General features: G+C 57.7%; 199 protein-coding genes, 1 tRNA gene, 1 other RNA gene and 2 pseudogenes (2 of these 203 cut by a window edge). 109 read left to right on the top strand and 94 right to left on the bottom strand.

What is annotated here, in order from left to right:
• A protein-coding gene (locus CUC55_RS22505) for a UDP-glucose dehydrogenase family protein (protein ID WP_103089183.1) crosses the window boundary here: on the bottom strand, positions 1–295 show its beginning. 1,013 nt of this gene lie to the left of the window's left edge; the window shows 295 of its 1,308 coding nt (coding positions 1–295); its start codon is at positions 293–295; its stop codon lies beyond the left edge, outside the window.
• Between the two features lie 236 nt (positions 296–531).
• Here CUC55_RS22505 and CUC55_RS22500 point away from each other — a divergent pair, with 236 nt between their 5' ends.
• Complete coding sequence (locus tag CUC55_RS22500) at positions 532–1,746, top strand: adenylate/guanylate cyclase domain-containing protein (protein WP_245417807.1); 1,215 nt, start codon at positions 532–534, stop codon at positions 1,744–1,746.
• A gap of 150 nt (positions 1,747–1,896) precedes the next feature.
• Positions 1,897–2,784, top strand: a complete 888-nt coding sequence (locus tag CUC55_RS22495) for a DMT family transporter (protein WP_103089182.1) — start codon at positions 1,897–1,899, stop codon at positions 2,782–2,784.
• 1 nt (position 2,785) lies between these two features.
• On the opposite strand, the gene CUC55_RS22490 is transcribed toward CUC55_RS22495, so the two are convergent.
• Together CUC55_RS22490 and putA are read right to left on the bottom strand one after the other, a co-directional pair.
• On the bottom strand, positions 2,786–3,688 hold the full coding sequence (locus CUC55_RS22490; protein WP_103089181.1) for a LysR family transcriptional regulator: 903 nt from the start codon (positions 3,686–3,688) through the stop codon (positions 2,786–2,788).
• Between the two features lie 111 nt (positions 3,689–3,799).
• The gene (putA, locus tag CUC55_RS22485; protein WP_103089180.1) at positions 3,800–7,483 is read right to left on the bottom strand and encodes a trifunctional transcriptional regulator/proline dehydrogenase/L-glutamate gamma-semialdehyde dehydrogenase; all 3,684 of its coding nucleotides are present in this window, start codon (positions 7,481–7,483) and stop codon (positions 3,800–3,802) included.
• A gap of 141 nt (positions 7,484–7,624) precedes the next feature.
• Between putA and CUC55_RS22480 the strand changes: the two genes are divergently transcribed.
• Complete coding sequence (locus tag CUC55_RS22480; RefSeq protein ID WP_103089179.1) at positions 7,625–8,095, top strand: Lrp/AsnC family transcriptional regulator; 471 nt, start codon at positions 7,625–7,627, stop codon at positions 8,093–8,095.
• A gap of 44 nt (positions 8,096–8,139) precedes the next feature.
• Here the strand turns inward: CUC55_RS22480 and CUC55_RS22475 are convergent, their stop codons facing one another.
• Both CUC55_RS22475 and CUC55_RS22470 read right to left on the bottom strand, forming a co-directional pair.
• Positions 8,140–8,706, bottom strand: a complete 567-nt coding sequence (locus CUC55_RS22475) for a sigma-70 family RNA polymerase sigma factor (RefSeq protein WP_067651276.1) — start codon at positions 8,704–8,706, stop codon at positions 8,140–8,142.
• Positions 8,706–8,906 carry a NepR family anti-sigma factor gene (locus tag CUC55_RS22470; RefSeq protein ID WP_067651273.1) on the bottom strand — a complete coding sequence of 67 codons (201 nt, stop codon included), beginning with the start codon at positions 8,904–8,906 and terminating at the stop codon, positions 8,706–8,708. Before CUC55_RS22470 ends, CUC55_RS22475 begins: the two co-directional genes overlap by 1 nt.
• A gap of 140 nt (positions 8,907–9,046) precedes the next feature.
• Here CUC55_RS22470 and CUC55_RS22465 point away from each other — a divergent pair, with 140 nt between their 5' ends.
• Positions 9,047–9,841, top strand: coding sequence for a response regulator (locus tag CUC55_RS22465; protein ID WP_067651269.1), 795 nt, complete (start codon positions 9,047–9,049; stop codon positions 9,839–9,841).
• Between the two features lie 111 nt (positions 9,842–9,952).
• Positions 9,953–10,945 (top strand): sensor histidine kinase, encoded by a 993-nt coding sequence (locus tag CUC55_RS22460; protein ID WP_103089178.1) that lies wholly within the window; start codon positions 9,953–9,955, stop codon positions 10,943–10,945.
• Between the two features lie 253 nt (positions 10,946–11,198).
• On the opposite strand, the gene CUC55_RS22455 is transcribed toward CUC55_RS22460, so the two are convergent.
• Positions 11,199–12,899 (bottom strand): HWE histidine kinase domain-containing protein, encoded by a 1,701-nt coding sequence (locus CUC55_RS22455; RefSeq protein WP_103089177.1) that lies wholly within the window; start codon positions 12,897–12,899, stop codon positions 11,199–11,201.
• 245 nt (positions 12,900–13,144) lie between these two features.
• Here CUC55_RS22455 and CUC55_RS22450 point away from each other — a divergent pair, with 245 nt between their 5' ends.
• Positions 13,145–13,693 (top strand): PRC-barrel domain-containing protein, encoded by a 549-nt coding sequence (locus CUC55_RS22450; protein ID WP_103089176.1) that lies wholly within the window; start codon positions 13,145–13,147, stop codon positions 13,691–13,693.
• Between the two features lie 115 nt (positions 13,694–13,808).
• Here the strand turns inward: CUC55_RS22450 and galE are convergent, their stop codons facing one another.
• Entirely contained in the window at positions 13,809–14,792 is a 984-nt protein-coding gene (gene galE / locus CUC55_RS22445) for a UDP-glucose 4-epimerase GalE (RefSeq protein WP_103089175.1), read from the bottom strand.
• 559 nt (positions 14,793–15,351) lie between these two features.
• Positions 15,352–15,693: a DNA-binding protein gene (locus tag CUC55_RS22435; RefSeq protein ID WP_067651252.1), complete on the bottom strand. Its 342-nt coding sequence runs from the start codon at positions 15,691–15,693 to the stop codon at positions 15,352–15,354.
• A gap of 223 nt (positions 15,694–15,916) precedes the next feature.
• Between CUC55_RS22435 and nspC the strand changes: the two genes are divergently transcribed.
• Together nspC and CUC55_RS22425 are read left to right on the top strand one after the other, a co-directional pair.
• On the top strand, positions 15,917–17,014 hold the full coding sequence (gene nspC, locus CUC55_RS22430) for a carboxynorspermidine decarboxylase (protein WP_067651249.1): 1,098 nt from the start codon (positions 15,917–15,919) through the stop codon (positions 17,012–17,014).
• 45 nt (positions 17,015–17,059) lie between these two features.
• Entirely contained in the window at positions 17,060–18,298 is a 1,239-nt protein-coding gene (locus CUC55_RS22425; protein ID WP_067651246.1) for a saccharopine dehydrogenase family protein, read from the top strand.
• 75 nt (positions 18,299–18,373) lie between these two features.
• Here the strand turns inward: CUC55_RS22425 and CUC55_RS22420 are convergent, their stop codons facing one another.
• Entirely contained in the window at positions 18,374–18,613 is a 240-nt protein-coding gene (locus CUC55_RS22420; protein ID WP_067651243.1) for a DUF2934 domain-containing protein, read from the bottom strand.
• 283 nt (positions 18,614–18,896) lie between these two features.
• On the opposite strand from CUC55_RS22420, the gene CUC55_RS22415 reads away from it, so the two are divergent.
• The 5 genes from CUC55_RS22415 to CUC55_RS22395 all read left to right on the top strand — a co-directional run bounded on the left by CUC55_RS22415 (position 18,897) and on the right by CUC55_RS22395 (position 23,899).
• Positions 18,897–19,967 carry an enoyl-CoA hydratase/isomerase family protein gene (locus CUC55_RS22415; protein WP_103089173.1) on the top strand — a complete coding sequence of 357 codons (1,071 nt, stop codon included), beginning with the start codon at positions 18,897–18,899 and terminating at the stop codon, positions 19,965–19,967.
• 146 nt (positions 19,968–20,113) lie between these two features.
• On the top strand, positions 20,114–21,100 hold the full coding sequence (gene cysP / locus CUC55_RS22410; RefSeq protein ID WP_103089172.1) for a thiosulfate ABC transporter substrate-binding protein CysP: 987 nt from the start codon (positions 20,114–20,116) through the stop codon (positions 21,098–21,100).
• A 73-nt stretch (positions 21,101–21,173) separates the two neighbouring features.
• The gene (gene cysT / locus CUC55_RS22405) at positions 21,174–21,995 is read left to right on the top strand and encodes a sulfate ABC transporter permease subunit CysT (protein WP_103089171.1); all 822 of its coding nucleotides are present in this window, start codon (positions 21,174–21,176) and stop codon (positions 21,993–21,995) included.
• 3 nt (positions 21,996–21,998) lie between these two features.
• Positions 21,999–22,877, top strand: coding sequence for a sulfate ABC transporter permease subunit CysW (gene cysW, locus CUC55_RS22400; protein ID WP_103089170.1), 879 nt, complete (start codon positions 21,999–22,001; stop codon positions 22,875–22,877).
• Positions 22,874–23,899: a sulfate/molybdate ABC transporter ATP-binding protein gene (locus CUC55_RS22395; protein ID WP_067651229.1), complete on the top strand. Its 1,026-nt coding sequence runs from the start codon at positions 22,874–22,876 to the stop codon at positions 23,897–23,899. The genes cysW and CUC55_RS22395 overlap by 4 nt, the downstream gene beginning before the upstream one ends.
• Here the strand turns inward: CUC55_RS22395 and CUC55_RS22390 are convergent.
• The 3 genes from CUC55_RS22390 to CUC55_RS22380 all read right to left on the bottom strand — a co-directional run bounded on the left by CUC55_RS22390 (position 23,896) and on the right by CUC55_RS22380 (position 28,036).
• Positions 23,896–24,993 (bottom strand): DNA alkylation repair protein, encoded by a 1,098-nt coding sequence (locus CUC55_RS22390; protein WP_103089249.1) that lies wholly within the window; start codon positions 24,991–24,993, stop codon positions 23,896–23,898. The two genes, CUC55_RS22395 and CUC55_RS22390, sit on opposite strands and share 4 nt — an antisense overlap.
• A gap of 128 nt (positions 24,994–25,121) precedes the next feature.
• On the bottom strand, positions 25,122–26,558 hold the full coding sequence (locus CUC55_RS22385; RefSeq protein ID WP_103089248.1) for an NAD-dependent succinate-semialdehyde dehydrogenase: 1,437 nt from the start codon (positions 26,556–26,558) through the stop codon (positions 25,122–25,124).
• A 290-nt stretch (positions 26,559–26,848) separates the two neighbouring features.
• Complete coding sequence (locus CUC55_RS22380) at positions 26,849–28,036, bottom strand: acyl-CoA dehydrogenase (RefSeq protein WP_103089169.1); 1,188 nt, start codon at positions 28,034–28,036, stop codon at positions 26,849–26,851.
• Between the two features lie 96 nt (positions 28,037–28,132).
• Between CUC55_RS22380 and CUC55_RS22375 the strand changes: the two genes are divergently transcribed.
• The 8 genes from CUC55_RS22375 to CUC55_RS22340 all read left to right on the top strand — a co-directional run bounded on the left by CUC55_RS22375 (position 28,133) and on the right by CUC55_RS22340 (position 36,852).
• Positions 28,133–29,041 (top strand): LysR family transcriptional regulator, encoded by a 909-nt coding sequence (locus CUC55_RS22375; RefSeq protein ID WP_067651223.1) that lies wholly within the window; start codon positions 28,133–28,135, stop codon positions 29,039–29,041.
• A gap of 125 nt (positions 29,042–29,166) precedes the next feature.
• Positions 29,167–30,225, top strand: coding sequence for a LacI family DNA-binding transcriptional regulator (locus CUC55_RS22370; RefSeq protein WP_103089168.1), 1,059 nt, complete (start codon positions 29,167–29,169; stop codon positions 30,223–30,225).
• Positions 30,222–31,244 carry an ABC transporter substrate-binding protein gene (locus CUC55_RS22365; RefSeq protein ID WP_067651217.1) on the top strand — a complete coding sequence of 341 codons (1,023 nt, stop codon included), beginning with the start codon at positions 30,222–30,224 and terminating at the stop codon, positions 31,242–31,244. Before CUC55_RS22370 ends, CUC55_RS22365 begins: the two co-directional genes overlap by 4 nt.
• 267 nt (positions 31,245–31,511) lie before the next feature.
• Entirely contained in the window at positions 31,512–32,339 is an 828-nt protein-coding gene (locus CUC55_RS22360; RefSeq protein ID WP_103089167.1) for an ABC transporter permease, read from the top strand.
• Positions 32,336–33,115, top strand: coding sequence for an ABC transporter permease (locus tag CUC55_RS22355; RefSeq protein ID WP_103089166.1), 780 nt, complete (start codon positions 32,336–32,338; stop codon positions 33,113–33,115). Before CUC55_RS22360 ends, CUC55_RS22355 begins: the two co-directional genes overlap by 4 nt.
• Positions 33,108–34,133, top strand: coding sequence for an ABC transporter ATP-binding protein (locus CUC55_RS22350; protein WP_103089165.1), 1,026 nt, complete (start codon positions 33,108–33,110; stop codon positions 34,131–34,133). Before CUC55_RS22355 ends, CUC55_RS22350 begins: the two co-directional genes overlap by 8 nt.
• 2 nt (positions 34,134–34,135) lie before the next feature.
• Positions 34,136–35,062, top strand: coding sequence for a nucleoside hydrolase (locus CUC55_RS22345; protein WP_067651204.1), 927 nt, complete (start codon positions 34,136–34,138; stop codon positions 35,060–35,062).
• Positions 35,059–36,852: an adenine deaminase gene (locus CUC55_RS22340; RefSeq protein WP_103089164.1), complete on the top strand. Its 1,794-nt coding sequence runs from the start codon at positions 35,059–35,061 to the stop codon at positions 36,850–36,852. The genes CUC55_RS22345 and CUC55_RS22340 overlap by 4 nt, the downstream gene beginning before the upstream one ends.
• Positions 36,853–36,858: 6 nt before the next feature.
• On the opposite strand, the gene CUC55_RS22335 is transcribed toward CUC55_RS22340, so the two are convergent.
• Complete coding sequence (locus CUC55_RS22335; RefSeq protein WP_067651198.1) at positions 36,859–38,031, bottom strand: M20 aminoacylase family protein; 1,173 nt, start codon at positions 38,029–38,031, stop codon at positions 36,859–36,861.
• A 109-nt stretch (positions 38,032–38,140) separates the two neighbouring features.
• On the opposite strand from CUC55_RS22335, the gene CUC55_RS22330 reads away from it, so the two are divergent.
• The 20 genes from CUC55_RS22330 (at position 38,141) to CUC55_RS22230 (ending at position 59,950) form a co-directional block, all read left to right on the top strand.
• A complete protein-coding gene (locus CUC55_RS22330; protein WP_103089163.1) occupies positions 38,141–38,818 on the top strand; it encodes a phosphoribosyltransferase in 678 nt (225 codons plus the stop codon).
• Positions 38,819–38,997: 179 nt separating this feature from the next.
• Positions 38,998–40,053 carry a dipeptidase gene (locus CUC55_RS22325; protein WP_103089162.1) on the top strand — a complete coding sequence of 352 codons (1,056 nt, stop codon included), beginning with the start codon at positions 38,998–39,000 and terminating at the stop codon, positions 40,051–40,053.
• Between the two features lie 37 nt (positions 40,054–40,090).
• Positions 40,091–41,731 carry an ABC transporter substrate-binding protein gene (locus CUC55_RS22320; RefSeq protein ID WP_103089161.1) on the top strand — a complete coding sequence of 547 codons (1,641 nt, stop codon included), beginning with the start codon at positions 40,091–40,093 and terminating at the stop codon, positions 41,729–41,731.
• A gap of 18 nt (positions 41,732–41,749) precedes the next feature.
• A complete protein-coding gene (locus CUC55_RS22315; protein WP_103089160.1) occupies positions 41,750–42,817 on the top strand; it encodes an ABC transporter permease in 1,068 nt (355 codons plus the stop codon).
• The gene (locus tag CUC55_RS22310; protein ID WP_067651183.1) at positions 42,814–43,746 is read left to right on the top strand and encodes an ABC transporter permease; all 933 of its coding nucleotides are present in this window, start codon (positions 42,814–42,816) and stop codon (positions 43,744–43,746) included. Before CUC55_RS22315 ends, CUC55_RS22310 begins: the two co-directional genes overlap by 4 nt.
• The gene (locus CUC55_RS22305) at positions 43,743–44,579 is read left to right on the top strand and encodes an ABC transporter ATP-binding protein (protein ID WP_067651180.1); all 837 of its coding nucleotides are present in this window, start codon (positions 43,743–43,745) and stop codon (positions 44,577–44,579) included. Before CUC55_RS22310 ends, CUC55_RS22305 begins: the two co-directional genes overlap by 4 nt.
• Complete coding sequence (locus CUC55_RS22300; RefSeq protein WP_103089159.1) at positions 44,576–45,325, top strand: ABC transporter ATP-binding protein; 750 nt, start codon at positions 44,576–44,578, stop codon at positions 45,323–45,325. The genes CUC55_RS22305 and CUC55_RS22300 overlap by 4 nt, the downstream gene beginning before the upstream one ends.
• Positions 45,326–45,487: 162 nt before the next feature.
• Complete coding sequence (locus CUC55_RS22295; RefSeq protein WP_103089158.1) at positions 45,488–46,387, top strand: LysR family transcriptional regulator; 900 nt, start codon at positions 45,488–45,490, stop codon at positions 46,385–46,387.
• Between the two features lie 87 nt (positions 46,388–46,474).
• Positions 46,475–48,010 (top strand): ABC transporter substrate-binding protein, encoded by a 1,536-nt coding sequence (locus tag CUC55_RS22290; protein ID WP_103089157.1) that lies wholly within the window; start codon positions 46,475–46,477, stop codon positions 48,008–48,010.
• 226 nt (positions 48,011–48,236) lie between these two features.
• Positions 48,237–49,187: an ABC transporter permease gene (locus tag CUC55_RS22280; RefSeq protein WP_103089247.1), complete on the top strand. Its 951-nt coding sequence runs from the start codon at positions 48,237–48,239 to the stop codon at positions 49,185–49,187.
• Positions 49,184–50,005, top strand: a complete 822-nt coding sequence (locus tag CUC55_RS22275; protein ID WP_103089155.1) for an ABC transporter permease — start codon at positions 49,184–49,186, stop codon at positions 50,003–50,005. Before CUC55_RS22280 ends, CUC55_RS22275 begins: the two co-directional genes overlap by 4 nt.
• Positions 50,006–50,093: 88 nt before the next feature.
• Positions 50,094–50,777 carry an exopolysaccharide biosynthesis protein gene (locus CUC55_RS22270; protein WP_067651166.1) on the top strand — a complete coding sequence of 228 codons (684 nt, stop codon included), beginning with the start codon at positions 50,094–50,096 and terminating at the stop codon, positions 50,775–50,777.
• A gap of 74 nt (positions 50,778–50,851) precedes the next feature.
• On the top strand, positions 50,852–51,805 hold the full coding sequence (locus CUC55_RS22265; protein ID WP_103089154.1) for a sugar-binding transcriptional regulator: 954 nt from the start codon (positions 50,852–50,854) through the stop codon (positions 51,803–51,805).
• Between the two features lie 143 nt (positions 51,806–51,948).
• Positions 51,949–53,262 (top strand): ABC transporter substrate-binding protein, encoded by a 1,314-nt coding sequence (locus tag CUC55_RS22260; RefSeq protein WP_103089153.1) that lies wholly within the window; start codon positions 51,949–51,951, stop codon positions 53,260–53,262.
• Positions 53,263–53,415: 153 nt separating this feature from the next.
• Positions 53,416–54,288, top strand: coding sequence for a carbohydrate ABC transporter permease (locus CUC55_RS22255; RefSeq protein WP_103089152.1), 873 nt, complete (start codon positions 53,416–53,418; stop codon positions 54,286–54,288).
• 11 nt (positions 54,289–54,299) lie between these two features.
• Positions 54,300–55,124: a carbohydrate ABC transporter permease gene (locus tag CUC55_RS22250; RefSeq protein ID WP_067651158.1), complete on the top strand. Its 825-nt coding sequence runs from the start codon at positions 54,300–54,302 to the stop codon at positions 55,122–55,124.
• Positions 55,125–55,135: 11 nt separating this feature from the next.
• Positions 55,136–56,134 carry an ABC transporter ATP-binding protein gene (locus tag CUC55_RS22245; protein WP_067651156.1) on the top strand — a complete coding sequence of 333 codons (999 nt, stop codon included), beginning with the start codon at positions 55,136–55,138 and terminating at the stop codon, positions 56,132–56,134.
• On the top strand, positions 56,131–57,612 hold the full coding sequence (locus CUC55_RS22240) for a mannitol dehydrogenase family protein (protein ID WP_103089151.1): 1,482 nt from the start codon (positions 56,131–56,133) through the stop codon (positions 57,610–57,612). The genes CUC55_RS22245 and CUC55_RS22240 overlap by 4 nt, the downstream gene beginning before the upstream one ends.
• Before the next feature lie 16 nt (positions 57,613–57,628).
• Entirely contained in the window at positions 57,629–58,312 is a 684-nt protein-coding gene (locus CUC55_RS22235; RefSeq protein ID WP_067651150.1) for an HAD family hydrolase, read from the top strand.
• Between the two features lie 63 nt (positions 58,313–58,375).
• Positions 58,376–59,950 carry an FGGY-family carbohydrate kinase gene (locus CUC55_RS22230; RefSeq protein ID WP_170063934.1) on the top strand — a complete coding sequence of 525 codons (1,575 nt, stop codon included), beginning with the start codon at positions 58,376–58,378 and terminating at the stop codon, positions 59,948–59,950.
• A gap of 38 nt (positions 59,951–59,988) precedes the next feature.
• Here the strand turns inward: CUC55_RS22230 and CUC55_RS22225 are convergent, their stop codons facing one another.
• Positions 59,989–60,801 carry a MurR/RpiR family transcriptional regulator gene (locus CUC55_RS22225; protein WP_425352908.1) on the bottom strand — a complete coding sequence of 271 codons (813 nt, stop codon included), beginning with the start codon at positions 60,799–60,801 and terminating at the stop codon, positions 59,989–59,991.
• Positions 60,802–61,125: 324 nt separating this feature from the next.
• Between CUC55_RS22225 and CUC55_RS22220 the strand changes: the two genes are divergently transcribed.
• Positions 61,126–61,851, top strand: coding sequence for a sulfate transporter family protein (locus tag CUC55_RS22220; protein ID WP_103089150.1), 726 nt, complete (start codon positions 61,126–61,128; stop codon positions 61,849–61,851).
• Here the strand turns inward: CUC55_RS22220 and nth are convergent.
• Positions 61,825–62,595: an endonuclease III gene (gene nth, locus CUC55_RS22215; protein ID WP_103089149.1), complete on the bottom strand. Its 771-nt coding sequence runs from the start codon at positions 62,593–62,595 to the stop codon at positions 61,825–61,827. The two genes, CUC55_RS22220 and nth, sit on opposite strands and share 27 nt — an antisense overlap.
• A gap of 36 nt (positions 62,596–62,631) precedes the next feature.
• Here nth and CUC55_RS22210 point away from each other — a divergent pair, with 36 nt between their 5' ends.
• The 3 genes from CUC55_RS22210 to CUC55_RS22195 all read left to right on the top strand — a co-directional run bounded on the left by CUC55_RS22210 (position 62,632) and on the right by CUC55_RS22195 (position 64,661).
• On the top strand, positions 62,632–63,114 hold the full coding sequence (locus tag CUC55_RS22210; protein ID WP_103089148.1) for a DUF2244 domain-containing protein: 483 nt from the start codon (positions 62,632–62,634) through the stop codon (positions 63,112–63,114).
• Positions 63,115–63,183: 69 nt separating this feature from the next.
• Positions 63,184–64,056, top strand: a complete 873-nt coding sequence (locus CUC55_RS22205) for a methylated-DNA--[protein]-cysteine S-methyltransferase (protein WP_103089147.1) — start codon at positions 63,184–63,186, stop codon at positions 64,054–64,056.
• Between the two features lie 311 nt (positions 64,057–64,367).
• Complete coding sequence (locus CUC55_RS22195; RefSeq protein WP_067651395.1) at positions 64,368–64,661, top strand: type II toxin-antitoxin system RelE/ParE family toxin; 294 nt, start codon at positions 64,368–64,370, stop codon at positions 64,659–64,661.
• A 6-nt stretch (positions 64,662–64,667) separates the two neighbouring features.
• Here the strand turns inward: CUC55_RS22195 and CUC55_RS22190 are convergent, their stop codons facing one another.
• Complete coding sequence (locus CUC55_RS22190) at positions 64,668–65,651, bottom strand: sugar-binding transcriptional regulator (RefSeq protein ID WP_067651132.1); 984 nt, start codon at positions 65,649–65,651, stop codon at positions 64,668–64,670.
• 207 nt (positions 65,652–65,858) lie between these two features.
• Between CUC55_RS22190 and tal the strand changes: the two genes are divergently transcribed.
• Complete coding sequence (gene tal, locus CUC55_RS22185) at positions 65,859–66,815, top strand: transaldolase (RefSeq protein WP_067651129.1); 957 nt, start codon at positions 65,859–65,861, stop codon at positions 66,813–66,815.
• A 92-nt stretch (positions 66,816–66,907) separates the two neighbouring features.
• Here tal and CUC55_RS22180 read toward each other — a convergent pair whose 3' ends face one another.
• Entirely contained in the window at positions 66,908–67,675 is a 768-nt protein-coding gene (locus CUC55_RS22180; protein WP_067651125.1) for an IclR family transcriptional regulator, read from the bottom strand.
• Positions 67,676–67,811: 136 nt separating this feature from the next.
• Here CUC55_RS22180 and CUC55_RS22175 point away from each other — a divergent pair, with 136 nt between their 5' ends.
• Positions 67,812–68,543 carry an SDR family oxidoreductase gene (locus CUC55_RS22175; protein WP_103089144.1) on the top strand — a complete coding sequence of 244 codons (732 nt, stop codon included), beginning with the start codon at positions 67,812–67,814 and terminating at the stop codon, positions 68,541–68,543.
• A 61-nt stretch (positions 68,544–68,604) separates the two neighbouring features.
• Here CUC55_RS22175 and CUC55_RS22170 read toward each other — a convergent pair whose 3' ends face one another.
• The 10 genes from CUC55_RS22170 to CUC55_RS22115 all read right to left on the bottom strand — a co-directional run bounded on the left by CUC55_RS22170 (position 68,605) and on the right by CUC55_RS22115 (position 80,461).
• The gene (locus CUC55_RS22170) at positions 68,605–68,778 is read right to left on the bottom strand and encodes a DUF1328 domain-containing protein (protein ID WP_077105863.1); all 174 of its coding nucleotides are present in this window, start codon (positions 68,776–68,778) and stop codon (positions 68,605–68,607) included.
• Between the two features lie 128 nt (positions 68,779–68,906).
• Positions 68,907–69,758 (bottom strand): metal ABC transporter permease, encoded by an 852-nt coding sequence (locus tag CUC55_RS22165; RefSeq protein ID WP_067651119.1) that lies wholly within the window; start codon positions 69,756–69,758, stop codon positions 68,907–68,909.
• On the bottom strand, positions 69,755–70,615 hold the full coding sequence (locus CUC55_RS22160) for a metal ABC transporter permease (protein ID WP_103089143.1): 861 nt from the start codon (positions 70,613–70,615) through the stop codon (positions 69,755–69,757). Before CUC55_RS22160 ends, CUC55_RS22165 begins: the two co-directional genes overlap by 4 nt.
• A complete protein-coding gene (locus CUC55_RS22155) occupies positions 70,608–71,495 on the bottom strand; it encodes a manganese/iron ABC transporter ATP-binding protein (protein WP_425352907.1) in 888 nt (295 codons plus the stop codon). Before CUC55_RS22155 ends, CUC55_RS22160 begins: the two co-directional genes overlap by 8 nt.
• Complete coding sequence (locus tag CUC55_RS22150; protein ID WP_103089142.1) at positions 71,495–72,385, bottom strand: metal ABC transporter substrate-binding protein; 891 nt, start codon at positions 72,383–72,385, stop codon at positions 71,495–71,497. The genes CUC55_RS22155 and CUC55_RS22150 overlap by 1 nt, the downstream gene beginning before the upstream one ends.
• A 1,358-nt stretch (positions 72,386–73,743) precedes the next feature.
• On the bottom strand, positions 73,744–75,234 hold the full coding sequence (lysS, locus tag CUC55_RS22140; RefSeq protein WP_103089242.1) for a lysine--tRNA ligase: 1,491 nt from the start codon (positions 75,232–75,234) through the stop codon (positions 73,744–73,746).
• 64 nt (positions 75,235–75,298) lie between these two features.
• Complete coding sequence (gene gltX / locus CUC55_RS22135) at positions 75,299–76,753, bottom strand: glutamate--tRNA ligase (RefSeq protein WP_067651107.1); 1,455 nt, start codon at positions 76,751–76,753, stop codon at positions 75,299–75,301.
• 196 nt (positions 76,754–76,949) lie between these two features.
• Positions 76,950–78,719: an SLC13 family permease gene (locus CUC55_RS22130; RefSeq protein ID WP_067651103.1), complete on the bottom strand. Its 1,770-nt coding sequence runs from the start codon at positions 78,717–78,719 to the stop codon at positions 76,950–76,952.
• Positions 78,720–78,903: 184 nt separating this feature from the next.
• The gene (locus CUC55_RS22120) at positions 78,904–79,653 is read right to left on the bottom strand and encodes a TerC family protein (protein ID WP_103089140.1); all 750 of its coding nucleotides are present in this window, start codon (positions 79,651–79,653) and stop codon (positions 78,904–78,906) included.
• 154 nt (positions 79,654–79,807) lie between these two features.
• Positions 79,808–80,461 carry a TetR/AcrR family transcriptional regulator gene (locus CUC55_RS22115; RefSeq protein WP_067651098.1) on the bottom strand — a complete coding sequence of 218 codons (654 nt, stop codon included), beginning with the start codon at positions 80,459–80,461 and terminating at the stop codon, positions 79,808–79,810.
• Positions 80,462–80,630: 169 nt separating this feature from the next.
• On the opposite strand from CUC55_RS22115, the gene CUC55_RS22110 reads away from it, so the two are divergent.
• The 10 genes from CUC55_RS22110 to CUC55_RS22055 all read left to right on the top strand — a co-directional run bounded on the left by CUC55_RS22110 (position 80,631) and on the right by CUC55_RS22055 (position 94,384).
• Positions 80,631–81,830: an HlyD family secretion protein gene (locus CUC55_RS22110; protein WP_103089139.1), complete on the top strand. Its 1,200-nt coding sequence runs from the start codon at positions 80,631–80,633 to the stop codon at positions 81,828–81,830.
• Between the two features lie 21 nt (positions 81,831–81,851).
• Complete coding sequence (locus CUC55_RS22105) at positions 81,852–83,435, top strand: DHA2 family efflux MFS transporter permease subunit (RefSeq protein ID WP_067651093.1); 1,584 nt, start codon at positions 81,852–81,854, stop codon at positions 83,433–83,435.
• Positions 83,436–83,804: 369 nt separating this feature from the next.
• A complete protein-coding gene (locus tag CUC55_RS22095) occupies positions 83,805–84,830 on the top strand; it encodes a LacI family DNA-binding transcriptional regulator (RefSeq protein WP_103089138.1) in 1,026 nt (341 codons plus the stop codon).
• Between the two features lie 26 nt (positions 84,831–84,856).
• Positions 84,857–86,311: a xylulokinase gene (gene xylB / locus CUC55_RS22090; RefSeq protein ID WP_103089137.1), complete on the top strand. Its 1,455-nt coding sequence runs from the start codon at positions 84,857–84,859 to the stop codon at positions 86,309–86,311.
• A 254-nt stretch (positions 86,312–86,565) separates the two neighbouring features.
• Positions 86,566–87,876, top strand: a complete 1,311-nt coding sequence (xylA, locus tag CUC55_RS22080) for a xylose isomerase (RefSeq protein ID WP_067651083.1) — start codon at positions 86,566–86,568, stop codon at positions 87,874–87,876.
• A 667-nt stretch (positions 87,877–88,543) separates the two neighbouring features.
• Complete coding sequence (locus CUC55_RS22075; protein ID WP_067651077.1) at positions 88,544–89,176, top strand: NAD(P)H-dependent oxidoreductase; 633 nt, start codon at positions 88,544–88,546, stop codon at positions 89,174–89,176.
• A gap of 244 nt (positions 89,177–89,420) precedes the next feature.
• The gene (locus CUC55_RS22070; protein WP_425352888.1) at positions 89,421–90,521 is read left to right on the top strand and encodes a methionine ABC transporter ATP-binding protein; all 1,101 of its coding nucleotides are present in this window, start codon (positions 89,421–89,423) and stop codon (positions 90,519–90,521) included.
• Entirely contained in the window at positions 90,511–91,179 is a 669-nt protein-coding gene (locus CUC55_RS22065) for a methionine ABC transporter permease (RefSeq protein WP_067651071.1), read from the top strand. The genes CUC55_RS22070 and CUC55_RS22065 overlap by 11 nt, the downstream gene beginning before the upstream one ends.
• 38 nt (positions 91,180–91,217) lie before the next feature.
• On the top strand, positions 91,218–91,994 hold the full coding sequence (locus CUC55_RS22060; protein ID WP_103089135.1) for a MetQ/NlpA family ABC transporter substrate-binding protein: 777 nt from the start codon (positions 91,218–91,220) through the stop codon (positions 91,992–91,994).
• A 200-nt stretch (positions 91,995–92,194) separates the two neighbouring features.
• Positions 92,195–94,384 (top strand): bifunctional diguanylate cyclase/phosphodiesterase, encoded by a 2,190-nt coding sequence (locus tag CUC55_RS22055; protein ID WP_245417805.1) that lies wholly within the window; start codon positions 92,195–92,197, stop codon positions 94,382–94,384.
• Between the two features lie 216 nt (positions 94,385–94,600).
• Here CUC55_RS22055 and trhO read toward each other — a convergent pair whose 3' ends face one another.
• From trhO to CUC55_RS22040, 3 genes are all read right to left on the bottom strand, one after another.
• Positions 94,601–95,545 carry an oxygen-dependent tRNA uridine(34) hydroxylase TrhO gene (gene trhO / locus CUC55_RS22050; protein WP_067651062.1) on the bottom strand — a complete coding sequence of 315 codons (945 nt, stop codon included), beginning with the start codon at positions 95,543–95,545 and terminating at the stop codon, positions 94,601–94,603.
• Between the two features lie 93 nt (positions 95,546–95,638).
• Positions 95,639–96,547, bottom strand: coding sequence for a CHAD domain-containing protein (locus CUC55_RS22045; protein ID WP_103089133.1), 909 nt, complete (start codon positions 96,545–96,547; stop codon positions 95,639–95,641).
• The gene (locus CUC55_RS22040) at positions 96,531–97,019 is read right to left on the bottom strand and encodes a CYTH domain-containing protein (protein WP_103089132.1); all 489 of its coding nucleotides are present in this window, start codon (positions 97,017–97,019) and stop codon (positions 96,531–96,533) included. The genes CUC55_RS22045 and CUC55_RS22040 overlap by 17 nt, the downstream gene beginning before the upstream one ends.
• A gap of 151 nt (positions 97,020–97,170) precedes the next feature.
• Here CUC55_RS22040 and CUC55_RS22035 point away from each other — a divergent pair, with 151 nt between their 5' ends.
• The 4 genes from CUC55_RS22035 (at position 97,171) to CUC55_RS22015 (ending at position 99,776) form a co-directional block, all read left to right on the top strand.
• The gene (locus tag CUC55_RS22035) at positions 97,171–97,809 is read left to right on the top strand and encodes a 2-dehydro-3-deoxy-phosphogluconate aldolase (protein WP_067651054.1); all 639 of its coding nucleotides are present in this window, start codon (positions 97,171–97,173) and stop codon (positions 97,807–97,809) included.
• 95 nt (positions 97,810–97,904) lie between these two features.
• On the top strand, positions 97,905–98,606 hold the full coding sequence (locus tag CUC55_RS22030; protein WP_067651052.1) for a tellurite resistance TerB family protein: 702 nt from the start codon (positions 97,905–97,907) through the stop codon (positions 98,604–98,606).
• 280 nt (positions 98,607–98,886) lie between these two features.
• Complete coding sequence (locus tag CUC55_RS22020; RefSeq protein ID WP_067651049.1) at positions 98,887–99,570, top strand: GNAT family N-acetyltransferase; 684 nt, start codon at positions 98,887–98,889, stop codon at positions 99,568–99,570.
• Positions 99,567–99,776: a hypothetical protein gene (locus tag CUC55_RS22015; RefSeq protein ID WP_067651045.1), complete on the top strand. Its 210-nt coding sequence runs from the start codon at positions 99,567–99,569 to the stop codon at positions 99,774–99,776. The genes CUC55_RS22020 and CUC55_RS22015 overlap by 4 nt, the downstream gene beginning before the upstream one ends.
• An 858-nt stretch (positions 99,777–100,634) precedes the next feature.
• Here CUC55_RS22015 and CUC55_RS22005 read toward each other — a convergent pair.
• The 3 genes from CUC55_RS22005 to CUC55_RS21990 form a co-directional block, all read right to left on the bottom strand.
• Positions 100,635–101,666, bottom strand: a complete 1,032-nt coding sequence (locus tag CUC55_RS22005; protein ID WP_103089241.1) for a nickel/cobalt transporter — start codon at positions 101,664–101,666, stop codon at positions 100,635–100,637.
• A gap of 278 nt (positions 101,667–101,944) precedes the next feature.
• Positions 101,945–102,592, bottom strand: coding sequence for a DUF1007 family protein (locus tag CUC55_RS21995; protein ID WP_103089130.1), 648 nt, complete (start codon positions 102,590–102,592; stop codon positions 101,945–101,947).
• Between the two features lie 91 nt (positions 102,593–102,683).
• Entirely contained in the window at positions 102,684–103,577 is an 894-nt protein-coding gene (locus tag CUC55_RS21990) for a LysR family transcriptional regulator (protein ID WP_103089129.1), read from the bottom strand.
• Positions 103,578–104,119: 542 nt separating this feature from the next.
• On the opposite strand from CUC55_RS21990, the gene odc2 reads away from it, so the two are divergent.
• On the top strand, positions 104,120–105,253 hold the full coding sequence (gene odc2, locus CUC55_RS21985) for an ornithine/lysine decarboxylase (RefSeq protein ID WP_067651033.1): 1,134 nt from the start codon (positions 104,120–104,122) through the stop codon (positions 105,251–105,253).
• Between the two features lie 252 nt (positions 105,254–105,505).
• The gene (locus tag CUC55_RS21980) at positions 105,506–106,072 is read left to right on the top strand and encodes a GNAT family N-acetyltransferase (protein ID WP_103089128.1); all 567 of its coding nucleotides are present in this window, start codon (positions 105,506–105,508) and stop codon (positions 106,070–106,072) included.
• Positions 106,073–106,172: 100 nt separating this feature from the next.
• Here CUC55_RS21980 and CUC55_RS21975 read toward each other — a convergent pair whose 3' ends face one another.
• Complete coding sequence (locus CUC55_RS21975) at positions 106,173–107,387, bottom strand: methyl-accepting chemotaxis protein (protein ID WP_425352906.1); 1,215 nt, start codon at positions 107,385–107,387, stop codon at positions 106,173–106,175.
• 2,412 nt (positions 107,388–109,799) lie between these two features.
• Here CUC55_RS21975 and CUC55_RS21965 point away from each other — a divergent pair.
• Positions 109,800–110,099 (top strand): hypothetical protein, encoded by a 300-nt coding sequence (locus tag CUC55_RS21965; RefSeq protein ID WP_067651021.1) that lies wholly within the window; start codon positions 109,800–109,802, stop codon positions 110,097–110,099.
• 47 nt (positions 110,100–110,146) lie between these two features.
• On the opposite strand, the gene CUC55_RS21960 is transcribed toward CUC55_RS21965, so the two are convergent.
• From CUC55_RS21960 to CUC55_RS21945, 4 genes are all read right to left on the bottom strand, one after another.
• Positions 110,147–110,530, bottom strand: coding sequence for a VOC family protein (locus CUC55_RS21960; RefSeq protein ID WP_082760293.1), 384 nt, complete (start codon positions 110,528–110,530; stop codon positions 110,147–110,149).
• A 78-nt stretch (positions 110,531–110,608) separates the two neighbouring features.
• A complete protein-coding gene (locus CUC55_RS21955) occupies positions 110,609–111,601 on the bottom strand; it encodes a WD40 repeat domain-containing protein (RefSeq protein ID WP_103089125.1) in 993 nt (330 codons plus the stop codon).
• A 222-nt stretch (positions 111,602–111,823) separates the two neighbouring features.
• On the bottom strand, positions 111,824–112,918 hold the full coding sequence (locus CUC55_RS21950) for a CobW family GTP-binding protein (RefSeq protein ID WP_067651012.1): 1,095 nt from the start codon (positions 112,916–112,918) through the stop codon (positions 111,824–111,826).
• A gap of 78 nt (positions 112,919–112,996) precedes the next feature.
• Positions 112,997–113,821: a creatininase family protein gene (locus CUC55_RS21945; protein ID WP_103089124.1), complete on the bottom strand. Its 825-nt coding sequence runs from the start codon at positions 113,819–113,821 to the stop codon at positions 112,997–112,999.
• Between the two features lie 78 nt (positions 113,822–113,899).
• Between CUC55_RS21945 and CUC55_RS21940 the strand changes: the two genes are divergently transcribed.
• The 3 genes from CUC55_RS21940 to CUC55_RS21930 all read left to right on the top strand — a co-directional run bounded on the left by CUC55_RS21940 (position 113,900) and on the right by CUC55_RS21930 (position 116,585).
• Positions 113,900–114,409, top strand: coding sequence for a MarR family winged helix-turn-helix transcriptional regulator (locus tag CUC55_RS21940; RefSeq protein WP_103089123.1), 510 nt, complete (start codon positions 113,900–113,902; stop codon positions 114,407–114,409).
• Positions 114,410–114,530: 121 nt separating this feature from the next.
• Positions 114,531–115,553, top strand: coding sequence for a LacI family DNA-binding transcriptional regulator (locus tag CUC55_RS21935; protein ID WP_067651002.1), 1,023 nt, complete (start codon positions 114,531–114,533; stop codon positions 115,551–115,553).
• A 69-nt stretch (positions 115,554–115,622) separates the two neighbouring features.
• A complete protein-coding gene (locus CUC55_RS21930; protein ID WP_067650999.1) occupies positions 115,623–116,585 on the top strand; it encodes a 2-hydroxyacid dehydrogenase in 963 nt (320 codons plus the stop codon).
• A gap of 73 nt (positions 116,586–116,658) precedes the next feature.
• Here the strand turns inward: CUC55_RS21930 and CUC55_RS21925 are convergent, their stop codons facing one another.
• Entirely contained in the window at positions 116,659–117,414 is a 756-nt protein-coding gene (locus tag CUC55_RS21925; protein ID WP_067650995.1) for a gamma-glutamyl-gamma-aminobutyrate hydrolase family protein, read from the bottom strand.
• A gap of 223 nt (positions 117,415–117,637) precedes the next feature.
• Between CUC55_RS21925 and CUC55_RS21920 the strand changes: the two genes are divergently transcribed.
• A complete protein-coding gene (locus tag CUC55_RS21920) occupies positions 117,638–118,744 on the top strand; it encodes a TRAP transporter substrate-binding protein (RefSeq protein WP_103089122.1) in 1,107 nt (368 codons plus the stop codon).
• 384 nt (positions 118,745–119,128) lie between these two features.
• Here CUC55_RS21920 and CUC55_RS21915 read toward each other — a convergent pair whose 3' ends face one another.
• A complete protein-coding gene (locus CUC55_RS21915; RefSeq protein ID WP_103089121.1) occupies positions 119,129–120,631 on the bottom strand; it encodes a TRAP transporter large permease in 1,503 nt (500 codons plus the stop codon).
• Between the two features lie 29 nt (positions 120,632–120,660).
• On the bottom strand, positions 120,661–121,200 hold the full coding sequence (locus tag CUC55_RS21910; protein WP_067650987.1) for a TRAP transporter small permease subunit: 540 nt from the start codon (positions 121,198–121,200) through the stop codon (positions 120,661–120,663).
• 406 nt (positions 121,201–121,606) lie between these two features.
• Between CUC55_RS21910 and CUC55_RS21905 the strand changes: the two genes are divergently transcribed.
• Entirely contained in the window at positions 121,607–121,831 is a 225-nt protein-coding gene (locus tag CUC55_RS21905) for an aa3-type cytochrome c oxidase subunit IV (RefSeq protein ID WP_103089120.1), read from the top strand.
• A gap of 158 nt (positions 121,832–121,989) precedes the next feature.
• The gene (locus tag CUC55_RS21900; RefSeq protein ID WP_103089119.1) at positions 121,990–123,849 is read left to right on the top strand and encodes an ABC transporter ATP-binding protein; all 1,860 of its coding nucleotides are present in this window, start codon (positions 121,990–121,992) and stop codon (positions 123,847–123,849) included.
• A gap of 51 nt (positions 123,850–123,900) precedes the next feature.
• Here CUC55_RS21900 and bdcA read toward each other — a convergent pair whose 3' ends face one another.
• Complete coding sequence (bdcA, locus tag CUC55_RS21895) at positions 123,901–124,614, bottom strand: SDR family oxidoreductase (RefSeq protein ID WP_067650979.1); 714 nt, start codon at positions 124,612–124,614, stop codon at positions 123,901–123,903.
• Between the two features lie 72 nt (positions 124,615–124,686).
• Between bdcA and CUC55_RS21890 the strand changes: the two genes are divergently transcribed.
• Entirely contained in the window at positions 124,687–125,280 is a 594-nt protein-coding gene (locus CUC55_RS21890) for a TetR/AcrR family transcriptional regulator (RefSeq protein WP_067650976.1), read from the top strand.
• Between the two features lie 85 nt (positions 125,281–125,365).
• On the opposite strand, the gene CUC55_RS21885 is transcribed toward CUC55_RS21890, so the two are convergent.
• The 3 genes from CUC55_RS21885 to CUC55_RS21875 form a co-directional block, all read right to left on the bottom strand.
• Positions 125,366–126,262, bottom strand: coding sequence for a tetratricopeptide repeat protein (locus CUC55_RS21885; protein ID WP_103089118.1), 897 nt, complete (start codon positions 126,260–126,262; stop codon positions 125,366–125,368).
• A gap of 110 nt (positions 126,263–126,372) precedes the next feature.
• Positions 126,373–126,609, bottom strand: coding sequence for a 30S ribosomal protein S21 (rpsU, locus tag CUC55_RS21880; RefSeq protein ID WP_067650970.1), 237 nt, complete (start codon positions 126,607–126,609; stop codon positions 126,373–126,375).
• 179 nt (positions 126,610–126,788) lie between these two features.
• Positions 126,789–128,291 carry a rhomboid family intramembrane serine protease gene (locus tag CUC55_RS21875; protein WP_425352905.1) on the bottom strand — a complete coding sequence of 501 codons (1,503 nt, stop codon included), beginning with the start codon at positions 128,289–128,291 and terminating at the stop codon, positions 126,789–126,791.
• Between the two features lie 408 nt (positions 128,292–128,699).
• Here CUC55_RS21875 and CUC55_RS21870 point away from each other — a divergent pair, with 408 nt between their 5' ends.
• The 5 genes from CUC55_RS21870 to CUC55_RS21850 all read left to right on the top strand — a co-directional run bounded on the left by CUC55_RS21870 (position 128,700) and on the right by CUC55_RS21850 (position 134,193).
• Entirely contained in the window at positions 128,700–129,953 is a 1,254-nt protein-coding gene (locus CUC55_RS21870; RefSeq protein WP_067650964.1) for a sarcosine oxidase subunit beta family protein, read from the top strand.
• Positions 129,954–129,997: 44 nt separating this feature from the next.
• Positions 129,998–130,357, top strand: a complete 360-nt coding sequence (locus tag CUC55_RS21865; RefSeq protein WP_245304001.1) for a hypothetical protein — start codon at positions 129,998–130,000, stop codon at positions 130,355–130,357.
• An 11-nt stretch (positions 130,358–130,368) separates the two neighbouring features.
• Entirely contained in the window at positions 130,369–130,683 is a 315-nt protein-coding gene (locus tag CUC55_RS21860) for a sarcosine oxidase subunit delta (RefSeq protein ID WP_067650958.1), read from the top strand.
• Positions 130,680–133,637 (top strand): sarcosine oxidase subunit alpha, encoded by a 2,958-nt coding sequence (locus CUC55_RS21855; protein ID WP_103089117.1) that lies wholly within the window; start codon positions 130,680–130,682, stop codon positions 133,635–133,637. The genes CUC55_RS21860 and CUC55_RS21855 overlap by 4 nt, the downstream gene beginning before the upstream one ends.
• Positions 133,630–134,193, top strand: a complete 564-nt coding sequence (locus CUC55_RS21850; RefSeq protein ID WP_067650952.1) for a sarcosine oxidase subunit gamma — start codon at positions 133,630–133,632, stop codon at positions 134,191–134,193. The genes CUC55_RS21855 and CUC55_RS21850 overlap by 8 nt, the downstream gene beginning before the upstream one ends.
• Before the next feature lie 37 nt (positions 134,194–134,230).
• Here the strand turns inward: CUC55_RS21850 and CUC55_RS21845 are convergent, their stop codons facing one another.
• From CUC55_RS21845 to CUC55_RS21785, 13 genes are all read right to left on the bottom strand, one after another.
• Positions 134,231–134,863, bottom strand: coding sequence for a LysE family translocator (locus CUC55_RS21845; RefSeq protein WP_103089116.1), 633 nt, complete (start codon positions 134,861–134,863; stop codon positions 134,231–134,233).
• A 266-nt stretch (positions 134,864–135,129) separates the two neighbouring features.
• Positions 135,130–136,500, bottom strand: a complete 1,371-nt coding sequence (locus CUC55_RS21840; protein ID WP_067650945.1) for an APC family permease — start codon at positions 136,498–136,500, stop codon at positions 135,130–135,132.
• A gap of 140 nt (positions 136,501–136,640) precedes the next feature.
• Complete coding sequence (locus CUC55_RS21835; protein WP_067650942.1) at positions 136,641–137,129, bottom strand: MaoC family dehydratase; 489 nt, start codon at positions 137,127–137,129, stop codon at positions 136,641–136,643.
• 94 nt (positions 137,130–137,223) lie between these two features.
• A complete protein-coding gene (glgX, locus tag CUC55_RS21830) occupies positions 137,224–139,179 on the bottom strand; it encodes a glycogen debranching protein GlgX (protein WP_103089115.1) in 1,956 nt (651 codons plus the stop codon).
• 220 nt (positions 139,180–139,399) lie between these two features.
• Entirely contained in the window at positions 139,400–141,031 is a 1,632-nt protein-coding gene (locus tag CUC55_RS21825) for an alpha-D-glucose phosphate-specific phosphoglucomutase (protein ID WP_103089114.1), read from the bottom strand.
• Positions 141,032–142,474 (bottom strand): glycogen synthase GlgA, encoded by a 1,443-nt coding sequence (glgA, locus tag CUC55_RS21820; protein ID WP_103089113.1) that lies wholly within the window; start codon positions 142,472–142,474, stop codon positions 141,032–141,034.
• Positions 142,475–142,479: 5 nt separating this feature from the next.
• Positions 142,480–143,742 carry a glucose-1-phosphate adenylyltransferase gene (gene glgC, locus CUC55_RS21815; protein WP_067650931.1) on the bottom strand — a complete coding sequence of 421 codons (1,263 nt, stop codon included), beginning with the start codon at positions 143,740–143,742 and terminating at the stop codon, positions 142,480–142,482.
• A gap of 48 nt (positions 143,743–143,790) precedes the next feature.
• Positions 143,791–145,998, bottom strand: coding sequence for a 1,4-alpha-glucan branching protein GlgB (gene glgB, locus CUC55_RS21810; protein ID WP_103089112.1), 2,208 nt, complete (start codon positions 145,996–145,998; stop codon positions 143,791–143,793).
• Entirely contained in the window at positions 145,998–148,460 is a 2,463-nt protein-coding gene (locus CUC55_RS21805) for a glycogen/starch/alpha-glucan phosphorylase (RefSeq protein WP_103089111.1), read from the bottom strand. Before CUC55_RS21805 ends, glgB begins: the two co-directional genes overlap by 1 nt.
• Positions 148,461–148,687: 227 nt before the next feature.
• Entirely contained in the window at positions 148,688–149,881 is a 1,194-nt protein-coding gene (locus tag CUC55_RS21800; protein WP_425352904.1) for a vWA domain-containing protein, read from the bottom strand.
• Positions 149,882–150,120: 239 nt separating this feature from the next.
• The gene (locus tag CUC55_RS21795; RefSeq protein WP_103089110.1) at positions 150,121–151,002 is read right to left on the bottom strand and encodes a transglutaminase family protein; all 882 of its coding nucleotides are present in this window, start codon (positions 151,000–151,002) and stop codon (positions 150,121–150,123) included.
• A 3-nt stretch (positions 151,003–151,005) separates the two neighbouring features.
• On the bottom strand, positions 151,006–153,414 hold the full coding sequence (locus tag CUC55_RS21790; protein ID WP_425352887.1) for a circularly permuted type 2 ATP-grasp protein: 2,409 nt from the start codon (positions 153,412–153,414) through the stop codon (positions 151,006–151,008).
• A gap of 1 nt (position 153,415) precedes the next feature.
• Positions 153,416–156,745: a transglutaminase family protein gene (locus tag CUC55_RS21785; protein WP_103089108.1), complete on the bottom strand. Its 3,330-nt coding sequence runs from the start codon at positions 156,743–156,745 to the stop codon at positions 153,416–153,418.
• 259 nt (positions 156,746–157,004) lie between these two features.
• On the opposite strand from CUC55_RS21785, the gene CUC55_RS21780 reads away from it, so the two are divergent.
• Positions 157,005–158,765, top strand: a complete 1,761-nt coding sequence (locus CUC55_RS21780; protein ID WP_103089107.1) for an ABC transporter ATP-binding protein/permease — start codon at positions 157,005–157,007, stop codon at positions 158,763–158,765.
• A 419-nt stretch (positions 158,766–159,184) separates the two neighbouring features.
• Here CUC55_RS21780 and hisN read toward each other — a convergent pair whose 3' ends face one another.
• A complete protein-coding gene (hisN, locus tag CUC55_RS21770) occupies positions 159,185–159,961 on the bottom strand; it encodes a histidinol-phosphatase (RefSeq protein WP_103089239.1) in 777 nt (258 codons plus the stop codon).
• 322 nt (positions 159,962–160,283) lie between these two features.
• Positions 160,284–161,168 carry an N-formylglutamate amidohydrolase gene (locus CUC55_RS21765; protein WP_103089105.1) on the bottom strand — a complete coding sequence of 295 codons (885 nt, stop codon included), beginning with the start codon at positions 161,166–161,168 and terminating at the stop codon, positions 160,284–160,286.
• 182 nt (positions 161,169–161,350) lie between these two features.
• Here CUC55_RS21765 and cpdR point away from each other — a divergent pair, with 182 nt between their 5' ends.
• The 3 genes from cpdR to CUC55_RS21750 all read left to right on the top strand — a co-directional run bounded on the left by cpdR (position 161,351) and on the right by CUC55_RS21750 (position 162,313).
• Positions 161,351–161,713 carry a cell cycle two-component system response regulator CpdR gene (cpdR, locus tag CUC55_RS21760; protein WP_027675545.1) on the top strand — a complete coding sequence of 121 codons (363 nt, stop codon included), beginning with the start codon at positions 161,351–161,353 and terminating at the stop codon, positions 161,711–161,713.
• Positions 161,714–161,795: 82 nt separating this feature from the next.
• Positions 161,796–161,870, top strand: a tRNA-Val gene (locus tag CUC55_RS21755).
• A gap of 203 nt (positions 161,871–162,073) precedes the next feature.
• On the top strand, positions 162,074–162,313 hold the full coding sequence (locus CUC55_RS21750) for a hypothetical protein (RefSeq protein ID WP_067650905.1): 240 nt from the start codon (positions 162,074–162,076) through the stop codon (positions 162,311–162,313).
• A gap of 117 nt (positions 162,314–162,430) precedes the next feature.
• On the opposite strand, the gene CUC55_RS21745 is transcribed toward CUC55_RS21750, so the two are convergent.
• From CUC55_RS21745 to CUC55_RS21715, 7 genes are all read right to left on the bottom strand, one after another.
• The gene (locus CUC55_RS21745; RefSeq protein WP_067650902.1) at positions 162,431–162,832 is read right to left on the bottom strand and encodes an acyl-CoA thioesterase; all 402 of its coding nucleotides are present in this window, start codon (positions 162,830–162,832) and stop codon (positions 162,431–162,433) included.
• A 171-nt stretch (positions 162,833–163,003) separates the two neighbouring features.
• On the bottom strand, positions 163,004–163,468 hold the full coding sequence (locus tag CUC55_RS21740; RefSeq protein ID WP_067650899.1) for an NfeD family protein: 465 nt from the start codon (positions 163,466–163,468) through the stop codon (positions 163,004–163,006).
• A gap of 1 nt (position 163,469) precedes the next feature.
• Complete coding sequence (locus CUC55_RS21735; protein ID WP_170063940.1) at positions 163,470–164,531, bottom strand: SPFH domain-containing protein; 1,062 nt, start codon at positions 164,529–164,531, stop codon at positions 163,470–163,472.
• A gap of 43 nt (positions 164,532–164,574) precedes the next feature.
• Positions 164,575–165,624 carry a ferrochelatase gene (gene hemH, locus CUC55_RS21730; protein ID WP_067651376.1) on the bottom strand — a complete coding sequence of 350 codons (1,050 nt, stop codon included), beginning with the start codon at positions 165,622–165,624 and terminating at the stop codon, positions 164,575–164,577.
• Positions 165,625–165,854: 230 nt separating this feature from the next.
• A complete protein-coding gene (locus CUC55_RS21725; protein WP_103089103.1) occupies positions 165,855–167,792 on the bottom strand; it encodes a 5'-nucleotidase C-terminal domain-containing protein in 1,938 nt (645 codons plus the stop codon).
• A gap of 201 nt (positions 167,793–167,993) precedes the next feature.
• Positions 167,994–168,365 carry an outer membrane lipoprotein Omp10 gene (gene omp10, locus CUC55_RS21720; RefSeq protein ID WP_067650889.1) on the bottom strand — a complete coding sequence of 124 codons (372 nt, stop codon included), beginning with the start codon at positions 168,363–168,365 and terminating at the stop codon, positions 167,994–167,996.
• Between the two features lie 198 nt (positions 168,366–168,563).
• Entirely contained in the window at positions 168,564–170,012 is a 1,449-nt protein-coding gene (locus tag CUC55_RS21715) for a homospermidine synthase (RefSeq protein WP_103089102.1), read from the bottom strand.
• 242 nt (positions 170,013–170,254) lie between these two features.
• Here CUC55_RS21715 and CUC55_RS21710 point away from each other — a divergent pair, with 242 nt between their 5' ends.
• Positions 170,255–171,163 carry a sensor domain-containing diguanylate cyclase gene (locus tag CUC55_RS21710; RefSeq protein ID WP_103089101.1) on the top strand — a complete coding sequence of 303 codons (909 nt, stop codon included), beginning with the start codon at positions 170,255–170,257 and terminating at the stop codon, positions 171,161–171,163.
• Between the two features lie 217 nt (positions 171,164–171,380).
• Here CUC55_RS21710 and CUC55_RS21700 read toward each other — a convergent pair whose 3' ends face one another.
• Positions 171,381–172,016 carry an aminotransferase class IV family protein gene (locus CUC55_RS21700; RefSeq protein ID WP_067650879.1) on the bottom strand — a complete coding sequence of 212 codons (636 nt, stop codon included), beginning with the start codon at positions 172,014–172,016 and terminating at the stop codon, positions 171,381–171,383.
• 86 nt (positions 172,017–172,102) lie between these two features.
• Positions 172,103–173,947 carry a M3 family oligoendopeptidase gene (locus CUC55_RS21695; protein ID WP_103089100.1) on the bottom strand — a complete coding sequence of 615 codons (1,845 nt, stop codon included), beginning with the start codon at positions 173,945–173,947 and terminating at the stop codon, positions 172,103–172,105.
• Between the two features lie 170 nt (positions 173,948–174,117).
• Here CUC55_RS21695 and CUC55_RS21690 point away from each other — a divergent pair.
• The 4 genes and pseudogenes from CUC55_RS21690 to CUC55_RS23270 form a co-directional block, all read left to right on the top strand.
• Positions 174,118–175,306: pseudogene (locus CUC55_RS21690) on the top strand (sigma-54-dependent transcriptional regulator); the annotation flags it as partial.
• 173 nt (positions 175,307–175,479) lie between these two features.
• Positions 175,480–175,680 (top strand): annotated as a pseudogene (locus tag CUC55_RS23725) (helix-turn-helix domain-containing protein); the annotation flags it as partial.
• A gap of 207 nt (positions 175,681–175,887) precedes the next feature.
• Positions 175,888–177,789 (top strand): peptidoglycan L,D-endopeptidase MepK, encoded by a 1,902-nt coding sequence (locus tag CUC55_RS21685; protein WP_103089098.1) that lies wholly within the window; start codon positions 175,888–175,890, stop codon positions 177,787–177,789.
• A 481-nt stretch (positions 177,790–178,270) separates the two neighbouring features.
• Positions 178,271–180,478 carry an ice nucleation-like protein gene (locus CUC55_RS23270; RefSeq protein ID WP_103089097.1) on the top strand — a complete coding sequence of 736 codons (2,208 nt, stop codon included), beginning with the start codon at positions 178,271–178,273 and terminating at the stop codon, positions 180,476–180,478.
• Between the two features lie 70 nt (positions 180,479–180,548).
• Here the strand turns inward: CUC55_RS23270 and pyk are convergent, their stop codons facing one another.
• Together pyk and CUC55_RS21670 are read right to left on the bottom strand one after the other, a co-directional pair.
• Positions 180,549–181,988, bottom strand: a complete 1,440-nt coding sequence (gene pyk / locus CUC55_RS21675) for a pyruvate kinase (protein ID WP_067650864.1) — start codon at positions 181,986–181,988, stop codon at positions 180,549–180,551.
• Positions 181,988–182,470 carry a DUF1036 domain-containing protein gene (locus CUC55_RS21670; RefSeq protein ID WP_067650861.1) on the bottom strand — a complete coding sequence of 161 codons (483 nt, stop codon included), beginning with the start codon at positions 182,468–182,470 and terminating at the stop codon, positions 181,988–181,990. Before CUC55_RS21670 ends, pyk begins: the two co-directional genes overlap by 1 nt.
• A 194-nt stretch (positions 182,471–182,664) precedes the next feature.
• Between CUC55_RS21670 and CUC55_RS21665 the strand changes: the two genes are divergently transcribed.
• The 3 genes from CUC55_RS21665 to CUC55_RS21655 all read left to right on the top strand — a co-directional run bounded on the left by CUC55_RS21665 (position 182,665) and on the right by CUC55_RS21655 (position 184,170).
• On the top strand, positions 182,665–183,453 hold the full coding sequence (locus CUC55_RS21665) for an N-formylglutamate amidohydrolase (protein WP_067650858.1): 789 nt from the start codon (positions 182,665–182,667) through the stop codon (positions 183,451–183,453).
• Between the two features lie 12 nt (positions 183,454–183,465).
• Complete coding sequence (locus tag CUC55_RS21660) at positions 183,466–183,771, top strand: DUF1244 domain-containing protein (protein ID WP_103089096.1); 306 nt, start codon at positions 183,466–183,468, stop codon at positions 183,769–183,771.
• Between the two features lie 141 nt (positions 183,772–183,912).
• Positions 183,913–184,170 (top strand): DUF2312 domain-containing protein, encoded by a 258-nt coding sequence (locus tag CUC55_RS21655; RefSeq protein WP_103089095.1) that lies wholly within the window; start codon positions 183,913–183,915, stop codon positions 184,168–184,170.
• 89 nt (positions 184,171–184,259) lie between these two features.
• Here CUC55_RS21655 and CUC55_RS21650 read toward each other — a convergent pair whose 3' ends face one another.
• Positions 184,260–186,212, bottom strand: a complete 1,953-nt coding sequence (locus CUC55_RS21650; protein WP_103089094.1) for an acetoacetate--CoA ligase — start codon at positions 186,210–186,212, stop codon at positions 184,260–184,262.
• 124 nt (positions 186,213–186,336) lie between these two features.
• The gene (locus CUC55_RS21645; protein WP_067651373.1) at positions 186,337–187,278 is read right to left on the bottom strand and encodes an alpha/beta fold hydrolase; all 942 of its coding nucleotides are present in this window, start codon (positions 187,276–187,278) and stop codon (positions 186,337–186,339) included.
• A 383-nt stretch (positions 187,279–187,661) separates the two neighbouring features.
• On the opposite strand from CUC55_RS21645, the gene CUC55_RS21640 reads away from it, so the two are divergent.
• On the top strand, positions 187,662–188,144 hold the full coding sequence (locus CUC55_RS21640) for an Hsp20 family protein (RefSeq protein WP_103089093.1): 483 nt from the start codon (positions 187,662–187,664) through the stop codon (positions 188,142–188,144).
• Positions 188,145–188,175: 31 nt separating this feature from the next.
• Here CUC55_RS21640 and CUC55_RS21635 read toward each other — a convergent pair whose 3' ends face one another.
• Complete coding sequence (locus tag CUC55_RS21635; RefSeq protein WP_103089238.1) at positions 188,176–189,204, bottom strand: bile acid:sodium symporter family protein; 1,029 nt, start codon at positions 189,202–189,204, stop codon at positions 188,176–188,178.
• Positions 189,205–189,309: 105 nt separating this feature from the next.
• On the opposite strand from CUC55_RS21635, the gene CUC55_RS21630 reads away from it, so the two are divergent.
• Positions 189,310–190,170 carry a LysR substrate-binding domain-containing protein gene (locus CUC55_RS21630; protein WP_067650845.1) on the top strand — a complete coding sequence of 287 codons (861 nt, stop codon included), beginning with the start codon at positions 189,310–189,312 and terminating at the stop codon, positions 190,168–190,170.
• Between the two features lie 139 nt (positions 190,171–190,309).
• Here the strand turns inward: CUC55_RS21630 and CUC55_RS21625 are convergent, their stop codons facing one another.
• Complete coding sequence (locus tag CUC55_RS21625; RefSeq protein ID WP_103089092.1) at positions 190,310–191,365, bottom strand: threonine aldolase family protein; 1,056 nt, start codon at positions 191,363–191,365, stop codon at positions 190,310–190,312.
• Positions 191,366–191,730: 365 nt separating this feature from the next.
• Here CUC55_RS21625 and gltB point away from each other — a divergent pair, with 365 nt between their 5' ends.
• The 3 genes from gltB to CUC55_RS21615 are packed head-to-tail and all read left to right on the top strand — an operon-like array spanning position 191,731 to position 198,109.
• On the top strand, positions 191,731–196,470 hold the full coding sequence (gene gltB, locus CUC55_RS21620) for a glutamate synthase large subunit (RefSeq protein WP_103089091.1): 4,740 nt from the start codon (positions 191,731–191,733) through the stop codon (positions 196,468–196,470).
• Between the two features lie 8 nt (positions 196,471–196,478).
• A complete protein-coding gene (locus CUC55_RS22790) occupies positions 196,479–196,637 on the top strand; it encodes a hypothetical protein (protein ID WP_157940998.1) in 159 nt (52 codons plus the stop codon).
• A 14-nt stretch (positions 196,638–196,651) separates the two neighbouring features.
• Entirely contained in the window at positions 196,652–198,109 is a 1,458-nt protein-coding gene (locus CUC55_RS21615; protein WP_103089090.1) for a glutamate synthase subunit beta, read from the top strand.
• Between the two features lie 171 nt (positions 198,110–198,280).
• Here the strand turns inward: CUC55_RS21615 and CUC55_RS21610 are convergent, their stop codons facing one another.
• Both CUC55_RS21610 and CUC55_RS21605 read right to left on the bottom strand, forming a co-directional pair.
• Entirely contained in the window at positions 198,281–199,513 is a 1,233-nt protein-coding gene (locus CUC55_RS21610; RefSeq protein WP_245417802.1) for an SGNH/GDSL hydrolase family protein, read from the bottom strand.
• Positions 199,514–199,578: 65 nt separating this feature from the next.
• Positions 199,579–200,802, bottom strand: a complete 1,224-nt coding sequence (locus tag CUC55_RS21605; protein ID WP_103089236.1) for a lytic murein transglycosylase — start codon at positions 200,800–200,802, stop codon at positions 199,579–199,581.
• Positions 200,803–200,999: 197 nt separating this feature from the next.
• On the opposite strand from CUC55_RS21605, the gene galU reads away from it, so the two are divergent.
• A complete protein-coding gene (gene galU, locus CUC55_RS21600) occupies positions 201,000–201,887 on the top strand; it encodes a UTP--glucose-1-phosphate uridylyltransferase GalU (protein ID WP_103089089.1) in 888 nt (295 codons plus the stop codon).
• A gap of 51 nt (positions 201,888–201,938) precedes the next feature.
• Here galU and CUC55_RS21595 read toward each other — a convergent pair whose 3' ends face one another.
• Entirely contained in the window at positions 201,939–203,375 is a 1,437-nt protein-coding gene (locus CUC55_RS21595) for an outer membrane beta-barrel protein (RefSeq protein WP_425352903.1), read from the bottom strand.
• 879 nt (positions 203,376–204,254) lie between these two features.
• Between CUC55_RS21595 and CUC55_RS21585 the strand changes: the two genes are divergently transcribed.
• The gene (locus CUC55_RS21585) at positions 204,255–205,250 is read left to right on the top strand and encodes a KpsF/GutQ family sugar-phosphate isomerase (RefSeq protein WP_103089086.1); all 996 of its coding nucleotides are present in this window, start codon (positions 204,255–204,257) and stop codon (positions 205,248–205,250) included.
• An 11-nt stretch (positions 205,251–205,261) separates the two neighbouring features.
• Here the strand turns inward: CUC55_RS21585 and CUC55_RS21580 are convergent, their stop codons facing one another.
• The 5 genes from CUC55_RS21580 to CUC55_RS21560 all read right to left on the bottom strand — a co-directional run bounded on the left by CUC55_RS21580 (position 205,262) and on the right by CUC55_RS21560 (position 208,066).
• Positions 205,262–205,888: a tetratricopeptide repeat protein gene (locus tag CUC55_RS21580; RefSeq protein ID WP_103089085.1), complete on the bottom strand. Its 627-nt coding sequence runs from the start codon at positions 205,886–205,888 to the stop codon at positions 205,262–205,264.
• A 101-nt stretch (positions 205,889–205,989) separates the two neighbouring features.
• Positions 205,990–206,115: a type B 50S ribosomal protein L36 gene (ykgO, locus tag CUC55_RS21575; protein ID WP_007607121.1), complete on the bottom strand. Its 126-nt coding sequence runs from the start codon at positions 206,113–206,115 to the stop codon at positions 205,990–205,992.
• A 127-nt stretch (positions 206,116–206,242) separates the two neighbouring features.
• Positions 206,243–207,352 carry a 5-(carboxyamino)imidazole ribonucleotide synthase gene (locus tag CUC55_RS21570; RefSeq protein WP_067650824.1) on the bottom strand — a complete coding sequence of 370 codons (1,110 nt, stop codon included), beginning with the start codon at positions 207,350–207,352 and terminating at the stop codon, positions 206,243–206,245.
• A complete protein-coding gene (purE, locus tag CUC55_RS21565) occupies positions 207,349–207,849 on the bottom strand; it encodes a 5-(carboxyamino)imidazole ribonucleotide mutase (protein WP_067650822.1) in 501 nt (166 codons plus the stop codon). The genes CUC55_RS21570 and purE overlap by 4 nt, the downstream gene beginning before the upstream one ends.
• A 13-nt stretch (positions 207,850–207,862) precedes the next feature.
• Positions 207,863–208,066: a YdcH family protein gene (locus tag CUC55_RS21560; protein ID WP_103089084.1), complete on the bottom strand. Its 204-nt coding sequence runs from the start codon at positions 208,064–208,066 to the stop codon at positions 207,863–207,865.
• Positions 208,067–208,300: 234 nt separating this feature from the next.
• Between CUC55_RS21560 and CUC55_RS21555 the strand changes: the two genes are divergently transcribed.
• Complete coding sequence (locus CUC55_RS21555; RefSeq protein WP_103089083.1) at positions 208,301–208,477, top strand: YdcH family protein; 177 nt, start codon at positions 208,301–208,303, stop codon at positions 208,475–208,477.
• Positions 208,478–208,587: 110 nt separating this feature from the next.
• Here the strand turns inward: CUC55_RS21555 and CUC55_RS21550 are convergent, their stop codons facing one another.
• A complete protein-coding gene (locus CUC55_RS21550) occupies positions 208,588–209,355 on the bottom strand; it encodes a sulfite exporter TauE/SafE family protein (RefSeq protein WP_103089082.1) in 768 nt (255 codons plus the stop codon).
• A gap of 106 nt (positions 209,356–209,461) precedes the next feature.
• On the opposite strand from CUC55_RS21550, the gene CUC55_RS21545 reads away from it, so the two are divergent.
• From CUC55_RS21545 to CUC55_RS21525, 5 genes are all read left to right on the top strand, one after another.
• A complete protein-coding gene (locus CUC55_RS21545; protein WP_067650813.1) occupies positions 209,462–210,115 on the top strand; it encodes a thiamine phosphate synthase in 654 nt (217 codons plus the stop codon).
• 8 nt (positions 210,116–210,123) lie between these two features.
• A complete protein-coding gene (locus tag CUC55_RS21540) occupies positions 210,124–211,326 on the top strand; it encodes a tetratricopeptide repeat protein (RefSeq protein WP_245417801.1) in 1,203 nt (400 codons plus the stop codon).
• A 143-nt stretch (positions 211,327–211,469) separates the two neighbouring features.
• Positions 211,470–212,270, top strand: a complete 801-nt coding sequence (locus CUC55_RS21535; protein ID WP_067650808.1) for an inositol monophosphatase family protein — start codon at positions 211,470–211,472, stop codon at positions 212,268–212,270.
• 205 nt (positions 212,271–212,475) lie between these two features.
• Positions 212,476–213,495, top strand: a complete 1,020-nt coding sequence (locus CUC55_RS21530; RefSeq protein ID WP_103089081.1) for a flagellar motor protein MotA — start codon at positions 212,476–212,478, stop codon at positions 213,493–213,495.
• 2 nt (positions 213,496–213,497) lie between these two features.
• Positions 213,498–214,529, top strand: a complete 1,032-nt coding sequence (locus tag CUC55_RS21525) for a peptidoglycan -binding protein (protein ID WP_103089080.1) — start codon at positions 213,498–213,500, stop codon at positions 214,527–214,529.
• Between the two features lie 135 nt (positions 214,530–214,664).
• On the opposite strand, the gene CUC55_RS21520 is transcribed toward CUC55_RS21525, so the two are convergent.
• Positions 214,665–216,476: an ABC transporter transmembrane domain-containing protein gene (locus tag CUC55_RS21520; protein ID WP_067651357.1), complete on the bottom strand. Its 1,812-nt coding sequence runs from the start codon at positions 216,474–216,476 to the stop codon at positions 214,665–214,667.
• A 254-nt stretch (positions 216,477–216,730) separates the two neighbouring features.
• On the opposite strand from CUC55_RS21520, the gene rpmE reads away from it, so the two are divergent.
• Positions 216,731–216,952, top strand: coding sequence for a 50S ribosomal protein L31 (rpmE, locus tag CUC55_RS21510; RefSeq protein ID WP_067650798.1), 222 nt, complete (start codon positions 216,731–216,733; stop codon positions 216,950–216,952).
• Positions 216,953–217,100: 148 nt separating this feature from the next.
• Here the strand turns inward: rpmE and rcdA are convergent, their stop codons facing one another.
• From rcdA to CUC55_RS21495, 3 genes are all read right to left on the bottom strand, one after another.
• Positions 217,101–217,616 carry a protease adaptor protein RcdA gene (gene rcdA / locus CUC55_RS21505; protein ID WP_103089078.1) on the bottom strand — a complete coding sequence of 172 codons (516 nt, stop codon included), beginning with the start codon at positions 217,614–217,616 and terminating at the stop codon, positions 217,101–217,103.
• A 352-nt stretch (positions 217,617–217,968) separates the two neighbouring features.
• Complete coding sequence (locus CUC55_RS21500) at positions 217,969–218,163, bottom strand: DUF1192 domain-containing protein (protein ID WP_067650793.1); 195 nt, start codon at positions 218,161–218,163, stop codon at positions 217,969–217,971.
• Positions 218,160–219,437 carry an MFS transporter gene (locus tag CUC55_RS21495; protein WP_103089077.1) on the bottom strand — a complete coding sequence of 426 codons (1,278 nt, stop codon included), beginning with the start codon at positions 219,435–219,437 and terminating at the stop codon, positions 218,160–218,162. Before CUC55_RS21495 ends, CUC55_RS21500 begins: the two co-directional genes overlap by 4 nt.
• A gap of 129 nt (positions 219,438–219,566) precedes the next feature.
• Between CUC55_RS21495 and CUC55_RS22785 the strand changes: the two genes are divergently transcribed.
• Positions 219,567–219,725, top strand: a complete 159-nt coding sequence (locus CUC55_RS22785) for a hypothetical protein (RefSeq protein WP_157940996.1) — start codon at positions 219,567–219,569, stop codon at positions 219,723–219,725.
• 61 nt (positions 219,726–219,786) lie between these two features.
• Here CUC55_RS22785 and CUC55_RS21490 read toward each other — a convergent pair whose 3' ends face one another.
• The 4 genes from CUC55_RS21490 to CUC55_RS21475 form a co-directional block, all read right to left on the bottom strand.
• On the bottom strand, positions 219,787–220,266 hold the full coding sequence (locus tag CUC55_RS21490; protein WP_067651354.1) for a helix-turn-helix domain-containing protein: 480 nt from the start codon (positions 220,264–220,266) through the stop codon (positions 219,787–219,789).
• A gap of 226 nt (positions 220,267–220,492) precedes the next feature.
• Positions 220,493–221,518 (bottom strand): class I fructose-bisphosphate aldolase, encoded by a 1,026-nt coding sequence (locus tag CUC55_RS21485; protein WP_067650787.1) that lies wholly within the window; start codon positions 221,516–221,518, stop codon positions 220,493–220,495.
• 324 nt (positions 221,519–221,842) lie between these two features.
• Positions 221,843–223,045, bottom strand: coding sequence for a phosphoglycerate kinase (locus CUC55_RS21480; RefSeq protein WP_067650784.1), 1,203 nt, complete (start codon positions 223,043–223,045; stop codon positions 221,843–221,845).
• 75 nt (positions 223,046–223,120) lie between these two features.
• On the bottom strand, positions 223,121–225,028 hold the full coding sequence (locus tag CUC55_RS21475; RefSeq protein WP_210200691.1) for a potassium/proton antiporter: 1,908 nt from the start codon (positions 225,026–225,028) through the stop codon (positions 223,121–223,123).
• A 291-nt stretch (positions 225,029–225,319) separates the two neighbouring features.
• Between CUC55_RS21475 and CUC55_RS21470 the strand changes: the two genes are divergently transcribed.
• Together CUC55_RS21470 and CUC55_RS21465 are read left to right on the top strand one after the other, a co-directional pair.
• Positions 225,320–225,610, top strand: coding sequence for a type II toxin-antitoxin system RelE/ParE family toxin (locus tag CUC55_RS21470; protein ID WP_103089076.1), 291 nt, complete (start codon positions 225,320–225,322; stop codon positions 225,608–225,610).
• A 9-nt stretch (positions 225,611–225,619) separates the two neighbouring features.
• Positions 225,620–225,946 carry a HigA family addiction module antitoxin gene (locus CUC55_RS21465; RefSeq protein WP_067650775.1) on the top strand — a complete coding sequence of 109 codons (327 nt, stop codon included), beginning with the start codon at positions 225,620–225,622 and terminating at the stop codon, positions 225,944–225,946.
• 88 nt (positions 225,947–226,034) lie between these two features.
• Here CUC55_RS21465 and gap read toward each other — a convergent pair whose 3' ends face one another.
• Positions 226,035–227,045 carry a type I glyceraldehyde-3-phosphate dehydrogenase gene (gene gap / locus CUC55_RS21460; protein ID WP_103089233.1) on the bottom strand — a complete coding sequence of 337 codons (1,011 nt, stop codon included), beginning with the start codon at positions 227,043–227,045 and terminating at the stop codon, positions 226,035–226,037.
• Positions 227,046–227,102: 57 nt separating this feature from the next.
• Positions 227,103–229,085 carry a transketolase gene (tkt, locus tag CUC55_RS21455; RefSeq protein WP_067650769.1) on the bottom strand — a complete coding sequence of 661 codons (1,983 nt, stop codon included), beginning with the start codon at positions 229,083–229,085 and terminating at the stop codon, positions 227,103–227,105.
• Positions 229,086–229,409: 324 nt separating this feature from the next.
• Between tkt and CUC55_RS21450 the strand changes: the two genes are divergently transcribed.
• The 4 genes from CUC55_RS21450 to CUC55_RS21435 form a co-directional block, all read left to right on the top strand.
• Positions 229,410–229,682 carry a DUF4164 domain-containing protein gene (locus CUC55_RS21450; RefSeq protein WP_103089075.1) on the top strand — a complete coding sequence of 91 codons (273 nt, stop codon included), beginning with the start codon at positions 229,410–229,412 and terminating at the stop codon, positions 229,680–229,682.
• Positions 229,683–229,694: 12 nt separating this feature from the next.
• Entirely contained in the window at positions 229,695–230,072 is a 378-nt protein-coding gene (locus tag CUC55_RS21445) for a cell division protein ZapA (RefSeq protein ID WP_067650763.1), read from the top strand.
• 117 nt (positions 230,073–230,189) lie between these two features.
• Positions 230,190–230,348: non-coding RNA, 6S RNA (gene ssrS / locus CUC55_RS21440), on the top strand.
• Positions 230,349–230,612: 264 nt separating this feature from the next.
• Positions 230,613–230,686: the beginning of a hemolysin family protein gene (locus CUC55_RS21435; protein WP_067650760.1), read on the top strand. The gene runs 1,189 nt beyond the window's last position; 74 of the gene's 1,263 nt are visible here — the first part of the coding sequence; it begins with the start codon at positions 230,613–230,615; its stop codon lies beyond the right edge, outside the window.

The following is a 230,686-nucleotide window of genomic DNA, read 5'->3' as shown; positions in this document are numbered from 1 at the left end:
AAGCCAGATCGGCGTGGCCATCGCCACGGCGCGATGGTGTGCCAACCGCAATGAAAACGGCATCCGCATCCGCCACAGCACTTTTCAGGTCGGTGGTGAAACTCAGTCGGCCAGCCTTGGCATTGTTTGCCACGATCATGTCGAGGCCTGGCTCGAAAATCGGAATCTGACCGTTTTTCAGCGCCTCGATTTTTTCGGGCATTTTATCGACGCATATGACGTCATGACCGAAATCGGCAAANCAGGCACCTGAAACCAAGCCTACATATCCGGAGCCAATCATTACAATACGCATCAAAAAACCTTTCGGGATCAAGGCCGACTATAAAACTTGCCAGCCGCACATGCGCTAAACAGCATTTCGGATAGGTGTTTATCTGCCTTCGCTGCCGGGGCCAAGCGCGCAGGCTGTTTTCAACGGACGATTTCAAGAATTTGTTGTAAATGAAGCTGATGCCAAGGCACCGTAGGGCTTGTGAAGCGTTCATCAAACATATCTTCTGCTGCTCATTCCAGGGAACATCGGTATCCATGATCCAGCAATCCTGCCTTTCGGAAATTTCGCTCTGGCTTTCGCAGCAAGGCTATGAAGGCGTTGCCGAAGAATCTCTGTTGTCCGGATTTTGCGAGCGATGCAACGCCGCTGGCATCAGCATTTCCTCGGCACTGATATTGATGGATACGCTGCACCCGGATTTNGAGGGGCATGCGTTTCGCTGGGATAGCCACGATGTTTTCGAATCGTCCAGCGTCTATGATTTCACCGATGACGGAAAGGCGCGCGAGGCCTGGGAGAGTTCGGTATTTTNCCATCTGATCAAGGAAAATGCTGATGAGGCGCGTCACCGGTTTTTTCTCGGTGAAGACACGAAATTTCCAAAGCTATCCGAACTGAAGCAAGCCGGACATACGGATTATCTGGCGGCGATCCATCGTTTTACGGATCGCGGGAGCATCGGTGAAATGAATGCTTTCTATTCGCATTGGCTGACCCGACATCCTGAAGGCTTTCACGACGACGAGCTTGCCGCCTTGCGCTTGCTGTTGCCGACGCTCGCTCTTGCGTTCAAAGCCGCTTCCTGCATGCGCATCATCGGCACGATCAGCGACGTCTATCTGGGCCGCGATGCTGGTCGCAAGGTCATGAGCGGCACGATCACCCGTGGGGAGGTCGAACGTATCGATGCCGTCTTGTGGTTTTCCGATCTGCGGGATTTCACCGGCATTTCAGACCGGGCGGAGCCAGATCAGATCATTCCGTTTCTCAACGACTATGCGGGTCTGGTCATCGACGCGATCCACGCCCATGGCGGCAGCGTGCTGAAACTGATCGGCGATGGGGTGCTGGCAATCTTCCGTGATGCCGACCAGCGCGCAGGATGTGCGGCGGCACTGGCCTCGGAAATCACGATGCGTACCAATCTCACCGTGCTGAACGACAGGCGACGGCAGGAGGGCTTGCCGACGACGGATGTCTATCTCGGCCTGCATGTGGGTGAGGTGTTTTACGGTAATATCGGCAGTCGCAACCGGCTGGATTTTACGGTGGTCGGACCCGCTGTCAACATGGTCAGCCGCATCAGCAGCCTGTGCGGTTCGGTGGATCGCGATACCGTTATGTCCCGCGAGTTCATGGCGATGTGTCCGGAAGATATGCGCGGCTTCATGGTATCCATGGGGCGTTATGCTTTGCGTGGTTTTGCAAGGGCGCATGAGCTCTACACCATTGACCCGGAAATGTGCTGATTGCAACGTGAAGAAAGAGAGAACGGTTTTCCCGCGTTCATGCCTTGCGCTCTGGTCGTCTCAGGCGTAGCCAGACTACGGAGATAGCGTTCAAGCCGGGTATCGAGTCTCATCCCATGCCGCCCGGTTGTCGCTACGGGAGCGGTTGCCATGCAAANGGGTTTTCTACTGGGGCTGCTTGCCTATGCCAGCTTTNCCTGTGGAGACGCCACCATCAAGTCGCTCGGCTCGCAGGTTAGCGTCTTCGAAATCGGCTTTTTCAGCATCCTGTCGTCCGCATCCCTCATTTTCTTCTTGAAACCAAAAGAAGAGCGCTGGCGCCATTTCTGGCGCATGAGCAGGCCGTGGGCCGTGCATGGGCGGGCGATTTCCGGCCTGTTCGCGGGCATTTTGGGCATTTATGCGTTCACTAACGTGCCGCTTGCAGAGGCCTATGCGCTGATTTNCCTGTCACCGCTTTTCGTTACCATCCTGTCGGCGTTGGTGCTGAAGGAAGATATTGGACTGTGGCGCTGGTCTGCGGTCATGGCTGGCATCGTTGGCGTGTTGCTGGTGGTGCGCCCCGGTTTCAAAACACTGGAACTCGGGCATTTCGCAGCGCTTTGCGTGGCCTTTCTCGCGGGCCTGACCATCGTTCTTCTGCGCTCGCTCGCCGGACGGGAAAAGCGCACATCGATCATGGGCGTGCTCATTATGTATGGTTTGACGTTCAACGGTATCCTGATGATCCCGGAGTTTCAGGTTCCAACGCTGAACCAGATCGGTGCCTTCATCGTCATCGGCATGTGCACCGCTATCGGCCAGATAACCCTGCTGACGGCGACGAAGATTGCCCCTGCCAGTCAGATCGCCCCATCGCACTATTCCCAGATATTATGGGCGGTTGCCATCGGCGCGTCCTTCTTCGGCGAGTATCCGGATACGCTTGCGATCTCCGGTCTGGTGGTCATAGCCTCTGCCGGATTGCTGACTATGATGCGTGAAAAANTCCGCCTTGGCATCGTGCGGTGGAATCCGTTTTTCCGCAACAGACTATGATTCAGAGGTTTTGCCCGACCTGTTCAAGAAGCCAGCTTTGGAACGCCTGGACCAGCACGTTGTCCTGACGCCCNTCTGGCAGAGCGATATAATAGCTGTTTTCCGTCGCCAGCGGCACGTCGAACACGACATTCAGCAAGCCTGATTTCAATTCGGTTTCAATCAGATATTTCGGCAAGAGCGCAAAGCCCAGACCGCTGACTGCGGCCTCTATCAGCATGGAAAACTGGTCGAAACGGTTGCCGCGATAAGCGCTGTCGGAGGCAAGCCTGTTCATCTCGAACCACTCCGTCCACAGCTTGGGACGCGTGGTGATGTGAAGTAACGGCCCGTCCAGCATATCGGCATGGTTTGCGACAGGTTTGGACGCCAGAAGCCGCGGGCTGGCGACGGGAACGATCACTTCGTTGCAGAGGAACGTGCATGTACCACGCGCCCACACCGGCTGGCCGTAATGGATGGCGATGTCGAAGCCTTCCTCATCGAAATCGAAGGGCTGGGTGCGCGATCCTACTGTCAGCACCGTGTTCGGGTGGCTTGCCATGAAGTCGTGCAGGCGGGGTGTCAGCCAGCGGCTACCGAATGTCGGAAGGGTCGCGATGGACAGCAGCGCGCTGGAGGAGCCAGCCGTGACGGCCCGCACCATCAATTGTTCGGATTGATGCAGCAGCTTCTGCACGTCAGGCAGGAACTTGCGCCCCGCATCGGATAGCACCACGCGGCGGCGAATGCGCTCGAACAGCAGCATGCCGGTCTGCGCTTCCAGATCGCTGATCTGGCGGCTGACCGCGCTCTGCGTCAGGTTCAACTCTTCGGCAGCGCGCGTGAAGTTGCCGTGCCTTGCAGCGCATTCGAAAGCCTGCAAGGTCACGATATCAGGAACCAGCCGTCTGCGTGTGTCCATTCCAGTCTCGCATCAACATGCGCGCTTTCTCCACCGAAAGCACCTCTCAAACCCGTATATGATCGGGAAACAGAATGAAACGGGAATTTCCGTACAGGACCGACGCGACGATCAGCCAATCGACATCAAGCTTGCATTTCCACCCGCCGCAGTCGTGTTGACGCTGACAGAGACTTCTTCCAGCAGCCAGTTCAGATTGTAAGGCTGGTCCGTTCCCAGCAACGCTTCACTGGTTGCGGCCTGAACCAGAACCAGCGGGCCGGGAAGCTCGGCAATGCGCGCATTCACCTGACGTACCCGCTCCGCATCACCTTCCACCAACGCGCCCGAGAAGGGGCCGGACCTGACCCAATCAGCGGACCATGTGATGTGGGCCGTCACGCTGGATGGCAAACCGTTCAGTTCCGTTTCCAGACCGGTTTCTTTATCTATCACCACCGTGTTTCCGGTTGCAAGTGTCGCTGCCAGTTGCCGGAACAATCCCTGTGCGGTCAGCGGTGCCAGCAAANCATGGCCGCGTGGATGCAGGGCATAGAGGTTGCGCTCTCCCACCGGACCTGCAAGTTCGGTTTCAAANCCGAGGCCGGAGAGTTTGGCGGAGAGGCGGGCCATTTCCGCTGCCGCCTTGTCAACCTTTGCCTCCAGCCAGTTGGCAAAATCGGTGATTGCAGTGTCGTGTTGATGCCCCTTGCGGTCTACAAGCGGTGCATTCTTCGTCAAACGACCGAGGTAAAGAGGGCCACCAGCCTTTGGACCTGTACCGGAAAGACCGCGTCCGCCGAAGGGCTGCACGCCGACCACGGCGCCGATGATGTTGCGGTTGACGTAAAGATTGCCCGCCTTCACCCGGGAAAGCACATGCGCAATCGTCGTATCGAGGCGCGTGTGTAGGCCGAATGTTAGGCCGTAACCGGTTGCGTTGATATCATCGATGAGACGGTCGAGCTTTTCGCGCTTGAAGCGGATGACGTGCAGGACAGGGCCGAAGACTTCACGCTTGAGGTCGGACAGGGATTTTAACTCTATGATGGTTGGCGGAACGAAGGTGCCCTTGTCGGTGTCGCCAGCCAGTGTGATTTGCTCGATCCGGTTGCCGAGCGCCCGCATGGCTTCGACGTGCTGTTCGATGTTTTCCTTGGCTTCCAGCGTAATCACCGGGCCGACATCCACCGACAGCCGGTCCGTTCTACCGATTCGCAATTCGTGCAAGGCGCCTTTCAGCATCGTCAGCGTTCTCTCAGCCACATCGTCCTGAAGGCAAAGAACGCGTAGCGCCGAGCAGCGCTGGCCGGCGCTATCGAAGGCGGACGCGATGACATCGGCCACAACCTGTTCGGCCAGAGCCGAGGAATCCACGATCATGGCGTTCTGGCCACCGGTTTCGGCAATGAGCGGGATCGGCTGTCCATCGCTCGACACACGCGCCGTCAGCTGTTTCTGGATCAGGCGAGCGACTTCGGTGGAGCCCGTGAACATGACGCCTGCGGTTTGCTCGGCACCCACCAACTGCGCGCCGGCTTTGCCATCGCCCGGCAGAAGCTGCACGGCATCCGCGGGAACACCAGCCTCATGCAGCAGGCGAATGCCTTCTGCGGCAATCAGCGGCGTTTCCTCTGCGGGCTTGGCCAGAACCGGGTTGCCTGCCACGAGCGCTGCCGCGACCTGACCGATGAAGATCGCAAGCGGGAAATTCCACGGGCTGATGCAGACGACTGGGCCGAGAGCCTGTTGCTGCGGGCCGAATGTGTTACGTGCTTCGGCTGCATAATACCGTAGAAAATCGATAGCTTCCCGGACTTCGGCGATGGCGTTCGGCGCCGATTTTCCGGCTTCGCGCATGATGAGACCGAGCAGAACGGGCAATTTCGCCTGCATCAGATCGGCTGCTTTTTCCAGGCAAGCGGCGCGGTCTTCGACGCTGGTTTGCGGCCAGCTGGATGCGGCGGCGGCTTCCAGCGCCTGTCTTACATCCGCATCGGTCGGTTCGGTCACGAAGCCGACGATATCATTGAGGTCGCCGGGGTTGAGAACGGCTCTCGCAGAACCGGTTGCACCCAGTGGCACAGCTTTCCATTCCATCTCCGCGCTGGTCCAGAGCGCCTCACTCAATGACGCCAGCGTCTGTTCATTCGCCAGATCCAGCCCAGCCGAATTTATCCGCGCGCCGTAGAGATTGCCGGGTTTGGAAATCTTCTCGTGTTGCGCGCCCGGTGCAGCCATGGATTTCACCGCGACGACAGGGTCTTCCAGCAGCGAATCGATGGGAATATTCGGGTCGGCGATACGGTTGACGAAAGAAGAGTTGGCGCCGTTTTCCAGCAATCGGCGCACGAGATAGGCCAGCAACGTTTCATGCGTGCCAACCGGTGCGTAAAAGCGGCAGGGACGGTCGAGGTTCTTTTTGCCGACGACTTCGCTGTACAGCGGTTCACCCATGCCGTGAAGGCACTGGAACTCGTAGTCCCCGATTTTGAATTCGGGTCCAGCGAGGTGATAGATCGTTGCCAGCGACTGCGCGTTGTGGGTTGCGAATTGCGGAAAGATCACGTCGCGGGCGGCGAGCAGCTTGGCGGCGCAGGCGATGTAGGAGACATCCGTGTGGACCTTGCGGGTGAAGACTGGGAAGTCTTCCAATCCGTCCAGTTGCGCCCGCTTGATTTCGGCATCCCAATAGGCACCCTTGACGAGACGCACCATGATACGGCGGTTCGATCTGCGGGCGAGATCGATGATATAATCCAGCACGAAGGGGCAGCGGCGGCTATAGGCCTGCACCACGAAGCCTATGCCCTGCCAATTTCCCAGTTCCGGGTCAAGCGCGATTGCTTCCAGCAGGTCGAGCGAAAGCTCCAGCCGGTCGGCTTCTTCGGCATCGATGTTGAGGCCGATATCGTAGCGCTTGGCCAGCAGCATCAGGGATTTCACGCGCGGCAGAAGTTCATCCATCACACGCTGTGCCTGCGCGCGGGCATAGCGCGGATGCAAGGCGGAAAGCTTGATGGAAATGCCGGGACCACCATACACGCCGCGACCGGCTGAGGCCTTGCCGATGGCATGAATTGCCTGCTCGTAATCGTGGTAATAGCGCTCGGCATCCTTAGCCGTCGTCGCGGCTTCGCCCAGCATATCGTAAGAATATTGGAAGCCTTGTGCCTCAAGTGCCTTCGAGCGGTTGATTGCCTCGCCGATGGTCTGGCCGGTCACGAATTGCTCGCCCATCATCCGCATGGCCATGTCGACGCCGCGGCGGATGACCGGCTCTCCCGCACGGGAAATGAGTTTNGTCAGCGCTGCCGACAAGCCCTTGTCGTTGACGGTGGATGTCAGCTTGCCCGTGATGACCAGCCCCCAGGTCGCGGCATTGACGAACAGTGAGCGACCGCCGCCGAGGTGAGATTTCCAGTCGCCGGTGGCAATCTTGTCACGGATCAGGGCATCACGTGTGGCGGCATCGGGAATACGCAACAGGGCTTCGGCAAGGCACATCAGCGCCACGCCTTCCTGGCTCGATAGCGAATATTCCTGCACCAATCCTTCGACGCCGGTCCCTTTGGCTTTGGAACGCAGCGCTTGAACCAGTTTGCGTGCAGTCGTGCGAATTGTATCGGCCTGTTCAGGCGAAACGGTTGCCGCTTCGAGTAGCCGCGCCATGCAATCCGGCTCCGCCCGGCGGTAGGCAGCGGTGATGGCTTGGCGCAGGGCGCTTTGCGGCTGCACCGGTGGCGCAAAATGCGCGAAAATATCACATGTTTGGTTGGCGTGTGATTTGGCAAACCNAGCTGTATTTNCTACCATCGGTCCAGTCCTCGAATATCTGTCGCAAGGCGATCTTTTNCAGACATCAGAATATCACTGGTGGCAAAATTGCTATGGTCCTATTTNAGCGGTATATCAGGACAAACCGACTTATAATGAGCATTTCAGGAGGCAATATGAATGGCAAANTCGTCTGATACAGGTGATCTCGATCATTTCGATCTGAAGATACTGGAGGCAATGAGCGATGATGGCCGCATGTCGATCTTGCAATTGTCCAAGCAGGTCGGTCTGTCGAAGACGCCGTGCCAGACGCGGCTGAAACGTTTGGTGGATGAGGGATACATTCTGGGTTTTCGTGCCATGCTCAATCCGGCCAAGTTGGGGCTGGAGCACATCGCCTTCACCGAGGTCAAACTGTCTGATACGCGCGAGAAGGCGCTGGAGGATTTCAACACGGCGGTCCGCAAGATCAAGGAAGTCGAGGAGTGTCACATGATCGCTGGAGCCTTCGATTATCTGTTGAAGGTTCGCACCAACGATATCCGCAAATACAGGCGGGTTCTGGGTGAAAAANTATCCAGCCTACCGTGTGTGGCCAACACATCGACATTCGTCGTCATGCAGTCTGTCAAAGACGTGGGAATATAAAACGGCACAGCCTTTGGGCTGCGCCGTTCTGATGTCAGTCAGGTTTAACGTATAGCCGCAGCCGCTGTGACCGCTGCTACCTGAGCGTCTGGACCGAATTCGTTTTCGTCCTGAATCCCCAAAAGTTCCTGAAGACGAAGACGTGCACGACTAACGCGGCTTTTGATTGTCCCGACGGGGCAACCGCAAATTTCCGCAGCTTCTTCATAGGCAAAGCCCGACGCGCCGATCAGCAGAATGGCTTCACGCTGATCTTCCGGCAGTTTTGCAAGCGCGGTCTTGAAATCCTGAAGATCGACGGAACCGTGCTGTTCTGGTGGAACAGACAGGCGGGATGTGTAAGCTCCATCCGTGTCCTGAACTTCGCGGCCTGATTTTCTTATCTGGCTGTAGAACTCGTTACGAAGTATCGTAACCAGCCATGCGCGCATGTTGGTGCCGGGCTGATAGCTTTCCTGCTTCGCCCAAGCCTTCATGATCGTGTCTTGCACGAGGTCATCGGCCCGGTCGCGGGACCGGATGAGAGAGATAGCGAATGCGCGCAAATTGGGGAGCGCGGCCAGCATTTCTCGCTTGAAATTGGTTTCGTTCTTGGTGTGTTCTTCTGCCATTATCCCCTCGAAGCTTTTGCTTTGTTTTCAGCTTCGTCGAGTTTCTCAAGCAGATCGAGGAACTTGTCTGGAATGCCTTCGTCCTGAACTGTGTCGTACAGTTCCCGTAGTTTACGCGAGATGACGGTTCTACCTGAGTCGGAAACAGTCGGAGACGTTCCCTTTTCAGATGGATCCTGATCCGATTGAAACATATTCATGATTTCCGGTATTCGTTAGGTGATGTCGCTGTTAATGCCTAACTGAAAAANTAGTTCCAACCAACTGGAACTATTTTTNGGGTACCACGTTTTTNCCATTATGTGTGCGTTGCACACCGCATGATACAGGGGAGAATTCCATGTCAGTTTCTACACGCATCGCACCGCACCTGCCCTATCTTCGCAGGTTTGCGCGTGCCGTTTGCGGTTCACAATCGACTGGCGATGCCTACGTCGCCGCCAGCCTGGAAGCATTGATCGCGGATGTTAGCATCTTCCCGCAGACGAGCAGCGATCGCGTCTCGCTTTATCAATTGTTTGTCTCCATCTTTAGTTCCGTAACAATCAACATCAAAAGCGACGAAAACCTTACGGGTTGGGAAAAGCGTGCGTCTGCCAATCTTTCGGCAGTGCCGGCGGTGCCGCGCCAGGCATTTTTGCTGACGACCGTAGAAGAATTCTCGATGGCTGAAGTTGCCGAAGTTCTCCGCGTTCCTGAATCGCAGGTCGGAAAGCTGATCGATGAGGCTGCCTCTGAAATTGCGCGTCAGGTTGCGACCGACATCATGATCATCGAGGACGAGCCTCTGATCGCGATGGATATCGAGCAGATGGTAACGGACCTCGGCCACAACGTGACAGGCATTGCGCGCACCCATAAGGAAGCGCTGGAACTGTTCCACCGTACGCAGCCCAAGATGATCCTTGCCGACATCCAGCTTGCGGATGGAAGTTCTGGTCTGGAAGCCATGAAGGAAATCCTTCAGATGACGACGCTGCCTGTGATCTTCATCACCGCTTTCCCGGAACGTCTTCTTACCGGCGAGCGTCCTGAGCCGACCTTCCTTGTGACCAAGCCATTTAATCCCGACATGGTGAAAGCTCTCATAAGTCAGGCTCTGTTCTTTAATGAAAGTTCACGTGTCGCAGCTTAATTGACGCTGAACTGAAGAGATTTTGGAACCCGGGTTCTTACCCGGCGTTCAGGTCTGCATGTTTGCTCGAACACAGCGACCTTGATCGCCGTTACCCGTTAGGAGACAATATTGCATCGGCTGGCGTGGCATAATGCGGGGCGAGAAGAGGGAGACCTTCACGATTCACTCGTGCTTGCCTTGCTGGACTCTGATGAGACGGTCATGCTGCAGGACNGTGATAAAGAGTATATTTTTATCGCGAATCTGCCTGACGTCTGGACGCTTCCGGACGAGTCAGGCGACGATCCGAACGACGTCACGATGTTTGGAAAAGAGCTTGCTGCCCGCCTGTCAGATTTGAAAAANGATCTGACGGCAGCAGGAAGCAGGGGAATGCTGGAGGTCAATGCCGGCAAGGACCGTGTCTTCCAGTTTTACGTCTACTCCACCGTCAACATGTCTGGACAGCGCGTCCTCAAAACGACAATTCGAGAAGTAACGGTGGAGCGACGGCGGGAGCAGTTGCTTCGATCATTGCTCCGCGAAGTCAGTCACCGCTCAAAAANCCTCCTTGCCATCATCCAGAGCCTATCCTCCCAAACCGCGCGTTTCAGTTTTACCAAAGAAGATTTTCTGCGAAAATTCAGAGGGCGTCTGCATGCTTTGGCGCAGTCCCAGGATCTGATCACGGATTCGGATTGGCGCGGAGCAGAGATTTTCGATCTGCTGAAACAGCAGGCCGATCTCTATTTGCCTGAATATCCTAACCTGATTCAGATGAAGGGCGACAACCTTCTCCTCAACCCAAACGGGGCGCTCTATGTGGGGCTCGCTTTCCATGAGCTTGTCGTGAATACGATCAGTCATGGTGGGAACCTATCGCAGCATCTTCCTTTGACACTGGAATGTCGAAAAGATGCGGATTTCTTCGAAGTTCGCTGGACGGAACCACTTGGAGGCAGTGGCGCTCAACACACTGCCGACGCTGACAAACGAAGCAATTTCGGAAGCGTTGTTTTGGAGAAAGTCGTCCCGGCAGCGTTGGGTGGGGAAGCTAAATATAAAGTCTCTGATGAAAGCATTGACTATTTCCTGAGGTTCCCGGCTCCGCTGCCGACCTGAATAAAACCNAATTGAATTTTGGCTTGTCCGATGGAAGACGACGTTTTGTCGCGTCGCTTTTGTTATCTGTTCATCTGCGGAGTTTGGGGACGCCCTTGTGCCAACAAAAANGCACGGCTCCGTAGAGCCGTGCTATCTATGGCAGGTTTNCAGGGGCAAAACCTGCGTGCGCCAAGCCTCAGGCGGGGACGGGAGTGGCTTGGCTTGCCTTAAAAACGCGGGTTCTGCCAGTTGGTTCCGTGCCGTCTAAATTTTAATTCGGCAAAACAGATTTTTTTNGAGCAAGAAATTTATGAAAAGGTGCTGTCAGCGTCCACTGGAATCCACACTCTTTGTAATCTGTTGATATGGTTGCAGAAAATGCACTTTCGGCATGACGTCTCGTAATTGTGGTGCCAAAGCCGCTTCGTGTCGGGGCAACGGCTGGAGGGCCACCAACGTCTTTCCAGTCTATTGTCAGCATCTCTTTCTCACCGTTCATCTTACGAACCCAGGAGAGCTCGACAGTGGCTGCCGCCTCGGAAAGCGCGCCGTATTTCATCGAATTGGTCGCCAGCTCATGGATGATGAGGCCCAGATTCTGCGCAGCTTCCGGCGAAAGAATGAAGTCTTCTCCGCTGAGCTTGACCTGATCGATGGCGTTCCCGAAGACCTTCAAATGGGTTTCCAGCAACTTGCGCATCGGCAGTCCCTGCCATTGCACCTCCGACAAAGCGCTGATCGACATTCCCAAGCCACGAAGACGGTGGTCCACCTCCTTTTGGAACTCCGCAACCGTCGTGCTGTCGCGCGCGAGCTGGCGCATCATGGCTTGAACCAGCGTCAGCATGTTCTTGGAGCGATGAACCAGCTCGTGCAGGATGAGGTGGGCACGATCGTCCGCCTGGCTGCGGTCAAAGGAGGCGTTCGAAAGGGCGACAGCGACCTGATTTGCTTCCTTTATTTNGGTGTCGATCGGCGAAACGATTTCGCCCTCGCCTATTCGTTTGGCCACATCGACAAGTTCGCGTATTGACCCACGGAGCTGCTGGCCGACGAGATAGGCACCTGCGATAGCGATTGCGACGAGGGTCAAACTGCCGATCATCATTTNCCGCCAGGTGCTTGCCAATGCAGAATCGCTATTGTCGGACGGTCCCCAGATAACTGCCTTCCAAGACCATCCCGGCAGTTGGGAGTAGGCATATATAATGCCGTCTTCATTTTCGAAACTGCCGCTAAANGCCTGCATTTCGTTCGCCCACGTATGATCGAAGTCGGATCCGGCTGCGATGGTCTTCGGCGCGCTGGATGTAACGACGTGATTGTTGCCATCCACGATCGCAATCGTCCAGCCAGATGGAAGCCCGTCCGTTGAGACCAGTCCCATCAGGTCGCTGGCATTTTGGGTCATGATCAGTGCGTCACCGGCGGCCGACAGCGACGGCGGCAAAGGGCGCATGACGTTGAACACCCATTCCTTGCTGGTATTGCCATAAAAGATGTTGGAGACGGCGATCCTGCGTCCGGCAATGACATCCTGTAGCTTGATGTCGGGCGGCACATTGCCCAAGGGCTGATTCAGCGGCACACGGCTGTTCAGGCGTTGTTTNCCGTCAGCAGTTGCAACGATGACGTAGAGGCCCTGTCTTTCAAGGCTTTCGCTCACGCGCTTGTGAAACGCCGCGAGGTCGCCATCCTCTAACTCGGGGAATTGCGTCAGCAGGTTGAGAGTTGTCGCCATTTCCTGCAAACGGCGATCGATGTTGCGGCTGACTGCGCGTGCATCTTCGACGGCTTCCCTTTGAAGGTCGCCTGTTTCGTTTGCTTCCAGTTTCAGCATCAGATAGCCGACGAAAATAACCAGAGGCAGCGTGATAACTGCTGTCATTACAACGAGATAGACACTAATAGGCGCGGTTGGAAAAAANCCGGAAAGACGTCGTCTTAGTTTCAATATGATGTTGTTTCGCATCGTCTCGCCGGTTTCGACCGGTGTTCAAATCATTCTGGCTGAACCGCAGAATGGCGCAAGCCTTCATAGTTCGCAATCCCATAATATGCCTGATTACCAGCCGCTTTTTATGTCTTTTCATCCGTTATTGCCTAAAAAANCAGCGGAACCAATTTCCTTCTTGTGCCGTTTGCAAATCAACAGGCTCACACAGAACGGGTTCAACCGTCGAGCAGGTTACATTGATAGGATAAGGAAGGTACGAAATGAAAANGACACTCACCATGATCGCCACAGTCGCTCTTTTGGGTTCCACAACATTCGCATCACTTGCCATGGCACAGGGTACGACGCAGCCTGCACCGGCAGCACCAAGTGCCACAGTTCCGGCAACGACTGCGATGCCAGCGACGCCTTCGGCAGCAGGCGGAGCTTATCTCACAGAGCAGGCAGCGACACAGATCAGCGCCAATGACTACATCGGCAATGCAGTTTATACCGCAGCTGATGAGAGCATTGGCAGCGTGACCAATCTCATTCTTGAGGAAANTGGTGGCATCGTCGCGGCAGTGGTCGGCGTTGGCGGTTTTCTGGGCATTGGTGCCAAGGACGTCGCCGTCCCAATGGACAAGCTGACGGTTACACGTGACGCCGCCAACGGCACAGTGCGCCTGACGACGACCGAAACGGCCGAGTCACTCAAAGCCGCTCCTGAATTCGTAACGATGAAGGACAAGAAGGCTGATGAAGGCTCTGCCGCGCCGGCAACCAACTCCACAACTGGCGGTGCGACCACAACGGCGCCCAAGCCATAATAGAGTTACCTGGGAGAGGAGCTATGAGAACATTCTCATAGCGAAGACGCCGGTCCACTGGACCGGCGTTTTTTTNGTCTTTTCAAAGGCAGCACCATAAAAGCTTGCTCACCTCTTACATGCTGGCGTTTCGCGAGGAGTGCCAGCGCCATGCGGACCTGATAATATCCGTCAGCGTATATTGCGGTTCCCAGCCCAGCACTTCCTTTGCCTTGTCGTTGTTGGCGACGAGGGTGGTGGAATCGCCGTCACGTCGTTCGGTGTATTCCACGGGNAAGGGGCGGCCAGAGACTTCCGAGATTGTATCGAGCAATTCCTTGACCGTTGTTCCGGTGCCGGTGCCAAGGTTAAGCTCGACGGTTTCTCCTCCATTCAGCAGATAATCGACGGCACGCACATGGGCGTCCGCCAGATCGAGAATGTGAATGTAGTCGCGGACGCAGGTGCCGTCTCGCGTGTCATAGTCCGTGCCAAACACCTTGAAGCCCTCGCGGCGTCCCAGAGCGGCTTCGATAGCGAGCGGAATGGCATGCGTTTCAGGCTTGTGCCACTCGCCGATGCGCCCTTCGAAATCGGCGCCCGCGGCGTTGAAGTAGCGCAACATCACGGATTTCAGACCCTTGTAGGTGCTGTAGTCCTTCAATGCCTGTTCCACGACCCACTTGGTGCGGCCATAGGGATTGATCGGTGCCTGGGGGTGGGTTTCGTCCAGGGGCACCCGTTCCGGCAGGCCGTAGGTCGCGCAGGTAGACGAGAAGACAAAGGCCTTCACGCCCGCATCTATCGTGGCTGACAGCAATGTCAGCGCACCGGTGACGTTGTTATCGTAAAAGGCAACGGGATTTTTGACGGATTCGCCGACTTCGATCAGTGCCGCGAAATGCAGGACGGCTTCCGGCTTATGTTTGGAAAAAACTTCGGCCAGTCGCTTGTGGTCGCGAATGTCGCCCTGTTCAAACGGTCCCCATCTGATGAATTCTTCATGGCCGTTGGAAAGGTTGTCGAAGACGATAGGCTCATATCCACGTTCAGCCAGCAATAGGCAGGTGTGTGAACCAATATATCCGGCACCGCCGACAACAAGGACTTTTTTCCGCATCCAACATTCTCTCCGTTAAAAGACGTGTTGGCAAACTGCCTAGCATTTTGTCGGCAGAAGGGCAGCGGAATTTATTGCAGGTGAAAANGGAAAAGCCGCCTTCTGATCGAGGGCGGCTTCGGAAATCGAATTACTTCTTCTTCAGAATCGTGGTTCTGGTCGCAACATAGCCAAGAGCAATCGCTGTCAGCAGTGTGACGAATGGCCGTGCTGCAAGCGCGCTGCCAGCCAGGGACTGTGCCGCAATCGGTGCTGCAGCCAGCGGCATCAAAGGTCGCGTAGCATAGACGCGCGGTCTACGTTTGATGGAAAGGCACACCAGCATGATGACGCCGAGCAGAAATGCCACGCCAGCAATCACGAGAGCCGCAGGTCCGGCCCCGATTTCTTTTGCGAGGTAGATCGAGCCGCCAACCAAGGCAGCAATGAAGGCAATAACAAAAAACACACCGGCAAGCGTCCACAAANGGATCGTGGACTTGATGCGCCGTGTCACCAATTGGCCTTCTCGCTGGGTGTCACCGAGATAAAGCAGCAGCGTCTGAAGCATGTTGCTACCTTATTTGCGGGTGACGAGAGCGATAAGGAAACCTGCAGCAACGGCAATGCCCAAAGACTGAAGTGGGTTCTTCTGAACCTGATAGGTCAAGTTGTCGTTGAGAGACTGAATTTCATTGCGTACGGTTTCGACTGTCTCTTCACCGGCGGCGATAGCATCGTCGGCAGCGCGGGAGGCACGGGCCTTGACCTCATGGGAAACGCCAGCACCCAGCGCTTTCACGCTGCCAGCCAGATTGGCAAGGTCTTCACGTAGCTGCGCTAGCTGCGCAGACACTTCTGCTGCATCGCCGCCTTCGAGAGTTTCACGCACTTTATCTTCCACGTTACGAACCGTCGCCATGATGTGTCCTTTGCTGAATTTATCTCAAAANCGCCGTTTACACGGCTCACGCTTGGTTTCAGAACGTGCCTGACGACGTTTGGTTCCCCTGTGTCTTCACCGTAGCGAAAAAACAGCTGGATTGCAGAATCTCTGCTGCGGGTTTGTTTTCCTGTCACAAGCATCATATAAGGCCCGTCTCAAGACGAGACCTTTCCTGTCCAAGATAAGATGTGACTGACAAATGCTGCAAACGCCATATTACCTGATCGATAAGACAAAGCTTCTTCGCAACATGGAGAAGATTGCCTATGTGCGCGACAAATCCGGCGCAAAGGCACTCTTGGCGCTGAAGTGTTTCGCAACGTGGTCAGTGTTTGATTTCATGTCGCAATATATGGATGGTACGACGTCCTCGTCGCTCTACGAGGTGCGCCTGGGTCGCGAAAAATTCGGTGGTGAGACGCATGCCTATAGCGTCGCATATGCGGATTACGAGATCGACGAGGTCATCGCCAACGCAGACAAGATCATCTTCAACTCCATTGGGCAACTGGAGCGTTTTGCCGACAAGGCCGAAAGCATCACGCGCGGTCTGCGCCTAAACCCGCAGGTTTCCTCCTCCACCTTCGATATCGCCGACCCGGCGCGTCCGTTCAGCCGTCTGGGCGAGTGGGATGTTGCAAAGGTCGAAAAGGTCATGGACCGCATTTCCGGCTTCATGATACATAACAATTGTGAAAATGGCGATTTCGATCTGTTCGACAGCATGTTGTCGCAGATCGAGGACAAGTTCGGCACGCTTCTGGCGCGTGTAGAATGGGTGAGCCTCGGCGGCGGTATCCATTTCACCGGCGAAAATTATCCGCTCGACCAGTTCTGCGATCGTCTCAAGGAATTTTCGGAAAAATACGGCGTTCAGGTCTATCTGGAACCCGGTGAAGCTTCGATCACCAAGAGCACGACGCTGGAAACAACGGTTCTCGATACGTTGTTCAACGGCAAGAACCTCGCCATCGTCGATAGCTCGATCGAGGCGCACCTGCTGGATCTGCTGATCTACCGCGAAACCGCCAAGGTTTCGCCCAATGAGGGTGATCATTCTTACATGGTCTGCGGCAAGTCGTGCCTTGCAGGCGATGTGTTTGGCGAGTTTCGTTTTGAGAACGAATTGAAGGTGGGTGACCGCGTCTCCTTCCAGGACACAGCCGGTTATACCATGGTCAAGAAAAACTGGTTCAATGGCGTCAAAATGCCAACCATTGCCATCAAGGAGCTGGACGGTTCCGTCCGTTCCGTCCGTGAATTCGGCTTTGCCGATTTCGAACAAAGCCTGTCTTAATATCAATAGCTCATCCCTGCGGGGATAAAGGGGGCATCACCTGAAATGAAGAAGAACGTTCTCATCATCGGCGCCGGTGGCGTGGCACAGGTCGTGGCGCATAAATGCGCCCAGAACAGCGATGTATTGGGAGACATTCATATTGCGTCACGCACCGTCGAAAAGTGCCGCAAGATTGTCGAGTCCGTACGCGAAAAGAACAGCCTCAAGACAGACGTAAAGCTTGAGGCCCATGCGCTTGACGCGATGGATGTCGAGGCGACAAAAGCCTTGATCGTGAAAACCGGCGTTCAGATCGTCATCAATGTCGGTTCTGCCTTCGTCAACATGTCCGTTCTTCGTGCCTGCATGGATGCGGGTGTTGCCTATATGGATACCGCCATTCACGAGGATCCGACCAAGATCTGCGAAAATCCGCCTTGGTATGGAAATTACGAGTGGCAGCGCGCGGCCGAGTGCAAGGAAAAGGGCGTCACCGCCATTCTCGGCATCGGCTTCGATCCGGGTGTTGTCAACGCTTACGCGCGGTTGGCCAAGGATGAGTATTTCGACGAGGTCACGTCCGTCGATATTGTCGACATCAACGCTGGCAGCCATGGCCGCTGGTTCTCGACCAACTTCGACCCGGAAATCAACTTCCGCGAATTCACCGGCGTCGTTTATTCCTGGCAGAACAACCAGTGGCAGACGAACGAGATGTTCGAAGTCGGCCAGGAATTCGACCTGCCGGTCGTCGGCAAGCAAAAGGCCTACATGACCGGCCATGATGAAGTACATTCTCTGTCCAAGAACATGGATGGTGCCGATGTGCGTTTCTGGATGGGCTTTGGTGACCACTACATCAACGTCTTCACGGTTCTGAAGAACCTTGGCCTGCTCTCCGAAAAACCGGTGAAGACTGCGGAAGGTCTCGAAGTCGTACCGCTGAAACTGGTCAAGGCCGTGTTGCCTGATCCATCGTCGCTGGCGCCTGACTATGTCGGCAAGACCTGCATCGGCGATATCGTAAAGGGCATCAAAGACGGCAAAGAGCGCGAAGTCTTCATCTACAATGTGGCCGACCACAAGGACGCCTACAATGAAGTCGGAAGCCAGGGTATTTCCTACACGGCTGGCGTTCCGCCAGTTGCTGCCGCCATGCTGATTGCGACGGGCGAGTGGGATGTCAAGCAGATGGCGAATGTGGAAGAGCTTCCACCGCAGCCTTTCCTCAACGTTCTCAACAAAATCGGCTTGCCAAGCCGGATCAAGGACGAGAACGGCGATCGCGCCCTGACATTCTGATCTGCCGATACATCACAGCGAAAAGCCCCGTATAGCGGGGCTTTTTATTGACATGATTTNGCTTGGGACGGTGCGCTATTTTTTAGCGCTCTTGCGTGCAGACACTTTGGGTTTCGCTGCTTCCTGGGCAGCAGCGCTGTCTTTCACGTCTGATTTCTTACGGGTTGCAGGCTTTGTTGCCCGCGTATTTTCCATCAGTGCGTATTCATGTTTTGCCTGCTCCCAATGGTCGGAATCCCGTCCATGCGGATGACCTTCGCTTTCCCACAGGGTGTAGGCACGTTTACTGATCCACTCTTGCGATGAAACCTGCATATTGATCTCCCGTTACTACGTCATCGCCCGAAAAGGGCCGTCTGTATGGTCCGGCTGGAACGCTGGACAGGAATTGGCGCCGGTATTTTACCAACTCATTACATGCCACGATTCGCAAGAGCGTCAAGTGAAATTGCTGCACCGCAAAACGTCATGGTTGTCACTTTTTCGAGGATATCAACGCGCAGGAAATCCCCCCGTTTCACCTCACAGCGATAAATGTTGCGTGATGGCACCGGGACCTTCAGACTGGGTGGTGTTGCAGAGTGACAGAGGAGGCACGATGCAGAACGTTTCCACGACAGATGAAATTATTACCGAGAAAAANGGCAGCGTCGGCCTTATCCGCCTGAACCGACCCAAAGCCATCAACAGCCTCAACGAGGCCATGGTTTCAGGAATGAAAGCGGGNCTAGACATGTTCGCCCGGGATGCGGGTGTGACGAGTGTCGTCCTTTGCGGAGAAGGAGAGCGCGGGCTTTGCGCCGGTGGTGACGTGCGCCTGATCTATGAGGCGCGATCCGCCGATGAGGCTGGGCGCACGCGTTTCTGGCGTGAGGAGTTTCCGCTGAATGAACAGATTTCCCATTATCCGAAACCGTATATCGCCCTGATGGACGGCATCGTTATGGGGGGAGGTGTCGGCATTTCCGCACATGGTCGACATCGCGTCGTTACCGAGCGCACCCGGCTCGCCATGCCGGAAACGGCCATCGGTTACTTTCCTGATGTCGGCGCAACGTGGCTGCTTCCCAAAGCGCCTGGGGAAACCGGAACATGGTTGGGCCTGACGGGCCGTGAAGTGGGTGCGGCAGACGCCATTTATGCGGGCCTTGCAGATTCTTACATCCCCACGCATCGGCTGCCCGAACTGGCGCAAGCATTGGCGCACACTTCTTTCGCTGCCGATGTCGGCGCCGTGATCGAGAGGTTTTCCGTGAGGCCTGAAGCTCCCGCTGTTCTAGCCGCCAATCGTGAGGTGATCGACGCCGCTTTCGGTTTTGACACGATTGAGGAGATCATCGATGCTCTCACCGCCATGGACGCTGACTTCGCCAGAGAAACGCTAAATGTTCTGCAATCAAGGTCTCCGACCAGCCTGAAATTGACCTTGCGGCTTCTGCGAGCCGGACGGCAAAGTTCGGGGCTCATCGAATGCCTGGAGCGTGAGTTCGCCGCAGGCTGCGAAGTGCTGCGCAATCATGATTTCTATGAGGGTGTCCGCGCCGCGCTGATCGATAAGGATCGCAATCCCAGATGGTGTCCGGCCACTCTTGGTGACGTCGATGACGAGGATATTGATCGATATTTCGTTTCCGTCAAACGGCCGCTGTTTCGCGATCACCGCCTCTGAATGGATTGCAATGCGCATATGCGTTCGAATTTNACTGTCTCAGCGGTAAAAAATTCTAAGTTCGACTTGAGATGGAGCGTTGGGTTCCTCGCATGGACGCTCTCGCTTCCGTATCTTGCCCCTACATTTGTGGTTTGGGGAATTTCATGAAACGCATCATCCTGATCGGCGCAACCATCGCGGCGCTTCTGTCGACGTCTGCCTCTGCGCAGGAGCCAAAAACGCTTCTCAATGCGTCCTATGACGTGGCGCGTGAAGTGTTTGTTGCCGAGAACGAAGCCTTCATCAAGGTGCATCCGGGCATCACCATCGACCAATCGCATGCAGGTACATCGAAGCAGGCGCGTGCCATCGTCGAAGGTCTCGAGGCGGACGTCGTAACCTTCAACCAAGTGACGGACATCGATTTTCTGGTGAAGCAGGGTTTCGTGTCTGCTGATTGGAAGAAGAGTTTCGCCAATGACGCATCGCCCTTCTATTCCTTTCCGTCCTTTCTCGTTCGTGCTGGCAACCCCAAGAATATCAAGGATTGGGACGATCTCGTCAGGGACGATGTGAAGCTGGTTTNCCCGAACCCAAAGACATCAGGCAACGCCCGCTACACCTATCTGGCCGCGACCGCCTACGCGAAGGAAAAGTTCAATGGCGATGAGGCCAAGGTTCAGGATTTCATCAAGAAAATCTTCGCCAACACGCCTGTATTCGACACCGGAGGCCGTGCGGCCACCACGACCTTTGTCGAGCGTGAAGTCGGTGACGTGCTGATCACCTTCGAGGCTGAAACACGCGGCATTGCCAAGCAATATGGCAAGGACAAAGTCGAAAGCGTCGTTCCCTCCGTCAGCCTTCTGTCGGAATTCCCGGTAGCAGTGGTGGACAAGGTTGTCGACAAGCGCGGTTCGCGTGAACTGGCAAAGACCTATCTCGATTTCCTCTACACCGAGGAAGGCCAGCGCATTGCAGCGCAGTTCGGTCACCGCGTTCACAATGACAAGGTCACGGCTGAGTTCAAGGATCAGTTCCCAGACATCCGCCTCGTCAACGTCAACGATGTGTTCGGCGGTTGGGACAAAATCCAGAAAGAACACTTCGCATCCGGCGCCGTGCTTGATACGCTTTACGGCAACCGCTAAGCGCTAATTGTTCGAGATGACATCGACCCGGTGGACTTCCCGCCGGGTCGATCTTCCATGATAGGGGACGGGTTTGAGACGCAATGTTTTGCCGGGGCTGCGATTGTCTCTTGGCGTCACCCTGCTTTATGTCGGCATCATCGTTGTGCTGCCGCTGGCTGCCCTCGTTTTCAAAGCTGCAAGTCTCGGTCCTGCGGAATATTGGGCGATCATCTCCTCCCCGCGTGCCGTTGCCAGCTACCGCGTGACGGTTCTCTGCGCGCTTGCGGCCACGCTCTTCACCACGGTGTTCGGCCTGGCACTGGCTTGGGTTCTGACGCGCTACCGTTTNCCCGGCTGGCGTCTGGTCGACGCTATCGTTGATCTCCCCTTTGCACTTCCAACGGCGGTGGCGGGCATTGCGCTTACGGCGCTTTTTGCTGGCAATGGCTGGTTCGGGTCTGCTCTTGCCCATGTCGGCATCAAGGTTGCCTACACGCCGCTCGGCATCATCATCGCCATGGCCTTTACCAGCCTGCCCTTCATCGTGCGCACCGTGCAGCCGGTGTTGGAGGATTTGGACCCGGCCTTGGAAGAGGCGGCTCAGTCTCTGGGTGGTTCGGATTTCGAGATTTNCCGAAAGGTCATTCTACCGCTGCTGACGCCTGCCATTCTGGCGGGGCTGTCGCTCTCCTTTGCCCGCAGCCTTGGCGAGTTCGGCGCGATCATCTTCATCGCCGGTAACCAACCGTTTTCGACTGAGATCACCTCGCTCCTCGTCTTCATCCGGCTGGAGGAATATGACTATCAGGCCGCGGCNGCCATTGCCTCGGTTCTGCTGATTACCGCTTTCGTCATGTTGGCCGTCACCAATTATCTCCAAACGCGCGCCTTGCGTTACACGGTAAGGAGCTAGCCGATGAGCGCTCATTCTTCCCTTCGCAAGCCGCCGCGCGTGGGTGACGCGCCTTGGGTGCGCCGATCACTGATCGCCTTCGTTCTGATAACAGGAGCGTTGCTCGTCGTCGCGCCCCTGCTTATCATCGGCGTCGAAGCCTTTNCCCAGGGATGGAAGACTTACACGGCAACCATTAATCATCCGGATACGCGCCACGCGATCATGCTGACGATGATCACGGCTTTGATCGCGGTGCCAGTCAACACCGTTTTCGGCGTTGCCGCTGCATGGGCCATTACGAAATTCGATTTCAGAGGCCGTCGCTTTTTGCTGGTCCTCATCGAAATTCCGTTTTCCGTTTCTCCCATCGTTGCGGGCGTGGCCTACCTCTTCGTGTACGGTTTGCAAGGCCTGCTCGGCCCATTGTTTGCAGCCTACGATATCAAGTTGCTGTTCGCCCTGCCGGGCATCGTCATCGCCTCCATGTTCGTCACCGCTCCCTTCGTGGCACGTGAGCTGATCCCGTTGATGCAGGCGCAGGGGCGTGATCTGGAAGAGGCGGCCACCTCGCTTGGCGCGTCCGGTTGGCGCACATTCTGGTCGGTTACGCTGCCCAATATCAAATGGGCGCTGCTCTACGGCGTCGTGCTGTGCAATGCGCGCGTCATGGGTGAATTCGGGGCTGTGTCGGTGGTTTCGGGCAATATTCGTGGCCAGACCAACACCCTGCCTTTGCATATCGAACTGCTCTATCATGACTATCAGGCCGCTGGCGCCTTCGCCTCGGCATCCATTCTCGCGGCCCTCGCCGTCGTCACGATCTTCGCCAAGGTCGCGCTTGAAAAGCGCGGGGCAGGGCGTGGCGCGAAGAAAACCGCCGCATCGGAGACACGCGCATGAAAATCCGCCTCGAAAACGTGGTGAAGACCTTCGATAATTTCCGTGCGGTGCGCGATGTCTCGCTGGATATCGAAAGCGGTGAACTGCTGGCGCTTCTCGGGCCTTCCGGCTCGGGCAAGACCACGATCCTACGCATGGTGGCGGGTCTGGAATACACCGATGGCGGCCAGATTTATTTTGGGGACGAGGACGCCACGAATATCCCGGTGCGCGACCGTGGCGTCGGCTTCGTGTTCCAGCATTATGCGTTGTTCCCGCATATGACGCTCCACGAAAACATCGCTTTCGGCATGAAGGTTTCCAAGGTCAAGCGCGACAAGGCAGCCATCGATGCGCGGGTGGAAGACCTGCTGCGGCTGGTGAAGCTGGATGGGCTGGGTGAAAGATTTCCCGCTCAGATTTCCGGCGGACAGAGACAGCGCGTGGCGCTCGCCCGTGCGCTTTCCGTCGATCCGAAGGTTCTCCTGCTGGACGAGCCCTTTGGTGCGCTGGACGCCAATGTGCGCCGCGATCTGCGCCGCTGGCTGCGCGAAATCCACAACGAACTCGGCATCACCACCATTTTCGTGACCCATGATCAGGAAGAAGCGCTCGATCTCGCCGACCGCGTCGTCATCCTCAATCAGGGTGAAGTCGTCCAGCAGGGCACCCCGAAAGAGGTTTGCCGCCAGCCCAACTCATCCTTCGTCATGCGCTTCCTGGGCGATGCCAACCGCATCTCAGGCACCGCCCGTGCAGGCAAGGTTTTCGTCGGCTCAGCCGAAGTGCCCTTCGCCTACAGCAAGGCCGATGGCCCCGTCGATATCTACGCCCGTCCCAACGATCTTGAATGGGAAGACCTGCATGATGGCATTCCCGCAGAAGTTACCCGCGTACTGGACCGGGCAGGCGACCGCCGCGTTATTGCTTCGACCACGGAAGGTGATCTCTTAGAATTCGACGTTCCGCCTGAAACGGCGGTTGAGGCGGGTGATCGGGGCCACATCGTCATTCGCAGAGCGAAGATTTTCCCGGCGGGTTAAATGGACAGCTCAAACGCCGTGTCGGCCAGCGCTTTGCCATTCACCATCAACTGTATCAGGTGCAGGCCGGGATAATGCTTACGCGTGGTGAAATCGCGGATGGCGCGGCTGATGGAGAGCGTGCAGAGTTCTCCCGGTTGAAGGCTCAACTCTTTCCATTTGAAAATCTTGCCCGATGTGCCGCCGCCCTTCTTCACATAGTGAACGGCGTAGTCGATCACCAGCTTTNGCGGCTTTTCGGATTTAGACCGAAGGGATGCCGAAATCCGTACGTTACCGCCCAGTGGCAGGGCATCCGGTGTCACTTGGAATACCTCTACAGAAACGTTGGCCTTCTCATGCGCGCCCAGATGCGCGAGCGCCGAGGCATCACCTTTCTTCACCAGCGTCCGCAATGCCTGCCGGATGATCCATGCGGTGTGCTTGTTCTCCTTTGGCCATGTCGAGATGCGGTCGAGAACCCATCGCGGATGATCTTTCGTGATGTCGTTCAGATGGTTGGCGACGGATTTGCGCACATAAAGCGCGTCGTCGCTTCTCAGATTTNCAAGAATTGTCGCGACGGGTGAGGGATCATCGATCAGGGCCTTGATCTGGAACGACCAAGGCAAACGCGGGCGGCAACCTTCGCTAGCCAGCCTGCGCACATGTTCATTTTCATCTCGCGACCATTCCTCCATCGTCGCCAGCGCACGGGACATATCGGAGAGGATAAAATGACGGATCGCGAATTCCGATGATCCGAAGCGGGTGAAAAACTTCAGGGCATTCATGGAGACGTCGAAGTGTTCGAGCCCGTAAAGCGCCACATATTCCGAAAGCGAAATCGAGGCGAAACCGTGGTTGATGCGCGGCGCCAATGCCGTGAGAATTTCGAGGTTTCGGAGGTAGTCACCGGGCAAGGTTGCATGAAGGCTGGTCGCGACCTGTCGCATGCGCTGCATGATGCCGAGTGCTTCGAGGTTGGTTTCGGCCAGCGCCAGAAACGCTTGCTCATCGAAAGGTGGATAGACAGCTTTTGTTTCAGCGGCGATGGATTGCAGACGGGCGCGGTTGAAGATTTCCTTCAATGCAGGCGCTGCCGTGTCGTTTATCTCTGCCATGTGGTCGCCTCATTGTTCACTCTTTGTTCGTTTAGCAAAGAGTGCTGCTTTNCGCAACAAAAAAGCCCGGCGTCGCAAAANCGCCGGGCTTTAAAGTTTCAACTCAAATCAGCTAGATGTCAGTTCATCTGGCTGACAAAACGTGTTTCCAAATACGCACCGACGGCTTCCGAGCCGCCCTCTGTGCCGTAACCGCTGTCCTTGATGCCGCCAAACGGCACTTCCGGCAAAGCAAGGCCGTTGTGGTTGATCGTCAGCATGCCAGCTTCGACCTGACGACCAAGTTCGTGGGCCGTTTTGACCGAGCCGGTGAAGGCGAACGACGCCAGGCCAAAGGGCAGGCGGTTTGCTTCGGAGATCGCGTCATCGAAGGACTTGAACGTGTTGACGATGGCAACCGGGCCAAACGGCTCGTCGTTCATGATCTTGGCAGATGTCGGCACATTGGCCAGCACGGTCGGTTCGAAGAAGTTACCCTTGTTGCCGATGCGCTTGCCGCCGGTCTTCAGTTCTGCGCCGTGTGTGACGGCATCCTGAATGAGGGCTTCCATGGCCGGGATGCGACGCTCGTTGGCGAGCGGCCCCATGGTGATGCCATCTTCCAGACCATTGCCGACCTTGACGGCCTCGGCGGCTTTGACGAAACCGTCGAGGAACTGGCTGGCAACGCCTTCCTGTACGAGGAAGCGTGTCGGTGCGACGCAGACCTGACCGGCATTGCGGAACTTCGACATGGCCATGATTTCGATGGCCTTATCGATGTTGGCATCATCGAAAATCATGACGGGTGCATGACCGCCCAGTTCCATCGTGGCGCGCTTCATGTGCTTGCCAGCAAGGGATGCGAGATGCTTGCCGATAGGCGTGGAGCCGGTGAAGGAAATCTTGCGGATGACTGGATGCGGAATGAGGTATTCGGAAATTNCCGAAGGCACGCCGTAAACGAGATTGACGACGCCAGCGGGAACGCCCGCATCCACGAATGCGCGGATGAGTTCGGCAGGCGATGCCGGTGTTTCTTCAGGCGCCTTGACGATGATGGAGCAACCGGCGGCCAGCGCTGCGGAAAGCTTGCGCACGATCTGGTTAATCGGGAAGTTCCAAGGCGTGAACGCGGCAACTGGGCCGACTGGAACCTTGATGGCCAGCTGCGAAACGCCGGTTGCGCGGGCAGGGATGACCTGGCCGTAGGTGCGGCGGGCTTCTTCGGCAAACCAGTCGATGGTGTCGGCAGCGCCCATGACTTCCATGGCGGACTGCGCCAGCGGCTTGCCCTGTTCGCGGGTCATCAGCCAGGCAATCGTGTCCTTGCGCTCGCGCAACAGGTCGGCTGCCTTGCGCATAATCTTGGAACGCTCATAGGCGGATGTTTCGCGCCATACCTTGAAGCCCTTGTCGGCAGCATCCAGCGCCAGATCGAGATCGGCCTTTTCGGCGTGCGCAATGTTGCCGAGGATTTCGTCGGTGGCAGGATCGGAAACGGCAATGGTCTTGCCGGACAAGGCATCGCGCCATTCACCGTTGATGAGAAGCTTGATATCGGGATAGCTATGCATTTGAAATACCTTCGTGGCTTGACCCACCGGCACGGTGCCGATGCTTTGGCGTTGACTTGCGGTCTCGGAATTTACCGGCGCTGCATGACATGTCTTCCATGGCGGGACAATCGAGGGCAACGAGACCGGATATGGCAAATGGATTTGCCAGAGACGATGATGACATCTCTATATTAATTCTCGCGGCGACGGTTTCAACCGTCTAGCGCGGGAAAAGTATGATTTTATCTTCGCAATGCAGCAAAAANCCGGCGAGGGGTGTCGCCGGTTTCGTATTTTAACATTAAATCTCAGAAAAACGCCTGAATGCCAGTCTGGGCGCGGCCCAAAATCAGGGCGTGAACATCGTGCGTTCCTTCGTATGTGTTGACCGTTTCCAGGTTCTGGGCATGGCGCATGACGTGATATTCGATCTGAATGCCGTTGCCGCCGTGCATGTCGCGGGCCTGGCGGGCGATATCCAGCGCCTTTCCGCAATTGTTGCGCTTGACGATGGAGATCATTTCCGGGGCCATGCGGTGCTCATCGAACAGCCGACCGACGCGAAGCGACGCCTGAAGACCGAGCGTGATTTCCGTCTGCATATCGGCCAGCTTTTTCTGGTAAAGCTGCATGCCGGCCAGCGGCTTGCCGAACTGCTTGCGGTCCATGCCATATTGATGGGCGCGGAACCAGCAGTCTTCGGCGGCACCCAGCACACCCCAGGAAATGCCGTAGCGGGCGCGGTTGAGGCAGCCGAACGGGCCTTTGAGACCGGAGACATTCGGCAGCAGCGCATCTTCGCCCACTTCGACGCCATCCATGACGATTTCGCCGGTGATGGAAGCACGCAGCGACAGCTTGCCGCCGATTTTCGGTGCGGACAGGCCCTTCATGCCTTTTNCCAGCACGAAGCCACGGATTTGGTTGTCATGCGCTTCGGATTTTGCCCAGACGACGAAGACGTCGGCAATCGGCGAGTTGGAAATCCACATCTTGGAACCGCGCAGGCGGTAGCCACCATCAATCTTCTCGGCGCGTGTCTTCATGCCATTCGGGTCGGAACCGGCATCCGGCTCGGTCAGGCCGAAACAGCCGATCAGCTCGCCGGAGACGAGACCCGGCAGATACTTGTCCTTCTGCTCTTCCGAGCCATAGGCAAAGATCGGGTAGATGACGAGCGAGGACTGCACGCTCATCATGGAGCGATAGCCGCTGTCGATGCGCTCGACTTCGCGGGCAACAAGGCCGTAGGCGACATAGCTGGCTTCGGCAGCACCGTATTTTNCAGGAAGCGTCACGCCCAGAAGGCCGGTCTGGCCCATCAGACGGAAAAGCTCAGGCTCGGATGTTTCGGACAGATAGGCTTCGTTGATGCGCGGCAGAAGCTCCGATTGGGCAAAGGCCGCTGCCGTATCGCGGATCATCCGCTCGTCTTCGGTCAGCTGCTCCTCGAGAAGAAACGGGTCCTGCCAATTGAATGCTGTGCGTTCGCTCACGGTAAATCTCCAAAATTTCTGAACAGATTATTGGCCTTTGATACCATCGCGGCAAGCCATGTTTACTCATTTNGCTATTACCGATAGGAATGCGCCATGACCTCGCTCAGCCGCAAACTTCTGCCCTCCACCAGCGCTCTCGCCGCCTTTGATTCCGTGGCGCGGCTCGGCAGTTTTTCGCTGGCCGCAGACGAGCTTTCGCTGACGCAAGGGGCCATCAGCAGGCAGGTTCTGTCGCTTGAAGAACAACTTGGCGTTCGGCTGTTCGATCGCGGGGCGCGGGGCGTTTCTCTGACGGCAGAAGGCCAGACCTATGCCAAAGCCATCGGCACGGCGCTGGGCGATATTCGCTCCGCATCCTTGCAGATTATGACCAAAACGCATGGCAACACGCTGAACCTTGCCATGCTGCCTACCTTCGGCACACGCTGGCTTTTGCCGCGCATTCCCAAATTCGTGGCGGCGCATCCAGAAATCACGCTCAATTTCGCCACCCGCATCGGCCAGTTCGATTTCGAAAAGGAAGGCCTCGATATGGCCATCCATATCGGCCAGCCGGATTGGGCGGCGGCTGAAAGCACGTTCCTGATGGACGAGATGGTTGCGCCCGTGTGCAGCCCGTCCTTTCTGGCGCAGCACCCCATCGCCAAGGCGCAGGATATCTCGACCCTGCCACTGCTGCATATGGCATCCAGACCGGGCGCATGGGATCATTGGTTCCAAAGCCTTGGGCTGGGCGCACAGAATGCACCCGCCATGCGGTTCGAACAATTCTCCAGCGTGGCGCAGGGCTGTATCGCCGGCCTGGGCGTGGCGCTTATGCCGCTGTTTCTGATCGATATCGAGCTGAAGGCTGGGCAACTCGTGCCAGCCTTCGATCATCAGGTGAAAAGCCCNAGCTCCTACTACGCCGTCGCACCGCTTTCGCGCATCAATCATGCGCCCGTCGTGCTGTTCAAACAGTGGCTTCTGGCTGAAGTCGAGGCGTTTCGTATGAAGGCCTGATAATAATTTCGCCTTTCTTATCACAGCTTAGAGTTTTCCCGTAGAAATCTACCCGTCAGCGACTCGACAAAAAAGCGGTTTCGAACTACACTGATTAAACGTTTAATCACACGGGCGGGCAAGCCATGACCACTGGTCGTGCAGGCGCAAATCTGACGGCGATCGCTGCGGCATTGGGTGTGTCGACAGCGACGGTGTCCAATGCGCTTTCCAGCAAAGGCCGCGTTTCTGCAGAGCTTTCCGAGAAAATCCGCCTTAAGGCAGATGCGTTGGGCTATGTGCCGAGCATCGCTGGTCGCGCGTTGCGCACGGGTAAGAGCGGCGTTTTGGGTCTTGTCCTGCCGGATATCGCCAATCCATTGTTCCCGCAAATCGCGCAGGCTATCGAAAAGGCGGCTGATAATGCCGGTTACGGCGTCCTGATTGCCGACTCACATGGCGATGTTGCCAAGCAGACAGATGCCATCAACCGCCTCATCGAGCGCGGCGTCGAAGGTATGGTCATCGTGCCGCGTCGCGGCACGCGCATCGGCAATGTCGATTGCCCGGTGGCGGTCATCGATTCTCCCTCCACACACGGCAACACGGTGTCGGCCGATCACTGGGGCGGCGGCGTTCAGATCGGTCGTCACCTGGCGGAACTCGGCCATCGTAAGGTGGTCATTATCGGCAACAACCCGGATTCCAATGTGCAGAACGACCGCGTGGGCGGCATCCGCTCCGGTCTCTCCGGCTTGGCTGAAGCCGAGACATTGTGGATCGCCTCTCTGGAAANGCATGACGGCGCAGGGTGCCCGTTGGGCGTTGCTCAGAAAGTGGCGCAGGGCTTTACGGCATTTGCCGCCGTCTCCGATCTCCATGCTTTACGCGCTCTTACCGAATTGCAGCGCGATGGCATCACCGTGCCGGAACAGGCGAGCGTCACCGGCTTCGATGACCTGATCTGGGCGCCTGTCGTGACCCCGGCGCTGACGACCATTCGCATGGATATGGTGCGGATTGCCGATCTGGCTGTCACCGCTCTGGTGCGCAGCATCGATGCCGAAGACCGCCCCGTTTCGGGAGGCGTCGTCGCCGATATCTCAAAAGTCGCAATGGAGCTCATCGTCAGAAGCTCTTGCGGCCCCAACCATAAGAAGCAGGCAGTCAACAAAACCTCGACAGCAGGAGAACTCGCATCATGAAGAAGATCATTCTGGCATCCGGCACCGCGCTGATGCTGTCCATGTGTGCCGCGCAGGCGCAGGACAAGACGCTCACGATTTCCGTCTATGCCTTCGCGCAGGACGAATTCAAGGAACTGGTCTACACGCCGTTCGAAGCCAAATGCGGCTGCAAGCTGGTGGTTGAAACAGGCAACAGCGTCGAGCGTCTGGCCAAGATGGAAGCCAACAAGGCAAGCCCGGTCATCGATCTCGCCATCGTATCCATGGCAGATGCGCTTTCCGCCGCCCGTAAGGACCTGGTGCAGAAGATAGACACCTCCAAGGTGCCGAATGTCGACAAGCTCTACGACATTGCCAAGGACCCGAATGGCGATGGCATGAGCGTCGGCGTCAACTTCTACGCCACCTCGATCGTCTACCGTACCGACAAGATGAAGATCGATAGCTGGGCCGACCTGTTGAAGGACGGCGTGGTCGACCACGTCGCCTTCCCGAATGTCACCACAAACCAGGGTCCGCCCGCGCTCTATATGCTGGGTAAGGCCATCGGCAAGGATACGCCTGATCTCTCCGGTGCCATCGAGGCTCTCGGCGAAAAGAAGGACGAGATCGTCACCTTCTACGTCAAGTCCTCGCAGCTGGTGCAACTGATGCAACAGGAAGAAATCTGGGCGGCGCCNATCGGCCGCTTCTCCTGGGCACCGTTTACCAAGCTAGACCTGCCATTGGCATGGGCAACGCCCAAGGAAGGCCAGACGGGCGGCATGAACGTTCTCATCGTCCCGAAGAACGGCAAGAATGAAGATCTGGCGCTACAGTTCATGGACTTCTGGCTCTCCACCGATGTGCAGAAGGCGCTGGCCGAAAAGCTGGTCGATAGCCCGACCAACAAAGAAGTCAAAGTTTCTGAAGAGGTGGCCAACAACATCACTTACGGCGATGAGACGGCGAAGAGCCTCCAGCTGATCCCATCTGCGGTGACGCTCGATAACCGCGACAAATGGTTGTCGGAGTGGAATGCGAAGGTTGGGCAGTAAGGAAGGTTGCCGGGGCGGGGCCTAGGTGCTGACGTACGTCACCCCCNTCTGTCCTGCCGGACATCTCCCCTCAGGGGGAGATTGACCCGGGGCAACCCTTCCTCTTCCAGTGAAGTCGCGGTTGGACTGTGACGGCGCGCCCAGCCAATCTCCCNACCTGTGGGGGAGATGCCCGGCAGGGCAGAGGGGGGCTGGCACCCACCGACGCTCAATAACAAATCCTCCGCCAAGCAAAGGCGGAGATATTTCAACACCGGAGAATACTCCATGTTTCAAAACCGGGCTGAAGCCTTGGCGCTTGCCTTGCCCGCCGCGATCTTTGCGGCGGCGGTGTTTCTTGTGCCTGTGTTCATCCTTCTGTCGGAAGGGTTTCGCACTGCCGATGGCTGGGCCTTTCAGGCCTATGTGGATTTCTTTTTCGATCCGCTGAACCGGGCCGTGTTCCGGCGCACGCTGAAGCTCGGCGCGCTCGTCACCGTCGTCTCCGCCATCATCGGATACGCAGCGGCCTTCGCCATCGTCAACCTACCAGCCAACTCCAAGGGCCATATGATCAACCTCGTCATTCTGCCGTTGATGATCTCGCCCGTGGCCCGCACCTATGCGTGGATCGTCATTCTCGGTCGCACCGGCATGGTCAACGAGTTGCTGAAGCTGGTGGGTCTCACCGATGCGCCGATCCGCATTCTGTTTNCCGAAACCGCCGTCTTCATCGGCCTGCTGCAACTGTTCCTGCCTTTGATGATCATCTCCCTCATCAGCGCCNTGGAAANCATGCCGAAAGACGTCATCGCCGCCTCCCGCGTTTTAGGTGCCAACTGGTTGCAGGTGTTCTGGAAGGTCATTCTGCCGCTGACCAAGGAAGGCCTTGTCGTCGGCGGCACGCTGGTCTTCACCGGTTCGCTGACGGCCTATATCACCCCCGCCATTCTCGGCGGCTCCAAGGTTCTGATGCTGGAAACGCTGCTCTATCAGCAGGTTACGGTCTCCAACAATTTCGTCGCGGCGAGCGTCATCGCCTTCATTCTGATCGTCATGAGCTTTGCGGCCAACATCCTGCTCAAGCGCATCGCCACGGCAAGGAACAAGACATGACCCGGCACCTCTTCATTCCGCTGACGCTCGCGCTGGTCATCGGCTTTCTGATCGGCCCGTTCCTCATCATTGTCGCGGCCTCCTTCTCGGCAGGCGATACGCTGGCCTTTCCGCCGCAGGGCTTTTCGCTGAAATGGATCGCCAAGGTCTTCACGGTCGAAAGTTTNCGCGAAAGCTTCGCCATGTCGATGTTCCTTGCCATCGGCGGCACGTTCGCAGCGCTGATCCTCGGCATTCCCGCTGCCTATGCCATGTCGCGCTACAAGCTGCCCTTTTCGGAAACCATCCGCACCATCGTCTCGGCTCCCATCATCGTTCCCGGCATCATCGTTGGTCTGGCGCTTCTGCGCTACTTCGTAGTGCCGTTCGGCATCGGCATTACGCTTGCGCTGTTTTNGGCACATACGGCGCTGATCCTGCCCTATGCGGTGCGCGTGGTGTCGGCCAGCCTTACCAATCTGCGCTCTGATATTGAGGAAGCAGCCGTCCTGCTTGGTTCGTCCCGCATCGGCGCTTTCTTCCGCGTGGTGCTGCCGAATATCAGGGGCGGCATTCTTTCGGCCTTCATTCTGGGCTTCGTGACAAGCTTCAATCAGGTGCCGGTGTCGCTGTTCCTCTCCGGTCCCGGCGTGCGCACCCTGCCCATCGATATGCTGGGCTATATGGAAATCGTCTTCGACCCATCCGTTGCAGCCCTGTCTTCGCTGCTCGCCTTTCTCTCCATCGGCATAGTTTTCATGGCCGAACGTTTTCTGGGGTTCTCCCGTTATGTCTGATGCAAACTATCTTTCGCTCCAGAACCTGTCGCTGGCCTATGGCAGTTCCGTTGCCGTCAAAGACCTCAATCTCGACATCCGCAAGGGCGAGCTACTGGCACTGCTCGGCCCCTCCGGTTGCGGCAAGACCACGACGATGCGCGCCATTGCCGGGCTGATGCCTGCGGCTGGTGGCCGGATCGATCTTGACGGTGTTGATATCACCCGCATTTCCGCCAACAAGCGGGCGGTTGGGCTGGTGTTCCAGTCTTACGCGCTGTTTCCACATCTGACCGTCTACGAAAATGTCGCCTTCGGTTTAAAGCTGAAGGGGATGAAAGGTTCTCTGCTGGATGGAAANGTCGCATCCGGTCTGAAATCCGTTGGTCTCTCCACTTTCGCCTCTCGCAAACCGGCGGAATTGTCCGGTGGCCAGCAGCAGCGCGTGGCGCTGGCCCGTTCCATGGTTATGGACCCCAAGGTTCTGCTGCTGGACGAACCGCTATCCAACCTCGATGCAAGGCTGCGGCTGGAAATGCGCACCGAGCTTCAGCGGGTGCAGAAAGCCACCGGTGTCACCATGATCTTCGTCACCCATGATCAGGTCGAGGCCTTGGCTCTGGCAGACCGTATCGTGGTGATGAAAAACGGCGCGATCGAGCAGATCGGCACGCCGGAAGAAATCTACAACGCACCCGCATCATCCTTCGTGGCTGACTTCGTCGGCTTTGAGAACATCTTCCGTCTGGAAGGTTCAGAATTGAAAACAGACAATGGCCGCATCGCCCTTTCCGGTCAGGTTCCGAGTACGGCGGGACTTGCCTGGAGGCCGCGCATGGTGACCCTCGGTTCAGGACCTTTCGAGGGAACCGTGCGCGGCACGTCTTTNGCCGGCAACACGCGTGAGTATCTGCTGGATACGCCGCTGGGNCCGATCAAGGCCGAGGTCGATGCTGCCTTGCCGGTGCAGGACATCGGCACACCCCTCGCGTTTGATCTGCCCGTAAAAAANGCAGCCAGCCTGAAAGTGTTCAGCTGATCATGGGTATCTGGATCGATTGCGACATGGGCTTCGATGACATCGCCGCCATCATGGTGGCGACGTCTCATGGACTTCAGATAGATGGACTCTCGCTGGTGTTCGGCAACGCACCGCTTGCGCAGGTGCGCCGCAATGCTGCCAGCGCGAAAATGGCCTTTGGCTGGGACTTCGCCATCCATATGGGCCGCGAAAATCCCGTGCTCGGAAAGCTCGAGACAGCACAAACCATTCTCGGAGATACCGGCATTCCAACGGTTGGCGCGGGCTTGCCCAACGCTGCCGATCTGCCGCACAGCGAAGCGTTTCAAGCGCTTTGCGACTGGCTGGGAGAGGGCAGCGAAGACAAGCGTATTCTCGCTTTGGGCCCCGTCACCAACATCGCCGCGCTCTGCCTCGCAAGACCAGACCTTGCCGCCCGCATCACAGACCTGATTTGGATGGGTGGCGGCGTCACGGCTGGCAATCATACGGCATCTGCGGAATTCAATGCCTTCGCCGATCCCGAAGCGCTTGCCATTGTCATCGCCCACGGCCTGCCCCTGCGCATGGTCGATCTCGATCTCTGCCGCAAGGTCGCCGCCGGGCTATCCGATGTTGCGCCCATCCGCGCGGCCGGTGGAAAGAATGCCGCATTGATTGCCGATATGCTGGAAGGCTTCATCAACATCGCCACCAGTCGCGGGCGAGATGCCATGGCGCTTTACGACCCCTGTGCAGCCGTTGCCCTCGTGGCACCGGATTGCATCGGCTGGAAAACGGCGCGCATCGATATCGAACTTCACGGCGGCCTCACACGTGGCCGCACCGTTGTCGAAGCGCGCGCCGCCCATGCGTTAAGTTTCAACGCGCAATATGCAGAGACGGTCGATGCCGCGCGTGCCAAATCCATCATTCTCGATGCCCTGCGTCAGGAGGCCAGCCGATGAAAGAGCAGACTCTTATCGTTGATCGTGACGGGATGAATGACGATGCGTTGCGCGCCCGCACTGTTGCCGCCGCGCGCGNCGACCAGCCTTTCGATATCCTCATCAGCGGTGGCACGCTTGTCGATGTTGTCACCGGTGAGCTTCGTTTGGCGGATATCGGTATCGTCGGTCCGCTGATTGCCAGCGTCCACGCGGCTGGAACCCGCACAGATGCCGCACAGGTTCTGGATGCAACGGGCGCTTTCGTTTCGCCGGGGCTGATCGACACGCATATGCATGTCGAAAGCTCCATGGTAACGTCCGCGGCCTACGCCGGTGCCATTGTCCCCNGCGGGNTCACCACCATCGTCTGGGACCCGCATGAATTCGGCAATGTCCACGGTATCGATGGCGTGCGCTGGGCGGTAGAAGCCAGCAAGGGGCTGCCGTTGCGGGCCATCCTTCTCGCACCATCGTCGGTGCCGTCAGCGCCGGGGCTGGAACAGGCGAGTGGTGATTTCGATGCCTCGGCCATGGCCGAAATGCTGTTCTGGCCTGAAGTCGGTGGCGTCGCCGAGGTCATGAATATGCGCGGCGTGATCGAGCGTGAACCGCGCATGAGCGCCATTCTTCAGGAAGGCCTGTTTTCCGACAAGCTGATCTGCGGCCATGCACGCGGTCTTGAAGGTGCCGATCTCAACGCCTTCATGGCAGGGGNTATCACGTCGGATCACGAACTCACCTCCGCTGCCGACCTCATGGCAAAGTTGCGGGCAGGGCTCACGATAGAGCTGCGCGGTTCGCACGATCATCTTCTGCCGGAATTCGTGGAGGCGCTGAATACGCTGGGCCATCTGCCGCAAACGCTGACACTGTGCACCGACGATGTTTNCCCTGATGATCTCGCAAAAANCGGTGGGCTGGATGATGTCGTGAGGCGGTTGGTGCGCTACGGCCTTAAACCGGAATGGGCTCTGCGCGCTGCCACGCTGAATGCGGCCATGCGTCTCCAACGCAATGATCTCGGCCTGATCGCAGCTGGTCGTAGGGCCGATATCGCCGTCTTCGAAGACCTGTCGCAATTCTCAGCGCGACATGTTCTGGCCAGCGGCACGCCCGTTGCAGAAGCTGGCAAGATGCTGGTCGATCTAACCGAGATGGATGCAGCACCGCTCAAGCACTCGGTGAAGCTCACACCTCGCTCCCCCTCCGATTTCAAGGTCAAGTCCGAGGGCAACAGGGTCAAACTCGCCACCATCGACAAGCCGCGTTTCACACAGTGGGGTGAGGCGGAAGCCGCCGTGGAAAACGGTTTCGTGGTGTCGCCGGAGGGCGCAACCATGATCTCCGTCACCCACCGCCACGGCAAGGCCGATCCCATCACCAGAACCGGTTTCCTCACCGGTTGGGGAAAATGGGACGGCGCATTCGCCACCACGGTCGCACATGACAGCCACAACCTTACGGTTTTTGGCGGTAATGCTAATGATATGGCGGTCGCCGCAAACGCCATCATCAAGGCTGGTGGCGGCATGGCTGCCGCATCCGGCGGCAAGGTGACTGCCTTGCTTGCGCTTCCACTTTCCGGCCTCGTCTCGGATGCGCCTCTGGTGGATGTCGCTTCCGGTTTCGAGTCGGTGCGCGATGCCGTCGGTCAAATCGTGGAGTGGCAGCCGCCTTATCTCGTCTTCAAAGCCTGCTTCGGTGCCACACTCGCCTGCAATATCGGCCCGCACCAGACGGATATGGGCATTGCCGATGTTGTCTCGGGAAGGGTAATGGAGACGCCGGTGCTGGAGGTTCTGGACTAAAGGCGATCATTCCGCGGCCAGTTCCTGCTCCACCAAACTCGTCCAGAACGCAACGCCTGATACGATCGCGTCGTCGTTGAAATCATAAGACGTGTTGTGGTGCAGCGCGCCATCGACGGCAGGGCCATTGCCGAGCCAGACGTAGCAACCGGGAGCCTCGCTGGCGAAGAACGAGAAATCATCGCCAGCCGTCGAGGGTGGAAAGGCTGTCCGTGCTTTCTCTCCGAAAACGCTTTGCGCCGCCTTGAGGGCGCGGCTTGTCGCATCCGTATCATTGATGACGGGAGGTATGCGACGGATGAAGTCGTAGCTGGCTTCGATGCCGAACATGACGGCGGTTCCCGCTGCCAGCCGCCCGATTTCCTCTTCCAACTGGTCACGAACATGAGCCGAATAAGCCCGCGCCGTGCCGCCGATCTCGACGACATCAGGGATGACATTGAGCGCTTTGGGATCACCCGCCTGCACCGAACAGGCGCTGACGACAGCCGGTTGCAGCGGATCGACCACGCGCCCGACGATGCTTTGCAGCGCGGCCAGAAAACTCCCCGCTGCCGTGATCGGGTCACGCCCCAGATGCGGTTTTGCACCGTGGGTGCCGACCCCTTTGAACGTCACGCGCCAGCTATCGGAGGACGCCAGTTGTGGTCCCTCGACCACCGCCATTTCATCAACATCCAGCCCCGGCATATTGTGCAGGCCATAGACGGCATCGCAGGGGAATAGGTCGAACAGACCGTCCTCCACCATCTGTTTCGCGCCGCCACGTCCTTCTTCGGCAGGCTGGAAAATAAAGTGCACGGTGCCGGAAAAATTGCGGCTCGTGGCCAGGTGACGTGCAGCACCCAGCAGCATCACCGTGTGTCCATCATGGCCGCAAGCGTGCATCTTGCCGGGGATGGTGGATTTATAGGGCCGCTCCGCCATCTCAGGCATGGCGAGCGCATCCATATCCGCGCGCAGGCCGATACGGCGGGTGCCATTGCCCACCTGAAGGGTGCCGACGACGCCGGTTTCGCCTAGGCCCCGATGAACGCTAATCCCGGCCTCTTCCAGATGCTTGGCAACCAGCGCGCTGGTATGCTCTTCTTCGAAACCCAGTTCCGGGTGGGCGTGCAGGTCGTGTCGCAGAGCGGTCAGAAAAGGCAGGTCGTTTCCGAACCGGGCGAGCGGGGTCATGGGCGGTCTTTCCTTGCGAAAGCAAAACGGGCTTCTTTTTCTAGTGCAGAAGCCCNTGAAANTTAATAGTACCGACTGAGAAAACGGAAATAATATCGCCGCGAAAGGAATGGTCATGAAGCCGCACGAATTCTGGCAGGATATCCATGCGCCCGGCAGCTTCGATCTCGCCGGTCCCCATTCCGGTTCCTTCCCGGTGACGCTCGATGATGGCAGGCAATTGCGCCTGCCGATCCGCCCGCTAGCCGATGGGGAACATGCGCTCGCATCGCTGATCGTCAATCAGGCATCTTTCCCTGTTGTCGAAGCTTTGGCGGGAAATCTCGCGGCGAAGCTCAAGCCTTTCGATATCGATGTCATCGTCGGTCTTCCCACGCTTGGCCTGACACTTGCGGCAGAAGTCGCACGCCACCTTGGCCACAGCCGCTACGTGCCGCTCGGGACGTCGCGAAAATTCTGGTATCTGGACGAATTGTCCGTGCCCATGTCTTCGATCACCACGCAACAGCAGAAACGGCTCTATATCGACCCACGCATGCTTCCACTACTGGAGGGCAAGCGAGTTGCGCTGGTGGATGATGTGATTTCCAGCGGCACCTCCATCATCGCCGGTCTTTCACTTCTTGCCGCGTCCAACATCGAGCCCGTCGTCATCGGTGCCGCCATGCTGCAATCTGACAGATGGCAGGAAAANCTGGCCAGTTTCGGCGAGCAATGGACCGGCAGGGTGCAAAGGGTTTTTCAGACGCCGATGCTGAAAANGGGCGGTGACGGGTGGCATTCCTGACAGCTATCAATCGCCGGTAGGCGCGCTCTGGTCATTTTTNCACCCTGCACATTTTTTGACTTGCGAAGCCGAAGAGGATGGGCCTAGGATCATCACCAACAGCGTACCCCGGCATCGAGCTTATCGCTAAGCTCATGGCTTTAAATATAAAAAACGACCCCGCCTTTTGGAATTCCTGCATGCAACTTGTTTTCGACGGTCATAATGATGTCCTCCTGCGTTTGTGGCGCAACGCCAAAATGGGAAGCGATCCCGTCGCCGAGTTCATGCAGGGTACATATGAAGGCCATATCGATGCGCCGCGCGCCAAGGCGGGCGGATTGGCAGGTGGCATCTGCGCCATCTACATTCCCTCTGGTGATCTGATCCTCAAGGAGCCCGACGCATCAGGCCACTACATCACCCCGCTTGCGGCACCGCTCGAGCGCCAGCCATCGCTCGATATCGCGCTGGAAAAGGCTGCGATTGCGCTACGTCTTGATCAGGCGGGCGGCTGGAAGCTGTGCCGCTCGACCGTCGAAATCCGCCAAGCCATGGCAGACGGCGTGTTTGCAGCAGTGCTGCACATGGAAGGCTGCGAGCCGATTGCCGCCGATCTCGATGCGTTGGATGTGTTCTATGCCGCAGGGCTGCGCTCGCTCGGCCCTGTCTGGAGCCGCCATAATATTTTCGGCCACGGCGTGCCGTTCGCCTATCCCATGTCGCCGGATACGGCGCCAGGGCTGACCGATGCCGGTTTCGAGCTGGTGAAGCGCTGCAACCGGCTCGGCATCCTCATCGATCTCGCGCATATCACCGAAAANGGCTTCTGGGACGTGGCGAAAACCACCGATCAGCCTTTGGTCGCCAGCCATTCCAACGTCCATGCGCTCACGCCCGTGGCCCGCAATCTCACCGATAAGCAGATGGACGCCATCAAGGAGAGCAAGGGTTTGGTCGGTCTCAATTACGCCGTGACCATGTTGCGCCCGGATGCGCGCGATGACGCCAACACGCCGATTTCGGCCATGGTGCAGCACATCGATTACATGGTCAAACGCATGGGCATCGATTGCGTGGCACTGGGTTCGGACTTCGATGGCGCGACCATCCCAACGGAAATCCGCGATGCCAGTGGCAACAATAATCTTGTTGCCGCGCTCAAATCTGCGGGATACGCTGATCAAGACCTTGCTAAAATTTGCCGGGAAAACTGGCTGCGCGTTTTGGCTCAGGCATGGCACGAACCAGCCTGAGACCGAGTAGACACCGAGATACAAACAGGGGAAGACGATGAACAAATCGCTCAACAAAGCCGCCCGCATCCTCGCCACCAGCGTGGCTCTTTCGATGCTTTCTCTCGCAGCGCCACAAGCCTTTGCGGCAACGCCTGCCGATACGCTGGTCGAAGGTTTCGCCATCGATGACATCATCTCGCTCGATCCGGGCGAGGCGTTCGAGATTACGACTGCGGAAGTCACCGGCAACACCTATAGCAAGCTCGTTTCCATCGATATCGCTGATACGTCCAAGGTGAAGGGTGATCTGGCCGAAAGCTGGACGACCTCCGAAGACGGTCTGACCTACACGTTCAAGCTGAAGCAGGGCCTCAAATTCGCCTCTGGCAATCCGCTGAGTGCAGAAGATGTCGCTTTCTCCATGGAGCGTGCCGTCAAGCTGGATAAATCCCCGGCTTTCCTTCTGACGCAATTCGGCCTCAACGGCGATAACGTCACAGAAAAGGCGAAGGCAACCGATGCCAACACCTTTGTGCTGACCGTTGACAAGCCCTATGCGCCAAGCTTCGTTCTCAACGTTTTAACGGCAACGGTTGCCTCGGTGGTGGACAAGAAGCTGGTGATGGAGAAGGCGAAGGCGGTGACGCCAAGCGCCGATTACAAATATGACAGCGATTTCGGCAACGAATTCCTCAAGACCGGTTACGCCGGTTCCGGCCCTTACAAAATTCTTGGCTGGAAGGCCAACGAAGCCGTTATTCTTGAGGCCAACCCGAATTATTACGCTGAAAAGCCAAAGCTGAAGCGCGTCGTCTACCGCCACATGAAGGAAAGCTCCGGTCAGCGTCTGGCGCTTGAAAATGGCGATATCGATGTTGCCCGCAATCTTGAGCCAGGCGACATGGAAGCCGTGTCCAAGAAGGAAGGCTTCACTGTTATCTCTGCACCCAAGGGTACGGTCTATTATCTCGGCCTGAACCAGAAGAACGAGAACCTGAAAAAGCCTGAGGTCGTTGAGGCCTTCAAGTATCTTGTCGATTACGAAGGTATCGGTGCGACCATCATCAAGGGCATCGGTGAGATACACCAGACCTTCCTGCCGAAGGGGCAGCTCGGTGCGCTGGATGAAAACCCTTACAAGCTGGACGTCGCGAAGGCGAAGGAACTGTTGGCAAAGGCTGGTCTGAAAGACGGCTTTACGGTAACCATGGATGTGCGCAACACGCAGCCGGTTACCGGCATTGCGGAAAACATGCAGCAGACATTGGCGCAGGCTGGCATCAAGCTGGAAATCATTCCCGGCGATGGCAAGCAGACTCTGACAAAGTATCGCGCTCGCCAGCATGACATCTATATCGGTGACTGGGNTTCCGACTATTTCGACCCGAACTCCAATGCTGAAACCTTCACCATCAATTACGACAACTCGGACGAAGGCAAGAACAAGACGCTGGCATGGCGCAATGCCTGGGACGTTCCTGAACTGACAAAGGAAACGCAGGCTGCTTTGTTGGAGAAAGACAACGCCAAGCGTGCGGCCATGTATCAGGACCTTCAGAAAAAGGTTCTGGAAAGCGGCCCGTTCGTCGTGATCGAACAGAAGACGGAAATTGCCGGCTTCTCCAACAAGGTCAAAGGTCTGAAGCTTGGACCAAGCTTCGACACCAACTATGTCTACCCGGTCTCCAAGGAATAGTCCGGCAGGATTGATTCAGTGACCATTATTGAAACAGTACCAAGGCCAAGGCGCGGCAAAAGCCGCGCCAACAAGCGCCTGACCGCCGTTCTCGGCTTCCTCGTTACCGTCATCACCACCTTTTNGGGGTTGCTGGCGGTTACATTCTTCATCGGTCGCGTTATCCCCATCGATCCCGCCTTGGCGATCGTGGGGGATCGTGCGCCTGCCCATGTGATAGAGCGAGTGCGCGAAGAACTCGGCCTCAATCTGCCGCTCTGGCAGCAGTTTTTCCTCTACATCAAACAGGCGTTGACCGGCGACTTCGGCACGTCTGTCCTCACAACCAACCCTGTTATGACCGATATCATCCGGGTCTTTCCCGCCACAATCGAGCTTGCCACCATCGGCACGCTGATCGGTGCCGTCTTCGGTATTCCGCTCGGTGTTCTCGCCGCCGTCAAGCGCGGCAGTATCATCGACCAGATCGTGCGTATCATCGGTCTCGTCGGTTATTCCGTGCCGATCTTCTGGCTCGGCCTGCTGGCGCTGCTGGTGTTTTACGCCAAGCTGAACTGGGTCGCTTACCCCGGGCGCATGGATATCGTCTACGAATTCACCTTCACCCCCGTCACCGGCTTTTACCTCCTGGATGCCTTCTGGCAGGGGCAGTGGGATGTGCTGTGGGACCTTTTCCGCCACATCATTCTGCCTGCCGGATTGCTCGGTTACTTTTCGCTGGCCTATATCAGCCGCATGACGCGCTCTTTCATGCTGAATGAATTGAGCCAGGAATACATCGTCGCGGCCCGTGCCAAGGGCCTGTCTGAAACCCGCATCATCTGGTTTCACGCGCTGCGCAACGCTGCCGTGCCACTGTTGACGGTTATCGTGCTGTCCTATGCCGGTCTGCTGGAAGGGTCGGTCCTGACGGAAACCATCTTCTCCTGGCCGGGCCTGGGGCTCTACATCACCAACTCCNTGCAGAATGCGGATATGAACGCCGTTCTCGGCGGGACCATCGTGATCGGCGCTGTCTTCATCAGCATCAATCTCCTGTCCGATCTGCTCTACCGGACGCTCGATCCAAGGACGCGCAGCCGATGACGACAGCTTTGACCCCCTTGAAACCCTATAGCCGCGAATGGCTGCTGTCCGATCGCCCCGCCTCGCGCAGGCAGGCACGACTTGGCCGCGCCTATGTCATCTGGCGGCGCTTTTCGGAAAACCGGCTGGCGCTGGCCGGGCTTGGCATCATTCTCGTATTGGTGTTGGTCGCGATCTTTGCCGATGTGCTGGCCCCGCATTCCGCTGTTCAGGGTGATCTGCGCAATGCCCGCCTGTTGCCTCCGGGCAGCGCAGGCTATCTGCTCGGCACGGACGATCAGGGCCGCGATATCCTCTCGCGCCTCATCCATGGGTCGCGTCTGACGTTATTCGTGGTTCTGCTGGTTGCCATCATTGCAGCCCCCGTTGGCCTCATCGTCGGAACGGTGGCCGGTTATGCCGGTGGCTGGGTGGATGCAGTCCTTATGCGCATCACCGATATCTTTCTGGCGTTCCCCAAGCTTGTTCTGGCGCTGGCGCTGGTTGCGGCACTCGGGCCGGGCATCGAGAATGCGGTGCTCGCCATCGCCATCACCTCATGGCAACCCTATGCCCGCATTGCCCGCGCTGAAACCATGACCTTCCGCCATTCCGATTTCATCGCAGCGGTGCAATTGATGGGCGCGTCGCCGTGGCGCATTGTGCTCAAACACGTCATGCCGCTGTGCATGTCATCGCTCATCGTGCGTGTCACGCTGGATATGGCAGGCATCATTCTGACGGCAGCTGGTCTCGGCTTCCTCGGCCTCGGCGCACAGCCGCCGCTGCCGGAATGGGGCGCGATGATCGCATCCGGTCGCCGCTTCATTCTCGACCAATGGTGGGTTGCGGCCATGCCGGGCATTGCCATCCTCATCGTCAGCCTGGGCTTCAACCTGTTGGGCGATGGTCTACGTGATGCGCTGGACCCGAAGGAGGCAGGCCAATGAGTGCGCCGCTTCTGACCGTCGAAAACCTGCGCGTCAGCTTTCCCACCCGCACAGGGCTTGTGGAAGCGGTGCGCGGCGTCTCGTTTACGCTTGGCAAGGAACGTCTGGGCATCGTCGGTGAATCCGGTTCCGGCAAGTCCCAGACCGGCCGCGCCATCATGGGTCTGACGCCGTCAGCCGCAAAAATCGAGGCGGATGCCTTGCGTTTCGGCGATATCGATCTCATGAAAGCCTCAGCTAAGCAGCGCCGGAGTATTCGCGGCAAGCGCATCGGCATGATTCTGCAGGACCCGAAATATTCGCTGAACCCGGTCATGCCGATCGGTCGCCAGATCGTGGAGACCTTGCAGACGCATGAGCGCATCAGCACATCGGCGGCCAAACAGCGGGCGCTCGACATGCTGGAGGCCGTGCAGATTCGCGAGCCTGAGCGTGTTTTCGGTCTTTACCCGCACGAAGTCTCCGGCGGCATGGGCCAACGTGTGATGATTGCCATGATGCTGGTCTGCGGCCCGGAACTGCTGATTGCCGACGAACCGACATCGGCGCTTGACGTGACCGTGCAGCTGGAAGTGCTCGGCATTCTCGACAAGCTGGTGCGGGATCGCGGCATGGGTCTCATCTTCATCTCGCATGATCTGCGGCTGGTTTCGTCCTTTTGCGACCGCGTCATTGTTATGTATGCGGGCCGCGTGGTGGAAGAGCTTCAGGCGGCCAATCTGGATAATGCCCAGCATCCCTATACCCGCGGGCTGCTCAACTGCCTTCCAAAGATTGGTGAGAACAGGCATCCGCTGCCGGTTCTGGACCGTCAGGTGGAGTGGCGCCTATGACCACAGTTCTGTCCGTCACCGATCTGCTGGTGGATTTCGAAGGCCATATCGCGCTGGATGGGGTCAGTATCGATGTCGCTCAGGGCGAATCTTTCGGGCTCGTCGGCGAATCCGGCTCAGGCAAATCCACCCTGCTGCGCGCCATTGCCGGTCTCAACCACTTCGACGAGGGCAGCCTCATGGTCGAGGGGCGGACCTACAAGAGCAAGTTTCGCGAAANGAGTTTTTACCGCGATGTGCAGATGGTGTTTCAGGACCCCTATGGCTCGCTTCATCCGCGCCAGACGGTGGACGCGCTGCTGTTGGAGCCTCTGACGATCCACGGCATGGATGACAAGGAAGGCCGTATCACCCGTGCGCTGGATGAAGTCGGCCTAGGAACCGGTTTCCGCTTCCGCTATTCGCATCAACTTTCCGGCGGCCAGCGCCAGCGCATCGCCATTGCACGTGCGCTGATTCTGGAGCCGAAAATCCTGCTGCTGGATGAGCCGACATCGGCGCTCGACGCTTCCATTCAGGCCGAAATCCTCAACTTGCTGGAACAGGCGCGCAAGGACCGTGGCCTCACCTTCCTCATGGTCAGCCACGATCTGGGCGTCATCAGCCACATGTGCGACCGTCTTGCCGTCATGAAAAGCGGTAAGGTGGTGGAAATGCTGGATGTGGAGGCGCTGGAAAGTCGAGAGTTTCAGGCGGATTACACACGGCAGTTGCTGGTGGCGAGTGAGGGTTTTGTGCGCGATTGAGGCGTGGTTATTCTCCCACTCTTCTGTCACCCCGGGCTTGATCCGGGGTCCAGCCGTCTTGCGTCTGCAAGACGAATAGAGTCTTCTGCGATCAAGGACTTGATCGCGCTGGATACCGGGTCTAGCCCGGTATGACGGCCCATTAGAAANCGGAAANCCACCATGAATCTACGCGCATTGATGTATTTCGATGAGCTTGTCCGCACCAGTTCCATGCGCGCGGCGGCGGAAAATCTCAATGTTGCGCCCACCGCTGTCAGCCGCCAGATCGAAAATCTGGAAGAGTATTTCGGCACGCCGCTGGTGGAGCGCTCCAGCCGTGGCGTGACCTTGACGGCAGCGGGAGAGCTTCTTGCGGAACGTGCCGGAAAGACTCTGCGCGAACTTGGTCACGTTCACCAGTTGATCGATGATCTCAAGGGGCTGGAGCGTGGGCGCGCCACGATCTATGCCAATGGCGCAACAGTCGCCAGCCTGCTGGCACCGGCGCTATCGCAATTCAGCCAGACCTATCCGAAGCTGCGTTTCGATGTCCATATCACCAGCGCCCGTCAGGCTATTGATGCGCTTGTTACGGCACAGGCCGACATCGCCATCACGCTGTTTGCGCCTGAAACCTCCGAGGTGAAAATCCTCGCAAAGCGGGAAATCTGCTATGATGTCATCCTTCCCGCAGAGCACCCACTAGCAGGTAAACCTTCGATTTCATTGAAAGAAATCGCCAATATGCCGTTGGCGTTACCGGAAAAANCATTCGCGGCACGGCAAGCCTTCGACGCGCTATTTGCGCAAGCCGGTGTCACTCTCGATCCGGTCTTCACCGCCAGCTCGCTTGAGTTGCTGAAAGAATTGGTGCTGGACCGCGCAGCCGTTACGCTTCTTCCGGCACTTGCCGTTGCCCGCGAAATCAAGTCCGGGCAGATGGTGGCGATACCTTTGAGCAGTACCAAGGGCGTGCGCACACATATGGAACTTTGCGTTGCACCAGACCGTGACTTGTCCTTTGCGGCCGCNACGCTTGCCGGTTTCATCGAGACCTTCATGGGCAACCTGCCAAAATAGACGGTTGATTTTTACCTCTGATGTCGTGTAGCGATTTTCGCAACGCGCTGAACACAAAATGTTCGCACCACTCGACCGGAGTTGACGATGATCCGCAGCACTCTTTCGCAATCTGCAAAATTCACACGCCGTTTGGCCCTTGGCCTTGCCGTCGCCACTGCTCTTTCAGCCATGCTGCCCGCGACCTCGGTGTTTGCAGCCGCTAAAAACTCCATCGTCATCGGCATGGGCGGCGAACCGTCGGGCCTCGATCCCACCGTCGCCGCGCCCGTCTTCATCGGGCAGGTCACATGGCAGAACATCTTCGAAGGGCTCGTTACGATCGACAGGGATGGCAAGATTCAGCCGCAACTGGCAGACAGCTGGGAAATATCCGAAGACGGAAAGACCTATACATTCAAGCTGCATGAGGGCGTGAAATTCCACGATGGAGAGGTTTTCGATTCCGCTGTCGCCAAGTCGTCGCTGGAGCGCGCGCGTGGTGACGCCTCCGTCAATCCGCAGAAGCGGTTCTTTGCGGCCATCAGCAGCATCGAAACGCCTGATGCAACGACGCTTGTTCTCAAACTGAAGCAGCCCTCTGGCAGCCTGCTCTATTGGCTCGGCTGGCCCGCTTCGGTCATGGTCGGCACCAAGTCTGCCGAAACCAACAAGACGATACCCATCGGCACCGGTCCGTTCAAGTTCGTCAATTGGGCCAAGGGCGACAAGGTCGAGTTGGCGCGCAACATGGATTACTGGAACAAGGATGTAACCGTCGCGCTTGATAAGGCCACCTTCCGTTTTATTCCCGATCCGCAGGCTCAAGCCGCTGCGCTGAAATCCGGCGATGTCGATGCCTTTCCCGAATTCGGCGCACCAGAGCTGATGGCGTCTTTCGAGGGCGATGCGCGGCTCGGTACCTTCATCGGCAACACCGAGCTGAAGGTCGTTGCGGGCATGAACAACGCCGTCAAACCCTTCAACGACAAGCGCGTTCGCCAGGCTTTGATGATGGCGGTGGATCGAGCCACCATCATAGAAGGCGCATGGTCCGGCTTCGGTACGGCCATCGGCAGCCATTACACGCCCAATGATCGCGGCTATGTGAATACGACCGGCGTTCTGTCCTATGATGCGGAAAAGGCGAAGGCGCTGCTGGCTGAGGCGGGATATCCCAACGGGCTGAGCTTCACCATCAAGGCACCGCAGATGCCTTACGCACAGCGCACCTCGCAGGTCCTGCAAGCGATGTTTGCCGAAATCGGCGTGACGATGACCATCGAAACCACGGAATTTCCGGCCAAATGGGTATCGGATGTGCTGAAGGGCGCCAATTACGAAATGACCATCGTCGCCCATGCGGAACCGATGGATATCGATATATTCTCGCGCGATCCCTATTATTTCAACTATAAGAACCCGACCTTCAACGAGATCATCAAGAATGTCGAACTGACCGCTGATCCCGTCGAGCAGGAAGAGCTTTATCAGGATGCACAGAAAATTCTGGCGCAGGATGTGCCAGCGCTTTTCCTCTTCGTCATGCCGAAGCTCGGCGTGTGGGACAAAAAANTACAGGGTCTGTGGGAGAATGAGCCGATCCCGTCCAACGTGCTGACGGATGTGCATTGGGAAGAGTGATGTTTNGTTNGCCGTATAGTGATGGTGGGTGGGGCTTACCCCCNTCTGTCCTGCCGGACATCTCCCCCTCAAAGGGGGAGATCGATAAGCGGCGATCTTCCGGCCACCTTGAACGCTGCGGATTGGGTGACGAGGGCGCGTCTTTCCGATCTCCCCACATGAGGGGGAGATGTCCGGCAGGACAGAGGGGGNTAAGCCCCACCCACCGTCATATACGGGCCTCAACATGATCGCCCTCATCGTCAAACGCATCCTCGGCCTCCTTCTCACCCTGCTCGCCGTATCCTTCCTCATCTACACCGTCATGGGCCTGCTACCGGGAGACCCCGCCGCCATCATGCTCGGCACCTCGGCCAGTCCCGATACACTTGCGGCATTGCAAANGCAGATGGGTCTCGATCAGCCTCTCGTGCTGCGCTACCTGCAATGGCTCGCGGCGATGGCGCGAGGCGATCTGGGGCAATCCTATACTTACGGCGTTCCAGTGGCGGGGCTCATCCTCGACAGGCTTACCGTCACCCTGCCACTCGCTCTCATCGCCGTCGGCCTGTCCATCCTCATCGCCCTGCCGTTGGGTGTCATGGCCGCGCGATACAGAGGCGGCGTGATCGATTTTCTGTGCGGTCTGTTTTCCCATGCGGGCATCGCCGTGCCCGGCTTCTGGGTCGGGCTTTTGCTCATCCTTCTCTTCTCCACCACACTCGGCTGGATGCCCGCAGGCGGCTTTCCGGGCTGGCAGGCAGGTGCGGATGTGGCATTGAAGGCGCTCGTTCTTCCGGCGGTGGCGCTTGCCTTCTCTCAAGCCAGTGTGCTGACGCGGGTCTGCCGCTCGGCCATGCTGGAGGTGATGAGCGAGGATTTCGTGCGGACTGTTCGCGCCAAGGGCATTGGTGAGGCCGCGACCTTGTGGAAACACGTTCTGCCCAATGCTCTGATTCCCGTCATCACCATGATCGGCCTGCAATTCACGTTCCTGATTGCAGGTACGGTGCTGGTGGAAAACGTCTTCAACCTGCCGGGGCTCGGGCGTCTCGCCTATCAGGCGCTGACACAGCGAGACATCGTCGTCATGCAATCGGTCGTGCTCTTCTTCTGCGCGCTGGTCATCGTGATGAATTTCCTTGTCGATATGGCCTATCTGCTGATTGATCCGCGGTTGCGGGCGCGTGCTGCATGAGACGCTTCAATCGCCGCAGTGTCCCTCTTCTCACTGGTGCCATCATCACCGGCGCTCTTGTTGCCATTGCGCTGCTGTCGCTCGTCTGGACACCGCAGATACCCACGAAGATGCACATCGTCGCCAAGTTAAAGCCGCCGTTGACGCAGGGTCTGTTGGGTACCGATCAGTTCGGGCGTGATATTCTCTCGATGCTGATGGTCGGGGCGTGGAATTCGCTCTCTACCGCCGTCGTGGCGGTTGCCATCGGCGCGACCATCGGCACGCTCGTCGGCATTTTTGCCGCCGCGCAACGCGGTGTCGTCGAGGCTTTGCTCATGCGTCTTTGCGATATCGTCTTCGCACTGCCACCCATCCTTNCGGCGATGATGCTGGGTGCTTTNATCGGCTCCGGCCGCTTCACTGCCATCGTCGCCATCGCCACCTTCATGGTGCCGGTGTTTGCTCGGCTCACCTGTGCGGCGGCTCTGCAATTATGGGCGCGGGACTTTGTGTTGGCGGCGGAAAGCCTGGGGCGGAGCAGGGGCGGTATTACCTTCACCCACATTCTGCCGAACCTCACCAACCTTATCATCGTGCAGGTCAGCATCCAGCTGGGTCTTGCTATCCTGACCGAAGCGGGCCTCAGCTTCCTCGGTCTCGGCATGCCACCGCCCGCACCTACCTGGGGCCGGATGTTGTGGGAATCGCAGACCTATCTGTCCGCCGCGCCCTGGCTCGCGATCCTCCCCGGCTTGGCAATCGCGCTGGCGGTTCTCGGCTTCAATCTGCTGGGCGACGGCTTGCGGGATTTGCTCGACCCGAGACTGCGCCGTTAGCGAAACAACGACAATGTGAGGCAGATGTCGTATTGCTGCCGCCATTGCTCTGTTACAGCGGGGGCCATAATCTTGGAGTTGAAACCCTATGCTGCGCCTGTCGGACAATCCCGCTCTATCCGGTTCGGTCGATGATGCCGATCTGGCATTGACGGAACCCGCCACGCCGAAAGTCGGCCTTGTCGATATTCTGCAAGGGCTTGCCAGCGATGAAAGCCGTGAGCGCATTGCCGTCGGCGATCTTCTGTCTGCCATGGGCGATCGTGCCTTCGGCGCGTTGATGCTGGTCTTTGCGCTGCCCAACATCGTGCCGACACCGCCCGGGACATCGGCGATAACTGGAACGCCGCTGGTCTTTTTGGCAGCCCAGCTTTTCGCAGGAAAGAGTCCTTGGCTGCCACGCATGATCTCAGATCGTTCGCTGGCGCGGGAAGATTTCGCCCGCGTCGTTCAAAAGATCGTCCCTGTTCTGCTGTGGGTTCAGAAGCTTCTGAAGCCGCGCATGGAAGTCCTTCTTTTGCCGGTATGCGAGCGTCTGATTGGCCTTGTCTGTCTGCTTCTTGCGGTCATTCTGGCCCTGCCCATTCCACTCGGCAACATCCTGCCCGCTATCGCAATATGCTGTTTTTCCTTCGCTCTTCTGGAACGCGACGGCCTGTTTGCCCTTATCGGCGGTGTTCTATCGGTGATCTCGCTGGCGGTCGTCAGCGGCGTGATTTATGGCATTGCCAAAGCCACGCTTTATTTCGTGGTCGGACCATTGTTGGGGTGAGCGTGCCTCGCCGCGTTTGACATGGGCTCTAGAAAAATGTCAGCACAGTGGAAATATGACGTAAGGGCAGGCATATGGCCAAACGATCCGAAACAGGTGGACGGCTAGATGACGCGGCGCGGGCCGGGTGGCTCTATTACGTTGCCGGTCGCACGCAGGATGAGATCGCTGCCGCCATGAGCATTTCCCGCCAGTCGGCGCAGCGCCTCGTGTCGTTGGCGGTTGCCGAACGACTGATCAAGGTCCGGCTCGACCACCCCATTGCCGCTTGCCTGGAAAAAAGCGAGGCCCTGCGGGCACGGTTTTCGCTGAAATATGTCGAGGTCGTACCAAGCGATCCCGCTGGCGTTTCCTCCACCGTCGGCATTGCCGAGGCGGGAGCGGCGGAAATCGAACGCTGGCTGCGCAAGACAGACCCCATCGTGCTGGCCATCGGCACGGGCCGAACGCTGAAAGCGGCGGTCGATCAGTTGCCACCGATGGAATGCCCGCAACACCGCATCGTCTCGCTGACCGGCAATATCGGGCCGGATGGCTCTGCGGCCTATTACAACGTCATCTTCAGCATGGCCGATGCCATCAAGGCGCGGCACTTTCCCATGCCTTTGCCGGTTCTCTGTTCGTCGGCGGAAGAGCGGGAATTGCTGCATGATCAGTCCATGGTCCGCTCCACGCTCGCACTGGGTGCCGCTGCCGATGTGACCTTCGTCGGTGTCGGTCAGTTGGCAGAGGACGCGCCGCTCTGCGTCGATGGCTTTCTTGAGGTTCAGGAAATGCGCGACCTCATAGCCAAAGGCGGTGCGGGCGAGATTTGCGGCTGGTCGTTCGACCGGGATGGCCGGATCCTCGACACGCCGATCAATGATCGTGTCGCCTCCGTTCCCCTGCCACCACGCGAGACAAGCACGGTGATCGGTATTGCCCAGGGCAAGCAAAANTCACCTGCCATTCTCGCCGCGTTGCGCGGTGGCCTGCTCAATGGCGTGATAACGGATGAGGCTTCAGCCGAATATTTGCTCAGAGATTGAGCAGAAATATCATCGTTATTTCAGTATGTTAGTTATTCCTTGTGCATCGCAGCGCAGGTAAGTGCTTGACTTCCGTCTCCCAAAAGTGAGTATTTGCCCTAGAGCAAAGCGAATGCTCACTAACTTCTTCTGGGAGGAAGATCATGACATTGAAGACACTTCTGCTGGGCGCGTGCTCGGCTCTCGCCTTTTCGGGCCTCGCTTCTGCAGAAACGCTGACCATCGCCACCGTCAACAACGGTGACATGATCCGCATGCAGGGACTGACATCCGAATTCACTGCCAAAAACCCTGATATACAGGTTGAATGGGTCACGCTGGAAGAAAACGTCCTGCGTGAGCGCGTCACCACCGATATCGCTACCAATGGCGGTCAGTACGACATCATGACCATCGGCAACTACGAAGTGCCGATCTGGGCCAAGCAGGGCTGGCTTCTGCCGCTTGAAAAGCTGGGCGAAGGCTATGACGTCGCAGACATGCTGCCATCCATCAAAGGTGGCCTGACGGTCGACAGCAAGCTTTACGCTGCACCGTTCTACGGTGAATCCGCCATGATCATGTATCGCAAGGATCTGTTTGAAAANGCAGGCCTGAAGATGCCTGAAAACCCAACTTGGGAATTCATTGGCGATGCAGCCCGCAAGATCACCGACCGCACGGCCGATGTGAATGGCATGTGCCTTCGTGGCAAGGCCGGTTGGGGCGAGAACATGGCCTTCATCACGGCGCTGACCAACTCCTTTGGCGGCCGCTGGTTTGATGAAAACTGGAAGCCACAGTTCGATCAGCCTGAATGGAAGAACGCGCTTCAGTTCTACGTTGACCTGATGAAGGATGCCGGTCCATCGGGCGCATCGTCCAACGGCTTCAACGAAAACCTGACGCTGTTCCAGCAGGGCAAATGCGGCATGTGGATCGACGCCACGGTTGCAGCCTCCTTCGTATCGAACCCTAAAGATAGCAAAGTCGCCGATCAGGTTGGCTATGCACTCTTCCCAACGCAGGGCGAAATGAAGAACCATGGCAACTGGCTCTGGTCCTGGAACCTCGCCATTCCAAAGAGCTCGCAGAAGGCTGAAGCCGCCGAAAAGTTCATTGCCTGGGCAACCAGCAAGGAATACACGCAGCTCGTCGCCTCCAAGGATGGCTGGGCCAACGTGCCTCCTGGCACCCGTACCTCGCTCTACAAGAACGCTGACTACCAGAAGGCCGCAGGCTTTGCAGCACCGACGCTTGCTGCCATGAATGCTGCCGATATCACCAAGCCAACGGTCAAGCCTGTGCCTTACACAGGTGGTCAGTTCGTAGCGATCCCTGAGTTCCAGTCGCTCGGCACCACGGTTGGTCAGCTGTTCTCGGCGGTGGTTGCCGGTCAGTCCAGCGTTGATGATGCGCTTGCCAGCGCCCAGTCCACAGCCACGCGCGAAATGACGCGCTCGGGATACATCAAGTAATCCTCCCGAAAACAGCCGCCCGGTCGTGATGACCGGGCGGCGCGTTTGCTGAACAGACTTTTTCACAGATACCGATTGCTACCCGTTCAGAACAAGAAAATGCCAAGCGTTCCGCGTGATTGACCGCGCGGTTCCGAATTGGGAGGGAGCCGCATGGCGACGCAAAACACTAAAAATCTGGCGCGGTTGATGATGGCGCCGTCGGTTGTCATGCTTCTGGTGTGGATGATCGTGCCACTGTCCATGACGCTGTGGTTCTCTTTCCAGAATTACAATCTGCTGAACCCGGCCAATGTCAGCTTTGCCGGCCTGTTCAATTACCAGTATTTTTACACCGACCCGGCCTTCTTCCAATCCATCTGGAACACGCTCGTCATCGTCGGCGGCGTGCTGCTGATCACGATCATCGGCGGCATCGGCCTTGCGCTGTTGCTGGACCAGCCCATTTTCGGGCAGGGCATCGTGCGCATTCTCGTCATCTCGCCGTTTTTCGTCATGCCACCGGTGGCCGCACTCGTGTGGAAGAACATGATCATGCATCCCGGTTACGGCGTGCTGGCAGACCTCAGCCGGTTCTTCGGGGCGCAGCCGATCGACTGGTTCTCGCAGTTTCCGCTGCTGTCCATCGTCATCATTGTTGCATGGCAGTGGCTGCCTTTCGCAACGCTGATCCTGCTGACAGCCCTTCAATCGCTGGATGGCGAGCAGAAGGAAGCCGCTGAGATGGATGGCGCGAGCTTCTTCAGCCGCTTCATTTATCTGACGTTGCCGCATCTGGCCCGCGCTATTACCGTGGTCATTCTCATCCAGACGATCTTCCTGCTTGGCGTCTACGCGGAAATTCTCGTCACCACCAATGGTGGACCGGGCTACGCCTCGACCAATCTCGCCTTCCTCATCTACCGCACGGCGCTGCTTGGCTATGATGTGGGTGGTGCGTCCGCAGGCGGCATCATCGCCGTTATCCTTGCCAATATCGTCGCCATCTTCCTGATGCGCGCCGTCGGCAAAANCCTCGATCGATAGGAGTACGGATCATGGCTCGTAATGTCTCGACGCGCTCCAAAATCGGCTTCACCATTGTTGCCTGGGCTTTAGCACTTCTGTTGTTCTTCCCCATCCTCTATGCGTTTCTCACGTCCTTAAAGACGGAGCCGGAAGCCATTGCGGGCTTCAGCCTCTGGCCATCGGGCACGTTTGAAAACTACATCACGGTCAACACCCAGCGTGATTATTTCAAGCCCTTCATGAACTCGGTGATCCTGTCGGTTGGCTCCACCATCGTCGCCCTCATCATCGCCATTCCGGCTGCCTGGGCCATGGCCTTTTCGCCGACAAAGCGCACCAAGGATATCTTGATGTGGATGCTCTCCACCAAGATGATGCCGGCCGTTGCCGTGCTGGTGCCGATCTATCTTCTGTTCCGCAATGCAGGGCTCCTGGATACGCGCATCGGGCTCACCATCATGCTCACCTTCATTAACCTGCCGATTGTGGTGTGGATGCTCTACACATATTTCCGGGAAATTCCGGGCGAAATCCTCGAAGCTGCACGCATGGATGGCGCATCCTTGTGGAACGAGATCGTCTATGTGCTGACGCCGATGGCGATCCCCGGCATTGCCTCCACACTGCTTCTCAACATCATTCTGGCGTGGAACGAGTCCTTCTGGACCATTCGCCTCACCACCACCAATGCGGCACCGCTCACGGCCTTCATCGCCTCCTTCTCCAGCCCGCAGGGCCTGTTCTGGGCCAAGCTGTCTGCGGCCTCGATGATGGCGATTGCGCCGATCCTCGTGCTTGGCTGGTTTTCCCAGAAACAACTCGTTCGCGGCCTCACCTTTGGCGCGGTGAAATAAGGAACAAGAAAATGGGCAGCATTTCCCTTAAAAACGTTTCCAAGGTCTTTGGTGAAGCCAAGGTCATTCCGTCTATCGATCTTGATATCAAGGATGGCGAGTTCGTCGTCTTCGTTGGCCCATCCGGCTGCGGCAAGTCCACGCTGCTGCGCCTCATTGCAGGGCTTGAGGATGTCACCGGCGGGCAGATCATCATCGATGGCAAGGATGTGAGCGAGAAGGCACCGGCAGAACGCGGGCTTGCNATGGTGTTTCAGTCCTATGCGCTTTATCCGCATATGAGTGTGCGCAACAATATCGGCTTTCCGCTCAAAATGGCCAAGCTCGACAAGGCCGTCATCGACAAGAAGGTCAATGATGCAGCAGCCGTTCTGAACCTCACCGATTATCTCGACCGTCGCCCATCGCAACTCTCAGGCGGCCAGCGCCAGCGTGTCGCCATCGGTCGTGCCATCGTGCGCGAGCCATCGGCGTTTCTGTTCGATGAGCCGCTATCCAACCTCGATGCGTCCTTGCGCGGCACCATGCGGCTGGAAATCTCCGAGCTGCACAACACGCTGAAGACGACGATGATTTACGTCACCCACGATCAGGTGGAAGCCATGACCATGGCTGACAAGATCGTCGTGCTCAATCGCGGCAATATCGAGCAGGTCGGCTCTCCGATGGAGCTTTACAAGACGCCGCGCAACCTCTTCGTCGCAGGCTTCATCGGCTCGCCGCGCATGAATTTCGTCAAGGGCGCCTACGCTGCCGCAAAGGGTGGCGATACGGTCGGTGTTCGCCCCGAACATCTGCTGCTGTCCAAGGAAAGCGGTCTGTGGCAGGGCAAGGTCACGGTGGCCGAACATCTGGGTTCCGACACCTTCATCCACATCAATGTCGATGACATCGGCATGGTCACGGCGCGCGCAGGCGGCGAGTTCGCCTGCCAGCACGGCGATACCGTCTACCTCACGCCCGATGACACCAAAATCCACAAGTTCGACAGCAAGGGCCTGGCCATATGACATTCAAACTCTCGCTCGCCACGCTTGAACAGGCGAAAGCGACGGCGGCTGTTCCGTCCTATTCGCGCAGTGACCTTTCCGCTGGCATCGTGCATTTCGGCGTCGGCAATTTCCATCGCGCCCATCAGGCGATCTATCTGGACGATCTGTTCAACACAGGCGCCGATCACGACTGGGCCATTGTCGGCGCGGGCGTTCTGCCATCAGATGCTGTGATGCGCGAGAAGCTGGCGAGCCAGGATTTTCTGACAACCGTGGTGGAGCAGGATAACAACCGCACCAGCGCACGCGTTACCGGACCGATGATCGACATTCTCAAGATCGGCGACACCGCGGTCATCATCGATACGCTGGCCGACCCGAAANTTCGCATCGTCTCGATGACGATCACCGAAGGCGGCTATTTCATCGACGCCTCTGGCGCGTTCAATCCCCAGCATCCGGCCATTACCGAAGACGGCAACAACCCGGCGGTACCCAAGACTGTTTTCGGTCTGATCGTCGCTGGCCTCAAGGCCCGCAAGGACAAAGGCCTCCAGCCCTTCACCGTCATGTCCTGCGATAACATTCCCCACAACGGCAAGGTCACGAAAAACGCAGTCGTCGGGCTTGCTGCGCTCTCCGATCCTGATTTCGCCAACTGGATCAGCGATAACGTCTCCTTCCCCAATTCCATGGTGGACCGCATCACGCCTGCCACCGGTCAGCGCGAGCGCGATATCGCCCGCGACGATTTCGGCATTGACGACAACTGGCCGGTCTTCTGCGAAGAGTTCAAGCAATGGGTCATGGAAGACAATTTTCCCGCAGGTCGTCCCGCGCTGGAAAAGGTCGGTGTGCAATTCGTGCCCGAAGTCGCACCCTATGAGCATATGAAGATCCGCATCCTCAACGGTGGCCATGCGGCGATTGCCTATCCCGCAGCTCTTCTCGATATCCACTTCGTGCATGAGGCGATGGAGCATCCGCTGATCCGCGCTTTTCTGGCGAAGCTGGAGAAGGAAGAGATCATCCCGATCATTCCGCCGGTGCCGGATACCGATCTCAACGAGTATTTCGGCCTGATCGAGCGCCGCTTCCTGAACCCCAAGATCGGCGACACGATCCCACGCCTTGCTCAGGACGGCTCCAACCGCCAGCCCAAATTCATTCTGCCATCGACGACGGATCGTCTTGAAAAGGGCGATGATATCGTCGGTCTCTCGCTGGTCTCGGCGCTCTGGTGCAGGTATTTTGCAGGCACATCAGACAGCGGCGCGCAGATCGTGTTCAACGATGCCAGCGCCGAGCGCCTGCAGGCTGCCGCCATCAAGGCGAAGGACGATCCGATGGCGTTTCTCGCCCTTGACGATATCTTTGGCGATGTCGCAAANTCCGAACTGTTCCGCAAACGCTTCTCCCATGCCTTGAAGACGCTGTGGGAGAAGGGTACGGCAGAAACGATTGAGCTTTACCTGCAAAACAAACTCGTCAGTTGACGAAAAGAGATGTGCCATGCAAACCGGAAACGCGCCTCTGCTGATCTTTGATTGCGACGGCGTTCTCGTGGATAGCGAGCCGGTTTCGATTGCGGTGCTGATCGACATGGTCGCCCATCAGGGCGTCCAGATCACCGAAGAGGAAGCCTATCAGCGCTTCCTAGGTCGCAGTGTGACCAGCATGACGGCGACGTTGTGGGAGGAGTATGGTGTCGAGACCGATATCGACTTTCTCGAGCATATGCGCAGTGAACTCTTCCAGCGCTTTCGCGACGAGTTGAAAGCGATTGAGGGCATGGCAGAAACGCTGGATCGCATCACGGTGCCGCGCTGCGTCGCGTCGTCCAGCCAACCGGAGCGCATTCGTTATTCGCTGGGCCTCACCGGCCTCCTGGACAAGCTCGAACCCCATATTTTCAGCGCTACGATGGTCAAAAACGGCAAGCCAGCGCCCGATCTTTTCCTGCATGCGGCGGATCAGATGCAGGTGGAGCCGAGAGACTGCATCGTCATCGAGGACAGCCCTGCCGGAATTGCCGCTGCGAAAGCAGCTGGCATGCGGGTGTTTGCCTTTACCGGCGGCTCGCATGCCCGTTTCCCGGCATTTCGTGACCATATTGCCAGCCTGAAACCTGATCTGATGTTTGACGCCATGCCGGATTTGGTCCAACTTGTGGCCGATCAAACTGCGCGGATTTAAAGGTATCGGTGCTGTCTGCAACCATGCGCAATGGTCGCGATTAAGGGATGGGAATTTAGCTTGATGCGTCAACATCTTGTTGCTGTCGATGTCGGCACGGGCAGCGCTCGCGCTGGCGTTTTCGATGCGAGCGGCAGGCTGATGGCGCGTGCAACCCACCCCATTCTCATGCAGAGGCCGAAGGAAAATCACGCAGAGCATGATTCCGCAGATATCTGGAACGCCGTCTGCATTGCCGTGCGCAAGACCATGGCCGATGCCGGTATTGCGGCCACTGCGGTTGCGGCTATCGGTTTTGATGCCACCTGTTCGCTGGTGGTTCGTGGGCCGCAAGGTCAGCAGGTTACGGTGTCCACGTCAGGCGACGACCGCTTCGACACCATCGTCTGGCTGGATCATCGTGCCATCGCGGAAGCAGATTTTCTAAGCAGCTCCGGCCATCCCGTGCTGGATTTCGCAGGCGGATCGATTTCGCCTGAGATGCAGATGCCGAAGCTGATGTGGCTGAAGAAGCATCTCCCGGAAAGCTGGTCCAAAGCCGGATATTTCTTCGATCTCGCCGACTTTCTGACATGGAAGGCAAGCGGTAGCGTGAAGCGTTCCAATTGCACACTGACCGCCAAATGGAATTTTCTGGCGCATGAGGGNCAGGGCTGGAGCCAGGACTATTTGGAGCTGGCAGGCATTGGCGATCTTCTCCAGCGCGGCAACCTGCCCACAGAAACAGTTGCGCCCGGCCAGAGCGTCGGCAAGCTCTCGGCGCAAGCCGCTGAAGAACTTGGGCTTGATACCGAATGCGAAGTCGCAGCTGGCATGATCGATGCTTACGCGGGTGCGCTCGGAGCGCTCGGCGGTAGCCTGCAATCGGATGTCGGCAGCAATGTCGCGCTGATTGCCGGGACGTCCAGCTGCCTCGTGACGCTGACACCGAAACGCATGCCCGGCCACAGCCTCTGGGGGCCATACTGGCAGGCGGTGCTGCCTGGCCACTGGCTGGTGGAAGGCGGGCAATCGGCCACCGGCGCGCTTTTGGACCACGTCGTGCGCATGCATGCCGCAGGCGGCGAGCCGACATCTGCACTCCACGCCCGCATTGTGGAACGGGTGCTGGATTTACGTCGCGCGGAAGGTGAAGGTTTTGCCGATCACCTGCATGTCCTGCCGGACTTCCACGGTAACCGCTCGCCCTTGGCCGATCCGCATGCGCGTGGCGTCGTCAGCGGGCTGACGCTCGACACGTCTTTCGACAGCCTCTGCCGTCTGTACTGGCGCACCGCTGTGTCCATCGCGCTTGGCGCCCGGCACGTCTTGGATGCCATGGAGGGCTTTGGCTACAGGGTTGAAACGCTGCACGTCACCGGCGGCCATGTGCACAACCCGCTGCTGATGGAACTTTACGCCGATGTCACCGGAAANCGCATCGTCATTCCTGCCACCGCAGATGCGGTGCTGCTTGGCACCGCCATGGCGGCGGCCTCTGCGGGCGGAGTACATAAGGGGCTCGCGGCTGCCGGTGCCGCCATGTACTCTGTTGGTGAAGAGACAATATCGAGTGGCGAACGCAAACAGCGTTACGAGCGCGACTATCAGCGTTTTCTCGCCATGTACCGCCATCGCGCTGAACTCGAAGCCATCTGACGGCAAAAAGGAGCGGCGCTTGCGCCGCTCTCAGTCATTCAGCCATTCAGCGCGCGCTGCATATCGCCTATGCGGCGGTTCCGGTCTTTGCGTCCGGTTTCGCTTTTCTGTGATAGCGAGTGAAGCATGAACTCGGTGATCGCCACCAGTTGCAGCATGCTATGCCCACCATTCTGGCTCAACGGAATGGTCAGACAGATGTCCGCACTATCAGGTCCCCACTCGTAAAACCGGGTGGTGATCAGCACCGTCTTGTAGCCAGCCTTCATGGCCATCTTCGCCAAACGCTGCAAAGCCGCAAGGTTGCCACCGCAGTCCATCAATATCAGTAGGGTGCCTTCAACGGGCTCATCCATCAGCGAGATGTATGTCGCGCCGTCACGCTGCAAATAGTGAACGCTCTCACGTGATTCCAGAAGCTTGGTGTAAAAGTAGCGACATATGCCAAAGCTTTCGGCGGACGAAGCCACAAATACCTTTTTGCTTTCGGCAATGTTGTTGAGCGCCGTTTTCCACACGGACTGTCCCGCCAGATCATAGACCGCCTGGACCGCCTGAATTTGTTGCAGCATCAACGATGAAAGCGGTGTCTGCGGTGCTTCCTGCGCTGCTGCAGCTGCTGTTTCTGAGACGTGCGATTCGTCGCGCAGATGTTCGCGAATATCGCTGAGCTGTCTGTAGCCGAGTGACCGCAGAAAACGACCAACGGTCATCGGGCTCAGGCTCAGTTTCTCTGCCAGTGTTGCAGCCGTTTCGAACGGCAGTTCGGCCAGGTGCTCAATAAGGTATTTNGCAATTCTTCGCTCAGACGGCGTACCTGTCTTGAGCGAACGGGTGAGATCGATCAGCAATTTTTCCAACGACGCCTCTTTTTCTTGTCTTTAGCGGACGATGGTACTCAAGCGAGATTTCCCGCTGCCATTCGTGACGACTAGGTTGTACAAAAGGCCAAGTGTTATCCCGTTGATCCCCACTCCGACGAGAATATACCACTTTTTGCCTGTTTGTTTTTATAGTTTAGTAGTTGCTTTCCTTCAAGTGCAAAATGGCGGGTTGAAATTTTTCTTTGCAGGAGACCGGTGGATTCTTGTCGGAGATCCTGTAGGTCCCTATGTCCACATCCACCTGCGAGCGATTCCGCGTCGCCTGTAAATCAGCCAAAAGGGAGGCAACGAATGATTTTTGATGCAGCGCGAGATGCTTTCAGGAATCTTTTNGCTCCAGAGACACGGTCGGTGTTCTGGAAGTGCCTCGGGCTGACGATTTTGGTGCTTGTTGGCCTCTGGTTTGCCATCCGTGGCATCTTCATTTGGCTTGCATTGCCATGGCTTGATTCGCTCGTTCCCAGCATGCCGGAATGGGCGGGCTGGATGAGCTTTATTCTGGCCATCATTGCGGGCATCGGGCTTGCGCTCGCCCTGGCTTTGCTGATCTCGCCGGTCACCGCCGTGATTGCCGGTCTGTTTCTGGATGATGTAGCCGAAGTCATTGAAANGAAAGATTATCCCAACGATCCGCAAGGCACGGCCATGCCGCTGTCACAGGCCATTCCGTCGTCCCTGAAGTTCTTCGGCATCGTCATTCTAGGCAACCTGATTGCGCTCATGTTGCTTCTGGTTCCCGGCGTCAATCTCGTCGCGTTTTTTCTGGTCAACGGCTATTTGCTGGGTCGGGAATTCTTCGAATTTGCGGCCATGCGCTTCCGCACACCTGCGGATGCGCGCGCCTTCCGCTCGAAGCACGGCACGACGGTTTTCATGGCCGGTCTGGTGATTGCGGCCTTCCTCGCCGTGCCGTTTCTCAACCTTTTGACGCCGCTTTTTGCCGCGTCGCTGATGGTGCATCTGCACAAATCCATCAGCCGCCGCGATCCGTCATTCACCCGTCAACTGGGCCGGTAGTTCGACCAGCGGGGCTGGAATATCACAGGTTTTTNCCGGTGATTTGCACAAATCTGCAATCACGCAACGCTCGCATTCCGGCTTTCGCGCCTTGCAACAGTAGCGCCCGTGCAGAATCAGCCAGTGATGAGCGTGGAAANGATACTCATCTGGAATGATTCGCACCAAGCGGTCTTCGACCTCATCCGGGGTTTTCCCCGGCGCGAGACAGAGCCGGTTTGCGATGCGAAACACATGCGTGTCCACCGCCAGTGTCGGAACGCCGAAGGCCATCGACATCACGACATTTGCGGTTTTGCGCCCAACACCCGGCAGCAGGATCAGCTCTTCACGGGTGCGCGGCACCTCGCCACCGAAATCGTCTATCAGCATCTGCGAGAGCGCGATGACGTTCTTTGCCTTGTTGCGATAAAGACCGATGGTCTTGATGTAGCCGATCAGCCGTTCTTCACCCAGTTCCAGCATCTTTNCCGGCGTATCCGCCACCTCAAATAGGCCGCGCGTTGCCCGGTTGACGCCAACATCGGTTGCCTGCGCCGAAAGCGCGACGGCCACCACCAGCGTGAACGGGTTGGAATGTTCCAGCTCCCCCTTCGGCTCCGGTCGCTGAATCGAGAAGCGGCGGAAAATCTCTTTGAGTTCATCCTGCGAATAGAGTGTCTTGACGCGCGCCGGCTTGCGACGAGATGTCGTATTTGACTTTTTCAGGATTTGGGTGCTGGATTTCTTCTTGGCAATTGTCATGGTCAGCTGTGGTTTCGCGCTATTGAGGACGGCAACGTGGACAGGGTAAACGAGCAGCCGGTTTTTGCAGCGGAACTTGTTCCTCATCGCTCCCTCGGGCGCAAGGGTTTTCGCATTCTTCTCGTTCTGACAGGCGCCGTCTGCCTTCTCTACGGCGTCTTCTTCATGGTCACAGGCGCATGGCCGATCGGGCTGTTTCTGGGTCTCGATTTTCTCCTGCTCTATGTTGCCTTCCGCGCGAACTACAGGGCTGCCAAAGCACGCGAAGAAGTGGTCGTGTCGCGCACCAATCTCTCCATCCGCAAGTTCTCCCCGGCAGGCCGCATGGTAGAACACCGCTTCAACCCGTTCTGGGCTCGTTTTCAGGTTCAGCGCCGTGATGATATCGGCATAACCTCCATGCATGTTTCAGGTGAGGGGCGGGTGACCGACATCGGCTCCTTCCTCAATCCGGATGATCGCGAAAGTTTTGCCAAGGCGTTTCGCGGTGCGCTCGCGACGGTTCGGTTGAAAATCTAGCTGGTCGAGCAAGAAACGGGTGGAGATAGGTGAAGCCCCGTGGTTTTGTGTCTACCAAGGAGATACGCCATGAACGCCAATATCATGCTGAAGGAAGACATCACGCCCGTTGGCTCTGACTATGAGACGGTGCGGCAGGTGATTGAAATTCTGACGGTGGAATACCGCGATCAGCCATCACTGGAAACCATCGCGGCGAAGCTTTCGCAATCCCCTACGCAATTGCAGAAANCCTTCACCCGCTGGGCCGGACTTTCTCCAAAAGCGTTTCTGCAAGCGGTAACGCTTGATCATGCCAAGCGGCTGCTGGGGCAAGAGCGGTTGCCGCTGCTGGAAGCCTCCATCGAGGTCGGCATGTCCGGNNCCGGACGCCTGCATGACCTGTTCGTGACCCACGAAGCCATGTCGCCGGGGNAATGGAAAGCCAAGGGTGCAGGCCTGCAAATCCGTTACGGTTTCCATCCGTCTCCCTTCGGTCTGGCGCTCATCATGAGCACAGATCGCGGGCTGGCCGGATGCGCCTTTGCTGATGCGGGTGAAGAAAAAGCCTGCTTCGAGGACATGTCGCGCCGCTGGCCCAATGCCGATTATATAGAAGACAGTACCGCCACCGCCCCCTACGCATCCCGCATCTTCGATCCTGCCAAATGGAAANGCGAACAGCCTCTGCGGGTGGTTCTGCTTGGCACAGATTTTCAGGTCCGGGTCTGGCAGAGCCTCCTGAAAATTCCGCTGGGCAAAGCCGTCACCTATTCCCACGTCGCCAACGATATAGGCCAGCCCACGGCATCCCGCGCCGTCGGTGCCGCCATCGGCGCCAACCCCATCTCCTTCGTCGTCCCCTGCCACCGGGCGGTGGGCAAAAGTGGCGCGCTGACGGGGTACCACTGGGGGCTAACCCGCAAACGCGCTATGCTGGGCTGGGAAACGGGTAAGGTTTGATCCGGTCGCGGCGCATGTGATATAGGATATGAAACTCACATCTGCCGTGTGAAACCCATGGAAAGCATATGAAAAGCACGATCCAACTTTCCGACGACATTGACCGCCGTATCGATCTGGTTGCGGCGAAGAGCAGCTTGACACGAAGCCAAATCGTTGAGGAAGCTCTTGCCCACGGTCGATCGATCGCTTGGCAGGAGCAGTGGATCACTGGCGTGAAAGAGGGTTTGGACGACGCCGTAAANGGAAATTTCGCCAGCGAAGAGGATATTGCCGAGGTTTTGAACCGTTACGATCAGGCTTGATTGTTTGTGCGCCTCGTTTGGACAAAGCGATATCTGAGAGAACTCGCCACCATCGGCGACTATATTGCCGAACAGAACCCTCGGGCGGCGGCCCGCATCGTCCGCCTCATTCACAAGACGACCAGAGACCTTCTCTCATCCAATCCGTTCATCGGACGGAGAGGGGAGATCGAGGGCACGCGAGAACTCGTCATATCGGGCACGCCCTACATTATTGCCTATGCCATTTTGGGCGATGACATCCAGGTTCTGTTCGTGCAACACGGCGCGTGCGAATGGCCCACTGCTCTTTCTGACTGATGTCGGTCACGGGGTCGTTTCTCCCAACTCCAGCAACGCCCTTGCCGCCGCCTCATCCGTAATCAGCGTGTTGCAGCCGATGCGATTGATGGTGGCGCGGATGGCGGTGGCGCGGTGGGCGCCGCCGGAGGCCAGCACGATGTGTTTTGCCTTCTTCAGCGTGTCCAAACCAATCGCCATGGCGCGCTGGTTGATGGGGTGATCGACCGAGCGTCCCTGCGCATCGATGAAGTTGAACATGGTGTCGCAGACGCAGCCTGCTGCCACCAGCTCATCATGGGTCTGTTTGGAAATGAAGCCTTCCGAAAGCGATGTGGAATGCGGTCCGATATCGCCGCAGCTGACAATGGCGAGGTCGAGATTTTCTGCCAGTTCGAACAGCGTGTTCAACCCGCATTTTTCGATCAGAGCGCGGCGCGTCTCTTCCGAGTCCACCAGCAACGGCGCAAGGAACATGTAGCATTCCGCCCCGAGCGCGCTTGCCAGACGCCACGTGTAATCCAGCGGATTGGTCTGGTGCACGGCGACGATGCCACCTAACAGCGATACGACCTTGCAGTTTTCGCGGCGCGGCGGGCGGAAGCTGGAGAGCGATGCGGTCATGGTGCGGCCCCAGCCGACGCCGATAGTGGCATTGTCAGGCACGGCTTCCGACAGGAACTGGCCGAGTGCCAGACCGACGGCCTTGGCGATGTCTTCTGCTTTGGCAGAAGCAGAGGGGATGATGATCGCCTCATCCAGTCCGTAGGCGGCCTCCAGCTTGATGGCGAGTTCGACGTAGTCCTCGATGCCTTCATTGATCCAGATCTGCACCTCGGATCGCTTCATGGCTTCGTCCAAAAGGCGGATGACGGTGGAGCGGCTGATGCCGAGTTTTTCCGCCACGTCCTTCTGTGTCATGCCCTGATTGTAATAGAGCCACGCCGCCCGCAGCCGCAAAGATGCGGCTTCCGAATAGGCTGTGTGGGTGTCTCTTCGCAGTTTCGCCACTGTTTTCGCCATGCTTGGAGGAAGCCGTCACTATGGCAGGCGTGAAACTTATGTCAATTGCATTGCGCAAATGTCTTGACTTTGTGATTGGCGCTGCGCGATACTTAACAATGAGAAAACAGCTTGGTTCCGGTATCGCACACAGGCGAGCGGCAGGAACGAAACCCGGCTGAAACGGTTTTCCAGAGATTACGAGGATCAATCAGCATGACATCCAAACTTGACCAGCTCCGTAAAATCACGACGGTTGTCGCCGATACCGGCGATATCGAGGCGGTCGCTCGACTGAAGCCGGTGGATTGCACCACCAATCCATCGATCATTCTCAAGGCACTTGGCACCCCGATGTTTGCCGATACCGTGAAAGAAGCCGTTTCCTGGGGTAAGAAGCAGGGTGGTGATTCCGATGCAGTGGTCAGCGCGATTGCGGACCGGCTGGCGATTTCCGTCGGTGCAAAGCTTGTCGAACTCGTTCCAGGTCGCGTTTCGACCGAAGTAGACGCCGACCTGTCTTTCGATACCAAGGCGTCCATCGCCAAGGCACATCAGATCATTGCCGGTTACAAGGAGCGCGGCATCGAGCGGGATCGCATTCTCATCAAGCTCGCCTCGACCTGGGAAGGCATCAAGGCGGCCGAAGTGCTTCAGGCCGAAGGCATCGATTGCAATTTGACTCTGCTGTTCTCGCAGGCACAGGCCATTGCCTGCGCGGAAGCAAAAGCATTCCTGATCTCGCCTTTCGTCGGGCGCATTCTTGACTGGTACAAGAAGTCCACCGGTGAGGACTACACGGCTGAGACCGATCCGGGCGTCGTTTCCGTTCGCAAGATCTACAATTATTACAAGGCCAACGGCATTGCCACCGTCGTCATGGGCGCTTCCTTCCGCAATGTCGGCGAGATCGAAGCCTTGGCCGGTTGCGACCGCCTGACCATCAGCCCGGCGCTGCTGGAAGAGCTGGAAAAGGACACCGGCACTCTGGAGCGCAAGCTTTCTGCTGATGATGCCAAGGCTGAGCCCTTGCAGTCTCTCGACGAGAAGGCCTTCCGCTGGCACCTCAATGAAGATGCCATGGCAACAGAAAAGCTGTCGGAAGGTATTCGCCAGTTCGCCAAGGATCTCGAATCCCTGCGTGGTATCATTCGCAAGCAACTGGCCGCTTAAATAATTCTGGAACCTTCGCGATAGTTGCTCGTTATTGAAGTATAATACCTCCAGTCAAGAAAACGCGATCGGTCCCCTGCCGGTCGCGTTTTTTATTGTCCGGCAGCCACTTCCGAGATTTTGCGGGCAGCATCGCAAATGAGCTCCACACAATCCTCAGCACTCGGCGCATCGCTGTTCAATGGCGTGATGTAGGGGCAGGTGACGACCGCAAGCGCCGTGCCATCAAGCGTCAATATGGGTGCGGAAATATTGCGAACGCCAGCGGTTTGAAGGCTGTTCATGCTCTCGTAGCCATCGGTCCTGATCTGCGCCAAACGCTCAAGCAGCCCTTCCGGCACGGATATCTCGTCACCGCCGCGTATCTGCTCGGCAATCATGATGTCGCGCTGCGCCTCCGTCTGGAAAGCGAGGAGCACATGGCCGGAGCCGGTGTTGAACAGGCTCATCTGGGCCCCGACCCGGATCGACAGCGCCCAGTAAGTCGAGGAATCCTGTTGGGCGATCACTGCTACGACGCCGCGATCATAAACGGCCAGATGGCAGGCCTGTCTCGCCCGGTTGGAGAAGTCGCGCATCACAGGGGCCGCAAAGGACACAAGCCTGCGCAGCGGCGCATGAAAATGGGCAAGGCCGAACAGTTTCAAGGTCAGGAAAAACCGGTCGCCATCCTGCCGCTCCACATAACCCCGGCGAACAAGGCGGTCCAGCATGCGGTAGAACTCGTTGGGACTTTTGCCAATGGCCTTTGCGATTTCCACTTGCGTCAGCCCGCCATCGGTGCTGGCCAGAAGCTCCAGAATATCCAGTCCCTTGTCCAGGGCAGGCGCGCGGTATTTATCGCTATCGTCTTCGATCATCTGGTTCCTGCATGGTGCGGATGAACAACGACCGCCACCGAGTTGACTTGACGCCATATAAATACACTGTTTACATATGAATTGTCGATCCGTATTCGACTGGATACATGCCCTTAAGGGTGGGAGGAGCAAACATATGGCGCAGGATTTCACTGGCCAGACAGTCGTCATTACCGCTGCGGGGCAGGGCATCGGCCGTGCCACGGCGGAAAGGTTCATCGAACTTGGCGCGCGCGTCATCGCGACGGATATCAACGAGGCGGCACTTGCCACTCTGACACATGCCGAAATCCGCGTCCTCAACGTTCTCGATGCCGATGCTGTCAAGGCTCTGGCAACAGAGATCGGCCGCGCCGATGTGCTGTTCAATTGCGCTGGCTTCGTCCATTCCGGCACCATTCTCGACTGCGATGAGAAAGACTGGGACTTTTCCTTCGACCTCAACGTCAAGGCCATGTATCGCACCTGCCGGGCATTTCTTCCCGCCATGCTGGACCACGGCAAGGGTGCCATCGTCAACATGTCGTCCGTGGCATCCAGCGTAAAAGGCGTGCCGAACCGTTTCGCCTACACCGCATCCAAGGCGGCGGTTATCGGCCTGACCAAATCCATCGCCTCGGATTTCGTCACCAAGGGCGTTCGCTGCAACGCCATCTGCCCCGGCACGGTGGACAGCCCGTCTCTGCATGAACGTCTGCGCGCAACAGGCAACTACGAACAGGCCCTTGCAGACTTCATCGCCCGCCAACCCATGGGCCGCATCGCCAAAGCGGAAGAGATCGCAGCGCTGGTGACGTATCTGGCTTCGGATGAGGCTGGTTTNACCACCGGACAGGCACATGTGATCGATGGCGGCTGGACGGCGTAAACGCAGCGCGACAAAAAANGGCGGACCGTGGGNCCCGCCGTTTNCCGTCATAGTCTTCAGCTTAGAGGATTGCCTGTCCAGCCATCAGTGCCAGCACCAGGAAGATCACGAAGACCACCACGGCGATAAAGAACAGGATGCGAGCGATGCCCGCCGTCGCCGCTGAAATTCCGGTAAAGCCGAATACACCGGCAATCAGCGAAACTACGAAAAATATAAGAGCCCACTTCAGCATGGCCGTTCCTCTTGCGTCAATTGATGCGGTCGAACGCACACGCCAACGACCTGCCTATATTGACGCAAATCCAGCTATGAAGTTCCGCGGATTCTGAAATAATCTTTTCAATTGCGCACAATTGTCTTTTAAATTGCAGTTTCCACCCGGTTTGTGGCGCGCGCCTGCATTGTCGTGCGGAGAAACGCCAGAATGAACAGTGCCGTCATGACCAGAACGATGGTCGGGGCGGGCGCGCTGTCGATGAGGAAACTGGCCCAGATGCCAGTAATCGACGAGAAAACGGCGATGATAACGGCTGCCATCAGCATGCTGGAAAAGCGCCGCGTGATCAGGAAGGCGATGGCACCGGGCGCGACCAGCATGGCGACCGAGAGAATGATGCCGATGGCCTGCAGCGCGCCAACAACCGTCAGCGAAAGAACCGCCAGCAATCCGTAATGCAGCAGGCGCACCGGTAGGCCGATGGCTTTGGCGTGCTGCGCATCGAAGGCATGCACCAGCAGATCCTTGCGCAGCAGCACCAGAAACAGCGTCGCCGCCAGCGCGATCAGGCCGGTCTCGATGATGTCGCGCATGGTAACGCCCAGCATGTCGCCAAACAGGATGTGATCAAGATGCACGTCGCTCTGCACTTTCACATAAAGCACCAGCCCCAACCCGAACATGCCGGAAAAGACGATGCCGAGAACGGTGTCTTCCTTGATCCGGCTGTTTTCCTTGAGGAAGCCCGTGCCGAGCGCGCAGATCATGCCCGCGACGAAGGCGCCAATCGAAAAGGGAATGCCGACGATGTAGGCGATAACAACGCCGGGAAGAACGGCGTGAGAAACCGCATCCCCCATCAACGACCAACCTTTCAGCACCAGAATGCACGAGAGCATGGCCATCGGCACGGCAATCATCAGCGTGATCACGAAGGCATATTGCATGAAGGGCAGTTGGAACGGCAGAATTGCCAGTTGCAGGTTTTCGCTCATGGCGCTGTTTCCAATGCGGATTTCGCTTTCGCACGGGAGGCGAGATAGCCGTGTTTGGGGGCAAAAACAAAGGCTGTCAGGAAGATCAGCGTTTGCAGCACCACGATGATGCCGCCGGTCGCGCCATCGAGGAAATAGCTGAGATAAGCGCCGACGAAGCTGGTGGCTGCACCGATGCCGAAGCTCATGCCGATCAGCCGCTCGAACCTATCTGTCAGCAGATAGGCCGTGGCACCCGGCGTGACGACCATGGCGACCACCAGAAACGCGCCAACCGTCTGCAAGGCAGCAACCGTGGAGGCGGCGAGAAGGGTAAAGAAGATAATTTTCAGCAGTTCGGGGTTGAGACCCACGGTGCGGGCATGGTTTTCATCGAAAAACACCACCATGAAATCCCGCCACTTCACCGCCAGCACCAACAAGCTGATGCCGCCAATCAGTGCCAACTGAATCGTGTCTTCGGGTGTGATCGCGAGGATATTACCCAGCACGATGGTCTGGATATTAATCGATGTCGGCGACAGCGACACCATGAACAGACCAAGGCCGAAAAAGGACGTGAAGATCAGGCCTATGATCGCGTCTTCCTTCAGTCGGGTTTNCTGGTTCAGAAACAGCATGGCACCCGCTGCAAGCCCGCCGGACAGAAATGCGCCGAGGGAAAAGGGCAGGCCCAGCATATAGGCACCGGCAACACCGGGGACGATGGCGTGAGACAGCGCATCGCCGATCAGCGACCAGCCCTTCAGCATCAGATAGGACGACAGAAAACCGCAGACGCCGCCCACGAGAGCGCTGACCCAGATGGCGTTCAGCATGTAGGAATAGGTGAAGGGTTCCAGAAGAGTCTCAATCATGGCTCTTCGCTTTCGCCGTCGGGGTCGCCGTTCCGTCCTTGCTGTAAATCACGAAAGGACGCTCGTCGTCCGTTATGACCTTGACGCGGCGTGTGTCGGCATCGTCATGCAGATCGGCACCGCCGAGAATGAAGTGACGCAGGCTGCCGCCAAAGGCCTTTTGCAGGTTTNCTTCGGTGAACGTGTCTTCCGTCTTGCCGGAGGCAATGACCGTTCCCTTGACGAAGACGGCCCGGTCGCAAAACTCCGGTACGCTGCCCAGATTGTGGGTGGAAACCAGCATGATGCGGCCTTCGTCACGCAGCGCCTTCAACAGCGTCACGATCTGCTCTTCGGTGTTCACATCCACGCCGGTAAAGGGCTCGTCCAGCAGAATAACCTGGCCTTCCTGCGCCAGCGCGCGCGCCAGAAACACCCGCTTCTTCTGCCCGCCGGAGAGTTCACCGATCTGGCGCTTTCGGTACTCCACCATGTTGACGCGGGCCAGCGCTTCATCGACCATCTGGTGATCGCGCTTGGAGGGAATGCGCAGAAAATTCATATGGCCGTAACGGCCCATCATCACCACGTCTTCCACCAGAACCGGAAAGCTCCAGTCCACTTCTTCGGCCTGCGGTACATAGGCGACGAGGTTCTTCTTCAGCGCATCGCGAGCCGGCAGGTCGAAGATGGAAACCGCGCCTGCCGCCAGCGGCACGAAGCCCATAATGGCCTTGAAGATGGTGGATTTGCCAGCGCCATTGACGCCGACAAGGGCGGTTATCGTGCCGCGGGGGATGGAAAAGCTGGCGCTGCGCAGCGCCGTGTGGCCGTTTCGGTAGGTCACGGTTACATCATCGACGCTCAGTCCTGTCTCAGCGCCCTTTCGCTTCCCCATCATCATTTGGAAAGGCCTTTCACGATCGTTTCCGTGGTCACGCGCAAANGATMGAGATAGGTCGGCACGGGCCCGTCGGCTTCGCTCAGCGAATCCACATAGAGAATGCCGCCGTAGGCAGCCCCGGTTTCCTTGGCCACCTGCTTGGCCGGGTCGGGAGAGACCGTGCTTTCGCTGAAAATGACCTGAATATTGTGCGCGCGCATCGCATCGATCACGCCGCGCACCTGCTGCGGAGTGCCTTGGCTATCGGCATTGACAGGCCACAGGAACAGTTCTTTCAGCCCGAAATCACGGGCCAGATAGGAAAATGCACCTTCGCTCGTCACCAGCCAGCGCTTGTCTTCCGGCAAAGCGGCGATGGCATCGCGCATCGGCTGTATCTCTTGTTTGATCTTGTCGGAATAGGCCTTGGCATTGGCGGCATAGATATCTGCATGATCAGGATCGATCTGCGCCAAAGCCTTACGGATGTTCTCGACATAGATGAGAGCATTGTCTGGAGACATCCAGGCATGCGGGTTGGGCTTGCCCTGATAGGCACCGCCGCTGATCGACATCGGCTGTACGCCGTCGCTCACGGTCACATTCGGCACGTCGGCAAGGTTTGCCAGAAATTTCTGGAACCACAATTCCAGATTGAGCCCGTTCCACAAAACAAGGTCGGCATTACGGGCCTTGAGAATGTCGCGCGGGGTAGGCTGGTAGTTGTGAATTTCCGCACCCGCTTTGGTGATGCTGTCCACCTCGGCTGCGTCACCGGCCACGTTGCGCGCCATGTCTGCGATGATGGTGAAGGTCGTCACGACCTTCGGTTTTTCGGCGGCCATCACTGAAAANGGTAGGAAAAGCGCCGCGGCGGCCAAGACGTTGCGAAGTGTGGATACTGTCATCGCCCGATCAAACTCCTAATGCGATTAATTCGCAATATCAATTTGGGAGGAAAAGTGGCACTTGTCAACGCTATTGCAAATCATTCGCAAAAANTAAAATTGTGATGATTTTCGCGGAGTCCAAAAATGGTCCACTCGTCGGCCCGGATTCTTGCCTGAGTTAAATCTTCTTCAACAACAACACGTCAGAATTGATCCCTGCAAGTCTGCAGTTCTGCTGCTTCTGCACTCGTTATCGCTTGGCAATTTGGCTGGTGTGGCGATTTTCGGTTTATGGGCATGAAACGGGGTAGTTGATGTCGGAACGTTCGACGTGAAAGCAGTGTTCAAGAGAATACGGTTTTCTCGCAAGTTCGTATTGATTGGCGGTGCTGTCCTCCTTCTCGGGGGAGCATCCGGCATGGCCGCCGTTTTCGTCGGCAAAGAACGCCTGTTCGGCGCCTCCAGTGCATCGATCAACGGTCTCGAATGTACGTTGGTGCAATCCGTCAGTATCAAGAAAAACGGCTCGGTCTGGGTCCGCAAGTTCATCCGCACACAGGGTGGCGATGGTTCCGAACGCGTAAAGACAGCGCTTCGGGTCGCCAAAGCCATCTATAACCAGCAAAANCCAGATCTCGTGCAGGTTTCCGTTCTGGACCAGAATGGTCCAACCATGCGCTCGGACATGCGTGGGCGAGCGGTTGCCGCTCAGGTCGTTTTCATTCCCGACGTCAAAAAGCTCCCTGATGATGCGAGTGCCAAACCCTATTCCGCCTATTATTACGATGGCGCGCCTAGCGATGAAGGCGTTTTCTACGGATTGCGGGTCGATCTGCCGCTCGAAGACACCGAGAAACTGGCAACAGGCCTGAACGAGTTCACCGATTGTATCGATCTCGCCGCGAAGGAAACTCCGTCCGGACACGATGCCCCCGCCAAGGGCCATGACAAGCCAGAGGGCGGCCACGGGGAAGCAGCACCGGCAGGCGCTGACCATGCGCCAGAATCCGCCGAGGGCGCATCCCACGAAACTGCACCCGCAGCGGCGGGCCATGCAGCCGTGGACGACCCGGCACTTCTGACCTCAACGCCTGAGCATGACAGCGTTAGCATATTCAGTTTNGCTTATTTAAAGTCACTGATCTTCGGTAAAGGCCAGTCCACCGCTGTCGCAGCGGAACCGGAACACGGCCAGGCACCTGTTGCCGAAGAACCTGCCGCACACGATGAGGCCGCGTCCGAGAAGGTGGAAGAGGCTTCCAAGCCTGCTCATTGATCTGGACTTGACCCGCTAGCCCACCATCCGCACCGCAGAAACAAAAAAGCCGAAGGCGTTGTGGCCTTCGGCTTCTCATTCTTATCGATAACAGCCTGTATCAATCAGTCTTCTGGCGNCGCGCCGGAAACAGAATAACGTCGCGGATCGACGGTGCATTGGTCAGCAGCATGACCAGACGGTCCACGCCGATGCCGAGGCCACCGGCAGGTGGCATGCCCTGGTCGATGGCGTCGAGGAATTCGTCGTCCAGCTGCTTGTCCTTTNCGCCACGGGCATGCGCCTGTTCCAGCTGCTCCACCATCCGGCGGCGCTGTTCTTCCGGGTCGTTGAGTTCGGAGAAGGCATTACCCACTTCCCAGGCGTTGCAATAGCTCTCGAAACGCTCCACCAGACGCGGCTCGCCCGGGACTTCCTTGGCGAAGGGAGAGATGTCCTTGGGGAAATGCGTGACGTGGCTTGGCTGGATCAGTGTGGCCTCGACCTTTTCTTCAAAGATGAAGGCCAGACATTCGCCCCATGTCCAGTCCTTCTCGACCTCGAAACCGGCAGCCTTGGCGGCAGCGCGGGCTTCTTCGTCGGTCTTGATGGCCAGGAAGTCGATGCCCGTCGCTTCCTTCACAGCATCGGGCATCGGCACGCGCTTGAACGGTCCCTTGAAGGAAATCGTCTTGCCTTGAAACTCCAGTTCCGTCGTGCCGTGAATGGCAATGGCCAGCGTTTCGAACATGCGCTCGACCAGACCCATAATGTCTTCGTAGTCGGCATAGGCCCAGTAGCATTCCAGCATGGTGAATTCCGGATTGTGCCGGGTGGAAACACCTTCATTGCGGAAATTGCGGTTGATCTCGAACACCTTGTCGGAGAGGCCCGATACCAGCGTGCGCTTCAGGAACAGTTCCGGCGCAATGCGCAGATACATGTCCTGCTTCAGCGTGTTGTGGAAGGTCTTGAACGGGTCAGCCGTCGCGCCGCCATAGACGGTCTGCAACATCGGCGTTTCCACTTCGAGGAAAGCTTCCTCTTCCATGAAGCGGCGAATGCCGGAAATGATCTTGGAGCGCTGCTGGAAGCGCAGCTTGGATTCCTCGTTGGAGAGAATATCCAGATGGCGCTTGCGATAACGGATTTCGATGTCGGAAATACCGCTCCACTTCTCTGGCATCGGCAGCAGAGACTTGGTCAGCATGGTGATCTCTTCGGCGTTGATCGTCAGCTCTCCGCGCTTGGTGCGGCGCACCTTGCCGGTCACGCCAATGATGTCGCCAATATCGATCATCGGCAGCAGATCGCGGGCCTCTTGCGGCGTCGTGTCCTTGTGGCTGAAAATCTGCACCTTGCCGGATGCGTCATGGATATCCATGAACATGCCGGAATTGCGTGAGGAATAGACGCGACCAGCCACCGTCACCGTATCGCCGGTTTCGACGTCAGGCTCGATCTCGGCATATTTTTCGGCCAGCTCGGCATTGGTCAGCGTGCGGTGAAAATGCGCGGGGTAAACATCGCCAACCTTCTCGCGCAGCATCGCCAGCTTCTGGCGGCGCACTTCGGTCACGTCGGAGGAGAGGGCGGTGGTTGCCGCTCCCATGGGGGCTGTTGCAACCAGCGTTGCGGAGTTGTTTTCTGTTTCAGACATTTTCGTTCCTAAAAANTCAGGCTGTGCCAACCATGGACGCCGCAACCGCAATCGCCACCTTCAAACGCTGGCGCACGACCGAGCGACCCAGCACCGCCATGCTATCGAACAGCGGCAGCGAACGGGATGAGCCGGACATGGCAACGAAGAGCGGTGGCGTTACCACGCGCAGCTTCTTGCCGGTGCGTTCGGCCACATCGCGTAGTTCCTGTTCGATGGATTCCAGCGTCCAGTCCGGCATCTTCTCCAGATCGGCAGCAACTGTGGTCAGGATTTCGTGCATCTCTTCCGGCTTGCTCTTCAGACCAGCGAAGGATGCGGGCGTCAGGCCCACATCGCTTGATAGCAGGAAGCCTGCAAGGTTCGGCAAATCGCCGAGCTTCGAAATGCGGCTCTGCGAAAGCTTCAAACCTTCCGTAAGACGCGCATTTTCCATCGCCCATTCCAGCGTGCGGGCAATGAACTCGTCCTGGGTCAGCTTTTCACGCAGCCAGCGGCCGTTCAGCCAGTCCAGCTTCTGAATGTCGAAGATAGCACCGGCCTTGGACAGCGCTTCGGGGTCGAACTTGCCCGCCAGCTCGTCCATGGTCAAAAGCTCTTCGCCTTCGCCGATCTGGATGAAAAACAGGCCGAGGAAGTTCATCAGCGCTTCCGGCAGATAGCCGAGTGCTGAGTAATAGGAAATCGAGGTCGGGTTCTTGCGCTTCGACAGCTTGGATTTGTCGGCATTGCGCATCAGCGAAAGATGCATGAAAGTCGGCTGTTCCCAACCGAAATAACGATAGAGCAGAATGTGCTTGGGCACGGATGCCAGCCATTCTTCGCCGCGCGCCACATGCGTGATCTTCATCAGATGGTCGTCGATGACATTGGCCATGTGGTAGGTCGGCATGCCATCGGCCTTCATCAGAACCTGCATGTCAACGCTGTCCCAGGGGATCGATACATCGCCGTAAACGCCGTCGGTGAAATCGCAGGATCCTTCGGTCGGAATTTTCATGCGCACGACGGAGGCTTCACCGGAGGCCATGCGGCTGGTGACTTCTTCAGCTTTGAGATGCAGGCAGAGACCGTCATATTTCGGCGGCTTGCCGGCGGCGCGCTGGGCCTCGCGCATTTCCGTCAGGCGCTCGGCCGTGCAGAAACAGCGGAAGGCATGGCCTTTTTCCAGCAACTCGTCGGCAAATGGCTGGTACATGTCCTTGCGGTCGGACTGGCGGTACGGGCCGTAAGGACCACCAACGTCAGGGCCTTCGGACCATGTCAGGCCGGTCCATTTCAGCGCCTCCAGCACCTTTTCTTCATATTCGCGCGTAGAGCGCGTGGCATCGGTATCTTCGATGCGCAAAATGAACTCGCCGCCATGTTTCTTGGCAAAGAGGTAGTTGAAAAGCGCGATATAGGCTGTGCCGACATGCGGCTCGCCGGTGGGGGAAGGTGCAATGCGGACGCGGACGCCGGAAGTGGTCATTGAATTCACTCGTGCTGACGCAAGGTGATACGGAGCGCGAGCCACGTGTCACGGATGTGTTGTTGAATGTCGAAGAAAAAGCAGAAATACGCCGATATCCGGTGCCATTCCACAGTTTCCGTTGGCATGGCTTAGGCCACATTCAGCCGCAGGCGTCAAGAAAATTAGGTTGTTTCGGCCTCTCCTAGACTGGTCTTTAGACTGGCCAGACATAGAGCAGCATGGGAATGGAGACGATGACGATCATGATGGAAAGCGGAGCCCCAAGACGCGGATAGTCGCTGAACTTGTAACCGCCCGGTCCCATGACCAGCGTGTTGCACTGGTGGCCGATGGGGGTGAGGAAGTCGCAACCGGCACCGATAGCCACCGCCATCAGGAAGGCTTCGGGACGAAAACCGAGCGTCGTTGCAAATCCGGCGGCAATCGGCCCCATCACCAGCACCGTTGCGGCATTGTTGAGGAAGGGCGTCACGGCCATCGCCGTCAACAGGATCATGCCCAGCGCCGCATAGGGTGGAAGCCCCTGCGCCGCCGTTCCCAGCCATCCGGCAATCAGGTCGCTGGCGCCAGTGGAGCGCAGGGAGTCACTGACCGGAATGAGGGCCGCCAGCATGACGAGGATCGGCCCGTCGATGGATTTGTAGACCTCGGTGAGCGGTATCGCACCGAGCAGGATCATCGCAAAGGCGGCGGCAAAGAAGGCAACGGCCACGGGTGCAACGCCAGTGGCGGCGGCAAGCATGGCTGCTGCCAGAATAAGCACGGTGATGAAGGCGCGGCGCTGCGTACCGAGAAGAATTTCCCGTTGCGCCAGCGGAAGCAGCGAAAACTCCCGCAACACGCCCGGCAGGTTCTTGCGTGATCCCTGGAGCACGATCACGTCGCCAGCCTTCAGCGTCAGGTCGGCAAGACGCTCATTCACCCGGTGGCCACGGCGGCTTACCGCAATCAGGTTGACGCCGCGTGTGTAGGAGAGTGCGAGGTCTCGGGCGGAAAGACCGCTCAAGAGGGATTCATTGCTGATCACCGCTTCCATGGCAATCAGATCGACGGTTTTCTGGCCATTTTCGGTAATGGGCTTGCCGGAAAGCGTCAGTTTGGCATTGGAAACAATGCGGTCGAGACCTTCGGATGTACCCTCCAGAAGAATGGTATCGCCAGCTTTNAGCACCACATCGGGGAAGGGCGAGACACGGCGGTGACCGCGAATGATGGTGTTGGCAATCACGTCGCCATCGGCCTGTTTCAAAAGGTCCGCCAGCGGCTTGCCGATCATCAGGCTGTCGGCGGGAAGCGTTGCCTCGGCAGCGTAGCTCGCGCCTTCCAAAATGTCCTCAACGGAGGTGCTATCCTTGGCGCGGGCCGGAAGCAGCTTGTAACCGAAGGTCAGAAAGGCGATTCCGACCACGGCAAGCGTCGCGCCCACCGGCGTGAAATCGAACATGGAAAAGCTCTGCCCGGTCATTTCCTCGCGCAGGCGTGACACCACGATGTTTGGCGAGGTGCCGATCTGCGTCATCAACCCGCCAAGCAAAGCAGCGAATGCCATCGGCATCAGATAATAGGATACCGGGCTGCCNGACTTGCGGGCAAACTGGAAGGCCACCGGGATCATGATCGCCAGCGCGCCGATATTCTTGATGAAGGCGGACATCACGGCCACAACGATCATGAGAAATGCCAGTTGCAGATGTTTGGAGCGCATCTCCGGGAAGTATTTCTTGATTGTCGTATCGACGATGCCGGACCGTGCCACCGAGGTGCTGACGATCAGCGCGCTGGCAACGATGATGACGATATCGTCGGAGAAACCGGAAAACGCCTTGTCGAATGGCACGACACCCAGCGCAACTGCAATCAGCAGCGCGCTGCACGCCACGACGTCATATCTGAACTTGTCGATGATGAAGGCGACCATCATTCCGGCGATCACGCTGAAGGCTAAGATCTGCTCGATGGTCATGTGGCGGATTTACTTTCGGAATCGGAAAAATCGAAGCGGCTGATTTTCCTTGCATGATGTGTCTGCAACAACGCAAGCCCGTTCCGTCAGTTCCTGCACGCCGGGAAAGAACTCTTCTGCCCTTTCAAAAACCGAAAAGGCCCGCACGGGGCGGGCCTTTGGCAGATCGTTGTTCGAAAAAAANTTAATGCAGCGCTTTCTTTTTCTTGCGCGCATTTCGCGAGACCATGTTCAGCACCTCGACCAGCGCCGAGAATGCCATGGCAGCGTAGACGTAGCCCTTCGGCACGTGGAAGCCCATGCCTTCGGCAATCAGCGTGGTACCGATCATCAACAGGAAGGCCAGCGCCAGCATGACGATGGTCGGGTTCTTCTCGATGAAGTTGGCCAGTGGCGTCGCAGCTACCAGCATGACGGTAACAGCGAAGACGACGGCCACGACCATGATGGGAACATGTGGGGTCATGCCAACGGCAGTGATGATGCTGTCGACGGAGAAGACCAGGTCGAGCATGAGGATTTGCACGATAGCGGAGGAGAAGCTGTTGATGGCAGCACCGCCGCCAACCATGTCTTCCTTGTGGTCTTCAGGGTCCACATTGTGGTGGATTTCCTTGGTTGCTTTCCAGACGAGGAAGAGACCGCCGACGATGAGGATGATGTCTTTCCAGGAGAAGCCGTGACCGAAGAGTTCAAAGACGGGCTCGGTCAGCTGGACGATCCATGCGACGGTGCCTAGCAATCCGAGACGCATGACCAGCGCCAGACCGATACCGATCTTGCGGGCCTTTTCACGCTGGTTTTCCGGCAGCTTGTTGGTCAGGATGGAGATGAAANTCAGGTTGTCGATGCCAAGCACGACCTCCATGACGATAAGAGTGACGAGCGCCACCCATGCGGCGGGGTCTGTCAATAGAGGGACAATGGAGTCCATCGGGCCTGTTTNCCTTCTCAGCTATCCGGCTTCGACAATTCGAAACACCACAGTTTTATATTCGAATGCGCGAGAAACAAGCGTGTGACAGATGTGTCGTGCCATTTTTNCTTGATATTGCGCGCATTGCGAGAAACGCGGAAGCTGAATGTGGTTAGGCCTTCTTGGTTCCATAGGCTGCCATAAATACGGTGATTGCGCTGGAAAGGACACGGTTGGCGTCTTCGGGTGGCACGTCTCCGTTGAGCTCACCGAACAGCCGCATCTTGAAGAATGTACCGGTCGCAAGCTCTATGAACTGGCGGGCTGCAAGGTCCACATCATCAGCAACCAGCGTTCCCTGATCGACATGATGCTGGAGAAAATCACGCAGCACGACGCGGACATTGTTCGGTGCCGCCACGAAGAACCGTTGCGAAAGCTTGGGCATGCGGTCGATGACGCCAAGCGCTGAGCGCATGGCAGGTATCATGTCAGTGCATGTCACCTTGTGAATAAANGCATCCCCGAACTGCCAGAGACCGTCACGCACCTCTTCCGTGCCAGCCAGAATATCACGCATGGACAGCGCAAATTCCGCACGGTGCCAGTCGATCAACGCTGCGAACAGCTCGTCCTTGTTCTGGAAGTAGACATAGATCGTCCCCTTGGAAACGCCTGCTTCCCGGGTAATATCGTTCATGCTGGCGGCATCGAAGCCCTTGGCCTTGAACACGCGCCATGCGCCGTGCAGGATTTGCTCGCGCTTTGCCGGGTCTTCACCCGCGGCAAAGCGTCCAGCAGGGGAGGCGGGACAAATATGGTCCATGCTTTTCTCTTCGGTCACGCTTCGATCCCCCAATAGTTTAGATTCGATTCAATATATCGAACCAGCCAGTTCGATAGCACTTGATATGTGTCAGGAAAANGATTAAGTCAATCGAACCGAACGGTTCAGTTCGACTTTATTCTTTTNCTAGATGTGAATGGTGTTACCGATGTCGGCCCAAAAGAGCGGTGCAGTCCGTGCAGTCAATTCGTCAGATGAAACCAAGGTGCTCGCCGACGAGGGCCAGCCGGTGACGGCAGAGGATACCGCTGCTCCCGTGCAGCACGCGGTGCCGGAAANGAAGAAGCGCAAATCCCTAGTCCTGCCGATTATCGCCATTGCCGTTCTGGCTGCCGGTGGCTGGTATGGCTACCAGTACTGGACGGATGGACGCTTCCTCATTTCGACGGATGACGCCTATGTGAAGGGCGATATCGCGGTTATCTCTCCGAAGGTTTCCGGCTATGTCACGAAGGTCGATGTCGTCGCCAACCAGGAAGTCAAGGCTGGCGATGAGCTGGTGACGCTTGATGACGGCGATTATCGCAACGCGCTGGAGCAGGCGCAAGCCCAGCTTGAGACGCAGCAGCTTTCGCTCAATCGTATCGATGCGCAGATCGCCGGTGCCGAAGCCTCGCTTGCACAGGCGATTGCCCAGAAGGGCTCTCTGGACGCCGCATTGCGGGGTGCCGATATCAACCTGAAACGCGCCAGTGAACTTCAGGCCAAGGATGTCGGCACGGCTGCATCGTCGGATAATGCACAGATCGCCATGGAACAGGCCAAGGCCAATCTGGTTGCCGGTCAGGCTGGCGTCGTTTCCGCTCAGGCGAATATCGATCTCTTGAGGGCGCAGCGCAAGGAAGCCGAAGGTTCGGTCAAGTCGCTTGAAATTTCCCGCGACAAGGCCGCTCGTGACCTCTCCTTCACCGTGCTGCGCGCGCCTTATGATGGCGTGATTGGCAATCTTTCGGTTCAGACCGGTGATCTTTTGTCGGTCGGTAAGCGCCTTGCCTCGCTGGTGCCGATGGATGACCTTTATATCGATGCCAATTTCAAGGAAACGCAGTTGGCCAAGATCGCGCCCGGCTCCAAGGTGCGTGTGCACGTGGATGCCTTCGGCGATCACGACATCGAAGCCACCGTTCAGTCCATCTCGCCAGCGTCGGGTTCGGTCTTTTCGATGCTGCCACCGGAAAACGCCACGGGTAACTTCACCAAGGTCATTCAGCGCGTGCCGGTTCGGGTCGTCTTTTCGAAGGAAGATCTCGCCAAGCACAAGTTGCGCGCTGGTTTGAGCGTGGTGGTCGACGTCGATACCCGCACCGCACCGGATAATACGCGCACGGCAGAAAATCAGTCGAAGTAATCTTCGATAAGGACCAAGATCATGGCGGCAACAGCCAATATGGCAGGCGGAAACGTCGCGGCGATCGATCCTCCGATGGATCGCAGACGCCTCATCGCCTTCTTCGCGATGGTGTTCGGCATGTTCATGTCGATCCTCGACATTCAGATCGTGTCGGCATCGCTTGCGGAAATTCAGGCCGGTCTCGGTGCCGGTTCGGATGAGATCGCGTGGGTGCAGACATCCTATCTGATTGCGGAAGTCATCATGATTCCGCTGTCGGGTACCCTTGCCAGAATATTATCGACACGGGTGCTGTTTGCCACCTGTGCCGCAGGTTTCACCATTTCCAGCGCCCTGTGTGCGACGGCAACGAACATCGATCAGATGATCGTCTACCGCTGCATTCAGGGCTTCATAGGCGGCGGCATGATCCCATCTGTATTTGCCGCCGCCTTTACGATTTTCCCGGCTTCTAAACGCTCGGTGGTGTCCCCCATCATCGGTCTCGTGGCAACGCTGGCCCCCACCATCGGCCCAACGGTCGGTGGTTATCTGTCGAATGCCTTCTCCTGGCACTGGCTGTTCCTCGTCAACATCATCCCCGGCATCATCGTCACTCTGGTGACGTGGAATTTCATCGATTTCGACAAGCCGGAACTGCCGCTGTGGAAAAAGTTCGACTGGTGGGGCCTCTTATCCATGGGCGTGTTCCTGGGCTCGATGGAATATATCCTGGAAGAGGGCAACAACAACGATTGGTTCAACGACACCCACATCGTCATCGGTGCAGTGGCGATGACGATCGGCGGCGTCGTGTTCTTCTGGCGCGCCTTCAATGTCGATTTCCCCGTGGTGGATTTGAAAGCCTTTGCGGACCGGAATTTCTCCATCGGCTCGCTGTTTTCTTTCGTCATGGGCATCGGACTTTACGGCTTGACCTATATGTACCCGCTCTATCTCGGGCGCATTCGCGGTTACGATGCGCTGATGATCGGCGAGACGATGTTCGTCTCAGGCATGGCCATGTTCTTCACCGCTCCGGTTGCGGGCAAGCTCTCCACCAAGCTCGATCCCCGCGTCATGATGGCCATCGGCTTCATCAGCTTCGGTTCGGGTACGTGGATCATGACGTCGGTGACGGCCGATTGGGATTTCTACGAGCTGCTGATCCCGCAAATCCTGCGCGGTTTCGGGCTGATGATGTGTATGGTGCCGATCAACAACATCGCGCTTGGCACCTTGCCACCAGCACGCATGAAGAATGCCTCGGGTCTCTTCAACCTTACCCGTAACCTCGGTGGCGCGGTTGGCCTCGCGGTCATCAACACCCTGCTCAGCCAGCGCACCGATGACCACTATGTGCGCATCGCCGAGCATGTGAACTACGGCAATCCCGCAGCGTTGGAATGGCTGAACAGCGTCGGCGCCAACTACGATTCCTACGGGCTGGACGGTGCCTCCGTCGCCGTCAAGAAACTCGTCGGCGTCGTCTCGCAACAGGCATGGCTTCAGGCCTTCGCCGATGTGTTCCTGGCGCTGACAGTTCTTTTCAGCTGCCTGATCTTTCTGACAGTTCTCATCAAGAAACCCAAAGCCGCGCCTCCACCGGGTGCCGGGCACTAATTCCACCCATCCACCGCAGCGCTGAGGGGTCGCCAGAAATGGCGGCCCCTTTCGTTNGTCTAGGGTGGTTTATTGAGCGTCGAAGGTGTCGCCTACCCACCTCTGCCTTGCCAGGCATCTCCCCNTCAAGGGGGNAGATCGGCTAGACGCGCGCTCATCACCCATCCGCACCGCTAAAGGTGGCCAAGAGGTTGCCACGAGTCGATCTCCCNACCTGAGGGGGAGATGCCCGGCAGGGCAGAGGGGGNTAAGCCACAGCCTCAACATTAGCCAACAAAACTCCCACCCGATCCCATTTCTGAGGTACGTACGTCATTTTCTGATTTACGTACCTCAAAAACTCCTCTAAGGAATCTTCCGGGAGGAAACATGAAGCCGACAGTTCACGATATTGCATCGAAGGCAGGCGTTAGTCTTGCCACCGTTGACCGGGTGATCAACCTGCGTCCGGGAGTGCATGCTGTCACGCGTGCCAAGGTCGAGACGGCGATCCTGGAGCTGGGTTACGTGCGCGATATCGCCGCTGCCAATCTGGCCAAGGGCCGTAGCTATGCGCTGGTCTTCATTTNACCGAACAACGACAATTCCTTCATGGCCGGGCTTCGTGCCGAGGTGAGGGCTGCGGCCTCGCGGTCTTATGTCGAGCGCACATCCATCCGCATCATCGAAGTGCCGCCTTTCGATGCGGCGGCACTCGCCCAGGCGCTTGATGTCGCGCGGCTGGAAAAGCCCTCCGGCGTCGCCTTCGTCGCCATCGATGCGCAGGATGTGGTGGAGGCGGTGGACCGGCTTGCCGATAGCGGCATTGCGGCCGTGACGCTGGTGTCCGATATCACTGGCTCCCGACGAGACCATTTTGCCGGTGTGGATAACGTCGCCGCAGGCCGCACGGCTGCCAGCCTGATCGGCCGCTTTCTGCCGGAAAAAGGTGGCGATGTCGCTGTTCTCGCAGGCTCCATGCTGGTCAAGGACCACCGTGAGCGGCTGGCCGGGTTTCAGTCCGTCATGGAAGAGGAATTTCCTGATCTGCGCCTGCTGCCGGTTCTGGAAGGACGTGACGACCCTGAAACGGTGGAGCAACTGGTAGCACAATGCCTCGAGGCCAATCCGCAGCTTTNGGGACTTTACAGTCTGGGTGCTGGCAATCGCGGGCTCATCAAGGCGCTGAAATCGTCGCGCCAGCCGTCATCGCCGCGCGTCATCGCCCATGAGCTCAACGAAAACACGGCCAATGCCCTGCGTGAAGGCATCTTTGACGCTGTGCTGAACCAGAACGCAGGTCACGAGGTGCGCAGCGCTATCAGGGTGTTGAAGGCGAGGGCCGATGGGCTTGCCGTCATCGACGCACAGGAGCGCATCCGTATCGACATATTCTTGAGGGATAATCTTCCCTGATGACAATTTAGAAAGTGGAGAAGAGCATGTATCTCGGTCTCGATTTGGGAACATCCGGCGTCAAGGCGCTGCTGATCGATGGTGATCAAAACGTCATCGGTTCGGCCAATGGTTCGCTGGATGTTTCGCGCCTCCATCATGGATGGTCTGAGCAGAACCCGGCAGACTGGATCACCGCCACGGAAACGGCGATTGCCGGTCTGAAGGCGAAGCACCCCAAGGAGCTGGCCGCCGTCAAAGGCATTGGCCTGTCAGGCCACATGCACGGCGCAACGCTGGTGGATGCGGCAGGCGATGTGCTGCGCCCCTGTATTCTGTGGAACGACACCCGCTCCTACGCCGAGGCGGCAAAGCTGGACGCCGATCCGCGCTTCCGCCAGATCACCGGCAATATCGTTTTCCCCGGCTTTACCGCGCCGAAACTGGCCTGGGTCGCCAATAACGAACCGGAAATTTTTGCCAGGGTCGCCAAGGTCCTGCTTCCGAAGGATTATCTGCGGCTGTGGCTGACGGGGGAATACATCTCCGAAATGTCGGACTCGGCTGGCACATCATGGCTGGATACCGGCGCGCGCAAATGGTCATCCGAACTTCTCGAAGCCACCGGTCTTGATGAAANGCACATGCCGTCGCTGGTGGAAGGCACGGATGAGGCCGGAACGCTGCGCACGGAACTTGCCTCCGCCTGGGGCATTTCCGGCAAGGTTGTCGTCGCCGGTGGAGCAGGGGACAATGCCGCGTCCGCCTGCGGCATGGGCACGGTCTCGGAAGGCCATGCCTTCGTTTCGCTCGGCACTTCAGGTGTTCTGTTTGCCGCCAACGCATCCTATCTGCCGAAGCCCGAAAGCGCCGTTCACGCCTTCTGCCACGCGCTGCCCAACACATGGCACCAGATGGGCGTCATCCTGTCGGCCACCGATGCGCTGAACTGGTATTCCGGCATTACGGCCAAATCCGCTGCCGATCTGTCGACGGAACTCGGCGATGAGCTGAAGGCACCGACAGGCGTCACCTTCGCACCCTATCTCTCGGGCGAACGCACCCCGCACAATGATGCCGCCATTCGCGGTTCCTTCATTGGCCTGTCTCACGAAAGCGACCGCAAGGCGCTGACGCAAGCCGTCATGGAAGGCGTCACTTTCGCCATCAGAGACAATCTCGAAGCTCTGAAATCCGCAGGCACATCCATCTCCCGCGTTACCGCCATCGGCGGCGGCTCGCGCTCGCGCTACTGGCTGGCTTCGATCGCCACGTCGCTTGGTGTTCCCGTGGATATTCCGGCGGAAGGCGATTTCGGCGCAGCGTTCGGCGCGGCGCGCTTGGGGCTGATAGCTGCGACTGGAGCGGACCCGGTTGCGGTGTGTTCTCAGCCAGACACGGAAGAGACCATCGAGCCGGTGGCGGCGCTGGGTGATGCCTATGAGGAGGCTTATGGGCGGTATCGGGCGCTTTATCCGGCGATCAGAGGGTTGTCGCATTGATGGTCAGCGGGTGGGGTTCACCCCCNTCTGTCCTGCCGGACATCTCCCCCACAAGGAGGGAGATCGGCTAGACGCTTGCTCCTTGCTCTATCCGCAGCTTTCAAGATGGGCGAGAGGTTTCAACGAACCGATCTCCCCACCTGTGGGGNAGATGCCCGGCAGGGCAGAGGGGGTAAGCCCCACCCACCAACACAAGCGAATATACCCAGGAACACTTTCACCATTTNACCACTATCCAAACTAGGGAGAAANCCATGACCACAGGCTTTTTCGGCGACATCCAGAAAATCAAATATGAAGGCCCAGATAGCACCAACCCGCTGGCCTTCCGTCACTACAACCCCGATGAAATCGTCGGCGGCAAGCGCATGGAAGATCATTTGCGCTTTGCCGTGGCCTACTGGCACACCTTCACATGGCCGGGCGGCGACCCGTTCGGTGGTCAGACTTTCGAGCGTCCATGGTTTGAAGACACGATGCAGGCGGCCAAGCTGAAGGCGGATGTTGCTTTCGAATTCTTCTCGCTGCTCGGCTCGCCCTTCTACTGCTTCCACGACGCCGACGTGCGCCCGGAAGGCAAGACTTTTGCCGAAAACACGAAGAATCTCAACGAGATCGTCGATTACTTCGGCCAGAAGCAGGCCGACACAGGCGTCAAGCTTCTGTGGGGTACGGCAAACCTGTTCTCCAACCGCCGCTTCATGTCCGGTGCCGCCACCAACCCCGACCCGGATGTATTCGCCTATTCGGCAGCCACCGTCAAAACCTGCATGGATGCCACCAAAAAGCTCGGCGGCGCGAACTACGTGTTGTGGGGCGGTCGTGAAGGCTATGAAACCCTGCTCAACACCGATGTGAAGCGTGAGCTGGACCAGCTTGGCCGCTTCCTCAATCTGGTGGTGGAATACAAATACAAGATCGGTTTCGAAGGCACGATCCTGATCGAGCCGAAACCGCAGGAGCCGACCAAGCACCAGTATGACTACGACGTCGCCACCGTCTACGCCTTCCTGCAGAAGCACGGGCTGGACAAAGAAGTGAAGGTCAATATCGAGCAGGGCCACGCCATTCTCGCCGGTCACTCCTTCGAGCATGAGCTGGCCATGGCCAATGCCTTCGGCATTTTCGGCTCCATCGACATGAACCGCAACGATTACCAGTCCGGCTGGGATACCGACCAGTTCCCCAACAATGTGCCGGAAATGGCGCTGGCCTATTACCACGTGCTTGATGGCGGCGGGTTCAAGAATGGTGGCACCAACTTCGATTCGAAGCTGCGCCGTCAGTCGCTCGATCCAGCCGATCTACTGATCGGTCACATCGGCGGCATGGATTGCTGCGCCCGTGGCCTCAAGGCTGCGGCCAAGATGGTCGAAGACAAGGCCCTGTCGCAGCCGCTGGCGGACCGCTACGCCAAGTGGGATTCGGCTGACGCACAGAAGCTTTTGCGCGGCGAGGTGAAGCTGGATGAGATCGCGGCGATGGTCGAGCGCGACAACATCAATCCAGAGCCAAAGTCCGGCCGTCAGGAATATCTGGAAAACGTGGTCAACCGTTACGTCTAGTGGCATCGCCTGCCCTCGTGGCAGGCGATTCCGTCACCCTCGACATCATCCTCGGGCTTGTCCCGAGGATCCAACCACGTTGCCAAAACCGAGACGTGGATAGACCCTCGGGTCAAGCCCGAGGGTGACGGCGGTGGGGGCGTGGTGCCGTTCGTTGCATCGCCAGCGTCTACGTTCGTTTTCAATCCATTGCTGTCGCTAAAACGGCAAAAANTATTTTTNATTTTTTCTCCACGCCATCCAACCCTCCAGCATAATCCCCGTGCTTTCGAAGCAAAGGGGTGCAACGCGCGGCACCTCCACGGTTCAAAAGCCGGTATCGACAAGCGGCATCTCCAAAAGAGGGTCGTTTCCGTGGACCCACCTCTTGCCATTGGCCAGGCAAGGGACCGGGCGTTCCGATAGGTATTGTGACAATGCTGTTGTAACGGGTCCGGCAAATGCCAAGACCTTTACCATACCTGCCAATGCAACACGCATTTGCCGGACATTCATCATCCCTCCGGCCTGCTTTTTNCATAAAGCGGGCCGGAGCGGATTTTGCTTGGTTACTTCTCTGTGCCTTCTTGTGTGCGGCGCAACATGACCTATGTTCGGTGGGTTTTACGGAGAGCCCGGCGCGGCGCATGCGTGCCATGACATGAGTGGCTGTCCCAAGGAGATTTTTATGCTGATCGAGAAATTGAACTGGCGTTATGCCACCAAGAAAATGGACCCATCCAAGTCCGTTTCGCAGGACAAGGTCGACCGCATCATCGAGGCAGCGCGTCTGGCCCCGACATCGAGCGGCTTGCAGCCTTTCGAAATCATCGTCGTCACCAACCCGGAAACACGCGCCAAGATTCAGGAGATTTCCTGGAACCAGGCGCAGGTGACCGAGGGCTCGCATCTTCTGGTGTTCGCTGCCTGGGATAACTACACCGCAGACCGCATCAACCACATGTTCGATCTCACCAATGACGAACGTGGCTTCAAGAACGAAGGCTGGGAAAAGTACCGCCAGTCTCTGCTGTCGTCCTACCCACAGCGTGATGCCGAAGTGAATTTCCAGCATGCTGCGCGTCAGGCCTATATTGCGTTCGGCATGGCTGTCGCACAGGCTGCTTTCGAGGGTGTGGACTCCACACCGATGGAAGGCTTCGATCCGGCCAAGCTGGACGAAATCCTCGGCCTTCGCGAAAAGGGCCTGCGCTCTGCGGTCATCCTGCCGCTCGGTTATCGTCAGGAAGAAGGCGACTGGCTGGTCAACCTCAAGAAGGTTCGCCGCCCGCTGGAAGAGTTCGTTACCGAGGTGAAGTAACCCTTCTTCAGGAATTGGGTCNATTTTTCCAGCGCTCGCTAATAATTGAAAANTCATACCTATAAANTCGTATCGCAGACAGGCATGTTTGCGATACACAAAGCCGACCCCGGCTTTTCCAAGGAAAGTTGAATTTAATGCTCCGGAACATTTTCCGTTGTCGAATGTGCCTCACGGCAGCATGAAGAGCGGCTTTTCCCGCCGCCGGGTCTCGACCTAACAGATTCCATTCGAAGAGCATTTTATGACACGACACAATTTAGCGGCCAGTCCCGTACCCGCCGGTCCAGGGAGTAGCGACCCGATGGTCGTGTTCGACGCCGTGACCAAGACCTTTGGCGATCCTCGGAGACAGACATCATTCACAGCCCTTGCCGGTGTCGATTACATTGTCCCCAGAGGCTCGATTTCCGGCATCATTGGCCGTTCAGGTGCGGGCAAGTCTACCCTCATCCGCCTCGTCAACGGGCTGGAGCGTTTAAGCTCTGGCAAGGTTGCCGTCGATGGTGTGGATGTCGGGGCACTGGATGAGGCGGGTCTTCGCACCCTGCGCCGCTCGGTCGGCATGATTTNCCAGCACTTCAACCTTTTGTCCTCCCGCACGGCTTACGACAACGTCGCTTTGCCGCTGGAAATCGCTGGCGTATCGCGCGCCGAGATCAGCCGCAAGGTCGGGCCGCTGCTCGATCTGGTCGGACTGGGCGATAAGGCCAACCGTTATCCTGCAGAACTCTCGGGTGGTCAGAAGCAACGCGTCGGCATTGCCCGTGCGCTGGCCACCGAGCCGAAGCTGCTGCTGTCTGACGAAGCCACGTCCGCACTTGACCCGGAGACCACGCAGTCCATTCTGGAACTGCTGAAAAAGATCAATGCCGAACTCGGCCTTACCGTGCTGCTCATCACCCATGAGATGGAGGTGGTGAAAACCATTGCCAGCCAAGTGGCGGTCATCGACAAGGGACTGATCGTCGAGCAAGGCACCACTTTCGACATCTTCACCAATCCGCGTCATGAAACAACCCGCAGCCTGCTGTCTTCAGCCGTCGGCGTGAAGCTGCCGCATTGGGTCACGTCCGGTTTGAAGCCAGATGCAGTGCCCGGCGACCGCGTGCTGGTGCGTCTCGTCTTCTTCGGCGACACTGCGTTTCAGCCGCTCACGGCGCGGCTGGTTGCGGAAATCGGCCCTGACGTGAACATTCTCGCTGGCACCATCGAGGAAATCTCCGGCCAGCCCTTCGGCTCGCTGGTGGTGTCCTATCCGGCAACGCCAGAGGTCACGGCCCGTGCCAATAGTTTCTATGCCGATACCGGCCTGACCACGGAGGTCCTCGGTTATGTCGCCTGATATGCTCTTTGCTGTTCTCTGGAAGGGTTTGATCCAGACGCTCCATATGGTCGCGGTTTCCGGCCTCGTCGGTTCGCTGCTTGGCCTGCCCATCGGCATTTTCCTCGCTACCAGCGGCAAGGGTGAGCTGTTCGAAGCGCCCATGGTCAACCGCGTCATCGGCCTCATCGTCAATGCCGCTCGCTCCACGCCGTTCATCATTCTCGTGGTCGCCATCATCCCGTTCACCCGGCTGGTTGCTGGCACCTCCATCGGCACTTCTGCCGCCATCGTGCCGCTGACGGTGGCAACCGTTCCTTTCGTGGCGCGGCTGGTGGAAGCGGCAATCCGTGAGGTGGACAAGGGATTGATTGAAGCGGCCCGTGCCATGGGCGCGACACCGCTCCAGATCGTCACCAAGGTGCTGCTGGCCGAAGCCAGGCCCGGCATCACGCTCGCGCTGACGCTGACGCTGGTCAGCCTCATTGGCTACTCGGCCATGGTCGGTGCTGTCGGTGGCGGTGGGCTGGGGGATCTGGGCATTCGCTATGGCTACCAGCGCTTCATGCCTGACGTGATGCTGGTCGTCGTCGTCGTTCTCATCGTGCTTGTTCAGATCGTGCAAAGCGCAGGGGATGCGCTGGCCCGCAGCTTCGACAAGCGCAACCGTAAAAACTGATTTCCTTTTCTTTACAATAACAAACGCAGGAGACACCCATGAAAAAACTCATTATCGCGGCTTCGCTCGCTGCCCTGTTCGCAGGCAGCGCACTGGCTGAAACCATCAAGATCGGCGTCACCCCTGCCGAACACGCGCAGATCATGGAGCAGGTGAAGAAGGTTGCAGCCACCAAGGGTCTCGACCTCGAAATCCTCGAATTCTCCGACTATGTCGTGCCCAATCAGGCGCTGGCGGATGGCGAACTTCAGGCCAATTCCTTCCAGCACCAGCCGTACCTCGACAATCAGGTCGCAGACCGCAAGTTCGATCTCGTCAGCGTCGGCACCACCATCACCACACCGATGGGCGTTTACTCCAAGAAGGTGAAGAGCCTTGACGAGCTGAAGGACGGCGCAACCGTCGGCATTCCGAACGACCCGACCAATGGCGGCCGCGCTTTGCTGGTTCTGGCCTCCAAGGGCGTTCTCAAGGTCAATCCGGATGTTGGCCTGAAGGTCACGCCTGCCGACATCACCGAAANCCCGAAGAACATCCAGATCGTTGAGCTTGACGCTGCCCAGTTGCCGCGCTCGCTGGACGATACCGACGCCTCGGTCATCAACACAAACTATGCGACAGCCGCTGGTCTCAACCCGAAGAAGGATTCCATCGCCATCGAAAGCGAAAAGTCTCCTTACGCCAACGTCATCGCCGTGCGCGCACAGGACAAGGACAAGCCTTGGGTCAAGACTCTGGTCGAATCCTACCAGAGCCCGGAAGTGAAGACCTTCATTCTTGAAAAGTACAACGGCACGGTCATTCCGTCCTGGTAAGCAGCACTTTTACCGGCCTTTTTCAGCCTCTCCCGTCCAGACGGGGGAGGTTTTTTTACGTTCGGTTAGCCCTAAACTGAAACGTTGCGGCGTTTGCCTCATGCGCGTTACAATTGGGGACAAGACGCCGAGGTATTTTAATACCTTTTGAAGAGTTCCGACCGAATATGCAGCCTTTAGAGGAAAAAAGATGCTGCAAGATGTCGCTTAAGCATGCCAGAATACTGTCGGTCGGCCGGAGCACCGCCGTGGCAGGGGTTTTGTCTGCGCTTGCCATCGTCGTCGTCATCGTCACCGTTCTCATTCTTTCCGCGCTGGGCGATGTCGCCAAGAACACCAACGCTCTCGATGAACAGCGCTCTCAGGAAACGACATCCGGCGCCCTCTCCACCTTCCTCAACCAGTTGACCGCAACGCTCAACGATTACTCGGCCTGGGACGATGCTGCACGATTTGCCTATGCCCCTGACGGGCTGGGATGGCTCATCAGCAATTATGGTGACATGACCGTCAACAGTGATCTGTTCGACACGGCTGTCCTCATCGACATCGATGATCAGATCTTGATGGCTTATCGCGACGGTACGCCCGTCGAATGGTCGCTGTCCGACTATTTCGGTAATGGGCTTTCGGAGCTGGTGAAAAAGGCACGCTCCGCACCCTCCGGGGAACCACCCGAGGCGTCCGGCTTCCTGAAANCGCAGGATGGCATTGCAGCCGTGGGCGTTAGTCTTGTGCGCAACAAATCCGGCTTGTTGAGCGTCCCGGAAGCGGCAAGGCGATATCTGATCTTCGCGCGTCACCTTACGAACGACAAAGTCGAGAGCCTGGCGCATACCTATGTCGTCAACGGTCTTTCTCTCCAGCCCCCAGATGCCCAGCTGGCTTATTTCGTCAGCATCACCAATCCATTAGGCGATGTGCTGGCCAACATGACCTGGCGCTCGCAGATGCCGGGTGATGTCAGTCTGGCGGAGGTTCGCCCGCGGGTGCTGGTTGCAATTGCGATCACGCTGATGTTTTTCCTGGCGCTTGTGGCCATTGGCAGTACGGCGCTGAAAAAGATGAAANGCGATGAGACATGGGCCCGCCGCCAATTGCTGCGTGACCGTTTGAGCGGGCTGAACAACCGCCCCGGTCTCTTCCTGGGGCTGAAGCAGCTGCTGGACTGTTCGCAGGAGGATAATTCCTACGTCAAGCTGATCTATCTGGATCTTGATGGCTTCAAGGAGGTCAACGATTCCTTCGGTCATGGCGTGGGCGATCTGTTGATCAAGGGTGTCGCTGCGGCATTGCAAGTGCTGGCTGCCGACAAGTTGGTGGCGCGTCTGGGCGGTGACGAATTTGCTATTGCGGTACAGGGTCCTGAGGCGCGTATCGAAGGGCGCAAGCTGTGCGACGATCTGCTGGCGCTGTTTTCCGAACCCTTCATGATCGGCGACCGTGTCGCCTCGATTGGATGCAGCATCGGAACGGCGGTAGCGAAGGGGGGCGATCTCGATGGCGAGGAGCTTTTGCGACGTGCCGATATGGCCATGTATGAGGCCAAGGGGAGCGGACGCGGACGCTACATGGCCTATGAGCCGCACATGGACACGCGCCGTGAAGAAAAGAACCAGCTTGAAGCGGATTTGAAATACGCCATCGAGAACGACGAGATCAAGGTTGTCTTCCAACCCGTCGTCAATACGCTGACCCGCCGTATTACCGGCGTGGAAGCCTTGGCACGCTGGAACCGCGCCGGTTATGGGCCTATTTCGCCCGACATTTTCATTCCGGCCGCCGAAAGCAGCGGGCTGATCGACCAGCTTGGCCTTTCGGTTCTGCGCAAGGCTTGTCACGAAGCGGCTGAATGGTCGGCTGTGAAGCTTGCCGTCAACATTTCGCCGGTTCAGTTCAGAAACCCCGGCTTCGCCGCCCAAGTCATGTCCATCCTCGCCGAAAACGACATCCCACCTTCACGTGTGATGCTCGAGATGACCGAGGGCTATTTCATCCACCATCCAGAACGGGCAGGCACAGCCATCGAGAAGCTGAAGCAGATCGGCGTCAGCATTGCGCTGGATGATTTCGGCTCCGGCTTCGCCAGCATAGGCTATCTGCGCCGCTTCGGCTTCAACCGCATGAAGATCGACAAGTCGCTGGTCGTGGCACTGGATGAAGGCGGTCGCTCGCTGGAAATGCTGACGGCAACCGTAGCACTCGCCCGTTCGCTCGGCATTCCCGTCACCGCAGAGGGCATCGAAACCGAAGATCAGGCCGCCATTCTCCAGCTGTGCGGCTGCGATGAATTACAGGGCTATCTGTTTTCAAGGCCGGTCCCAGCCGAGGAGATTGCGCAGTTGCTGGACGCGCAGGATGCGCCGGTGGAGCAGCGCAGGGTTTCTTGAGGTTTTGTGTTCTGTATGACGTCCACGTAAATTGTGACGTCAACTTACGACACACCGTCATCCTCGGGCTTGACCCGAGGATCCAACGAACCCCAACATTGACCGTGGTCAGATCCTCGGGTGAAGCCCGAGGATGATGGCGCAGAGGGTGGGAGACGGCAGAACTGCTATAGACGGCGGATAGATCGCGGTGGCGAAGAGGCCCAACCCCATCGCTTACCGTCCAATATGCTTCTCACCGCGCTTCTTCGCCAGATCGATCTGTCTCTGGCGATTGCGGAAGCGGGTCCGGTCTTCTTCGGTGCGATCGTCGTAGCAGCTGGGGCAGGAGACGCCTTCTTCGAACTTTGGCGACAGGCGGACGTCCGGGGTGATCGGGTTGCGGCAGGCGTGGCAGAGTTTGTGGTCGCCCTCGGCCAGACCGTGAACCACGGACACGCGCTCATCGAACACGAAACAGGCGCCTTCCCACAGGCTTTCTTCTTCCGGCACCTCTTCCAGATATTTCAGAATGCCGCCCTTGAGGTGGTAGACCTCGTCAAAGCCCTGATCCTTCATGAAGGCGGTGGCTTTTTCGCAGCGGATGCCGCCGGTGCAATACATGGCGATCTTGGGCTTGTTGTGCAGGCCGGGATTGTTCTTCATCCAGTCTGGAAACTCGCGGAAGGTCTTGGTCTGCGGATCGACCGCGCCCTTGAAGACGCCGATGGCGGTCTCGTAGTCATTGCGGGTATCGATGAGGATGGTGTCAGGATCGGAGATCAGGTCGTTCCAGTCCTTCGGGTCGACATAGGTGCCGACGATCTGGTTCGGATCGATATCCGGCACGCCCATGGTGACGATTTCCTGCTTCAGCTTCACCTTCATTCGCACGAAGGGCATCTTGGACGCGCGGCTTTCCTTGTGCTCCAGGTTTGTGAATTCCGGCTGGGCGCGAAGATAGGCCAAAACATTGCCGACGCCCTCATCTGTTCCGGCGATGGTGCCGTTGATGCCTTCGGCGGCCAGAAGCAGCGTGCCTTTGACGCCGTTTTGCTGGCAGAGCGTAAACAGCGGCTCGCGCACGCTTTCAAACCGCGCAAAGCGGGCGAAATGATACAGCGCTGCCACGAGAAATTCTCCGGCGGCTTCCGGGCGGGGTAGGGTAGAGGTGTCGGTCATGCCGGCTGAAATACAGCCAGATCGGCTTTTGCGCAATCATATTTCGCTGAGGCGTGCGGCTTGCGGTGAAGTTTTGAGATTTGTCAAAACCGCTTAAATCGCAGCGTCTTCCCACAGGAGGCCGACGATGCGGCTCTCGGTTTTGGCGGATTCGGCAAAANCCTGATCGGCCAGATCGAGACATTCCCGACGCAAGGCCTGCTGGCGGTGGGTGACTGCTTCCAGCAGAAGCGGCAAAGTGTCACCAGCGGTGAACCGCTTCGGCTCATGATCGGCAAAGGCTGCCAGCACCGAAAGGTCATGCTCGTGGCCCAGCAGATCGACCAGCCGCTTGGCATCGACCTTCTTGGCCCGCATGGCGGATGGCCAGATTTTGCGCATCAGCGCCAGATGAATCCAGTACACCTGTCCGCTCTTGCGCAGATCGTGAAAGTCCTCGTCATGGGCCTGCGCGTGACATTGGCCGAGGGCGTGGAGCGCCTTCTCACGCTGCTTGCGCCATGTCTTTTTGACGAGCTTTGTTGCAATCTTTTTGCCCGACGGCAAGGAAAGCTGCATGAGGGCGTGTTTACCCTTTTCGCATTCCATCAGGGCGTCCGCAATGCGGGCGGACAGGTCGCCATCTTCGCTGGTCATCGCATCGCGTCGCTCCGTCAGCTCGGCATTAGCGGATGCCAGTGCCTGGTTTTCGGCCTCGGAACGGCTGAATTGCTGAAGGTAGTGGATCGTTTCCACAAGTGCTGCGGCTTCGCGGGCCTGTGACAGCGAGCGGGCAATATCGCGAAAGCGAATGTTTNCAGCTTTGCGGAATTTNGGTTCTTCAGGTGCCACGAAGCGGTAAAGGGCGCGCAGTCGCTTGAATTTTTTGCGGGCACCATGCACGGCGGCATGCGGGCCATCGGGCTGCTGCGACAAGGCGGCGATCGCGTCATCGATCAGTTCGACACCGACCCGTTGCAGTTCTTCAGCGAAGGTTTTTTNCGGATCAATCCTGAATGACATAGCATAGCTCGGTGCTGAGGTCGTCTGTCGCCAGATGCTGGTTGGAATAACGGTGGTCGCCGGTGACTTCCTCACCGATCCAGGCGGGTAGCGCTGGCTGGTCGGTCTCAGCGCTCAACTCCACCTCGGCCACGACAAGGCCTCTGTAGAGACCATCGAAAACGTCGACCTCCCACACAAAGCCCTCATGCTCGACGGTGTAGCGGATTTTTNCGATGATGAAGCCGGGGGCTGAACTCAACAATTCTTCGGCGTCGGCAACCGGAATGTCATATTCATATTCGTCCCGCACCAGAACGCCAACGCCGATCTTGATGGTAAGCGTTGCGGCGTCATCGCCCTTGATCCGCACCCGAACCGAGCGGTCGTCCAGCGAGACGATATAGCCCTGACGAAACCGGGTCCGTGTGACTATTTCCTCGCGCCAGCTTTCGTCTGCCACCAGAAACTTGCGTTCGATTTCTTTTGCCATTCAACGCCCTGCCTGATTTTCAGGCACCGTAGCGCAAGCGACTGTCATGAAAAAGCAATGAAACTGAAATATTTCATTTTGCCTCGACAGGTCTGGCTTTGCGCGGTAATTGAATGCGCAATTCAATCGATTCAATAGAGGAGACACCGTCATGGCCCAGGATTCCGAAAAGCTGCTTTCTATCCTGAAACTCCAGCCGGTCGTGCCCGTTCTCATCGTCGAAGATGTGGCATCCGCCGTGCCGCTGGCCCGCGCGCTGGTTGAAGGTGGCCTGAAAGCCATCGAAATCACCATGCGCACACCGGCAGCACTCGATGCGATCCGCGCCGTGGCCAACGAGGTCGAAGGCGCACATGTGGGCGCAGGCACCATTCTCAATGCCAAGGATTTCGAGGCCGCCGTCAAGGCAGGCTCGACCTTCATCGTCAGCCCCGGCGTCAACAAAAGCGTGCTTGAGGCAGCCAAGGGTTCCAAGGTTCCGCTTCTGCCGGGTGCGGCAACCGCCAGCGAAGTCATGCATCTGCGTGACAAGGGCTACAAGGTTCTGAAATTTTTCCCTGCCGAACAGGCCGGTGGCGCACCTTACCTCAAGGCTCTATCTTCACCTTTGGCAGACGTCGTGTTCTGCCCGACGGGCAGCGTATCGCTGAAGAACGCCAAGGATTATCTTGCTCTGCCGAACGTCGTCTGCGTTGGTGGTTCCTGGGTCGCGCCGAAGGAACTCATCGCGGCTGGTGACTGGGCGGGTATCACCAAGCTTGCAGCCGAAGCGGCAGCGCTGCGCGGCTGAGAGTTGGCGTTCACGACGGCGTGAACGTAACAGCCATTTGTATTCCGGCCTTAACTTCCTATCTCCTGTTTATATTCAACAAACAGGAGATTTGAATGTTCGACGCGAAAAAGCTTCTAGACCAATTTCTGGGCTCCAACGTACCGGGCCTGTCGGGAAGCGTGCGGGACCGGGCCGGACAGGCCACCCAGATCGCGAAGAACAATCCGATGAAGGCCGGCGCCATCGCCGCCGCCATTTTTGGCACCAAGACCGGTCGCAAGCTGGCGGGTAACGCCGCGGCAGTCGGTGGCATCGCAGCCATCGCCGGTCTCGGCTACCTCGCCTACAAGAATTACCAGTCCGGCCAGAAGCCAGAGGCTGTGCAGCAACCGCAACCGACCCAGGAGCTGTTGCCGCCACCGGTGGACTCCCCCTTTCACCCGCAGTCTGAAACGCTCTCCAACAATTTCGCGCTGACGCTGGTGCAGGCCATGATTGCCGCCGCGAAAGCCGATGGCCACATAGACGAGGCCGAGCGTGCGCGCATCATGGAAAAGGTGCAGGTCTCCGAGCTTGATAGCGAAGCGAGTACCTTCATCGAAAAGGAACTGGCCGACCCGCTGGATATCAACGCACTTGTGGCTGCTGCCAAGACCGAAGAGCAGAAGGTGGAACTCTACACCGCTTCGCGCCTGACCATCGAGCCGGATAGTCGCGCCGAGCGTGGGTATCTGGATCTGCTGGCGGGTCGCCTTGGCTTGCCGGATGCGCTGGTGGAGCATATCGAGGCGACGGTTTCTGCCGCCAAGGTTTGATGGCGTCAGGTCGTCAGCGGTTGGAGGGTGTGGTTTACCCCCCTCTGTCCTGCCGGACATCTCCCCCTCAAGGGGGGAGATCAACTCGTTGAGAACCCTCGCCCATCTTAAGCGTTGCGGATTGGTGATGAGCGCGCGCCCAGCCAATCTCCCCACCTGAGGGGGAGATGCCCGGCAGGGCAGAGGGGGGTAAGCCGCACCCTCCAACCTCAACGCAATCCGCTGTTGTCTTTCCCAACCGCCTACCGTACATCTTTNCCGTTATTTTACGGGGAAANGAATGCGCGATCTCAGCCAGTTCAAAGGATGTCCGGCACCTCAGCCGGTGACGCTCGAAGGTCGGTTGGTCACTGCTGTCCCGTTTGATCGTGAAGCGCATCTGGAAAAGCTCTGGGATGGGCTGGGCGGGCTTGGCATCAACGACCTGCTGAAATATTTTCCGCAGGATGGGTTCCTGAATTCACAGGCCTTTGGCGACTGGATCGACGGTGCGCAGGCCGGGTTCGGCTGGGTGACGCTGGTGTTCATTGAGAATGCCAGCGGCGAGGTCGTGGGCATGGCCAGCTACATGCGGCCGGACCCGAAAAACGGCGTGGTGGAAGTTGGCTCCGTTGCCCATGGCGTGAAGATGAAGCGTTCGCCTCTGGCCACCGAAGCGCATTATCTGATGGCGCGGCATGTTTTCGATGATCTTGGCTATCGTCGCTACGAGTGGAAGTGCCACAATGACAACGAAGCCTCCAAAGCCACCGCCAAGCGTTATGGCTTCGTGTTCGAAGGCGTGTTTCGCCAGCACATGGTCTCGAAGGGGGCCAACCGCGATACCGCCTGGTTCTCGATGATCGATAGTGAATGGCCGGTGATAAAGCAGGCTTTCGAGACGTGGCTGTCACCGGATAATTTTGGTGACGAGGGTGTTCAGAAGCAGAAGCTTGACGATATCCGCGCAGGGATCACGGCATGACCGGTAAGACCAACAGCTCGGCCATGATCGCCGCTATCGCCATCCTCCTCGGCTTCGGCCTGCTGTTTTACATCATGCCGACAATTACGTTGTGGCTGGCAAACCACTATTCCGTCTGGGCCGCTGCGGCGTTCGATACGGTTGCAGTGCTGGCGTTCTTTCTGATCTTCTGGCTGCGGGCGCGCTATCAGCGACGTCATCGCTGAGGCGCACGTCCCAAGATTTTCCGAAAGGACACCATGGCTCTGGTCAAATTCCTCACCGGCTTGTTTCGTCCGAAAGAAGACGCCGAAGCGCCTGATCCAGATGTCGTTGAGGCGGAGCTGACTGCTGATGAAGAAGAGCAGTGGGACGAGCATTTTTNCCAGGAAAGTTGCCTCAAGCGCGATCGGTTCTGGGCAGCCGTCGGGCAGGTCGAAACCGATGTGCTGGCTCATCTCATCAGCCCTTCATTAACAGGTGGCCCGGATTGGCCAACGACGCGTCAGGCCTACCGGNTGGTGCGTCGGAAAAACACGATCATTATCGCGACGGACGGGCTGTCAGATCCTTTTCGCGGTGTGTCGGGCGGTGAGAACGGTTTCGAGCTGGAACTGTTTATCGAGACGCCCGATATCGACCCTGAGCATGCCGGGCAGGCCGGGGACATCGGCAGCATCGGAAAAAGCTGGGCGTTCGAGATCATCCGGAATGTTGCAGGGACGGTAGCAGGTGCCGGTGGTATCAATGAGCAGCTGGACCGCTACACGGTGCTGTCTATTGAAGTGCCAGGCGTAAGCCACTCCGATGCCGTCCAGATGCAGGTGCCGAAACGCTTCATCACCGACGATGACTGCATCGGCATTCTGCTCGGCGCGCCACAGCCGGATTTTGCGACCGAGATAACCGATATGCCGCTTTCACCGGTAAGGATCATTCCCCTCACTGTCATCACAGCTGCCGAGCTTAATTATATCCGTGCCAACGGTGCCAGTGAGCGCATCGCTCTTGCCGAAAAGCTCACTGAGAGCGGAATCGGAAACGTGAGCGCCTTCATGCGACCGGATATGATCTAAGGGCTTGCCTCAAACCTGCAATGATGCACCCAGCAAGCCAAGCCCCATCAGCAGCACGAACACGGCACCCGCGATCTCTATGCCATGGGTGATGCGTGATGCCTTGGTGCTGCCGGTGCCGGCGAAGCGGACGGCTATGTCTTTTGCTTTGACGGCGAGGCAGGCCAGGAGCGAGACGGTGATGGCGGTGCCGATGGACATTGCGAGGACCGAGAGGACGCCGCCCATCAGCAGGCCGTTCAGCACGGAAANGCTCATGACGATGATCGCGCCGGAGCAGGGGCGAAGGCCAACGGCGATGATGGCCGACCATGCTTCATGCAGGCTGAAATCTTTNGCGCGCAGTATGGATGGGTCCGGCGCGTGGGCGTTGCCGCAGGTGGTGCAGAGGTCGCCGCTGCCGCTCTGGGCATGATCGGCGAAGACGGGTTTGCCTTGGAAGCGAAGGCCGGTTCCCATTCCTGTTCTTACGGGTCCAACTGCGACGGGCGAGGGGCCGGCAACGGCCAGCGCTGGCGCGGGTTCGACCTTCACCATGAGGCTGCGGAGCTTGCGAAACAAAAGCCATGCGCCGAACAGGGCGACCATGGCGAAGCTGGCGATTTCCATCGCCTGCGTTGCCTTGGTCATGGTGATCGAGGTGCCGCGCAGCACCAGATAGGCAGCGCCCACCAGAGCGATGGCGACTGCGCCTTGCAGTACCGCTGAAATGAAGGAGATGACGATGCCGCGTTTCAGCTGCGTCTCGTTGGCAATCATATAGGACGAAATGACCGCCTTGCCGTGGCCGGGGCCGGCGGCGTGGAACACGCCATAGGCAAAGGACAGACCGATCAGCGAGGTCAGCGCCCACGGGTCTTCCCGCATGGCTTTCAGCGCGCCGGTCAAGGCGCGGTAGAAGGATTGCTGATGGACATTGATCCACTGGAAGAGGGGGNCGAGCGGTCCACCGATGGAGATGGATGGCTCTGCCGAGCCGATGCCGAGCGGCGACTGGGCGTGGGCAGTGGAGAGGGTGGCGAGGAAGATGGCGCAAAGAATGAGGAAGCGAGTGGCGGTAGGGTTTTNCTGTTTTNGAGGACGGGCAATAGTTATGATGCGGTGGAGGGTGCCGCTTACCCCCCTCTGCCCTGCCGGGCATCTCCCCCTCAAGGGGGGAGATTGACATGTGGTTACCCGCTCGTCCGTCTCAGGCGTTGCGGATGAAGCGAAGAGCGGGCGTCTTGCTGATCTCCCCCNTTGAGGGGGAGATGCCCGGCAGGGCAGAGGGGGGTAAGCGGCAAGCTCAGACATTTCCGCCCGCGATGAACTCGTTTCCCTCAGCATTTCAGCTCCAGTCGCGTGGCAAACAGCTTGGTCATGTCGGTGCCGGTCGGGTCGTTGAAAAAGGCGTCTGTCAGATTGTTCTGGTTCTGGGAGATGATCTCATCCGGGTCGGGACGCACGACCTTGTGTTTGCAGACCGCCAGATGCGTACCCTTGACGACGATGTCGGTGTCCTTGGCGAAGTCTATTGCCGTGTAGAGCGTCGGGTCCCATGCGCCGAAGGTCAATGTTCCTTTTACAGGGAGCGGCTTTTGCGGCTTCATGGAAAAGAACATCAGCACCTGATTGTCCTTATAATCGACATGGATAGCATCGGGCTTGCCCAGATCGACCGGTTTCCCGTTTTCGGTGACGAAGGTGTAGTAGGAAAACTCGGCGAGTGATTCATGGACTGTCTTGCCGATTTCGGCCAGTTCTTCCTTGTCCAGCTTGGCATCGCTGTTCTTGTCATAGTCCAGGACGACGCTTGCGGAAANCATTTCATCGAAGCGCCAGATGTTGCGCACTTCCGAAATATTTCCATCCGCGCCCTCGATGATTTCCATCCGCGCTTCGGCAAAANTATGCGGGTGCGCCATGGCGCTGAACGGCGCAAGACAGGCGGACAGGCATGCAGCCAGCGGTACGATCACGTTTTTCATGGATGCCTGTCTGTCTCGACGCTTCAATATGGTTTTGATTCTACCGGCAAATGGGACCGAATTTCGGCTTGCCTGAAGATGAACTTCGAACTCAGCTGTAATTCTTGAACCAGTTCGCCAGATAGTCCACGAAGCTACGCACCTTGGCGGGCAGATAACGCCGGTGCGGATAGACGGCGTAGATGCCGCGATCGCGGGATATATAGTCATCGAACAGGGTCACGAGTTCACCAGAGAGAATGTGCGGTTTGGCGATAAAATCCGGCACGATGGCGACGCCGAGGCCGGTGCGGGCGGCGCGGAGCGTAGCCTGCGGGCTGTTGACCTCGATAGGACCTGTAATCGCCACGGAATTGGTGCCGCCGCCGGGTTCGAAATAGCGGATGTGGTTGTGGAAGCGGGAGTTCGTATCCACGATGCAGGGAACCTTGGCCAAATCCTGCGGCGAATTCAGCGGGCCGTAACGGTCGACGAATTCAGGGNTCGCGACCGCATAAACGCGAAAGTCTGCCAGTTTCTTGGCGATCATGCCGGAATCTTCCAGCTTGGTGATTCGCACAGCCAGGTCGAAACTTTCCTCGATCAGGTCCACGAACCGGTCTTCCGCCACGATTTCCAGAACCAGTTCCGGGTTCTCCTTGGCGAAATCGATCAGGCTCTGGCCGATTTCCGCGTCGATGAAAGTGCGCGGTACGGAGATGCGCAGCTTGCCTTTCAGATCGGCGTTCTTCTCGCGCACGAGATCGGCGAGATTATCGATTTCCTTCAAGATATCGGCGGCGGTGCGGTAATAGGTATGGCCTGCTTCCGTCATGGAAAACTGGCGGGTGGTGCGGTTGAGAAGCAATGCGCCGAGATCGTCTTCCAATTCACGGACATATTTGGACAGAAGCGCCTTGGAGCGCCCGGTCTTGCGGGCGGCGGCGGAAAACCCTTCCGCTTCGACCACGTCGATAAAGGCCCTGATGCGGGTGAGAGTGTCCATTAATGGCTCCTGTTTGTTCCACATTCTTGAACGCGCGCGCCCTGTCGTTCAAGAATAAAANTCCGGTGCCGAAAAANTCCGCATTATGATGAAAANTTCCCTTGATTGTTACAGCGAATATTCTTATCTCCCGGTTGCCCAAAGTCGCACGTGCCCATGTGTGTCCGCCGGACCCTCGATGTGGTGAGGAGTTTGGTAAGGTACCTGGAATTAACCCCTCCAGTCGCTATTCCGGCCAACCGGGAAATGCGAGGACATACGAAGCAACGACGGTGCGGGCCTTTCTGGTTCTCTGCCGGCTTTCCATCAGCCGGGGTACTAAAGAGGCACACCATCATTGCCGTAAGTGCGGTTGGGTATGATTCCCTCCAATCCCATGGCAGACAAAGCCGAATAATGCTCCTGGCAGGGCGTTGTTCACATTTGCGCCTTGAGCGTATGCGATTGATTCCGCGTCTCCACCGGCGGATCGTTCTGCATATCTTGAGCGCCCTTTGTCCTCCGGAATTTACCGGGGTCGGAACATTTTAGGGAATACAACGATGACGACTGCACGCATCATTGACTTCATCAAGACCCGCCGCCCAGAAGGCCCTTGCCTGGTGGTCGACCTTGATGTTGTGCGCGATAATTTCCATGCGTTCCGGCACGCTCTGCCAAACAGTGCGATCTATTATGCCGTCAAGGCCAATCCTGCTCCTGAAATTCTCACGCTGCTGGCCGGCATGGGCTCCAACTTCGATTGCGCCTCCGTGGCTGAAATCCAGATGGCGCTTGATGCCGGTGCGACCTCCGACCGTATCTCCTTCGGCAACACCATCAAGAAGGAACGCGATGTTGCACGCGCATTTGCGCTGGGCATCGATCTCTTCGCCGTGGATAGCCATGAAGAAGTGGAAAAGGTTGCCCGCGCCGCCCCCGGCGCCCGTGTATTCTGCCGCGTTCTGACCGATGGTGAAGGCGCCGAATGGCCGCTGTCGCGCAAGTTCGGCTGCGTACCGCAGATGGCTGTCGATGTTCTGGTCTATGCCCATCAGATGGGTCTGGAATCCTACGGCGTTTCCTTCCACGTCGGTTCGCAGATGATGAACCTCGACGCATGGGACGCGGCTCTTGGCGATGCAAAGCGCGTTTTCGCATCGCTCGCCAAGCAAGGCATCCACCTGCAGATGGTCAACATGGGCGGTGGCTTCCCGACGAAGTATCTGCGTGACGTTCCTGCTGCCGAAGAATATGGTCATGCCATCGACACGGCGCTGCGCAAGCACTTCGGCAATCAGATTCCGAAGACCATCATCGAGCCGGGTCGCGGCATGGTCGGCAATGCCGGTGTCATCAAGGCGGAAGTCGTGCTTGTTTCGCGCAAGTCCGACAACGACAACCACCGCTGGGTGTTCCTCGATATCGGCAAGTTCGGCGGTCTGGCCGAAACCATGGACGAAGCCATTCGCTACCCGATCCGCACCGAGCGCGACGAAGATGCGATGGAGCTTTGCGTTCTGGCTGGCCCGACCTGCGATAGCGCCGACGTGCTGTACGAGAAGAACATGTACCCGCTGCCGGTCTCTCTGACCATTGGCGACGAAGTTCTTATCGAAGGTACGGGCGCCTACACGACCACCTATTCGGCGGTCGCATTCAACGGTTTCGAGCCGCTGAAGTCCTATGTGATCTGAATGTCTGACGTCTGTCTGGGGGCAGACGTCAGTCTTTAGGATCCTACCGTTCCGGCTTGCTCATTCGCGCTCAAGCGCAAACCCTGCTTGCCGCACCTCTGTCAAGCCGAGGATAAGGCGTCGTCTGGCGGGCCGGAACGGTTTCACATTATTATCGCATGTCGTTCTCGCAAAACCGTTCAACACTTTTGCGCGACATGCTTTCATTTTAGGGTGCCGCTTTCGTGGGCGGCTTGGTGACGGGAGGCCGGGATGGCCGCTGTTCTCAATTCTGTACGTGCATTTTNCACACCGCAGACATTTCATATCGACGCTGAAANTCCGGGTGATGTCGTCGCCCGTGAAAATCTGCTCGACCGTGTCATGGGCGCAGGCCGTCGTCGCAAGTCTTCCGAAAAGCTGCGCGCAGGTCGCGTGCCTGCCGAAGGTCTGGCGCTTGTGGCGCGTGATCAGGACGGCCACGTCATCGGTACCGTTCGCCTGTGGAATGTTCAGGCTGGCGTAACCCGTGAAGGCGGCCCCATATCTGCCCTCCTGTTGGGACCGCTTGCGGTGGATTGCGCCCATGAAGGCAAGGGCATCGGCTCAGCCTTGATGCGTGCCGCCATTGCCGAGGCTGGAAAGCGCGATCACGGCGCTGTCCTGCTGGTCGGTGATGCGCCTTATTACGAGCGCTTCGGCTTCTTTGCCAGCCATACCCAGCACCTTGTCATGCCCGGCCCGTTCGAGCGTTCGCGCTTTCTTGCGCTGGAGCTGAAAAAGGGCTGGCTTGATGGTGCCGCCGGTATGCTGGTCGCGAGTGGCCGCAAGTTTTCTTGAGAGCCTGGTTGCCTGGATTTCAGGCGGTCGGTTGGTAGACGTTAGGTAACGAAGCGTGGGGGTACACCCCACACTCCATCACGACTCATCAAAATTGCAGCTAGGCAACGCGCCGCAGAGCTTCGGCGCGATTGAGCTTGAACGCACCCACCATGGCCGAAAGCGCGGTGGTGGCTTCGGCGATCGTTTGGCTGACGGCGTTGGTTTCTTCCACCATGGCGGCGTTCTGCTGGGTCATCTGGTCCAGCGTATTGACGCTGGTGCTGATCTCCTGAAGGCCGACGGACTGCTCACGCGCGGCGGTGGCGATGCTGTCGATGTTGCTGTCAATGCGGGTGACGAAGTCTTCGATCTGGGTAAGGGCGCTTCCGGTGGATTGAACCAGCGTCACGCCGTTCGTGACCTGCTCTCCGGATTTGCCGATGAGATCTCGAATTTCCTTCGACGCCTTTGCCGAGCGCTGCGCCAGTTCGCGCACTTCCTGCGCGACGACGGCAAAGCCCTTGCCTGCTTCACCCGCACGGGCTGCCTCCACACCGGCGTTCAGCGCCAAGAGGTTGGTCTGGAAGGCGATTTCATCAATGACGCTGATGATGGACTTGATCTCACCGGATGCGCTTTCGATACGCTGCATGGCGCAGATCGCTTCATTGACGACGCCGGAAGACTGGGTGGCGGAACGGCGTGCTTCCTTGACCAGATCGCGGGTTTCGTTGACGCGGACAGTCGATGTCTTGACGGTTGAGGCGACCTGCTCGAGCGCGGCTGCTGTCTCTTCCAGCGCTGCGGCCTGCTGTTCGGTGCGACGGGAGAGATCGTTGGCCGCGCTGTTCATCTCATGGCCCTGCTTGCGCAGGTGATCCGTCTCGCCGAGGATTTTTCCAAGCGTGGACTGAAGGGTGAGGACCGAGGCATTGAAATCCCCGCGCAGGGTTTCGAACTTGGCATCGAAGCTGCGATCGAGCGTTGAACTCAGGTCGCAATTGGAGAGATTGTTGAGGCCGCCTCCCAGCTGTTCGATGGCAAANCGCAGGGCGTTTGCTTCCGCGACGCGTTCTTTTTCGCGGTTTTCGCGCTCTTCATTGGTGGCCAACCGCGATTGCTCGGCCTCGCCTTCAAGCTGGCGTTTTGCCAGGCCCGCATCCCGAAAGATTGCCAACGCGCGCGCCATGGCACCGATTTCATCGTGACGCTTGAGGTGTGGCGGCGCTTCTTCCAGATGGCCNTTGGCCATATGGGTCATCGTCTCGGTGATCTGCTTGATGGGCGCGATGGCCCGGCGGCGCAGGAAGATGGTTGTCGAGATGCTGAGCATGATCAGCAGGCCACCCAGCGTGTAATTGGTGTTCTGCAGGAAGGTGGTTTGCAAAGCCGCCTCGTTTTCCTTGGCTTTGCCATACACCGTGCCCATGTCGACCAGCTGATTGACGGCATCTTCATGGTCGTGGAATTTTGCACTGAGGACATCCAGCGATGTGGTAATCTTTGCCGCATCTGCCGCATCTGCCGCGGCAAGCGTGGGCAGTGTGTCGGTTTCCAACACGGTCCAGAACGCATCGCCCTTGATCAGCACGTCATTCTGCAACTTCTGCTTCAGGGTGTCGGGAAGCGTCGTCGTCTTCCAATATTCGCGCCTTTCCTGATACTGACCTTTCAGCACCTCGATCCGTTCGATGTTTTTCGCCATTCGGTCCGGGTGAAGGGCCGCCTCGTTGGTCAGGGCGTAGGTCTCTATGAGATAGAGCGGCGGCGGCAGGATGTCTGCGATCAGATCCTTGCTGTCGATGATTTCCTGATAGATCGGGCCATTCACCTTGAGCGTATCGAGCGCGTAAGCCCCCGTCAGAAGGGTGAGGATGACGCCGGTTGCCAAGGCGACGCCGGTTGCGGTGACGAGTGCAGAGATCGACAGCTTCATTGCGAAAGTCCGGAACGGAGACGAGGGAAAGGGTCGTAAACTTATGTGCCGGAGACCGGCTGGTATCGCATGCCGTGGAAANCCGGACGCAAGAGGCGGCTGAGTGAACATCCGAACAAAGTATTCTTATTTATAATCGATAAAGTTGTTAATTTTGTTCTTCTGCACCTGTATTTNCTCATCTTTNACTTGAATATGTTGATTTNCCATTAATAGAATTTTTCATCGATTATTATTATAATTGTCGAATTTTCTAACATTTTGTCGCCGGTTTCTTTCCAGATGGATGAACACGTTAGCGTGTCATTGCCATTCCGGCTCAAACGTCTTTATTGACGCCTGTTGTTACTGACGCCTTCGACGCTGGATGATGTGTGAGGTGTGGTTAGAAACGACCACTGAAGCGGGAGGAAATGGCACTGCCGCGATAGGCGGCGGTTTCGTCATCCTCGTCGTGCAGCAGGCGGGAAAATTCCAGTTCCAGCTTGCGGTCCTTGCCGGTGTCGAGCGCTAGCGTTGCGACAAGTCGCCTTTCGCTGCTGTCGTAATCGTAATAAACCCAGTCCTTGTGGGTTCTTTCAACGGCAAGGTCGAAACCCAGGGACTTGGTGAGTTTGGTTTNCATCACGGCCTTCCAGCGACGTTGAAATTCGCCCAGGGGATCGTCCAGATCGTAGAGTGCGTAATCCTGCGAGAAGGCTGCGCCAANGGATAACCGGTCGTTCACGGCCCATTCCGCTTCGGCGCGCAGATAAGGTCTGGCACGTTTGACCTGATTGCTGACCTCGTCTCCCGAGATCGTCGTCAGACCTGCTTCCATCAAAACCGCGAGGTTGGTACCGAATTTGCGGCCGTAGGCGAGCGAGCCGCGCAGGTTGGTGGCGGGGAAGCGCTCATAGATTTGCTGCTGGTTATCGGGGATAAGGCTGGCGTTGTAGGCGACCGTTACGCCAACTTCACCGCCTGCCAATGCGCGGATGTGATTGGCCTTCAAACCGAGCAAGGCTTCATTGGCCTCCAGCCTTGCGGGCAGGAAATAGCTGGGGCGAAAATGCGATGTGCCCTTCATCAGGCCGGTGTAACTGACTGTCAGCGTATTCTTGCCGCCGAAGGCCTCGAGCGTGGCTGCGGTCGAGACATCGAGCTTATGATCAAGACGGCGAAAGCCGATCACCTCATCCGGCAGCTTGAGAAAAATGTCGCCCGCATCGCTGCGCGTGCCGCGGATCTGAGCGCTCCATTCCAGTTTGTCGGAGATTGTGCGCGATAGCGTGAAATTGACCCAGCTATTGTGTTCTTTGGCAAAGCCATAGCGCGGGACGCTGACCTCCTGATGGTTGAAGGAATATCCGAATTTGGTTCCCTCTCGCTCGATCTCGCCTTCGACGCCGATGCTCGTCCGCAGGCTGAGAACGGCGATCTTGTTGATATCGCTGAAATAATTCGTGTCGTATGTCGTTTCCACGTCGTAGATGAGGCGTGGCTCGGCGCTGGCATTGTGCGCGCAAGCACCGCAGACGAGCAACGCAACGATGACGCAACGCATCATGATTATCCTCAATATCTAATTGAGGTATATCTTATAGATAGAGGGTTAATAATATTTNGCAGATGTCAGGCGGGGCCTGCGGTCGAAGTATTGTCGGCGGGATTCGAGATGTAGGCGATTTTGATGTGAATTTTATTCAAATTAAAAATGTTAATATTAACGGTTTATTATAACATTAGCATATGCTTGCATTAGATCGTACTAATTGTACTGTCTGGTCACGCCGGACGGCGTTGTTTCAAAGATCAGAGGAGAGAGAAATGCTTACGAAAATCGCATGTGCTACGATCGCTCTTACCATTGCTTCCATGGCTCCTGCCCATGCCGGTGGACTGCTGGGTGGCCTTCTTTCGGGCAACAGCAACAAGGGTGGTCTTGTCAATGTCTCGCCCGGTATCAACCTCGGCATCGGCAACATCCTGTCCGGCAACGGTATTCTGAACGGCAACAAGACCGGCCTTTTGAGCGGCATTCTCAACGGCAACAAGACATCGGTCGATGCCATCGGGAGCGGCAATGATCACGACCGCGGTTATTCCAAGAAGAAGCGCCGCCACTAGGGATTTTCTACGATAACAGGCATGATGGAGGGGGCATGGCGCCCCCTTTATCGTGTCTTCGACAGCCGCAAATAATAGCCGTCGGGATCAACGATGCGGAAATCGGTTACGCCCCAGGGATGTGTGGTGAGATTACCTGAGATCGGCCACCCGCTGGCTCTTGCCCTGTCATAGGCGGATTGAAGATCTTCAACCTCAATGACGATTTCCACGCCACGACCTGCTCTTTCACCCGCCAACACTTTTGTCGGGTGGTCTTCTGGCAGAGAATTATTGTTGTTCAGAGAGAGATGAATGTCGCCCAGGGACAGGGGCGTATACCCTCCATGACCCTGTGGTCCCGCGACGAACTCAAGCACGTTTGTATAAAAGCCCTTCGACGTGGCGATATCGGCTACAAAGAGCTCCACGCATAATCTCGGTCTGTTCATTGGTGTTCTCCGGTACTGCAACCGGAGATAACTGTAACTTCAGATCGTAACTATGGCGAACGAAATTGCCACGTGGCTTTACGCCGTGATATCGACGATCCCGCAATCACCGGCTTCGGAGGCGAAGGCCAGAAGTTTGCCGGTGTTGCTCCAGGACATGGAGGTGATGGCGCCTTTTCCGGGGCGGCGCAGCAGGGCTTCCTTCTGGTCGGCCAAGCGAACGCCGAGGATCATGCCGTCGGCAAAGCCGATGGCCAGCACTTCTTCCAGCGGGTGGAACGCGACGTTGGTGACCATGATATCGGAGCGGGTGCCGAGTTCCAGCGGTGCCTTGCCCATCGGGCCATCTTTGCCGGCGAAGGGCCAGACGATGGCAGCCGGTGCGCCTGAAGAGGCCAGCCATTTGCATTTGACGGACCATGATATCGATTTGACCTTGGCGGGATATCCGGTCATGCGCATGTGGCGCGCATCCGTGCCACCCTTGGCCGCGTCCAGCTTCCAGCCATGCAGGGCGTTTTCCTGCATGGTGGTGACGAGGAACTTGCCATCTGCGGAGAAAGTGACGCCGGTGTGGGCGCCCTTCCAGTCCAGATCGATGGGGTCGCCAGCGGTTGCTACCCAATGCAGCGTCACGCCATTGTAGCGGGCCGCGGCGATGCGCAGACCCTTTGGCGCAAAGGCGATGGCCTCGACCGTGCGTTCTTCCTTGAATTCCTTAATAGTGCCATCACCCAGACGAACGAAGCTGGACTTGCCGACACCATAGGCAATGGCATTCTGCGGGCCGCCTGCGACAACGCTGATCCATTTGCGCGGCACATGGGCAAGCTCTGTCACCGTGCCGTCATGGCCGACGCGCAGCACCTTGCCGTCTTCGCCGCCGGTCAGAAGTGTGGCGCTATGCGGATCGCGGATACAGGTCAGCAGGCCCTGATGCGCCTCGATGACCTTCTCGCCGCCATCCAGCCGATGGATGTTGCCAGCTGCCGTGGCAAAAAGTGGGATATCGCCCAGAAANTGCGTCGCGACGACGTGGCCTTCAAGGTCAAGAGGAGCAACGGTGGGCATGGGTAAAGGGTCTTTCCGTGTATGGGTTATGGGTAACAATGGCCGCGTCGGGATTTTGTTTCCCTATCCGTCGTCATGGTCGGGCTTGACCCGACCATCCACAGTTTGCGGCAGTAAATCCTCGGGTCAAGCCCGAGGATGACGGAGAGTGTGGTGGTGGGTCTTCATTTTAAGGCCGCGTCGCCGTGCATGATTGTACGCGGCATTACGACGACCGGTCTATCAAGCCGCAGCGATACACGCCTTAAAGCTATTTTCCAGCTTTTCGCGGTCCAGATCGCGGCCGATGAAGACGAGGCGGCTTTCGCGCTTTTCGCCGTCTTTCCATGGGCGCTGGTGATCGCCTTCGATGATCATATGAACGCCCTGAACGACGTAACGTTCGGCATCATCCTTGAAGGCGATAATGCCCTTGAGGCGCAGGATTTTCGGGCCGTCGGTCTGCGTGACCTTCTGAATCCATGGGAAGAAACGCTCGGCATTCATTTCGCCACCGCGCAGTGAAACGGACTGGACCGTCACGTCGTGGATAGGCGAGGGGGCGTGGTGGTGGTGTCCATGATCATGCCCGTGGCTATGGTCATGGTCATGATGATGGTGATCATGGCTATGGTCATGTCCGCAATCGGGGCCACAGACGTGGTCGTCATGTTCCTGCTCGAGGAAATGCGGGTCGTTTTCCAGCGCACGTTCCAGGTTGAACGCGCCCTGGTTGAGCACATGGGCGAGATCGACGCCGGAGCGGCTGGTCTTGTGGACGCGGGCGGACGGGTTGATGGCGCGAACGACGTCTTCGATGACGGCCAGTTCCTGCGGCGTCACGAGGTCGGTCTTGTTGATGACGATGACATCGGCAAAGGCAATCTGGTCTTCGGCTTCGCGGCTGTCCTTCAGGCGCAGCGGCAGGTGCTTGGCATCCACCAGCGCGATGACGGCATCAAGTTCTGTCTTGGCGCGCACATCGTCATCCATGAAGAAGGTCTGGGCGACGGGAACGGGGTCGGCAAGGCCGGTGGTCTCAACGATGATGCCATCAAAACGGCCGGGGCGGCGCATCAGGCCTTCCACCACGCGAATAAGGTCTCCGCGCACGGTGCAGCAGACGCAGCCATTGTTCATTTCGTAGATTTCTTCGTCCGATTCCACGATCAGATCGTTATCGATGCCGATTTCGCCAAATTCATTGACGATGACGGCGTATTTCTTGCCGTGATTTTCCGACAGGATGCGGTTGAGAAGCGTGGTTTTGCCCGCGCCCAGATAGCCCGTCAACACTGTAACGGGGATCGGCTTGATGGTTGTTGCTGCTTCGGTCATGAGAAACCTCTGAAGGTAATGGGCCGCGACGCGGCTTTGAAAGCGTTGCCGTTCATATAGGCGTGTGGCGAAGTGAGTTCAAAGAGAATTTGCCGAAGTTTTTTGAACCGAGCTTTCAAGCAAATTCATGTCAAAGGCCGATACGTCTTCCAAAAGCTCCAGCAAGCCTGCTACCGCATGGGCGATGATCGTCTCGCCCTTTTCGGCGGTCGCATTGGCGGCGTTGCCCGCAACGCCCTGTGTGTTCAAATCCGACATGCGCCAGCCGAAGGCGTGTGGGCCATAGGCGCGCAGCTGTTTAAAGTCTTGGGCGAATTGGGACTGTTTCGACGCGAAGTTTTCGGCCTTCTCCATCTGTACCAGTTCCGGGTGCAGCGCCAGCATGACAGAGGTTTCGATATCGCCACCGTGGATATCGATGGCTTTCTCTTCAGGTGACATCACGCCTTGCGGCATGCCGAAGCGGGTCCAGCTGGTGGCGACGGCCAGCATACCGAACCTCACTCGGGCTTCCGTGGCGACGACTATCATCAACGGGGAATTGCCGCCATGGGCATTCAGCATCACGAATTTTCGGATGCCTTTGATGTGCTGGGCCTCGGCGATTTCAAGCCAACGGTTGACGGCCTCATCGAAAGCAAGGGTCTTCGTGCCTGATACATCCATATGTTCGATGGAGTAGCCGACTGGTTCTGTGGGCAGAAAATGAATGGGTGCGCTGGGGGCGAGCGCCTGTTTCAACCGGTCCACGATGCCTTGTGCGATCAGCGTATCCGTCTCAAACGGCAGATGCGGTCCATGCTGCTCATGCGCCCCNAAAGGCAGCACGGCAATGATCTCGTTTCGCGCGTGTAAAGCGGCTGTTACGTTATTGTCGTGAATATGCGTATATGTGTCAGACATCTGGCGATCTGCGCCTGCATTCGTTAAGTGTTACCAAGAACATATCGTCGTCCGGGACTTCAGGAAAGGCATTTGCTGATGAGCAAGGATAAGCTGGCTAAAAAGAACAAGTCCGAGAAGAAAGCCAAGTCCGGCAAAAAGAAGGATTTGCCGTTCAATGCGGAAGAGCTGGCCCAGTCCATTACGCAGGCCGCCCGCTCCATGCGCACGGCACTCAGCCACAACCTTTCGGCCAGCGGTCTCTATGCGGGTCAGGATGGCGTGATCCTGGCGCTGGCGCAGGAAGGCAGCATGACGCCGGGGCAGATTGCCCAGAAGCTTGGCGTCAAGGCACCGACGATGACGCGCACCATCGGTCGCATGGAGGCGCAGGGGTTTGTTGAACGCAGCGCCGATGACGGCGACGGGCGACTGACCATGGTGAAACTGACCGAGGCGGGTCTGAAAAGCGTCGAGCACATCAACACGTCACTGGCGGATTGCAATGCTCGCGCCGTGGATGGATTATCTGCCAAAGAGGTAAAAACCGTGGTCAAATTGCTGCGCGCCATCGATGCGAATTTGCAATCTTTNGAATCAATCGATTAAAATTTTGAATTTCTCTGATCGGTCGCTTTGAATCCCTTAAAATTGTTGCGCGGTTTATTTAAATTGTTTAGTCACAATTTAAAGGTTGCGGAGGCGGCCTGCGTGACCGGGGGAGGCAACTGTGGCGCAAAAGATCAAATTATCGACCATTGCTGAAAGTCTTGGGCTTTCCACCGCGACGATTTCACTTGCGCTGCGGGACAGCCCGCTTGTGGCAGGGGATACGCGGGAAAAAATCAAGATCCAAGCCCGCGCTCTGGGCTACATCTACAACCGTCGTGCAGCCAGTCTGCGCACCTCTCGCTCCGGCATTATCGGCGTCGTCTTCCACGATGTGATGAACCCGTTTTACGGGGAAATTCTCAAAGCCATCGAAAGTGAGCTGGACCGCAGCCGCCAGACCTTCATTCTGTCCAACCACTATGATTCCGTCGAGAAGCAGCGCACCTTCATCGAGACGCTGCTGCAACTGGGCAGTGACGGCATCATCATGTCGCCCGCCATCGGCACACCGCTGGAGGATATGACGCTGGCCGAGGAAAACGGCATGCCCGCCATTCTCGTGGCCCGTTCCATGGACGGCGTGGATATGCCGACGTTTCGTGGCGATGACAGCTATGGCATCTCGCTTGCCACCAACCACTTGATCAGCCTTGGCCACCGCACCATTGCCATGGTGGGGGGAACCGACCAGACCTCGACAGGCCGTGACCGCTATCAGGGTTACGTCAATGCGCTGCGCAAGGCGGGGATCGAGGTAGACCCCAATTTGCGCATTCCCGGTGCGCGCTCCAAGCAGGGCGGGTTTGAGGCGGCGGTGAACTTTCTGTCCCTGCCGCAAAAGCCGACCGCTGCGGTGTGCTGGAACGACCTCGTCGCCATCGGCCTTATGAACGGTATTTCCCGCGCTGGTTTCGTGCCCGGCAAGGATATTTCGGTGACCGGTTATGACGATCTGGAAGAGGCGGCCATTGCCACGCCTGCGCTGACGACGGTGTCCAACGGGCAGGCGGAAGTCGGGCGACTGGCGGCCCGTGCGCTGCTGGACAGGCTTGCGGGCAGCCATGAGCCTGACGGTATTCACCTGATCAAGCCGGAAATGCGCATTCGCCAATCCACCAGCCCGTGCGTTCCGCGCAAGTAGCTTTTTGGGTTCCGCTTTGTAAGCCTATCGGCTAGCTTGGCCTCATGCATCGCAGGAGGATACACAAGCATGTCAGATAGCAAAGCCGTCGTTCTCGTTCCGGGAAAAATCCACCCACGTGTTCTCGAGCGCTTCGAAGGCAAGGTGGAGGTCATCAAGGCACCGGCAGGACCTGAGCCATCGTTATCTGCCGATGATGCCCAGCGGATTACTGCCGTTGCCGTGTCCGGTGGCTTTAATGCCAGGTGGATGGATGCGCTGCCGAATCTCGAGGTCATCGCCAATTTTGGTGTCGGCTATGATGGCGTGGACGTGAAACATGCGGCCTCTCGCGGCATCATCGTCTCCAATACGCCGGACGTTTTGAACGACGAGGTGGCAGACACGACGATTGCACTGCTGATCAACACTGTCAGGCGCCTCTACGAGGCGGAAAAGCATCTTCGCGACGGCAAATGGTTGTCCGAAGGGCCGTTTGCGCTCTCGCCCTTTTCGTTGCGCGGCCGCAAGGTCGGCCTGTTCGGCATGGGCCGCATCGGCCAGGAAATCGCCAAGCGTCTGGAGCCGTTCAAGGTGGAGATCGGCTATCATACGCGCAGCCGCAAGTCGGAGCTTTCCTACACCTATTACGGCTCGCTGAAAGAAATGGCGGAGGCCGTCGATGTCCTGATCTGCATCGTGCCGGGAACACCAGCAACGCATAAGGCCATCAATGCCGATATCCTTGCGGCGCTAGGTTCCAACGGCGTTTTCATCAATGTCGGGCGTGGCTCCAGCGTGGATGAAGATGCGCTGCTGACGGCGCTTCAGGATGGAACGCTTGGTGCTGCGGGTCTCGATGTGTTCTATGAAGAGCCGAAAGTGCCGGAAGGCTTCTTGTCGCTGCCGAACGTGACCCTGCTGCCGCATGTGGCATCGGCTTCGGTGCCAACGCGCAATGCCATGGCCGATCTGGTGGCAGACAATGTGCTGGGATGGTTGAGCGAGCGGAAAGTGGTGACGCCGGTGGCTGAGACGCCTGTTAAGGGGTGAGTTTGGGACAACGGGGCGCGGGATTATCTCTCCCCTTATGGGAGAGGTACCCAGCCGCACGCTCCTAGCTCAATCACACCTTTCCAGCCCGATACTCCCGCACTGCCCTACCAAACGCCTCAAACAGCGCCCGCGATGGCGCATCGGTCTGCGCCCAGTATTCCGGGTGCCACTGAACGCCGACGGCGAAGCCCTTGGCATCGATGACCGATACCGCCTCGATAGTTCCGTCTTCCGCCGTTGCTTCTACCTGAAGCAGTGGAGCCGTCTGTGCAATGGCCTGGCGGTGGAGGGAGTTGATCTGCACTTCACCCGCCAAGCCCAGATGTTGAGCAATGCAGGAGCCCTCTCGGATGAAGACGGGCTGGCGGATGGCGAAGGCTGCGTCGCGATCGACGTCTGCGGGCTTGCGGTGGTCCCAATTGCCGGGTTGTTCCTGAATTTCACTGGCAAGCGTGCCGCCCAGCGCCACGTTCAGTTCCTGAATGCCACGGCAGATGGCCAGCATCGGAATGCCGCGCTCTATCGCGCGGCGGATGAGCGGCAGGCTGGTGGCATCGCGACCGGGATCGAACGGGCCATCGCTGTCTTTGGCTTCGACGCCATAGAGCGATGGATGAACGTTGGTTGCGGAGCCGGAAACGAGAAGGCCATCGACGCGGTCCAGAATGGCATCGATATCATTTCCCTGCTCGAAAGCGGGGATGATGAAGGACATGACGTCGGCCACATTGAGAGCCGACGACAGATATTGGGTTTGCGCGGCGTGCCACTCCGCACCATCGAGAAATCTGATGTCGGCGGGAATGGCGATGATGGGTCTGGACATGATGGCTCCGAAGTCGATGTCATTTCTTGTGAAGCCCNGCAGGGGGATTCGTCAAGCTTTGCGTTCGTGATTTGCGCCCATCTCTTTATTCTAAAGTATAAGGCGCGACTTATTCTTGGATGACATGCTTGTCAGGGCCAAAGACCCGTGCTTTGCTCCCGATATGCCTGATAGCGGAGGGGAATTCGGCTGAGGCACAAGATTCGTATCTGGGAGGATATTTATGGATCGTCGTTCATTCATCAAAAANGGTGCCGTTTCCGGTGCTGGAGCCGCTGCCGCAACCGTTCTGGCAGCACCTGCCATCGCGCAACAGAATACCAAGATCACATGGCGTCTGACCTCTTCGTTTCCGAAATCGCTGGATACGATTTTCGGCGGGGCGCAGGACGTGGCCAGCCATGTTTCGGCAGCGACGGATGGCAATTTCAACATTCAGGTTTTTGCTGCCGGTGAAATCGTACCCGGCCTTCAGGCGGCCGATGCGGTATCGTCCGGCACAGTCGAGATGTGCCACACCTGCTCCTATTATTACGTCGGCAAGGATCCGACCTTTGCCATCGGCACGGCCATTCCGTTCGGTCTCAATGCGCGGCTTACGAACTCATGGTTCTATGAGGGCAATGGCAACACGTTGCTCAACGAGTTCTATGCCAAGCACAATCTCTACGGCATGATATCAGGCAATACCGGCGTGCAGATGGGTGGCTGGTTCCGCAAGGAGATCAACACGGTCGAGGACTTCAAGGGCGTCAAGATGCGCATCGCCGGGCTTGCTGGCAAGGTGGTGGAAAAGCTTGGCGTCGTGCCGCAGCAGATCGCCGGTGGCGACATCTACCCGGCGCTTGAAAAAGGCACCATCGATGCGGCCGAGTGGGTTGGTCCCTATGACGACCACAAGCTGGGCTTTCAGAAGGTGGCGAAATATTACTATTACCCGGCTTTCTGGGAGGGTGGTCCGGTCATCCATTCCTTCGTTAATCTGGACAAGTGGAACAACCTGCCGAAACAATATCAGGCGGTGTTGAAGGATGCCTGCGCGTTTGCCAACACCAATATGATGGCGAAGTACGATGCCAAGAACCCGATGGCGATCAAGCAGATCGTGTCTGAGGGAGCGACACTGCGGCCCTTTAGTCAGGACATTCTCGATGCCTGCTACAAGGCGGCGTTGGAAGTCTATGCCGAGATTTCAGCTGTTAATCCGGACTTCAAGAAGGTTTACGAAGACCAAGTGGCGTTCAAGCGCGAGGGGTATCTGTGGATGCAGCTTGCAGAATATACGTTCGATACCTTCATGATGATCCAGCAGCGCAACGGCAAGCTCTGAAGATATCAAGGGCAGATCAGACAAACCCGGATCGAAAGGTCCGGGTTTTATTTTGCTCTCAATGATTGTGGCATCTCGACAANCACGAATTCAATTCTATGATCGCGATGGTTGAACGCTAAAGCAGCACACTCCGGGACCAGCCGGAGTATCGGCGGAGACAGGCCCCGCCGACCTTGGCAACGGCCTTGCTGTTCAACTGTGGAGGTGATGCGATGCGAAAGCCGCTGAGCATTACGTTTATCGTGAGAAAAAGCCGGACAGGCTGGTCAATGACTGTCCGGCTCAATTTCAAACTATAGGTAAACCGGAAGGTAGAGTTAGCGCTCTGCCTTCCACTTCACCAATATAATATGTTTTCACACACGTAACAAGTGTTTCGCCTCACGGCCCGATCTTCGGCGGTTCGTTCAGGTTCGGCATGCCCGGCAAGCCATTTCCGCCCGGTTGTGCGGGTGCACCATCCATGGGTGGCAGGCCGAAGTTGGGCATGGTGTTGCCGCCCTGATTGCCGAATGCGGGTACTTCGATCTTGATCGTGTTGAGATCGACATCCGGTGCCTTGTCCAGCCAGTAGGTGACGGATTCGGGCCAGAAGATGACGATGGCGACGAGGATGAGCTGCATGCCCAGCCAAGGGATCGCGCCTATGTAGATATCCGAGGTTTTGACGCTACGCGGCGCAATCGAGCGCAGGTAGAAGAGCGCAAAACCAAAGGGCGGATGCATGAAGCTTGTCTGCATGTTGATGCAGATCAGCACGCCGAACCAGATGAGGTCGATGCCGAGAGCTTGCGCAATCGGGGCCAGCATCGGGATGACGATGAAGGCGATCTCGAAGAAATCGAGGAAGAAGGCCAGAAAGAAGATGAAGATGTTGACGAAGATCAGGAAGCCGATCGGNCCGCCCGGGATGCCCGACAACATGTGCTCGATCCATAGCGAACCATCCATGCCCTGAAAGACGAGGCTGAAGCAGGTGGCGCCGACCAGAATAAACACCACCATCGACGTAATGTGCATGGTGGAGTGCATGCCCTGCTTGATGAGATCCCATGTCAGGCGGCGGTGCGCGGCGGCCAGCGCCATGGCACCGACGACGCCGAGCGCGCCTGCTTCCGTTGGTGTCGCAAGACCCATGAAGATGGTGCCGAGCACGAGGAAAATCAGCACGATGGATGGCACCATGCCCGCCAGCACCTTGAAGACCAGGGCGCGGTTAAGCTCGCCGCGCGCTTCCGGCGGCAAGGCGGGCAAATCCTTCGGGCGCAGCTTCGACATAACGAAGATGAAANGGAGGAAANTGGTGATTTGCAGGATCGATGGCCCGATGGCACCGAGATACATATCGCCCACCGACTTGCCGAGCTGGTCTGCCAGAACGATCAGCACCAGCGAGGGCGGAATGACCTGTGTGATAGTACCGGACGCCGCAATAACGCCGGTGGCGAGGCGGGGATTGTAGCCATATTTCAGCATGATGGGCAGCGAGATGACGCCCATGGTGATGACGGACGCGGCAACCGTTCCAGTGATGGCACCAAGGATCGCGCCGACGAGGATGACGGCGTAGGCAAGGCCACCGGGTATCGCGCCGAACAGCTTGCCGGTTCCCTCCAGCAAGTCTTCTGCCAGCCCGCATCGTTCGAGAATGGCACCCATGAAGGTGAAGAAGGGGATTGCCAGCAACAGATCATTGGAAATGATGCCGAAAATGCGAAGCGGCAGGGCTTGCAGGAAGGCAGGCGAAAAATGCTCGGTAAAAATACCGATGATGCCGAACAGAAGCCCGACCGAGGCCAGCGAAAACGCCACGGGAAAACCGTAGAGCATGAAGATGATCATGCCCAGGAACATCAGTGGCGGCAGAATACCGTATTCGAACATGGAAATATCCTTAGCGATCTGCGCCTGTGTTACTGGAGCGGTTTTTCGTATTTGGTGTCGAGCATATAGTGCCCGCCCAGCGCGCCGATGCGCTTCACCAGTTCGGATATTCCCTGAAGGACCAGAAGGGCAAAGCCCGCGAAGATGATGAATTTCACCGGCCAGCGGATAAGCCCGCCCGCATTCGATGACACCTCGTTCTGTTGCAAGGACAGCAGGAACATTGGCCAGCTGAGCCATGCCAGATAAAAGCATGCGGGAAGCAGAAAGAAGACGATGCCGATGATATCGACCCACAGGCGGGTGCGCGCTGAAATCGCGCCATAGATAATGTCCACGCGCACATGTTCGTTCATCCGCAATGTATAGGACGCGCCCACGAGAACGATGAAGGCGAACATGTACCACTGGATTTCCAGCCAGCCGTTCGAACTATAATTGAAAAGGTAACGCACAATGGCGTTGCCTGCGCTGACGAGGCAGCAAATCAACACAAGATAGCCTGCAAACTTGCCCATCGCCTCACTGAACCAGTCAATAAGGGCGCTGACTTTCAAAAGAGCCTTCATTCTTTCCCCTCCTCGATCCCTTTGCGGGTTTTATGCGCAGGAATATCCCTTGGCTGTCTGCATATGACAATGCCGACACCGTGCCCGATCAAAGCTACGGACGTCCTCCACTTATTTCGTGTAGGAGGTGGTTTTGCGAAATGCAACTGGGATAGCGCGTTACGCCATGTAAACTGGGCATTTGTGAAGAGTTAGCGACGTATATGTTGCCGGGCTGCACAGTTTTTCGCATCCTGTCTGAAGTGCCGTATCTCGGGTGCTCGCGCTTGCTCTATCCATTGCGTTTTTCAGCCAGTCTATGTTACGTCTCGTGTCGGAGCTTTCTGCAAGATTTTGTCGTGTGAAGAACACGCCACGCGCGTGATGTAACGGGCAAGATCGTTGGATTTACGAGAGGGGAAATGGAATGAGCGAACACCACACAGGTCCAGCCGAAGTCGGCGCACCGATGAATTATCCCGAGCACGAGAAGACCTATAATGGCTTCCTGGCCGCAACGAAGTACGTCACCATTATGGTGACGGTGCTCATGATTGCCATGGCTGTCGGATTTTNCACCACCGGCGGCTTTTTCGGTGGCGCTCTCGTGTTTTTCATTCTGACGATTGCCGGTTTCGTGCTGCTTCGTTGAACTTCACAGTATAAGACGGCAGCGGGAGGGAAAACTCCCGCGCCCGATATTCTTTTNGCAATCTACGATAAGTTTTTGTCTCCTGCGGCAATTCATGGTTAGATATTGGCGATTCTCGATGCAGTCGCCTTTCCCTGTCAGTTTTACTGTTNGGTACCATGGCTTTTTCAGACTTCGTCTATCGCCCGTTCGAGCGGCTGATCCGACCCCTTGAAATTCCCTACAAGCCGCTGCCCTCGCAGGGGCCGTTTCATCTGCTGATGCATTTTGTGCGGATGTTTCGCGGTGTTCTCATCGCGATCTCGATGTTTGCGATGTTGATGGAGGCGACCAACCTTTTCCTGATCTGGAGCTTTTCGGCCATCGTCGATGGCGTGACGACGAAGGGTGCAGCGGCATTTCTGCACGAAGACTGGCCTTTGCTTGCCGTCATGGTCGTTCTGCTCTTTCCGGTACAGCCGCTCATCTCGTTCATGGTCAATACGCTTTCGTCGCAGACTGTTGCCGTCTGTATGCCCGCTGCCATTCAGTGGCAGGGGCACAAGGCGGTGGAGCGTCAGGACCTGCGTTTCTTCCATGATCTGTTTGCCGGACAGGTTGCTTCAAGGCTTGCTCAGGTTGCATCAGCGGTTCAGCAGCAGGTAACCGTTGCCTTTTACTCGATACCGTATTTTGTGGTCCAGTTCGTCGGCTCGCTTGTGCTGTTGAGCACAGTGGCATGGCCATTGGCCTTGCCCGTTCTCGTCTGGATCGTTTTCAGTGTGCTGATCGCGGTGCTGGCAGTGCCGAAATTTTCCAAGTTCGCCCAACGCTCTGCCAAAAANCGAAGCTTGCTGGTCGGGTCGATGACCGATCTTTACAGCAACATCCAGATGGTCAAGCAATTTGCCGCCGAAGACAGCGAGGCCGGCGCNTTGCGCAAGGTTTTCTCCGAGGTCATCGAAACGCAGCAGAAAGAACGGCGCGTCTATTTGACGACGAGCACAGCTATTCTCCTTCTTAATGTCGCCTTGTGGATCGCCATGCTGTGCATAGGCTTTTGGGGCATGGTCGACGGTTTCGTCAGCACGGGTCAGTTCGCGGGGTCCATCTATCTGACACAGCGCCTTTCGGCGAATGCGCGGGCCTTTCTGGATATGGGCCAGCAAATCTTTCAGGCCATCGGCACCATTCGTGACGCCATGCCTGTCATGACGACGCCGCCGACAATCGTAGACGCGCCGCAGGCNGCCCCACTTGCGGTGACGCGCGGCGAGATCAGTTTCGACCATGTTCATTTNGCCTACCGTTCAGAAAAANCGGTGATCGAAANTCTGACGCTCAAGGTCGCAGCCGGTGAAAAGGTTGGACTGGTGGGCTTGTCCGGTGCAGGCAAGACGACGCTTGTGAACCTGCTTTNGCGGTTTTACGAGCTTGATAAGGGTGACATTCTCATCGACGGGCAAAGCATCCGCTCCGTCACACAGGCCAGTCTTCGAGAAANCATTGGCGTCATTTCCCAGGATGTTTCGCTGCTGCACCGTTCCGTGGGCGACAATATTCGCTACGGCAAGCCGGATGCCTCTGTTGAGGCCATCGATGCTTCGGCGAGGGCAGCGCAGGCCGATGGCTTTATCGCCGATCTGACTGATGCCGAGGGGCGGAGAGGTTACGATGCTTTCGTGGGAGACCGCGGCGTCAAGCTGTCAGGCGGCCAGCGCCAGCGCGTGGCCATTGCGCGCGTGCTTTNAAAAGACGCCCCCATCCTCATTCTCGATGAAGCGACATCCGCGCTCGACAGTGAATCGGAGGCGGCCATTCAGGAAAAACTGGATGTGCTGATGGCGGACAAGACGGTAATCGCCATCGCCCACCGCCTGTCGACCATCGCGCAGATGGACCGGATCATCGTGCTGGATAAGGGGCGGATCGTGGAGGAGGGAACACCAGCCGACCTTCTGGCGAAAGGCGGGCTCTACGCCAAGCTTTGGCAGCGGCAGACGGGTGGGTACATTGCCGATAGGGATGAGGGAGTTTAGGCCGTATTGCTGGCGAGGGTCGCGGACTTCGGCTTCCCTCGCGTTTCATCATCAAGCGCCAAACGCACCGTCAATCGTATGCATCGCCCCGGTCACGAAACCAGCTTCGGGGCCTGCAAGCCAGGCGACCATTCCCGCAACTTCTTCAGGCCGCCCATGGCGCTTGATGGCCATGAAGCTGTGCATGAGGTCTTTCATCGGGCCATTCTCCGGGTTTGCGTCGGTATCGACCGGTCCCGGCTGGACGACGTTGATCGTGATACCGCGAGGGCCAAAGTCGCGCGCCAGCCCTCGCGCCAAGCCCTGTAGGGCAGACTTGCTGACCGCATAGGACGCCATGCCAGGGACGGGCATCCGGTCACCATTGACCGAGCCGATGACAATGATCCGTCCACCGTCTGGCATCTGGCGCGCTGCCTCCACCGAGGCGTGGTAGGGTGCCTGGATATTGATCTGAAACAGTCGGTCTATCGCGTCAGGATCCTGTTCCAGAGCGTCGCCGAAAATGGCTATCCCGGCATTGACCACCAATATGTCCAGAGGGCCGCTTTCGCGTACTCGCGTGATAACGTCATCTCGGTTGGCGCTATCTGTCAAAACTGCCTTGCTTCCCGTCTCAGAAGCCAGTTGATCTGCCGCATCCCGTGAGCCCGCATAGGTGAAGGTCACGACAGCGCCTTCTGCCGCAAACCGGCGCACAATGGCTGCTCCGATACCCCGGCTGCCGCCGAGTACCAGAACGGATTTTCCTTGAAAAGTTAACATCTGGGCTCCTTGAGAATTAATTTAATGAATGCTACATAAATGCTTGGAAGTATTCGTCAAGAGATTTTTGTAATGAACACTACAAATACTGTACGGCCGCGTGGCCGTCCACGCCGTTTTGATCCCGATCAGGGCGTGGCCGTTGCCCAACACCTGTTCCACGCGCGAGGCTATGACGCTGTCAGCGTGGCGGATGTCACAGAAGCGCTCGGTATCAATCCGCCCAGCTTTTACGCTGCCTTCGGCAATAAAGCCGGCCTCTATGACCGCGTTTTAGTTCGCTACGCGGCAACAGGTGCCATTCCTCTTGCCGATATCCTGCGACCCGACCGACCGGTGGCCGAATGCGTCGCGTTGCTGCTGGAAGAAGCCGCTCGGCTCTATGCTGCTGATCCGACAGCCGCTGGCTGTCTTGTGCTGGAAGGCACCCGTTGCAATGACGAGGAAGCGCGCGCGGCTGCTTGTGTCTTCCACGCGGCTGCAGAGGCTGTCATCTGCACGTACATTGCCGCACGCCACCCGGAGGATGCGGAACGCCTGACGGATTTCATCGGCACCACCATGACAGGTCTTTCCGCCAAGGCCCGCAGGGGGCTCGACCTCGACCGCCTGCTGCATATCGCACGCTTGGCTGGGCGGGCATTAGCGCAAGAACTCGCCGCTTAAGGATGTGATGGTTGGGGAGGGCTTTACAACAAAAANGCCGGGAGCAATGCTTCCGGCTTTTCTTTGTGTATGTGACTGCTGTCGTTTACGCCGGTGTTGCGCCGCGGGTGCGGGCAAGGCCATCGACGGCGGGTTTGTATTTTGGGTCTAGGCGGGCGGCGTGACCGTATGATTTGGCGGCTTTGTCTTTTTCGCCACGGCGCTCGTAGACAAGTGCCTGGTTGGCCCAGGATTCGGCAAGGTCGCCATCGAGCGCGATCGCATGGTTGAAATCTGCGAAGGCGTTTTCATCGTCGTTCGTCGCGACGTAGGAAATGCCACGGCCATTGTAAGGCTCAGGCGAGTTCGGCGAGAGCGAAATGGCCTTGGAGAAATCTTCGATGGCCTGTGCATGCTGGTTGCGCAGCTGATAGATCAGGCCGCGATTGTGCCATGCGCGACCATCGGTCGTGTCGAGGTTGATGGCAGCCGAGAAGTCGTTGAAGGCTTCGTTGACGCGACCCGTCTGGCGATAGAGATTACCGCGACCGATCAGGGCGACGTCGTAGCTTGGATTGATCTGAAGCGCGGAATTGTAATCCTGCAAGGCCAACTGCTGCTGGCCGCTGTTGCGATAAACGAGCGCACGGTTGGCATATGCCTGGTAGAAACGTGGATTGAGCTGCAAGGCGCGCTCGAAATCCGCGATGGCCCGTTTCGAATCGCCAGCACGGCCGTAGGCCGAGCCACGAACATTGTAGCCTTCAGGGTCTTGCGGGTTGGCGTTGATGACCGAGGTCAGAGACGTAATATTTNCCGTTGAACCTTGCGCGCGGTCCAGTTGGAAANCATCGTTGGTTGGCGACGAGGTGGCGCAACCGGACAGGGCCACGAGGACCCCACACACAAACAGGGAAGAACTAATTCGCATTTTTTTNCTCTGAGATACGCCGCTTGAGATCGCAAACGGATTTCTGGACTGACGGGTATCAACAGCGTTCATGCGATTTGGGTTCCCTCTACCAAGCCCGTTCCAAGCTTTTAAACTCAAAGAGCGGCGGCGAAAAAATCGCCCCCGCCCCATAAGCATTCAAAAACGTCGAAAAAACGGCCTTACGTGCGGCCAGGTGCTGGACGTGGGCCTGCAATCAGACCTTCACGCTGCATACGCTTGCGGGCCAGCTTACGAACGCGGCGAACGGCTTCAGCTTTTTCACGAGCGCGCTTCTGGGAAGGCTTCTCGTAGAAATCACGCATCTTCATTTCGCGGAAGATGCCTTCGCGCTGCATCTTCTTCTTGAGAGCGCGAAGCGCCTGATCAACGTTGTTGTCGCGGACTAGTACCTGCACGTGAATCCCGTTCCTTTGGTTGGTTATTTTGCCGTGTGAATAGTGGCATTCGCAAGCAAACAAAAAATCGTTCGGTTGGCCGTGTGGCCGCGCGATTGGTGTGGTGCAATATCAGATCATTTTTGTGAAGTCCAGCCGTTAACGCAAATGCGCAAGGGAAAATGCACGTTTTCGGGCCTTTATTGCGCGTTAAGGCGAGCCAGTCCTTCTAGGCTGCTGGTGTTTTTGGCATCTTTAGAAAGTGCTGCCCGGTAGTCTGCGATTGCTTTGTCGCGCTGGCCTGTTGCCTCAAGAATGTGGCCACGAGTATCCAATGCGGCGGAATATTCCGGAGCGAGAGCCAGGGATTTTTCCACGTCAGCAAGTGCTTGTGCCTGTTGCCCGAGTTTATAATAAGCCCAAGCACGACCATTCCATGCCGTAGAGTCGTTGACGCCGTTATCTATAGCGTCTGTGTAGTCTTCAATTGATTTCTGATATTGGCTCATGTTCGTGAAAGCTTCCGCTCTCAAGAGACGAGCTCGGGTCGATTGAGGTTCCAGCAGCAGCGCCTGATCATAATCGGCAATGGCATTTTCGTATTGCGCGCGGGTCGCTAGGAGCGATCCTCGATCAAGATGGACGCCAGCAATGCTGCCATCGAGTTCGATGGAGCGATTATAGTCTTCCAACGCTTCATCCATTTTTCCCAAGAGGCCGAAGACTGTTGCTCGCATCTGGAATTCGTCTGCATCGGTTGGCTCAAGCGTGATGATTTCGTTGTAATCAGATTTTGCATCTTCAGGATTGCCGAGTTGCTCCTGGGTCGCTGCCCTAAAATAATGGACAGGGATCCTGGGCTCGAACCTTTGCACCAGCGTGTCGTACACCCTCAGTGCCTCGTCGTAGCGCGCCAGCATATAAAGGCTGGATGCTTTGAAATAAAGCGCTTCAAAAGTGGGGTCGATGGAGACGGCGGCGTCCAAATCCGTCAAGGCTGCGTTCCAGTCCTTGCGGGAATAACTCTGGTTGGCGCGGGCGAGAAGAGACGCAGCATCGTTCGGCGATTTNCGGATCATCTCATCCAGTTCCACTGCCCGCCGGGCCGCAAGGCGAGCGTCGTAGGCGGGGCGATCCTTCACGGCCAGATAGGTGGCCCATGCTCCCTGGGAGAGGCTGACGGCAAGAAATGCACCGACGAGCGCCATGCAGGTCAAGGATGCCTTCGAGCGGAAAAANGCTGTCGTCTCGCCTTTGGCGGGGCCGATGAGCAGGCCTGCCGCGAGACCTCCCAGCAAACCGCCAAAATGTCCGGCGTTGCTGATGCTGTCGGAAAGCGTAAGGCCAAATGCGAAATTGGCCGCGACCCAGAGCGCTTCCGCCTTGACCGGTGCCCAGCGCGCGGGATCGTCACTGCTGATACCGTAGGCGACCATGGCGCCATATAGGCCGACAACGCCGCCTGATGCACCCAGAGAATAGACCTCGCCTGTTGCCGCTGACAGCAGGCTGCCTGCGATGCCAGCGGCAGTGTAGATGACGAAACCCTTGGCCTTGCCATATTGCCGTGTGACGACAGGGAAAAATGCGAACAGGCACATGGCGTTGAGGCCGATGTGCACGATATCCGCATGGAGATAGGTCGAGGTTATCAGCGACCAGATATCGAGCTGGCGCAGGGGCAGGCTGCCGCCAATGCCCATGTCAATGAGCGTTTCCAGCGACGGTTCAAACAGAAATTTGATCCATGGCTCCGTGGGCGGTGCCGCGACCATGCTGAAGGCTGCCGACAGGAGATAGATGGCGGTACATACGCAGACCACTGATAGAGCGAGGTCATCGACGGGCTTTCGAAGCAGGCGCATGGCAATTCTCAACTCTGGCAAGAACTTTCAATATCGATATACCATTAGTGAAAGTTTTCGGGCTCGACAATATGCGTCAGCGCGTTTCGGGAAAGGCGTTTCGGGCCGCGCCGTTCACTTTGGTTTNGGCAATGTCGATACTTTATGTGGGCGCGTCGCAAANTGGACATTGCAGTCGGTATTGATTTGTCATGTGTATGATGGTGCCGGAATAATCGAGCCGGTTTTCTCAGGAGTGGTTCGCCAATGCGCAAATATTCGGTTTTCGCCGTCGCTCGCGAGGCTTTGCGTGGGCACAAGGGCTGGGATGCGCAGTGGGCTTCTCCCGAACCGCGCAAGGACTATGACGTCATCATTATCGGTGGTGGCGGGCATGGGCTGGGTGCGGCCTATTATCTTGCCAAGGAACACGGCATTACCAACATTGCGGTGCTGGAAAAGGGCTGGATCGGCGGCGGGAACAGCGGGCGCAACACCACCATCATCCGCTCCAACTATCTCTATGAAGAGAGCATGGACATTTACGAGCATTCCCTGAAGCTGTGGGAAGGCCTGAGCCAGGATCTCAACTACAATGTGATGTATTCGGCGCGTGGCGTGATGATGCTGTCGCACAACGTGCATGACCAGCAGAGCTTCAAGCGCCATATCAATGCCAACAGGCTCTACGGCATTGACAATGAATGGCTGACGCCCGAACAGGCCAAGGCCTACTGTCCGCCGCTCGATATTTCCGCCAATGCGCGTTACGCCATCAATGGTGCAGCGCTTCAGCGCCGGGGCGGCACGGCGCGGCATGATGCGGTGAACTGGGGTTATGCGCGCGCGGCATCCGATCGCGGCGTTCACGTGATCCAGAACTGTGAAGTGACCGCCATCAGGCGCGGACCTGACGGTGCGGTGACGGGCGTGGAGACCAATCGCGGCTTTATCGGCGCCAAGAAGATCGGCGTTTCGGCTGCGGGGCATTCGTCTGTCGTCATGAAGATGGCGGATGTGCGGGTGCCGCTTGCCTCCAACCCGTTGCAGGCGCTGGTATCGGAGCCGTTGAAGCCGATTTTCCCTTGCGTTGTCATGTCCAATACGGTGCATGCCTATATTTCGCAATCCGACAAGGGTGAGCTGGTGATTGGTGCTGGCACGGACCAATACAATTCCTATTCCCAGACCGGTGGTTTGCAGATCATCACCCACACGCTGGATGCGATCTGCGAGCTGTTCCCAATGTTCCGCCGGGTGAAGATGATGCGCCAATGGGGCGGCATTACCGATAACACGCCTGACAGGTCCGCCATCCAGAGCGTGACGCCGGTGCCGAACCTTTTCGTCAATTGTGGCTGGGGCACGGGCGGTTTCAAGGCAACGCCGGGGTCTGCGCATCTGTTTGCGCATCTGATCGCGCGCGGTGAGCCGCACAAGCTGGCGGAAGGCCTCAATCTGGAGCGGTTCCGTTCTGGACGGCTGATCGATGAGGCGGCGGCGGCGGCGGTGGCGCATTGATGATGGCAACCGTTCTTCTGAGCGCAGCGTTGGGATCGTCACCTTTGACGGTCAACAGCATTGTGCCGGAGGCGGGGGATTTTCGCGTGCAGACGATCCGCAAGGCGCAAGGGGAGGCCGACTGGCCGTTTACGGCTGACGAAGGTTACCTGATGTGTGCGCCGAGCATGGGCCAGAAGCTGGTTTATTTCGTGCCGCAAAATGCCGAGGGTGAGAACGAATATCCGATCAACATCGACACCAATTTCATGGCGATGGCGATCATCAATGTCGGCCGGGGCGATGCGTTCAGAGCCTACGCCAATTATGAAGACCTGATAAAAAGGTTGTCTCCCTATGTGACGATGGGAAAGCGCCTGTGTGACCAACCCGCCGGAACGGTGATTCCGGAAAGCTCTCTTTAGGTGAAACGACGATGTTATTGATCCGCTGCCCATATTGTGAAGAAGAGCGCTCCGAACTGGAATTCCGCTGGGCGGGAGAGGCGCATATTGCGCGGCCCGAAAACATCTCTGCCATTTCGGACGAGGAATTCGCTGAATATTTCTTCATGCGCGACAATGACAAGGGCATCGTGTTCGAGCGCTGGCGGCATATCCACGGCTGTGGACGGTTCTTCAATGCGGCGCGCCATTCCGTGACCGACAAGATCCACCTGACGTACAAGGCGGGCGAGCCGAAGCCGGACGAGGCCACGGTTCTGGCCGGACATGAAGGAGCAGCCCGATGAGCGGCGCGTATCGCATCAAAGGCGCTGGTCGCCTGACGCCTGCGCGCACTGCGCGCTTTACCTTCGACGGCAAGATCCACACGGCTTTGCAGGGAGACACGGTTGCCTCTGCGCTGCTGGCCGATGGCGTGCATCTGATTGGCCGTTCGTTCAAATATCACCGTCCGCGCGGGTTTCTCTCCGCCGGGCCGGAAGAACCGAATGCGCTGATCGATGTGTCCAGAGACAGCAGCCGCAAGCAGCCGAACGTGCGCGCCACGGTGCAGGAAGTGTTCGATGGGGCGATCGTGTCTTCGCAGAACCGATTCCCGTCACTGTCCTTCGATGTTGGCGCGGTCAACGACTTCTTTTCGCCGATGTTCGTGGCGGGCTTCTACTACAAGACCTTCATGTGGCCGAAGGCCGCGTGGGACAAGCTGTATGAGCCGATCATTCGCCGTGCAGCTGGTCTGGGTAATGCGCCGAAGGAAGGCGACAGCGACCATTATGCCAGCCGTTACGCCCATTGCGACCTGCTGGTGGCAGGCGGCGGTGTGGCCGGTCTGACGGCAGCACTTGCTGCGGCCAAGACGGGCGCGAAGGTTATTCTGGCCGATGAGAACCCGGAGGTTGGCGGTGCGCTTCGCTTCGATACCGGCACAACCATCGACGGTATCAACGGCTACGACTGGGCGCAGAGGACTTTGGCCGAACTGAAAGCCATGCCCAATGTGCAGGTGCTGACGCGCACGACCGTCTTCGGTTATTACAACCACAATTTCATAGCGCTGGCCGAGCGCGTGACCGACCACCTTGCGACGCCGGGACATGAGCCGCGTGAGCGGCTATGGCAGGTGCGGGCGAAGAAGGTGGTGATGGCGACGGGTGCTATCGAGCGGCACATGGTGTTTGCAANCAACGACCGCCCCGGCATCATGCTGGCCTCTGCGGCTCGCACCTATCTCAACCAGTACGGCGTGGCCGTGGGCCACAATGTGGGTGTCTACACCGCTCATGATTCTGCTTATGAGACCGCATTCGATCTGAAACGGGCAGGGGTGGCGATTGCCGCCATAATCGATTGCCGTGAAANCCCGAATGCGAAGCTTCTGGACGAAGCGCGGGCGCTGGGCATCGAGGTGCTGGCGGGCCACAGTGTGTATGATACGGCTGGTCGTCTGCGGGTCTCCTCCATCACCGTCGGTCGCAATGGCGGGTCTTCGAAGCGCAAGATCAAGGTCGATGCGCTTATCGTTTCCGCAGGCTGGACGCCATCCGTGCATCTCTTCTCGCAATCGCGCGGCAAGCTGAAATATGATGCGGAAANCCAGCGTTTTCTGCCGGATGTACATGTGCAGAATTGCATCTCCATCGGTGCCTGCAACGGCACGGATGATCTGAACGCCCTGATTGCCGAGGCCGCATCTGCGGGTGGTGGTAAGGCAGAGTTTTCCGCCAGCAACGCGCATGTGTGGACCGGCGGCATGATTGGTGCGGCGGAAGGGGCGGGCGAAGGCGACAACGTCAAAGCCTTCATCGATTTCCAGCACGATGTCTGCGCCAAGGATATCCGCCTTGCGGTGCGCGAGGGCATGCATTCCATCGAGCATATCAAGCGCTTCACGACCAACGGCATGGCGTCCGATCAGGGCAAGATGTCCAACATGCATGGTCTGGCCATCGCATCCGAAGCGCTGGGGCGCGATTTGCCCAAGGTGGGGCTGACGACATTTCGTGCGCCCTACACGCCGGTGACTTTCGGCACGCTGGTGGGCCATTCGCGTGGGAAGCTGTTCGACCCCGCCCGCAAGACGCCGATGCATGCGCTGGAAGAGGCCGCCGGTGCCGCCTTTGAAGACGTGGGCAACTGGAAGCGTGCGTGGTTCTATCCGCGTGGCGGGGAAGACATGCACCAGNCGGTGAACCGCGAATGCAAAACGGTGCGCGAGACGGTGGGCGTGTTCGACGCCTCCACGCTCGGCAAGATCGAGGTGGTCGGCCCGGATGCGGCCAAGTTCCTCAACCTGCTCTACACGAATGCCTGGGACACGCTGAAGCCCGGCCGCTGCCGCTACGGCATCATGACCCGCGAAGACGGCTTCGTTTACGATGACGGTGTGGTTGGGCGTCTGGCCGAGGACCGTTTCCATGTGACGACGACAACAGGCGGTGCGCCGCGTGTGTTGCAGCACATGGAAGACTATCTCCAGACCGAATTCCCGGACCTGAATGTCTGGCTGACATCCGCTACCGAACAATGGGCGGTGATTGCGGTGCAGGGNCCGAAGGCGCGTGAGGTGATCGCGCCACTGGTGGATGGTATCGATCTTTCGCCCGACGCCTTCCCGCATATGGCGATTTCCGAAGGTACGATCTGTGGTGTGCCGACGCGACTGTTCCGCGTGTCCTTTACCGGCGAACTCGGCTTCGAAATCAACGTGCCAGCCGATTTCGGTCCGGCGGTTTGGAAGACGATTGCGGAGCGCGCCGAGGCCGTTGGCGGTTGCCTCTATGGCACCGAGACCATGCATATTCTACGCGCCGAAAAGGGCTATATCATCGTCGGGCAAGATACGGACGGCACGGTAACGCCTGACGATGCGGGACTTGGTTGGGCGGTGTCCAAGAAGAAGACCGATTTCGTCGGTATTCGCGGTTTGCAACGCCCGGACCTCAAGCGCGAGGGCCGCAAGCAACTGGTTGGTCTGCTGCCGAAAANTCCGCATGATGTGCCGGAAGAGGGCGGGCAGATCGTTGTCGATCCGAACCAGCCGAAGCCGATGACGATGCTGGGCCATGTGACATCATCCTACTGGTCCGAAAATCTCGGCCGTTCCATCGCCTTCGGGCTGGTGGCCGGTGGCCGGGCGCGGATGGGTGAAACGCTCTACATTCCACTGGCCGACAAGACGATTGCAGTTGAGGTGACGGACATGGTGTTCTTCGACAAGGAAGGAGGCCGCATCAATGGCTGATATCGCAATGGCAAACCGCACTTTGGTTCTGGAGGGCGCGCGCGCCGGTTCCGCAACCGTCTCCATCAAGATGGCGGCACCCGCTTACCGACTGGCGCTGCGCGCCAAGGCGGATGCTGTCAGCGAGCTTTCGCAGGCACTGGACATCAGCATGCCGCAGGCCCCCAAGACGTCCACAACCTCAGCTTTGCGTGCCGCACTTTGGCTGGGCCCGGACGAATGGCTGGTGATCGACCAGGGCGAAAGCAACCTGCTCGACGCCTGCGCCACCGTCTCCGCCCCCCACTCCGCCACCGACGTCTCCCACCGCAACACGGCCATCACCGTGTCCGGCGAAGGCGCGGAGGCCACGCTGAACGCTGGCTGCCCGCAGGACTTGTCACTTGGTGTGTTCCCGGTCGGAGCCTGCTCGCGCACGGTATTAGGCAAGGCGGAAGTGGTGATCTTGCGCGTGGCGGAAGACACGTTTCGGGTGGAATGCTGGCGCTCGTTTGCGGACTATGTGTTCGGGTTGCTGGAAGAGGGCGCGCGGGATGCGGGGGCTTCGCAAGACTGAGGCTGTCGCGCATGCCACAGCCACTCTTGTGTGTCCGTTAGTTTCTTGATCCAAGTGCCAAGCGGCATGCGAGGCCTGTAAAAACTGTCGCCAGCAGATATTGCGGCAGCTTGGGAAAACGGCTGACTGCGGACAGACGATTGCGGATGCTCGTACCCAGAATAATTACGGCGCCATTTACCAGAAAACCGATGCCGTTCAAAATACTGGCGAGCAGGAGCATCTGAACCAGCAGGGAGCTGCCATTCGGATCGATGAATTGCGGGAAAAGCGCCAGCACGAACAGTGCCATTTTCGGGTTCAGCAGATTGGTCGCTAACCCTTCCGTGAAGATTCGTTTGGTCGAAAGTTTTTNGAGACCTGCCGATGGCGCGAAGGCTGAGCTTTTTGCACGAAGGGTCTTGTATGCGAGATATAGCAGGTAGGCGCAGCCCGCCCATCGCACGATCTCATAAGCGACGGGAACAGTCAGAAAAAGCTGAGACAGACCGAGTGCCGCTGCATGCGCGTGGCAATACGTGCCGACGGCTATTCCCGCATATGTCAGAAAACCGGCGGACCGGCCTTGGCTGACACTGCGAGAGGCAATCAACAACATATCGGGACCGGGCGTCGCTGTCAGAACGAGTGCTGCGGCGGAAAAAAGCATGAGAGTGGAAAAGTCCGGCATATGATTTCCTTTTGAAATGGGAGCCGGAATTTCGATGTATCACTGTTGCGGCGGATTGCAACTATGCTTGGCGACACTGCGATCTTTTGCGTATGGCGGAATGTAGGTGACATTTCCCTCTTCCGTCATCTCGGCCTTGAGCCGGGATCCAGTCAGGCCAAGTCCTTGAGCTGAAAGAGTCTTTTGACCTGACGGACATCAGGTCGCTGGACCCTTGCTCAGGGCCGGGGTGACGGAGTGGGGGCGTGTGACGCCTGTTACGCCTGTTACGCCGCCTTCTCCTGCATCTTCATGAAGCTGATCGTCGCCAGCCACAACAACACGCCGATGAACAGCAGCACACCAGCGATGGAATATTGCACCATATCTCGCCCTGTCCATGGTCCGACGAGGAAGAAGCAACTGACGGCGCCGATGATGGGCAGGATGGTGGGGGTACGGAAGTGTTTGTGCTCGACCTTGTCCTTTCGCAGCACCAGTACGGCAACGTTGACGATGGTGAAGACGCCAAGCAGGAGCAGCGCTGTGGTGCCGCCGAGGGCCGGGACGCCGCCTGCAAAGGCGATGAGGCCGATGGCGATGATCGAGGTGAAGACGATGGCGATATAGGGTGTCTGGCGGGCCTTGTGGACCTTGCCGAGTGCGGGGGGCAGGACGCCTTCGCGGCTCATGCCATAGATCAGGCGGCTGGCCATCATCATGTTGATGAGGGCGGAATTGGCCACCGCGAACATGGTGATGATGCCGAAAATGCCGATGGGAAAGTTGGGTGCGCCAGCGGCCACCACTTTCAGCAAGGGCGTTTCGCCTTCGCCAAGATCTGCTGCCGGAACCAGCGTTATAGCGGAAATGGCGACGAGAACATAGATGACGCCGGTGATCGCGAGGCCGCCGAGTAGCACCTTGGGGAAGATGCGGGCTGGCTGCTTGCATTCCTCGGCCATATTGACCGAATCCTCGAAGCCGACCATGGCGAAGAAAGCGAGCGTCGTTGCGGCGACCACGGACCAGATGACGCCATGTTCGCCCGCAGGCTCGAATGTCCAGACGCGGGAAACGTCGCCCTGTCCATTGCCGATGGCCCAAAAGCCTATGCCGATGATGATCAAGAGGCCGGTCAGTTCAACGATGGTCAGCACCACATTCATCTTCACGCTTTCGCCTACGCCGCGAAAATTGATGAGCGCAATTGCGACAATGAAGGCGATGGCGACACCGGTGACGCCGAAGGCACCGAAGTCAAACCCGGTGACGGTGGTGAAGTTGGCGGCAAAGGCCCGTGACGCCGTGGAGGCGGATGTAACGCCCGACGACATGACCGTGAAGGCGACGAGGAAAGTGATGAAATGCACGCCGAAGGCCTTGTGCGTGTAAAGCGCTGCCCCTGCGGCTTTCGGATATTTGGTGACCAGTTCCAGATAGGAACAGGCGGTCAGAAGCGCGACACCGAAGGCGATGAGGAATGGTAGCCAGACGACACCGCCGACCTCCGCCGCGACCTGTCCGGTCAACGCGTAAATGCCGGTGCCGAGAATATCTCCCACGATAAACAGAAGCAGCAGCCCCGGCCCGATGACGCGTTTGAGCTCAGTTTTCGGCTCTGCGGAATCGTCCGGTTGCGTGATATTTTGTGCCATTGAATTGTCCCCCNTCAAGGCGTGTAGCCTTCAACGCGTATAGCGGGGACAGGTTCCGGCCAGTCAGGAAGAAAACGTTGTGCGCAATGGATGTTCGCTAGCGGGACCGTGAGGGCGAACGCAACACGATGCTGCGCGCGTCACACGTCTTCCGGCCGATCCTCGGGGTTAAACTGACTGATGGTTGTCCACCGCGCTGTCAAAGCTGGTTTCTTTTCGTCTTCGATTTCCACCGTCACATCATAGGTGTTCATCAGCATGGCACCGCCGCGGAAGCGGGCTTCGGCGAGTGTGAAGTGGCCGCGGATGCGCGCGCCGCTTTTGACGGGGGCGACGAAGTGGAGTTTGTCGAAGCCGTAATTGATGCCCATCGTTTGTTCGCGGATTTTCGGCAGGGCGCTGTAGTTCATGGCCGAGAGCAGGGACAGCGTGAGGAAGCCGTGGGCGATGGTGCCGCCGAAGGGGCTTTCGTTCCTGGCGCGTTCGGGATCTGTGTGGATGAACTGGTCGTCGAGCGTGGCCTTGGCGAAGGCGTCGATCATCGCTTGATCGACGGTGATCCAGTCCGATACTCCGACTTCGGAGCCGACTAGGTCTTTAACGTCAGCCAGAGAGATTTCTTTGGGCATGGTTCCTCGCGAAGACATGGCATTTGAACGCTTTGACGTGCCGAACTCTACAGGGGCGGGCCTAAAGAACAATGGCCTTTTTGCAATGCAGCATTCAAGGCCGCAGATAGAAGACGACTGAGCGGGCAGGCAGGTGGGCGGGATTTCCGAAATTCGTGCCGATAGCCTGCCAACCTTCGCCGGGCAGTGAAAACGGCACGACCGCGTGGGTCCGGTTGAACAGAATGGCAAGCCGGACAGGGTCATCGGTCAGGCTGTCATGGGTTTNGACGAGAACGGAGAGCGGCGTGCCTTCCGGCTTTTCCCAGTCCGTCGCGTTCATCGGCTCTCCCGATGGTGACAGCCAGGAGACGTCATCGGTATGGGGCGAAANGAAATTCATGTCGCTGAAAGCGCTGAAGCGCCTGCGCAGATTGGACAGGAAAGCCGTATGTTCGATCAGTTCCGGCGAAAGCGCTGACCAATCGACCCATGTGATCTCGTTATCCTGACAATAGGCATTGTTGTTGCCTTGCTGGCTGCGACCACCCTCATCGCCTGCCGTCAGCATGATGGTTCCGCGCGTGGCAAATAGCGTGGAGAGCATCGACTTGACGTCGTTGATGCGGGCGGCATGGATGGCTGGATCGTTGGTCAGCCCCTCGACGCCGTTGTTCCAGGAATGGTTTTCATTGTGGCCATCGCGGTTGTCTTCGCCATTGGCCTCGTTGTGTTTGTGGGCGTGGGACACGAGATCGAACAGGGTGAAACCATCATGTGCGGCGAGGAAATTAACGCTGCGGGTTTCGGTTCTGTCGTGGCGGGAGAAGATGGGCGAGGAGCCGGCGAGCGCATCGGCCAGCGCGCCGGTCGTAGCGTCATCGCCACGCCAGTAACGGCGCAGATCATCGCGGGCGCGGTCGTTCCATTCGAGGAAATTGTGGGGGAAATTGCCGAGCTGATAGCCGCCGGGGCCTATATCCCAGGGCTCTGCGATCAACACCCGATCATGCAACAAAGGGTCGGTTTGCATGGCGGTCAGTGTTTCGCTGGCGCTATCAAAACCATCTGCCGTGCGGCCAAGAATGGGGGCGAGATCGAAGCGGAAGCCGTCTATGCCCGCATGCGCCACGAAGTGCCGGAGGGTGTCGAGAACAAGCTGGCGGACGTAAGGGTGGTCGCAGGCGACGGTATTCCCGGTGCCGGTGTCGTTGACCAGCGTGCCGGGATCATTTGGCATATGGCGGTAATAGGTGAGGTTATCCAGCCCGCGCAGAGACAGCGTCGAACCGAAGCGGTCACTTTCGCCGGTGTGGTTGAAGACGAGATCGAGGATGACGCCGATGCCCGCTTCATGCAGCGCTGCGACCGTGTTTCGTAACTCGTCCACGCCACCGGGGCAGAGGCGCGGGTCCAGGGCCATGAAACCAACGGGGTTGTAGCCCCAACCATTGGTGAGGCCGAGCGGTGGAAGATGCCGCTCATCGATCCATGCGGTGATGGGCATCAGCTCGATGGCATCGACGCCGATGTGTTTGAGGTGGGCGATGACGGCGGGGTGGGCGAGTGCGGCGACCGTTCCCTTGATGGCTTCAGGCACATCAGGGTGGAGCATGGTGAAGGGCTTGACGGCGACTTCGTAGATAAGGCCGCCCGGTGCAAAATGGGGTGGCTGGCGTTTAACCGGCTGATGCTGCGAGACGATGGACTTCGGCATGATGTATGCCGTGTCGGTTCCGAAGGTGAAGAGTGCGGCGTCATGCGTGAAGGGTCGGTCGATCTGTGTGGCGTAGGGGTCGAGCAGGAGTTTTGACGGGTCGAACCACAGGCCGTGGTCTGGTGCGTAGACGCCATCCGCTCGGAAGCCATAGCGGGTGCTGATGGGCGCGTTGGTGGTGAGGCGGTGTATGTCGTCAGCTCCGCGCTGCATGGGCAGGCGGGCGGTTTGGGTGGTGCCGGTGGGGTCGAAGAGGCAGAGGTCGATGTGTGAGGCGTGGCGGGAGTAGACGGAGAATGCCGTGCCGTTTGCCGCGAGGATGGCGCCGAGTGGAGGAACGGTGGGGCTTGGCATGGGGTTTCCGTTCGTTGGGGTTGCGGGTGGGGCCTGTCCCTCTGTCCTGCCGGACATCTTCCCCACAAGGGGGAGATTAGCTGGGCGCGCTGACAACACTTAAATCTCGACAGTAAATATGGCCGAAAGGTTGCCACGAGTCGATCTCCACCTGAGGGGAAGATGCCCGGCAGGGCAGAGGGGGGGNTAAAACCCCACTCACTGCCCTAGCCGAAACTGGTTAGGTAATAACCGTCGGAGCATCACGCCCCGTTTGCTTCTTGATGCCCGCAATCGCATCAGCCGCCGAAATCAGATCAGCCAGAGCCTCTTGCGTTTCAATATTATGGCGGGATGCATCCGCCTCGTAGCGCTCCACGTAAAGCCGAAGCGTCGCGCCCGACGTACCGGTACCCGATAGGCGGATGACGATGCGCGAGCCACCTTCGAAGAGGATGCGGATGCCCTGGTTCTTGCTGACGGACTGGTCGACCGGGTCGTTATAGGCGAAGTCGTCGGCAGCCTTGACCTTCAGTGCGCCGTAAGTCGTGCCGGGCAGGGTGGCCAGCTTTTCACGCAGAATGGAGACCAGCGTGTTGGCGGCGTCACTGTCGACTTCTTCATAGTCATGGCGCGAATAATAATTGCGGCCGTATTCGGCCCAATGCTGGGTGACGATGTCCTTGACGCTTTCCTTGCGGGCGGCGACGATGTTCAGCCAGAAGAGCACGGCCCAGAGGCCATCCTTTTCGCGAACATGGTTGGAGCCGGTGCCGAAGCTCTCTTCGCCGCAAACGGTGACTTTGCCAGCGTCCAGCAGGTTGCCGAAGAACTTCCAGCCTGTCGGTGTTTCGTACATGCCGATGCCGAGCTTTTCGGCCACACGGTCTGCCGCTGCACTTGTGGGCATGGAGCGGGCGATCCCGGAAATGCCGGACGCGTAGCCGGGTGCAAGCTTCGCATTGGCGGCGATGATGGCAAGGCTGTCGGACGGGGTGACGAACATGCCCTTGCCGACCACCATGTTGCGGTCACCATCGCCATCTGACGCGGCGCCGAAATCCGGACCGTCAGCGCTCATCACCGCGTCATACATGTCCTTGGCATGGACGAGGTTCGGGTCCGGGTGGTGGCCGCCGAAATCTGGCAGCGGAACGGAATTCCACACGGAACCAGCGGGCGCGCCGAGGCGCTTTTCGATGATTTCGACGGCGTAAGGGCCGGTGACGGCGCTCATGCTATCGACTACCACCTTGAAGCCGCCTGCAATCAGATCGCGGATGGCGGCGAAATCGAACAGCTCTTCCATCATTGCGGCGTAGTCGGCGACAGGATCGATCACTTCGACCACCATGCCGTCAACATCAGCTTTTCCAATCATGTCGAGGTCGACATCGGCTGCGTCGGAAATGCGGTAGGTCTCGATCGACTTTGTGCGGTCGAAAATCGCATCGGTGATCTTTTCAGGCGCGGGGCCGCCATTGCCGATGTTGTATTTGATGCCGAAGTCTTCGTTGGGGCCGCCGGGATTGTGGCTGGCGGACAGAACGATGCCACCGAAGGCCTTGTATTTGCGAATGATGTGGGATGCGGCAGGTGTGGACAGAATGCCGCCCTGGCCGACCAGAACCTTACCGAAACCGGATGCCGCGGCCATTTTGATGGTCTTTNGAATGACGTCGCGGTTGTAATAACGACCGTCGCCGCCGATCACCAGCGTCTGTCCGGCAAAACCTTCCAGGCTGTCAAAAATCGACTGAATGAAGTTTTCCGCGTAGTTTTCCTGCGCAAAGACAGGCACTTTCTTGCGCAGGCCGGATGTGCCGGGCTTCTGGTCCTGAAATGGCTTGGTTTTGATCGTGTTGATCGTCATTTATTGGCCTTTCGAAATAAGTCGGGCGTAAAGAGCGGCGTAAAGACCTGCACTTTTCTCCCAGGAAACGTCCGATTTCATGCCCTGCTTCTGCATCTGCGTCCACAGTTTCTGGTCGTGATAATAGCGCACGGTGCGGCGAATGGCCTGGCGCAAACCTTCCGCCGTGATGGAGGAAAACTGCACGCCCGTCGCCACCTTGGCGGCGATGGCCGCATGGTTGGCATCGATAACGGTATCATTGAGGCCGCCGTTGCGCGCGACCACCGGGATGCAGCCGTACCGCAAGGCGTAAAGCTGTGTCAGGCCGCAAGGCTCGAAACGGGACGGAACGATGATGGCATCACAGCCAGCCTGCATGAGGTGCGACAGCGGCTCGTTATAACCGATGGCGACACCCACCCGGCCCGGATGGCGCGAGGCGGCGGCCAGAAGCGCGCCTTCCAGCCCGATTTCGCCGGCACCCAGCACGACCAGCCTGCCGCCTGCCGCCACGATATCGTCCACGACCTCGGCGACGAGGTCGATGCCCTTTNGCCATGTCAGACGGGAAATGACGCAAANCAGCGGGCCACTATCCTGATCGATACGGTAATGGCTGGCCACCCGCGCCTTGTTGAGGGTGCGCAGTTTGAGATTTGCCGCCGAATAATTGTCGTGGATCAGATGATCGGTGGCGGGNTTCCAGACATCGGCGTCGATGCCGTTGACGATGCCGTGCATGACATGGGCGCGGCTGCGAATAACGCCGTCGAGACCCATGCCGAATTCCGGCGTCAGTATTTCCTGGGCGTAGGACGGGCTGACCGTGCTGATGACGGTCGATGTCTGGATACCGCCCTTCAGGAAGCTGATATCATTGTAATATTCGATGCTTTCGGTGTTGAAAGCATGGGCAGGCAGGCCAAGCTGGCTGAAAATATTGGCACCGAACTGACCTTGGAACGCGATGTTGTGGATGGTCAGAATGCTGGGGATTTCTGGCGTTTCGGCATAGCGCATATAGACCGGGGCCATGGCGGCCTGCCAGTCATGGGCATGCATCAGGTCCGGCTGCCAGCCTTGCAACTTACCTGCTGCGATTTCTGCAGCGGCAAGGGACAAGGCGGCGAAGCGCTTCCAGTTGTCGGCGAAATCTTTGCCGGTGGAATCGAGGTAAGGGCCAGCCGGACGGTCGTAATAGGCGGGGGCATCCAGAATGAGCAGGTCCAGCCCCTCGTGATGCGCCTCGAGAATATCGGCATGTTCGCCCAGAAGACCCGGCAATTCGGCAATCTTCACCGCACCCTCGACCGCCGCTTTGACAGCCGGGTAACCGGGAATCAGCGTGCGGNTGGTGACCCCGTGAGCCTTGAGAGCGATGGGAAGCGCGCCGGCGACGTCGGCGAGCCCTCCGGTTTTGATGAGTGGATAGACTTCGGACGCAACCGAAAGAACATTCATGAGGTCTATAGATCCAGCTTGTCAATCATCGATTGGGTTATCAGGCAAATACCGCTGTCTGTACGGCGGAAACGTTTTGCATCCAGGTCATGGTCTTCTCCAACAACAAGCCCTTCCGGAATGACGACGCCATGGTCGATCACGACATTGCTGAGTTGGGCGTGGCGTCCGATTTTCACACTCGGCAGCACTACGGCATTCTCAAGGCGTGAGTATGAATTGGCTCTGACGCCGGTAAACAGCAGGCTGCGATTGAGCGACGAGCCGGAGATGATGCAGTCACCCGCTACAACGGATGAAGTGGCCGAGCCACGGCGGTTCTCATCGTCATGCACGAATTTGGCAGGCGGCAGAATTTCCGCATAGGTCCAGATCGGCCAGGACTTGTCGTAGATGTCGAGGTCGGGAACGATGTCGGTGAGGTCGATATTGGCCTGCCAATAGGCATCGATGGTGCCGACATCGCGCCAGTATGGACCGTTTTCGAAATCGGAGCGCACGCAGGACGAGGCGAAACGGTGTGCTACGGCCTTACCATGCTGCACGATATGGGGAATGATATCCTTGCCGAAGTCACGGCTGGAATTCGGGTCGGCAGCATCGCGGCGCAGGCATTCCATCAGGAACTTCGTGTGGAACACGTAGATACCCATGGACGCCAGGGCGAAATCAGGATTGCCGGGAATGCCTGGTGGGTCGGCAGGCTTTTCGATGAAATCGATGATTTCATCCTTCTCGTTGACGTGCATGACGCCGAAACCGACGGCTTCCATGCGCGGCACTTCAAGGCAGCCGATGGTCACATCCGCGCCGGAATCCACATGCTGTTGCAGCATGTATTCATAGTCCATCTTGTAGATGTGGTCACCCGCCAGAATGACCATATATTCCGGGCCGTGGGACTCGATAATGTCGATGTTCTGATAGACCGCGTCGGCGGTGCCTTCATACCATTGCGTTTCGGATACACGCTGGGAGGCGGGCAGAATATCGAAGCTTTCGTTACGTTCCGGGCGGAAGAAGTCCCAACCGCGCTGCAGGTGACGGATGAGCGAGTGAGCCTTGTACTGCGTGGCGACACCGATGCGGCGAATGCCTGAGTTCAGCGCGTTGGACAGGGCGAAATCGATGATGCGCGCCTTGCCGCCGAAATAGACGGCAGGTTTTGCGCGTCTGTCTGTCAGTTCCTTCAGGCGGCTGCCACGTCCACCGGCCAGAACATAGGCCATCGCATCGCGTGCCAGCGGCTGAATTCTTTTCTCACTCATAGCAATCCTCCCATAAAATTCCCGTATGTTTTTNAGACGTCGATGCTCTTAGCTCTCCAGCTCGAGCATGATGACCGCCAGTGGCGGCAAGGTTAGTGTTGCGCCAATCTGGCCCCCTGCATCCACAGCCTGAACGCGCCCGCCATTGCCCTTGCCGGTGCCGCCGTAAATCTCGGCATCGGTGTTGAGAACTTCGCGCCAGCGACCGGCAGTCGGCAACGGCACATAGAAATTCTCCCGGTAGACAGGCGTCAGATTGCTGATGACAGCCACCGGCTTTTCACCCGGTGCCAAGCGAAGCCATGCAAAANCGGAGTTTTCATGGTCATCGGCGGAAAGCCACTGGAAGCCTTCCGGTTCACAATCGCGCGCATGCAGCGCGGCTTTCGAGCGGTACATGAAGTTGAGGTCGCGCACGAGGCGGCGCATGCCCTCATGCATATGATATTGCAGCAGGTTCCAGTCCAGCGAGGACTTCTCGCTCCACTCGCTCCATTGAGCGAATTCCTGGCCCATGAACAGCAGCTTCTTGCCGGGATAACCCCACATGAAGGCGTAATAGGCGCGCAGATTGGCGAATTTCTGCCAGTCGTCGCCCGGCATCTTGGCAATCATCGAGCCCTTGCCGTGCACCACTTCATCATGGGAAATCGGCAGAACGAAGTTCTCGCTGAAGGCATAGAGCAGGCCGAAGCTGAGTTCCTGATGGTGGAATTTGCGATGCACCGGCTCGCGCTGGAAATAGCTCAGCGTGTCATGCATGAAGCCCATGTTCCATTTGAAGCCGAAGCCAAGACCGCCTTCATGCACCGGCTGCGAGACCTTCGGCCACGAGGTGGATTCCTCGGCAATGGTCATGACGCCGGGGTGGTTTCCGTAAATCAGCGTGTTCATCTGCTGGAGGAAACGCACGGATTCCAGGTTTTCGCGCCCGCCATATTCATTTGGAACCCACTCACCTTCCTTGCGGGAATAATCGAGGTAGAGCATGGACGCGACTGCATCGACGCGAAGACCATCAAGATGGAATTTTTCGGCCCAATAAAGCGCGTTGTTGATGAGGTAGGACATGACCTCGACGCGACCGAAATTGTAGATCGCGGTGTTCCAGTCCGGATGAAAGCCCTGACGCGGATCGGCATGTTCGTAAAGAGCGGTTCCGTCGAACCATTTCAGCCCGTGTTCGTCGGTCGGGAAGTGGGCTGGCACCCAATCCAGCAAANCCCCGATGCCGACCTTATGCGCGCCGTTGACGAAGCGGGCAAAGCCTTCCGGCTCGCCGAAACGGGCGGTTGGCGCGTAGAGACCAGTGGTCTGATATCCCNAGGACGGATCATAGGGATGTTCGGAAATGGGCATGAATTCGATATGGGTAAAGCCCATGTCGGCGCAGTAGGGAATGAGCCGTGCGGCCAGTTCATCCCACGTCAGAAACTCACCATTCTCATTGTGCTGCCACGAGGAGGCGTGGACTTCGTAGATGCTGATCGGCTGGCGGCGCTGGTCGATGCTGGCCCAATGTTTGCGATGCGCGTCATCGCTCCATTCCTGAACCAGTTCCGGCGTCGTGACGGAGGCGTTCTTGGGGCGCAGCTCGGCGCGGCGTGCATAAGGATCGGCCTTCAGTGGCAACAACTCGCCATGCGGGCCGATGACCTCGAACTTGTAGCTGCAACCGGAATAGACATCCGGCGCAAAGATTTCCCAGATGCCGGTGTCCTTGCGAAAGCGCATGACATGACGGCGGCCATCCCAGTTGTTGAAATCGCCGACTACCGACACACGCCGGGCGTTGGGTGCCCAGACGGCAAAATGAAAACCTTCGACGCCTTCGAGCTTCAGCGGGTGCGCGCCCATCTTGTCGAAAAGTCGCAAATGCGAGCCTTCGCGGACCAGATAATCATCCATAGGGCCGAGAACGGGACCGAAACTGTAGGGGTCGGTGACCGCCCATTCCGCATCGTCGCGAAGTGCGCGGTAGCGGATCGGCTGACGTTTGGAAAGCTGGATCGGTCCTTCGAAGAAGCCGTCGGCATCGGTGCGGGCCAGTTCACCCGCAACGGTGCCGTCCAGTGTCATGACGGTGACGTTTTCCGCACCGGGAATGAAGCACCGGGCCACAAAGCCGTCCGGGGTCTGGTGGACGCCCAGAACGGCAAAGGGNTTGGAATGCAAACCGCTCTTGATTGCCTCGATCTCAGCCTTAGCGATGGTGCCAGTCTTTTTCTCTTCGGCAGAATTGAGCGGTTTCTTCATCAGGCTCTCCAGATTTCGGACGCGTATTGCCGGATCGTTCTGTCGGACGAGAACCAGCCCATGCGCGCAGTATTGCGGACAGTTTTTTCGTACCAACTTGCCGGTTCGCTCCAGATGGCATCGACGTCACGCTGTGCCTGCGCATAAGCGTCGAAGTCTGCGGCGACCATGAACCAGTCGGTGTTATAGATGCCGTCCATCAACTCGGCGAAACGCGAGCGGTCATCGGGCGAAAACACGCCTGATGCGATGGACGAAACGGCTTGGGACAACTCGGCAGAGTTCTCGATGATGGCACGCGGGTTGTGTCCTTCGGAACGCGCCTGTGCCACTTCGGCGGCGGTCTTGCCGAAGATCACGATGTTGTCTGCGCCGACATGTTCCAGCATCTCGACGTTTGCGCCATCCAGCGTGCCGATCGTCAGCGCGCCGTTCAGGCCAAACTTCATGTTGCCGGTGCCGGATGCTTCCATCCCCGCCGTTGAAATCTGCTCCGACAAATCAGCTGCCGGAACCATGATTTCTGCAAGCGACACATTGTAATTGGGAATGAAAACCACTTTTAGAAGCCCGCGAACTGCCGGATCGTTATTGATGACGCGCGCGATATCATTGGCGAGCTTTATGATGAGCTTTGCATTGTGATAACTCGGCGCTGCTTTGCCAGCAAAGAACTTAACGCGCGGCACCCAATCCAGTTCCGGGCGCGAGCGGATTTGGTCATAAAGAGCAACGGCTTCGACAAGGTTCAAGAGCTGGCGTTTGTACTCGTGGATGCGCTTGATCTGGATGTCGAACATGGCAGATGGATCGACGCGGATGCCCATGCGCTGGGCGACCAGATTGGCAAGACGCACCTTGTTCTGGCGCTTGATTTCGGCAAATTTTNCGCGAAANCCCGCGTCCTCGGCGAAGCGATCGAGCGCGACCAGCTTTTCGGCATCGTCGAGAAATTCATCGCCGATGGATTCGCGGATGAGGTCTGTCAGGCCGGGATTGCACTGCATCAGCCAGCGGCGCGGAGTGATGCCGTTGGTCTTGTTGTTGATACGATCAGGATAGAGCGTGTGAAGGTCGGAAAACACCGTTTCCTTCATGAGTTCGGTGTGAAGTGCCGACACGCCGTTGATGGAATGCGAACCGATGAAGGCGAGATTGCCCATGCGTACGCGGCGTTCGCCACCCTCTTCGATCACCGAGATGGATCGCACCTGCTGGTCGAGCATCTTCTTTTCCTTGCGGGCATAAAGAAGTGTCTGGGCATTGATCGCGTAGATGATCTGCATGTGGCGCGGCAGCAGGCGCTCCAACAGCGGAACCGGCCAGCTTTCCAGCGCTTCGGGCAGAAGTGTGTGGTTGGTGTAGGAGAAGGTGTTGCGCGTGATCGTCCAGGATTCTTCGAAAGTCAGGCCGTGCACATCGCCCAGCAGACGCATCATTTCGGCAATGGAGATGGCCGGGTGCGTGTCGTTGAGCTGGATCGACACCTTGTCCGCAAGGTTGGTGAAGTCTGGATATTGCTGCAAGTGGCGGCGCAGAATGTCCTGAAGCGAGGCGGACGAGAAGAAATATTCCTGGCGAAGACGCAGTTCCTGGCCAGCCGGGTTGGCGTCGGCGGGGTAGAGAACACGGGTCAGCGCTTCGGCCTTGTTGCTTTCACGTAGCGCGCCGATGTGGTCACCGGCGTTGAAGGCGTCGAGCAGGATCGGGTCGATCGGCTGTGCCGACCACAGGCGCAACGTGTTGACGCGGGTACCGCGCCAGCCGACCACGGGCGTGTCGAAGGCGGTGGCGATCATGCGTTCGGCCGGTTTCCAGACAAAACGCTCCGGGTCTTCATATCCGCCGACGGTTTCGACCGAACCGCCGAAGCCGATTTCGTAAGAGCTTTCACGACGCTCGAATTCCCATGGGTTGCCGTGCGCAAGCCACGTTTCGGGCAGTTCCACCTGCCAGCCTTCGGCCATCTGCTGGCGGAAAAGGCCGTGGACGTAACGAATGCCGTAGCCGTAAGCCGGGATATCGACGGTTGCCATCGATTCCATGAAGCAGGCGGCAAGGCGGCCAAGACCACCATTACCCAGCGCTGCATCCGGCTCCAGACCGGCGATCACGTCGAACTCGACACCCAGAGATGTCAACGCATCCTTGATTTCACCCATCAGTCCAAGGTTGGAGATGGCGTCGCGCATCAGGCGGCCAATCAGGAATTCAAGCGACAGATAATAAACGCGCTTGCTGTCGTGCTGATAGGCTTTGCGGGTGGATTCCATCCATTTGTCGATGACGCGGTCTCTGATGACCAGAATGGTGGCTGTCAGCCAGTCGTGCGGCTTTGCAACCTTGACGTCCTTGCCGATGCGATAGGTCAGTCGCTCGATGATTTCGGAGGCAAGAACTTCTGGTTCCGAGCTACGCGGGGCGGGACGAGGAAGATCGTTGGTGACGAGTTTATTGATCATTGGTCGGTCAGCACCTTGTTGGGAGGATAGTGTCTGATTCTGTCGAGCCGGCATGCCTGTCATATCCGCAATTTATGCACCGATATCGAGCCGTGGCAACAGACGTTTTGCCGGAAACGTGAATGACTTAGAGAGTTACGACATGCTTATGGACATTGTGTGAAAATAACAAAAAACCACGCAAACCGGTGTGGTTTGCGTGGTCTATCAANTGGCAGTTAAGGATTTCAGTTCGTCAGGCGGCTGAGATTTCCGGACGCTTTTCTGGCAATGTCGCCAAAGGCTTCAACGATTTCTTCCATATTCTCCGGCGCGTAATAGTTGTCCGCGCTGGTGGCGCAGGCCTGAAGCAGCAATTTGCCTTTGACGGGGGCCATGAAGGCTATGGTAAAAATCTTGATGTCGTCGGCCTTGGCTTTCGTGCATGTCGCGCGAACCTGCGCGTCGATGCCAGAATTCCAGCTTGCGCTTGCGCCAGTCATTTCTCCGTCTGTCATCAAGACGATGTAGCGATTGTAGAACTTGTTCTTCTGGTTGGCATGCTCGATGCCCTCCCTTGTCGTCGTGATGTTCGTATTGTTGCTCTTGAGTGCATTATAGGCGATATTCAATGCGGCATCGGCATTGGTTCCGCCTTCGGGATATTGCGGAATGGCCTGCACATAGGCGGCTGTTTTCTTCGTGCCCCAATCGAACCCNTGTTCTGCAAATTTTGCATCATTATAAGCAACGGCTGCGGTGCGGACCAATTTGGATTCTGGCGAGGCGCCCAGCTTATACGTCGGGTCTGCCCTGTTGAGGGTATCAACGAGATAGCTCACCGCAGTTTTAAGAGACGTGCTTTTGTTGACATAGCAGGGGTTTGACGTGACCTTTGACTGGCTCTGGCCCCAGTTGCTGGCGGTGTAATTGGGGCAGGCGTATTTGCTTTTGTCGACCGTATCGGTCCTGAAGGACATTGACCCTGAACGGTCCAGCACCAGATACATGGACATGGGAGCGCCCTTGTTGAAGCTGCTTTCCGATGTGCTGGTGGCGCTCAGCGTCAGCGTTTTNGCCCAGATCATGCCCAGCAGGGGGTTGAGCGGCATCTGGTAGCTGACCGTCGTGGAAATCTTGAAGCTCGTTCCCTTGTCGGTATCGGTGCGTTTCGCGACGCTGTTCACATTGGAGTCGAGGGCTTTTTNCTCCAGTTCCGTAAGATTCTGCGCAAAGCTCTGTCCGCCGATGAATGTTGCGACCTGTGCCTTGAGTTCCTCATCGCTCTTTTCGCCTTCGGATTCGCGGAACATGGTTGCGGCGGCGAGTGTTGCCGCATCGGCTGTACTCTGAAGGTCGGATTTGACCTGTATCGCCTTGGTGAACTCAAGCCCGGCACCTGCAACGCCCATCAACAGCGGCAATGATATCGCTGTCATCATCGCAAAATTGCCCTGTCTGTCAGCCAGCAGTGCGCGCATGCTTTTTACCATTCCGGCCCCGTTGAACATCATGTCCACCTGTTCGATTGTGATATGGAATCACATCTACTGCGGGGCAGTGGAGATTTTCCTAACGTAACGTGAGCAAATTTAGCGAGTGCTGAAAATGGAGCATCTTCCACCGCACGAAACCGGCGGATGTTACATTGCGGAGCAGAAATTGTCCCGTTATGGCACGATCAGCTTTTGACGGGAATGACGTCCACGGCCTGTGTCGTCTGCTGGTTGCCGTAGCTTTTCAAGACACCGATGACGGGGGCGATGTCGGAGTAGTCGCGCCCGTAACCAACGACGATATGGTCGTTGCCCGCGACGATGTCGTTGGTGGGGTCCAGCTCGATATAACCTGTCGCTTCACCGCACCAGACGCGCACCCAGGCGTGCATGGCGTCCGCACCTTCCAGCCGTTCCTTGCCCGCAGGCGGAATGGTGCGCAGGAAGCCGCTGACATAGCCTGCGGGAATGCCGAGGCTGCGCAGCGCCGATATCATGATATGCGAGAAATCCTGGCAGACGCCGCGTTTCAGCTTGAAGGCTTCGGCTGGTGTCGTGTCCACCGTGGTCGCCTCGCCATCATATTTGAAGTCCTTATAGATGCGTTTGCACAGCGCCAGCGCAATTTCACGGATCGTCATGCCGGGTTTGATGGTCTCGCGGGCGTAGGCTGCAATCGCTGCGTTTTCACCAATGCGCGGGCTAAGACCTGCCAGGTGGTGGGGGNATTGGGGGTCGAGCGACCAGACGGTGGCGAGATCCCGCGGCAGTTTTGAAAGTTCGGGCGAAAAATCTGCCGTCAGCGACGCGCTTTCCACCGACACGCGTGCCTGCATGCGGATATCCAGCTTGTCATGCGAAGCGCGCAGAAAGACCGATGTGGCGCTCTGCTGGAAGAAATCGTTGAAANCCGTGCGCTCTTCCGGTGAGGGAGAGACGCTGAGCGAACCTGCAATCAGCCTTTGCCTGCCGGGGATCGACAGCGGCATGACACGGATGATGTGGCGCGCGCCGGACGCCAGCGTATCGTAGATATAGCCCATGTGCAGCGTCAGATCGTAGAGCATGGGTTATCCGAGATATGTCTGGGCAAGAAGGTCCGACAGGTGTTCCAGATCCTGCTCCAACTGCCGGAAGAGGGCAGGGGTCAAGTTCTCCGGGGTCAGGACGGCAAGGCCTGAATGGACCCGCATCACTTCGCGGTAGAAAGGTGACATCTGGCCGTTGACGAAGGCATTGGGCAGTTGCTCCACTTCGGTGCGGATTTCATTGAGCTGGAACAGGATGGAGCGTGGATTGAGCGGATCGAGGCCGAGCAGGTCCATGACCGTCAATGCCGCCGTATTCACATTGTAGCGACGGCGATGGGTCATGACGCTGTCGCCGATTTCGAGCAGCATGTCGTGGGAACCATCAGGCGCTTCCGGCCCGCTCATATGGCCGAGAAGGCGAGTCAGGTGCAGCCCCCGCTCCAGATAACGACCAATGGAGAGGAACCGCCAGCCGGTGAAACGGTACATGTTTNCATGCACCAGACCGGCAAAACCCGCCAGTTTGCGCAGCAGCACCGTCATGGCGTGAGTTGCGTCATCGCCGGCGGCGACCTTGCTTTTGAAGCGGCGCGCGGTCTTGGCAAGATCGTTGAGCGCCAGCCAGCCATCGGGCGAGAAACGGTCTCTGATATTGCTGGCGGAATATATCGCGCTGTTGAGGTTGGCGATGAGGCTCGCCGGAACGGATTCTTCGACGTCGATATCGACGGTTTCAAGATATGCGGTGACATGGGCCAGAAGCGGCTGCTTCGGATCTGCGGATTCGGCAAAGCGGGCATGCCATGCGCGCAGAATGCGCAGCGCCCCTTCGGCGCGCTCGATGTAACGTCCAAGCCAGAAGAGATTGTCAGCCGCACGGCTCGGCAGGCTGCCGGGCATGTTGCGGATGAAGTTTTCTTCGGCGGGTAAAAGCGTGGTGCGCTCCACCGGCTTTGCGGAGACGATCCAGACATCGGCGGCGCTGCCGCCTGCCTGCATGGCAATGGCCGCCGTATCGTTGCTACGGCCGATGCGGGCAAAGCCGCCGGGCATCACCTGCCAGCCACTTTCCGTGCGTGCCGCAAAGACGCGAAGGCTCATCGGGCGCGGCACCAGCTTGCCATCGATATAGGCAGGCGTGGTGGACAGCGTCACGACTTCCTGACCGACCAGCTTGTGGCCGTCGCTCGCCAGCCAGTCGCCGATGGAATCCTTGGCCGTTTCGCGCAGCGAAGAGCCGAGAACCGACTGGCCGTTGTCATCGAAGAAGGGCAGGCGCGAATAGGCGGGACCGATGACCATGCGCTCGATGTTGCGCGCCACATGCTCGCGTTCGGACGGCTGGCCGCACCACCATGTGGCGATGGATGGCATGGCGAGGTCTTCGTTCAGCAAATGACGACAGATGGCGGGCATGAAGGCAAGCAGCGCCCGCGTTTCCAGAATGCCTGACCCCAACGCATTGACCATGCTGAGCGAGCCGGAGCGCAGTGCCTGCACCATTCCGGGGGTGCCGATATGGGAATTCTGGTCCAGTTCCAGCGGGTCTGTATAGGAGGCATCCAACCGCCGCCACAACACGCCGATGGGTTTCAGGCCGGCGACGGTGCGCACCATGACGCGGTTGTCGACGACGGTCAGGTCCTCGCCTTCCAGCAGCATGAAGCCGAGATAGCGGGCGATATAGGCGTGTTCGAAATAGGTTTCGCTGGCGGGGCCGGGCGTCAGAACCGCGATACGGTCATCCGGGTGCTGGCGGTGCGACTGCAGCGTATCGCGAAATGCGCCGAAGAAGGAAGCGAGGCGGTGAACATGGGATTCGCCGTAGATATCGGAAAAGGCACGGGTAGTGGCCACGCGGTTTNCCAGTGCGAAACCCGCGCCGGATGGGGCTTGCGTGCGGTCCGCCAGCACCCACCAGTTGCCGTCTGGTCCGCGGCCGATTTCGAACGAACAGAAATGCAGATAATGGCCGTTAGCCGGTTTGACACCCGCCATGGCGCGTAGATATTCGGGGTTGGACGCGACCAGCGAAGGCGGAACATAGCCCTGTTGCACCAGACGATTTTCGCCGTAGAAATCCGCAACGATGCTTTCCAGCAGATTGGCGCGCTGCACCAGGCCATGGGAGACGGCTTCCCATTCCTTCTCATCGATGAGAACGGGGATATGCGAGATCGGCCAGTTGCGTTCGGTATTCCCCTGCGCGCTATAATCACGATAGAAGACGCCGGCATCGCGCAAGTAACGGTCGGTGCGAGCGAAACGCTCGTGCAGTTCGCGTTCGTCCATGCGCTCCAGCGCGTTGACGAATGGCTGCCAGACAGGGCGAATGCGGCCGTTAATATCCAGCATTTCATCGGCAATGCCGGATAAAGCGCGGTAGCCCAGCATGGATGCCATGCCGGGCTTTGCCTCTATCCGTTTTCTTGCCGGTGTCTTTGCCAACTCACACTCCCTGCGGACGTCTTAGATCGAGCGTCAGCGGGAATTCCGGCGACGCAGCTTCCGGCCACAGAGTATATTGACCGGCGGTATGCCCCCACGGTTCGAAGCGGGCGAGCCTGCGGGCTTCCGCTTCGTTTCCATTGACAGGGAACGTCTCATAGGTGCGGCCGCCCGGATGAGCAACATGATAGATGCAGCCGCCGATCGATCGGTTCGACCATGTATCATATATATCGAAGGTTAGCGGTGTGTTGACTGGCAAGGCGGGGTGCAGACCCTGTGATGGCTGCCACGCCTTGAAGCGCACACCGGCGACGGAAACGCCGGAATTTTCCGCCTGTTTGAGCGGCACGGCGCGGCCATTGCAAGCCACGGTGTAGCGGGACGGATTGGAGGTTTCCAGCCGCACCTGCAAGCGTTCAACCGACGAATCGACATAACGCACTGTGCCACCGATGGCACCCTGTTCGCCCATGACATGCCATGGCTCCAGCGCCTGACGAAGCTCCAGCTTGGAGCCTTCATATTCGACCTCGCCGAAGAAGGGAAAGCGGAACTCCAACTGTGCCGTGAACCATTCGGGTTTCACATCGAAGCCGTTGTCCTTTAGGTCGGCGAGAACATCGAGGAAATCCGCCCAGATGTAATGGGGCAGCATGAACCGGTCGGCCAGCGCCGTTCCCCAACGCACGAAACGGCCACCCGACGGGTTCTTCCAGAAGCGGGCGATGATGGCACGCACCAGCAATTGTTGGGCCAGCGACATGCGGGCATTCGGTGGCATTTCGAAGCCACGGAATTCCACCAGACCCAGACGACCGGTCGGACCATCCGGCGAAAACAGCTTGTCGATGCAAATCTCGGAGCGGTGCGTGTTGCCGGTGACATCCGTTAGCAGGTTGCGGAACAGGCGGTCGACCAGCCACGGCAAAGGCGGCGCACCTTCGCCCGGCATCGGCACCTGCGCCATGGCGATTTCCAGCTCGTACATGCTGTCATGACGGGCTTCATCGATGCGCGGGGCCTGGCTTGTCGGGCCAATAAAGAGGCCGGAAANCAGGTAGGACAGCGAAGGATGCCGCTGCCAATGCAGCACAAGGCTTTTCAGCAGATCTGGACGGCGCAGGAACGGGCTGTTTNCAGGATTGGCACCGCCGACCACCACATGGTTGCCGCCGCCGGTGCCGGTGTGGCGACCGTCGATCATGAATTTGTCTGCACCCAGTCGGGTCTGGCGTGCGTCCTCATAGACCGCCGTGGTAATATCGACGCAATCCTTCCAGCTTTCGGCCGGATGGATGTTGACCTCGATAACACCGGGGTCTGGTGCTACGCGGATGACGTTCATGCGTTCATCATGCGGCGGCGTGTAACCCTCGATGTGGACGGGAAGGCCAAGATCGGTCGCGGCAGCTTCAGCGGCGGCGACGAGATCGAGGTAGTCCTCGATACGTTCCACCGGTGGCATGAAGACGCAGAGGCGTCCGTCACGCGCTTCCACGGACATGGCGGTGCGAACTTCGCCATTGATATCGCTGATGGATTGCTCGATGCGCTCCTGCGTTGCGCCTTCCGAAGCCTGAAACGAAGCTTCCGGCAGGGCGCGGGCAGAGGGTGCGACGGCATCCGGCAGCGGACCACGCGGAACGGAAGGGTCGGCAGGGTGGATATAGGGGTAGTTCGACGGCGGAACGTGGGGCAGGGTGCCGAGCGGAATGCGGTATCCGACCGGGCTATCGCCGGGAACAAGGAAGATACGGCCGCGTCGGGTCTGCCATTTCTCGCTCATCCAGCGTTTGTCAGATGTAGCTTTGGCGTTCCACGCCTGTACCGGCAGAATATAACCGGTCGGTGTGGTCAGGCCGCGCTCGAACACGCGGGCGATGCGGTTGCGCTCTTCCGGGTCTTCCAGCTTGGAGTTTGACGGATCGACATTATCGGGGAGATTACCTTCCTTGATCAGCCATTCCGCCGGGTCTTCATAAGCGGGCAGCACCAGTTCCGGCGCAATGCCGATATTGGTCGCGATGTGGGTCAGCAGTTTTTCGGCATCTTCCGACGTTACGCCGGTATCGGCACCTTCTCGTGCGACCAGATCTGGATTGTGCCAGACGGGGTTGCCGTCCTTGCGCCAATACAGCGAAAACGTCCAGCGCGGCAGGCTTTCACCCGGATACCACTTGCCCTGACCATAGTGCAGGAAGCCGTGCGGGGCAAAGCGCTCGCGCAGCTTGCGGATCAGCACATCGGCCTTTTCGCGCTTGGTCGGGCCGACCGCATCAGTGTTCCACTCGCCCGCTTCAAAATCATCGATGGACACGAAAGTCGGCTCGCCGCCCATGGTCAGGCGCACGTCCTGTTCAGCCAGAACCTTGTCCACCTGTTCGCCGAGAGCGTTGAGGCGATCCCAGCTTTCATCCGAAAACGGCTTGGTGATGCGCGGATGCTCGGCCACACGGGTGACCTGCATGTCGAAGGCAAATTCGGTGTTGGCTTCACCGTAATAACCGCCGGAGATGGGGGCGGCATTGCTGAAATGCGGCGTTGCGGCCAGCGGCACATGGCTTTCACCGGTCAGGAGACCCGATGTCGGATCAAGCCCGACCCAGCCCGCACCCGGCAGATAGACTTCCGCCCAGGCGTGCAGGTCGGTAAAGTCCACCTCCGTTCCCGAGGGACCGTCGAGCGCCTTCAGGTCTGGTGTCAGCTGAATGAGATAGCCGGACACGAAGCGGGCGGCAAACCCGAGATGGCGCAGAATCTGCACCAGCAGCCAACTGGTATCGCGGCATGAGCCCCTGGCGGTACCCAGCGTTTCCTCCGGTGTCTGCACACCGGTTTCCATGCGGATGACATAGCCGATTTCGCTTTGCAGGCGGGCATTGAGACCGACGACCATATCGACCGTTGGCTGTCCCGGTGTCCAATCGAGCGTTTTCAGGTAGTCCGCAAGAAGCGGGCCTGATGGCTCCGGCGTCTGGTAGATCGAAAGGTCGGCCTTCAATGTCTCAGGATATTCGAAAGGCCAATAGGTGGCGCTTTCCTCCACGAAAAAGTCGAAGGGATTATAGACCGTCATATCCGCGACGAGATCGACCTCGATGCGGAACTCCGTCACCGGATCAGGGAAANCGTAACGGGCTAGAAAATTGCCGTAGGGGTCCTGCTGCAAATTCACGAAGTGGTTGGCGGGCGTGACTTTCAGCGAATGGCTGATGACATGGGTACGGGAATGCGGCGCAGGCTTCAATCGTATGATCTGAGGTCCAAGGCGAATCGGATTGTCATATTTATAATGGGTCAGATGATAGATGCTTGCTTTGATTGACATACTTGCCCTTGCCCGGTTTTTCCGGTTTGCGCGGATTGTGCCGCCCCTCTTTGATTGCTTCGACTTTGTGCAATGCACGCGAAGAAAGCAAGGGAACATTTCAAGCGCTTCGCGCATTGCTGCCCGTTGTCCTTTTTCAGCGTTTTTGCGGGAAGTGGACAAGCCTTCGTGTCGTGCTATTGCTGTCACGACACGCATATAAGGTCGATACGTGTAAGAGTCCCGGAATTCAAAATATCATGGAAATGGCAAGCTACTGATGGCGCAAGGTAATCTGTCCCCCGAGACGGTCGGCCATCCGTCCTTCGATTTGAATTTCAAGGCGCAGCTGGCGATGATGGGCAGCGCCTTCTGGACATCGAAGGTGCGCGGCAGGCTCATCCTCCTGATGTGCGCGTTGCTGACCATCATCCTCGTTACAGCCTATGGGCAGGTCAAACTCAACGAGTGGAACGCACCGTTTNACAACGCGCTGGAGCGGCGCGATCTCAATTCCTTTCTGCACCAGCTGGAAGTCTTCGCGATCATTGCCGGGACGCTGCTGCTTCTCAACGTTTNCCAGACTTGGCTGAACCAGATGACGGCGCTGAGCATGCGCGAAGGTCTGGCGAAGGACATGGTTGACCAATGGTTCAAACCCGGTCGCGCCGCAAGGCTTGCCGGTTTCGGCGCCATTGCCGTCAACCCCGATCAACGTCTGCATGATGACGTCCGCAATCTGGCTGAAAGCAGCACGGCACTCGCCATCGGTCTCGTCAACGCTACCATTTTGCTCGTCAGCTTTATCGGTGTTCTCTGGGGGCTGTCAGCGGGTTTCGCCATCGAGATCGGCGGCAAGATGGTTGAAATACCAGGCTATATGGTCTGGGCTGCCCTGATTTACGCGGGCTCTGCTTCGCTGCTTTCCAACCTTGTCGGCTACCGGCTGGTGCCACTCAACGCCGAGCGCTATTCGAAAGAGGCGGGGCTTCGCTTTTCTCTCATGCGGGCCAGTGAAAATGTCACCGCGATCACGCTGGCGCGGGGTGAAAAGAACGAACGTCACCGCATTGGCGAAGACATCAACGCGGTGCTGGTCGTCATCAGAGGGCTCGCCATGGCGCTGACCCATTTGACATGGGTTTCATCCGGTTATGGCTGGCTGGCCATCGTGGCCCCCATTCTTATTGCCGCGCCGGTGTATTTTTCCGGGCATTTGAGTTTCGGTGGACTGATGATGGCGGTTGGTGCGTTCAACCAGGTGAACGTTGCCTTGCGGTGGTATATCGACAATTTCGGCCCGATCGCCGCCTGGAAGGCGAACTTGCAGCGCGTTTCGGTGTTTCGCAACGCCCTGATCCAGATGGACAGCGTCGAGCAGCACGGCAACGCCATCGAGATCGAAAGGTCCACGTCTGGACCGATCCGTTGGTCATCGGTTGAAATCTGCCCGGAGGCGGGCGGGAAGGATATGTCCCGCATTTTCCGCTTGCGCGAAGCACCGGTCGAGATCGAGGTTGGCGACCGGTGGATGGTCAATGGCGATCAGGGCGTCAACCGACGCCTGTTTTTNGCAGCGATTGCCGGGCTTTGGCCATGGGGACGCGGCACCATGACGATGCCGCCTCGCGAGGAAACTCTGTTCATTGCCCAACACGGATATCTACCCGCAGCACCCTTGCGCGAAATTCTCTGTTATCCGCGCAGCCCGCAAAAATTCCAGGAGAACGACTTCCTCGAGGCGATGGAGAAATGTGGACTTGGCCACATCATTTCGCGCATGGACGAGAATATTCGCTGGGACAAGAAACTCGATTCCGATGAGCAGGCCTGTGTGCGTGTCGCCAACGCCGTGCTGTTGAAGCCGCGCTGGCTGTTCATCGATGATCTTCTCGAAGGTTTGGAGACAGAGACAATCGACAGGCTGGCGGCAGTTCTGGCGGGAATGAAAGATACGGCGATCATTTACATCGGCCGCTCCGAAACCATCCTTCAGGTCCTGTCACCAAGGCTGCTGCATCTGGACCTGGTAAAGGCGTAACGCCTATGCGGGCCTGATCTCGGCGCCTGTCGTTTCGACCACATGTTGCGGCGCTGGTGCCTTTATCAGTCGAAGCGGTGCTACGGTAACCAGCAGGACCAGAGCGACGACTGCAACCATGACGACGATGGTCCAGTCGTCGTGTTTTNCCTTAACGGTATTCCCACTCCAGTCATATGCCATAGCGGTCCTCACGTATATCAGTATATGAATATGAAAGAATTCAACGCCAGAGTGCCGTAGTATGGTTAACCAACCGTTACTACGTGATGTCATTCCTTGCAGTGTAGGGGGATGTGCGACTTCAAATCCGGAGGCGCTGTCTTTGTCGCAACAAAGAACAACCAAGGCGCGCATATATCTTGGGCCGCCATGCGGCGCGCCCTGGGGACTGGCACCGATATGGTGTTTGCCGTGTGTTACAGGCCCGAGAGCAGGGTCAGCGCCTGTTCATGAAGCGTCTTGCTTCCAGCGGCGACGATACGGCCCGCAGCTTCCGGTCTGCCGCCATCCCAATTGGTGATAACGCCACCCGCCTGCTCGATGATGGGAATGAGCGCGCCGACATCGTAGGGTTTGAGGCCGGATTCGATGACGAGATCGACATGGCCACCGGCCAGCAGTGCATAGGCGTAGCAATCCACACCATAGCGGAACAGGCGCACCTTCTCCTCGACGGCGCCGTAACGTTCGGCTTCCTCATTGGTGAAGATGTGGGGCGATGTGGTGAAGAGGATCGCGTCCGACAGTGTTTCGCATTTGCGGGTGCTGATCTGCCTGTCGCCACCGGGGCCGAAATACCAGGCATTTTCGCCATCGGCGAAATAGCGCTCGCCTGTAAAGGGTTGATCCATGACGCCCATGACGGCGCGGCCTGACGACTGAAAGCCAATGAGCGTTCCCCATACGGGCAGGCCGGAAATGAAGGCCCGTGTGCCATCGATGGGNTCGATGACCCAGACATGCTCGCGATCGATACCAACGCTACCGTGCTCTTCGCCCAGAATGCCGTGGTCGGGAAAGTATTCTGTAATCAAGGCCCGAATAGCCGTTTCCGCAGCCCGATCGCCCTCCGTCACCGGGTCGTAGCCACCATCCTGCTTGTTGGCGACGGCGATGCCAGTGCGAAACCGAGGTAAGGTCTCGGCCTTGGCAGCATCGGCTAGACGAAAGAAAAAATCGCGATCTGGCAGCATGGAAAACTCCGTCATCTGAGAACTCAATGAGGACATAGCCTGCTTCAGGGGCCTTCGTCCACTCGAACTCGCTGCACGCTTCGCAAGCAATTTTTGCCGAACGAAGACCAAATAAAAAGCAGACAATAAAATAACGCATAAATTATAGGCAAAANTAAATATGATTGACAAATAAGCAAATCATTCGTAGATTTTAATCACAGTCTTTGACTGTAAATACCCTCCTTGGGTGTTTCCTCCCTAGACTTGACCGCGCCAAGGCGCGGTTTTTTTTGCCCGGACAGTGTCCGCGCTCAGCTTTCATTCAGTGGAATTGGAATTGCTATTCGGCTGCGAATGCCATGTCGTTTGCGTATTCGGACACGAACATCGCAAGCTGGCGCATGAACGTATCCAGCGCAGACTGCACCGCGTAAAATTCTGCCGTCTTCACAAGTGTCTTCTCGTCCACGTAAAGCGCCCGGTTGACCTCGATCTGCAACGCGTGGAGAGAGCGTACCGGGCGACCGTAATGTTCTGTGATGAAGCCGCCCGCATAGGGCTTGTTACAGACGGCGGTAAAGCCAAGCTCCTCGAGCAGATACAGGGCGGCGCGGGAAATTTCTGCAGAGGCGCTGGTTCCGTAGCGGTCTCCGATGATGATGTCGGGGCGGATATTGGAACCTGTGAGGCGAATATTGCCGGGCATGGAGTGGCAGTCGATTAGCACCGCCATGCCGAAACTGGCGTGGGTGCGCGACACGAGTTTTCGCAGGCAAGCGTGATAGGGTTTGTAGATGCTCTCGATGCGGTGAATGCCCTCGTCCACGGGAAGTCTGTGGGCGTAGATATCCATATTCTCGGCCACGATGCGCGGCACGGTGCCAAGNNCGCCCGCCACGCGCATTGAGCCGATATTTGCATAGGACGGCAAAGCGCCGTCGAACATGCGCTGGTCGAGCTCGTAGGGCTCGCGGTTGACGTCGAGATAGGCGCGCGGAAAGTTGGCTTTGAGGAGGGGCGCGCCGATCTCGGTTGCGCTGGAAANCAGCTCGTCGACGAAGTGATCTTCGGACCGGCGGATTTCGTAAGCGTTCAGACGGGATGATTCGAGGAAGGAAACCGGGTAGCAGCGGCCGCTATGGGGGGAGTTATACACAAACGGAATGCTGTGAACGGTCGGCTCGTGCACTTCGAAGAGTTCATACTCGCCAGTGACCCAGTCCATCCCGCCCCGTTTACCATGTCATAATTCTGCCAGAAGCTTCATGTTGCCAGTTAAGGCAGAGCAAGTCCATACTGTGCAACAGTCGTCCGAGTCATGATTCTACCGTTCACATGATATTTACTGAAANCACGGTATGATCGCGATAAGGTATTCCCAGCAAATCAGAAGTTACGGTCACTTAAATGGTACAGAAAATTCTTCTCGCGGAAGATGACAATGATATGCGCCGCTTTCTCGTGAAGGCGCTGGAGAAAGCCGGTTACAAGGTTTCCTCTTTCGACAACGGGGCAAGCGCCTATGACCGGCTTCGTGAGGAGCCTTTCTCGCTTTTGCTAACCGACATCGTGATGCCTGAGATGGACGGCATCGAGCTCGCCCGCCGCGCCACCGAACTCGACCCCGACCTCAAGGTCATGTTCATCACCGGTTTTGCGGCGGTTGCTCTCAATGCTGATTCGAAGGCGCCGAAGGATGCGAAGGTGCTTTCCAAGCCTTTCCACCTCCGTGATCTCGTCGACGAAGTGAACAAACTCCTTGTGGCATAAGGCCTCGCATAAACCTTTCACAAAACTGAAAAAANGCAGTTGACGCTTCATCCAGTTTCGTGATTTATGCGCCGCAACGGATGGGCGTATAGCTCAGCGGGAGAGCACTACGTTGACATCGTAGGGGTCACAGGTTCAATCCCTGTTACGCCCACCATCCAGTTTCGTTTGAAGGTCTTGCAAGAAATTGCGAGGCCTTTTTGCGTTGTGGGTGACATGTTCATGAAATCTAGCTGTTTGGATCGGCGGACTGTTTATACGTCGGGGCGGTATCATCCGAATCAGCGCCAGCCCGCCACAATCATCACCATTGCCTCGCACCTGTGATATACGCTGGACAACCACACAAGGAATTGAGCGATGGCCAAAATCCGACTGATTGTTATTGCCGCTTATAAAGCTGACGACGAGGGGAATATGGTTGAGGCATTTGAGCCAAGGCAGATGCCGACAGAGGACCGAGCGATACGCGAGGGGAAAGCATTATCCAGCCAGTACGATGGCGTCTTAGCCTGGGCGCGTGATGCAGACCCAGACATCGGAGAATACGGTCCTCCGACCATCATCTACCAGCACGGTGAGATTCCTGACATTGGGTAACATCTTTCGCAAANTGTGAGTCTGGCGAGTTCGGAAAAACATCATGGATTTTTNGTCAGATGAATTGGGTCGTCTCTGACAGTCAGAATTTGCGCTGACCGGCCTATGGCGGACACTCTAAACATTCATCGGCGCATCACGGGCCACCGCCCTAGGATTACCCTCCGCATCCACCGCCACCATGATGAACACCGCTTCCGTGACCTTGTCGCGGGACTGTTCGGAGTATCTACGCGTCCACGCTTCGATTTTGAGAGTGATGGACGTGCGGCCGACTTTTTCGATGCGTGTGTAGACGCAGAGCGTGTCACCGATTTTTACGGGTTTCTTGAAGACGATTTCGTGGACGGCGACTGTCACGGTGCGGCCGCCGGCGACGTCATTGGCGCGTACGAAAGCGGCCAAGTCCATCTGTGACATGACCCATCCGCCGAAAATATCACCTGCGGGGTTCGCGTCGGCTGGCATAGCGAGAGTGCGGAGTGTGAGTTCCATATCTGCGGGTGGTTGCAATTCCATTTTNGAAANCCTTTTCTCTGAATTACCTGACGATACGCAAGGATGCGTACAGCATTGACAGGGAAACCAGCATTGATTTTCAGGAAGACAAGTGATGCGTCAGCCGCATGTTGCCACCAGCAGGAATGAGAAAACGGTGGGGTTTCGCGCGTTCGATACCTATGACAGACGTTAGCTGCCTATATTCTCGACAGTCAGGGTACGACCGTGTGCCGACGCTATGCGCACGCGTGTACCAGCGGGCATGTCTTCGCCCTGGACCGACCACCATGTGTCATCCAGTCTGATCCGGCCGCGGCCTTCGGTGATCGGCTCCTCAAGGGTCGCTGTCCTGCCGATGAGGCTGGCTTCGCGCTGGTTGAGGAAAGGCTCGTCGGTGGAGTTGCGATTATTGTGGTAGTAACGGCGGCCCAGCAGGGCGAATGCGACGGATAGCACCGCAAACAGCAGAAGCTGGACGTGCCAGCTCCACACGGCGGTGCCCCACAGAGCCAGCGATATGGCACCCACCACGAGGGCTGCGGCACCGATCCAGATCAGGAACACACCGGGGGCCAGAAGCTCCGCAGCGAGCAGAACGGCGGCGAGTATCCACCAACTCCATGGGCCTAGATCGGTGACGAGGCTCGCGATCATCTCATCTCTCCGAGGACGGGCCGAACGGATTGTTGGGGATGGTCACGTTGATGGTCTGGCCTGTTGGACGACTGGAAGAGGGTGGAATGGAGCTGCGCTGTCTTGCTGGCGCAGGTGTATCAGGTGCTGCCGCACCATCGCTGTTCTTGCCGAACACTTCCTTGGCAATGGCACCGATGCCGCCGAGCGAACCGATCAGCGCCGAGGCTTCCATCGGCATCAGCACGATCTTGGAGTTCTTAGCGGTGCCGATTGCGGCCATGGCTTCGGTGTATTTCTGCGCGATGAAGTAGTTGATGGCGTGAATGTCACCGGCTGCAATGGCTTCAGAAACCATGCGCGTGGCGTTGGCTTCGGCCTCGGCCAGACGTTCGCGCGCTTCGGCATCACGGAAAGCTGCTTCGCGCTGGCCTTCTNCCTCGAGAATGGCGGACTGCTTGGCACCTTCGGCACGCAGGATCTGTGCGTTTCGCGAACCTTCTGCCTCCAGGACCTGTGCGCGCTTTTCGCGCTCTGCCTTCATCTGGCGGGCCATGGAATCCACAAGGTCTTTCGGCGGTGCGATGTCCTTGATCTCGATGCGGGTTACCTTGATGCCCCATGGGCCGACGGCTTCATCGACCACGCGCAACAGGCGGTCGTTGATGGCATCACGGTTGGACAGAAGCTCGTCCAGATCCATAGAGCCCATGACCGAGCGGATGTTGGTCATGGTCAGGTTCTGGATGGCAAATTGCAGATTGGTGATCTGGTAAGCTGCCTGCGCGGCGTTCAGCACCTGATAGAAGGCAACGGCATCTGCCGAGACGCTGGCATTATCCTTGGTGATGACTTCCTGCGTCGGGATATCCAGCACCTGTTCCATCACGTTCAGGCGCGCGCNGACGCGCTCGATATAGGGCGTGAGGATGTTAAGACCGGGTTCCATCGTGCGGGTATAGCGACCGAAGCGCTCCACCGTGTAGCGATAGCCCTGTGGTACTGTCTTGATGCCCGCAAAGAGCGTCAGAATAACCAGGCCGACCGCCACAATCACGACGATATCGAAACCACTCAGATCCATCACGGCATTCTCCCAATACTAAAACGCGGGTTTAAAGGCTGGTTCATACCCAGCCCTGCAACTCCCGACGTACAACTTTTTCGAGAACTCTCATACCCTCGGCGCTGTCGTTCAGGCAAGGAATATGTGAAAATTTCTCGCCGCCGTTGTGGTGAAAGCTTTCGGCCGCTTCTTCGGCGATTTCTTCCAGCGTTTCCAGACAGTCGGACACAAAGCCGGGATTCATCACCGCAATGCGCTTGACGCCTTCGGTTGCCAGCCGCTCGACGGTCTTGTCGGTGTAGGGCTGCAACCATTCTTCCGGGCCAAAGCGGGACTGGAAGGTGATGAGGAAGCGGTCCTTGCCGAGGCCCAGTCTTTCGCGCAGCAGGCGTCCCGTCTTCATGCATTGGCAATGATAGGGATCGCCCTTTTTGAAATAGGATTGTGGGATGCCGTGGAAGGAAGCGATGATCTTTTCAGGCTCCCAGTCCAGCGTCGCCAGATGCGATGTGACGGAGTTGGCGAGTGCATCGATATAGGTTTCGTCATCGTGGTAAGGCGGCACGGTACGCAGCGCTGGCTGCCACCGCTGTTTCATCAGGTGCTCGAACGCCTTGTCGTTGACGGTAGCAGTCGTGGCTGCCGCATATTGCGGGTAGAGCGGAAACAAGAGGATTTTCTCGCAGCCCTGATCTTTCAGTGCATCGATACGCTGGGCGATGCTGGGTGTGCCATAGCGCATGCCCCAATCGACCACGACATTGGGCAAATCCTTCAAGGCTTGTCCGAGAAGATCACCCTGATTGCGCGTGTAGGTGCGCAAGTAGCTTTCGTTGAGCTCGTTGTTCCAGATCGACTGGTAGGCTTTGCCGACTTTCTGCGGACGCTTGTTCAGCACGATGCCGTAGAGGATCGGATACCAGAACAGGCGTGACCACTCGATGACGCGCTTGTCGCTCAAAAACTCGGCGAGGTAGCGGCGCATGGATTTATAGTCGGTTCCATCTGGCGTGCCGAGATTGACCAGGAGGACGCCGACCTTGCCGAAGGCAACCTTCGGGTGGTCTGCCGGGAGGTGATTTGCGGGAAGTGTAGAGGTATCTGCGAGCATAAAAACGTCCTGAACCTGCATTGCGTAACAAGCCATACGGCTTGGTCTTGGCCTTGGATCATCTTGTAAAGCATCCAGCCCGCAATCTGAATTGATTTCTGTTGGTCACGGCCTGACATTTCAACGGCTTGGGGCCCTTTTGCCGTGTCCAAAGGACGCATGGCCCAAATCCGCAAAGAAAAAGCCGGCCCGCATGTGCGAGCCGGCTCGTTTTATCAGGCGCCCTACGATCAGTTTGCAGGTACGTTCAGCTCTTCACCGATCTCGATATGGTTTGGACGCTTCAGCGCGTTGGCTTCGGCGATCTTCTTCCACTCTGCGCCATTACCGTATTTTNCAGCGGCGATTTNCCACAGCGAGTCACCACGTGCAACGACGTATTTCACAGCTGATGAAGCCGTTGTGGTGCTGGCGGCAGGTGCCGGTGCTGCCGGAGCAGTGGCCATTGGAGCAGGCGCTGCCGGGGCCGGAGTGGTTGCAGCGGGTGCCTGTGCGGTTGTTGCTGGAGCAGGGGTGGTGGGCTTTGCGGCTTCCTTCGGCGGCGCTACGTAGTCGGCTGGTGTTACGTCCATTACGCGGCCATCGGTGTAGGGCTTGTAAGGGCTGTGAGCACCGATATAGGCGGCAACCGCGTCTTCAAGGCTTGGTCCGAAGTCATATGGGTTGATGGCCTTGGTGGCGAAGGTCTTGAAGCCATCACCGCCGGTGCGGGTGTAGTTGTTCGTCACCACGCCATAGGTCTTTTCAGGGTCGAGCTTGACGAAGGCATCGCCTTCCTTGACCTCGACGGAGACGATGCGGCTGCCGGCTGGCTTGGAACGGTCGAAACTGTATTTCAGACCTGCGGTCTGCACGAAGCGGCCCGCGCCTTCCTCGATCTGGCCCGCGCCATTTTCAAGAGCGGCAAGCAGATCTACGCCCTTGATCTGGAAGGTGGCAACGGAGTTCTGGAATGGCAGAACAGTCAGCACTTCGCCCATGGTCACAGGACCGGCATCGATGGAAGCGCGCAAGCCGCCGCCATTCTGGATGGCGATGGTGATGCCCTGATCCTTCACGCGGTCGAGCAGCGCGTCGGACACCAGGTTGCCCATAGTGCATTCCTTAGCGCGGCAAACTTCACGAGAGCCGTCGATGGCGGCTTCGCTGGTGCCGATTTCTTTCTGCTTCATCTCTTCGAGCGGAGCGGCCAGTTCGGTCACGCGCTTGGTGAAGGCTTCGTCAGGCGTGACAGATGCGTCCAGCAGCTTTGGTGCGCCGCTGGTGGATTTGACGACGCCGTTATCGTCAAAGGTGACCGTCAGGTCGCCGAGATATTTGGAGTAGGCATAGGCCGTCACGATCGGCACTTCGACGCCGGAGGGGTCTTTGACAAGCGTAGGGTAGGGACCTGCTGCTTTGGGATCGGTGCTGGAGAGCAGCGTGTGGCTGTGGCCGCCGACGATGACGTCGATACCATCCACCGAGCGTGCGATGTCCTGATCCTTGACGTAGCCAACATGCGAAAGAAGCACGATCTTGTTGACGCCCTGATCCTGGATTTCCTTGACGGCACCCTTGAGGTACTCGATCTCGTTTTCAAACGTCACCTTGTCGCCGGGGGAGGAGGTTTCGTTTGTGTCTGTGGCCAGCACGGAAACGACAGCAACCTTCTGGCCGCCCATGTCCTTGACGATGTAGCCCTTGAACTTGTCCTTCAGCTCTGAACCATCGGCAATCTTGGTGTTGCCGGAGATAATGGGGAATTTCACGGCATTGATGAGTTTCAGCAGTTCTGCCGGACCATCATCGAACTCGTGGTTGCCAATGGCCATGGCATCAAAGCCGATGCCGTTCATGAATTCGGCAACGGGGCCGCTCTTGTACTGTGTGTAAAACAGGGAACCCTGGAACTGGTCACCGGCATCCAGCACGAGAATGTTGGCATTGGCGCCAAGCTCGGTGCGGCGAGCGTCGATGGCGCTTTTCACACGCGCGATACCCCCAAAGCATTCCTTTTTGTCGGCTTCTGCTGCGGAGCAGGTGGAGTCGGATTTGTTGATCGCCTCGATGCGCGAATGCAGATCGTTGATGTGGAGAATATTGAGTTGGTAATCGGCAAAGGCCGCGCCGGCGGAAAGTGCAACGACCGATGCGGTCATCAGGCCAAATCTCAAAATCCTGTTCATCGTTCTGTCTCTCCTGTTAAGCAAAAAGCTGAAGGGCTCGTCCCTGCCATCATAGCTAGTCTGAATATGTGTCAGCCGTTCAAAGGTGATGTTTTCACCTCAAGTCATCTGCTGCAAGTAGAAATATGACAGGGTCGCACAAATAAAAANCGCGCGCTACACGCGCGCGTTGAAATTAAACATGGAGAGGACTGAGAGCGATCAGCCCTGACGCGTCAGTGTGAACTGACCGTTCGTGTCGGTCGTGCAGTTCAGCTGCGCACGTGAAATGAGCGCGCAATTGACACGCGACTGGGTGTTGCGCACCAGCGAGGTCATGTTGATCTCATAAAGTGTTGGTGAGAGCGTGACGTAGGTGCCGGATGCGAGCAGGGTATTGCTGTCGGTAGAACGGGTGGAGAAGGCACCAGCCTGGAACGTAGAGACGATGCCGTTCTTATCAACCCAGCGACCGTCAACGGCTGGTCCCTGTGGCATGGCGGATGCCATGGGGCGCGGGGATGGCGCGTTAGGAGCGCATGAAGAGGCGGCAATTGCGGCCAGAACCAAGGCTGCGCCTGTCTTGAAATTCATCTCTTTCGTCTCCTGCGATGCTTGTCGATCCCGTTGAAANGATCATGGATGGAAGTTGACTTTATTGCAAGCGAACGAAGCCCGCTATGCACCGGTTCCCGGCAGTCTCGACAAANTCGGCAGCGTTGCAAAACTGCACTAGGCAGCGTCGCAATCCTTCAAATGCCGCGCTGCGTCACTTCCAACCTCTCGGTCCATTCAGCCGCGCACGAGAATGTTGCGAAACTGCCATGCATCGTCCTTGTCGATATCATCGGGGAAAAGGCCCGGCCGGCCATCCAGCGGTGTCCAGTCCGTGTAGTGACCTTCCACTGCGCCGAGGTAGCGTCGCTGGATGTTGAGGCAGCGGCGATAATCCACCTCATCAGCCTCGACAATGCCGGCCTGCGGGTTTNCCAGCGCCCAGACCATGCCTGAAAGCACAGCCGAAGAGACCTGGAGGCCAGTTGCATTCTGGTTGGGGGCAAGCTTGCGCGCTTCTTCCAAGGTCAGGCGCGAACCATACCAATAGGCATTCTTTTCATGGCCGTAGAGGAGAACACCGAGTTCATCCGAACCGTCGATCAACTCGTCTTCCGTCAGCACGTGCTGCACGGGTTGGGCGTTGCCGCCATTTCCGAACATTTCATATAGCGACAGCACGGCGTCGTTGCACGGGTGATAGGCATAGTGGCAGGTCGGGCGGAAATCGATATTGCCGCGCTTGTCGCGCACGGTGAAATAGTCGGAAATCGAAATCGCTTCATTATGCGTCACCAGCAGGCCGTATTGGGCTCCAAGCGTGGGGCACCACGTGCGCACGCGGGTGGTGGCACCGGGCTGGTCGAGAAAAATGGCGGCCTTGCGGCCTTTTTNCTGTTTCTTTGCGTTTTTCGGCATCCACTTCTCGTGGCTGCCCCAGCCGAGTTCGGCTGGCTGCATGCCTTCGGCGATGAAGCCTTCGACGGACCATGTGTTCCAGAAGGTGTTGAAGGGCTTCGGCTCCTTGGCGCGTTGCGTATCGCGCTCGGCAATGTGGACGCCCTTGACGCCGAGTGTCTGCATCAGCCGCGCCCAGCCCTCGCGGTCATCGGCTGCGGGTTCTTCAAATTCAAGGCCTGTGTCGTGTGCCAGATTGACCAGCGCCTGTTTGACGAACCATGAAACCATGCCGGGATTGGCGCCGCAGGTGGAAACCGCCGTCGTGCCGCCGGGGCGCTTGGCCTTTTCCTTCAGCATCGTTTCGCGCAGCGTATAGTTCGTTCGTGCGGAGTTGTCGGCGTCGGTATCGAAGTAAAANCCGGGCCAGGGCTCCACCACCGTGTCGATGTAGAGCATGCCGTATTTACGGCAGAGCTTCATCAGTTCGACGGAGGAGGCGTCGACCGAAAGGTTGACGCAGAAGCCTTGGCCTTCGACGCCTTTAACCAGAGGCTTCATCACATCCTTGTAATTTNCCTTGGTTAGATGTGCGCGTATATGCTGGATGTTGCGGCTTTGCAGATAGTCCGCGATATCTTCTCGTGGGTCGATGACAACAAGTCGGGACATATCGAATTTGAAATGTCGCTCGATCAACGGAAGCGTGCCGCGCCCGATCGAGCCGAAACCGATCATGATGATGGGACCGGTAATTTCGCCGTAAATCGGGTGCTCAACATCCGTCATTCTGAATTTCCTCTTTAAATGCAACGTCTAAGCTAGATGATTAGTCTGTAACAATAANGGGTAGCCGGATGACGGGCGTATGAAGACTGTGAGAAAGGTAAACCGATCAACCCCGGTTTTTATGAAATCATCGATATAGCTTGGTACTACGCATTTCCCGCCCAGCCACTATAATGGGGATGGGCATAGGTATTTNCAGTTTCCCAGAGGGGGCAATCATTGTGCGTCAGGAGACTGCCAATTTGGATAGTCTGATCGAGCGCGTCATCGCGCTCCAGGATATGACGCCTGTTTTTATTGCTCTTTATGATACGGACGACAGACTACGCCACGCGAACCGTGCCTTTCGTGAAGCCTTCAACGTAAAGAGCGACGTCTTTCCGACCTGGGGCGAACTGTTGCGGGCGAATTATCACGATAAAAANGGCCTGATCATCACGACCGATGATTTTGACCCCTGGCTTTTGTCGGCACAATCGCGCCGGGGCAAACTGCCGTTTCGTGGGCTGGAACTGGATTTGCACGATGGCCGCTGGATATGGATGACCGAGACGGTGCAGGAAGATGGCTGGATGCTGTGCGTCGGTAGCGACATCACNGAGCTCAAGCAAAACCAGCGCAGCCTGCGTCAGGACCGCGACATTGCCCTGCGCGCCGCCCAGACCGACGAATTGACGGGAACGGCCAATCGACGCTTCGTTTTCGCCAAGCTGGCTGTCCAGATCGAAAACGTCCAGAANGGCATCGAAAGCCCGTTCGGGCTGTGCGTGATGGACATCGATTTCTTCAAGGGCATCAACGACCGTTTCGGGCATCAGGGTGGCGATGTGGTCTTGCGTGATTTCGTCAAGATCGCCCATTCCACGATCCGTCGTTCCGATTGCTTCGGGCGCGTCGGCGGCGAAGAGTTCATGCTCATCATGCCGCGCACCAATCTGGCGGAATGCGTGGGTATCGTGGAGCGCCTTTTAAAGACGGTCAGCGCCTCCGCTCCCTTCCCGGGGNTGGACGATTTTNCCTATAGCTGTTCTGCGGGTCTTGCGCTGTATAAGCCAGGGGAGAGCGGCAGTGATCTCTATCACCGCGCCGATCGCGCGCTTTACGCGGCCAAGCAAAAGGGCCGCGCGCGGGTGGAGTGGTTGTTGGAGTGAGAGATGGTGGACTCAGTGGGTGGGGCTTACCCCCNTCTGTCCTGCCGGACATCTCCCCCTCAAGGGGGGAGATCGACTCGTGGTTAGCTCTCGACCATATTGAAGGCCGCGGATAGTTTTGGACGTGTGCGTCTTGCCAATCTCCCNACCTGTGGGGGAGATGCCCGGCAGGGCAGAGGGGGGTAAGCCACGCCCGCCATGGTCAGTTTGATCGACCTCAAACCAGTTCCGCTGCCACCAACCCATGGAGCGAGTTGCCCACAAACAGTTTACGGCCCTTCAGATCTTCCGGCCTTAGTGCCTGTCCACGCGCCTTGCGTTCCCGAATGAGATCGGCGCGCAAAACGCCTGGCAGAATGCCGCTATCGAGTGGCGGTGTCAGCAATTGCCCTTCCGCGCCCTCCACGAAAATGCTGGTGGTAGAGCCTTCGCAGATTTCGCCGCGCTCGTTCAAAAGCAGAACCTCATCCGCCTCTTTGCTGGAAAATTCGGCGCGTGCTGCATCGTAAGGCTCGCGGCGAGAGGACTTGTGGCGGTAGAAGGTGTCGGCAGAATCGAGCCGTGTCTTTTGCGCGATCCGGACGCGCCAGATGGCGTCGGCTTTCAGGGGAACAAAGGGTTCGGCAGCAATGTCGAGTTCGCCCTTGTAGTTCATGACGACGCGCACCGTCAGCGGTGCGGTGCCGCTGACGGCTGCGTTAAGCGCTTTGACCGTGTCTGCAGGTGCACGAAAACCCAGCGCATCGGCAGAGCGCAGCAGACGGCGCAGATGCTGTTCCAGCCGCCGGAAACCGGTATCCGGTTCCCATCGCAGGGTTTCCCTCAAGGTCAGGTCGGCCGGTTTGCGTTTCATGATCTGCGTCCGTCATGCGGTTTACGTTAGGTAAGGCATAAAAACCGACCAAGCTTGCCCGAAATGGGAGCTTCGTCGGTTTCTTGCTACTCTTTGTCCAGCCCTTCCAGCTCGTCTATCAAGCCTTCGATCATCGACAGGCCCTTGTTCCAGAAGGACGGGTCGGTGGCATCGAGACCGAAGGGCTTCAGTAATTCGGAATGGTGTTTGGTACCGCCAGCCTTCAGGAGCTCGAAATATTTGTCCTGAAAGCCTGTGTCCGCATTCTGATAGACGGCATAGAGCGAGTTGACGAGGCAATCGCCAAAGGCATAGGCGTAGACGTAGAAAGGGGAATGGATGAAGTGGGGAACGTAGGTCCACCAGTTCTCATAACCTTCGGAAATCTTGATGGCCGGTCCAAGGCTTTCCTGTTGAACGGAAAGCCACAGTGCACCGATCTGCTCGGCGGTCAATTCGCCTTCCTTGCGGGCGGTATGCACTTTGCGTTCGAACTCGTAAAATGCAATCTGGCGGACGACCGTGTTGATCATGTCCTCCACCTTGCGGGCCAGCATGTCCTTGCGCTCACCTTTGTTATTGGTACCATCCAGCAGCTTGCGGAAGGTCAGCATCTCGCCGAAGACCGATGCTGTTTCAGCCAAGGTCAGCGGCGTTGCGCACATCAAGGCACCCTGTCCACCTGCTAGCACCTGGTGCACGCCGTGGCCAAGCTCATGCGCCAGCGTCATCACGTCTCGTGGTTTGCCGAGATAGTTGACCAGCACGTAGGGGTGCGCAGACGGCACCGTTGGGTGGGCGAAAGCGCCTGGTGCCTTGCCGGGACGAGCAGGGGCATCGATCCATTCTTCGTCGAAAAAGCGGCGGGCGATATCGGCCATCTCAGGCGCGAAATCGCCATAAGCTGATAATACCGTCTCCTTGGCGTCTTCCCATGGAATGATGGCGTTGGAGCTATCGGGCAGGGGCGCATTGCGGTCCCAATAATTCATCTGCTCCATGCCAAGCCATTTGGCCTTCATCTTGTAATAACGATGCGACAGGCGCGGATAGGCTTCGGTCACGGCCTGTGCCAAAGCGTCGACCACTTCGCGCTCGACCCGGTTGGCCAGATGTCGGCTATCGGCAATGTCCTCGAACTTGCGCCAACGGTCGGCAATTTCCTTGTCCTTGGCAAGCGTGTTGGTGATCAGCGTGAAGACACGCAGATTATCCTTGAAGGTTGCGCTGAGTGCTTCCGCCGCCTTTTTGCGGATTTCCGGGTCTGGCTCCTGAAGCAGGTTGAGGGTGCGTTCCAGAGCAAGGCTTTCACCATCCACGATGAAGCGCAGATCCGTCATGGTTTCATCAAACAAGCGGTTGAAAGCGGCGGCACTGGTCATCGATTTTNCGAGAAACAGTTGCTCCAGCTTGTCGTCCAACTGGTGCGGCTTGTCCTTGCGCAGGTCTACGAGCCACGGTTTGTAGTGACCGGCCTGCGGATCGTTCGCCATGGCGGCGTCGATGGTCGCATCATCGATGCGGTTGAGTTCCAGCGCAAAGAACAGCAGATGCGCCGACATATCCGTCAGTTTCGACTGCGCATCGCCATAAAGCTTGCCGTTGGCGGGATTGGACGTGTCGGAAAANTATGTCAGGCCTGCAAAGGAGCCAATGCGGCCAAGAAGATCGTCCAGTGCCTCATATTCCTTCAAGGCAGCACCAAGACCTTCGTTACCGGAAAGCTTTGCCGCAGCTTCAAGCTTGCCCTTCCACTTAGCTTCGAATGCCTTTGCATCGATCGCAGCCTTTTCCAGTGCGCCCTTATACTCCGCTGAATCGGCGGATGCATAGAGATCGGAAAGCTTCCACGTCGGGAGATCGCCCAGGGCTGCACTTGCTGCTTCTGCGGGGGAAAAAGCGGGCAGGGGGATCGAAGTCTTGAAGGTCATTCTTGGTTTCCTCTTTATCTCTGCAGCAAAGCATATGGGAGCCACTGTTTCCCGTGGCAATGCATAAAATGCAAGCTAATCTCAAANCTCGATGTTCAAGCCTTCCATGTCACATTCGGTTCAAAGGGTCTGCATGAAGCGGGTCCATAAACCGGAAACCGGAGCCTGACATGACAGCGCAAGTACTCGTTATCGATGATGATCCAGTTCAGCGCCGCCTGCTTAAACAAGCGGTGGAGCGTTATGGACACCAGCCAATCCTTGCTGAAAACGGCCGGNTGGGGCTGGAGCTGTTGAAGCAACACAGTGGCGATATCAGCGTTATCGTTCTTGACCTGATGATGCCGGAGATGGACGGGCTGTCCTTCCTCAAGGCTGTCGGAGAGCTTGGAACCGATGTGCCTGTCATCGTGCAGACGGGGCAGGGCGGTATCGATACCGTGGTGCAGGCCATGCGCGCGGGTGCATTTGATTTCGTGGTCAAGCCGGTTTCGCCGGAACGCATCGGCTCCGCCATCGCCAATGCTCTGAAGCTGGACCAGCGCGAGGCGAAAGCCCGCACGGGCAAACGTTCGCGCAATCACGCCGTCAATTTCAACGATATCGTCTCGGCCAGCCCGGCTATGCTGCGCGTCATCGAGCTTGCGCAACGTGCGGCCCAGTCCAATATTCCTGTCGTGCTGGAAGGTGAATCCGGCGTTGGCAAGGAAATGATTGCGCGCGCCATCCAGTCCGGCAGCGACCGTTCGGGCAAGCCTTTCATCACCGTTAATTGCGGTGCGATTCCGCACAATCTGGTGGAAAGCATTCTTTNCGGCCATGAAAAGGGTGCCTTTACGGGTGCTACGGAAAAGCACATCGGCAAATTCATGGAAGCCGATGGCGGCACGCTGTTCCTCGACGAGATTGGCGACCTGCCTCTCGAAGTGCAGGTAAAACTTTTGCGCGCCGTGCAGCAGGGTGAAATCGAAACCGTTGGTTCGGCCCGGGTTCAGAAGGTCAATGTGCGGCTGATTTCGGCCACCAACAAGGACCTCATCGAAGAGGTTAAGGAAGGCCGCTTCCGCGAAGACCTCTATTATCGCCTCAACGTCTTCCCCATTACCATTCCGGCATTGCGCCGCCGCAAGGAGGACATTCCTTATCTTGCGCGTGTGTTCGCCGAACGCTTTNCCGTCGAGCAGAAATTGCCGCATGCGCTGAGCGTCAGCGCCGGAGCCTTGGCGCTGCTAACAGCCTATGACTGGCCGGGCAATATCCGCCAGCTGGAAANTGCCGTGTTCCGCTCCGTCGTTCTTGCGCAAGGCGACGAGCTGACAGAAGCGGATTTTCCGCAGATCGCGTTTCAGGTACCAGAATTTGCCGGTGACGTCGGTGACTACGACGCTCCGCATCGCCCGACGGAGCGTTCGCTGCTCGTCGCTCCGCCACCGACGGATATCAGAAGCAACGCCGCCGACATCATGTCGGTCATGGAAGCGATGACAACCGAAGAAGAGCGCTCATCGGCTTCGGTCTTTCCGGGCGGTAGCCTGATTGCCAGCACCGATAACACTGGAGATGTCCGCAAGATATCTGACATCGAGGAGGAACTGATCCGATTTGCGCTGCGATTCTATCGCGGTCAGATGAGCCAGGTTGCCCGTAAACTCGGCATCGGACGCTCCACACTATACCGCAAGTTGAAGGATTATGGCATTGATCCGGATAATCCGCTTCGTGACGCCGCTTAACCGCGGCGTATCCTTCTTAAATTAGCAAATACGATATTTGTTAACTCCTGGGCAATGATATTCACTTACGGTCTATAAACCTCTTGTTAGTATCGCGTTCACTATATAGAGGATGAATGTCCATGTGTGGCAAAATTGCCATCGTGTGACCGTATTTGAGGTTCATGTGGGGCAATGTGACGAATTGTCTGCCAGGCGGGGATCAAATTGCCTTATCTGCATCGGAATATCGCGCTCTCGGGCAAGATAGCGCGCGGCTTGATCAAAGAGATCGGCACGAAGCTGTCGGCACGCGTTGTGACATGCGTCTGCCTGATGGTGGCTGCGCTTCCCGCTTTAGGCATTTCGGCGACGGAAGCCGCCGCCGAAACACGCAGTCTCAAGCTCTATTATATCCACACCAAAGAAAAAGCCGTCATCACATTCAAGAGAAACGGCAAGTACGACCAGAAGGGTCTGCAGGAGCTGAACCGCTTTCTGCGTGACTGGCGTCGTAACCAGCCGACCAAGATGGACCCGCGTCTTTTCGACCTCGTGTGGGAAGTCTATCGTCGCTCCGGTGGCACAGACTATATCAATGTCGTTTCTGCGTTCCGTTCGCCTGAAACAAACGGCATGCTGCGTTCGCGCACCAAGGGTGTTGCCAAGAGCAGTCAGCACACGCTCGGCAAGGCCATGGACTTCTACATCCCTGGTGTCAAACTCGCTCGCTTGCGTGAAATTGCCATGCAGATGCAGATCGGTGGCGTTGGTTTCTATCCGACGTCCGGTTCCCCTTTCGTGCACCTCGATGTCGGCAGCGTTCGTGCCTGGCCGCGCATGAGCCGTCAGGAACTTGTTCGTATCTTCCCGAAGGGCAATACCATCCACCTTCCAGCCGATGGCAAGCCTTTGCCGGGTTATGAGCAGGCGATGGTCGATTACAAGAGGCGCGTGAGCTCTTCTTCCGTTCAGGTTGCCAGCACCGCTGGTTCTGGCCCTGCGGGTTCGTCATCCGGTGGCAAGCGCAAGACGCTGCTGGCCGCACTCTTTGGTGGCGGGGATGAGGACGAGGATGCCGAAAGCATCGTGACGCCACAGCCCGCATCCCGCTCTGCGGCTCCAGCACCGGTGGCTCAGGAAGCTGACGAGGAAGCACCTGCCGCAGCCGTTGCCGTTGCATCCGCAACGCCGGCTCCAGCGGTTGCCGATGCACCTTTGCCAACTGCGCGTCCGGCATTCCGCAATGATGCTGGTCAGACGGGGCTTGCAACCGCGCTTTATTCGCCAAACCGCAACCCTGCTCAGGACGCGCTTCAAGCCGCAACCATGCCAACTCCAGCCGCCGCCCCCGCAGAGCAGCAGTTTGCCGATTTGGCGCAATACTCCATTCCTGTGCCGACGCTGCTTGGACCGCGCCGCATGAAGGGTGATGCCGACGACTCTGTCATGACGGCAGCACTTGGCTCCGAAGATATGCCTGGTGACCTACTCGCCGCGCATGTGCCGGTTCCCGCAAATCGCCCAGCTGTCGCAGAAGCGCTTCTCGCTTCCGCCAATGCCAATGTGGACGGTCAGGAAGACGAAGCCGACACGCAGCAGGCTAGCCTCTCGCCGGTTGTCGTCGCTGCGCTTGAGCAAAGCGGTCAGGACGCTCGTTCGGCCATAACCGCGACGGCCATGCCGAGTGCTGCTCAATTCCCTGCCGCCATCAGCCGCACCGCTTCTGCTCAGCCTGCCGCCAAGCCTGTTCACATGGCAAAGGCCGATCCAGTGACTGCAGCTCGTGACGAGCAGGTGTATGGCGATGAATTCGATGTGAAGCCGCGTGGCAACAACAGCGGTCTGACTGCTGGCCTGCCGACCAAGGGTGCACGCCCCAGCAAGCAGGATGCTGCTGTTTCTGAAAANGCCATGGTCAGCGGTGGTCGACTGACGCAGGAAGCAATTTCCGACTGGGCGTTGAGCCAGGACAAGGGTGTCACGGGTCGCGCGGTCAAGGCGCCACGCGTCGTCAACAACCGGATGCTCAGCCACGACATGTCTGCATCTGCGGCGACCGCAAGTTTCCGTCCAGGTGCTGCGGCCATCGAGTCCAGCCGCTTCAGCACACCAATCAAGATGCCTTAAGCTAGGCACCTGTTGGTCGTAACGACTTCAAAACCGCCCCGCTATCTTGACGATAGCGGGGCGGTTTTCGTTAAAACGTCCACTGGTTGCGCCAACTGTTCTATAATGCTTTAAGGCGAGCTTGACGTGAAGTATCAGCGCTGTTAACCTGCGATTCATTCTGTAATATTCGTTGGTGACTTAAAATTTCCGCCTGCAATACTACAGCTTTACGAGGCAATAGTTTACTCGTGGCGCAGGGGTGGAGGTTCTTAAATCTCTGCTTGCATGAAGCATCTTCATTGCGCCGGTTCTCGCGAACCATGTTCCTGAAANTTCGCTATTTGCGTCACGTGTTTTGGTGCTTGCCGGTTCGGCCATCGCCATCTGTTGTGTCGACCGATGCTGCATTTGCCGGAAGGTAATGCTTTGTCGCAATGTCGGGGCAAGATTCGTGGCGTAAAGATCGTTCTTGACCAGTAATTGATGGTATCGCGCGCTCATGGCCTCTGAAATTGCTTCTCTCCCCACTCGGCAGATCGCTCTGCTTTCGACGGCTACCGTCGCTTCGCTGACGGCGAGCGATCTGGGCGAGCTCAGCTCCGCGCAAATAAAGGCGTTCACCTCCGCCCAGGTGGGTGCGTTGACCACGTCGGTCGTGTCGTCGCTGACCACGAAGGTCGTCAGTGCTCTCGCACCGAAATCCATTACGGGATTGACGTTGAACCAGCTGACGGCGCTTGGCACGACGCAGGTTTCAGGCATGACCACGGGGCAGGTGAAGTATCTCTACGCAAGTCAGCTCGAAGGATTTTCCAGCGCGCTGATCGAGGCCCTGAACACCGCACAGGTTTCCGCCTTTAGCAGTCAGCAGGTCGCAACGCTATCGGCAGCAGAACTTAACAGTTTCACCGACGAAGAAATTGCATCGATCAAGAAAACCTCCATCGCAGGGCTGTCGACCGCCGCAATGGCAGGGCTGGCAACCGACAAGATCGCGTCACTGACCACGGTCCAAATAGCAGCGTTGTCGACGGACCAGATGAGGGCACTGAGCTCGACGCAGCTTTCGGCACTGACACCAAGCCAGTTTTCGGCCCTGACGACGAAGCAGATCGCCGGGTTCTCCACCGATGTGATCGCTTCTCTTAGCGGCTCAAAGCTCGGCGCCATGACGACGAAACAGATCGCTTCGCTCACGGCCGAGCAATTCAATGCCTTGACCTCTACCAGCCTTGAAGGCTTGACGACGACACAGGTTGCCGGGCTGAAATCCATGCAGGCCGCCACATTGACGGCCGACGAACTCAACAGCTTTACCGCAGAAGAGATCGCATCGTTGAAGAAGGCGGCGGTTGTCGGACTGACAACGGCAGCCATTGCAGGCCTCACAACCGATAAAATCGCTGCTTTGACCGCGACACAGGTCGCGGCTTTGTCTTCCAGCCAGATGGGCGCTCTGAGCTCCGCCCAACTCGCGGCTCTGGAACCAAGCCAGTTTGCTGCCATGACGGCAAAGCAGATTGCCGGACTTTCGACCGCCGCGATTGCCAATCTCGAGGGGTCTCAGGTTGCGGCCATGTCGACAAAGCAGGTGGCGGCGCTAACGAGCGTGCAGTTCGAGGCTTTGACTTCCAGCAGCATCGAAGGCCTGACGACGAAACAAATCATAGGGCTGAAGTCACAGCAGGTTTCGACACTTTCCGAGGACGAACTCAATAGCTTCACGCTCGAAGAGATTGCGTCGTTGAGCAAAACTGCGCTGAAAGGCCTGACGACGACAGCGCTTGCAGGCCTTTCGACAGACCGGCTCGCCGCATTGACGACGGTACAGATTGCCAGCCTGTCGTCGCAGCAAATGCAGGCTCTCAGTTCCACGCAACTCGACGCGCTGACGCCGACGCAATTTTCAGCCATGTCGTCAAAACAGATCGTAGGCCTTTCAACAAGCGTGATGGCCAATCTGGATGCCGACGACCTGGCGGCCTTCACAACCAAACAGATCATGGCATTGTCCACCAATCAGTTCGATGCCCTCAGCCTCGCAAGCATCGAAGCCCTGACCAAGGGCCAGGTTGCCGGGTTGAATGCCAAGCAGGCCGCAACATTGTCTGCTGCGGAACTGAACAGCTTCAGTGCCGAAGAAATAGCGTCACTCAAAAAGGCGACGCTGACGGGTTTGACGACATCAACGATTGCCGGTCTTNCGGATGAGCTGTTCGCATCTTTGACGACAACGCAGATTTCAGGCCTGTCATCCGACCAGATGAAGGCAATCACGCCAACGCAATTTGATGCGCTGACAACGCAGCAGTTTTCGGCGCTCAGTTCCAAGCAGATCGCCGGTCTTTCCACCGCGACCATCGCCAGCCTGGATAGTATCAAGGTCAGCGCTTTGACCACAAAGCAGATCAGTGCTCTGACGGCTGAGCAGTTTGCGGCATTGAGCGCAGACGGCATCGAGGCATTGGGCACGGCGCAGGTTGCAGCGCTGAACTCCAAGCAGGTTGCGACATTGGATGCTGACGAACTCAACACGTTCAGCACATCCGAAATAGCACTGATCAACAAAACAGCGATTGCCGGATTGTCGACATCCGCGCTTGAAGGCCTCAGCAGCGACAACCTCACCGCTTTCACCACCAAGCAGGTTCAGGCCATGAGCCAGGCGCAGGTCCACATCATCATCGCTGCATATCAGGAAANCTGATGTCTTTCTCGCACGAATGAAAAAAGGCGCGGCCTATGCCGCGCCTTTTTCGTTGCTTCAAAATTCCTGATTATACGCCACTCTGGCCGTCAGAGCCGATATAGGCGATGCGGACCATGTTGGTTGCGCCGGGGGTGCCCAGGGGAACGCCAGCCGAGATGATGATGCGGTTACCGGGCTGGCCAAAGCCTTCGTCCACAACGATGCGGCATGCGCGGTTGACCATGTCATCCTGGTCACTGGCATCGCCGGTGACGACGCAGTGCAGTCCCCATACGACGGAGAGGCGTCGAGCGGTCTGAACGATCGGCGACAGGGCGATGATCGGCACCTGCGGACGCTCGCGCGCAGCACGAAGACCCGTCGTGCCTGATGATGTGTAGGTGACGATGGCGGTAAGGCCCAGCGTTTCAGCAATCTGGCGCGCGGCGAGCGAAATCGCGTCGGCACCGGTTGCTTCCGGCTGCGGGCGCTGCGCGTAGATGATGTTGGAGTAGTAAGGATCCTGCTCGACGGTGCTGGCAATCGACGCCATGGTGGAAACGGCTTCGACCGGATAGTCGCCAGAGGCGGATTCGGCAGACAGCATGATCGCATCGGCACCTTCGAACACGGCGGTCGCCACGTCAGATACTTCGGCGCGCGTCGGAACGGCAGCGGAAATCATCGATTCCAGCATCTGTGTCGCCACAACAACGGGCTTACCAGCCTTGCGACATGCGCGTGTCAGCTGCTTCTGAATGCCGGGAACGGCTTCCAGCGGCATTTCTACGCCGAGGTCGCCGCGGGCAACCATCAGCGCGTCGGACAGCGCAATGATTTCTTCGATGCGCTCGACAGCCTGCGGCTTTTCGATTTTGGACATCAAACCGACGCGGTTACCGGCGATCTTGCGCACTTCGACCAGATCTTCCGGGCGCTGCACGAAGGAGAGCGCGACCCAATCGACTTCGTTGGTTGCCAGAACGGCATCGAGATCGACGCGGTCCTTGTCGGTCAGAACGCCGACGCCGAGCAGCGTGTCGGGCAGGCTGATGCCCTTGCGGTCGGAAATCTTGGTGCCCGAAACGACTGTGGTGACGATGCTCTTGCCGTCGCATTTTTCAGCGCGCAGATGCAGCTTGCCATCGTCGATCAGCAGGCGGTCGCCGGGCTTTACGGCTTCCAGGATTTCGGGATGCGGCAGGAATACGCGGTTGTTGTCGCCGGGGGCTTCGTTGTTGTCGAGCGTGAATGTCTGGCCTGCCACGAGATCGACCTTGGTGTCCGCAAATTTGCCGACACGCAGTTTCGGGCCCTGAAGGTCGGCCAGAATGCCGATGGGGCGGCCAACGCGGCTTTCGACGGCGCGAATACGCTGGATGAGGCTGCGCATCACATCATGGCTGGCATGGCTCATATTGATGCGGAAGAGATCGGCGCCCGCCAGATGGAGCTTCTCGATCATTGCCTCATCGGACGACGCAGGACCGAGAGTTGCAAGGATTTTGACTTTGCGGTTACGCTTCATCAGTTCTGACTTTCCTGTGTACCTGGCGTGTCCGAAAGCTGGACCATCCAGCTTCCCTGTCTGCCCGTATCGTATTCCTTGAAGCCCATTCGCTGGAAACTACGGGCGTAACAATCGTCGACACCGTTGATCTTGAACTCGTTTTCGGCAACGCACATGTTGACGTCGCCTGTCCATCTGCCGCCGCGCGCTGCATCTTCGGCATAGAGATAATAATAGCGTGACTGTAACTCACCCTCTATCAGGGTGGCGCATGTGGAGGCCGGAACCTGCCACCAGCCTTCGCTGATCCAACCACCCTGAGCACGGTAGCCGATGGCGACGCCCACAAGGTTCTGTGTGCTGTTGCAGACACGAAAATCCGCCAATGCCGGTTCTGCAAGAAGAAGCGGTGAGGTGAAGAGGGTGGCTGCGCAAAACAGGCGGATAGCGCGTCGGTGTTTTTGAAGCTTAGCGGAGAATGTCTGTGTCACGGCTTCCATCCGGATTCCATGGTTATAAAATGAGAACACTTCTTGGCGCGGACGTCCAAGAAAGTCAACGCAAGTTCAATCGATTGTATCTGTATGGAATATCGTGAACGGTAGTAGTGGCGGCATCTGGGCCAACCCAACTTGCGCGTGGCATCAAGCCATGGCATCAAGCGTCTCTCCCTTATCGGCTCTAGAAATCAACAATGTCAGACTTCCAGCCATACGAAATTATAGAAGGCGATTATGACAAAGGCATGGTTCTGCTCGCAGATCATGCCATGAACCTTCTTCCGCCAATTTACGGTAATCTCGGCCTTCCGCAAGCCGCTTTTCAACGCCATATCGCCTTCGATATCGGCATCGAAGGCCTGACGCGACAGCTCGCTGCCAAGCTTGGTGTGCCTGCAGTGATGAGCCGTTTTTCGCGTTTGCTGATCGATCCCAATCGCGGCGAGGACGATCCGACGCTGGTCATGAAAATTTCCGATGGCGCGATCATTGCGGGCAATCATCCCATGACGAAAGAAGAATGGGATCTGCGCCTGAACACCTATCATCGTCCCTATCATCAGGCGGTCGGATCGGTTCTGGATAGAGTTGCCGGGCAGTCAGGCAAGGCACCGCTGGTGCTTTCGCTGCATTCCTACACACCGTTCTGGAAAGAAACCGCTCGTCCATGGCATGCCGCCGTTCTGTGGGATACGGACCATCGCGCCGTCCTGCCACTGATCGATGGTTTGCGCGCAGCGGGCGATATTCTCGTTGGTGACAACGAGCCCTATGATGGCGCGTTGAAGGGTGACACCATGTATCGCCATTGCATGGTCAAAGGCATTCCACATGCACTTCTGGAAGTGCGGCAGGATTTGATCGCCGATGAGGCGGGCATTACGGCCTGGAGCGAGCGTCTTGCCCCTATTTTCGCCGCAATGAACGATGATCCCGCCTTGCACGACTACCAGCAGTTCGCCTCGCGGACAGGACCATATTGAGCGGAGAGCATGATGAGCGAACTTGACGACATCCAGAAAACAGAACTGGAAGCGGCTGCTTTTCGCAGGCTTCTCCAGCATTTGCGCGAACGCAGCGATGTGCAGAACATCGATCTCATGAATCTGGCCGGTTTTTGCCGCAACTGTCTGTCCAACTGGTACGCGAAAGCGGCAAAGGATGCAGGCCACGACGTGAGCAAGGATGTGGCACGCGAGATGGTCTACGGCATGCCTTATGACCAGTGGAAANGCCTGCATCAGGGCGAGACGAGTGAGGCACAGAAAGCCGCATTCGAGCAAAACAGACCGAAGGAATAGGGTGTCATCACCCGAAACGGCTTGACGTGAGGCTCGCAGGCGGGCAGTTCACCAGCCGGGAATTTTGCTGCCTCAACGGCAGCGGGCGAAGATGTCGCCAAGTGACGAACAAGGCCGTGAGCCGCCACCATAANGGATAGAATGATGGACGAAACAGCGACAACCGAGACCGTAGCCGCCGCCGAACTGCGTCAGTTCATCGAGCGTATCGAGCGCCTGGAAGAGGAAAAGGCTGCAATCTCGGGCGATATCAAGGACGTGATGGGCGAAGCCAAGGGCCGTGGTTACGACACCAAGGCCATCCGCACGATCATCCGCCTGCGCAAGAAGGACGCCAACGAGCGCATCGAAGAAGAAACGATTTTGCAGACCTACATGGCTGCACTCGGAATGGAATAATTCGGGACAAGGCTGGGCAGGCGCTCAGTCGAAATCTTATCATGGCGGCGTTATTTGCGCCGCCATTTTCTTTCGGGGGCGAGGGTGGACTACGTCTGCAACTCAATGCGATTTGCAAAATGCGACAGCGCGTCGGGATTTGCCAAAGCCTCCATGTTTTTNACCGTCCGCCCGTGGACGACCTCGCGAACGGCAAGCTCGACGATCTTTCCTGACTTGGTGCGCGGAATATCCGGGACGGCGATGATCTTTGCCGGAACGTGGCGAGGAGACGCGCCTGCGCGAATCTTATCGCGGATCGTCTTAGACAAACGCTCATCGAGAGCGATACCAGCTGCCAGTCGCACGAATAGAACGACCCGAACATCGCCTTCCCAATCCTGGCCAATGCAAATTGCCTCTTCCACCTCCGGAAGCTGTTCGACCTGATTGTAGATTTCAGCCGTGCCGATCCTGACGCCGCCCGGATTGAGCGTGGCATCAGAGCGGCCATGGATGATCAGCCCGTCATGCGACGTCCATTCCGCGAAATCCCCGTGACACCAGACATTGTCGAAACGCTCGAAATAGGCCGCCTTGTATTTCGCCTTATCCGGGTCGCTCCAGAACATCACGGGCATAGACGGGAAAGCTTTGGTGCAGACGAGTTCGCCTTTGACCTCACGGAGCGGGTGCCCCTCTTCGTCCCAGACGTCAATGGCGAGGCCCAGCCCCGGCCCCTGTATTTCGCCGCGCCACACCGGGGACAAGGGGTTGCCAAGCACAAAGCAGGACACGATGTCGGTGCCACCGGAGATCGACGCAAGCTGAATGTCGGCCTTGATGCCCTCATAGACGAATGAAAAACCCTCCGGCGACAAGGGTGAGCCGGTGGAGGTCATCAGACGGAGTGACGTCAGGTCGTGGGTGGTAATGGGTGTGAGGCCGCTCTTGCGGACGGCATCGATATATTTGGCTGAGGTGCCGAAGACCGCAAATTGTTCATCACGCGCATAATCGAACAGGACGTTGCCGTCAGGTGCAANGGGGGACCCATCATAGAGGCAGATGGTTGCCCCGGCCGCCAGTCCTGCCACCAGCCAGTTCCACATCATCCAGCCACAGGTCGTGAAATAGAAGACGCGCTCGCCCGGAACGACACCGCAATGCAGCCGGTGTTCCTTCATCAGTTGCAGCAGCGAGCCGCCGGCGGAATGGACGATGCACTTGGGAATGCCCGTCGTTCCCGAAGAAAACAAAATGAAGAGCGGGTGGGAAANGGGTAGCTGCGTGAACTCTACGGGTTTTGCTGCGAACGGTTCGATGAAGTCTTCCAAGAGACGCGCACCGTCGGTTGTTTCAAGTGCGGACGTCACGCCACCGGCATAGGGTACGATCAAGGTTGGGCAGCCGAGACGTCGGGCAATGGCTCCTACCTTATCAGCGACGTTCTGGAGCTTGCCATTGTACCAATAGCCGCTGCAGGCGATGAACAGCTTGGGCTCGATCTGCCCGAAGCGATCCATCACGCCCTGTTCGCCAAAGTCGGGGGAGCACGATGACCAGATGGCGCCGATGGATGTTGCCGCCAGCATACAGGCCACCGTTTCAGGCAGGTTCGGCATCATCGCGGCGATACGATCGCCCGGTTCGATGCCAAGCGCCATGAATGCCTGCTGTAGCTTTGAGACCTGTTCATGCAGTTGGTCCCAGGACCAGCGGTCCGACGCCCTGTCTTCCGCACGGAATATGATGGCATCGGTGCTGCCCTTGGTGGACAGCAGATTTTGGGCAAAATTCAACGTGGCATCGGGGAAAAATGCTGCGTCCAGCATCTGCTCGCCGTTGATCAGTGCCCGCTCTCCACGATGTCCCTTGATTTCGCAGAAATTCCAAACCGCCGTCCAGAAATCGGCACTGTGATCGACCGACCATGCGTGCAAATCCGAGTAGCTGGCCATGTTTTGCGCGAAGGTGGCGTTACAATGCCGCATGAAGGCATAGATTGGCGTCGACCGTTGAAACGCGTCTGATGGCGTCCATAGAGGCGTGTTGTCTGTCATCTGTCTCCTCCCCAGGATATCAGGCTTTTGGGCGCGCAATATCTGCCACGCGGCGCGAGCGCGCGTTCAAGTCTTGCAGCATTGTTTTTATCTTGCCAAGCCTTGCAGGCGTCGGACTTTCAGATCAGGCATCCGGCGCGAAAAATGCGTCGATGGCGGCTAGCGCCTGATTGCGATAGACGTCTCGCTCCAGCAGCAGTTCGTGGCGCGCACCCGTGACAGGAATAAGTTGCGCTGCCCGGAAGTTGCGTGACAGCTCTTCCTGCGCCGCATAGGGCGTGATGGCATCCAGCACCGGAGCCAGAAGCAGCGTGGGTACGGTGATTTTGGTGAGGTGATCCTGCCGGATGACCCAGGGCATCGTTTTCAGCACTTCAAAAAGCCAGCGCGCCGTGGGTGCGCCAATGAAGAGTTCAGGATGTTCGAGCCCGATGGAGGCATTGCGGGCAAAGCGAACCGGGTCCGAGGTCAATGGGTTGTCCTCGAAATGCCGTTCGCGCTGGTCTTTNCCGAGTTGAACACCGCCGAGGCCGACCATGCTGAGGCACGTGGCGACGGCTCTGATCCAGGGTTTCGGCACGGATTGCCCGCCAAGCGTGATGAAGGGCGCCGTCAGCACCATGCGTTCTATGCGGTTGGAGAGCGTGGGTGCCATGGACAGTGCCGCAAGCCCACCGGTGGAATGGGCAATCATGAAGAATGGCAGGCGCGTATCCGGCAGAACGACCTGCTCCAGAAACAGCGAAATATCCTTCTGGTAATCGGAAAATCGTCGCACATACCCGGCATGGGCTTTCTTCAGCAGCCGCTCCGATCCGCCCTGGCCGCGGGTATCGAAGGTTGCGATCCAGAAACCCTTGGCGGTGAGATCATTGATCGTCTCGAAATATTTCTCGATACATTCATTGCGGCCATGCAGCAGAACGATCGTGCCGCGTGCCACGGACTGACTGGAGCGAAAGACCGCATAGCGCAGCTTCTTGTTTTTATGACCGTTGAAATAGCCTGCGAAATGGTTTTCAGGCACAGGGTTGCCCTTGGTCGCATGCAGGATGGCTTCGGTCATGGATGGTGGTTCCGACTTGGCACTGAAAAGGTGTTTCACAACGGGATAAGTTGCGCGTCTTTGCACGTCAAAGGAAAANTTGCCGGAACCGTCGGGCTTAGCAGTCGCGGTTCCGGCGAATGTGACAGAAGAAAGGGACAATATCTTCTGTCGCCGGAGGTTGTCTCCGATGTCCCGATGAATAGCGCCTTGAAAGTGAACGATTTCGGAACCGGTTGTTCAGATGGGGTTCAGGCATATTCAGCGTCGATTTATCTCTTGAACTTGTTCAAAAGCCTTCCCATCTCTTGGTTACGGTCGCCAGAACGGGGCCGTATCCGGGTCTTCACCGCCCATTCGGGGTGAAGACTTTAACCGCAAACAGTCGCTCACAGGAGGACACCATGCGTCACGTTGATTTTTCACCCNTTTACCGCTCCACAGTTGGTTTCGACCGCCTTTTTNCCATGCTCGACGGCATTGGCCAGCCGGAACAGGCGCAAGCCTATCCGCCCTATAACATAGAGCGCACCGGTGAGAGTTCCTATCGCATCACCATGGCAGTAGCCGGTTTTGACGAAAGCGAACTGAGCATCGAATCCCGCTCGAATGTTCTGACCGTCAAGGCTGAGAAGGCAGAAGAGAGCAAGGAGAGCGAAGGCGAGTTCCTCTATCGCGGCATTGCCAAGCGCGCCTTCGAGCGCCGCTTCCAGCTTGCCGATCATGTCGAAGTGCAGAACGCTTCGCTGAAGAACGGTCTGCTGCATATCGACCTTCTGCGCAACATTCCAGAAGCCATGAAACCGCGCCGCATCGCGATTGTTTCAGACGTGATGGATGAGCCAAAGCAAATCGAAGCGCAGGTCACGCCTTCTCAGGTCAACTAAGCCTGTATCGTAAAGTCTGATGAAACGGCCCTCATTGCAGGGCCGTTTTTGTTTGTTCTGGCGAAAGCGCAATCTCTGCGTTTTTTNGCAGTTCGATCTTCTTCGCCTTGCTGGCATATCGTTGCGCAATCACGGCGCAGGCCATCAACTGGATCTGGTGAAACAGCATGAGAGGCAGGACGATCGCGCCGATGCTCTGGCCCGCAAAGATGGCCCCTGCCATCGGTACGCCACTCGCCAGGCTCTTCTTCGATCCGCAGAAGGTGATGGTGATTTCGTCTTCTTTGTTGAAGCCAAGTAGGCGGCTGCCGAACATGGTGATGCAGAGGACGACGGCGAGCAGAGCCATGTCTATGCCAATGACGACGCCGATGTCGCGCAGGGTAAACTGGTGCCAGATGCCTTCGATGACAGCTTCACTGAACGCGAGATAGACGACCATCAGAATAGAGCCGCGATCCACGGGAGCCAGCAGCTTTTTGCGGGCGCGAATCCAGTCACCGATCCATGGCTGCAGGACTTGACCTACGATGAAGGGTGCCAGCAATTGCAGGAAAATCTGTCCGAAGGCCTCAAGCGAAAATCCACCGCCATGGCNGCCCACGGTAAACAAAAGGCCAACCAGCAGCGGCGTCAGGAACATGCCGAAAATATTCGATGCCGAAGCCGAGCAGATTGCGGCGGGAACGTTTCCGCCAGCCATCGAGGTAAAGGCGATGGAGGATTGCACTGTGGATGGCAGGACGCAGAGAAACAGAACACCCATGTAGAGCGGCGCAGGCAGAATGCTCTGGGGAATATAACCCAGCCCGACGCCGATCAGCGGAAACAGGCCGAAGGTGACGAACAGAATGACCAGATGAAGACGCCAGTGCAGAACGCCCGCGATCACCACATCGCGGGACAAACGCGCGCCGTGAAGAAAGAAGAGCAAAGCGATCGCGCATTTCGTGGCGATACCAAAGTATTCTGCGGCTTGCCCGCTGACGGGCAGGAAGGAAGCGATGATGACGGTGGCGACCAGCATCATGGTGAAGCGGTCAGGCAGGAAGCGGCTCATGATGGCGTGCTTTCGTTTTNCCGGTTTCGCATTGAATTGACGGGCATTATTGATCATCATGAAAGCAGATGCAAAAACTAACAGTTATCATGATATGAGATAATGATGCTTAATCTTCAGCACCTTGCCAGCTTTGTAACGCTGGAACAAACCATGAGTTTCACCCATGCCGCCGAGCGGCTGGGTATTGGTCAATCCACGCTCAGCCAGCATATTCAACGGTTGGAAGCATTTCTCGGGCAGCGCCTGATCGCGCGCGATACCCATCGGGTCCGCCTGACGCCAGAAGGTGAGGCTCTGCTGGGTTATGCCCGTAACATGCTGGATATCAACAACAAGGTCGCTGCTCTTTTCGGAGAAAGCAAGCTGCGCGGACGTCTGCGCCTCGGCGTTTCCGAGGATTTCGTTGCAAGCCGCCTGACGGTTATTCTGGAGGAGTTCACCCGGCTTTATCCGCTGGTCGATCTGGAGCTGACGGTGGCGCTGAGCGGCGTGCTTTATGAGATGCAGGATAACGGCGAACTGGATGTGGTGCTGGCGAAGAGGCGGCTGGGCGATCAGCTTGGCCATTTTCTTTATCGGGAACCTCTCGTCTGGCTGGCAAAAGACCCCAATGCCATTTTATCTCGGGAAAATGCCTTGCCGCTTATCGCCTTCCCGCCGCCGAGCATCACCCGAAAGGCCGCGCAGGAAGCGCTCGACCGCGCTGGTGTCGCATGGCGTATCGTCTGCACCTGCGCCAGCCTCAGCGGACTGACGGCTGCCGCGCGTGCAGGGATGGGCGTTCTCGTCCAGCCCCGCAGCATGGCCCCATCCGGCCTGCGCGAACTACCGAAGGGCGCGCTGCCTGCACTGGAAGACGTGGAATTCGTGCTTCAGCCGCGAAAGGGGGCGGATCCGGAACTGGTGGAGGCGCTGTCGAAGCTGGTGATGGCGAAGGGNATGGTGCCGGGGAGTTCTGTGTGAGCTTTNCCTCTCCGTCATTCCGGCCCTGAGCTGGAATCCAGTCAGCCCAAGTCCTTGGGCTGAAAAGGCTTTTTTCGCCGCGCAGACGCGCGTCTGCTGGATCCCGGATCAAGTCCGGGATGACGGAGGAGACGCGGTTTTAGGACGTCCCACAAATCCGCAAGAAATCATCCACGTCGTTTNCCAACGTCGCAAAGCTGGTAACGAGGCGGATGAGTTGTTCGTTGTCGCCGACTGGTTCCGGCATGTCGTGCGGAACTGGCCAATCGTAGAAGCTGGCGCCGGCGTCTTTCGCGGCCTTGGCCTTATCCTTGTTCAGCACTACGAACAATTCGTTGGACTGCGTTTGCCAAGCCAATCTTGCGCTGTTGGAGGCCGAGAGGCCTTCGCGCAGGCGGGTTGCCATGGCATTGGCGTGGGCGGCCAGTTCCAGCCAGAGGTCATTGGCGAAATAGGCATCGAATTGCGCGGCCATGAAGCGGGTCTTGGAGAAAAGCTGGGCGGAGCGCTTGCGAATGAAGGGCAGGTCTTCTGCCGTTTNCGGGTCCATATAGACGATGGCTTCCGCACACCAGCAACCGTTCTTGGTCGCGCCGAAGGACAAAATGTCAACGCCCCGTTTCCATGTCATTTCCGCAGGCGTCGTGTCCAGCGCGATCAGCGCGTTGCCGAATCGCGCGCCGTCCATGTGCAGTGGCACACCGGCATTTTTGGCGATTTTTGAAATGGCATCGATTTCATCGAGGTCGTAGACCGTGCCTTGTTCCGTTGCCTGTGTTACAGTCACCAGCATTGGCTGGCCCTGATGGATGGAGCCCGGCGGGAAACGGCCGATGGCGGCTTCGAGGTTCTTCGGCAGCATCTTCCCGTTCGGTCCGGCAACCGGCATCAGGCGCGAGGCGTTCGAGAAGTAGACCGGCGCGCCGCATTCGTCTTCGATGACATGGGCCTCGGAGTGACAAAAGGCGATACCGCCGGGGCGGGCAACGCTGGCCATGGCCAGTGAATTGGCAGCCGTGCCGGTCCCGACGAAGAAGACGGCGACTTCGCGCTCGAAAATTTCGTTGAAGCGCTTCTCGATGGCGCGGTCCAGCTCGCTTGTGCCGTAGGCGGCGGCAAAACGGGTGGATTCCTTCATCAGCCGCTCATTGATGGCGGGGTGGGCGCCTGCCCAATTGTCGGAAGCAAAAAACATGGGTCTGCACTTTCGATGAGTTGACGATGGAAGGGAGTGGCGGATCTGCCAAACGATTGTCGTTTTATGGCCTTATCTTCGGGAACGCAAATCCGGCAATGAAAGCAAGGATTTCGGGATTTTNCCGGAAGAAAATTGCGCAAAGATTCGCGTGAGAGACATTTAGCGTCATTTAGTACGTTTATAAAATGTCGGGGTGGACTTGCAGAGTGCGACCGTTTCTGTCAAANTCCAACCAGAATTAAGACAGTATTGCTGTCCTAAATTGACAAGCGGATGCAAACCCACTATCCGGAAAGGGTGAGGTGGTTGAGCGTCCGCCTCTCTGCGTGAAGCCATGCAACCTGTTGCAGGAGGGACGAAAAATGACGATCAAGCTGGAAGGCGAAAACGCCACTGCTATCTTGACCAACGACTGTCCGACGAGTGCCCAGCCGAAGGCTGGCGTGCGCGCGACGATTGGCGGCCTGCCTCCAAAGCAGGGTCTTTACGATCCGCGCAACGAGCACGATGCCTGCGGCGTCGGCTTTGTGGCACATATGAAGGGTCAGAAGTCGCACCAGATCGTCAAGGACGGTCTGTTCATTCTCGAGAACCTGACCCATCGCGGCGCTGTCGGTGCCGATCCCTTGATGGGTGATGGTGCGGGCATTCTGGTACAGATCCCCGACAAGTTCTTCCGCGAAGAAATGGCGCTTCAGGGTGTAACGCTGCCGAAGGCTGGCGAATATGCAGTCGGCCACATCTTCATGTCCCGTGATGCGGCTCAGATCGAGCACTACAAGAAGGTCATCATCGATGTCGTCGCCGACGCGGGACAGCAGTTCCTCGGCTTCCGCGATGTTCCCGTCGACAACTCTTCTCTGTCGGAAGCGCCTGATATTGCCGCCACCGAACCGCACCATGTGCAGGTCTTCATCGGTGCCGGTCGGGATGCCGCGACCAATGCCGATTTCGAGCGTCAGCTGTTCTTGATCCGCAAGGTCATTTCCAACACCATCTATGATGCAGGCGGTGGCAAGGAAGCGCAGGATTTCTATCCGGTTTCGCTGTCATCCTCGACCATTGTCTATAAGGGTATGTTCCTGGCCTATCAGGTTGGTGCCTATTACAAGGATCTGGCTGATCCTCGTTTCGAGAGTGCTGTGGCCCTTGTTCACCAGCGTTTCTCCACCAACACCTTCCCATCGTGGAAGCTCGCGCACCCTTACCGCATGGTCGCTCATAACGGCGAAATCAACACGCTGCGCGGCAACGTCAACTGGATGGCGGCGCGTCAGGCTTCTGTTGCATCGCCGCTGTTTGGCGAAGACATCTCCAAGCTCTGGCCGATTTCCTACGAGGGACAGTCGGACACCGCCTGCTTCGACAACGCGCTGGAATTCCTCGTGCGCGGCGGTTACTCAATGGCGCATGCCGTGATGATGCTGATCCCCGAGGCGTGGGCGGGCAACCAGTCCATGTCGCCGGAACGCAAGGCATTTTACGAATATCACGCCGCTCTTATGGAGCCATGGGATGGCCCGGCCGCCGTGGCCTTTACCGATGGCAAGCAGATCGGCGCGACACTCGACCGCAACGGTCTGCGTCCGGCCCGTTATCTCGTCACCGATGACGACCGCATCATCATGGCGTCCGAAGCTGGCACATTACCTGTGCCGGAAGAGCGCATCATCAAGAAGTGGCGCTTGCAGCCCGGTAAGATGCTGCTGATCGACATGGAAANGGGTGCCATCATTNCCGATGAGGATGTGAAGCGCGAACTGGCGACCAAGCATCCTTACCGCACATGGCTGGACCGCACCCAGTTGATCCTCGAAGACCTGAAGCCCGTCGAGCCCCGTGCTTTGCGTCGCGACGTTTCTCTCCTCGACCGTCAGCAGGCCTTTGGTTACACCAGCGAAGACACCAAGTTGCTGATGTCGCCCATGGCCACGACCGGTCAGGAAGCCATCGGCTCGATGGGGACGGATACGCCGATTTCGGCGATGTCGTCCAAGTCGAAGTCGCTTTACACATATTTCAAGCAGAACTTTGCGCAGGTCACCAATCCACCGATCGACCCGATCCGCGAAGAGCTGGTGATGAGCCTCGTCTCCTTCATTGGTCCGCGTCCGAACATTCTCGACCATGAGGGCGCGGCTCGTGCCAAACGTCTGGAAGTTCGCCAGCCGATCCTGACCAATGGCGATCTGGAGAAGATCCGCTCCATCGGTCACACCGAGGACCGTTTCGATACCAAGACGCTGGACTTCACCTACGCCGTGGAGCGCGGTGCCGAAGGCATGCCCGAGATGCTGGACCGTTTGTGTGAGCGTGCGGAATCCGCTGTTCGCGGCGGCTACAACATCATCGTTCTCTCGGACCGTCAGTTGGGGCCGGACCGCATCGCTATTCCAGCGTTGCTGGCAACCGCTGCCGTGCATCATCATCTCATCCGCAAGGGTTTGCGCACATCGGTCGGTCTCGTTGTCGAAACCGGCGAGCCGCGCGAAGTGCACCATTTCTGCCTTCTGGCCGGTTACGGTGCGGAAGCCATCAACCCCTATCTCGCCTTCGATACGCTTCTGGATATGCACAAGCACAATGCATTCCCGAAGGAAGTGTCTGATGATGAAGTCGTCTATCGCTACATCAAGGCTGTCGGTAAGGGCATTCTCAAGGTCATGTCCAAGATGGGCATTTCCACCTACCAGTCCTATTGCGGCGCGCAGATTTTCGACGCCATCGGCCTATCCTCGGAGTTTATCGAGCAATATTTCTTCGGCACCGCCACACAAATTGAAGGCGTTGGCCTGAAGGAAATTGCCGAGGAAACCGTGTCGCGTCACACAGACGCATTCGGCAAGGACCCTATCCTCGCCAGCACGCTGGATATTGGTGGCGAATATGCCTATCGCATGCGCGGCGAAAACCATGCCTGGAGCCCGGATGCGGTTGCCACCTTGCAGCATGCCGTGCGCGGCAACAGCCAGGAGCGTTACCGCGAATTCGCCGAAATGGTAAACGACACCAACCTGCGCATGAACACCATTCGCGGTCTGTTCAAGGTCAAGGGCGCGGAAGCTTTGGGCCGCAAGCCTATCGCCATCGATGAGGTCGAGCCTGCCGTCGATATCGTCAAACGTTTCTCCACCGGTGCCATGTCCTTCGGCTCCATCAGCCGTGAGGCGCACACAACGCTCGCCATTGCCATGAACCGCATTGGTGGCAAGTCCAACACAGGTGAGGGCGGTGAAGAATCCGACCGTTATCTGCCGTTGCTCAACGGCAACCCAAACCCGGAACGCTCTGCCATCAAGCAGATCGCCTCTGGCCGCTTCGGTGTGACGACGGAATATCTCGTCAATGCCGATATGTTGCAGATCAAGGTTGCACAGGGTGCCAAGCCTGGCGAAGGCGGCCAGTTGCCCGGCCACAAGGTGGATGCAACGGTTGCCAAGACCCGTCATTCCACACCGGGCGTCGGCCTCATCTCGCCACCGCCGCACCATGATATCTATTCGATCGAAGATCTGGCGCAGCTGATCTACGACCTGAAGAACGTCAACCCGGAAGCCGATGTTTCCGTCAAGCTCGTCTCCGAAGTGGGTGTCGGCACGGTTGCCGCCGGTGTTGCCAAGGCACGTGCAGACCATATCACCGTCTCCGGTTTCGATGGCGGCACAGGCGCTTCTCCGCTGACGTCGCTGAAGCATGCCGGTTCCCCATGGGAAATCGGTCTTGCCGAGACACAGCAGACGCTTGTTATGAACGGCCTTCGTTCGCGCATCGCCTTGCAGGTGGATGGCGGATTGAAANCCGGTCGTGATGTCATCATCGGCGCGTTGCTGGGAGCCGACGAATTCGGCTTTGCGACGGCTCCGCTGATCGCGGCTGGCTGCATCATGATGCGTAAGTGCCACTTGAACACTTGCCCCGTGGGCGTTGCGACACAGGACCCGGTTCTGCGCAAGCGTTTCAAGGGCGCACCGGAACACGTCATCAACTACTTCTTCTTCGTCGCCGAAGAAGTGCGCGAAATTCTTGCCTCGCTGGGTGTGTCCAGGCTGGATGAGATCATCGGCGCTTCCGAACTGCTCAAGAAGGATGACATGCTGGCGCACTGGAAGGCCAAGGGGCTTGATTTTAGCCGCATCTTCCACAAGGTCGATGCACCGAAGGAAGCAACCTACTGGACCGAACGCCAGAAGCACCCGATCGACGACATTCTCGACCGCAAGCTGATCGAGAAGTCCATGCCATCGCTTGAAAACCGCGAGCCTGTGGTTTTCGAAGTGCCGATCAAGAACGTTGACCGCTCTACCGGTGCCATGCTCTCGGGCGCGCTTGCCAAGCGTTGGGGCCATAAGGGCCTGAAGGACGACACCATTCACGTGTTGCTGCGCGGCACGGCGGGTCAATCCTTCGGCGCGTTCCTTGCGCGCGGCATCACGTTCGATCTGGTGGGTGATGGTAACGACTATGTCGGCAAGGGCCTGTCAGGTGGCCGCATCATCGTGCGTCCGCCGGAAAATGCTCGTATTGTTGCGGAAAACTCGATCATCGTCGGCAACACGGTTCTCTATGGTGCGATCACCGGCGAATGCTACTTCCGTGGTGTGGCGGGTGAACGCTTTGCCGTTCGCAACTCCGGTGCCATCGCCGTTGTCGAAGGCGTGGGTGACCATGGCTGCGAATATATGACGGGCGGCATTGTCGTTGTTCTGGGTGAAACCGGGCGCAACTTCGCAGCCGGCATGTCCGGCGGCGTGGCCTATGTTCTGGATGAGCAGGGCGATTTCGCCAAGCGCTGCAACATGGCCATGGTCGAGCTGGAGCCGGTGCCGGAAGAAGACGACATGCTGGAAAANCTGCACCATCACGGTGGCGACCTGATGCACAAGGGACGTGTGGACGTTTCCGAAGACATGACGCGCCACGACGAGGAGCGCCTCTACCAGATGATCTCCAACCACTTCCACTACACCAACTCCAACCGCGCCAAGGACATTCTGGACCGCTGGAGCGAGTTCCGTCCTAAATTCCGCAAGGTCATGCCGGTGGAATACCGCCGTGCGCTTGAGGATATGGAGCGGATGAAGCTGGGCGTGGCGGCGGAGTAATCCGACGCGTGAAGTCGCTACACCGACTGATCTCGCTGTTGATCGCGGTCGCCGTTCCCACGGCGATCTACTGGACGAGCGGCGAGATCAGACTTGAGTTCATCGTACTGGGAGCAGCCGTGGGCGGCGCTTATTGGTACTGGGGCCCGACGGGTGCCCTGCTTTGATGTGAGGATATAACATGGGCAAGGTTACAGGTTTTCTGGAAATAGACCGTCAGGTTGGCAAGTATCAGCCAGCGTCGGACCGTATTCGCCATTTCCGGGAATTTACTATTCCCATGTCGGACCCCGAGGTGCAGAAGCAGGCGGCGCGCTGCATGGACTGTGGCATTCCCTATTGCCACGGCCCGACCGGCTGCCCGGTTCATAACCAGATCCCCGACTGGAACGATCTGGTCTATAACAACAATTGGGAAGAGGCGATCCGCAACCTCCACTCCACCAACAACTTCCCGGAATTCACAGGCCGTGTCTGTCCTGCACCTTGCGAGGAAGCCTGCACGCTGAACCTTGAAGATGCGCCGGTCGCGATCAAGACGGTCGAGCAGGCCATTGCCGACAAGGCTTACGAGCTTGGTTTCATCGTGCCGAAGCCTGCCACGGTTCACACCGGCAAGAAGGTTGCCATCATCGGTTCCGGCCCGTCAGGTCTGGCGGCAGCGCAGCAACTGGGGCGTGCCGGTCACGATGTGCATGTCTATGAGCGTGAATCCAAGGCTGGCGGTCTGCTCCGTTATGGTATTCCCGATTTCAAGATGGAGAAGAACTTCATCGATCGCCGCGTCGAGCAGATCAAGGGCGAGGGCGTGACGTTCCATTACGGCGTCAATGTTGGCGTCGATGTCACCGTCGAAACGCTGACGACGGATCACGATGCCGTTCTGTATTGCGGCGGCTCGGAAACCCCACGTCCAGCCGGTATCGGTGGCACCGAATATCACGGCGTTCACGATGCGATGCCGTACCTCGTGCAGCAGAACCGGCGCGTTGGTCGTGAAAACATCGACAGCATCGGTTGGCCTTCCGATCCAATCCTTGCAGGTGGCAAGCATGTGGTCGTCGTCGGCGGTGGCGATACGGCATCGGATTGCGTCGGCACGGCGTTCCGCCAGGGTGCGGTGAAGGTCACCCAGCTCGACATTCGCCCGATGCCTCCTGAAANGGAAGACAAGCTGGCCGTCTGGCCCTATTGGGCAACCAAGATGCGCACATCCTCCAGCCAGGCCGAAGGTGCAGCCCGTGAGTTCCAGGTGGCAACGCTTGAATTCGTTGGTGATGAAGATGGCGTGCTGACCGGTGTGAAGTGCTGCCAGGTGGATGATGCCCGCAAGCCGATTGCAGGCTCGGAATTCATCATCAAGGCCGATCTCGCCTTCATCGCCATCGGCTTCTCCGGCCCGTTCACCGACAGCGTTCTGAAGGAACTGGACGGCAAGCTGACGCTGAACACCGACCGCCGCGGCTCCACCAACGTCGTTGCCAACGACAAGGACTACAAGACTTCGGTCGATAAGCTCTGGGTGGCGGGTGACGTGCGTCGTGGCCAGTCCCTCGTCGTCTGGGCCATCCGCGAAGGTCGACAGGCCGCACGTGCGATTGATGAAGCGCTGATGGGCGAGACGCTTCTTCCGCGTTGAGAAACCGCTATTACAGAAATAAAAGCCTCCGATGGTCTTAGGCCGTTGGAGGCTTGTTTATTTCAAGCTGCTGAGGAAGCCTTAAGTACGAAATGTGATTTCGCTCATCGAAGGAGACGAAGAGCCGCTCGGCATCTATGGGTGATTCGGCATCGACCGAACTATGGCCCGTTACTTGGCCGCCGTCTCCGCTGGCGCGGGCATGCGGTAATCATCCACGCGACCCAGAGGCGCCGCGTCCATCAGGCCTTGTTTCGTCAGCCGTTCTCTGGGTGAAGGCACGACTGAGAATTTGGCGACTGGTTTGTCGCCTAGAAGCACGTCGCCGCCATCGAGGTCGGGGTCGGTCAGGCTTATGGGCTGGGTGCGGACCTGTTGGGCGTCGATCCCGAGGGCTGGCAGGGAGGTAAGGGCTGGAAGGTTGCTGCCGTCGAGCGTCGTCAGGTCCGGGGTTGCGCCATCCAGATGGCGGCGCACGAATTTTTCGACGTAAAAGGCGAGTTTCCGCTTGCCGGCCTGCGTCATGCCGATGCCATCGGCTTCACGAAGGCGCGCCTGCTGGCCGTTGACGTCATAGCCTGTGGTCACGAACTTGCCACCCTCGTCCACGAAGCCATCCCAGACATCCACGAACTCGCCGCCTGCCTTTTCGATATGGCTGCGGTAAAGACGGTTGAAACTGACGAAATCCGCGGTCAGGGATGGTGACTGGAAGGCAGGCAGGCCCACCCACAGCACTGGAACCTGCTGGCGTTTGGCAAGCGTGATCAGCGCGTCGATGCGCCGCTCATATTCCTTGAGCCATGCCTCGGTGCCGTATTTTTCTTTTACGTCGCCGATCACCATCTGCTGGCGGTCGTTGGAGCCCATCATGATGACGATGGTCGCAGGGCTGGTTTCCTTGATGAATTGCGGCAGGTTGGAAAACCAATCGTAATAATCCGAGCGTACCAGACCGGACGAACCGTTGGAGCGCACGTCTACCGAGATGGCGGGGGAGCTTCCAAAGGTCGAAACCAGCGCTTCACCCATGGCGCCCGCCAGAAAATCACCGATGACCAGAACGCGGCGGGCGGTTTCAAGTTTGGCAACGGGGCCAGGTTTTTCCGTTCGCATCTGCACCACCGAGGGTGTCTTGCGTGGTGCTGGCGGGCGGGTGACAGCACGGTTGTCACGCGGTGGCGGCCTGCGCATTCTCTGTTGCTGGTTGCGTTCCGGCGCATACATGCGGTCATCGCGCCTGATGGGGCTACCGAACATCATTTCAAACAGCGTGCGACGCTCGCGCATTTCCTGTGCCTGGGCGAAATCGGAGACGACCGGCAGGCAGATGACCAGCGCAAAAANCACGGCACCGCTGCGCCGTGTCTTGCTCCATTTAGTGCCTGTGTTTTGCGTCACCACGGCATGAACCTCCCGGACGGCTCTTTATTATATTTTTCTAATTCTGGTGCCGTCGGCAGGTTCTGTCAATTGCGCAGGGCGCGCAGTAACAGGCGCGATGGTTCACCATCGTTTNCCATGCCCATACGCTTCTGGATTGCGCTGATAGCAGCCTTGGAACCGGAGCCGAAATTGCCATCGACCTCGCCATCATAATAGCCGAGTTCTTTCATGCGGGTCTGCAATTCGAACTTTTCCTTTACGTCCAGCGTGTTGTCCGGGCGCGGCCAGCGTTGCTGCATACCACCGGTTCCGGCGATTTCATCAGCCAGAAGACCCACGGCCAGTGCGTAGCTGTCGGATGCGTTGTATCTCTTGATGGTGAAAAAGTTCTTCGTCATCAGGAAGCCGGGGCCGTTGCCACCGCCTTGCATCTTCAGCATCGCACGGTCAGAACCACGTGGAAAACCCTTGCCGTTGGGGCGGGCAAATCCAAGCTTCTGCCACTCGGCCATGCTCTTCGTCTGGCCTTGATAGCGTGCGCCACCGGTTGGTACGGCTGTTTCATAACCCCAGGTCTTGCCAGGCTCCCAGCCGTTCTTGGCCAGAAGATTGGCAGCTGTGGCCAGCGCGTCGGGAATGGAGTGCCAGATATCGCGCTTGCCATTGCCGTCGGCGTCAACTGCGTAGAGCAGGTAGCTGGTGGGAATGAACTGCGTGTGGCCCATGGCACCGGCCCATGATCCGGTCAGTTGCTTCGGCGTCACGTCACCGTTCTGAAGAATTTTCAGAGCCGCAATCAATTGGGTGCGGGCAAACTTGCCGCGCTTGGGGTCGGAATAGGCGAGGGTTGCCAGCGCCTGGGTGATATTGTGCAGGCGTTCCGGCTTTNCCAGAACTGCACCGTAATTGGATTCCATCGACCAGATGGCGAGAATGATGTGCTTGTCCACCTTGAAGTTACGCTCGATCCAGTTGAGCGTGGTGGCATGCTTCATCTTCATTTCGCGGCCGATGCGGACCGTATAGGGGTTTACGCGGCTATCGACGTAATCCCAGATCTTGGTGGTGAATTCGGGCTGGAACGTCGCCTTGCGCAGGGCGTCCGGGTCAGGCTCGGTTACACCCGCAAATGCCTTCTGATAGGTCGATTTGGTGATGCCTTCCTTGGCGGCAGTGGTATAGAACTGGTTGATCCATTGTCTGAAGCCTGCGTCGGCATTCGCTGTTGCAGGCGCAAGGGCAATTGTAATGCCCGCAAATGCCATGCAGCCATATTTACGGACGGTGGAANGGATCAGCTTTTTCATCGGCAGTCTTTCGTTTCTCTCGAATGTCATTTCGATAGCGAGATACGCATCGGGCTTAACGATGTAATACCAACTCAAAGTCAACAAATTCTTTACCATTAACCAAAGGTATCGTCACTCTTTACAAAAGTTTGCCACTTTTTAAATAACAAAGTCGTGTGCAATTAATGCTCCAGTGAATCTCTGAGGAGGGATGTGTGGTAGAACATAAAAAANTTCGGAAAGCGGTTTTCCCAGTCGCGGGTCTTGGAACACGTTTCCTGCCTGCAACCAAAGCGGTTCCGAAGGAAATGCTGACCGTTGTGGACAAGCCTGTCATCCAGTACGTGGTGGATGAGGCCGCTGAAGCCGGTATCGAGCATTTCGTGTTCGTTACGGGACGCGGTAAAGGCGTTATCGAAGATTATTTCGATATTCAGTTCGAGCTCGAGCAGATGCTGCGCGAGCGTAACAAGAATGCCGAGCTGACGCTTCTGTCGAACATTCTGCCAAANGCAGGTACGGCAAGCTTCACGCGCCAGCAGGTTCCGCTCGGTCTTGGCCATGCGGTCTGGTGCGCACGCGACATCGTTGGCGACGAGCCTTTCGCGGTGCTGCTGCCCGACATGATCATGCACTCCAAGAAAAGTTGCCTCAAGGGCATGGTCGATCTCTACGACCAGACCGGTGGCAACGTCATCGCTGTTCAGGAATGCGAGCCGGACCAGACGCACAAATATGGCATCGTCGGCGTTGGCGAGACCGTGGGCGAAGGCTTCAAGATTACCGAGATGGTGGAAAAGCCAGCCAAGGGAACTGCTCCGTCGAACTACTACATCAACGGTCGCTACATCCTTCAGCCCGAGATTTTCAAGATTCTTGAAAATCAGGAACGTGGTGCTGGCAACGAGATACAGCTAACCGATGGTATGTTGGCGCTTGCCAAGCAACAGGAGTTTGCCGGTTATCGCTTCGACGGCGAAACTTTCGATTGCGGTGCCAAGGATGGCTTCATCCTCGCCAACCTCGCCTTCGCGCTGGAGCGTGCTGATATTCGCCCATCCATCGAAGAGCCGTTGAGGAAGCTGGTCAGCCGGCTGAAGTGAGTCTTCCGATTTGAANTGATGAAATCCCGGCCTCGTGCCGGGATTTTTATTTTACCGCTTCAGTGTCAGACCGGCACCGATCCGCCATTGTCTGTTGTCGGTAACGGGTGTTGTTTCGTAGCTGATGTCGGTGGTCAGATCGAGATAGCGGTTGATGCTCCAAGTCAGTCCGGCGCCAGCGACATATTCCGTTTCGTCGTCGAGGCTGGAGGTAAGATAGGAGCGACGTTCTATGCCTGCGGTCAATCGTGCCACCAGATCGCTGCGCAATTGCTGGGTCAGGCCGGTGGTGAACTGCCGGGAAATCCAGCCACCGCGTGGTCCGCCCGCAAAATCCTCGATTGTCGTGCGAAGTCCGAAGCTGACATCCGTGCCGCGCTGCGGCGACCAGACGATGTTACCGTCGATGGCCAGAGCATCGATGGCGGAGAGCCTGCTGTCATCATAACCCTTGCGCAGGTAACCGACGGCGGCTTCACCCTTCAGTTTTTCACCCAGATCGATCTGCGCGCCGACCTTTGCGCCGTAGGATTGCGACGAGCGTTCATAGCCGGTGTTGTCGCGGCTCTGGTCGTAATTGGTCAGACCCGCCGTAATCTCGAGAAACGGGATGAGGGCAGGGGAAAGCTCGTATCCCAGACGCCCTCGAAGTCCCGCACCATAGCGGTCACGGTCACTGAGGCTGATGGCCTGGCCGTTGACGCCCTTGGCATCCGTATAGATCGTGCGCGAAAGGTCGAGCGCGGCCAAAGCCTTCAATATCCCGACATTTCGCTCGATTGATGCGCCACCGGTAAACACATGTTCGCCACCTTGAACGGACGCACCGGATACGGCGTTGGGATCATTGGTATCTTCGCGGCTGAAGGCGTAACCAGCGGTCAGATTGGCTTGCGTACTGTCGCCGAGGTCGAGGCGAAGGTCAGCGCCGATATTGGCGCTTGGTTCTTCGCCCGCGCTGCTACCGCCGATATTACGCTGGTAGGCACCATCGCCCGTTACCGTTAGTGCGTGGCGGGACCAGTCGCTGGTCAGTGTGCCGCGAATGCCCGTCGTCAGATAATTGCGGCTGGTCGAGCTGCCGGGAAATGTCTTGTTTTCGTGGTTCAGAGTCTGGCTGATCGAAGGGCGCAGGGTGAGCGTCCCGATGCGAATGCCAGGAGCGGTGCCGTCATCTATCGTCGCATTCTCCCCGCCGTCGACGGTCGGTTCGAAGGTGTTTTCGCGCGTATCGACGGGTTCGACAGCCTCATCGCCCTCTTCAGGAATTGCCTCGCCGGGGTTGGTCGCCGGGCGGATGCTGCCGGTCGTGACGGTGTTCGGCGCGACTGGCGCTGTCGGTTGGCGGCTGGAACTAGTCGGATCGATGACGGACAGGTCGTTCTGTCCAATGAAAGGATCAGCGCTGGTCAGCGTTCTGCTGGCGGTCGTTGCGACAGGTCTTTGGGTGGTGGATTGGGCAAACCCTTGCGCTGCCGGGCACAGCATGGTGCAAGCCAGCAGCGCTACGGCTGCTTTCCGCCACGTCGGCAGACGTCTTGCGGTGCTGTGAAAANCCATGCTCGTTTCTATCCGGTTCTGACCAAATCATTGCCGAAAGTAAGTCTGCCATCGTCAGCATATGCGAACCGTTATCAGGCATAAGCACATGTTTTTCTTCGGAGATTTTACGTGTCGGCAGTGCCGTATTGAGAGGGCAGTTTGCCCGTGCCGGGTTATTTTATGGTTAACGTTCTGTAAAAAACGTTGGAAACGCCTGCGCTCTTCAATGGGTGAGCAGGCTCGTTTATAGGACGCGCTGTATGACATTGAGGAATGGAAAANTTGAACAGGTTTTTGCGATACGCCGCTTGTTTCATGGGTTGGGTAATGTTGCCGCCAGTTGCGACCGCTGCGTCGGAACCGCCACCCCGCAAGGCCGGACTATGGGTGGTGACGTCGAGGGACAACCCGTTCGCGAACTGGTCGGCCTGCGTTGGAGACAAAAAGGACAATTTCATCGACAGTGATGTTTGGGATAATTTNGCCAACGAGTGCCAAGTTGCCCATACGGAAAAGACCGCGGACGGCGAGACGGTCTTTGCCTATTGCGAGTCCGCTTTAAGTGGCAAGGTAAAGCTTCTCCTGGAGTTTTCAGGCGATTTCCAGAGTGAATACAAGTTTCAGTCCACGACCGTGTTCACTGGCAAGACGGGACAAGAAGAGGGGCAGACCTTTACGGTGGATGGACGTTACGCGGGCGAGTGTCCCGCTGATTTGCCTGTCGGCAGGAAGAAAATGGCGCACTGAAACGCGTTTTCAATTATTGGCAAAGTCTCTAAGCGTGGCCAATAGACATGTTTTATTGAAANGAGTATCAGTCCCAGCATGATTACGAGAGCTGTCACACTGGTTGAAAACCACGCCGTCGAGTCCGCGTTGCGGACTGTTTCCATCGAAAAAANCGGCCTTGCCGCATTGGAGCAGGCGCTGCTGGGCGACCTTGGGGATGGTTTCTGCAAGGCCATCGACGCCATTGGTAAATCGGATGGTCGTCTCATCATCACCGGTGTCGGCAAAAGTGGTCATATCGGCTCCAAGCTCGCTGCTACCTTTGCATCAACGGGAACACCAGCCTTCTTCGTGCATGCGGCAGAAGCCAACCATGGCGATCTTGGCATGATCGGCGGTAATGATGTGGTGCTTGCCATTTCCAAGGGTGGAGAAAGCGTCGAGCTTCGCAGCATCATCAATTACACCAGACGCTTTTCCATTCCACTGATCGCGATGACATGCACCGAGCAGGGCTCGCTTGCGAAATCCTCCGACATCGTTCTGCTGATACCCAATGAGCAGGAAGCCTGCCCGCATGGGCTTGCTCCGACGACCTCTACCATGATGCAATTGGCGTTGGGCGACGCACTGGCCGTCGCTCTTCTGGAAGCACGCAGTTTCACCGCGGGTGACTTCCGCGTGTTTCACCCCGGTGGAAAACTCGGCGCCAGCCTCGCGCTGGTTGGCGATATCATGCATACGGGTGAGCGCCTGCCGCTGGTGTCAANGGGTACGCCAATGCAGGAAGCCGTCAGCGTTCTGGCGCGCAAGCATTTCGGTTGCGTGGCGGTGCTGGATGAGGATGGCCGCCTTTGCGGCATCGTCACCGAGGGCGACATGGCGCGCAATCTGGCGCGCAATCTGTCGGAACTCTCTGTCGATGAGATCATGACGGTGAAGCCGAAGACCGTGACCAAGAGCGTGCTGGCAACGGCTGCGCTGGCAACGCTGGAGAAACATCATATCGGTGCGCTGATCGTGGTGGATGAAGACAACCGCCCCATCGGCCTCGTGCACTTCCACGACCTGCTGCGTATCGGCGTGGCGTAAGCCGGACCTGATTAGCTGCGCGTACCCGCCAGCTTCTCGGAGAGATCGCCCACTTCCTTCTGTGCTTCCTTGTCGGCGGGGTAGAGCGCCAGATAGCGTTCCCACACTTTCAGTGCCAGCTCGTTGCGATCTGTGCTTTCGAGAATATTGGCGAGGCTGGCAAGCGCCGGGAAATAGCGCGGCTCCTTTTCCAGCGTCTGGTTCAGGTCCGACATAGCCTTGCGGGTATCGCCATCAGCGAAATGCACGAGTGCACGGCGATACCATGCTTCCGCATAATCCGGCTCAAGCAGAATGGTCTGGTCCAGAAAGTCGTAGGCTGCGGCCTTGCGCTTTTCGTCGGCGGCTTCTTCCGCCCATTTCATCAGAAGATTGATGGTGGCGCTGCCGGAGTCGGTCCACTCGCCGACGATCTCGTTGGCGATCACGCGAGCCTTCTGGGCATCACGTTCTTTTTNCAGGCTGGTGAACAGGCCACCGACTGAATCGCTGGAGAGGTTGTCTGGCGGAGTAGCTGTTTGCGCTGGGTTTGCCGAATCGGCAGCATGGGCAGCTGAAACATAAAAAGCGGGAAGCGCGCTAAGGGCGGCGGTTCCGAGGCAGGCAATGAGAAACGTATGAAANCAAAATTGGCGCATACGAATACGATAATCCGCCTGCGCCAATTATGAAATCAAATTCTGTAGTCTATCAACAATGTGATCCCCCTCGACCGGGCGGACACGCATGCAGCCGGTAATCAGCCCTGACGAGCTTTGAAACGCGGGTTCATCTTGTTGATGATGTAGACGCGGCCCTTGCGGCGAACCAGACGGTTATCGCGGTGACGGGCCTTAAGCGCTTTGAGCGAGTTCTTGATTTTCATTTTTCTGGTCCGCAGTTTGGCGTGACGCTTCTTGCCACGCATATATAAACAATCAAAAACGCGCTACGAGGGCGCGCTTCTTTCGGTTGGCAGGCAAATACCTTGTCAGTCTTTGCCTGTCAACACGCTAAGGCATATTTTGCCGGGAAAGACTTGGTTTTCCGGGGTTCATGAGCGCCGTTACATGGCCCATCTTGCGGCCCGCGCGCGCTTCCGTCTTGCCGTAGAGATGCACGAGGCAGTCTGTTTTGGCCAGCCATTGCGGCACGTCATGGATGTCATCGCCGATGAGATTGGTCATCACGCAGTCGGAATGGCGCTGTGTGGAGCCGGGGGAGAGCCCCACTACCGCGCGGATATGCTGTTCGAATTGTGAGATGACGCAGGCCGCTTCCGTCCAGTGGCCGGTATTGTGTACACGCGGTGCCATTTCGTTGGCCACCAGCGAGCCATCGGGCAAAACAAAGAACTCGATGCCGACGACGCCGACATAATCGAGCGCCGCGAGCAACTTCTCTGCCGATTCCACGGCAACCGTTCTGGCGGCGTCTGAAAGCTTCGCTGGAACGGTGGAGGTGTGCAGTATGCCGGCGAGATGCACGTTCTCTGCCGGGTCGTAGCAGGTGACAGAGCCGTCCTGAAAACGAGCGGCAATGATGGAGATTTCGCGCTCGAAGGCAATGAAGCTTTCGAGGATGAGGGGAACGCTGCCCAACGCATCGAATGCGCCGGTCAGGTCTTCGCCACCCTTGAACACGCGCTGGCCCTTGCCATCATAACCCATGCGGCGGGTCTTCAGCACACCTTTGCCGCCGAAATCCGACAGTGCGGCTTCGAGGTTCGCCTGATCATCGACCTGGCGGAAATCGGCTGTGGGGATGCCGCAATCGTTGAGGAAGCGCTTTTCGGTCAAGCGGTCCTGCGAGGCGCTGAGCGCCTGTGGTGGCGGGAAGACGGGAACGGAAGCGGCTAGCGTCTGGGCTGCAACCACCGGCACGTTTTCAAATTCGTAGGTTACGACATCACAGACATTTGCCAGTTCGGCCAGCGCCTTTTCGTCGTCATAGGCGGCGACGATCTGGCGATTGCAGACCTGCGCTGCCGGACAGTCGGCCTGTGGCTCCAGCACGATGGTGCGGAAGTTGAGGCGCGCTGCAGCCATGGCCAGCATGCGGGCAAGCTGACCGCCACCGATAATGCCGATGGTTCCTGATTTCCCGGTCACTTCCAAGGTCATTGCGGGGTGTCCATGGGGTATTCGGCAATGGCTGCCGTCTGGCGGGCGCGGTACTCGTCCAGCCGGTCGGCCAGATCTTCGTCGGATAGCGCAAGCACGGCGGCGGCGAGCAGAGCGGCATTGATGGCACCGGCACGACCGATGGCGAGTGTGCCAACGGGAATGCCTGCCGGCATCTGGACGATGGAATAGAGACTATCCTGCCCCGACATGGTCTTGGACTGCACGGGGACACCAAATACCGGAAGCGGTGTCAGTGAAGCCGTCATGCCCGGCAGATGGGCGGCACCGCCAGCACCGGCGATGATGACCTTGAAACCTTCGTCACGCGCGCCGCTGGCGAAACTGAACATCCTCTCCGGTGTGCGGTGGGCGGAAATGATGCGCGCTTCATATTCCACATCCAGCGCATCCAGCGTGTCGGCTGCGTTTTTCATGGTCTCCCAGTCGGACTGGCTTCCCATGATGATGGCGACGGGCGGTGTCTCTGTGCTCAACGGTCTCTCCGTATCAGGCAATGATATCAGGAATAATCTGGTCTTCGATCTGGGTCATCTTGTCCTTGATGACCAGCTTTTNCTTCTTCATCCGCTGAATGCGCAATGCTTCGCAGTTGGTCTGGATCATCGCATTGATCGCGGCATCGTAGTCTTCGTGCTCCTGCCGCAGTCTTGCAAGTGCAAGCCTGACATCAGCGTGGTCCTGATCGGGCATCTGTTTATCCCCATATGATACAACCGGACCGCCATCCGGCCATTTTGTTGTCGCTCTTGGTGCCTGTACCACCAAATGACGGTAACGGGAAGTTTCCCTCATGTGCATTTNGCCTAGATATTGCCTTGATTCTGCCTTCGACAAGCCGGGCGTTCCATGTCACATTGGTGTCGTAAACCTGAAACTCCAGCGATGGAGCGCTGGAGGTAGGTTCAACAAGGAAGGACGTGCCGCATGACCATTCAGGCTCATATTGCATCGCTGGAAAAGAAACACGGTGCTCTTGAGGAGGAGCTCGAAACCGTTCTCGCTTCCCCCTCTTCGGATGATAAGCAGATTGTGGATCTTAAACGCAAAAANCTGCGCCTGAAGGACGAAATGCAGAGGCTGCAAGCCTCCACCACGCATTGATCAAACCATATCTTTGTTGCCTGACGTCAGTATAGTTTACGTCGCAGCCTGAAAGCCCGGCTCTGATTGCTTTTGCGATCAGGGCCTTTTTNACGCGTATGTCCCGGCGTTTAGAGCGGCAGTCCGTCCCAGAGAAGTTTCAGCGCGGCCAGAAAGGCCATGCCATACATCAGTGGATAAAAGACCGCTGGTTTCATGTATTTCACCACTTTCGCCCCGGCAAAGGTCGCAACCATGGCAACCGGCAACAGCATGGCTGACGTGGTGAGGTTGGTGGCATCCAGCGCGCCGAGCGCGAAATAGGGTATGAGCTTTATCGCGTTCATAATCGCAAAGAAGCGAACGCTCATGCCGGTATAGACTTTAGGGTCCAGTTTCAGCGGCAGCACGTAAATCTGGAATGGTGGCCCGCCCGCATGTGCCACGAAGCTGGCATAACCCGAAAGGCTGGACCAGATCGTCGCCCTTACCGGGCGCTGGCCTTTCGCCGGCGTTTCCAACCCACCGTGAGAGGTTCTGTACGCCTCATAGAAATAGCGCAACACGAAGATAATGGTGACGCTCGCCACCACCAGACGCATGGCATCGGGCGAAATCATGCTCGACATCGCCCAACCCAGCGTTATGCCGACAATCGCCCCCGGCAGCATGATCAACAGGGTCTGACGGTGATTGTATTTGCGCCAGGCAATCAGCGCGACGATATCCATCACCACGAGAATGGGCAGAAAGATCGCAGCCGCCTGTACCGGCGGCACGGCGAGCGCCATCAAAGGCACACCCATCAGCGCCAATGCGCCGCCCAGCCCGCCTTTGGAAAGGCCAACGAGGATGACCGCGGGNATGGCAACGAGGAAAAANTGGAAATCAGCTAGCATGGATGGACGGTTGATCCTTTCGCCTGTCCGGTTTATCGGAAGTATGACATGAAANCGAGTGCAGATTACGCGGGAAGCGTCCTGTCTGCGGAAAATGGAAAANCCGATGACTGCACCCAAAGACCGCTGCCGACTCGTTCTGATCGTTCCTGCTCACGACGATACCGACCATCAGGCCAAGACATTGGAAGATGCGCTGCGTGGCGGCGATGTCGCGTCTGTCATCATTCCGCAATATGGTCTTGACGATGCGGCTTTCCAGAAACTGGCGGAAACGCTGGTGCCGATCGTTCAGGAAGCCGGTGCCGCGGCACTCGTCGCAGGCGACAGCCGCACGGCCAGCCGCGTCAAGGCAGATGGCCTGCACGTGATGGGCGGGGCAGATGCGCTTTCCGAAGCCGTCGAGAGTTTTTCGCCGAAGCTCATCGTCGGTGGCGGCAATGCCGATGACCGTCACAAGGCGCTGGAGCAGGGTGAGAGCAACCCCGACTACATGTTCTTCGGCAAGCTGGAAGGTGATATCAAGCCGGAAGCGCACCCCAAGAATATGGCGCTTGGCGAATGGTGGGCGTCCATGATCGAAATCCCTGTTATCATCATGGGCGGGTCGGATGTCGCTTCCGTCATCCCCGTTGCTGAAACGGGCGTTGAATTCGTGGCCTTGCGTCTGGGTGTGTTCAGCCATGCGGGCGGTCCTGCGCAGGCGGTTGCCGAAGCGAATGCGCTGCTTGACGAAAAAGCGCCACGGTTTGGCGGTTGATACAGGCGATGATCGCTCGTTTGCTTCCTTTCCGTCTGTCCCTTTCGGCTCTTGCCCTGGCTTGCGCCTTGTTTCCGCACGTCGTTTTTGCGCAAGATGCGACCCCGGCACAGCCACAGTCCGACCTTTTGCCGGGTGTGGGAACGAACGCGCCGCAGCCGGATGTTACGCCTGCGGATGAGGATACCGATTTCGGCCCCGCCAAGCCCGATGGCCCCGAGGTCCTGTCGCGCCCGTCCGATGCGAATGCCGAACCGATCCGCAAGGGCCGTGTGGGTACCAGCGATCAGAAGGATTTGCAGCCGTCCGAAGGCGTCAATGTCTACCAGCGCATGGGAGCGGATCTGCCAGCCCTTCCGCCGGAAAAGAAATTCCTCGGCAAGGTCGATGAGGCCTTCGGTCACTATCAGCGCGGCGAATATGTCCAAGCGCTCTCCAAGGCGCTGACCCGCGCCCAGACGGGTGACGCTGCCGCACAGACACTGGTCGCTGAAATGATGTCGCGTGGCTTCGGCATTGCCCGCGACGACAAGACTGCGGCCTTCTGGTACGAGCAGGCTGCCAAGGGTGGCGATCCCGTCGCCATGTTCAAATATGCCCTGCTTCTGATGGAAGGCAAAATCGTCAAGCACGACAAGAAGCTGGCCGACGATTACATGCACCGCGCCGCACAGGCGGGCAATGGCGAAGCCGAGTTCAACTGGGCGCAAATCCTCGTGTCGCAGACGCCCGGACCCAACGGCCTGCATGCCGCCTTGCCATTTTACGAAAAATCCGCCGAAAAAGGCATTGCCGATGCGCAGTATGCCGTGTCGCAAATCTACTGGAACCTCAAGGACATTCCTGCCGATAAAAAGGCGAAAGCCCGAGAATGGTTGACGCGCGCTGCAAAGGCCGGTTTCGATACGGCGCAGGTCGATCTTGGTGTCTGGCTGGTCAACGGCGTGGGCGNCGCGCGCAATCTCGAAGAAGGCTTCCGCTGGCTCTACGGCGCAGCACAACGGGGCAATGTCGTGGCCCAGAACAAGGTGGCGCATCTCTACATTCAGGCGCTCGGCACCAAGCCAGACCCGGTGGAGGCAGCCAANTGGTATGTGCTGTCGCGCCGTGCGGGACTGAAAGACCCCGGACTGGAGGATTTCTATCTCGGCATCGAAGAAGATCAGCAAANGAAGGCTATCGAGGCTGCCAACCGCTTTCGCCCAGCGTGAGCCTGGCGCCAGCTTTCGGCTTTTTACCTTGAATTCCAGCGCGTTTTGTGGTCTTGAACCGCACACTTTCAATCAGAAACCGCATTTGCGTGCCTGCTGGAAATTTCGGCTAGCAGGTTCAGCCACCTTTCAGGAACATCTTCATGGCCCGTTCAGCCCTTCTCAATGTCATGGTTCAGGCCGCGCTCAAGGCCGGAAAATCTTTGTCGCGTGACTTCGGTGAAGTGCAGAACCTGCAGGTTTCGGTCAAGGGACCCGGCGATTTCGTGTCGCAGGCAGACCTCAAGGCCGAAAAGATCGTTCACGACGAACTGATGAAGGCCCGCCCAACCTACGATTTCCTGGGTGAAGAAGGCGGCGAGGAAAAAGGGTCCGATGGCGCGCATCGCTGGATCGTCGATCCCCTGGATGGCACCACCAACTTCCTGCACGGCATTCCGCAGTTCGCCGTTTCCATCGCGCTGGAGCGCAACGGTGAAGTCGTCGCCGGTGTCATCTTCAATCCTGCGACGGACGAGCTTTACACCGCTGAGCGTGGCAGCGGCGCGTTCCTCAACGATCGCCGCATTCGTGTGGCCGCCCGTAAGCAGATCACCGATTGCGTCGTCAGCTGCGGCGTTCCGCATCTGGGCCGCGGCAATCACGGCAAGTTCCTGGTCGAGCTTCGTCACACTATGGGCGAAGTGGCAGGCATCCGCCGCTTCGGCGCGGCCTCGCTCGATCTCGCCTACGTCGCAGCTGGCCGTCTGGACGGTTTCTGGGAAGCCGAACTCGCACCTTGGGACATGGCCGCTGGCCTCGTTCTTATCCGTGAAGCGGGTGGTTTCGTCAGCGACATGAAGGGCGGACAGGACATTTTCGGCACAGGCAGCGTCGTTGCCGGAAACGAATATATCCACAAGGCGCTCAGCGAAGTCATCAACCGTCCGATTCCGGGCCGTTAAACCCCTTTTTTCGCTGACCTATCTTNCGAAGAGGCGTCTTGAGACGCCTCTCTTGCCACGCCACGCAAAAAGCCTTGTGGCGTAACCGGCTTTTCACTTCAATTCGTCGTAATTTTCCACTAGCTTCCGGGCGTACCGTGAATGCCTGCCGAATCCTCGTGGATTTCGCGCGGGCGTTGCGGCCATACCAGAGGGAATGAGCACTATGGCGGATACGGAACGGCTCGACGTCGGCGTCGAGAGATCGGTGACGAAGCAATATCATCACAAGCTGTCGAGCCCCACGCCCTTTTTGTGGACGATGATCCTCTTCCTCATCATCGTCGCCTTCCTCGCTGCCATCCTCTTTCGTCAGGCACAGACGGCCTTCATGACCAATCCGGGTCTGAACGGCTTCATTCTCGGCGTTCTCGTCATCGGCATCATTCTGGTTTTNACGCAAATCCTCTCGCTTCGCCCGGAAGTGCGCTGGTTCAACGGTTTTCAGGCCGCTGGAAATGTCGACAAGGCTGGTCGCACGCCCAAGCTGCTTGCACCCATGCACTCGGTCATCGGCAAGCGCGGCGAAGTGCGGCTTTCGATCGTCACGCAGCGGTCCATTCTCGATTCCATTGCAACACGGCTGGACGAATCTCGCGACACGTCGCGTTATCTTATTGGCCTGCTCGTGTTCCTCGGCCTGCTCGGCACGTTCTGGGGCCTGATTGGCACCATCGCCGCCATCAGCGACGTCATTCAGGGGCTGGACCCCACATCGGGCGATACCAACGACATTTTGTCTTCGTTGAAATCCGGTCTCACCGCGCCGCTGTCTGGAATGGGTACGGCGTTTTCGTCTTCGCTTCTCGGTCTGTCCGGCTCGCTCATTCTCGGTTTNCTCGACCTTCAGGCTGGCCGCGCGCAGAACCGGTTTTACACGGAGCTCGAAAACTGGCTGTCGTCTGTCACCGATCCGGGAACCGATGTCGCGGGTGAGGCGAAGGTCAGTGGCTATGGCGCTGTCGGCACGGAGCGGTCGCTAGCTGCCATGACAAGCCTTGCTGAAGGCATTCAGGGCTTGGTAAAAANCATGCGCGGCGAGCAGCAGATGCTGCGTGACTGGATTGAGGCGCAGCAGGAAGAGTCGCGGGCGTTGCGCCGGACGCTGGACAGGCTGTCTGCACGCATCGATGCCGAACAGAAAACCACCGGTCGTCCTGCCCGTCACGATAACGGGAGCGAGTGATCATGGCGCTTGGGCGCAATCGCCGTCGCGACCGGAGTGTCGATTACTGGCCGGGTTTTGTGGATGCCTTGTCCACGCTGCTCATGGCCATCATGTTCCTGCTCACCGTTTTCGTGCTGGCGCAGTTCATACTCTCGCGGNAAATTTCCGGCAAGGATGAAGTTCTCAATCGGTTGAACAACCAGATTTCCGAACTCACTGAGTTGCTGGCGCTCGAGAAGGGCAGCAAGCAGGACATCGAAGATACGCTCGCCAATCTGCAATCCACGCTCGCGGTTTCGGAAAGCGAACGTTCCCGTTTGCAGTCTTTGCTGGATTCGGGCGCGGGCAATAGTTCTGCTGCCAATGCACGGGTCGGCCAGCTTTCCGGAGAGCTTGAGGATGCACGACAGGCGGGCGCACGGGCATCGTCGCAGATCGATCTTCTGAACCAGCAGATCGCAGCACTTCGCGCGCAGATCGCTTCGGTCGAATCCGCCCTGCAGGCGTCCGAAGCAAAAGACACGTCGTCACAGGTCAAGATCGCCGATCTCGGCCGTCGCCTGAATGTGGCGCTGGCGCAGCGTGTGCAGGAGCTGAACCGCTACCGCTCAGACTTCTTCGGGCGTTTGCGCGAAATTCTGTCCGACCGTGAGAACATCCGCATTGTCGGCGACCGTTTCGTCTTCCAGTCCGAAGTCCTGTTTCCGTCCGGCGGCAACGACCTGAACCCCGAGGGACAAGTGGAGATGGCCAAACTTGCCACCGCCATCATTGATCTCGCCAAGGAAATCCCGGCAGAAATCAACTGGGTGCTGCGCGTGGACGGGCATACCGATAATGTTCAGCTGTCGGGCAATGGCCGTTTTCGCGACAACTGGGAACTCTCCTCGGCCCGCGCAACTTCGGTGGTCAAATACCTTGTCTCCAAGGGCGTCCCCGCCAACCGGCTGGTCGCTGCCGGTTTCGGGGAATACCAACCGCTTGCGGAAGGCGATACGCCGGAAGCGCGTTCTCAGAACCGACGCATCGAGTTGAAGCTGACGGAGCGGTAGGGCATCGACTTCACCGCCCTCATCATGAGCGTGTCGAAGCACGAGGTTAAGCGTAGAGCGTGCGGCTCAATGCTTCGTGGGTGCTATGCGCGACCTCCGCGTGGAGAGCGACGCCCTTCAAGGAAGGCGTATTCCTTAAATAGACTTCGCCAGTGTCACGACGTCATCGTCACCGCCGGTTTCGAACTGTAGGCGCGCGAGTTTTGCGTAGAGGCCGCCTTGGCGGATCAGGCTCTGGTGGTTGCCTTCCTCGATGATCCGGCCTTCGTCCATGACCAGAATGCGATCTGCCTTCAGCACGGTGGCCAGACGGTGGGCAACGACGATGGTGGTGCGTTTGGCGATCAACTGATCCAGCGCTTTTTGCACCAGCGTCTCGCTTTCGGCATCCAGCGCCGAGGTTGCTTCGTCTAGCAGCAGAATGGGCGCGTTGCGAAGGATGGCACGGGCAATGGCGATGCGTTGGCGCTGGCCGCCTGATAGCGTCACTCCGCGTTCGCCTGCGACGGTGTCGTAGCCATCATGCAGCTTGGTGATGAAACCATCGGCCTGGGCCGCGATTGCGGCAGCGCGGACTTCTTCGCGCGTGGCGTTGGGTTTGCCGAAAGCGATGTTGTCGTGGATCGATGACGCGAAAATCGCCACATCCTGCGGCACGATCGCAAGACGCGAGCGTAAATCTTCCAGCGTGACCGAACGGATATCCGTGCCATCGACGGTGATGCGCCCGGCTTGCGGATCATAAAAACGCATCAGCAGAGAAAAGACGGTGCTTTTGCCCGCACCCGATGGGCCGACGATGGCGACGGTTTCGCCCGCCGTGACCGTGAAGGACAGTTCGGTAAAAATGGGCCTGCCAGCGCCATTTGGATAATGAAAAGCAACGTTTTCGAAGCTTGCCTCGCCGCGTGCCGGTGCGGGCAGGGCAAGCGGAGCCAGGGGGTCTTCGACGGGCGATATCTCGTTTAACAGTTCGGACAGCCGTTCTGCCGCACCTCCTGCCTGCGAAAGTTCACCCCAGACTTCGGAAAGCTGGCCGAGCGAGCTTGCGGCGATGACGGCGTAAAGGACGAACTGGCTGAGTGTTCCCGCCGAGATCGTACCGACCAGAACCCCGTGCGCGCCGTACCACAGGATGGCAACGACGCTACCGAAGACGAAGCTGATGGCGACAGCCGTCAATACAGCGCGGGCACTGATGGCGGCGCGTGCGCCCTCATAGGCTTTTTCGACCGCATCGTTGTAACGGCCGTTGGCCAGCGTCTCGGCGCTGAAGGACTGGATCGTCCGGCTCGCAGACATGGTTTCAGCCGCAAAAGCTGCCGACGCCGCAAGCGTGTCCTGCGTCGTTCTGGAGCGTGAGCGAACGGAGCGGCCAAAGGCGATCAGGGGGAAGACGATCAAGGGAATGGCCAGCAACGCCATGCCTGCAAGGCGCGGGCTGGTATAGACCATCATCACCACGCCACCGAGACAGAGCAGAATGTTGCGCAACGCCACCGAAGCGGATGAACCGAAAGCGGAACGGATCTGCACCGTGTCGGCGGTCAGTCTCGATGTCAGTTCGCCGGAATGATTGGTGTCGAAGAAGCCCTGCGACAACGAGGTCAGATGTGCGAAAACGTCGCGGCGCAAATCCGTGACGACCCGTTCACCGATGGTCATGACGTAATAATAACGCATGGCGCTGGCGATGGCGAGAACGACGGCGATGGCCAAGAGGACAGCGAAATAATTGTTGATCATCGCTCCGTCGGCACCTTCGAACCCATGATCGATGATGCGGCGTACGGCAAGTGGTAGGGCGAGCGTGGTGGCAGAAGACAGAACGAGTGCAAAAAGGGCTGCCGCCACCAGTCCCCGATACCGCTTCAAATAGGGAAAGAGGCTGGCCAGTGGTTTCGGCGTCTTGCGTCTTGCCGACTTCCGTTCCTGCATGTCTGCCACCTTATACTCCTGCATGTGCCAGCGTCGGCTGGGTTTNCCCCAGCTTGCGGCAACGTTCTGCTTTGCTCAAATGCGTCTTGCCAAGAGTGCGGCCAAGCGTAGGCAGGCACTTGTTATCTCGGTGACCTTCATGTATAGGCTCCGCATCGAATTGGGAAGCCATGGCCAAATGGTCTGGAGCTTCAATATTGAATTGGCTCAGTTGACGCAATTGCGGCAAATGGTCCGCACGTCACCAAAGCAGGAAGATTGTCATGAAGGCTGAAATTCATCCCGACTATCACATGATCAAAGTGGTCATGACCGATGGCACAGAATACGAAACATTCTCCACATGGGGTACCGAGGGTCAGACTATGAACCTCGAAATCGACCCGACTTCGCACCCAGCATGGACTGGCGGCAACCAGCAGCTCATGGACCGTGGCGGTCGTCTTTCGAAGTTCAACAAGCGTTTTGGCGGCCTCGGCCTCTAATCGTCTTGGATTTCTTGCATGCAAAANCCCCGGAGCGATCCGGGGTTTTTTGTTGTTTACGCTAAGGCTGGGCTGATGCGCGACGGTGTTAGGCGCACAAAAAAGCAGGCCGAAGCCTGCTTTTCATAATTTGTTGTGTGATGGAAACTCAGTTTCCTGCAAAGGCCGTACGAAGCAAGTTGAGCTGGGCCTGAACGCTGTTTNCGTTGTCTGGGACCTTGGTGGCTTCGGAAGGACGGTAGATCTCGCGGTCCAGCAAAGCGACGCGGTTTTGAAGGCGCAAGGAGCGGTCTACCAAATCCCGGAAGGATTCAGGCAGGTCGTTCCAGCCGGGTGCGTTGCGATCGACGTTGAAGTTATCGAGACGGACCTTGTTCTTTTCGCTCAGCACCTGATCGCGGCTCATCTCGCCGTTGTTGACCGCGCGCTGAAGCAGCAGCCAAGAGGCCATTTGCATGAGGCGCGTCGTCAGGCGCATCGATTCGGCAGCGTAAAGGACAGATGCCATACGCGGCAAAACCTTTGATGCGGCACGACCCGAACCATCCAGATAAGTAGCCGTCTCTTCCACCAAAGTCATACCCTCTGTATAGAGAGTTTTGAACTGGTTGGATGCTGCGGCCCGGCCAGCAAAGCTAATGGTATTCAAAACCTGTTCTGACATTTTNCCAAATCCTGCTTACGCACCATACTGGCAACGGGATAGAGGCTTAATAGTTCCGGCCTCTTTGTAGTTTCAGGATGATATCAATAACGCAAATGCGCAAGCTGATTATTAAAGAAAGGTTAATACCCACAGTTTTGGCACTATTTCCACGGCACAAAAAANGAGCCGCAAAAGCGGCTCTCAAGGTAAAACAGGGAGAAAAATCAGACCAATTCGCCGATGGGAGAAACTGCCTGAAGTCCAGAAGAACTGAACATGTATAGTTATCGCTTATAAAGCTTAATTTTTCGTTAATGGTAAACGAAAAGCTGACCCATGTCGTAACGTTAACGAAACGTTCCTTGTGGTTTTAACCGCGAAAAAGGTTCTCCGCGGCCTTGCGACCTTCGGACTTCTTTTCACGTTCTGATTCCAGCCTTTCGATTTCCGTATGCAGAACTGCGATGCGCGCAGTCAATTCATCAACGGACAGCAGGCTTATGTCTCCACCGACAACGTGAGTCGTTGCTGGCTGCTTGGGAAGGTCGTCGTCGATACCACTCATATTCCAGCTCCCTTTNCCAGTTCGGCCTCTTCTGGCGGATATTGAGGCGCGCGCGGATCGAGCGACACACTTTCAGGCGTGGCCATTGGCGCTGCCGCTGCGGTGGAGAAATTCTCCTTCTCCGCTGTTGGCAACGTCGCCCGCTGCCTGGACCGGAACATAGCATAGGCGGTGATAAGGAGATGCGCCACTGCCGTCACGGCAAACAGCGCGTAGGGGCCGTAGGAGGTCATGATCGGGCCACCCAGTGTCGGTCCGATAATGGTGCCAATGCCGTAGAGCAGCAACAGCCCGCCGGAAACCTTCACGAAGTCCTCGGAAGAAGCATAGTCGTTGGCATGGGCAACGGCGATGGGGTAGAGCGCATTCGCAGAGGCGCCGTACAGCGCGATCATGCCGATCAATACATAGATCTGGCTGGGCTGAATGAGTGTTACGGCAAGGCCCGCAATTGCGGCCACGCCTGATAGTCCCGCCAGGACAAAACGACGATCTATTCTGTCGGAAAGCTTACCTGCCGGAAACTGCGCCAATGCGCCGATGAAGATGGTCACGCTGACCATGATGGCAATCGTGCTGGGATCAAGACCGGCGCGGGCACCGAACACTGCGCCCAGCGTACCATAGGCCCCGTTGGCGATGCCGATGAGCAAAATGCCGACGAAGGAGACCGGTGAGGTTCGGTAAAGCGCCGGTAGATCGAGTTTTACCTTTTNCAGCGGTTGTGGACTTTCCGCCTTTGACAGCATGGCGGGCATGATGGCGACGCAATAGATGATGGCGCAGACCATGAACAGGGACGTTGTGCTGACTGTGCCGAATGGCACGACCATCTGACCGGCCACAACACCAAACAGCGTGATGGCGATGTAGAGCGAGAATATCGCCCCGCGGCTTTCATTGGTGGCGCGTTCGTTCAGCCAGCTTTCGATGATCATCGAAGTGCCAGCGGTACAAAAGCCGGTGAGTGCGCGCAGGGCGACCCATGCGACATCGTCAATGAACAAGCCGGTTAAAAGCACCGTCAGGCAGATGAGCGCCACGAAGCTGCCGAACGCGCGGATGTGGCCTGCACGCCGGACGATGGCCGGTGCTACAAAGCAGCCGATAACGAAACCTGCCGCCCATGACGTACCGAGGAAACCGAGGACTTCGTTGGAATATCCTTCCGCTGATCCCCGCATGGGGAGCAGCAGGCCCTGCAGACCATTGCCCAGAAACAGAAACAAGGTGCTGGATAAAAGAGCGAATACGGGTAGAAGGTTTCTGCTCATAAAGCCACTCTCATGCTAGCGATTCATGGTGTAGATCTGGGTCGGCGACGCGCCAATAGATTGCCTGTCCTTGGTGAACATTAAAAATGTCCAGCCTGTGACGCTGTTTCAATAAAGCCAAAAGGTTTCATGATGACGAAGGCGATCGGCCTTTTTTTGCTTCTGGCGATGTGTATCCAGCTCATCCGCCCGCTCGACCTGCCGGGACTGCGGCGGCGCGGCGATTGCTGGAAGATTGCGGCTGCGGCATTTGTCATCTGGACACTGGTGCTATTGCTGCGGCCGTGATGGATGTGGGAGGNAGTTTCCTGCCGGGGAGGCAGCGAAACTCCACAACCTCATGGGAACATCATAGCTTTCTCTTCAGATACTGTTCGACCTGCCGCCTTTCCCAATTCGCGTTGAGGAACGGCACCATATCGAAGGTTCTCAACCCATGCCCCACAAGGGCGATGCCCAGGCCAAGTGCTGGCCATACGGCCCAGAAATAGTGTGGGCTGGTGAGAAGATTGACGACCGCCAGAAAAGCGATGATTATAAAATATCTGACGACATGCAAGTAAAACGCCTTGATACTACGCACGCGGGTAAAGGCGATAGCTTCTTCGGCTTCCGCAGTGTTGGTTGGTGTTGTCGGCATTTCTTTTTGATCCTGTTCGGTTAGTTGCGATACATCGATCTCGAAGATGGCGGCCAATGTTTTCAGGGTCTCAAGACTTGGTGCCTGCCCACGCTCGATCCGTTGAATGGTGCGTGTGCTGAGGCCGCTGATGGTCGCCAGTTGCTCCTGCGACCAGCCCCGTTGAAGTCTCAGTTTCTGTATCAACATTGCCGTCTCTCCAATTTCGATGCCGAACATCTGCATGGGATCAGTTCTCGCCACCACGACACCAGGCCGACTGTCGTGTCGGTGTCGGGTGCTTCTGGACGGTTTTTGCATGCACGACGGATATTGCGTCGGCTCGGGGTGATTTNGAAGGGGAAAGCGGCGTTAAAAACAAAACCGCCCGCGACATGGTCACGAGCGGCTTTCCAATGGCTTGAAATAGCTGAGCTCAAGCGGCCTTTTCGAGTTCCTGCTTCCAGTTGCCGAGGGCTGCCAGCGTGTTCATCTCGGCGCGGTGGCGGAAGGCGCGTTGGCCTGCGGCGACATTCTCCGGCTTGCCGCCCCATGCCTTTATAGCGGAGTCCTGAAGAGCGCGGCCATAAGAGTAGGTCAGGGACCAAGGCAGGTCATAACCGCTGTTCATGGCGGAGAGGTGTGCAGTTGCCTCTTCGGACGACTGGCCACCGGAGAGGAAGGCGATACCTGGAACTGACGGTGGCACGGTGGCTTTGAGAACCTTCACGGTCGTTTCCGCCACTTCGGCAACCGATGCCTTGCGCGCGTTCTTGCCATCGATGATCATGTTCGGCTTCAGGACCATGCCTTCGAGATTGACGCGCGCGTCATAGAGATCAGTGAAGACTGTACGCAGAACCCACTCGGTGACTTCGGCGCAACGGTCGATGCTATGGGTGCCGGGTTCGCCGTCCATCAACACTTCCGGCTCTACGATCGGCACGATGCCCGCCTGCTGGCAGAGTGCAGCGTAACGGGCAAGCGCCTGCGAATCCGCCTTGATCGAGCCCCATGTGGGCAAGCCGTCGCCGATGTTGATGACGCCGCGCCATTTGGCGAAACGCGCACCAGTGTCGTAATATTTCTTCAGGCGTTCAGCGAGGCCATCGAGACCTTCGGTCACGGTTTCGCCGGGAAAGAACGCCTGAGGCTTGGCGCCAGTATCGACCTTGATGCCTGGAATGCTGCCTGCAGCCTTGATGATATCGACAAACGGCGTGCCATCGGCAGCTTTCTGGAACAGCGTTTCTTCGTAGAGAATCACGCCAGAGATGCACTTCGTCATCGCTTCGTCTGTGCGGAACAGCATTTCGCGATAATCGCGTCGGCTCGTTTCCGTCGATTCCAGATTGATGGTGTCGAAACGCTTTTTGATGGTTCCGGTGGACTCATCCGCAGCCAGCAAACCCTTGCCATTGGCGACCATTTTTGCTGCAATATCTTCAAGACGCTCAGTCATTTTCAATCTCCCTTAGCACAATGAATTTGGGTTATCAGAAGTTCCAAGGCAGGAAANTGGCACGCTAAATCATTGAAACGATTGAAATCATTTCAATCGTTTGAAACTTTAGGAAATCTTTAAAAATTTTAAAAGTTCGATGGTGAGTTTTGGGGCGAGATGGAAATACCTCCTATCGGCCGCCATCCTTGGGCTTGACCCAAGGATCTAACGACCCACAGACCAGCCGTCATCAATCCTCGGGTCAAGCCCGAGGATAACGTCCTGTGTGGGGGAGGCTGGCGAGGTGGGCGGCGTTATCTGTCCTTGCCTGATCTCTTACCCTTACTTGTGCTCGTGCAGAATAGCGACGCCGGGAAGGACCTTGCCTTCCATCCATTCCAGGAACGCGCCGCCTGCGGTCGAGATGTAGGTGAAGTCATCTGCCACGCCTGCGTGGTTCAACGCGGCCACCGTATCGCCACCACCGGCGACGGAAACGAGCTTGCCGGATTTGGTGCATTCGGCGGCGTGCTGGGCCGCTGCAACGGTTGCCTTGTCGAAAGGCGCGATTTCGAAGGCGCCGAGGGGGCCGTTCCAGACCAGCGTTTCAGCGCGGGAAATCCAGCCCTTGATGGCTTCGACGGATTTTGGGCCGACGTCAAGAACCATGGCATCTTCAGGGATCGCGTTTATGTCAACGACTTCGTTTTCGGCGTTGGCCTTGAACTCGCGGGCGATCACGCCGTCCTCCGGCAGTACGATGGCGCAGCCTGCGGTCGCGGCTTCGATCATGATCTGCTTTGCGGTTTCGGCCAGATCATGCTCGCACAGCGACTTGCCGACATTGGTGCCGCGTGCGGCAAGGAAGGTGTTGGCCATTCCACCACCGATGACCAGTGCATCCACCTTTTTGACGAGGTTCATCAAGAGATCGATCTTGCTCGATACCTTTGCACCGCCGACGATGGCAACGACCGGACGGGCAGGGGCGCCGAGGCCTTTTTCCAGGGCTTCAAGCTCTGCCTGCATGGTGCGGCCAGCGTAAGCGGGCAGGTGGCGAGCTAGGCCTTCGGTGGAGGCGTGGGCGCGGTGGGCTGCGGAAAACGCATCATTGACATAGATGTCACCGTTCTTTGCTAACTCCGTGACGAAGGCCGCGTCGTTCGTCTCTTCGCCCTTATGAAANCGGGTATTCTCCAGAAGCAGGATATCGCCATTCTTCATGGCAGCAACTGCATCTGCAGCCGGAGTGCCGATAGCTTCGGAAGCAAAATGAACAGTGTGGCCCAGAACCTCTTCCACCGAGGAGGTGATGAGGGACAGCGACATATCCGCGACTGGTGCACCTTTAGGGCGGCCGAAATGGGCCAGCAGGATGACCTTCGCGCCCTTTTTCGACAATTCGAGGATCGTCGGCGCAACACGCTCGATGCGGGTCTTGTCCGTTACCTTGCCGTCAGCAACCGGCACGTTGAGATCGACGCGAACGAGAACGCGCTTTCCGGCGATGTCGGTGAGGTGATCGAGGGTCTTGAAGGCGGGCATGTGTCGATCCTGATGTCGTTGAATGGAACGGGTTTGCGCGCGAACATACTATGCCTGACTGATGGTGCAAGACGGTTACCGATCATTTNCGGCCACGTCCACGCGATCCGGTTCAGCAGGTATATCGTTACCGGCGGCCTGCGCTTTGCGTGTCGCCCGTTTTTCGGCAAAATAGGTCCGGGTCCGCTGAACGATTTCCTTGAGACTGATGAAANCCGGCAAGGCCGTAGCAGGTGCCACCGGTTCCAGCGAAATGCCGACGCTGGAAACCGCATGATTTNCATCGAGATCACGCACGATGAGGATGAGCCATCCCAGCCTGACGCGATCGGCATATTCGGGTTTGCCGCCCAGGCGGCTTTCGATCAGCTCAGCAATCGTCATGGTTAGTTCCTGCGCATTCAGCAGGCCGGGACCATAGGATGCATCGAGCTCTTTCGCAGGACGTTGCGGAGAAATGGAAAAGGTTCCGAAAATGTCCTCGTCATCCTTCGTCACGGGTTTGGCGCTGGCAAACAACCGGTCCAGTAGGCGGGTGTAGCTGGGCATGACGAACAGGTAGACCAAATCCTTTTCTCGCAGCCGGCCCGCATATTGATAGCGAATGGACTTGCCATCACGCACCACCAGCGATGGCATCGCCCAGCGCGGAATGCGTTCGCCCTGCAAANTGGCGCTGCCCTTGGCGACCCGGTAGGAAATCAGCTCATGGTTGGCGGTGCCGGGCAGGTCTACTTCCAGCTTGTCAACATCGCCCATGCGTGGCGGTACGATGAGGCCGAGGCGGGTTGCGACGGGCTTGATCGTCCAACCCTGTATCAAAAGCGAGACCAGCACGATGATGAAGGCGGCATTGAAATAGGTTTCCGCTCCTTCCAGGCCACCCAATGATGGCAGAATAGCAAGAAGGATCGATACAGCGCCACGCAGGCCCACCCAGGCCACGAAGGTGGTTTCCTGTTGCGTATAGTTGAACGGCATGAGGCTGAGCCACACCGCGAGCGGTCTGGCGATGAAAATGAGGAACAGTGCCAGCAACACGGCTGGCACGATGATGGCGGGGAATTGCGACGGTGTGGCAAGCAGGCCAAGCATCAAAAACATGATGATCTGCGCCAGCCACGTCATGCCTTCATGAAAACGTCGAATGGCGCCCTTGGCCAGAATTTTGCGATTGCCGGCAACGATGCCCGCGACATAAACAGCGAGGAATCCGCTGCCGTGCAACGCGCCGGTAAAGGAGAAGACCAGCAAAGCAAGGGCGAGTACGAGGATCGGCACAAGACCTCGATCCACCTGGAAGCGGTTGACGACATTGACGATCATCAACCCGCCCAAGACACCGAACACAATGCCGAGCACCATTTCCTGGAGGAACAGCAGGATGAAGCTGGTGTCGAAGCCTGCAAAACCTTGCCCCTTTGCCACCACCTCCACCAATGCAATCGTGAGGAAGATCGCCATTGGATCATTGGTGCCGGATTCGACTTCCAGCGTGGATCGCACCTGATCGCGAATATGAATGCCGCCAATGCGCAGCAGGAAGAAGACGGCGGCCGCATCTGTCGAGGCGACGATAGAACCGAGCAGCAAGCCTTCCAACCAGGAAAAACCGAGCAGAAGGGCTGCGGCACCTGCAAAAAAGACGGATGTCAGGACTACGCCGACGGTAGCAAGCGATATGGACGGTCCTGCAGACAGTCTGAAGGACTGGATGGACGTGCCGAAGCCCGAATCGAACAGGATGACAGCCAGCACCAGCGACCCCAGCATATAGGCGAGCGGGTTGTTGCTGAAATGAATGCCCAGCCCATCCGTGCCTGCGGCCAGGCCAATGACGAGAAACAGCAGCAGCAGCGGTGCGCCGAAGCGATAAGCGATCAGGCTCGAAAAGGCTGCAACGAGGACGAGAACGGTGCCGACCAGCAGCAAGATGTAAANTGATTCCACGCCACGTCCTTTTCCTGAAAGGCCGCGTGGCATGCAAGCTCCCGCACGTCAGCAGTCAATGCGCCACGTTTTGGACGGCCACGGCGCTTTTTGTTTCGCGCAGCGGGCAGGGCAAGGCGAGGTGTATCGAATGATACGGCAGGGCAGGATACGCAGAGCTACGCGACCGAATCCCTAAAGATGATTTTNCCGGGCGAAAATGGACCAGAGCAAGGCGGATGTGGGGAAAATTGACTGTGTTACACTTGAAGCGACGGAAGGGGTAAGGAATAGGTGTGTAAAGCGTAGCTTGACGCTTGTCGAATTGATTGATAGCCATGCCCTATGAAAATTCGAAACGTGATCCACAAAGGTTTGCGCCGTTTGATCGAGGATGATGACGCGACCGTCTTGCAGGCTGCCGTTGTGCCGAAACTCCTTCGCATCGTTTCCTTCCTTCAGGATATGGAGCGGGAAGATGAGTTGCGCACGGTTCCGAGCTGGAAGGCTCATCAGNTCACCGGAGATCGTAAAGGCACCTGGAGCCTGTTCGTAACCAAGAACTGGCGGATCACACTCCGGATCGATCAAACCGAAATCGAGATCATTGATCTCGATTATGAAGACTACCACTAGGAGGTGGCTATGAAAGCGATGCAAGGCATTCGTCTGAAGACCCCCGCTCATCCCGGCGGCTTCATTAAAAGTGAGATTATTAAACCTCTTGGGCTGTCTGTAACGGGCGCAGCTCACGTTCTGGGCATTACACGAGCGGCATTATCGGCTCTGTTGAATGAACGTTCGCATCTCTCGCCGGAAATGGCTTTGAGGATCGAAAAAGCCTTCGGTGTGTCGATGGACACGCTGATGAGGATGCAGAACAGCTTTGACATTGCCCAGACGCGCAAGCGGGAAGGGGAGATTCATGTCGCACCGTTCAACGGCAAGCCAGTCGATCTGCAAACGGCCTGACCTGACCTGACAATGACTGACGCCCATAAACACAAAACCCGGCGGGATCACTCCAGCCGGGTTTTGCTTATTCACTACCTGACAAAAATCAGAACGTCTTGAAGAGTGCCACTGCCGTGTCGNACATGCGGTTGGAGAAGCCCCATTCGTTGTCGTACCAAGTGAGGATACGCACGAAGTTGCCTTCCATGACCTTGGTCTGGTCCGTTGCGAAGATGGAGGAGTGGCTGTCGTGGTTGAAGTCACGGGATACCAGCGGCTCGTCGGTGTAGCCGAGGATGCCTTTCAGCTTGCCGTTGGAGGCAGACTTGATGGCTTCGTTGATTTCTTCGACGGTCGTTGCCTTCTTGGCGACGAACTTGAAGTCGACGACCGAGACGTTTGGCGTTGGAACGCGGATCGATGTGCCGTCCAGCTTGCCTTTGAGGTGCGGCAGCACCAGGCCGACGGCCTTTGCAGCGCCGGTCGACGTCGGGATCATGGACAGGGCTGCGGCGCGGGCGCGGTACAGATCCTTGTGCATGGTGTCCAACGTCGGCTGGTCGCCGGTGTAGGAGTGGATCGTGGTCATGAAGCCGTGGTCGATGCCGACGGCATCATCAAGAACCTTGACGACAGGAACCAGGCAGTTGGTGGTGCAAGACGCGTTGGAGATGACGAGGTGGTCCTTCGTCAGCTGGTCGTGGTTGACACCAAAGACGACCGTCAAATCCGCACCTTCGGCAGGGGCCGAAATGATGACGCGCTTGGCACCTGCTGTGAGGTGAGCGGCGGCCTTGTCACGGGCGACGAAGATGCCGGTGCATTCCAGCGCGATATCGACGCCGAGTTCGCCATGTGGCAACTGTGCAGGGTCGCGAACGGCCGTAACCTTGATCGGCTTGCCGCCACCGACGATGATGGTGTCGCCTTCGACCTTTACGTCTGCCGGGAACCGGCCGTGGATGCTGTCATAGCGCAGCAGGTGCGCACTGGTTTCAACGGGACCGAGGTCGTTGATGGCAACGACTTCGATGTCCGTGCGGCCGGATTCCACGATAGCGCGAAGGACGTTGCGGCCGATGCGGCCAAAACCATTGATGGCAACTTTTACAGTCATATACATACTCCCGATCAATATTTTCGTTTTTGTATGGAACGGTGACGGCGCTAGCCGTCAGCCCAGCTTCGCTTCTGCGGCAGCGACCACGGCTTCTGCGGTGATGCCGAAATGCTTGTACAGGTCCTTCGCAGGCGCGGATGCACCGAAGGAATTCATGCCGATGAACGCGCCGTCATTGCCGATGAAATAATCCCAGCCCTGACGAATGGCAGCTTCTACGCCGACCTTGACCGGCGAATTGCCGATGATGGCCTTGCGATAGGTTTCCGGCTGTTCCTTGAAGAGTTCGAAGCAAGGAACGGAAACGACGCGGGTGGAGATACCCTTGACCTTCAGGTCAGCGGCAGCCTTTAGCGCAATCTCGACTTCCGAACCGGATGCGAAGATCGAAACCTTTGCGTCGCTTGCCGAAACCAGTTCGTATGCGCCGTAAGATACGAGGTTCTTCTCCTCGTAATCCTTGCGGGCAGGTGCAAGGTTCTGGCGTGTGAGGGCCAGTGCAGACGGACGGTTTTTCTGATGCAGGGCAAACTGCCAAGCTTCCGCTGTTTCCGTTTCATCCGCAGGGCGGAAGACCAGAAGGTTTGGAATGGCGCGCAGGGCTGCGATCTGCTCCACCGGCTGGTGCGTCGGGCCGTCTTCGCCAACGCCGATCGAGTCATGCGTCAGCACGTGAACGACGCGAATGCCCATGAGTGCGGCAAGGCGGATCGATGGACGGCAATAATCCGAGAAGATCAGGAAGCCACCAGCGTATGGAATGAGACCGCCATGCAGGGCGATGCCGTTCATGGCCGCTGCCATTCCGTGTTCGCGAATGCCGTAATGCAGGTAACGACCAGAGAAATCTGTCGGTGTGATCGACTTCATCTGGCTGGTCTTGGTGTTGTTGGACGGCGTCAGGTCGGCAGAGCCGCCAATCGTTTCAGCCAGGATGCCATTGATGACTTCGAGCGTGTCTTCGGATGCCTTGCGGGTCGCAACCGTCGGGTTATTCGCGGCGACCTTCTTCTTGAAGGCGTCGATGGAGCTATCGAAGTTGCCGGTCAGATCACCGGCAAAGCGGCGCTTGAATTCTGCCTTCTTGTCGCCATCGGTCGCTTCCAGGCGGGCTTCCCATTCCTGACGGGTCTTGGTGGAGCGCAGACCGGAAAGACGCCATGCGTCCAACACGTCTTCTGGAATGACGAAAGGCTCGGCTTCCCAGTTCAGGCTCTTGCGGGCAGCAGCGATTTCCTCGGCACCCAGCGGGTTGCCGTGAACCTTATGCGTGCCCTGCTTGTTCGGCGCGCCGAAACCGATGACGGTCTTGCAGGCGATGAAGGTTGGGCGGTCAGATGCATGAGCGGCTTCGATGGCGTTGGCAATCGCTTCCGGATCATGGCCGTCGATAGCAATCGTGTTCCAGTGAACGGCCTTGAAGCGCTCGATCTGGTCGGTCGAGTCGGAGAGGCCAACTTCACCGTCGATGGTGATGTTGTTGTTATCCCAGAACAGCACGAGCTTGTTGAGCTTCAGATGACCAGCCAGCGCAATCGCCTCGTGGCTTATGCCTTCCATCAGGCAGCCGTCGCCGCACAGTGCGTAGGTAAAGTGGCTCTGAAGATCGGAGCCGAATTCTTCTTCCAGCTTGCGCTCGGCAATCGCCATGCCGACGGCATTGGCAATGCCCTGACCCAGTGGGCCTGTCGTGGTTTCGATGCCGGTGGCGTGGTGGTATTCCGGGTGACCGGCGGTTTTGGAACCGAGTTGGCGGAAGCGCTTGATCTCATCGATCGTCATATCCTCGTACCCTGTGAGATACAGGAGAGAGTAGAGCAGCATGGAGCCGTGACCGGCAGACAGCACGAAGCGGTCGCGGTCTGGCCACTGCCATGCCTTCGGATCGAATTTCAGGTAACGCGTGAAGAGAACCGTGGCGACGTCCGCTGCGCCCATTGGCAGGCCGGGGTGGCCAGAGTTGGCCTTCTCCACAGCATCCATGGCAAGAAATCGGATTGCATTGGCCATCCGGTCGTGTTTGTCGCGAGAAATCATGGCTTTTCCGTCTGTTCCGGGTGATAGGAGATAGTCATTATAACTATCCAAAAAGCGGGTTGATCCATAGCAGGTAGGGCGGGCGAGTCAATAAAACCAGGGCCGCTTGTGGTTCGATAGCCAACAAAAATCGTTTCGTATTCTGGCAATATTTAGACCGCTGCCATCTTCTTGACCTTCCGGTGCTGCATTCATCCACAGCGCAAAGTGCTTGAATGTATTGGATTGATTGACGAGACGGTTAATCAAGTCATATCGTAGAAGCGCCCTGATTTAGACCAGGCAATAACGATTCGGCTTGTTGCTTGCGGCTTGGAAGAAACGATGACGGCGGAAAAANCCATACATGTCGCGTTGTCGGAGCTAGGCTCCGCCATCAACAGTCTCGAAAACGCAATTGATATGCGTATCGAACGTCAGCGCGAGAGCGGTGAGGTCGAGAGCGAAGTCAAGCGCGTGCATGTGGATCGTGCCCGCCTTGCGCAGGAGCTGGACCAGTCGCAGTTTCGGGCCAACCGGCTTGAAGAAGTCAACCGCGAGGTCTCACGCCGCCTCGTCACCGCGATGGAAACCATCCGCGCCGTGCTGGATCGATAAGGACTGAAATTCATGGCTCAAGTGACAGTTATGATCGACGGCAAGGCATACCGCATGGCTTGCGAGGCGGGGCAGGAAGATCACCTGACAGACCTTGCCAGCCAGTTCGACCAATATGTCGGACATTTGAAGAGCCAGTTCGGCGAAATCGGCGACCTGCGCCTGACGGTCATGGCGGGCATCATGATCACCGACGAAATGTCTGAACTGAGGCGCAAGATCGATTTGCTGGAGGGGCAGGTCACAACGTTGCAAAGCAATCGCGACGGCATGGCCGAAAGCAGAGCAAAGACCGAGGAGATGCTGGTCAGCGCAATCTCCGACCTTTCGACGCGGTTGAATGGCATTACCGAAAAGCTGGTGGCGCGCCCGAAGCCGGTCGTGAACTAACAGGTTGAAGCATCGCGTCGTAAGCTTTGCTTTGCGTAACAAGGTCTCACCGAACAATCTGTTATATTGTGGTCTCCGCCCCCTTCCGCATTTCTCCGAACCGTCGTATATATGAAGTGCGTTCTGCGCTTCTCGACAGGAAACTCAATCCCTGGGGCCATACTCGATCCAAAGGGAGCTGTCCCTGGCCAGGCCCGTGGGCTTGGACATATGGCGCCCACCTACGTTTGTAGGCACCCAGGATCGTAAAACTCCATCGGTCGCCGCGGATCGCACCTTTCTCTATTTGTATTATCATCTCATGCGGCAACGGCACCGCATGCGTCTCTGCCAGTAACGGCATTCCGCGCTTGATCGACCCATTATCGCCAGTAGGCTGTATGATTTGGCTTTTTGGTCGGCCGGTCATTGCATTGGCGGAACTATTCCTTATTATTGGTGTTGGTATGTCCGCTCCCGCTCTCAACTATAGCGATTGTGGTTGCAGCCGCGACATGCCGTTCAACAGCCCAAAAAGAGCTAAACTTGTTTACTGAAATTATGATCGTGGTTCTGCTTACCGTATTGAACGGTGTGCTTGCCATGTCCGAGCTTGCCGTCGTCTCCTCCAGACC

The sequence above is a fragment of the Agrobacterium bohemicum genome (assembly GCF_002896715.1).
Taxonomy (GTDB): domain Bacteria; phylum Pseudomonadota; class Alphaproteobacteria; order Rhizobiales; family Rhizobiaceae; genus Agrobacterium; species Agrobacterium bohemicum.
This window is presented reverse-complemented; position numbering and strand designations above follow the sequence as displayed.

Excerpts from the sequence above, each read along its gene's own strand:
- CUC55_RS22475 (WP_067651276.1), bottom strand. The coding sequence starts at position 8,706 with ATGGCAGAAGAACACACCAAGAACGAAACCAATTTCAAGCGAGAAATG.
- CUC55_RS22470 (WP_067651273.1), bottom strand. The coding sequence starts at position 8,906 with ATGAATATGTTTCAATCGGATCAGGATCCATCTGAAAAGGGAACGTCT.
- CUC55_RS22465 (WP_067651269.1), top strand. The coding sequence starts at position 9,047 with ATGTCAGTTTCTACACGCATCGCACCGCACCTGCCCTATCTTCGCAGG.
- CUC55_RS22435 (WP_067651252.1), bottom strand. The coding sequence starts at position 15,693 with ATGGCGACGGTTCGTAACGTGGAAGATAAAGTGCGTGAAACTCTCGAA.
- nspC (WP_067651249.1), top strand. The coding sequence starts at position 15,917 with ATGCTGCAAACGCCATATTACCTGATCGATAAGACAAAGCTTCTTCGC.
- CUC55_RS22425 (WP_067651246.1), top strand. The coding sequence starts at position 17,060 with ATGAAGAAGAACGTTCTCATCATCGGCGCCGGTGGCGTGGCACAGGTC.
- CUC55_RS22420 (WP_067651243.1), bottom strand. The coding sequence starts at position 18,613 with ATGCAGGTTTCATCGCAAGAGTGGATCAGTAAACGTGCCTACACCCTG.
- CUC55_RS22395 (WP_067651229.1), top strand. The coding sequence starts at position 22,874 with ATGAAAATCCGCCTCGAAAACGTGGTGAAGACCTTCGATAATTTCCGT.
- CUC55_RS22345 (WP_067651204.1), top strand. The coding sequence starts at position 34,136 with ATGGGTATCTGGATCGATTGCGACATGGGCTTCGATGACATCGCCGCC.
- CUC55_RS22335 (WP_067651198.1), bottom strand. The coding sequence starts at position 38,031 with ATGACCCCGCTCGCCCGGTTCGGAAACGACCTGCCTTTTCTGACCGCT.
- CUC55_RS22310 (WP_067651183.1), top strand. The coding sequence starts at position 42,814 with ATGACGACAGCTTTGACCCCCTTGAAACCCTATAGCCGCGAATGGCTG.
- CUC55_RS22305 (WP_067651180.1), top strand. The coding sequence starts at position 43,743 with ATGAGTGCGCCGCTTCTGACCGTCGAAAACCTGCGCGTCAGCTTTCCC.
- CUC55_RS22270 (WP_067651166.1), top strand. The coding sequence starts at position 50,094 with ATGCTGCGCCTGTCGGACAATCCCGCTCTATCCGGTTCGGTCGATGAT.
- CUC55_RS22250 (WP_067651158.1), top strand. The coding sequence starts at position 54,300 with ATGGCTCGTAATGTCTCGACGCGCTCCAAAATCGGCTTCACCATTGTT.
- CUC55_RS22235 (WP_067651150.1), top strand. The coding sequence starts at position 57,629 with ATGCAAACCGGAAACGCGCCTCTGCTGATCTTTGATTGCGACGGCGTT.
- tal (WP_067651129.1), top strand. The coding sequence starts at position 65,859 with ATGACATCCAAACTTGACCAGCTCCGTAAAATCACGACGGTTGTCGCC.
- CUC55_RS22180 (WP_067651125.1), bottom strand. The coding sequence starts at position 67,675 with ATGATCGAAGACGATAGCGATAAATACCGCGCGCCTGCCCTGGACAAG.
- CUC55_RS22170 (WP_077105863.1), bottom strand. The coding sequence starts at position 68,778 with ATGCTGAAGTGGGCTCTTATATTTTTCGTAGTTTCGCTGATTGCCGGT.
- CUC55_RS22165 (WP_067651119.1), bottom strand. The coding sequence starts at position 69,758 with ATGAGCGAAAACCTGCAACTGGCAATTCTGCCGTTCCAACTGCCCTTC.
- gltX (WP_067651107.1), bottom strand. The coding sequence starts at position 76,753 with ATGACCACTTCCGGCGTCCGCGTCCGCATTGCACCTTCCCCCACCGGC.
- CUC55_RS22105 (WP_067651093.1), top strand. The coding sequence starts at position 81,852 with ATGGCGGCAACAGCCAATATGGCAGGCGGAAACGTCGCGGCGATCGAT.
- xylA (WP_067651083.1), top strand. The coding sequence starts at position 86,566 with ATGACCACAGGCTTTTTCGGCGACATCCAGAAAATCAAATATGAAGGC.
- CUC55_RS22075 (WP_067651077.1), top strand. The coding sequence starts at position 88,544 with ATGCTGATCGAGAAATTGAACTGGCGTTATGCCACCAAGAAAATGGAC.
- CUC55_RS22065 (WP_067651071.1), top strand. The coding sequence starts at position 90,511 with ATGTCGCCTGATATGCTCTTTGCTGTTCTCTGGAAGGGTTTGATCCAG.
- trhO (WP_067651062.1), bottom strand. The coding sequence starts at position 95,545 with ATGACCGACACCTCTACCCTACCCCGCCCGGAAGCCGCCGGAGAATTT.
- CUC55_RS22035 (WP_067651054.1), top strand. The coding sequence starts at position 97,171 with ATGGCCCAGGATTCCGAAAAGCTGCTTTCTATCCTGAAACTCCAGCCG.
- CUC55_RS22030 (WP_067651052.1), top strand. The coding sequence starts at position 97,905 with ATGTTCGACGCGAAAAAGCTTCTAGACCAATTTCTGGGCTCCAACGTA.
- CUC55_RS22020 (WP_067651049.1), top strand. The coding sequence starts at position 98,887 with ATGCGCGATCTCAGCCAGTTCAAAGGATGTCCGGCACCTCAGCCGGTG.
- CUC55_RS22015 (WP_067651045.1), top strand. The coding sequence starts at position 99,567 with ATGACCGGTAAGACCAACAGCTCGGCCATGATCGCCGCTATCGCCATC.
- odc2 (WP_067651033.1), top strand. The coding sequence starts at position 104,120 with ATGACGACTGCACGCATCATTGACTTCATCAAGACCCGCCGCCCAGAA.
- CUC55_RS21965 (WP_067651021.1), top strand. The coding sequence starts at position 109,800 with ATGCTTACGAAAATCGCATGTGCTACGATCGCTCTTACCATTGCTTCC.
- CUC55_RS21960 (WP_082760293.1), bottom strand. The coding sequence starts at position 110,530 with ATGAACAGACCGAGATTATGCGTGGAGCTCTTTGTAGCCGATATCGCC.
- CUC55_RS21950 (WP_067651012.1), bottom strand. The coding sequence starts at position 112,918 with ATGACCGAAGCAGCAACAACCATCAAGCCGATCCCCGTTACAGTGTTG.
- CUC55_RS21930 (WP_067650999.1), top strand. The coding sequence starts at position 115,623 with ATGTCAGATAGCAAAGCCGTCGTTCTCGTTCCGGGAAAAATCCACCCA.
- CUC55_RS21925 (WP_067650995.1), bottom strand. The coding sequence starts at position 117,414 with ATGTCCAGACCCATCATCGCCATTCCCGCCGACATCAGATTTCTCGAT.
- CUC55_RS21910 (WP_067650987.1), bottom strand. The coding sequence starts at position 121,200 with ATGAAGGCTCTTTTGAAAGTCAGCGCCCTTATTGACTGGTTCAGTGAG.
- bdcA (WP_067650979.1), bottom strand. The coding sequence starts at position 124,614 with ATGTTAACTTTTCAAGGAAAATCCGTTCTGGTACTCGGCGGCAGCCGG.
- CUC55_RS21890 (WP_067650976.1), top strand. The coding sequence starts at position 124,687 with ATGAACACTACAAATACTGTACGGCCGCGTGGCCGTCCACGCCGTTTT.
- CUC55_RS21870 (WP_067650964.1), top strand. The coding sequence starts at position 128,700 with ATGCGCAAATATTCGGTTTTCGCCGTCGCTCGCGAGGCTTTGCGTGGG.
- CUC55_RS21860 (WP_067650958.1), top strand. The coding sequence starts at position 130,369 with ATGTTATTGATCCGCTGCCCATATTGTGAAGAAGAGCGCTCCGAACTG.
- CUC55_RS21850 (WP_067650952.1), top strand. The coding sequence starts at position 133,630 with ATGGCTGATATCGCAATGGCAAACCGCACTTTGGTTCTGGAGGGCGCG.
- CUC55_RS21840 (WP_067650945.1), bottom strand. The coding sequence starts at position 136,500 with ATGGCACAAAATATCACGCAACCGGACGATTCCGCAGAGCCGAAAACT.
- CUC55_RS21835 (WP_067650942.1), bottom strand. The coding sequence starts at position 137,129 with ATGCCCAAAGAAATCTCTCTGGCTGACGTTAAAGACCTAGTCGGCTCC.
- glgC (WP_067650931.1), bottom strand. The coding sequence starts at position 143,742 with ATGAGTGAGAAAAGAATTCAGCCGCTGGCACGCGATGCGATGGCCTAT.
- cpdR (WP_027675545.1), top strand. The coding sequence starts at position 161,351 with ATGGTACAGAAAATTCTTCTCGCGGAAGATGACAATGATATGCGCCGC.
- CUC55_RS21750 (WP_067650905.1), top strand. The coding sequence starts at position 162,074 with ATGGCCAAAATCCGACTGATTGTTATTGCCGCTTATAAAGCTGACGAC.
- CUC55_RS21745 (WP_067650902.1), bottom strand. The coding sequence starts at position 162,832 with ATGGAATTGCAACCACCCGCAGATATGGAACTCACACTCCGCACTCTC.
- CUC55_RS21740 (WP_067650899.1), bottom strand. The coding sequence starts at position 163,468 with ATGATCGCGAGCCTCGTCACCGATCTAGGCCCATGGAGTTGGTGGATA.
- hemH (WP_067651376.1), bottom strand. The coding sequence starts at position 165,624 with ATGCTCGCAGATACCTCTACACTTCCCGCAAATCACCTCCCGGCAGAC.
- omp10 (WP_067650889.1), bottom strand. The coding sequence starts at position 168,365 with ATGAATTTCAAGACAGGCGCAGCCTTGGTTCTGGCCGCAATTGCCGCC.
- CUC55_RS21700 (WP_067650879.1), bottom strand. The coding sequence starts at position 172,016 with ATGAAACGCAAACCGGCCGACCTGACCTTGAGGGAAACCCTGCGATGG.
- pyk (WP_067650864.1), bottom strand. The coding sequence starts at position 181,988 with ATGAAGCGTAACCGCAAAGTCAAAATCCTTGCAACTCTCGGTCCTGCG.
- CUC55_RS21670 (WP_067650861.1), bottom strand. The coding sequence starts at position 182,470 with ATGGAAGCCGTGACACAGACATTCTCCGCTAAGCTTCAAAAACACCGA.
- CUC55_RS21665 (WP_067650858.1), top strand. The coding sequence starts at position 182,665 with ATGTCAGACTTCCAGCCATACGAAATTATAGAAGGCGATTATGACAAA.
- CUC55_RS21655 (WP_103089095.1), top strand. The coding sequence starts at position 183,913 with ATGATGGACGAAACAGCGACAACCGAGACCGTAGCCGCCGCCGAACTG.
- CUC55_RS21595 (WP_425352903.1), bottom strand. The coding sequence starts at position 203,375 with ATGCTGTGCCCGGCAGCGCAAGGGTTTGCCCAATCCACCACCCAAAGA.
- ykgO (WP_007607121.1), bottom strand. The coding sequence starts at position 206,115 with ATGAAAATCAAGAACTCGCTCAAAGCGCTTAAGGCCCGTCACCGCGAT.
- CUC55_RS21570 (WP_067650824.1), bottom strand. The coding sequence starts at position 207,352 with ATGACCTTGGAAGTGACCGGGAAATCAGGAACCATCGGCATTATCGGT.
- CUC55_RS21545 (WP_067650813.1), top strand. The coding sequence starts at position 209,462 with ATGACTGCACCCAAAGACCGCTGCCGACTCGTTCTGATCGTTCCTGCT.
- CUC55_RS21535 (WP_067650808.1), top strand. The coding sequence starts at position 211,470 with ATGGCCCGTTCAGCCCTTCTCAATGTCATGGTTCAGGCCGCGCTCAAG.
- rpmE (WP_067650798.1), top strand. The coding sequence starts at position 216,731 with ATGAAGGCTGAAATTCATCCCGACTATCACATGATCAAAGTGGTCATG.
- CUC55_RS21500 (WP_067650793.1), bottom strand. The coding sequence starts at position 218,163 with ATGAGTGGTATCGACGACGACCTTCCCAAGCAGCCAGCAACGACTCAC.
- CUC55_RS22785 (WP_157940996.1), top strand. The coding sequence starts at position 219,567 with ATGATGACGAAGGCGATCGGCCTTTTTTTGCTTCTGGCGATGTGTATC.
- CUC55_RS21490 (WP_067651354.1), bottom strand. The coding sequence starts at position 220,266 with ATGTTGATACAGAAACTGAGACTTCAACGGGGCTGGTCGCAGGAGCAA.
- CUC55_RS21485 (WP_067650787.1), bottom strand. The coding sequence starts at position 221,518 with ATGACTGAGCGTCTTGAAGATATTGCAGCAAAAATGGTCGCCAATGGC.
- CUC55_RS21465 (WP_067650775.1), top strand. The coding sequence starts at position 225,620 with ATGAAAGCGATGCAAGGCATTCGTCTGAAGACCCCCGCTCATCCCGGC.
- tkt (WP_067650769.1), bottom strand. The coding sequence starts at position 229,085 with ATGATTTCTCGCGACAAACACGACCGGATGGCCAATGCAATCCGATTT.
- CUC55_RS21445 (WP_067650763.1), top strand. The coding sequence starts at position 229,695 with ATGGCTCAAGTGACAGTTATGATCGACGGCAAGGCATACCGCATGGCT.